This window comes from Enterobacter sp. FUJ80071 (assembly GCF_038739915.1).
Taxonomy (GTDB): Bacteria; Pseudomonadota; Gammaproteobacteria; order Enterobacterales; family Enterobacteriaceae; genus Enterobacter; species Enterobacter kobei.
In genome coordinates, this window is record NZ_JBBXKH010000001.1 from 2400303 (window position 1) to 2630988 (window position 230686).

The window sequence follows — 230686 nt, forward strand, 5'->3', positions numbered from 1 at the left end:
GCGTCCATGCAGGCGATCGTCGAGCGATCTTCTGAAATGCGCGGGATCGTGGCGATGATCGACAGCGTGGCGTTTCAGACCAATATTCTGGCGTTAAACGCCGCCATTGAAGCCGCCCATGCCGGTAACCATGGACGCGGGTTTGCCGTTGTCGCCCGGGAAGTCGGCCTGCTTGCCAGAAAGAGTAGCCACTCAACGCAGACCATCCAGGAACTTATCAATCGCTCTTTGCAGGGCATTGAAGATGGATCCCGGGCGGTGAATTTAATGGAAGACAATTTGCAGCAGGTCACCGGTCTGGTCGGTAACTTAAGCAGTTTGCTGAATGAAATCTCAACCGCTACGCTCAGTCAGGGGGAGAGTATTCACCAGATGACGCGTCAGCTTCAGGCGCTGAATCAGGTTTCCCGCCAGACGGATCTGCTGGTTTCTGACGCCTCAGAGGCCTCTGAGCGACTGCAAAAGCAATCCGATCTTTTATTGCAGGCCGTTTCGCGTTTTCGTCTTAGCGCCTGACGCAATACATAAGCCTCTGTTATACTCGCAGCCCGTTTTAGCCTGAGGGCAAGGAGCAAAGAGTGGCTGCGGTCATCCATAATGAGATGCTGGACGAGATTCTGGCGCAGGTTCGTCCGTTATTGGGAAAGGGTAAGGTTGCCGACTATATTCCGGCTCTTGCCTCGGTCAGCGGGAATAAGCTGGGGATTGCGATCTGTACCATCGACGGACAGCGATACCAGGCAGGGGATGCCACTGAACGTTTTTCGATTCAGTCAATTTCGAAAGTGCTGAGCCTGGTTGCGGCGATGCGCCAGTACGAGGAAGACGAGATCTGGCAGCGTGTCGGTAAAGATCCGTCCGGCCAGCCTTTTAACTCACTGCTTCAGCTTGAAATCGAGCAGGGTAAACCGCGTAACCCTTTTATCAATGCCGGGGCGCTGGTGGTCTGCGATATGCTGCAAAGCCGTCTCAGCGCACCGCGTCAGCGAATGCTGGAGATTGTTCGTCAGCTCTCGGGCGTTGACGATCTTGCCTATGATTCGGTAGTGGCCCGCTCGGAGTTTGAGCACTCCGCCCGTAACGCGGCCATCGCCTGGCTGATGAAATCCTTCGGCAACTTTCATAACGACGTGGCGACCGTACTGCAAAACTACTTCCACTACTGTGCGTTGAAAATGAGCTGCGTTGAGCTGGCCCAGACGTTCCTGTTTCTGGCGCACCAGGGGCACGCGCCGCATCTCGATCAGGACGTCGTTTCCCCACTGCAGGCGCGGCAGGTCAACGCCCTGATGGCGACCAGCGGCATGTATCAAAACGCGGGCGAGTTTGCCTGGCGGGTTGGGCTTCCGGCCAAATCCGGCGTTGGCGGCGGGGTCGTGGCGATTGTGCCGCATGAAATGGCGATTGCCGTCTGGAGCCCGGAACTGGATGAAACGGGAAATTCACTTGCCGGTGTGGCGGTGCTGGAGAAACTGACCCAACGTCTGGGACGTTCCGTATACTGATGTCCGATCTGTATCCGCTTTTTTCCCGCCTGGCGCGATCGACGTTTCGCTCGCGCTTTCGTTTAGGCAATAAAGAACGGCAGTACTGCTGGGACAAAGGACCCGACACCATTGACCAGCATGCTGCGGATTTCGTTAAAAAACGCCTTGCACCGGCGCAACCTGCCAACGACGGTAAACAGACGCCCATGCGCGGTCACCCGGTATTTATCGCCCAGCATGCCACGGCGACCTGCTGCCGGGGCTGTCTGGCAAAATGGCATAATATTCCCCAGGGCGTGCAACTGACTGCGCAGCAACAACATTATATCGTCAGCGTGATCCACCACTGGCTGGTGATACAGATGAACAGCCAAATTTGACGAGTTATGATCCTGTTGTAATTGTGTTATAGATGCAGGTTAAGTTAGTCCCGATCATGCTGACGACCGCAATATTTGCCATAAGCATTCATATGGAATGATATTTAATGCGTTCTGCTCTCACCGCCTTCAGGTTGTTCCAACCCGACACGCCGCTGCGTAATGCCTCGGCGATATTTATTCTCACCACTCTCTTTTATTTTGTGGGCGCGGAATTGCGGCTGGTCGAGGCCTTATCCCTGTTCTGGCCGCTGAATGGCGTTATGGCAGGGATCTTTGCCCGTTATGTGTTTCTGCATCGCCTGCATTACTACGCGGTATGTTATGTCGCGATGCTGATGTACGACGCGGTGACGACTAACTGGGGAATGGCCTCGGTGGTCATAAACCTGTCTAATATGATCTTTATCGTCGTTGTCGCCGTGCTGGTTCAGCGTGACAGACGGTTGATGAAGAAAACCCCCGATCCGCTCAACGCATTACGGCTGTTTAACTACTGCCTGATTGCTGCGCTGCTGTGTGCCTTGCTCGGTGCGTTCGGGTCCGTGGGGATAGACAGTCATACCTTCTGGCCGCTGTTTGCCGACTGGTTTAGCGAACAATTCTCCACTGGCGTACTCGTTGTGCCGTGCATACTTACCCTCGGTTTGCCGGTGCGGGAACTCAGGGTAAATCTGGAGAAACTGTTACCGATCGTCGCGCTGGTTGTTTCGGTGGCTGCCTCGGTGGTGATTGGCGGAGCGGGAAGCCTCGCATTTCCGCTGCCTGCGCTTATCTGGTGTGCGGTACGCTACTCGCTGCCTGCGACCTGCCTGCTGACGTTTATTACAGGGGCGATTGAAATCATTCTGGTCGCCAACTCCATCATAAATATCGCCGTGGCGACGCCGCTCTCGACCCCGATGATGTTTTCTGCGCGGCTGGGTATTGCCACGATGGCCATCTGCCCGGTGATGGTCTCCGTCAGCATGGCGGCGATTAATTCCCTGATCCGTCAGGTATCCCTGCGGGCGGATTATGACTTTCTGACCCACGTCTACTCGCGTTCCGGGCTTTACGAGGCGCTAAAACGCGAAGAAACGCACCGTCATCCACGTTTTCTGACCGTCATGCTGCTCGATATTGATTACTTCAAAAGCATCAATGACAACTACGGTCATGAGTGCGGCGACCGCGTGCTGGCATCCTTTGCCCGCCAGGTTCAGCAGGTCGTTGGTGAAGACGGGATGGTGGCCCGCATGGGGGGAGAGGAGTTTGCTGTGGTCGTTAATTCGGGCGATGAACAACACGGCTATGCACTGGCGGAACGTATCAGGAGTACCGTGGCCAGCCATCCTTTCACCTGGCGTCAGCAGACGCTTTATCTGACGGTCAGTATTGGCCTCGGAAGCGGAAAGGCGGAGTCATGGCAGTTGACGGAGGTCTTCAACAAGCTGATGGCCGAGGCGGACGATCATCTTTATCGTTCAAAAAAGGCGGGTCGAAATCGTACCAGCGCCCGGCTGGCGGATGAGCAACTTGCCGCCAGTGCCGGGAATGAAACTGAGCTGCGTTAATCGTTATAAGGCATTGACGTGAATTAGATAGCGGCTTAACAGGATATTCGCACACTGACAATGTCTCTGTTTAAGCTACGCTTTGAGTAACGCTTTACGTCAGGAGACATTATGAAAGCACCTGCAACACCTGAAAATGAAACAGACCGACTTCACTCGCTGCGCGAATCGGGTCTGCTTGAGATCGACAGTTCCCCGGCGTTTGACCGCTTAACGCGCCTGGCGAAACGCTTTTTCCAGGTGCCACTGGCGATGGTCAATCTTATTGATGAGCACTCGCTGATCGTGAAATCGGCGGATGGACAGGCACCCGGTTCCGTTCCGCGTAACATATCTTTCTGTGGCCATACGATCCTCGCTGAAGCTCCGCTGGTGGTAGGGGATATGCGTCAGGATGACCGGTTCGCGGATAACCCGCTGGTGGCCGGTGAGCCCGGCGTGCGTTTTTACGCGGGCTTCCCGCTGCGCTTACGAGACGGCGCAAGCGTTGGCTCGCTTTGCCTGATTGATTACGCTCCTCGCGAGTTTTCAGCGGCCGATCTCGCCGTACTGGGTGACCTGGGCGCGCTGGCTGAGGATGAGTTTGCCGCCATCAGCGCGGCGACCACGGATGAGTTAACCGGGTTATTCAACCGACGCGGCTTTAATCAGCTTGTGCGGTTCACGCTTTCCATTGCCCGACGCCGTGCTGAGCCGTTGACGCTGGGCTGGCTGGATCTGGATCGGTTCAAGGAGATTAACGATCGTTACGGGCATGAGGAGGGGGATAAGGCGCTTAAAGTCATGGCGCAACTGATGCGTACCTCTTTCCGTGAAGCGGATCTGCTGGTTCGTTTCGGTGGCGATGAGTTTGCGGTGCTGTTTGCCGACACGGATGAGCAGGGGGCGTGGATTGCCATGCAGTATCTCGCCGAGCAGGTCGAAAACTACAATGCGCGCAAGTTACACCCATGGTCGCTGAAGTTCTCCTGGGGGCTGAGTGAATTTGATCACAACAGTAACGACCTGCAAAAGTGGCTCAACGATGCCGATGCAAAAATGTATGCCATGAAGCAGCAGCGGCAGCGCGGGCGGTGATATAACAAAAGCGTATGACTGACCCGATTGCGTTAAGAAAATGTTAAATGCAAAGTGTGGGTATTCAACGTAAGGACAAACAATGAATACCTCACTGCATATCCAAAACTTCACCCGTGACGACATTCTCACTCATCTTGATGCGCTGGCCGGGATCCTCGAAAACTGCGTGACCGGCGGCGCATCCGTCAGCTTCATGTTGCCGTTTAGCCTCGAGAAGGCTCGTTCATTCTGGCTCGGTATTGCTGAACGCGTAGGGCGCCATGAGCGCCTTGTGCTTGCCAGCATTGATCCCCAGCTGGGCGTTATCGGAACGGTGCAACTGATTACTAATCAGCCTGAGAATCAGCCTCATCGTGCCGATGTGGCAAAACTTCTGGTACATGAAAAAGCGCGTCGCAAAGGGGCCGTGATGGCGCTGATGGAAGCGCTTGAGGCTGAAGCCCGCGCCAGAAATATTTCGGTTCTGGTACTCGATACCTCCACCGGCAGCGGCGCTGAGACGTTTTATCAGCGTGCCGGCTGGCAAAAGGTCGGTGAGATCCCGCGCTACGCCCTGATGCCGGACGGTGCCATGACGGCGACGTCCGTGTTCTACAAATTCTTATAATTTTCGTCACAACCACGCCGTGAATTGATCGAAACAGGGTTCCTGGTCGGAAAGTTTTGATAAGTTATCGTACCAATCTTATCAGGCTGTATGACTAATCATAAAAGGAACCCATTGTGAACACGCTTAACCGTCGTGATTTTCCCGGTGCTCAATACCCTGAACGCATCATCCAGTTTGGTGAAGGCAACTTCCTTCGTGCGTTTGTCGACTGGCAAATTGACCTGCTCAATGAACTTACCGATCTCAATGCCGGTGTGGTTATCGTTCGCCCCATTCAGAGTGCTTTCCCGCCCTCGCTGAGCACCCAGGATGGCCTCTATACCACCATCATTCGCGGCCTGAATGAGCAGGGCGAAACGGTAAGTGAGAGCCGTCTTATCCGCTCGGTTAACCGGGAGATCGACGTCTACAGCCAGTATGATGCGTTCCTGAAACTGGCCCACAACCCCGATATGCGTTTTGTCTTCTCGAACACCACCGAGGCCGGGATCGGCTATCACGCGGGTGACAAATTCGACGATGCGCCTGCCGTGAGCTATCCGGCGAAACTGACGCGCCTGCTGTTTGAGCGCTTCAGCCACTTCAATGGTGCGACCGATAAGGGCTGGATCATCATTCCGTGTGAGCTGATAGACTACAACGGAGACGCCTTGCGTGAACTGGTCTTGCGTTATGCGCAGGAGTGGGCGCTGCCTGCCGCTTTCATCCAGTGGCTAAATGAAGCAAACCATTTCTGCTCAACGCTGGTTGACCGTATCGTGACCGGCTACCCGCGCGATGAAGCGGCCGCGCTGGAAGCTGAGCTGGGATATCACGATGCATTCCTGGATACGGCAGAACACTTCTACCTGTTTGTTATTCAGGGACCAGCATTCCTTGCTCGAGAACTGCGTCTGGATAAGTATCCGCTTAATGTGCTGATTGTGGATGACATCAAACCCTACAAAGAGCGCAAAGTCGCCATCCTGAATGGTGCGCATACGGCACTGGTGCCGGTAGCGTTCCAGGCGGGGCTGGATACGGTCGGTGAGGCGATGAATGATGCCGATATCTGTGCTTTCGTCGAAAAAGCGATTTATCAGGAAATTATTCCGGTCCTCGATCTGCCACGTGATGAACTGGAATCGTTCGCCAGCGCGGTAACAGGGCGTTTTCGGAACCCTTACATCAGACACCAGTTGCTCTCGATTGCGCTCAACGGCATGACTAAATACCGCACCCGCATTCTGCCGCAGCTGTTGGCCGGGCAGAAGGTCAGGGGGCAGTTACCACCCCGTATGACGTTTGCGTTAGCGGCCCTGATTGCGTTTTATCGCGCGGAGCGTAACGGGGAGGGCTATCCGGTACAGGATGATGCGAACTGGCTGGAATGTTATCAGCAGTTATGGGCGCGGCACCGCGATAATCAGATAAGTACCCGTGAACTGGTGCAGGCTGTGTTGAGCGAGAGAGAGCACTGGGAGCTGGACCTGACGCAGGTGAACGGCCTGGTGGACCAGGTGACGCTGGATCTTGATGCCATTCTGCTGAAGGGAATGCGCGCAGCGGTGAAGCCACTTTGCTAATCACGTCACCCGGCTGCGGCCGGGTTTAAATAGAATCTGTTTTAGTTACAACATACTATTTTCTCCGTTTTTAAAAAAGAGAATCAGCACCGTGCATATTTCGCTTTGCAGAGGGGAAAATGCAATGTCCCGTTAACATGCTTGCAACCGTGAGGGGGATCACGTTTAATAGCCACGCTCTTTTCTTGCCTGAAACTCACTATGATTGTTCGTCCTAAACAGCACTGGCTACAACTGATTTTTGTCTGGCACGGTTCGGTACTTCCCAAAATCTATACCCGACTGCTGCTCAACTTCCTGCTTTCTATCGCCGTGATACTGATGCTGCCGTGGTACACCTCGCTGGGCATCAAATTTACCGTCGCGCCCTTCAGCATTCTCGGCGTGGCGATCGCTATCTTTCTGGGTTTCAGAAACAACGCCTGTTATTCACGTTACGTCGAGGCTCGACTGCTCTGGGGGCAGTTGATGATAGCGGCACGCTCGCTGTTTCGCGAGGTAAAAAACACCTTGCCTGACGATAAACATCTGGGTGAGTTTGTCCGCCTGCAGATTGCCTTTGCCAACTGCCTGCGAATGACCTTGCGCCGGGAACTGAACGCTGACGAACTCGCTCGTTATCTTGCTGCGGATGATTTACGGCACGTGATGGCTGCCAACTCGCCGGCCAACCGTATTCTACTGATCATGGGGGAGTGGCTTGCCGTGCGGCGGCGTAACGGACAGCTTTCGGACATTCTTTTCCATAGCCTGAACAACCGCTTGAACGACATGTCCATCGTCCTTTCCGGCTGCGAGCGTATCGCGACGACGCCAGTGCCCTTTGCCTATACGCTGATTTTGCACCGCACGGTATATCTGTTCTGCATCATGCTGCCGTTCGCGCTGGTTGTGGACCTGCATTACATGACACCGTTTGTCTCCGCGCTGATCTCTTACACCTTTATCTCGCTGGATACCCTGGCAGAAGAGCTGGAAGATCCGTTTGGTACGGAAGATAACGACCTGCCGCTGGACGCCATCTGCAACAATATGGAACGCGATCTGCTGCAGATGAACGATGAAGAGAACATTCCTGAAAGGCTGATGCCAGATAAGCATTATCAGCTGACCTGACGGGCGTTCCACTCGTCGCGGGTGATCTCCCACAGTTCGGAGTCAAGCATACCGCTGACGTAGGCTTTCTTTTCCGTTCTGACAAGCCGCATGCCGCTGCTGTCTGAAATACGACGTGAGCGGCTGTTGGCGGCGGCCTTCGGCGCACGCAACACCGCTTTGTTCAGCGTATTGAACCAGTAATCCGTCGCCGCAATGCTCGCCTCCCGCATATAGCCTTTACCCTGAAACTCCGGTGCCAGCCAGAATCCGCGGTTGTTATCTTCAATATCGTACAGGCAGATAATACCCATGAGTTCATCCGGTATTTCGCGACGCCGGATGCTCCAGAACCAGGCAATCCCTTTTGCCATATCGGGCAGCGCCACGTTGTTAACATAATTTTCCGCACCGTTATCCGGGTAAGGCCAGGGCACCGAAGAGACCATATAACGCACGATCTCCCAGCGCGGATATAGCTTCTGTATCTGGACAGCATCTTCGGCAACCAGCGGTTTTAACAGTAAGCGTTCAGTCGTGAGCGTAGGTATTGTCATCCGCGGATCTCCGTATTTAAGCGTTATGTTTTTGTTTGGGTTCTGGTATTTTTATCTCTATCACATTCCAGTGCGCTGCGCTGTGGTTATTGACCACCAAAATCGTTTCCTTTTATTTGATGGTGATATTTTTGATGAGATTGCTGCCACTTTTAAACGGACGCGTTTTCTGTGATCTCCTGCATCATGGCTGGGAGATTGAGAAGACTATCGCCCGAGGCGAGGCTCATCTATTGAACCATTCCACTCCCGAGCTTGAACGTTATTTTTCCCGGCCGCTCAATGAGCTTCCACGTCAAAACCCTTATCCGGTCGCGGTGCTGCTTCCTCTGTTTTTAGTGGCTTTTGCATTTAATCTTCTGCCTTTTCTCCATGCGTTTCAGGGCTTATCACCTTTACACCATGCACTGAGCTTTTTCTTACCGTCATTGGTCATGATTGGCGCGCTCATCATCACAAGCGTATTTCTGGCTCGGGGATTAACGTCAGGGTTAGCGGGATTTCTGGCGCTGTTCTTTATTTTGCTGATAATAACCGTCGTTCAGGCGGTATATCTCTTGCTTGTCCATCACGGAAGTAGTTGGCCACTGGTCATTGCCTTCTTCGCGTTGGTACTTTGCAGATGGGTGATGAATGGAAGAGGGTTCGTGCTCTTTACGCTCTACTGCCGTACGCAGCGTCTTGCCCGTCTGGCCCGCAAAATGCGATTAAAAAGGTGATACGACCCTACGCTGTTTCACTATGGCAATTAACAGGTATTGCGAGGAACACATGGCAGTTACGGTAAGACCGCTACGCGAAGATGATTATTCTCAATGGCGACCGCTGTGGGATGGCTATACCCATTTCTATGAGTGCTATCTTGAGGAATCCGTTACCGCATCAACCTGGGAAAGGGCGCTCTCAGCGCAATCGTCGATGTTCTGCCGCGTGGTAGAGAAGGACGAAAAAGTGATCGGTTTCGCAATGTGTATTCTGCACGAAGGAACTTGGTCAACAGCGCCCATTTGCTACCTGGAAGATCTGTTTGTTGATGCTGCTGAACGCGGCGCAGGGGCGGGCAAAGCGCTTATAGATGCCCTGATTGCAGAAGGTAAGCGTGAAGGGTGGTCAAAACTGTACTGGGTCACCCGGGAGAATAACCCGGCGCGTAAACTCTACGATCAATACGGTGAGGCCGACGATTACGTTCGCTATCGCCTTTCCCTTTAAGGCTAAAACGCCTGTGTTTGTATCACACTGTATCTGTGTTCCTGATACATACACAGGCTTGCAATAAACCCGCTTTCGCACATATCCGCTATACATTGAGGTGTTGTTATATCCCCGTGAATTGAACTTAATCGGAGACACCAAATATGTTCTGCAAACTCGCTTACTCGACCCTTGCTCTGACCGTTTCTCTTGGCACCGTGATGTCCTGTCAGGCCGAAGTCACCGGCACCAGCTTCACGGCAGCCTTTGACCACCCGCAGCAAATTAACGCCGGCGACCTTAACGTCGGGTATGTCGACATCGGCCCGAAAGACGGTCAACCGGTCATTTTATTACACGGCTGGCCCTACGATATTCACAGCTATGCTGAAGTCGCTCCCGCACTCGCGGCAAAAGGTTACCGTGTCATTGTGCCTTCTCTGCGCGGCTACGGTACCACTCGCTTCCTGTCAGCTAAAACCCCGCGCAACGGCCAGCCGTCTGCGATGGCGAAAGATATTGTTAATCTGATGGACGCCCTGAATATTAAACAGGCCGTATTTGCAGGCTACGACTGGGGTGCCCGCACCGCGGATATCGTTGCGGCGCTGTGGCCAGAACGCGTTAAGTCGCTCGTTTCGGTGAGTGGGTATCTCATCAGCAGCCAGCAGATTGGCAAACAACCGTTGCCGCCAAAAGCAGAGCAACAGTGGTGGTATCAGTTTTACTTCGCCACCGAGCGCGGTGCGGAAGGCTACGCTAAAAACACGCATGACTTTGCCCGTTTGATCTGGTCGCAGGCCTCACCGGACTGGAAATTTAGCGATGCAACCTTCAACGCCAGCGCCAAATCGCTCGATAATCCGGATCACGTCGCGGTGACGCTCAGCAATTACCGCTGGCGCTTAGGGCTGGAAAAAGGTGAGCGCAAATACGACAGCTACGAGCAAAAACTGGCCGCGCTGCCGAATATCACCGTACCAACGATCACCATCGAAGGCGGAAACAACGGGGCACCGCATCCGGCACCACAGGCCTACGCGGGTAAATTTACCGGTAAGTATGAACACCGCACCTTTGGAGCGACTGTGGGTCACAATCCGCCTCAGGAAGATCCGCAGGATTTCGTTAAAGCGGTGGTCGACGCAGATAAACTCTGAAATGTGCTATTTTCAATACGTTACCCTTCAGTCTGGAGATTTCGGTGGAGCATATTGACCATATCCTTGTCGTCGATGACGACAGGGATATTCGTGAACTGATTGTCGACTATCTCGTTAAGTCCGGCTATCGCGCCTCCGGCGCGGCCAACGGCAAGGAGATGCGCGCCGTGCTGGATAAACAGCATATCGACCTGGTGGTGCTGGACGTCATGATGCCCGGCGATGACGGTCTTACACTGTGTCGGCAACTGCGTGTCGGCAAACATAAAGATCTGCCTATCCTGATGCTGACGGCGCGTAATGAGGAGACGGACAGGATCCTGGGGCTGGAGATGGGGGCGGATGATTACGTTGTGAAGCCTTTTGTTGCGCGCGAATTGCTGGCGCGAATCAAAGCGATTTTACGCCGTTTTCGTACAATGCCGCCCAATTTACAGGTAACAGAAGCAGGGCGACTGGTGACGTTTGGTGAATGGGAGCTCGATACCGTTGCCCGCCACCTGATAGACCCGGAAGGGGTGATTGTGGCGCTCAGCGGGGCGGAGTATCGCCTGCTGCGCGTTTTTCTCGATCATCCTCAGCGCGTGTTGACTCGCGATCAGCTGCTCAACCTGACGCAGGGGCGCGACGCCGAACTGTTTGAACGTTCTATCGATCTGCTGGTCAGCCGGGTACGTCAACGCCTGAATGAAGATGCGCGTACACCCGCCTATATTAAAACCGTGCGCAGCGAGGGCTATGTGTTTACCATGCCAGTCACGATCAAAGAGGCGAACGAATGAGGTTCTGGCCACGCTCACTGTTGGCCCGTTTGCTGATCATTGTGCTTCCCGGCCTGTTGCTGGCCAACGCCCTGAGCCTGACGCTGGTCATGATAGAACGAATGCACAGCGCCCGCACGGTGATGCTCGGTAACCTGGAATACGATGTCGCGACCAGCGTGGCCATTTTAGACCGCTTGCCGGCCACTGAACGGGCGGCGTGGCTGCCGCGCCTTGAGCGGGGTAACTATCGTTATATCCTCGGTCCGGGTGAGCCGGGCAACGCACCGACGGATAAACGTTCCCTGGATGCCATCCGTACCTTAAAAGCGACACTGGCAGCACAATACCCGCTCAGCTTTACGGCTGTTCCTGGCACCATTTCACATATCCAGGCGCATCTTACGTTACACGACGGCGCGCCGTTGACCATTGATCTGATCCCGCGCATGCCACCGGTCGCCAGCTGGCTGCCCGTTGTTCTCATCCTGCAACTGTTGCTGCTCGCGGCGTGCTCCTGGTTTGCCGTGCGGCAGGTTGTGCGGCCTTTTTCACAGTTTACCCGCGCGGTTGACGCCCTGGATCCGGCGGCCAATACGCCAATGACCGAGAAAGGGCCGCTTGAGGTACAACGGGCTGCCCATGCCTTCAACGCCATGCAGGCACGTATTCAGTCTTATCTCCGGGAACGTGCGCAGATTCTGGCCTCCATTTCGCACGATCTCCAGACGCCGATTACCCGCATGAAGCTGCGGGTCGAAATGGCGGAACAACCTGAACTGCGCGACAAGCTAATGGATGACCTTGATAATATGTCGCGTCTGGTGCGCGAGGGGATTGCCTATGCCCGGTCATCAGAATCACTGGAAGAGACATCGCTGAAGCTGGAACTTAATGCCTGGATAAACAGCATCGCCTGTGATTATCAGGACATCGGTAAAAACGTGCAATTTCAGGCGGGCGAATCCCGTTTGCCGATTGTGACGCGTCCGCAGGCGCTTCGCCGGGTGATGACCAACCTGCTGGATAACGCCCTGAAATTTGGCGAGCGCGCCAACATTGTCATTGATGATTCATCCGCCAGTGAGGTGGTGATCCACATTATTGATGGCGGCCCGGGAATACCCGATGCCGAACTGGAGGCCGTATTGCAGCCGTTTTATCGGGTTGAAACATCGCGCAACCGTGATACCGGTGGAACCGGACTGGGTCTGGCAATTGCTGCGCAACTGACCGCACAGCTGGACGGCAAGCTGAACTTGGTGAACCGCGCCGAGGGCGGGCTGGATGTCTCCGTTACGCTCCCACGACGTTAATTGTATGGCTTTGTATCTGCCTTCCGGGAAGATACAGAGCCAGACAAAACCCGCGCTTTTACACATATCCTGAACACATCCGCACGATGAAATAGCCTCACTGCAGCGTCGCAGGACTTGTATCGTGAGGTCTCTATGTTTTTGATAATTACTTTTCTGGGCGGGATGATAAGCCTGCTCAGTCCATGTACGCTCCCGGTTATTCCCCTCCTGTTTGCCGGTTTTCAGGGGCAAAGACGACATATTATGGCACTGCTCGCGGGGATGATCGTGATGTTCACCCTGGTTGCGATGGTTGTCACCGTCGCCAGCGAGTGGATAGCAGAAGCCACCGTCGTTGGACGCTGGATCGCGCTTATCATTCTGGCTATGGCCGCGCTGGCGTTAATTTTTCCCTCCTTTGCCCAGCGAATTGCCGGGCCAGCAGTCAGCGCGGGAAACGTCCTGAACACCCGAAGCGGACAAACACGCGGTATGGCATCTGCTTTTCTGGCCGGGCTGGCGGTCGGGTTGCTCTGGTCCCCCTGCGCAGGTCCCATTCTGGGGGCGATATTCAGCCTTAATATTGCGGGACATTCAGCCATCGCGACAGGGGCGTTACTTGCCGCCTACGGCAGTGGATGCGCGTTAATGCTGGGTTTACTCGTTCTCGGAGGCCGTACGCTGATGGCACCACTGAGAGCAAAATCGGCGCTGATGGCGAAGCTTCGCCAGGGGGCTGGCGTGGTGATGTTAGCGGCTGTCGTCTTTAACGCGACCGGAATGACGTCTGTTCTGAAAGGTGCAAATGGGGTGGCGGACCGTCTTGAAACCACGCTGCTGAATCTGGCAAAACCCGCTAAACAAGCGGTGAAGCTCCAGCCGGTGGTGATGACCGAGCCGAGTAGCCAGCTGCCGTCGTTGAGCGGTGGAACAGGGTGGATAAACGGTGACCCTGTCACGTCTGAATCACTGCGCGGGAAGGTGGTCCTGATTGATTTCTGGACCTGGGACTGCATTAATTGCCAGCATACGCTTCCCCATGTGCGCGACTGGGCCACAAAGTATCAGTCGCAAGGTCTGGTCGTGATTGGGGTTCATACCCCGGAATATCCGTGGGAGAAACCGATCTCGTCGGTAAAAAATGCGGTGAATAAATGGCAACTGCCGTATCGGGTTGTGACGGATAATAATTACCAAATCTGGAATGCTTTCGGCAACCAGTACTGGCCAGCGCATTATTACTTTGATGCTAAAGGGCAGCTGCGCTACACCTCCTTTGGGGAGGGAAATTACGATAAACAGGAACAGGTGATTCAACAGCTGCTGAAAGAAGCCCGTTCCTGATTACCGCCTCAGGGTTGACGCTGAGCAACCATAAACAACCGAGGAAAAGCCAGCAGTATCTGCCCGTTTTCCTGGAGCGGATACTGCTCTTCCAGTAGTTCATGGTAGCGTTTCAGGAAACGTTTCTGTTCGTGCTCGTTCAGTTCCTGGAGCCATGGGCGTAACCCGGTGGCGCTGACCCAGTCAATGATGGCCTGATGCGAGCGCATTTTATGGAAATAGGTCGTCCGCCAGATATCCACCTAACACCCGGCTTCGGACAAAATATCATAGTAGGCATGGACCCCAGGCAGCGGTTCTCTACCGCGGTCAGGATAGTCCTGCTCCAGGGCCACTTCGCGCATGGCTACGTGAGTAGGCTCAAGCCAGTTGTCCGGCATCTGGATCGCCAGGACGCCATTAAGCGCGAGGAGAGAAACAAGGTGAGGCAGAAGATCGTAATGGTCTGGAACCCATTGCAATGACGCATTGGCATAAATCAAATTCAGCGCCTGGTCCGGCTTATACTGGCGGATATCGGACTCAACAAATCGGCAGCCCGGCAGCGCACTGCGCGCCTCTTCCAGGATGGCGGGCGAGTTATCGACCCCGGTAATCTGTGCGTTCGGCCAGCGATGGCGCAACAGCGCCGTGCTGTTTCCCGGACCACAGCCCAAATCGGCGAGGGTGGCGACGTCATCCAGTGGGATTCTGGCGAGTAGCTCAGCGGCAGGACGCGTGCGTTCAGCACCGTATTGCAGATAAAGAGAAGGGTTCCAGTCGGCCATCTTTAGATCTCCTTTTTGCGTGTACCAGCAAGGATAGCACAGGCCGGCACCTGCACCGGGACAGGTGCCGCAACAAGGTCAGATTACAGAATGCCTTTCAGTGCAACATGATAGAGCAGCATGATGGTTTTCCCGTCGACAATCATGCCCGTTTCAATGCCCCGCAAAGCGTCCTCAAAGGGGAGCTCCAGCACGTCGATATCCTCACCCTCCGCTTTGATACCGCCGCCTGCGCTGGTTTTATCCTTTGGCTGATATTCGGCAAGGTAGAAGTAGAGTTTCTCCGTAACGGAACCCGGACTCATATAGGCTTCAAAGATTTTCTGCACGCTTGACACCTTAAACCCGGTCTCTTCTTCCGCTTCTGCCTTTATTCGGCTCTCTGGATCCATATTGTCGAGCAGGCCCGCAGCAGCCTCGATCAGATCACCCTGATGACCATTGATAAAGACCGGGAAACGGAACTGGCGAGTCAGAATCACCGTTTTTTTATCACGGTTGTAGAGCAGAATAGTCGCGCCATTCCCCCGGTCATAAACTTCACGCGTTTGTCGCTGCCATTCGCCATCGCGTCGTTGATGGTCAAAGGTATATTTTTTGAGTAAGTACCAGTTATCTGACAATATTTCATCGTTAATGATGCGCACATCTGCACGTTTCGATTGCACGTTTTGTCCTCCTTACGTAGAGTAACAATCAATAACAGCATTAACGTGCAGTTTCAAGATTTATCATGCAATGTCAGGAATCCAGAATGCTCACCAGTCAGCGAAAACAATTGATACTTGAGAAGCTCGGCGCCGAAGGCCAGGTCCAGTCTAAAGCGCTCAGCATTCTCTTTGATGTCTCTGAGGACACCATCCGGCGTGATTTACGCGAGCTGGCGGCAGAAGGGCGTTTACAGCGTGTTCACGGCGGTGCGCTGCCGTCGTCTTCCGCTATTGTGCCTTTTGCAGAGCGTCAGTCCGTTAAAATGGATGCCAAAAGAAAGGTGGCGCAGAAGGGCGCGCAGCTGATTTCTTCGGGCCAGGTAGTGATCATTGACGGTGGAACGACGACCTCTGAACTGATTACTTTCTTACCGCCTGATTTGCGTATTACCGTGGTGACGCACAGTCCGAGCATTGCTCTGGGGCTGGTTAATCATCCCGCTATTGAAGTGATTCTGATTGGCGGCCGTTTGTATAAACACTCGATTGTTGCAGTCGGCGCGGCGGCCATCGAAGGTATCGAAAACATTCATGCCGATCTGTTCTTTATGGGCGTGACCGGGATCCATCCGGAAGCAGGGCTGACCACGGGCGATTTCGAAGAGGCGTGCATCAAACGTGCATTTTCCGGCAGAGCGGCCGAGACGGTTGTTCTGGCTTCACCGGAAAAAATCAATACGGCGTCATCGTTTGTGATTGGGGACGTATCCTTAGCGAATACCCTTGTCGTCGAAGACGATACCGATCGTGGCTGGGTGCATACGCTATCCGAAAAAGGGGTATCGGTCGTACTGGCTTCCTCATGAGCCAGTCAGATGACTGACTGGCACGGTCATCGTTAAGCCTGAGGAATGCTCTCCAGCGTAGTATAAATCGTGAGGCCAAGTTCCCTGGCCACTTCAATGTCCATATCCGCCCCCTTAGACGCACCGGCAATCCGATAAATCGCATCGCATTTTGCGATGAGCCGGTGAGCTACGGGGTAAAGCATTGATTCTGCGATGTCATCTCCCAACGATGTCGAGCCCGCAGCCTTCGCCAGCGGCAGAGCCAGCCATTCGCCAATGACCGGAACGTGACCACGCTGGTATACGGCTAATGCGGCGTTTTCGAGACGCGCAAGATTCTCATCAATGCGCGCCTGAAGGCCATCGGTGCCGCTTCGATAGGGACCGGCAATTAAAATGAGCTGTTGTGTCATAGATACCTCTATCAGTGTGATTGCATGAAGTTGCACGTTTGTAGACGATATCTTACGAAATTACCGCCGCGTTATGAAATGATTTCGTGCATTTTCGTGCAAAAACATGCATGACAGAGCATTTGATCACTTAGACAGAAGGGCTATTGTTATGAAGCCGAACGCCTCCGTCCAACGAACATCCAACGCAGGTAATCGTATAGCCAGTTAAACAGCATTGTGTATGGCAGGAAAAACAGCACCAGCCCAATCTCAACGAAAAATGCCTCAGTGATGGGTAAATCCAGCATAACCATCGCAACGGGGATTAAGGTGATGATCAGTCCTGTTTCAAAACCCACCGCATGGATCGCACGAACAAGGAAGGTTCGTTGAAAGCGGTATTTTTTCTGTAGCGAATCAAAGAGTTTATTAAAAACAAAATTCCATGCCGTCGCGGTCAGTGCAGATATCACGGACAGCGAGCCAGACTGGAGTATCGAAACGTTCATCAACCAGGCAAGCGACAGCGCGATGATAACGTTAGCTATGACTTCAAAAATGACAGCATGGAAGATTCGTTCTTTAACGCTTTTATTTAATTCAATTTCCATTTGCTCAGGGCTGCGTTTTCCAAAAGCTGAAGTATATCAGGCATCGTTTAACTTTTTCTAAACATGCAGGATTGAAACTCTGAGCAAAAGCGGAAGGCACTGTGAGATGGTCAACGGAGACGCTTTCAGAGACTATCAGCATTCAGGACAATGACAGCCACATAACGCCAGATTTCTCCTTACTTAATGTAAGTGCGCATAATGTATATTATGTTAAATTGGATGTGAGACCCGTAATGATACCAACAAAACCTTCATAGTTGCCTTCCCTTCTACTATCGCTTATCGAGATACTTATTAAAAAATGCCGTGATGCTCTTGAACGGAATCTTTTCCATACGATCATATAAATCAACATGTGTGCCTAATCGCTGAGTATTCAAATGTTTAATGTTTTATCCCGTCGACTGCAACACTGTAACAAGGTGGCCGTCAACATAAACAATGCCGCCCCGACGCAGCTGCAACAGATCAAGACGCAGCTGGCCGAAGAAATGGGTAAGCCTGTAGGCCTACATACCATGGGTATTCCGGCGGCGGTCAGTACGCTCGGGGTGATTGTCAGTTTCGCCATTCCGCAGCTGTGGCTGGGTTACGGCATACTCACCGCACTCGACCAGCCAGCCGAGCGCGTATTCGTGTGGGTTGTGCTGGTCGCCCTGCTGTTCGCTGGCCTTAACGGTGTGACGATGTTTATGATTGGCAAAGGCAGCATGCGCGCTGTGCGGTTACATTTTACGCTGACGGTGATAAGCCTTTTGTTAACAGCAGCTTATCTGCTTGCCGCGCTGAGCGAGAGTACTTCTCCGGGCGTCAGTCTGACCGCGGCGCTAGTGAGTATCGTCATGTTACTGCTTAGCGGCAGCTGTATTTTTTCCACCGCCTTTTATAAGATGCTGCTGTTTACTCTGCATAACAGAGCCTGGCGCAAGCTTATCAGCCAGGCGCGTTAAGCATTCATCTCGTAAAAATCCCGCCATTACAGCGGGATTTTTTTATGGCTTTTTATGCCTGCGCAACCAAATCAACTTGTAAGCCGCTGGAATGATAAACAGCGATAACAGCGGCGCTGTGATCATCCCGCCGATCATGGGCGCCGCTATCCGGCTCATGACTTCCGAACCGGCACCGGTCCCCCAGAGTATTGGCAGCAGGCCCGCAATGATCACCGCGACGGTCATGGCCTTTGGCCGCACACGGAGCACGGCACCATGATAAAGTGCTTCATCAAGCCCTTGTTCTGTGAACGTTTCCCGACGGGACAGTTCCGGTTGCGCTTCAATGGCATGACGTAAATACATCAGCATAACGACCCCAAATTCCGCTGCGACCCCGGCCAGGGCGATAAATCCGGTTCCGGTTGCGACTGACATATGGAAACCCTGCCAGTAGAGAAACCATATTCCACCGACCAGGGCGAACGGCAGACTCATCAGGATCAGCATTGCTTCATCCACGCGACGGAACGCCAGGTACAGTAAAATGAAGATGATCATCACCGTCATCGGTACCATCAGTTTCAGCTTCTTATTGGCATGTTCGAGAAGCTCAAATTGTCCGGAGAAAGACACGCTGGTACCTGGCATCAGCTTCACGTTCTGACTGATGGCCGTCTTAATGTCGTTCACCACCGATACCATATCCCTGCCCCGTGCATCAATGTAAATCCAGCTGGCTGGCCGGGCATTCTCCGTTTTCAACATCGTGGGGCCGGAAACAACCTTAATATCAGCCACATCGCCCAGCGTGATCTGCTGTTTCATCGGCGTCAGGATAGGCATCTGTTTTAACGCATTCGGGCTGCTCCGGTAGTCCTGAGGATAACGAATATTGATCGGGTAGCGGGCGACGCCTTCCACCGTTTCACCTACCGTTGCGCCGCCAATGGCCGAAGAGACAAACAGCTGCACATCGCCCACCGTCATTCCGTAGCGGGCGGCTTTTTCCCGGTTAATATCCACATCAATGTAACGCCCGCCCTCCAGGCGTTCCGCCAGAGCAGACACCACGCCGGGCACCGTTTTGGCGACCGCCTCGATGCGCTGCGCCGTGGTGTCGATATCAGACAGAACGGTACCGGACACTTTGATACCTATCGGGCTTTTGATCCCGGTGGAGAGCATATCAATGCGGTTACGAATAGGCGGAACCCACAGGTTAGCCAGGCCTGGCAAACGAACGGTGTTATCCAGTTCGTCAATAATCTTGTCAATCGTCATGCCGGGCCGCCACTGATCCTCTGGTTTGAGCTGAATCGTGGTTTCCACCATTTCAAGCGGTGCGGAATCCGTTGCCGTTTCTGCCTTACCTGTCTTGCCGAAAACAGACGCCACTTCAGGCACCGTTTTGATGAGTTTGTCCGTGGTTTGCAGGAGCGCCGCCGCTTCTGCCGGAGACACACCGGGCAAGGTCGAGGGCATATACAGCAGGTCGCCTTCGTTGATCTTCGGTAAAAACTCACCGCCAACCTGGCTCAGCGGCCAGATAACCGTGAAGATAGATAAGGCTGCAACCAACAGGGTGGCTTTTGGCCAGTGGAGAACCCTGATCAGCAGCGGATGATAGGCGTTAATCAGCAGTCGGTTCAGCGGGTTACTGTTCTCTGCGGGGATTTTTCCGCGGATCCAGAAGCCCATCAGGATGGGGATAACGATGATGGCGAGCATGGCCGCCCCCGCCATGGAGTACGTTTTCGTGAAGGCCAGTGGACCAAACAGTCGCCCTTCCTGTCCCTCAAGGGTAAAGATGGGAATAAACGATAAGGTGATGATCAGCAGGCTGATAAACAGTGCGGGCCCCACTTCCACAGAGGCATTGGTGATCACCTTCCAGCGGGTGGCATTGTCGATCTGCTCTTCCGGATGCTGATGATCCCACTCTTCCAGAAGTTTGTGCGCGTTTTCAATCATCACAATGGCCGCATCCACCATCGCACCGACGGCAATGGCAATGCCCCCCAGCGACATGATGTTGGCGTTCAGTCCCTGAAAATGCATCACAATAAAGGCAATACACAGGCCGAGCGGCAGAGAGACAATCGCCACCAGCGCAGAGCGGACATGCCAGAGGAACAGCGCACAGACGATGGCCACCACGATAAATTCTTCAATCAGCTTGCCGCTCAGGTTATCGATAGCTCTGTCGATTAACTGGCTGCGATCGTAGGTCGTCACAATCTCGACGCCTTCCGGCAGGCTGGCCTTCAACGTTTCCAGCTTATCCTTCACCGCCGTAATGACTTCACGCGCATTTTTGCCCGAGCGCAGGATCACCACGCCACCCGCCACTTCCCCCTGCCCGTTCAGCTCAGCAATACCGCGGCGCATTTCCGGCCCCGTTTGTACGCGAGCAACATCGCGCAGGTAAATCGGGACACCGTTCTCACTGGTTTTCAGCACGATATTATTGAAATCGTCTATCGTCTGTAGGTAGCCGCTGGCCCGGACCATATACTCTGCTTCCGCCATTTCAACCGACGATCCCCCTGCTTCCTGGTTCGACGACGCAAGAGCCTGCTTAACCTCCGGCAGGCTTATGCCGTACTGGGCCAGTTTTAACGGATTGACCTGGATCTGATACTGCTTAACCACGCCGCCAACCGATGCCACTTCAGCCACGTTGGGGATGGTTTTTAACTCAAATTTCAGGAACCAGTCCTGCAGAGAACGCAATTCTGCGAGATCGTGCTTACCGGAACGATCGACCAGCGCATATTCAAATATCCAGCCCACCCCCGTGGCATCCGGGCCGATTTGTGAACTCACGCCAGCAGGCAGTTTTCCCTGAACCTGGTTCAGGTACTCCAGTACGCGCGACCGGGCCCAGTACAAATCAGTACCGTCTTCAAAAATGACATACACATACGAATCACCAAACTGAGAAAAACCGCGCACCGTTTTGGCACCGGGTACCGACAGCATGGTGGTAGTGAGCGGATAGGTCACCTGATTTTCAACTATCTGCGGGGCCTGGCCAGGATAGCTGGTTTTGATAATCACCTGAACGTCAGACAGGTCGGGCAAGGCATCGACCGGTGTGTTGATGATGGTCCATGCGCCCCAGATGCTAAGAAACAGCGCCCCCATCATCACCAGGAAACGGTTTGCGACGGACCGCCGAATAATCCATTCAATCATCATCGTCCCCTTAATGACCTGAATGCGTGTTGTCTGCTGTTTCAGCGTGACGCATGCGCTCCAGCGCGCCGGTAATATTGGCCTCGGAGTCAATCAGGAACAGACCGCTAACTACCACCGTCTCCCCTTCGTTGAGGCCTGAACCAATACCGGACTGCTGCTGAGATTCATGCAGAACGTGGATCGGTTTCGGCACAAAATGCCCCTCTGCATCGACGGTAATCACGCGCTGTTCCTTTCCGGTATCAATAACGGCCTGGGACGGGATCAACAGCATCTCCGGACTTTGCGTATTCAGTTTGAGATACGCATTCATGCCCGGTTTCAGACGCTCGTCTTTGTTGGAGACCTGCAGGCGCACCTGCAGCGTACGGGTGCTGGGATCCACACTCGGCAGAAGGTTCCATTTTTCAACCGAAAAGGATTTATCAGGGTAAGCGGGTACTGAAATCTCAAACTGCGACGTGTCTTTCAGCAGATAAGCAATAGACTCAGGGACCGCCGCGCCGATCCAGACCGGATCCATCCCCTGAATTTGAGCGACCACCTTATCTTTTGAAATATTCATGCCGGTGCGCAGGTCAAACGCCGTGATAACCCCGTCAATGGGAGCCTTGATGGTAAATCGGGTCTGGATAGTTCGGGTCGCCCGTAGCTTCTGAATATCTTCATCCGGCATCCCGGCCAGCCGAAGACGTTCAAGTACGCCTTTGATTTGCACAGGCGTTCCACCGGTACCGGATAGCAGCAAAAACTCACTCTGCGCCTCTACCCAGTCCGGAATGGTGATATCAATCAGCGGCGTGCCTTTCCTGACATGGTCGCCGGTCGTCAACGGGTATACTTTCTCAACGAAACCTTCCGCGCGCGCCTGCACAATAACAAACTGATAGTTGTTATAACTGACATTGGCTGGGATCGTCTGGCTATAATTCAGCGTTCCGCGAGTGACTTTTTGCGTTTTTAACCCCAGGTTCTGGACCTGCGTGGGGTCAATGCGTATTCCGGCACCGCTTTTATCATCATTTTCATCCGCATATTTTGGCACCAGATCCATATCCATAAACGGTGATTTGCCAGGTTTATCGAATTTAACGTCTGGCTTCATCGGGTCATACCAGAAAAGTACCTTTCTTTCAGAAACCTGATTTTCAGGTTTTGCAGAGGCGTGAATATGCTGCCATGCCGTGACGGATATCAGCCCTCCTGCAATAAGGCTGCTGACTATCATGGCAGCGTATTTTATTTTTAAAGATGCCATGCTACTTCTCGCTATTTAATGCTCTTCAGTAAAGAGATATTGCCCTGCTGGACAAACGAAAAATCAACGTGGCTACCGACTTTCAGGGCCGAAATACTCTCGTCAGCCTGAAGAAAGGTGAAACGCATCGTCATCGCGGGCCAGCCCACCGCTGGGATAGCATCATGGGCAATAGTGACTTTTTTACTCGTGAGATCAATATCCTTGATAATGCCGGTCCCCTTAATAATCTGCTCTGAGGTTCCTTCACTGGCAACATTCATTCCTGCGTGCTGATGAACCTCGGCCTGAAGGCTGGCAGAAAACATTACGGCGATCGCACCGAGGACAACGGTTTTAAGTGAATTACGCATTTTTACTTTCCTGTTTAATTAAATGAATTTATTCGACCCAACCGCCACCCAGTGCGGTGAAGAGCGTAATTTCATTCACCTGACGGGCATAAATAAGGTCGAGAAGAGTTTGCTGCGTGGAGAACAGAGAACGTTCTGCATCAAGCACTTCGATATAGCTCACCGCACCGCTGGAATATAACCCTCTGGCAAGTTGCAGGGTGATATTTAGCGAATCAAGATACCGCTGCTGGGCATTAATTTGCTGGTTAATGCTTTCCCGCAGCGCGAGCGCGTCAGCAACCTGTTTAAAGGCGGACTGAATTTTTTGTTCGTAATTCACAACCGACTGCTGCTGGCGAATTTCAGCCAGCTTCAGGTTGGCTTTATTTCTGCCTGCATTAAACAGGGGGATATCAATTTTAGGGATAAAATTCCACATCCCACTGCCCGTCGTGAAAAGGCTGGAGAGTTCCGTGCTGCCCGTTGAAAGTCCGCTGGTCAGTGAAATGGACGGGAAAAAGGCAGCACGTGCCGTACCGATATTCGCATCGGCCGCTTTAAGCTGATACTCCGCCTCCATAATATCCGGGCGCTGCAGCAGTATCGCTGATGAAAGATGAGGCGGCAGCCTGACCGGCGCAATATCGCTGGCGTTCATGCCGCTGTTGCCCGGCAGTGCGCGATACGTTCCGAGGACCAGCTGCAGGGCATTATTGGCCTGCGCCAGTTCACCCTCTCTTTTGGCTATCTCTGCCTGAGTGCTTTCAATCTGCCCCCGGGCCTGCTCCAGCGCCAGGACGTTTGTACTGCCGGTCACCAGCTGTTGCTCAACGAACGCGTAAGATTGCTGGTAATTCTTCAGCGTCTCCTGCGCAATACGGCGTTGTTTATAGGCCAGCTGCTGGTTGAAATAGCTCTGCGACACGTTAGAAATGAGCAGAATATGCACCGCACGACGGGCTTCTTCGCTGGCAAAAAAGTTTTGTTTGTCAGCCTCGCTCATGTTCCTGAGCCTGCCGAAGAAATCGAGTTCATAGCTTACTGCAAGACCTGCGTCGTACTGCTGCGAGGCAGGTTTGTCACTTTTCAGACCGCCGCTATAGGTGATACCCGAGGAGGCATTCAGCTGAGGATAACGATCCGCATCCGTCACCGTGAACTGCGCCCGGGCTTCTTCAACCTTCAGGGCGGCCATTTTTAAATCGCGGTTGTTTTCCAGGGCTTCGCTGATCAGCCCAACGACCTGGGGGTCGACAAAAAAGTGACGCCAGCCGGTATCCTGATACCCCGCCACCGCAGGTGTCAGGCCATTTCGGGATAACGAAAACTGCTGGGGCACCGGTGACGCGGGTCGCTGGTACTCAGGCGCCAGCGAGACGCAGCCAGTCAGGGGAGCAAGATGAAGATACTGATCGTCGAAGACGAAATGAAAACCGGTGAATACCTCAGCAAGGGACTGACTGAAGCGGGGTTTATCGTCGACCACGCTGACAATGGCCTCAACGGTTACCATCTCGCCATGACTGCGGAATACGATCTGCTGATTCTGGATATTATGCTTCCCGACGTGAACGGCTGGGATATTGTCCGCATGCTGCGTTCGGCCGGGAAAGGAATGCCCATACTGCTCCTCACTGCGCTCGGCACCATTGAACACCGGGTCAAAGGGCTTGAGCTGGGTGCGGATGATTATCTGATTAAGCCTTTTGCCTTTGCTGAACTTCTCGCCCGGGTAAGAACGCTGCTGAGGCGCGGAAATACGGTGATTGCGGAAAGCCAGCTTCAGGTGGCAGACCTGACGGTTGACCTCGTGTCGAGAAAAGTGAGCCGGGCGGGGAATCGCATCCTGTTAACCAGTAAGGAGTTCAGCCTGCTGGAGTTTTTCCTTCGTCATCAGGGAGAAGTGCTGCCCCGCTCCCTGATTGCCTCTCAGGTGTGGGACATGAACTTTGACAGCGATACGAACGCCATTGATGTGGCGGTAAAACGGCTTCGGGCAAAAATCGATAACGATTATGAACACAAGCTGATCCAGACGGTGCGCGGTGTGGGCTATATGCTGGAGGCGCCGGATGCGCATTAAGCCTTTCCGGCGCCCTTTTTCGCTGGCTCTTCGGCTGACCTTTTTTATCAGTCTCTCCACGATCCTGGCGTTTTTCGCCTTCACGTGGTTTATGGTGCATTCCGTTGAAAAGCATTTTGCTGAGCAGGACATCAGCGATCTGCAGCAAATCAGCACCGCGATGCACCATATCCTACAGTCACCTGCCGAACCCGAGCGGAAGAAAATCAGTAAACTCAACGAGTCGATCGCCAGTTACCGCAACGTTGCCGTTCTGCTTGTGGATCCGCAGGGAAATACCCTGTTCAGCTCGGCACACGGGGCAGCATTACGCCCTGCGATGAATACACCGGATTTTAACGTGCACCGTCGCACCCAGGATGTCTTTCTGTGGACGGTGGAGGACTCTGCTGCTTCCATGCACGCGGGGCCCGACATGAAAATGGACACGTACCGGATTATCGCCTCGTCAGGCACGGCGACATTGCAGGGCAAATCGCAGGACTACGTGATGCTGATTGGCCTCTCCATTAATTTTCATCTGCACTACCTGGATGCCCTGAAGAAGAATCTCTTCGCGATTGCCGCGGCAATCAGTCTGCTGATTATTGTTGTCATTCGTATTGCGGTACGCCAGGGCCATCTGCCTCTGCGTAACGTCAGCACCGCCATTAAAAATATCACCTCAGAGAATCTCGACGCGCGACTTGAACCGTCCCGCGTGCCCGTTGAGCTGGAACAGCTGGTGATCTCTTTCAACCATATGATTGAAAAAATAGAAGATGTCTTTACCCGCCAGGCCAATTTTTCCGCCGATATCGCGCATGAGATCAGAACGCCTGTTACCAATCTGGTGACGCAAACGGAAATTGCGCTGAGCCAGAACCGTTCTCAGAAGGAGCTGGAAGATGTGCTGTATTCCAGTCTCGAAGAGTACAACCGAATGACCCGGATGGTCAGCGACATGCTGTTCCTGGCGCAGGCGGATAATAATCAGCTCATCCCGGACCGGGCGATCTTTGATTTGCGCGCTGAAGTCATGAAAGTGTTCGATTTCTTCGAAGCCTGGGCGGAAGAACGTAACGTCACGCTGAAATTTAACGGAATGCCCTGCCTGACAGAAGGCGATCCGCAGATGTTCAGAAGGGCGATTAACAATCTGTTATCCAATGCCCTGCGCTATACGCCGGAAGGAAAAGCTGTGACCGTCTCACTCAGAGAGCAGGAAAACAATGTTGAACTGGTGGTTGCCAACCCCGGCGCGCCGATCCCGGAAGAACATCTGCCAAGGCTGTTTGACCGCTTTTACCGGGTGGATCCATCAAGACAGCGTAAAGGCGAAGGCAGCGGCATCGGCCTTGCCATCGTGAAATCCATCGTCAGCGCCCATCACGGAAAAATCCGTGTGGAATCCGATGCGGTATCGACGCGCTTTATACTTTCCGTGCCGAAGAAAACCGTTTAAGCGGTCAGCGAACCGGCCGACATACTTCCAGCACCTTCTCCCTGAGCCACCGGTGCGCGGGATCCTTTTCCATGCGCGGATGCCACATCTGTGAGACGGTAATGCTCCGGGTTTTAAACGGCAGTTCAAAGACGTGTACGCGTTCTGACATGGGCTGATTGAGCAAATACAGCGCCGGGACCATGGCAATCAGATCGGAGGCCAACGCCACGGATAACGCCGTCGGGAAACCGGGCACAACGCTGGCGACGTTACGTTTCATCCCGCGTTCCGCCAGCGCGTCATCGACAAAACCGTGTAACGATCCGTCGGGCGAGGCCACCACATGCCCCCAGGAGATATAATCCTGCAGGCTAACTGACGGGCGCGAAGCCAGTGGATGCCCCTGGCGCACTGCGCCAACAAACCTGTCCTGAAACAGCCGTTGCAGACGTATTTCAGGCCCCATATTGCTCTGCACGCCGATTTCCAGATCGACAAGCCCCTCTCGCAGATAGCGCGATGTTTTTTCAGGTTTCGGGGAGAAACGGATACAAACTTCGGGGGCAACACTCGCGACTGCGGCAATAAGCAGTGGCCCAAACGCCACCACAAAACCGTCGTTGGCTCTGATGGTGAACAGGCGCGCCAGATTCTCGACCTTCAGCGTATCGCTGGAGGGCTGGAGCACCGCCCTCGCCTCGTGTACGGCGTTGCGGGCGCGATCCCGTGTGGCTTCCGCCCAGGGGGTCAGCACCATCTGACGCCCCGCCCGAACCAGAATAGGATCGCCGGTGACCTCCCGCAGCCTGCTCAGGGTTCGGCTCATGGCGGAGGTGCTCAGGTTTAAGCGTCGCGCCGCGCCCGCCACGCTGGCTTCGGCCAGCAGGACATCGAGCGCGACAAGCAGATTAAAGTCAGGATCGGTCACGAGGAATCCTCAGATAAGGCGTTATATGCAACGATTAAGTGCAAATGCTGCGTCTTCCGCCCTGTATACCTGATGATTATAGTTTCGTCATTACTATTCTTTTCTGGAGTAACGACGATGACGCTATTTTCAAACCTGCCCGGCGATGAAGGTTTATCCGGGCATGAGCGCGCCCGGGTCCTGGCCGCCGTGATGACCACCACGCTGATGGGGGTCTTTGACGGAACGATGATCAACATCGCGCTCCCCTCCATGGCAAGCGCAATGCAGGTTCCTGCCAATGTTGCTGTCTGGTTCGCCAACGGTTATCTGCTGTCAGCGGCCATGACCCTCGCCATCTTTGCCGCGCTGGCGGCGCGCGTGGGCTATCGCCCGGTGTTTCTGGCCGGGCTTGCCACCTTTACGCTTACCTCTCTCGGCTGCGCGCTGGCGAAGACCCCGGATGTGCTTATCGGAATGCGTATTCTGCAGGGCATCGGCGGCGCGGCCACCCTGAGCATCGCCCCGGCAATCCTGCGATCCGTTTTCCCCGGCAGACTGCTTGGCCGCGTTCTGGGGCTGCACGCCCTGCTTATCGCCTCCAGCACGGCCATAGCCCCGGTGCTGGGCGGAACGATTCTGAACGCGCTGAGCTGGCAGTGGCTGTTCGCCATTAACCTTATTCCAGGCTGCATCGCCCTGCTGCTGGCATGGCGCGCTTTACCGAAGGAATCAGCGGGTGATAAATCCTCCTTTGATGCGCCAGGCGCAGTGCTCTCCGCAACATTTCTGGGAGCAACGATCATGACGGCCAACAGTCTTCAGCGCGTCACGCAGCACATTCATCACGAAGCCATCGGCTGGGGACTTTTCGCGCTGATGAGCGCCCTCGCCTTTATCTGGCGGATTCGGCGGGCAAGTCACCCTTTATTGCCGCCCGTCATATTCAAAAACGGACGCTTTACCCTCGCTGCGCTAACCTCGCTGGCCTCGTTTGTGAGCCAGGGCATCACCTTTGTCGCGCTGCCGTTCCTGTTTCAGAGCGTGTATGGCTACAGTCCCGTGGTTTCTGCGCTGCTCTTTACCCCGTGGCCGATAGGTATTGTGCTGATTGCGCCGCACGCGGGGCGTTGGGCTGATACGATTTCCGCGCCGCTGATTTCGACCCTCGGGCTGATGATATTTATCGGTGGGTTGGTTCTGCTGGCGACCCTGCCTGAAAGCCCATCCGTATGGAACATTTGCCTGCGCAGCCTGGTTTGCGGGATAGGGTTTGGCTGCTTCCAGAGCCCCAATAACCGGGAAATGCTCGCTAACGTGGCGCGAGACTATGCCAGCTATGCCTCCGGCGTGTTGTCTATCGTCAGGACATTCGGCCAATGTCTCGGCGCCGCTACGGTGGGCGTGCTGCTGGCGGCAACAACCGGCCAAACCCTTGATGACCGGATCGTGCATGTTGCGCTGTGGATCGCCGTCATAGCCTCGACGGGCGCCGTGTTGTTTAGCGCGAGCAGGCTGCGCCCGGCGGCGCTACACTTGCACGGGCCTACAAGATAATATGCAATATATTGATTTTAATGAACAATGTAGGCCGGGTAAGCGCAGCGCCACCCGGCAAGAAAGGCGTCTCGTTTATTTACTCCAGCGCCAGCAGCGCAAAGCTCGCCAGCCAGTGCCCGCCGCTGTAGTGGCTGCCGACAACATGCTCTACGCTTGCCATCAGGTGTTTCGCCACCGAATCACGCAGCGCCTGCTGCGCCGGATGGTTTGCGGGAAGCGCTTTTGCGATATGCTTCATACACCAGGCGCGGCTCAGGTTTAACCCGTCCAGATGGGCAATTTTCGGGTCGGTACGGTCACTCACTTGCGCCGGGCTCATCAGGGCTGCAACGGCGCCCACCTCCGGCAGAAACGCGTCGAACCAGGCCGGGAAGTCATCTGCCACCTTGCTCATCAGCAACGCTTCTGTCAGCGCACCGGAAATATACTCATCACCGCCGGGCTCGTAGTGCGCCGGGTAGCGCGTGTCGGCGAGATAAAACCGTTCCGCTGATGCCAGAATAGCCTGCTCAAGCCCGCTGTCACTCACTGTACGCGCATAGTCGAGTGCCAGCGCCAGAGCAAACGCCGTGTTGTAATGCGTCCCGACGCGGATCGGATAGGTGAGCTTGCCGAGGTAATCCACCAGACGATTGCGAATATCCTGCGTTAACGGTTCAAGCGTCTGATACCAGCCTGCGGCGTGCGGCAGCGAAGACTGTTTCAGTTCCTGGGCCAGCGCCAGCAGCCAGCCGTAGCCATACGGGCGCTCAAACGAGGCGCGGAACGGCGCAGTAAAATAGGCCAGTTCCTTAGCCACGTTCTCTTCGGTCAGGTGCTCGTCGAATAGCGCGACGATTTCATCCCGGCACGGCAATTCGGGATAGAGACGCACGCAGCGCAGCAGCAACCAGTAGCCGTGCACGGCCGAGTGCCAGTCAAAACAGCCGTAGAAAATCGGGTGCAGTTCGCGAGGCGGCAGAACATCACCATCATCATTCAGCAGGTGCATGATGTGGTTCGGGTATTCCTGGCGCAAATAGGTTAAAGGCATTCGGGCAAACGCGTCAGCCTGTTGTTGCGTTAATTTCATAACCGCTCCTTAGCGAAAAACGAGGAAATACATTAAGAACACGTTCACCACCAGCAAGGTTAACGCGGTCGGGATCTGGATCTTGATCACCTGGTATTTGTCTTTCAGCTCCAGCAGCGCGGCGGGCACGATATTGAAGTTCGCGGCCATCGGCGTCATCAGCGTGCCGCAATACCCTGCGTACATGCCAATCGCCAGCAACGGCGCCGGGTTACCGTGATGCACGTTAATCAGGAACGGTAAGGCGATACCGGCACTCAATACCGGGAAAGCGGCAAAGGCGTTACCCATGATCATGGTAAACAGCGCCATCCCCACGCAGTAAATCACCACCAGCATGAAGCGGTTATCCGGGTTCACAAACAGGCTCACTACCTTTTGTACGGAGTCACCGGTATTGGCCGCCACGAATACCCCACCCAGCATGGCCAGCATCTGCGGCAGGATCACCGCCCACCCGATGGTATCGACAAGACGGCGAGACTGGCGAATCGCGTGCAGCGGCGTGCCCTTCGTCAGCCACCAGCCGGTGAGGATCGCCGCGACGCAGGCCACGCACAGCGCCGCAAGGGTGAGCTGTTTCTGGTCGAGAAGATAAACGCCGCCAATCGACACGCCCTTCAGGAACAGCGTCCCGATCACCGTCACCACGGGGATCATCAGCGCGGGCAGGAACAGCCAGTTTTTGAGCCGGTTTGACGAGGCAACCCGTTCCTCGTCAGAGGCCATTTTGTAGTGCCCCTTTCCGACAAGACCAAAGCCCGCCAGCAGCGCGATAACGATAACGCTGCCGCCGATGATTCGGTACGCCAGCGATTTGCCGAGCTCCTGAACCATCAGATCACCGAACAGGAAAATCCCGCCGAATAAAAACCAGAAAAGCGCGGTGGTGAAACGCTTCGGATTCGCGCGATCGCGCAGGGTCATGACCACCAGCAACATCACGACGAAGCCAATCAGGTAGTACACGCGGTTAATGGTGATAAGCGTCATCATTGCGCGGCCCCCTGCGTTGCCTGCTCTGCACGCCAGGCCATCACGTCACGACGGATACTGGCATCCAGGCGCAGCAGGCGTGTCATATGAATAATCAATGCCGCAATGGCCGTCGGAATGGCCCACAGGCCGATATGCAGCGGTTCAATCCCCTGAATGCCGTTCTCTTTCAGGAACGCGTCAATCAGCAGCACTGCACCAAAGGCGATAAAAATGTCTTCCCCAAAGAAGACCGCGATATTGTCACACGCGGCGGCATGGGCTTTGATTTTGTCGCGGATATGCTGCGGCAGTTCACCATACTCGTTCAGAGCGGCCCCTTCAGCCATCGGCGCCAGCAGCGGGCGTACCGTCTGGGCATGCCCGCCCAGCGACATCAACCCCAGCGCGGCCGTGCCTTCACGGGCGACAAAGTAGAGCATCAAAATGCGCGCCGAGGTGGCGCTGGCGATCTTCGCGACCCAGGCCTGGGCGCGCTCTTTTAGCCCGTAATATTCCAGCAGACCAATGACCGGCAGGATCAGAATGAAGGTCGCGAGCGATCGGCTATTGACGAACTTCTCGCCAAAGGTCTCGAGCAGCATGCCGAAATCCATACCGACCAGCAGACCCGTCGCCAGCCCCGCCACCACGACCACCAGTAGCGGGTTGAAGCGCAAAGCAAAACCAATAACCACGATCGGTATCCCGATCAGCGGCAACAGCGTAGAACCGTCCATAACGTTTACCCTATCGAAAGTGAGCGTTGCGCGCCGACGGCTATTTTTTTAATTTGCGGCGAGCGATGTTGTGTTTTCGTCAGGCTTTGCAAAACCTGCGCTAAAAAGCTATATCTGAACCTCAAAAACATGTAAACAATTTATCAATAAAATGTTCTTATTTTATCGATGAGTTTACATTTCTGACTAAGGAACGTTATGACCTCAGAAAAGCGTGCTTCACCCCATCACGACGACATCAACGATGGCCGGATCGTCTCGTCCCGCCATCTGGTGTCCGAGCGCTGCGCGGAACTGTCAGAGCTGGAATACGCGCTGATCATGACCAGCAACGCGTTCAACAAATGGATGGTGCGCTGCATGACGGCTGCCGGCGAACCCGATATGGGCGCCTTTGATGTCTCACTTCTGCACCATGTGAACCACCGCGACCGCAAGAAAAAGCTGGCTGATATCTGTTTTGTTCTCAACGTGGAAGATACGCATGTGGTGACTTATGCCCTGAAAAAGCTGGTTAAAGCAGGCTACGTGACAAGTGAGAAAGCGGGAAAAGAGCTCTTTTTCTCCACCACGGAGGAAGGGAAAGCGTTATGTATGAAATACCGCGACGTGCGGGAGGCGTGTCTGATCGCGATACATGCGGAGAGCGGCATTGCAGGAAAATCCATTGGCGAAACCGCGCAGCTGTTACGCACGATTTCCTCTCTGTACGACACCGCCGCCAGGGCGGCGGCATCACTGTAAACTCAGGGCCGTCGGAAAAGAGTAATGCTGCGTCCGGCCAGCTCGAATTCTACCGCTTCGGTGATCGCCTTCCCGGTCACGGCGTCATCGGCTGTAGACAGCTCCAGCACCCATCCCCCTTCACCAAACTGTGGGATCTGGAATGCCACGCTGCCTTCAAACGGGTTGAACAGCATGAGCACATCGTGCCAGATGCCCTCTTCCTGTTTGAGATCGGGCCTGCTGATGGACACCCCGAGCGTCGAGCCCTCATCCCACTGCTCTGCCTGCTGCGGACCGCCGCCGGCGTTAAACCAGCGGATCTCCAGCCCGTCGCGCCAGCTTTCACGACGCAATAACGGTTGCGCGGCACGAAGCGCAATCAACCGTCGGGTAAACTCGCGCAGCGCAGCGTCGTTCTCGGAGAGTCCTTTCCAGTCGATCCACGAGATCTCACTGTCCTGGCAGTAGCCGTTGTTGTTGCCCTTCTGCGTGCGGCCAAACTCATCGCCGGCCAGCAGCATTGGCGTACCATGGGAAAACAGCAGCGTGGTCAGGAAATTACGCTTCTGCCTTTCGCGGGTAGCAATAATATCCGGGTTCTCCGTCGGCCCTTCTTCGCCATAGTTGTATGAACGGTTATCGTTATGGCCATCATTATTTTCTTCCCCGTTGTCGGCGTTATGCTTCTCGTTGTACGACACCAGGTCATTCAGCGTAAAGCCGTCATGGGCGGTGATGAAATTAACGCTGGCCCAGGGGCGACGCCCGCGCAGATCGTACAAGTCACCGGATCCCAGCAGACGGGCAGCAAAGTCGTTAGAGACGTTGTCCCCCTTCCAGTACTCGCGTACGGTGTCGCGGTATTTGTCGTTCCATTCACCCCAGCCTGGCGGAAAACCGCCCACCTGATAGCCGCCGGGGCCGATATCCCAGGGTTCACCAATCAGCTTCAGTCGGGATAAAACCGGATCCTGGGTCATGGCGTCGAAAAAGCCGCCGCGCGGATCAAACCCTTCCGGCTCGCGGCCCAGTATTGTTCCCAGGTCGAAACGGAAACCGTCAATATGCATCGACTCCGCCCAGTAGCGCAGCGAATCCATCACCATCTGCAGCACACGCGGGTGAGAGGTATTGACCGTGTTCCCCGTTCCGGTGTCGTTGATGTAATACCGATGCTGGTCAGGCAGCGTGCGGTAATAACTGTAGTTATCAATGCCTTTAAACGAGAGCGTGGGGCCAAGCTCATTGCCTTCCGCCGTGTGGTTATACACCACGTCGAGAATCACTTCGATGCCCGCATCATGATAAGCGCGCACCATATCGCGAAAGCCCTGTATCCCCGCCGGGCCGAAGTAGCGCGATGCCGGCGCAAAAAAGCCCAGCGTGTTATAGCCCCAGAAGTTTTTCAGACCGCGGTCGAGAAGATGTTGATCGTCCGGGAACCAGTGAACCGGGAGCAGCTCAACCGAGGTGATGCCGAGACTTTTGATGTAGTCCACGGAGGCTTTATGCCCCATTCCCTCAAAGGTGCCCCGCAGTTCGGGAGGAATTGCCGGGTTCATCTGGGTAAACCCTTTTACGTGGCTTTCATACACCACGGTGTTCGGCCAGGGGATAGTGGGTCGGTTAGTGTCCTGCCAGTCACAGGCGTTCGGGTCGATAACCTTACATTTTGGCGTGAACGGGGCGCTGTCACGGGTATCAAAGCTCAAATCTAATTCGTCATGCCCCAGCGCATAGCCGAAATGGGCCTCGTTCCAGTCGATATCACCCACCAGTTCGCGGGCATAGGGGTCGATAAGCAGTTTATGCGGGTTGAAGCGATGACCGTTTTCCGGGTCATAGGGGCCGTAAACGCGATAGCCGTAAAGCGTACCGGGCTTCAGATCCGGCACATAGCCGTGCCAGACTTCGTGGGTATATTCAGGAAGCTCGAGCCGGGCGATTTCCGTTTTCCCGGAGGGGTCAAACAGACAGAGCTCCACCCGCTCAGCGTGAGCGGAGAACAGCGCGAAGTTGACCCCCTTCCCGTCATAGTTTGCACCCAACTGCTGGCCATGACCGGCCCGAATTTCAAACGTTGTATCCTTTGCCATTTTCGTTCTCCACGATTATTCGCAGGTAAGCAGAACCAGTACACATCCCTTTTCTGACGTTAAATCCAGCGTCTCTTGCAGTATGCGGCTTTCACCGCTGAACAGATCCCGATAGCGTTTTCCTGCCAGCGCCTCGGGTATCGCCACCGTGGTATTGACCCACAGCGTGCGGTTATCGGTGACGCCAAAAACCAGTCGCGGCACGGCAACAATCAGCACCTCGCCGTCTTTCACTCGCGCATAGACAATCAGATGCTCCTCCCGCTCGCCGGACACTTTAAGCGGCAGCCAGTCGCCATAGCGAAACAGCCCGGGATAGTGTGGACGCAGACGCAGGAGCGTAGCGGTGACAAACTGCTTCACCCTTCCGTCCTGCCAGCACGCCGGGTTTTCAAACATACCGGCATTCGCCACGCTGAGGTTTTGCACCAGCGTCGGAAAGTCCGGCTCGCGGCGGTTATCCGGATCGACAAGGCTAACGTTAAGCGCCTCGCTGCCCTGATAGATATCCGGCACGCCGGGCGCCGTCAGCTTAATCACCGTCTGGCTGAGGCTGTTCATCAGTCCGGCGCGGATAAAGGGCCGCATGGACTCGCTGAAATCATGCAGAAACAGCGTGTTGTCCGGTGAAAGCAGGTGCCGGGCATAGCGCAGCACCACGCTCTCATAGCTCTCGTTGCTGTCGATCCAGTCGGTGCGCTGTTTCGCCTCGCGCAGCGCTTTTTCGAGGAAAGCGATAAAACGCGCCGCCAGCGAGGCAAGCCCGTCGGCGTCGTCCGGCGACAGCGTGGCGGGCCAGACGCCTGCCAGCGCCTGATAGATCATCCACGTGTCGGCGGCGTTTGGCGCGGTACCGTCATTGAGAAACCGCACCTGGGTCTGGTTCATCTGGCGCCAGCGGGCCAGATTTTCGCCCCACTGTTCCGGGGCTTCCGTCAGGGTGTAAAGCCGCGCCCGGGCATCTTCCCCGCGCTTGGTATCGTGCGTGGAGGTGCCCAGCAGCGCATCGGGCTGACGGGCCAGACGAATGCGCATCTCCTGATGAAAGCGGGATAGCGAGAACGCTCGCGGCGTCGGGTCGGCGCCCACTTCATTAAGCGCCAGCTCCAGGTTATGACGAAAGAACAGCGTGTCTTCAACGGACTTCGCCATCAGCGGCCCGGTCAACTGCTGAAAGCGGGTTCTGAAAAGCGCGGCGGACTCGCGGCACTCTTCCGGCAAGTCGCCGGTAAGAATGCGGACTATCAGGCCCAGGGCGGCTTCGGATGTCTCGACGCTGGCGACCACGCGGTTAAGCAGCGCGACATCTGGCGGGGTTAACCCCTCCCGGGTGCCGTAGGTGCGGTACACCGGAAAGGCGATAAGCAGCTCGCGTAACGCGTGGCGAATATCATCGCGCTGCAGCGCAACGTCATTGCGGCGGGCCAGATCGTCAGCAAGGTTAAGCAGCGTGATGAATTCACCCTCAAAATTACGATCGGTCATCAGGCCTTTCGCATCGCGCAGTTCCGCGTGGCGATCGACCGTTACCCCCAGCGTCTCGTCGTGAATTTTTTCCAGACGCGACAGGTTATCGTCGTCGACCAGCACTTCCGCCAGCGAAGCGATAAATTCGTACCCGGTAGTCCCGGAGACGGGCCACTCGGCGGGAAGCTGTTCTCCTTTAGCGAGAATTTTCTCGACCGTGATATAACAGTCCGGTCCGGTTGCCTGCCGCAGGCGCTGCAGATAGCCCAGCGGATCGGCCAGACCGTCGATATGGTCGATCCGCAGACCGTCCACCACACCCGCGTGAACCAGTTCAAGGATGAGGCGATGCGTATCGTCGAATACCGCGTCATCTTCAACCCGCACGCCCACCAGACCGGTAATCTCAAAGAAACGTCGCCACGAAAGCTGTTTCGGCGCTTCCCGCCAGGACATCAATCGCCAGCTTTGTGCTTCATGCAGTTCCGCAAGGCTCTTATCCTCGCTGAACGTGCCCGGGTTGAGCGGATATGCGGTGTCGTAATAGATCAGAGCGGCTTTTTTTGTGACAGGGTCACGTTTTAAAGTAATGGCCCCCTTCTCCAGCTCCGCCTCAAAGGTGTCCCCGAGAAACGGCAGCGTCAGCGGGCGAGACCCGTCGATATCGAAATAGCGGAAATAGCGGCTCTGCTGTCCGTACTCAATCACGTCCCGCCACCAGGTGTTTTCCAGAGAAGTCGACATATGGTTAGGAACAATATCCAGAATCAGCCCCATGCCGGCCTGCTTCAGCGCCGCGGACATGCGGTCAAAACCTTCGCGTCCGCCGATCGCAGGGTCTATTTCATTCGGGTTGGTGACGTCATAGCCGTGCGTGGAATCCGTTGTGGCAGTAAACACCGGGGAGGCATAAAGGTGGCTGATGCCGAGGTCTTTCAGATAGGGTACCAGCCCGACAACGCGATCGAAGGTCATGCCATTACGGAACTGTATACGGTACGTGGCGGAAGGGATCATAACGATGCTTCTCCATCAGCAAAGCGAACGACAATACTGTTCGGCGGCAAAATGTCGGTTACCTCCGGCCAGGCGAAGCGCGTCTCCCCCGGGAGAGCGGGCGGTTTGACAGATTTATTGCCGATATTGAGCGCCAGCGAAAGCGTTCCGGACGGGAAGCGCCAGCTTACGGCCACCATACCGGGTGCCGTCCCGATCACCTTGCCCTCGACGCGACTTCCCTCATGCAGAAGCGGAACGATATAACGATGACGCAGCGTAAGCAGATGGCGCGTGAAGCGGAGCCACGTTTTGCCGTCGTCGGTGGCAATTTTATTCCAGTCAAGCTTTGAGCGGACAAAGGTGTTCACGTCATTCGGGTCCGGGACAGCGTCATCGTGCCCGGCATGGCCAGTAAACTCTTTTGCGCGCCCTTCCCGCACCGAGTCGGCCAGATCGCCGTGAAAATCGGTGAAGAACAGGAACGGATGTGATTCACCAAACTCCTCGCCCATAAACAGCAGCGGGATATGGGGGGAAAGAAGTAGTGCAGCAAGCAGCACACGGGTTTTATTGGCACCTGCGAGGGTGATAAGCCGCTCACCATGGGCGCGATTCCCGGTCTGATCGTGGTTCTGAATAAAATCAACGAAGAACTGCGGTGGCTGCGTGTGACACTCCACCCCGCGGGACTGGCCGGTTTGCAGCGAAACCTCGCCCTGGTAGACAAACCCTTCTGCCAGCGCCCGGGCGAATTTTTTCTCTGGTTCAAACGCAAAATCCTGGTAGTACGCGTGCGTCTCACCGGTGGCAAACACGTGAGCCGCGTTGTGGAAATCATCATTCCACTCAGCGGTAAACAGCGGCGTATTGCCGTGCTCATCACGCGGATGCAGGAAAATGACGTTGCGGCTGTCTTCCGTGGTCAGGTGAACATGACGGTTCGGGATCGCCTCACGGATCTTCTCTGCAATTTCCTGGAGAATATGCGTCTTCGAGCTGTCTTTAATCTGGTCGATGGCATCAAAACGCAGGCCGTCCAGGCGGTACTCGGTCAGCCAGTAGAGCGGCGCATCGGTAATGTAATGTCTTACCGGCTCGCGCTCGTAGGCGATTCCGTTGCCCCAGGGCGTCATCCGCTCAGCATCGAAAAAGGCAGGCGACAGCAACGGGAGATAGTTGCCTTCCGGGCCGAAGTGGTTGAGTACGATATCCAGCACCACGGAAAGCCCAAGACCGTGCGCGGCATCGATTAACGCGTGGAAATCCTCTGGCGTACCGTATGCGGCGTGCGGAGCATAAAGCAACACACCGTCGTACCCCCAGCCGCGGGATCCGCCAAACTGAGACACGGGCATAACTTCAAGCTGGGTTATACCCAGTTCTGCCAGATAAGGGAGTTTTTCAATGGCGGCCCGGAAGGTCCCCTCCGGGGTAAACGTGCCGATGTGCAGTTCATAGATAACCGTCTCTTCCCACGGCCGCCCTGACCAGTCCCGGTTAACCGGCTGATAACGTCGGGGATCGATAACGATGGAGGGGCCGTTAACGTCTCTTGCCTGTGCGCGAGACGCGGGATCGGGCACCGTCATGCCGTCCTGCAGGACAAACTGATACTCTGTGCCGTGCGTAACGCCCGGAACGTCTGCCTGAAACCAACCGTTACCCACTGCCGTCATCGGCACGTCGGTGACGGCCAGACGTAGCGTCAGCGCTTTCTGTCCTTCTGCCCAGACGCGAAAACGTACAACGTCATCGGAAATAAACTCAGCACCCCACTGCTTTTGAAATGTCCTGAATTCCATTCATTGTCCTCGAATGACCCACATTTTACGCGGAACGAAGTACAAGCTTAGTTCAGGATTAAAAGTGTGTTGGCTCAGCGGATTTAACCGCTTCGTCTATTCTTTATGAACTCACTCACTACCGGGAATACTATGCAGATTCGAAAAGGATTAAATACCGACCTCGTACGCCTCGAATGTTGTGACTTCTCTTTCACCGTTAACCACATTGCACGAGAGCCTTTTCTCCATTGTGATTTGCATATTGAAGCTATCGCCGAGCCCTGGATAAAAACCTACGAGCTCGATATCCAGACACTTGAAAATCATTGTGTTAACCCGGACGCCATATTTCTTGTTGCAGAAACGAACGAGGGTGAAATAGCCGGCTTTATTACTGCATCAATTGGCTGGAATAAGTTTATTTCGGTGGATTACATAGCCGTAGATCGTACGAAACGCAGAACCGGCGCAGCACAAAAATTGATGGCCGCCGCGCACGTGTGGGCGCGAAGCGTAAACGCGCCGGGACTGCGGCTTGAAACCCAAAATGTGAACGTCTCGGCCTGTCTGTTTTACCGAAACTACGGTTTCACCCTGGGTGGATACGACCGTTATCTGTACAACGCTTTACCGGAAAAAGACGAAGTTGCCCTGTTCTGGTATTACATGCTGGTGTAGAGGAAACTCGCTGCTCTACGGCCGATATGAGTAAGATGAGCACTTTCAAAGGAGACGCGTATGCTTACCATGAAAAAACTTGCTCTTTCCACGCTGATGTCCAGTTCACTGCTTTTCTACCCTGTGCTGCAGGCTTCGGCAGAAACGCCCCAGCACGTCGTTAAACAACCGGCGGGCGGTTACCGCGTGCATGTCGGCGATGTCATTGTCACTTCCTTTACCGACGGGACCGTCGCGCAGGATCTGCATAAGCTGCTGCGCCGGACAACGCCGCAAAAGATTGATGCGCTGCTCGCGAAAAATTTCCAGACCAACCCGGCCGAGGTCTCCATTAACGCGTTCCTGATTGCGATCCCCGGACATAAAATTCTGGTGGATACCGGCTCGGGCCAGCTCTTTGGTCCTGATGCGGGTGGACGCCTGGTTGAAAGCCTCGCCACGCAGGGGGTTAAACCCGAGGACATTACTGAAGTCCTGCTGACCCACGCCCACTCCGATCACGCGGGCGGTCTGGTCAAAGACGGCAAGGTGGTATTCAGCAACGCACGCGTTTTCGTTGGCAAACCCGACGTCGACTTTTTCTTTAACGACGATAATCAAAAGAAAACCGGCTACGGCAAGAACTACTTTGACGTCGCGCAGAAGACCTTAAAGCCCTATCTTGACGCCGGTAAAGTGGTGCCTTTTAGCGGCACGGCTGAGATTCTTCCGGGGCTGACCGGCACGGTTCATCCCGGCCATACGCCGGGTTCAGCCTTCTACACGCTGACAAGCAAAGGCGAGAAGATCACCTTTGTCGGCGACATCATTCATGCCGGGGCGGTCCAGTTCCCGCAGCCTGGTGTGACCATCACCTACGATGAAGATCAGAACAAAGCGGCGAGCGTGCGCGAACAGGCGTTTGCGGACTTTGTGAAAAACAGAGACCTGATTGCCGCGCCCCATCTGCCGTTCCCGGGTATCGGCTATGTCACCAAAGGTGAAAACGGTGGCTATGCCTGGGTTCCCGTCACCTATACCAACCGGGACGCCAGCAGCGTGAAATAAGCGGATGACGCCGTCAGGTGTGCTCGAGGGTCACCAGAAATTTTTTAAGCACTTCTGAGCGAATAATTCGGTGGCACACCAGCGTCAGTTCGCTTTCCCTGAGACGGTCGAGAATGTCCACGTAAACGACATTCTCGACACTCACTGCCTTTGCTGACGCAGGCAGCAACGCCAGACCAAATCCCGCGGAGACCAGGCTTATCACCGTGGGAACATCCGTCGCATTCTGCACTACGTCCGGCTGGAAACCCGCCCCGCTACAGACGTCATAAAAGTACTGCTCCAGCCCCATGCCCTCCGGATCGCGCAGCGAGATCCATTTTTCATCCTTCACTGACGCGAGCGTCAGAGCGGAAGAGTCGGCCAGAGGATGCTGGCGATACAGCGCCAGCACCGTTTTTTCTGAGGTGAACGGCCGGCTTTGCAGATCGTCAGGCAGCGATGGCAGCGGCGCCCGAATAATCGCCACATCCAGCTGGTTACTTTGCACGGCGGCATAGAGCGTCTGTACATTGCCCGTCATCAAAGACATGGTTATCGCCGGCCAGCGGCTGTGCATCTGGCGCAGTGCAGCGGGCAGCTTGCCGTCGAACATCGCACTCGACACACATCCCAGGTTTAACACCCCCTGCTCGCCTCTCGCCGTTTGCCTGGCGTCCAGTACCGCCTGCTCAGTCAGGGAGATGGCGAGCCTGGCCTTCACCAGAAACGCGTCGCCCGCGGGCGTCAGGGTTAAGCGACGGTTCGCCCGGCTAAAGAGCGTGACGCCTAAACGTTCTTCCAGCGCCTTTATCTGCTGGCTCAGCGCCGGTTGCGCCATGTTTAAACGCTCGGCGGCCCGGTGCATGTGGAGTTCTTCGGCAACGACAATGAAATGGCGCATCTGACGAAACTGCACAGGAGACTTCCTTTTTTGATAATAAATTAATTATCAATTTAGCAGTAATGATGCAATTGATGCTATGGGTCATTGTCGTAAAAATGGAGGTATTCAACCGAGGGAGGAAAATATGGAAAACCCAGTCAACGATCTCAGAAGTGCCATCGCCTTACTGAAGCGCCACGAAGGCCAGTATATTGAAACCGATCATCCCGTCGATCCTAACGCAGAGCTGGCAGGTGTGTATCGTCATATTGGCGCGGGCGGTACGGTAAAACGCCCGACCCGCACGGGGCCGGCCATGATGTTCAACAGCGTGAAGGGCTATCCGGGCTCGCGCATTCTGGTAGGCATGCACGCCAGCCGTGAACGCGCGGCACTTTTGTTAGGCTGTGCGCCTTCTGAACTGGCAAAACATGTCGGTCAGGCGGTGAAAAAACCGGTCGCACCCGTTGTCGTCCCGGCCTCGCAGGCCCCTTGTCAGGAGCAGGTCTTCTACGCTGAAGATCCGGACTTCGATCTGCGCAAACTGCTGCCAGCACCAACCAATACGCCGATTGATGCGGGCCCGTTCTTCTGCCTGGGACTGGTGCTGGCAAGCGATCCGGAGGACAGCTCGCTGACGGATGTCACCATCCACCGCCTTTGCGTGCAGGAGCGCGATGAGCTATCCATGTTCCTGGCCGCCGGTCGCCATATTGAAGTCTTTCGCAAAAAAGCGGAAGCGGCCGGAAAACCGCTGCCGGTGACGATCAACATGGGGCTCGATCCCGCTATCTATATCGGCGCGTGTTTTGAGGCCCCCACCACACCGTTTGGTTACAATGAGCTGGGCGTCGCCGGGGCGTTGCGCCAGCAGCCGGTCGAGCTGGTACAGGGCGTGGCGGTAAAAGAGAAAGCCATCGCGCGGGCGGAAATTATCATTGAAGGCGAACTGCTTCCCGGCGTGCGCGTAAGAGAAGATCAGCATACCAACACCGGCCACGCGATGCCGGAATTCCCGGGCTACTGCGGTGAGGCGAACCCGTCTCTGCCAGTGATCAAAGTGAAAGCGGTGACCATGCGCCACCAGGCAATCCTGCAAACGCTGGTGGGCCCCGGAGAAGAACATACCACCCTGGCCGGTTTGCCGACGGAGGCCAGTATCCGCAATGCGGTTGAGGAGGCGATTCCGGGCTTCCTGCAAAACGTCTATGCACATACCGCGGGTGGCGGTAAATTCCTGGGTATTTTGCAGGTGAAAAAACGCCAGCCGTCAGACGAAGGACGCCAGGGCCAGGCAGCACTTATCGCGTTAGCCACCTATTCGGAGCTGAAAAACATTATCCTTGTCGATGAAGACGTGGATATTTTCGACAGCGACGACATCCTGTGGGCTATGACCACCCGTATGCAGGGCGATGTCAGCATCACGAATATTCCGGGGATCCGCGGCCACCAGCTGGATCCGTCTCAGTCGCCGGATTACAGCACCTCAATTCGCGGAAACGGCATCTCCTGCAAGACCATCTTTGATTGCACGGTGCCGTGGGCGCTGAAGGATCGCTTCGAGCGCGCGCCGTTTATGGAGGTTGACCCGACACCGTGGGCACCTGAACTGTTTAAAGACAAAAAGTAAACGAACGTTCCTCTTTCTTCACCCCTCGGGGGTGAAGAATTTCACGCTTAAATTGCCGCTTCCCCTGCTTTCTTGTACCCTTTCACCGGTAACCCTGCCCACACAAACATTGAGACATCCGGACACCTATGACTGCACACATTTCTAACGATCCTTTGCATGGCGTCACGCTGGAGATGATGGTCAACGCCCTGGTGGCGAAATATGGCTGGAGCGAGTTGGGTGACCGCATCAAAATTAACTGTTTCAGAAAAGATCCCAGCGTTAAATCGAGCCTGAAATTTCTGCGCCGTACCCCGTGGGCACGCGCGGAGGTCGAAGCCCTGTATCTGGATTCCCTCCACGACGAGGGACATAAAGAACAGGAGGCGCCCGCCTTTAATCCCTGGGCTAACAGTCGGATTATCAAGAGCTAATACGCAAATGACGCGACACGTAAAACGGATCGGTGCGCTGGCTGGCTGCGCACTTTTACTTGTAAGCTGCTCCTCAAAACCACCAAAATCATTAGTTACCCCGCTCCCCACCGTCAGCAAACCGACCCAACAGGCAAACGAGCCGATGCGCGGGATCTGGCTGGCGACCGTCTCTCGCCTCGACTGGCCGCCGGTGGCCTCGGTGAATGGCACCAGCGCTGACCAGCGCATCGCAATGCAAAAGCAGGCGCTTATCGCCAAGCTCGATAACCTTAAACACCTTGGGATTAACACGGTATTTTTCCAGGTAAAGCCGGACAGCACGGCACTCTGGTCATCAAAAATATTACCGTGGTCAGATATGCTGACGGGCAACATCGGCGAATATCCGGGATACGATCCGCTTCAGTTTATGCTGGATGAAGCGCACAAGCGCGGTATGAAAGTCCATGCCTGGTTCAACCCGTACCGCGTGTCGACCAACACGAAGCCGTCAACCATCGCTGCCCTGAACCGGACGGCGTATCAGACCCCGTCGAGCGTCTATGTCCAGCACCCGGAGTGGGTACGCGTCTCGGGCGATCGCTTCGTACTCGATCCCGGCATTCCGGAAGTGCGCGACTGGATAACCCGTGTCGTCACGGAAGTCGTGGCGAACTACCCGATAGACGGCGTGCAGTTTGATGATTACTTTTATGCTGAATCACCGGGATCCGCGCTGAATGATTCTCAGACTTACCGGCAGTACGGACAGGGATTTGCCTCTAAGGCCGACTGGCGAAGACACAACACGCATCAGCTGATCGTTCAGGTTTCCCGCGCGATAAAACAAACCAAACCCGATGTTGAGTTTGGCGTCAGCCCGGCTGGCGTGTGGCGTAACCGCTCCTTTGACCCGGCAGGCTCCGACACCCGGGGTGCCGCCGCCTACGATGAATCCTACGCCGATACGCGTCAGTGGGTGCAGCAGGGCCTGCTGGACTACATCGCCCCGCAGATTTACTGGCCCTTCTCCCGGGATGCCGCGCGCTATGACGTGCTGACCAAATGGTGGGCCGACGTCGTGAAGCCCACCCACACGCGTCTGTACATCGGCATCGCGTTCTACAAAGTGGGCGAACCGTCGAAAAATGAGCCGGACTGGACGGTTCAGGGCGGCGTGCCGGAACTGAAAAAACAGCTCGATCTCAATGATTCACTGCCCAACGTCAACGGCACCATCCTGTTCCGGGAAGATTACCTGAACAAGCCGCAGACGCAGCAGGCGGTCAACTATCTCAAAGGACGCTGGGGTAGCTAACCGGACGACCAGGCAGAAACGTCGTGTTTCTGCCTGCGTTCTTTACGGCTTCGGCCCGAACATCGCTTCAAGCTGCTGCGCGTCCGGCATCCCGACAACCTGCTGCAGCTCATTTTCCGCGTTCATATAATATATGGCCGGGGTGGCGTTGGCCCCCAGACTGTCCATCAGCGCCTGGTGTTTCTGAAGGATCGCTACCGTTTCGCGAGACCCTTCCCCCTCAGGCTTCGGTAACTTTTTGCCACCGGAGAGCTCGTACTCGCGCCAGGCCGAGACCGGATCTTTCGCATTCAGGATCGCGGCAGCGTTACGTCCGCTGTTAGGGTTAAGAAACGCCACCAGCAGCGTATTCAGCTGGACCTTGCCCGCCTTGACCCACGGCTGCGCCTCTGACCAGAACTGCTTGCAGTACGGACAGAACGGATCGGCGAAGACGAAGACTTTGCGCGGTGCGTTATCCGCCCCTTCCTTCAGGGGATGCGCCGCGTTGAGCGTCTTCCACATTTCGCGTCCCATCGGGGCATAGATCTCTTTCTGGAAATACCCCTCGCTGAGGTTTTTCCCTTTGTCATCGTACAGATAGCCCGAAATCACGTGCTTGCCGTCCGGGGTTAAAAAGAGCGTCACCCCCATGTCCTGATATTGCCCCAGCCAGGCCGGCGCGCCGCCGGGAGCATCCAGCTTCTTGATGATTGTAATGTTCTGCTGCTCGCTGAAGTGCTTAACCACATCCGGTATGGCGTCAGCCGCTTGGACCAGCCCTGAGGTCGCCAGTGCCGAAAGTAACAGTAATTTTTTCATATCCCTCTCCGGTTTATCGGGGGCATCACGCCCCCTTCAGGTTAGCGGTTTTTCAGCGCGTCGCTGACGATTTCATCGAACTGTTCAAAAGGCACCCAGCCGGGCAGCAATCCCTCACCAATCAGCGTGGCGGGCGTACCCTGAATGCCCATTTTTTCCGCGACAAGCAGGCTGCGCTTGATCGTCATCAGGCTCTCCTCATCCTGCGTGGTAACGCTGACCCCTGCCCGTTTTTGCGCTTCCTGAATGCTGGCGTCATCGTGGTATCCCTTTTTGGCCATCAGGGTATGGTTCAGTTTCATAAACTGCCCGGGATCCTGACGCCAGAGCGTGAGCGCATCGCGCGCGGCGGTCAGTGAGCTTTCCGAGCGGTAAGGTAAAAACTTAAACACCACGGCGACATCGGGATGTTTTTCTACGATCTTCTCCAGATAGGGGTCGAATTTCTTGCAGTACGGGCAGTTGTAGTCGGTAAACACCACCAGGGTGAGCTTTGGATTTTTCGCGCCGATACGCGGGGAATTCGGATCGTTAAACAGAAAATCCGCGATCATCTTCTGCGCACGTTGCTCCTGATCTGGCGTCAGCGGCTGAGCGGCCATCACCTGAGCCGAGGCCAGCAGGAGCATCAGCGTGATAAGGAATTTTTTCATAATTCGTTTAGCCTTTTGCATTGTTCAGGGTGGTGACCAGGGTGCGTTTATCCAGCAGCGGCGAGAGGATTTCGCCCTCGGGCAGACCTGGGCCATACACCGCATTAAACGGAATGGCGTAGCGGTTTCGCTTCGCCAGAAAATCCGCGATAAAGGCGGACGGCTGGCTCCAGTCGCCGCGCAGCGCCACTACGTCCGGCTGACTCAGCGCGGCAATGATGTCTGGCTGATTCAGGACCCGATGCTCGTTAACTTTGCAGGTCACACACCAGTCCGCCGAAATATCCACAAATACCCGTTTCCCCTGAGAAAGCGCCTGCTGGATGGCGTCTTCACTCAGTGGCTGCCACGGGATGGTCTCAGCGATATGTTGCGCCGGAGCGTCCGGCGGCGAGGTAAACACTCCGCGCAGCTGATACCCGCCAAACGCCGACAGCGCGATGACCACGATCCAGAACAACGGCGAGGAGGTTTGCCCCTTCAACGCGAACAGCACCAGCGCGACAACAATCAGCACCAGCAACACGATCTGACTCACCATTGCCCCCAGATGCAGGCTCAGCAGCGTCGCCAGCCAGAGGCTGGAGGCCAGCATCATCAGGCCCAGGATCGCTTTAAGCGTGTTCATCCAGCGGCCAGGCTTCGGCAGCAGCATGGCCGTTTTGGGCACCAGGGCGACAAACAGCCACGGCAGGCTCATGCCCACGCCGAGCATCAGGAAGATGAGCCACAGGGCGTGCAGCGGCGCGCCAAGGGCAAAGGCAACTGCGGTACCGAGGAACGGTGCGGAGCACGGCGTGGCCAGCAGCGTAGCAAACATCCCTTCGCAGAAACTGCCGCCAAGCCCCGCCCCGCCTGCCGTAGCCAGTCGCCCGGTAGCGGCAGAAGGCAGCAGCATCTCAAACGTTCCAAACAGGTTCAGCGCAAAGAGGAAGGTCACGGTAACCATCAGCCCGATAAACCACGGGTTCTGGAACTGAATGCCCCAGCCCAGGGACGCCCCGGCCAGCTTCAGCCCGGTGACCATGGCGGCCAGCAGCATAAAGGAGGTGAGGATCCCGGCGCTGGTTGCCAGGAAGCGCAGCCTGATGACGCGTCTGTCCGAACCCGCCTGCAGAATACTGTTAAGCTTCATTCCCATCACCGGCAGCACGCACGGCATCAGGTTGAGGATCAGCCCGCCCAGCAGGGCAAAGAGCACCATTTTGCCCGTCCCGGCTGGGGCGGAAGGCTCGGCGGGCGTAGCGCCAACGGTCATCGTGGTTTGCTGTGCGTCACTGCCATTGGTCAGCACAAATGACAGCCTCTTTCCTTCCAGCGACGTGGGCTTATCGCCCCATTCGTCGGTGACGGGCACCGTGACCCGAAGCGTATTGCCATCGTGCTTAATGGCCGGCTCGCCGGGCAGAATATCCCCCTCCAGCGGGTCAAAGTAGATCCCCGGATTATCCCATTTCCCGTCGGTCGTTCCCGTCACCACCAGGTTGCCGTCAGAGAGCCAGGCGGACAGATCGGCGGAAACGCCAGACGTGCCCGGCACGGCCTGCATCGCGCGGTCAAAGGCGTGATGGAAACCGTCATCCACCGGCTGCGTAAAATCGAGGTGCAGCGGGTAGTCCGTCAGCAGACAAACGTTACTGCACGTGGAGAGCGTGAGCGTGCCGTCGAGCGTGTCGCCCTTCACGCCGTCGAGCACGATGGGGATCGTGACCTTATCGTGATAGCCCTGCGTGGTCATACCGGAGATATCGAATCGCGACGGTACCGGCCAGGACCAGCTATCCGTAACGCCCTGCGGCCAGGCGATTTTTGGCGCGACGCCACCCTCGCCCGGCGACCGCCAGTAGGTTTTCCAGCCGGGCTTTAGCTCAACGGTGAGTAGGCCTGTAATGTGCGTTTGTTCCCTTTCCGCCTGAAAGCGGATGCGGGCGTGATCGTTTTGTGGGGAGACCAGCCAGCCGGTGTCCGCCGCATGGACAATGCCAATGCAGGACAGCCACAGGAAGACGAATCCCCTGAAGAGGTTAACCATGTTTTACTCCGTGAACAGTGAAAAATTATCGTGTGATGACGATGATTTTCATTCACGGAAAACGCAGTTTTTAAGGTGTATTCGGGGAGGCGGTGCCTGAACGGGCTGTTCCACGGGCGCAAATGCCCGCCCTTGCGTAAACAGCTGCAGCAGCGCGAAGAAGATAATAATGGCCGGTAGCGCGCCGTCGAAGAACAGCGGCTGCGCGCAAAGCAGGGAGTGCGCGCCTAGCTGACAGGGTGAAGGCCCAGACTCCCCGGCGTTGCTTTGCGACGGGGCGTCTGCACTCAGGGCGATCTGCGGCTCCAGTCCCTGTAAAAAATGGTTGAGCATGACCGCACGCTGCACGAGGCAAAGCGCCATCGCGAGACAGGTGACGATCAAAAGCCATTTTCCGAGGAGCTGACGGTTGCGCATAACATTCCAGAGTGACAAGACGCCCCGATCATAAACGATAGTGATGAATCTACAAGTACCGGAAGTGTAAGGTTTTGTCTGAGGCCGCTATTCGCCCGTCAGGGCATCATAGATATCCCGCAACCGCGTGCGCAGAAACAGCACCGCCTTGTGCTTGCGGGATAACAGCGCCTGTTCGCTGGCCCCCGTCTCCTCTGCCAGCATTTTAATGCTGTAGCCGTGAAGCTCGGTCTTTTCAAACACCTCGCGCTGCGGCGGCGGCAGTTCAGACAGGGCCTGCCCCAGCTCTTCCCACAGCAGCGTTTTGAGATACTCCTCTTCCGGCGTCTGCGGGACACCGAACAGGGTTTCGGCCAGCTCGTCCTCCGGGAAGCCCTCCTCCTCTTCATCCGTAAAATAGCCGGAGAGCGACACCTCGCGTTTCTTACGCGCCCGGTCGGTCATCTCGTTACGCGCCGCGCGGAACAGCCAGGCGGCGACGTTTTCGACCGGCTGCTCCACCTTCATCAGCTGATAGGTCACTTCCTGCAAAATGTCGTCGGCATCATCGCGAACGGACGTCCGCCCGCGAATGAAGGCTTTCAGCCGGGCGCGGCAGGCGTTGAGCGCCGACATCAACAGGGATCCGCCCGCCTCTCCGGCTTTCATCTCGCTCACTCTGCGTCCGGCGCTTTTGGCGTAGCGTCATCGCGCTTATCGTCACGATGACCGTGCCAGCCGCAGTGGCCGCGCCCGTGACGACCAAACCCTTCGCGGCGCTGCTGAATAAACGCCTCGCGCTGTTCGGGCGTCATGTTCATCCAGCGCTCGTGCATCCGGCGGTGTGCGCCAAACATGCCGGGACGGAAGCCCAGTCCGCCAAACAGAATGCGGCTCAGCACCAGAATGCCCAGCGCCTGCCAGAAACCAATGGCTTTCACGCCAAGGATTGCCGGGAGCAAGGCGTTCCACAGGGACATCACCAGCAGGCCGAGCAAGATGAAAATCACCGCGCCGATAACCAAACCCTTGCCCATACGGTGGCGACCAAATCCGCGTCCGTGACCTCTGCCGTGCAGTTCAAAATCTCTCATGGTGTTACCTCGTTTATCGTAACTGATTATGGCTTGTGATGAGGTAGACGGATGAGGGAGGGAAATATTTCTGGGGGGAATGAAATAATTTTTACGGATGCGCAATCGCAACGAGTGCCCGGCGGCGCTAACGCTTGCACGGGCCTACAGATTTCGTAGGCCGGGTAAGCGTCAGCGCCACCCGGCAGATTCAAAGAATTACGCCTGCACCGGCAACCTAAAACTCGAAATACTCCGTGAAAGCTGCTGCGCCTGCTCTTCCAGCGAGGCAGCCGCCGCAGCGGACTGCTGCACCAGCGCGGCATTCTGCTGGGTCACGCCGTCCATTTCGGTCACCGCCTGCCCGACCTGGCTGATCCCACGGCTCTGCTCTTCCGAAGCCACGGAGATCTGCTCCATCAGCGTATTCACTTTGTTCACCGATGAAATAATCGAGTCAATCACCTCGCCCGAGCGGTTGACCAGCTCCGCACCGTTTTTCACGCTGGAAACCGACTGCGCAATCAGGCTTTCAATGTCTTTGGCCGCCACCGCGCTTTTCTGCGCGAGGGTGCGCACTTCACTGGCCACTACCGCAAAACCGCGGCCCTGCGTACCGGCGCGCGCCGCTTCCACCGCTGCGTTCAGCGCCAGAATGTTGGTCTGGAAGGCAATGCTGTTAATCACGCTGGTAATGTCTTCGATGCGCTTCGAATTCGCCGCGATGGTATTCATCGTGTCGATCACCTCGCGGGTCACCGCTTCGCCGGTATGGGCATTGTGCACTGCGTCCTGCACCAGTTTTCCGGCCTGATACACGTTATCGGTATTGTTCGCCACCGTCGCGCTCAGCTCTTCCATGCTTGCCGCCGTCTGGGTCAACGCGGAAGCCTGCTGCTCGGTACGTGATGCGAGGTCGATATTGCCGGAGGCAATCTCCTGCGCCGCGTGCGTCACGGTGTGGCTCGCATCGCGCACCTGAGCAATAGTGGCCAGCAGTGCCTGACGCATCTGCTCCATCGAGCCCATCAGGTGGTCGATTTCATTATGCGAACTCCCCTTCACCGGCACCGGAATGTCGAGCTTGCCCGCGGCGATCTGGCTGCAGTGCTCGCGCGCCAGGTTGACCGGCGCAAAGACGAAGCGCTTCATGAAGAGGCTGACGGCAACAATCACCAGCACAAACAGGCAGGCGATAACGGCAATCATCACCAGGCCGGAGACGAAATTACTGCTCGCGTCTTCGTTCAGGCTTTTGGCGTATTTCTGGTGGACGGAAAGGACCTGGTCGAGAACGATTTCGTACTGGCGGTCGAGGCGGGAAACTTCCGGGATCAGCGCGTTAAATTTAGCAACATCGTGTGCCTCAGCGGCATCGATCAGCGGCGCCAGCCCCTGGTTACGGTAGTTTTGCCAGGCATCCTGATAGGCACTCACCAGCGGCGCTTCATCCGTGAGTCGCGGCGAAGCCATAAAGGCCGCAAAGGCGTGGTCCGCTTTGGTCATCGCCTCTTTCACGGCGGCAAGCTTCGCCGCCCCGTCTGCCGAGTTGCCCGCTTCCACCATCTTCACATACTCCATCACGCGAACGCGCAGCGTACGGCTATGGTTGATGGGGTCAATAATCGACAGCACAACCTGGATCTCTTTGTTGACGTTATCCAGGGAATTATTACTTTTAATGATGAGGCCAACGCTGGTGACGGTGCTGACCACAAAGAACAAAAGCAGTGAGAACAGGACAATCAGGGATGACTTTTTCAACGACATAAACCAATACCTCAAGGAGAATTATTCCTTATGGTTATCGGCGCATCCAAAACTTAAATTAATTAAAGTTATTGATGTATCGAACGAGGCTATACCGCTGACTTATAGCGCCGCTGCAGGGTGGCATTGAGCTTGCGCTGCAACGGCTGCGGCGTCTCCCCTTCGATCAATTTGCCAATCAGATCAAAGCAATGCCACGCCAGCTGGCGATTGTCCTGGCGAATGGTATCCACCGGGATCGTCAGCGAATCGTAGAGATAGTGATCGTCAAAGCTGGCTAATCTGATATCACTTTGCACCAGGTTATGTTGACCCATATAGCGCAGTACCCCTTCCAGCAGCCCGCAGGCGGCGGTGAACAGGGCTTTCGGTGGGCGTCCCAGACGGGCGCAGAGTTCGGCGAACATTTCGTAGCCGGAGCTCGGGTGGTAGTTGCCGTGAATGATCCACTCGGGGCGCAGTTCCACACCGGCCGCTCGCAGACCTTGCTTAAACCCTTCCAGACGGTCGCGAGTCGGAGAAAGGCGCGGCTGTCCGCCCAGAAAATAGAATTCATCCGGATGCTGGCGGGCAATATCCGCCACCAGTTCCGTCGTTGGGGTGATGGAATCGGTGATCACCAGCGGCAACGTGCTGTCGTTCATATGGCGGTCAAAAAGCACCACGGGCAGCTGCTCGCTGAGTTTCAGGTAGTCCGCATCATTAAGCATGCTGGAGGCGACAATCAGTCCGTCGACCTGACGCGCCACCATGTTGTTGACGACCACCGTCTCCTGCCCCGGATTTTCATCGCTACAGGAGATCAGCAGCTGGACGCCCGCCTCGCGGCACAGCGTTTCCAGCTCGTGAGAAAAGACGGCAAAGCCGTAGTTGGTGATCTCCGGCACCACCAGACCAATGGTGTGGCTACGGTTATCGCGCAGTGACCGGGCGTGAATGCTGGGCTGATAATGGTGCTCTTTCGCAATCGCCAGCACGCGTTCACGCGTCTCTTCCGCCACGCGAAGCTCTTTGCTGCGCCCGTTCAGGACCAGGCTGGCGGTGGCTTTTGACACACCCGCCAGCTCCGCGATGTCTTTAATGGTGACGCGTTTTGTTTTTCTCACAACGACTTAGATCCGGCTGCCAAAACCCTCATTCTATCATGCAGGCGCGCAGCGACCAGTAGCGTAATGTGATATCGGACGCACCTTCGAAGCGCACCCAGGCCGGATGGTCAGGAAAATAGCGGCTGCTCATCACCCCTTCGCCATGATTGATGAAAATTTCAACGCTTGAGCGGTCGCACAGGACGCGTAAATGGTGGACGTCCCCCTGCCAGTAGCGGGTCAACGTCTCACCGGTTTTCAGGCTCGCGCGTTCCAGCCGCACGCCCTGCTCATCAACCGTGAGGCGCAGCGCGCCCGCAAAATCGACGTTCACCTGCGAGGCGCTTAACTCAAACTCCAGTCGCGCGGCATCCAGAACGGGCGCATCGCTGGCACGTCCCTGCCAGTGCTGCTCCTCTTCACGCAGCGCCGCCAGCTCACGCACCGGAGTCTGCCAGAGCTTGCCGTCGCGATACTGCAATTCGCGCGGGCAGGTCATCTGGTGCATCCAGCCGTGCGACCGCGTCGGCTGAAGCATCTCTTCCCCGTCCGGTACGCCCATCCAGCCAATCAGAATGCGTCGTCCATCTTCCGCCAGCGTCGTTTGCGGGGCGTAAAACTCAAAGCCCGCGTCAAGCTCCTGCAGCTCGCCGTGCGCAAACGTGCCGCGTTCATAGCTAAACGCCCCACTCATCCAGGCGGCCGGATAGGTGTTGAGATAGCGATACGGCTCGCGCGCCAGCCCCTGCGGACAGCAAATCAACACGTGCGTACCGTCGATCGCGAACAGGTCCGGGCACTCCCACATATAACCTGCGTCCTTCAGGCCGTTGACCCCGTGACCAGCGATTTCACCGCAGGAAGCCCAGGCATGTAAATCAGCGGATTTAAACAGCAGCACTTTGCCGCGCTTTTGCAGATCCTGCGCGCCCAGCACCATGTACCACAGCCCGTCGTGTTGCCACACTTTCGGGTCACGCACGTGACCGGTGTAGCCCGCCGGCAGCGCCAGCACCGGCCCCTGCTTTTTAAAGGTGCCGTCCGGCTGTTCCTCGGCCAGGCACTGCCAGGCGGTACGGCTGCCGTCATCGAACTTCACGTTGCCGGTATAGCACAGCGTCAGCACGCCCTGGTTATCCACGGCGCTACCGGAGTAGCAGCCGTTGCGGTCATACTCTTCGTCGGGCATCAGCGCCAGCGGCTCATGCTGCCAGTGGACCAGGTCCGCAGAACTCCAGTGCCCCCAGCATTTAAAACGATGCTCACAGTCCAGCGGATTCCACTGATAGAACAGATGGTAGCGACCGGCAAACCAGATAAACCCGTTGGGATCGTTCATCAGCCCCGTCACCGGCGCGGCGTGCCATTGCGGATAATGGCTGTCAGCCTGCGCGCGCGGCTGCCCTTTCATAACGGCCTGCAGAATCGCAGGCCAGCGGGAAGGTAACGTCATTATTCAGAGTCCGTTTTATATTTCAGCAGCAGCGAGACGGTAAACGCCACGCCGAAGGCAATCACCATGCCGATAATATAGTTGAGCAGCGAGCTGGCCTGCACGATGGCCATACCCGGAATGGCGGTCAACCCGACGGCAGTCATGTAGACATGCACAGAGACCACCCAGGCGCCCCCCACCGCGCCACCAATCAACGCGGCAATAAACGGCTTAACGAAACGCAGGTTGATACCAAAAATAGCCGCCTCGGTGATGCCCAGCATCGCAGAGAACGCCGACGGTAACGTAATGGCTTTGATTTTGGCATCGTTGGTTTTGAACCACACCGCCAGACAGGCTCCGCCCTGCGCCACGTTCGCCATGGCCCAGATCGGCAGCAGGAAGTTCACGCCAATCGACGGGTTGCCCAGCAGCCCCGCTTCAATCGCGTGGAAGCTGTGGTGAATACCGGTGATCACAATCACCGAATACAGTCCGCCAAACAGCAGCCCGGCCAGCCAGCCCGCGTGGGCGATAAGCGTGCTCAGGATAAAGGAGATACCATCCCCTAAGGCGCGTCCCGCCGGACCAATAATCAGCAAGGCGATAAAGCCAGAGATCACAACGGTGAGGAACGGCGTCAGGATCAGGTCCAGCGCATCCGGAATCACGCGGCGCAGGTTTTTCTCCACGATGCTCATAAACAAGACGGCCAGCAGCACCGGAAATACCGTGCCCTGGTAGCCAATCATCGCGATCTCCAGGCCGAAGAAGTTCATGGTGTGGAAACCGGACGCCACGCCCCAGGCGTTAGTCAGCGCCGGGTGGGTCAGGATGCCGCCCAGCGTCGCGCCCAGGTACGGGTTACCGCCAAACTCCCGCGCGGCGGTAAAGCCGATCAGGATCGGCAGAATGATAAACGCCGCCGAACTGCACATGTCCAGCATGATATAGATAGCGTTGTCCGCATTGACCCAGCCGTAGGTTTTCACCATGCCGAGCAGGCCCATCAGCAGGCCGGACGCCACAATCGCGGGAATGATCGGTACAAAGATATTGGAGAGCAGACGCGCAATGCGCTGGAACGGGTTCAGCTTGCGCGCCGCCAGGTCCGCCGCCTCAGACTTGCTGGACTCGCTAATCCCCGCAGCCTGAATAAACGCGGCGTAGACTTTATTCACCACGCCCGTACCAAAAATCACCTGCATCTGCCCGGCGTTACGGAAACAGCCTTTTACGCCATCGACCTTGCCGATCGCCTGCTGATCGGCCAGCGCGTCATCAACCAGCACCAGACGAAGACGCGTTGCGCAGTGCGCCGCGCTGGCGATATTTTCCTTGCCACCCAGCAGCGGAATAAGCTCGCGGGCGATTTGATTAAAATCCATAGATACCTCTGCCTGACTTCTTTTTTATGATGTGCGAAACGCCCCCGCCAGGCGGGAGCGTGATGGGTTAAAACCAGGTTTCCATCTGGACCCCAAAGTTCCATTCCCCGCCGGCGTTGAAACCGCTGCTGCCAAAGGCATCATCGCTGGCGTAATTATCCAGTTTGCTGCTCCAGTCCATCCAGGTGGCGAACAGGCGAAGCTCCGGGCGGCTGAAGAAATCGCCGATTTTGCTCGCTTTTAACGTCGGAGCAAAGGTCAGCTTGTAGAAACTGCCGTTGACGGCGTTTCGGTCTTTATAACCTTCCGGGTTTAAGTCCATGTACTGATAGCTTCCCTCAAACGCCAGCGCGAAATTCTGGGTCACCTCTTTAATCAGGCGGGTGTTGAGCGTGACCCACTCATAGCTGTCGCCTTTGACGTAGCGATCTTTACTGCTCTGCGCCAGGACGGCAGGCGCAATGCTCCAGCCACCGCCAATAGGCGTGACACCGTAACTTGCAAAGCGCCAGGTATCTGCCTCAGACAGCAGTGCGCCATCGGAGCCGATGCTTTTCACTTCCGCCCCCAGCCCGTGACCATACAGCAGCGCGGTTTTGGCCGTGCCTTCCCGCAGGCCGTAGAAGCTCTCGTTGTGCAAGCCCACCAGGGCATGAACGCCCGTGTTAGCGGCATCCGTTTTGATGAGATCGCCGTTCGCGTCTTTACGATCGTCATTATCTTTAGCCCGCAGGCCGCTCACCATCAGCTGGAGCGGTCCGGCGAAGTGGTTCATGCTGAGGATATAGTTCTGAACGTTATTGTCGGTCTGCTCCACGCTGCCGAAGTTGCGGCCATAGAGGGAGAAGTTACTGCGCAGCGAATCGTTCCATTTCACGTCGTAGACGCCACCACCGGTACCGGCCAGGAACACCACGTCGGAATCCAGCCAGTGAATATCAAAGTTATCGCGGTCGAAGCGTTTACCTGCCCAGAATGTACTGCCCTTCAGCGCGCCGGTGAAATCAGGGAGATTGCCCAGCTCCGCAAAGGCCTGACGAATATTGAGATCGCTGGTATCAGCTGACCAGTCGTTATAGGTTCTCTGGCCGTCGGCCAGCATCGCTTTAAAGCGCGTCGTCGCCCCGTTATCCAGGGTCTGTTTGTGCTCCAGGTTCAGCTCAACGTAGGTGTCGGCTTCATTACCCAGACGCCCTACTGCACCACCGGTTTCGCCGGCTGGGGTCAGATACGGACCGCTTTTGCTGCTGGAGGCCGCGTCATTCATCAGCAGGCCGGAACGAGCGTAGCCGTGGAACTCAAACCCGCTGCTTTGATCCGCTTTCTTCTCCAGCGCAGTGGTGCGCTGCGCCACCGCCTGGGTTGTCGACTGCGTCTGCTGCTGCGCGGCAACGAGCTGCTGCGTTTTTTGTTCTGCTTCCGTGGCGCGTTTCTCCGCCCTCTGCGCGCGCGTCTCTGCGTCCTGAAGGCGTTGTTCCATTGCGGCAAGCCGCGCTTCGATACTTGTCATATCCGTTTGGGCAAAAACAGAGGTACTTCCGGCCAGCATGCCTATCATCACGGCAAGTCTGCGTTTTTTATACATTTTGTCGCATCCCTCAAAGAAGTCATTAAACGTGCTAAATTGCTAAACCGGTTTAGGTTGCTGATACTAAACTGGTGAATTTTGGATCGGCAATCTTTTTTGCTAAACCGTTTTAGTAAGTGTGATCGGGGCGACAATTCAGGCCGTCGACCGACGGCCTGTAAAGGGAGAAATTACAGCTCGTGCTGCCAGGGCAAGGCGGTCATCGCCCCTTTCGCGGTGGTGGCTAGCGCGCCGCAGCGCTGGGCTAAGGTGATGGCGGGAACCAGTTCAAGACCGGCGGCCAGCCCGTAGAGCAGTCCTGCGACGAAGGCATCCCCCGCGCCGGTGGTATCGACACACTTAACCGGGGTTGCCGGATAGAGGTTCATGGTGCCTTCATGCCAGGCAATAACGCCCTCTTTACCCTGCGTGACGAGCACCCGCCGCGCCGGACAGCGGCTCATGAGTGCAGCCAGACCGGCGTGCACCTGCTCCTCGCCGGTTAAAAATGCCAGTTCCTCGACGGAGAGTTTCACCACATCAGCACGTTGCAGCGCCTCTTCAAGGCTGCGACGAAGTGCGGTTTCATCCGGCCAGAGATCCGGGCGTATATTGGGGTCAAAACTGACGTAACCGCCCGCCTTCCTGATGGCATCCATCGCCTGAAAGGCCGCACTGCGGCTGGGTTCAGCGCTTAGCGCGATGGAGCAGACGTGCAGCCATTCACCCTGACTGAAGGTAGGCAGATCGGCAGGTTCCAGAAACAGATCGGCGCTCGGGCGCACCATAAAGGTAAACGAACGTTCGCCCTGTTCGTCGAGATCGACCACCACCGTTGAGGTGCGGTGTGCCGGGTCAAGGCGCATCCACTGCACATCGACCCGCTCGTCAGCCAGTGTGTGAGCCATAAAGCGCCCGAAAGGATCGTCTCCAACTCTGCCGATAAACGCGCTACGCCCCCCCAGGCGGGCAATACCGACCGCAACGTTTGCCGGGGCGCCACCCGGACATTGCAGTAATCTCCCTTCTCCATCAGGCAGCAGATCCACCACCGCATCACCCAGTACCCAGATTTTTTCCATGTGAACCTCGAAGCTAAACTATGTTAAACCGTTTTAGCTATTTAAGCACAGGCAGGACGACGGGGAAATAACGCGAGTGGAAAATTGCCTTAACGCACCAGGTGCGGCCAGTGAATATCACCGACGCCGTTAAGCAGCGGGCGGGCAAACAGGAAGCCCTGGAAGCGGCGGATCCCGGCAGATTCGAGCCAGCACCACTCCTCTATTTTCTCGATACCTTCCGCCACCAGGGTGATTTCGAGATCGGAGCAGCAGCTAATAATCGAGCGTACAATCGCCTGTTTCGGACCGCTCAGGTGAATATCGCTGATAATCTCCCGGTCAATCTTAATTTTATCCGGCTGGAAGCGCGTCAGCAGAGAGAGACCGGCATAGCCGGAACCAAAATCATCAATCGCCATGCCAACCCCCTCACCGCGAAGTTGTTTAATGGCGCTGTTGAACTGATTCAGTCCGGATATCATCTCGTTTTCAGTGATTTCCAGCACCACCTGCTCTGGCTGAAGCCCGTGTTTTTTAATCTCACCGACCAGAAATTCCACTGCGCCAGGGACATTCACCAGCGACATCGGCAACAGGTTGACCGCAATTTTGTGGCTGCCAATCCCCAGCTTTTCCGCCAGCGCAAAGGCATAGGCTTTCGTCTGGAGATCGACCTGATAGAGGGTGTCCGGGTCAAGGGCGCGGAAGAACAGCTCCGGACTGCCGCCGTCATTGCTGCGGATAAGAGCTTCAAGGGAGCTGATCTTGCCTTCCGAAGGCTCAACAATCGGTTGAAGCGCAAATTGACAGGTTTGCGCGGCAATCAGGCCCAGAGACTCGCCAAAGGGTAAGGTTTCGGGTTCGAGCGCCCACTTTGCCGGATCGTAACGTCCACCCGACGGGTTCGGACGCTTATCTGTAATAAACGTCTGAATAAATTTGAATACGCGGTCATCGGAGGCCAGGTAACTGTCGAGTTTGCTGTAACGCAGCACCGATTGCAGCACCTCTTTCGGCGACTGCGTCTGCAGATCGAACAGCAGCATCCCGACGTTTTCAAATCGTCTGCGCGGGCCATAATCCCGCATCAGTTCAACCACTCCGCTGTGCCGCTTGTCATCACGGATTTTATTGAACAGCCTGACCACGCCCTCTTCGGAACCTTCAAGAATTTGCAGAACGTCATCCCCTTTAGAGAGGAGCACACCGGTTATATTCAGCTTCGCGTTACGGCGTCTGGCGCGCTCCACCACCTCCCGGAGTTCGGTTGACGGGTGGGATAAATTCAACTGGCTTCGGTAAATGAGAGTCGTCAGCACAAAACGGGTTCCGATGAGAGAGGTGCCTTGAAGGTATTATTTAACATACTTAATCATTGCGACCTAACATATTCACACAACAGAAGAACGTTACTTTTTCTCATCCCCGATTCGGCTGTTGATCCTCTCCTCCATGTAGCCGTAGAACGGGTTTGAGGTGACCCGCATAAGCGCCTCTTTCCCGACGCTCAATACAGACGTTTCCCCCCAGAGCGCTATCGTCCCCAGGCTAATGCCATAGCGGTTTTTCACGTCAGGCTCCCGGCCATAGAGATCGTCATCCTGCGGGAACGGCACCGCAACGTGCGACAGGGAATAGACATCCTGCGGCCAGGACTGCCCAAGCGGCACGACCGTCTCGTGAGTGCTTCCTGCCGGCGTGATTTTCGCTACCGTTGAGAAACTGTGTTCATTCGCATTGGTAAGAACCGTGACAGTGTAACGTCGATCGGCAGTAGGCAGCAGCGCTGAGGTGGCCGTCCAGGACGAGGGCTTGAACAGCGGACGGAAGCTCGCCGCCTGGTTGATATCAAATACCACCAGCTCGCTGCCATTTGCCGGAAGCTGATCAAACAAGCCGCTCACCACCGCGCGGGTGCTGACGGTGGAATCCATCACCGACTGGAATGCCAGAACCGGCGGCAGCGTTGCTAGCCTGTTTTCCCGCGCCTCCCGGCCAATCTGCTCCTGCAGCGCCTTCGTCAACAGCCACGACTGGCGGGCGGCGTTCACCGGGAACGAGTTGTATTTATACGGGTTATATTCCGGGGAAATATTCAGCCACGCCGCTTTGGCAAACGCCGGGAGCAGCGCCGGTAACCCGGCGAAACCGGCGAATCGCGCGAATGCCGTCACGCCGATCATCGGCGACAGCAGCACCAGCTGCTGCGGCTTACGCAGCGATGGCGCGTCAAGTGCATCGAGGGCATATTTCATCGCCAGCGCCCCGCCGTTGGAATAGCCCACCAGATGCAGGGGCACATTTTCTCCCGCCAGACGCGTCGCTTCACGAACGGCAAGGCGCGTCGCCGCCAGCCACATCTCCCAGTCAACGTCCGTCAGCGCGCCAGGCGCGGTGCCGTGTCCGGGCAGGCGCGGAACCACGGCCACAAAGCCGTGGGCCTGATAATACTGAGCAAGATGTCTGACGCTATAGGGTGAATCCGTCAGTCCATGGAGCAACACCACCGCGCCGCGCGGCTTTCCGGCTGGCATGAGTACAAAAGAGCGGTTGGCATCCGGTGAAAACTGACCCGGCCAGACCAGGCTCTGGCGGTAATAGCGGTTTAGCGGCGTTTGTTCCTCATGCTCTGTTTTTGCCGTCACCGCGGTATTAAGATCGGCGAAAATGGCATTTTCGCGGGCAACATACCCGGCAAAGTCGGCGCCATCAAGCTCGCGTACGGACATCTCATCTGCCCGCCAGGTATGCCAGAGATGCAGTTCAGGCCCCTGCTGCGAGAGATAGACCCGCACTGCCAGCAGGACGACCAGTACGATCCCCACCACCATCGCTATTTTCTTAACAAGCACCATCAGATGCTCGCTGACTCGCCAGGGCCAATTCGCCATGCCGGGATCCCTTTCATGTCTACTGTGTTTCTATCTTATCAAAAATGTGAACGGGCTGACGTATTCACCAAATTCATACGTGCAGATTCTGTCACTGCACCAAAAGTGAACTACGCTGCACAAATGTTGATCATCCGTTAACTAAATATTGCATGAAGTTTACAGCAGAGCAGGCATTCCCTCGCCTGTGTTCATGGCACGCGTCATGCATTGTTAACGAGGTAACACTAGATCGGCTTTTGACAGCGTGTTAACAGCGAGGCGGTATGACGACGAAACCTGAGATGTTGAGCCGTATCGAAACGATGTTTAGCCAGTTCACGCCCAGCGAAAAACGGGTCGGAAGCTGGTTGCTTGCCCACGCCGCGCAGATACCGTTTGAAACGGCTGAAAGCGTCGGTCAGGCGAGCGGGACGAGCGGGATCACCGTGGGACGCTTTCTGCGCAAGCTGGGCTACCGCAACCTGGAGGATGTCAAAAAGAGCCTGCGCGATCCGTATCAGCCCTGGGGTATGAACGAACGTCTGGACTCCTGGCAACAGCAGCGCCCCCTGCCCAACCGCCTTCAGCACGCCCTTTCGCTGGAAGTGGATGCCATCACGCAGGTGTATCAGCTCGCGCAAACGGACGTCTTCCGCCAGGTCGTACACAACCTGGCCCATGCGGATGCGGTGTTTGTGCTGGGGATCCAGTCCACCCGCGGGATTGCCAACGCCTTCTTCAGCCACCTTGAGTACCTGCGCCCGCGCGTGAGCTATTCGGAGGGGGCATCCGGAAGCTGGGTGGAATCCCTCAACTCGGGGTTTTCGCACCCTTATGTCGTGCTGACCGATACGCGCGCCTACTCCGCGATGGCCCGCCAGTACTGCCGCGTCGCGAGCGAAAAAGGCATTCCGCTGGCCTTAATCACCGACATCTGGTGCCCGTGGGCGCGGGATTATCCGATGGACTTACTGCAGGTGAAAACCGATACCGGTCATTTCTGGGATTCACTTGCCCCCGTTAGCTGTTTGTTCAACCTGCTGCTGTCGGGCGTGGTGGAAGCGTTGGGTGATGCGCTCCCGGCACGTCTGGCGGTAAACCGGCAATTACAACAAGAGTTTGGTCAATTCGAACGCTAAAGGAGCGGAGCTATGCCCGAAGAGAGTGAACTGATCGATGTGGCGAAGACATTTCCCACGCTGCATATCGATCTGAAATACGCCACTGCCGACAACATCACCGGTCGCCCGATCTACCAAGAGGCGCTGTGCCTGCTGCATACCGACGCCGCCACCGCGCTGGCAAAAGCCATCAGCATTGCCACGCTGGCCGGGCTGAAGCTGGTGGTGTTCGACGCCTACCGACCGCAGCAGGCGCAGGCCCAGCTGTGGGATGCCTGCCCGAACCCGGAATATGTGGTCGACGTGGCGATTGGCTCCAATCATAGTCGCGGCACGGCCATCGACGTCACGCTGATGGACGAACACAATACCGTGCTGGATATGGGCGCCGGTTTTGACGAAATGCACGACCGCTCGCATCCGTATCACCCTTCCGTACCGCCGCACGCCCAGCGCAACCGTCTGCTGCTGAATGCCATCATGTTCGGTGGCGGTTTTGTCGGTATCAGCAGCGAATGGTGGCACTTTGAACTGCCTAACGCCGCCAGCTACCCGCTGCTTGATGACCGTTTTGCCTGTTTTCCCCTGACGCACCCCCCTCTTTAAACCTGGAGCACTGCCATGAAAACATCGCTTCTCATGACCCTGATCGCCGCCACGCTGGTAATGAACGCTCCGCTAGCGCTGGCTGCCGTCCCGAAAGACATGCTGGTGATTGGTAAAGCCGCCGACCCGCAAACGCTCGACCCTGCCATCACCATTGATAACAACGACTGGACCGTCACCTATCCGTCCTATCAGCGTCTGGTCAAGTACAAGCCAGGCTCTACCGAGGTGGAAGGCGATCTCTCGACAGGCTGGAAAGCGTCCGACGACCAGAAAGAGTGGACCTTTACCCTGGCGGATAACGCGAAATTCTCCGACGGCACGCCGGTCACCGCCGAAGCGGTAAAACGCTCTTTTGAACGCCTGCTGAAGCTCGGCCAGGGGCCGTCTGAAGCCTTCCCGAAAGATCTGAAAATTGATGCGGTAGATGACCATACGGTGAAATTCACCCTCAGCCAGCCCTTTGCCCCCTTCCTTTACACGCTGGCAAATGACGGGGCATCCATCATTAACCCGGCAGTGCTGAAGGCAAATGCCGCGGACGATGCGCGCGGTTTCCTGGCGCAAAACACCGCCGGTTCCGGGCCGTTTATGCTCAAAAGCTGGCAGAAAGGCCAGCAGCTGGTGCTGGTGCCTAACCCGCACTGGCAGGGTGAAAAACCGCACTTTAAGCGTGTATCGGTAAAAATTATCGGAGAGAGCGCCTCCCGCCGATTGCAGCTTTCCCGCGGCGATCTGGACATTGCCGACTCCCTGCCGGTCGATCAGCTCTCGGCCCTGAAGCTGGAAGGAAAAGTCGCCGTCGCGGAATACCCGTCCCTGCGCGTGACCTATCTCTACCTCAATAACAGCAAAGCGCCGCTCAATCAGGTGGATTTACGTCGAGCCATTTCATGGGCGACGGACTACCAGGGCATGGTGAAGGGCATTCTGAGCGGCAACGGCAAGCAGATGCGCGGCCCGATCCCTGAAGGCATGTGGGGCTTTGACGCCACGGCAATGCAGTACAGCTATGATGAGGCCAAAGCGAAAGCGGCCCTGGAGAAGGTCAAAGACAAGCCCGCCAGCCTGACCTTCCTTTACTCGGATAACGATCCGAACTGGGAGCCTATCGCCCTCTCAACCCAGGCCAGCCTCGGCAAGATCGGCATTAACGTCAAGCTGGAGAAACTGGCGAACGCCACCATGCGCGACCGCGTCGGTAAAGGCGATTACGACATTGCGATCGGTAACTGGAGCCCGGACTTTGCCGACCCCTATATGTTCATGAACTACTGGTTCGAATCAGACAAAAAAGGGCTGCCGGGCAACCGTTCGTTCTATGAAAACAAAGAGGTCGACTCGCTGCTGCAGGCCGCGCTGAAAACCACCGATCAGGCAGAACGCACCAAAGATTACCAGCAGGCGCAAAAAGTGGTGATTGACGAGGCGGCCTACGTTTATCTGTTCCAGAAGAACTATCAGCTGGCGATGAACAAAGAGGTTAAAGGCTTCACCTTTAATCCGATGCTTGAGCAGGTGTTCAACATCGCCACCATGAGTAAATAACGAATTCGCCGGGGGAAAGTGTATGACGTTCTGGAGCATTGTGCGCCAGCGCTGCTGGGGATTACTCCTGGTGGTGGCCGGTGTCTGTATCATTACCTTTATTATTTCACACATGATCCCCGGCGATCCGGCCCGTCTGCTGGCCGGAGACCGTGCCAGCGACGACATCGTGCAAAACATCCGCCAGCAACTGGGGCTGGATCAGCCGCTGTATATCCAGTTTGGTCGCTACGTCGATGCTCTCGCCCATGGCGATCTCGGCACGTCCATTCGTACCGGACGTCCGGTTGCACAAGACCTGAAGGCCTTTTTCCCTGCCACGCTGGAGCTGGCCTTTTGCTCCCTGCTACTGGCGCTGGTCATCGGCGTGCCGTTGGGGATTTTGTCGGCGGTCTATCGCAACCGCTGGCTGGATCATCTGGTGCGATTAATGGCGATGACCGGCATTTCCACACCAGCCTTCTGGCTCGGTCTGGGCGTTATTGTGCTTTTCTACGGGCACCTGCAGATCCTGCCGGGCGGCGGCAGACTGGACGACTGGCTCGATCCGCCGACGCACGTCACCGGGTTTTACCTGCTGGATGCCCTGCTGGAGGGCAACGTCGAGGTCTTTTTCAATGCATTGCAGCATCTGATTTTACCCTCGCTGACGCTGGCGTTTGTTCACCTGGGCATCGTGGCGCGTCAGGTACGTTCCGCGATGCTGGAGCAGCTAAGCGAGGACTACATCCGTACGGCGCGCGCCAGCGGCCTGCCTGGCTGGTATATCGTCCTGCGTTACGCTCTGCCCAATGCGATGATCCCGTCGATTACCGTGCTCGGGCTGGCGCTGGGCGATTTGCTGTACGGTGCAGTACTGACCGAAACCGTCTTTGCCTGGCCGGGGATGGGAGCCTGGGTGGTGACGTCCATTCAGGCGCTCGATTTCCCTGCGGTGATGGGCTTCGCTGTCGTCGTCTCTCTGGCCTACGTATTGGTGAATCTGGTGGTCGATCTGCTTTATCTGTGGATTGACCCGCGAATTGGGCGCGGAGGTGCCGAATGATGTTAACGCAGGAAACGCCCGTCCCGGTTAAAACTGCCAGACAACGTATCAACTGGGCAAAACTGTTCTGGATACTGCGTCAAAGCCCACTCACGATGGTGGGCGGCGTGATTATGATTGCGATGCTCCTGGTGATGGTGACCTCACCGTGGATTGTGCCGCATGACCCGAACGCGCTGGATCTGACCGCCCGTCTTCAGGCACCGTCCGCACAACACTGGTTTGGTACCGATGAAGTGGGACACGATCTGTTCAGCCGCGTCCTGGCAGGCAGCCAGCAGTCGATCGCCGCCGGGCTGGCGGTGGTGGTGATCGCAGGCGGCATTGGCTCGCTGCTGGGCTGTTTGTCCGGCGTACTGGGTGGGCGCGGTGACGCCATCATCATGCGGGTGATGGACATCATGCTCTCTATACCCTCTCTGGTGCTGACCATGGCGCTGGCTGCCGCGCTCGGCCCGAGCCTGTTTAACGCCATGCTGGCGATCGCCATTGTCCGCATTCCGTTTTACGTCCGTCTGGCGCGCGGCCAGACGCTGGTGGTCCGCCAGTTTACCTACGTGCAGGCCGCCCGCACGTTTGGCGCATCGCGCTGGCATTTGATCCGCTGGCATATTCTGCGCAATGCCCTGCCGCCGCTGATTGTGCAGGCTTCGCTGGACATTGGTAGCGCTATTCTGATGGCCGCGACGCTGGGGTTTATTGGCCTGGGTGCACAGCAGCCGACCGCCGAATGGGGGGCGATGGTGGCCGTTGGCCGTAACTACGTTCTCGACCAGTGGTGGTATTGCGCCTTTCCCGGTGCGGCCATTTTGATTACCGCCGTGGGTTTTAACCTGTTCGGTGACGGTATCCGCGACCTGCTGGATCCAAAGTCAGGAGGGAAACAGTCATGACCGAATCGGTATTACGCATTGAAGACCTGCACCTGAGCTTCCCGATTTTTCGCGGTGAGGTCCACGCGCTGAATAACGTCTCGCTGGAGATCAAAAGGGGTGAGATCGTCGGCGTGGTGGGCGAATCGGGATCGGGGAAATCCGTGACCGCAATGCTCGCCATGCGGCTGCTGCCGGAAGGCAGCTACCGGATCCATCAGGGCCAGGTGATGCTACTGGGTGAAAATGTCCTCGCGGCATCTGAGAAACAGCTCCGCCAGTGGCGCGGCGCCAGAGTGGCGATGATTTTTCAGGAGCCGATGACCGCCCTCAATCCGACGCGACAGATTGGCAAACAGATGGTGGAGGTGATCCGTCAGCATCGGCCACTTTCCCGGCGGGAGGCGCAACAAAAGGCGATTACCCTGCTGGAAGAGATGCAAATCCCGGACGCGCACCAGGTGATGGCGCGTTATCCTTTCGAACTCTCCGGCGGCATGCGCCAGCGGGTGATGATCGCCCTTGCCTTCTCCTGCGAGCCGGAGCTGATCATTGCCGACGAACCGACCACCGCACTGGACGTTACCGTCCAGCTGCAGGTGCTGCGCTTGCTGAAGCATAAGGCGCGGGCCAGCGGCACCTCTGTACTGTTTATCAGCCATGATATGGCCGTGGTATCCCAGCTCTGCGACAGAATGTATGTGATGTATGCCGGTAGCGTGATAGAGAGCGGCGCCACGCAAACGCTGATCCATGCCCCTGTTCATCCCTACTCCATTGGCCTGCTGAAGTGTGCGCCGGAGAACGGTCAGCCGCGCGATCTGCTTCCGGCCATCCCCGGCACCGTCCCCAACCTCAGCCAGCTTCCGCAGGGATGCGCATTCCGCGATCGCTGCTTTGCCGCCGGGGCGAAATGCAGCGAAACCCCGCGCTTACATCCCCATGGCGCAGAAGGCCAACAGGCCGCCTGCTGGTATCCGCAACAGGAGAAACCCTATGTCTGATGTGCTGCTGGAACTGGATAGCGTGCACGTAAACTTTGCGGCACGTAAAAACTGGCTGGGCCGCGTCACCGAGCAGGTGCATGCGCTCAACGGACTCGATCTGCAGATCCGCCGGGGAGAAACGCTGGGCATTGTCGGGGAATCCGGCTGCGGTAAAAGCACGCTGGCCCAGCTACTGATGGGCATGCTTAAGCCCAGCACCGGGGCATACCAGCGGGTAAACCACGCGGGCGGCATGCAGATGGTGTTTCAGGACCCGCTCTCGTCGCTCGATCCGCGCTTGCCGGTCTGGCGCATCATCACCGAGCCGGTGTGGGTGCAAAAACGCAGCCCCGAACGGGAACGCCGACAGATGGCGGAAAACCTGGCGTTGCAGGTTGGCATTCGTCCGGAATATCTCGACCGGCTACCGCACGCCTTTTCCGGCGGCCAGCGCCAGCGCATCGCCATCGCCCGGGCTCTCTCGTCCGATCCGGACATCATCGTGCTCGACGAACCGACCAGCGCGCTGGATATCTCCGTGCAGGCGCAAATCCTCAATCTGCTGGTGACCCTGCAACAGCAGCGTAATCTGACTTATGTGTTAATTTCGCATAACGTCTCGGTGGTCCGACACATGAGTGACCGCGTGGCGGTAATGTACCTCGGGCAGATTGTGGAGCTGGGCAGCGCCGCCCAGGTGCTGGGGGAACCGCACCATCCTTATACCCGTCTGTTGCTCGATTCGGTTCCCCGCACCGGTGAACCGCTGGATGAAACGCTGGCGTTACGCAAAACTGAGCTTCCCGGAAACCGTCACCTGCCCAAAGGCTGCTTTTTCCGCGACCGTTGCCCGCTGGCCACGCAGGGGTGTGAAGATCCCCAGGCTTTACAGCCCTCTCACGAGGGCCGTCACGTTCGCTGCTGGCGCAGCCTGGGTTAGATTTGCGCCATCCCGCCGTCCACAAACAGCTCTGTGGCGTTAATAAAGCTGGCCGCATCGGAGGCCAGAAACGCCACCGCTTTCCCTACTTCACCCGGCGCGCCTAAACGTCCGAGCGGGACCTGCGCGGCCAGCGCATCGTACAGCCCCTGACGGTGTTCTTCCGGCACCAAATCACCGAGACCCGGGGTTTTGATTGGGCCCGGACTCACCACGTTGACGCGGATCCCGCGGCCCTGCAAATCCAGCGCCCAGGAGCGGGCAAAGTTGCGAACGGCGGCCTTACTGGCGCTGTAGACGCTAAAGTTTGCCGTCCCCTTAATGGAGACCGTCGAGCCGGTCAGAATAATCGACGATCCGGCGGATAACAGCGGCAGCGCCTTCTGCACCGTAAAGAGCACGCCGCGAACATTAGTACCGAAAATACGGTCAAACTGCTCTTCGGTGATCGCGCCCAGCGGCAGCATATCGCCGCCCCCCGCATTGGCGAACAGGATATCCAGACGGCCTTCCTCTTTTGCAATCCGGGCATAAACCTCATCCAGATCGCCAAGTTTAGAGACATCCGCACGAATGCCCACTGCCGTTGAAGCAATTTCAGCCACCGCCGCGTCCAGCTCGGCCTGACGACGTCCGGTGATGTACACCTTCGCCCCCTGAGCCGCCAGCTCCTGCGCCGTGGCAAGACCAATACCGGTGCTGCCGCCGGTTACCAGTGCAATTTTTCCTGAAAGAGTCGTATTCATGTCATTTACCTTTTGTTGGGTTTGATTTGCGCGCTTTCGCTCGCGTTGAACAAACTTTAGCCCTTGCAGCATTAATGAAAAATGGGCAAAAATGAAAATGACTATTCACATACAGAAATAATCAGAGGGCCTGATGGACCAGTTAATGGCAATGCGTGCCTTTACGCGGGTGGTGGAATCCGGCAGTTTTACGCGCGCGGCGGATTCGCTGAATATGCCGATAGCCACCCTGAGCAAGCTGGTGAAATCTCTCGAAACGCATCTTGAGATCCGCCTCCTGCACCGCACCACCCGCCGGGTCGTCACCACGCCTGAGGGGGCGGAATACTATGAAAAAGCACTCAGGGTGCTGATTGATATCGAAGATATTGACACCTCTTTTCGCGTTTCTCGCGCGACGCCAAAGGGGCATCTGCGCGTCGACATCGGCGGCTCCACCGCCCGCGACGTGCTCATCCCCCTGCTACCAGATTTCATGCAGCGCTACCCGGATATCCGGATCGATCTTGGGGTGGCCGACCGGCCCGTAGACTTAATCAGCGGTAACGTAGACTGTGTTATTCGCGGCGGCCCGCTGAACGACTCAACACTTATTGCCCGACATCTCGGCAATGCTGAAATGGTTACCTGCGCGACGCCGGGTTATCTGAAGAATCATGGCGTCCCGGCCTATCCGCAGGAGCTGCGCAACGGCCACAAATTGATAAGCTATCTCTCTCCGGTCACCGGGCGGGCCTTTCCGTTTCGCTTCAGACAGGATGGCGAGGCGCTGGAAATCAGCATTCCACACTATCTCGGCGTCAATGAAAGCAATGCCCATCTCGCGGCTGCCGCGGCGGGACTTGGGATTGTTCAGACTTTTGAGTATTCGGCAAAGCACTATTTGCAGACGGGAACATTGACGGCAATCCTGAGCGACTGGCGCCCTGCGGCCTATCCGTTTCATGTGGTTTACCCCCAAAACCGGCATCTAACGCACCGCCTGAAGGTATTTATTGCCTGGCTGGCGGAGGTATTCCCCGCCGCGCTGAAGGGATAGCCGGGCGCGAGCCCGGCTGGGGCTTAGTTGAGTTTGTAATCGAGCGTGATGTCGGCTTTCAGCAGCTGCGACACCGGGCAGCCTGCTTTCGCTTTCTGAATGATGCCGTCAAACTGCTGAGGCGCGATGCCGGGAACAGTCACCTTGCTTTTCAGCGCAACCTTTGTGATGGCAAAACCGCCGTCGGTTTTATCCAGCGAGACGTCTGCAGTGGTATCAATGGAATCGGCGGTATAGCCCGCCTCACCCAGCATCAGCGAAAGCGCCATCGAGAAACAGGCGGCGTGTGCCGCGCCAATCAGCTCCTCAGGGTTGGTCCCCTTTTCACCCTCAAAGCGGGTGTTAAAGCCATAAGGCTGCTGATTGAGAACGCCGCTCTCGGTAGAAACCGTTCCTTTCCCGCGTTTAATGTCGCCAGACCAGTGTGCTGAACCGTGCTTATGAATAGTCATTCTTGCTCTCCTTTTGGCTTACAAAGGGTTAAGTATAGAAGGCTACTCAGATTCTGCGGCGAAGACAGAAGAGTCTTAGCCACTGAACACATGTTGCGCCAGTGCATCAAGGAATGCGCGCAGTGCGGCAGGTTGATATTCCCGGGACTGGTAAATGCCATGGATGGCAAGCGGTTTCGGCTCCAGCACGCTCAGAACCGGCACCAGTAATCCCTGCGCCAGCGCGTCAGATGCCTCACGCTCCGGCAACATGGCGATACCGCAGTGGTTAATCGCGGCGTCCATCAACAGCGATGAGATGCTGGCGCTCAGGTTGCCGCTGACGGCCACGCTCAGGCTTTCACCTTCCGGCGTAAGAAAATGCCAGGACTGCCCGGCGAAAAAGCTGTAGTGCAGGCAATTATGCTGCGCTAAATCTTCGGGACTGACGGGCGTTCCGTGCTGAGCAAGATAGTCCGGCGAGGCGCAAAGGACTGAACGACACTCCCCGAGTCGGCGGGCGATCATGCCCGGTTCGGGGGTGTCGGTAATGCGCACGGCGACATCAATACGCTCCCCTACCAGGCTCACCGGGTGGTTGTTCACATCCAGCTCGATGCGCAGCTGCGGGTAGCGCGCGAGCAGCCCGGGGAGCACCGGCGCAATCAGGTGCATGGCGGTAAAGTGTGCACAGGCGACCCGCAGCGTGCCTGACGGCAAATCTTTCTCCGACTGGCCCTCAATCTCCTGCGAGAGCTGCGAAAGCGTCCGCGTTTTCTGCAACACTTTTTCGCCGGCTGCCGTCAGCGTCAGCTTGCGCGTGGAGCGGTTAACCAGCCGTGTTCCCGCCCACTTTTCCATTTGTTCCAGGTAGCGGCTCACCATCGGGCGCGAGATCCCCAATGCGCGGGCCGCCGCGCTCAAACTTCCCAGCTCGCATATCCGGTTGTAGACCTGAGCGGCAATAACGCGATCCATATACGCTCCATTTGCTCGATTTATGAAACTAAGCATGTCTTGTTTCAGGAATTCTGGCAAATACAAATATCCGTACAATAGAGACTTTCCTGAACCACAGAGACATGATGATGAAGCTTACTCGCCTTGCATTGCTTTGCGCCCTTTTCACACCGGCTGTTTTTGCCGCGCCGTTGACGATTGACACGTATAACCCGCAGGAAAAAGGCATTTTCGCGGTCTCTTCCACGCTGGTCTCTGGCCCGAAAGAAGCCGTTCTGTTTGACGCTCAGTTCAGCGTGAAAGATGGCGAAGCGCTGGTGGAGAAAATTCGCCGCAGCGGTAAAACGCTGAACAAGATTGTGATCACTTCCGGCGATCCGGATTTCTATTTTGGTCTGCAACCGCTGGTAAAAGCCTTCCCGAATGCCAAAGTGGTGGCCACGCAGCAGGTGGTTGACCATATTAAGGCCACCAAAGACGCCAAACTCGCCTTCTGGGGCCCGCAGATGAAAGACGGCGCGCCAACGACGCTGGTCGTTCCGCAGGTGCTCGCCTCAACCACGTTTATGGTTGACGGGGAAAAGATCGACATTGAACAACCAGACAGTTACGCGGCTTACGTGTGGATCCCGTCTGCGAAAACGATCCTCGGTGGCACCGGTGTCTCCTGGGGTATTCACGTCTGGACGGCAGATACCCAGACGCCTGCTCGCCGCCAGCAGTGGCAGCAAACCCTGGACAATATGGCTGCGCACAAACCTGAACGCGTGATCCCGGGTCACTATCTTGGGACTCCGCCTGCCGGAACGGGCGCGATTGATTTTACGCGTGGCTACCTGCAGCATTTTGAACAGGCTTTATCCGCACACAAAGACTCCGCGGGCGTTATCGGCGCGATGAAAAAACAGTACCCGGATCTTGCCGAAGAGAGCTCCCTGGAATTAAGCGCCAAAGTAAATACCGGCGAAATGAAGTGGTAAGTTAAAAACGGCTCCTGCTATATTTCCCCCATAGCAGGAGCACCGCCAAAATATCCTCGTTGCCCAACGTCAATTTATCCCCACGTTTTAAAAGTGCATAAAAGCATGCACTTATGACATTTTCGTTTCTAAGATGAATCTTAGCCACAACGGGTAAAATATTTGCCATTCTGTTTATGAATTACATTTTTTGCGAGCCGTACCATTAAACAGACAACGACACGGAGGCAGCATGTTTACTTATTACCCGGCTAATACTGCAGCAGCACAACCTGAGCTCGTTAACGCGATTGCGCAGGGTCTTCACGCCGAACACGGTGCTGTGACTGAAGATGACATTTTGATGGAACTGACCAGGTGGGTGGAATCCACGGATAATGACATCCTCAGTGACATCTACCAGCAGACCATTAACTACGTCGTCAGCGGGCGAAACGCACCTTTGTAAAAACCTGCTAAGCTGGATCTGCAACCTAAGGGGTTACATTTCGTTTGCGTAAGCAAACTGGTCCTTAAAACTATCAACAGGATTGAGGAGTTAACATGAAATCGAACCGTCAGGCACGCCACATTCTGGGACTGAACTACAAGCTTTCTAATCAGCGTAAAGTGGTGATTGAAGGCGACCACGAGACGCAAGTCACTCACGCCACCGGCAGAAAACGCCACGCAGGCAAGTAAGTTCCAGACTGAGACAGAGAACACCATCGGCAAAACCGATGGTGTTTTTGTTTATGTGTTGCGGTAATTAATATTCAGCTCCTTTATAATACCGCCCGACCGCACCCCATCGCACAGGCCAGAAAGATGACAAACAGCAGTGTCAGGGACGGATCTTCAAAAAAAGAGTGAGTGACATGGACAACAAACTGAAAAAACATCGTTCCTTATATATCCCTTATGCCGGACCGGTTTTACTCGAATTCCCCCTGCTCAACAAAGGTAGCGCCTTCAGCATGGAAGAGCGCAGCAGCTTCAACCTGCTGGGTTTACTGCCCGAAGTGGTTGAAACCATCGAAGAACAGGCAGAGCGCGCGTGGATCCAGTATCAGGGCTTCAAAACCGAAATCGACAAGCACATCTACCTGCGCAACATTCAGGACACCAATGAAACCCTCTTCTACCGCCTGGTGCAGAACCATCTGGAAGAGATGATGCCGGTGATCTATACCCCGACCGTGGGTGCTGCCTGCGAGCGTTTCTCTGAGATCTACCGTCGCTCCCGCGGGGTATTCATTTCTTACCAGAACCGTCACAACATGGACGATATTCTGCAGAACGTGCCTAACCACAACATCAAAGTCATTGTGGTCACTGACGGCGAGCGCATTTTGGGTCTGGGTGACCAGGGCATCGGCGGGATGGGTATTCCGATCGGTAAGCTGTCACTGTACACCGCCTGTGGCGGCATCAGCCCGGCGTATACCCTGCCGGTGGTGCTGGATGTGGGCACCAATAACCAGCAGCTGTTGAACGATCCCCTGTATATGGGCTGGCGTCATCCGCGTATTACCGACGAAGAGTACTACCAGTTTGTCGACGATTTCATCCAGGCCGTGAAACACCGCTGGCCGGACGTGCTGCTGCAGTTCGAAGACTTTGCGCAGAAGAACGCGATGCCGCTGCTGAACCGCTATCGCGATGAGATCTGCTCCTTTAACGACGATATCCAGGGCACGGCAGCCGTGACCGTGGGTACGCTTATCGCCGCCAGCCGCGCAGCCGGCAGCCAGCTGAGCTACCAGAAAATCGTCTTCCTCGGGGCAGGCTCCGCAGGCTGCGGTATCGCCGAACAGATTATTGCCCAGACGCAGCGTGAAGGCCTGAGTGAAGAGCTGGCCCGCTCCCGCGTGTTTATGGTTGACCGTTTCGGCCTGCTGACCGACGGTATGCCGAACCTGCTGCCGTTCCAGACCAAACTGGTGCAGAAACGCGAGAACCTGAAAAACTGGGATACTGACAACGAAGTCCTCTCCCTGCTGGACGTGGTGCGCAACGTGAAGCCGGATATTCTGATCGGCGTTTCCGGACAAACCGGCCTCTTCACGGAAGAGATTATTCGTGAGATGCACAAGCACTGCGAGCGCCCTATCGTGATGCCGCTTTCCAACCCGACCTCCCGCGTAGAAGCGACGCCGCAGGACATCATCGCCTGGACCGAAGGTAACGCGCTGGTTGCGACCGGCAGCCCGTTCGATCCGGTGATATGGAAGGATAAAACCTATCCGATTGCCCAGTGCAACAACTCCTATATCTTCCCGGGTATTGGTCTGGGCGTGATCGCCTCCGGCGCGTCCCGCATTACCGATGAGATGCTGATGTCCGCGAGCGAAACCCTCGCGGGCCACTCGCCGCTGGTCAATGATGGTGAAGGGCTGGTTCTGCCTGAGCTGAAGGACATCCACAAGGTGTCGCGCGCTATCGCGTTTGCGGTAGGTAAAATGGCGCAGCAGCAGGGCGTGGCAGTTAAAACCTCTGCCGACGCGCTGCAGCAGGCTATTGACGATAACTTCTGGAAGCCTGAATACCGCAGCTATCGCCGTACCTCGATTTAACTCTGCGACCCAATCGCCCGGTGGCGCTTCGCTTACCGGGCCTACGGGGGCCCTCCCTGTGGGCTCAGGAATCCCAGTAATTTTTATACCGGAAGCGATGAAGGTTGCTTCATGAAAATGAATGACTTACAGCGACGCCCTGGTCCGGCTGTAAATCGCCGAAGCGTTTCCGTAGGGCCGGGGCGAGGCGCAGGGATGCGCCGAGAGGGCGTGGCCTGCAGGGATGCAGGCTCATGCCCGACCCGATAGCCTGAAGGAATAAGCTGAGGGCACCGCGAAGCGGCGATTTACCGCCGGGAGCCCGGGTCGCCAGGGTGGTGGCGATTGAGCCACCCTGGCACGTTCACCGGTCGTGTCGTTACAGAGTAGCAAGGAACATAAAGTGAACGGAATGACCACCAAAGCCGTATGTTCCCCCTCACCCTCAAGGGAGAGGGGGTAGTCTGTGCAGGTATTATTTTGTGGGGTTTCCTCAGCCCAACGGGTGAGGGCATCAGACCGCATCATCGAATCCCACTAGCCAAACCCCCTTTCCCCCGCTACACTCCTTTCATCCATTAACCTACTGAATATATAAGGAGGCCAATTATGCTGTACTGTGAAATTTTCAATGTTTCACATACATTTGGTGATCGCACCCGCTCAAGCGTTATCGGTATCGTGCTGCGATAACTTCTGCTTGAGCGAAGACACCAACCCCTGAAATCCCTTCTCTCGGGCTTACTGAGTTATCGTCAGCGATGTTTGACGAGGCATAAACATGCCTGTAACTCTTGGGTAAGCAACAATGAGCACTTTACTCACTGCACAATCTTTACGTGTTGATACGGCGTTTGGCACGCTCTTCGACTCCCTTTCTTTTACGCTGAAAAAAGGCGACCGCATTGGCCTCCTGGGCGATAATGGCTGCGGAAAAAGTACGCTTTTAAAGGTGCTGGACGGCACAGACTCCCCCGCCGCCGGTACGGTAGCGCTGGCCGGGCACTGCCTGATGGCGCGCGTTGAGCAACATCTTCCGGACGCTATTTTCCCGCTGACCATGCTGGATGCCGTACTCGCACAGCTGCCTTTAGCTGAGCGCGATAGCCTGCGCTGGAAAGCCGAAACGCTGCTGGCCGGCATGGGCTTTACCCCGCAGGATATGACGCTGCGCTCCGCCACGCTGAGCGGCGGGCAACACACCCGGCTGCTGCTGGCGCGGGCGTTGATTCACGAGCCGGATCTGCTCCTGCTGGATGAACCCAGTAACCACCTCGATTTGCCGACCATGCTCTGGCTGGAACATTTTTTACAGAACTGGTCAGGCAGCTTCGTGCTGGTCTCGCACGACCGACAGTTGCTGGATGCCGTCACAAACGGCAGCTGGATCCTGCGCGATAAAACGCTGCACTACTTTGCCCTTCCCTGCACGGCCGCACGCAAGGCGCTTGAAGCAAAAGATGAAAGCGACGCGCAGCGCCACAAGGCGGAGCAAAAGGAGATCGACCGTGTGACCGCCAGCGCGAAGCGGCTGGCGACCTGGGGCAAGGTTTACGATAACGAAGACCTGGCCCGGAAAGCCAAACAGATGGAAAAACAGGTCGAACGGCTGAAGGAGAGCCAGACGGCGCTTACGGCTGGCAGCCAGTGGACGTTAACCCTGCGCGGCGATGCGCTTCGCGCCGACCGTCTGCTGGAGATAGAAAACCTCGGCGTGCCGCCTGCGCCGGGGCTTTCTGAGCTGTTTAACATCGACATCGCGCGTCTGAAAAGCGGCGATCGCGTAGCGATTGTGGGTCGTAATGGCTGCGGAAAATCGTCCCTGATGAAGCTTATCTGGCGCTGTTTTAGTGATGAGCAGAGCGATACGGGGCTGAAACTTCATCCACGCGTGTCAGCTGGCTATTACGATCAGACGCTGAACCAGCTGCCGGATGACGCCACGCTGTTTGACGCGCTGGAGCCGTTCGCGCCCGACCCGCAACACAGAAAAATGGCGCTCATCAGCGCCGGATTTCCGTGGGCGCGTCACGGACAAAACGTCAGTACGCTCAGCGGTGGCGAACGCTCTCGACTGCTGTTTGTCGGCCTGACGCTTGCCCGCTATAGCCTGCTGATGCTCGATGAGCCGACCAACCATCTCGACATGGAGGGCAAAGAGGCGCTGGCGCAAACCCTGCAGCAGTTTGAGGGCGGCGTCCTGCTGGTCAGCCACGACCGTCAGTTAATTAGCCAAAGCTGCAACCGTTTCTGGTTAATTGAAGAGGGAAAGCTGAGCGAATGGCATGATGCAGAAGCGGTATTCGAGCGGCTGCGTGAAAGCGCGGGACTGGTAACATCCCCAGCTCCCGTCGACGCCACGACCATGCCTGTATCCCCCTCTGACGATCTGCTTGAACGGCTTGTCGCGCTGGAAACATTGCTGGAAGACGATCTGGCGCGTAAGCCAAAGCATCAGAAACCACAGCTGCAGGCTCAATGGCGTAAAGAAATTAAGGAGATAGAAGCACAGCTGTAACACTGCGCCCGGCGAGCCTCTCGTCGGGCCAGTATTTTCCCCCTTAATTATTAGAGGAACATCCTTTTCTTAATCTGAAATCACCTTAAATGATGACATTATGTTGCGGGCACCTTGCATTACAGCGCTTAAGCATTAATCCTTGAGGAGTATTACACCTGCTATGCAGATACTCATCATGAACAAGGAGATATACATGAAGGCTGCTGTTGTTACTCAGGATCATCAGGTTAACGTTACCGAAAAAACCTTGCGCCCGCTCAAGCACGGGGAAGCCCTGTTGAAGATGGAATGCTGTGGCGTATGCCATACCGATCTTCACGTAAAGAACGGTGACTTTGGCGATAAAACCGGGGTGATCCTGGGCCATGAAGGGATTGGCGTCGTCAAAGAAATCGGCCCTGGCGTGACGTCGCTGAAGGTCGGCGATCGCGCAAGCGTAGCCTGGTTCTTTGAGGGCTGTGGTCACTGTGAATACTGTAATACCGGCAACGAAACCCTGTGCCGCGATGTAAAAAATGCCGGTTACTCCGTTGATGGCGGCATGGCGGAAGAGTGCATCGTCACCGCCGACTACGCGGTAAAAGTACCGGATGGCCTGGATTCTGCTGCCGCCAGCAGCATCACCTGCGCAGGTGTCACCACTTACAAAGCGGTGAAGATCTCAGGTATTAAACCGGGCCAGTGGATTGCCATTTATGGTCTGGGTGGACTGGGCAACCTTGCGCTGCAGTATGCTAAAAACGTCTTTAACGCCAAAGTCATCGCTCTGGATGTTAATGACGAACAGCTGAAGCTTGCCGCCAGCATGGGTGCGGATTTGACCATCAACTCCCGCAGTGAAGATGCCGCTAAAATTGTGCAGGAAAAAACCGGCGGCGCACATGCTGCTGTCGTCACTGCCGTCGCAAAAGCGGCCTTCAACTCCGCGGTGGATGCCGTGCGCGCCGGTGGTCGTGTGGTCGCGGTTGGTCTGCCACCGGAAGCGATGAGCCTGGATATTCCGCGCCTGGTGCTGGACGGCATTCAGGTGGTGGGTTCACTGGTTGGTACCCGTCAGGATCTGCAGGAAGCGTTCCAGTTTGCGGCGGAAGGTAAAGTGGTACCGAAGGTGACAATGCGTCCGATTGAAGACATCAACGCCATCTTCAAAGAGATGGAACAGGGCCAGATCCGTGGCCGTATGGTGATTGATTTACGCTCATAAGCACTCATCATTTATCACCGCTCCCGAAAGGGAGCGGTTTTCATACAGCCGCACGAGCCTTAACGTGTGACTGTCTTGTCCGCAGATACCCGTACAACAGCAATGCGCTCATGGCCGAGAACGAGAGTATTGCCGCTGGTAGCGTGACGTAACGCCAGCTAAAGCCAAGGGTAATCATCATCCCGCCAAAGTACGCGCCAATCGCACTGCCGAGATTAAATGCCATCTGCCCCCCTGCCGCCCCCAGCATCTCACCGCCCTTCGCATTTTGCAGAAGCAGGATTTGCAGCGGCGCAGAGAGCGCAAACAGCCCGGCACAGCAGATAAAGCCCATGACCAGCGAGGCCGTTTTCTGTTCGCCAGTGGCAAAAAGCAGCAGCAGTGAGGCGACAATCACCATATCGGTGGTGGCGGCAATGCGCAGCGGGCTAAAGCGACCAGAGAGTTTACCGCTTAACAGATTGCCCAACACCATCCCAAGACCCATCAGCATCATGATGGCGGTCATCACCCCTTCCGAAAAACCAGAGACGTTAACCATAAAGGGCTTAACGAAGCTGAACCACGCAAACACACCGGCGTTACCAAACATAGTGGCGGCAAAAATCAGCCACGGTTCTGGTCTTTTCAGAAACTGGAACTGCTCGGTCAATTTGATTTCTGATTTGTCATGGAGGTGTGGCACCCAAAGGATAACCGACAGGATCACCAGCGCATCGAACACGGCAATCAGGAAAAAGGTATAGCGCCAGCTAAATGCGTGCCCCAGCCAGGTACCCAGCGGGACACCGACCAGGTTAGCCACGGTCATACCGGCGATCATCCCGGCCACGGCAACCGTTACCTTCCCCGGTGGTGCTATTTTAGAGAGGATAATCGCCCCGACGCCAAAAATGGCCCCGTGCGGAAAACCAGAAATTAAACGCCCCAGCGCCAGCCAGAAATAGGACGTGGAGAAAGTAAACAGCGCATTGCCGACAGCGCACATTGCCACCAGGAACAACAGCGTGGTTTTTAACGAGAACTTGCCCGAAAAGAGCGCCACAATCGGGGCACCAATCACCACGCCGAAAGCATAAAACGAAATCATATTCCCGGCCGAGGGAATAGAAATGCCGGTGTCGTGCGCCAGTTCGGTGAGCACACCCATAATGCCAAATTCAGCCATCCCCAGGCCAAACGTGCCAAGCGCCAACGAAAAAATTGTCTTTTTCATACCACGACCACAGGTTAAAAACTCGCGACGGGCATTATTGAACAAACTTGTATGGTGAGCCAGTTCAAATCAGCTGGCTGACACGTTAATCCATTAATTCAGGTGGATTACACTTCATAGTGCGGCCTCGCTTTTTCCCGCGCCGGACAACCTGAGGATGACAATCATGGGAAGCAAGAAGAAAACCAGTGTCGCTGTTGATGTCGAAAAAAATGCACCGCTGAAAACCAAAGAGTACGAAAAAGAGCTTCGTCGCCTCCACGTTGAACTGGTGAAGCTCCAGCAATGGGTCGTCGCCAAAGGGTTAAAAGTGTGTATCGTTTTTGAAGGGCGCGATGGCGCCGGTAAAGGCGGCACCATAAAAGCGATCACCGAGCGCGTCAGCCCGCGCGTTTTCCGCGTTGTTGCCCTTCCCGCCCCCACCGAGAAAGAGAAAACCCAGCTCTATTTTCAGCGTTATGTTCCCCATCTGCCCGCTGCCGGGGAGATCGTGATATTCGACCGAAGCTGGTACAACCGCGCGGGCGTCGAGCGGGTCATGGGGTTCTGCACGCCGGAACAGGTGGAGAAGTTTCTCGACGGTACGCCGGTGATGGAAAAAGCGATGGTTGATGCCGGGATTATTCTGCTGAAGTACTGGCTTGAGGTGACACCGAAAGAGCAGGAGCGCCGTTTACGTGACCGTATTAACGACGGTCGTAAAATATGGAAGCTCTCACCGATGGATATTAAATCGTTTAACCTGTGGGATGAATATACCGTAGCGCGCGATGCCATGTTTGCGGCAACCGATACCGCCTGGGCACCGTGGTATGTGGCCCGTTCGGAAGATAAGAAACGCGTGCGGCTGAATATTATTTCGCATCTCCTGACGCAGATCCCGTATAAAGAAATTCACGTTGAAAAGGTGGAATTACCGAAACGTAAAATTGGCAAAGTGAAACCGACGAAATACCCGTTCCGTTATGTGGAGGAGCGGTTCTGATATCATTCTTGTAGGCCCGCGCAAGCGCAGCGCCGCCGGGCAAAGCCGACGGCGCAGGTCTTACTTCATCCCTTCCGTACTTTCCTGTTTCGCTTCCAGTCGTTCCACATCGCGATACCAGCGCGGGTGATGTTTCTGCGCCCAGCGACGACTCACCTTCCCTTCAATCATTCCTTTAATCGACCCCTTCACCCAGAACGCCATATACATATGGATCAAAATGGCATGGATCAGAATAATGGCTGAGGTGGCGTGGATCAGCAGCGCGTAGCGCACCACCTGAATCGGGAAATACGAGGCAAAATACGGACGCCAGATAATGACGCCCGTCACCAGCAGCACAAAAATCATGCTCATGATGGTCCAGAACATCATCTTTTGTCCGGCATTATATTTGCCTACTTTCGCCACTTTATGCTCGTTGCCCTTCAGCACTTCGACAATTCCTTTTAGCCACGGAATGTCCTGCTTATCCGGGATATTGTGATGGACGAAGCGCACGAACATAAACATCAGCACCACGAAAATCAGCACGCCGAAGAACGGGTGCAGAATGCGTCCCATCTGCGGGGTGCCGAAAGTTTCCGTCAGCCACTGGAGCGTAGGGAAGAAGAACGAGATGCCGGAGACCGCCACCAGGAAGAAGCAAATGACCACCGTCCAGTGACAGGCGCGGTCGACAAACTTCGTGCGCACGATCATTTTCGACTTACTCATGATGCTCCTCCTCGTCGTCATCCACCTCTTTATTTGGCCCGATACCAATGTAGTGATAAATCAACCCGGCAAAGGTGGCGATAAAGCCCGCTGCAGAGAGCGGTTTGAGCGCCCCTTTCCACAGGTTGATTGAGGTGTCGATCGCCGGATCTTTCGGCAGATTGTGATACAGCTCCGGCTGGTCGTTATGGTGCAGCACGTACATAACGTGCGTACCGCCCACGCCCTGCGGGTTATAAATACCCGCCTTGTCGTAGCCGCGCGCTTTGAGTTTGTCCACCCGCGCCTGCGCCACATCAAGCATCTCTTTCTTGGTGCCGAAGTGAATCGCCCCGGTCGGACAGGTTTTCACACAGGCAGGCTCCTGCCCGACGCTCACGCGGTCCACGCACAGAGTGCATTTATAGACCCGGTTATCCTCTTTATTGAGGCGCGGAATATTAAACGGACAGCCCGCGATGCAGTACCCACAGCCGATGCAGTTGTCCTGCTGGAAGTCGACGATCCCATTGGCATACTGAATAATCGCCCCCGCGGACGGGCACGCCTTCAGACAGCCCGGATCCTCACAGTGCATGCAGCCGTCTTTACGGATTAACCACTCCAGCTTGCCGTTCTGCTCGGTCTCGCTAAAGCGCATCACCGTCCAGGATTTGGCGCTCAGATCCGCCGGATTATCGTAGACCCCGACGCAGTGCCCCACCTCGTCGCGGATATCATTCCACTCCGAACAGGCCACCTGGCAGGCTTTACAGCCCACGCAGGAAGAGACATCGATAAGCTTAGCGACTTCTGCCTTATAGTCCCGCGCACGAGGCGCGGGGGTAATCGGGTTGGTCGCGGAGCGTTTAATAATGTCTTGTGTTTCCATCGCCATTTAATCGCTCCTTACGCTTTCTCGATGTTGACCAGAAACGCTTTGTACTCCGGCGTTTGCGAGTTGGAGTCGCCAACGTTTGGCGTCAGGGTATTGGCGATGTAGCCTTTCTGCGCCACTCCTTCAAAGCCCCAGTGCAGCGGAATACCGACCGTTTCCACCTGCTGACCATGAACGTTCAGGCTCTGCAGACGACGGGTCACCACCGCCACCGCGCGGATAAAGCCACGCTTGCTGCTCACCTTCACGCGGTCACCGTTGGCAATCCCCTTCGCTTTCGCCAGCGTTTCGCTTATCTCCACAAACTGTTCCGGCTGTGCGATAGCGTTAAGCCGCGCGTGCTTGGTCCAGGTATGGAAATGCTCGGTCAGGCGATAGGTTGTACCCACATACGGGAATTTGTCCTTTTTGCCTAAGCGCAATACGTCGTCTTCATAGATCCGCACCACCGGGCTGGAGACCACGTTCGGGTGCAGCGGGTTAGTGCCGAGCGGCGTTTCCATCGGCTCGTAGTGTTCCGGGAATGGCCCTTCTGCCAGCTTGTTAAGCGCAAACAGGCGACCCAGCCCTTCCGGCTGCATGATAAACGGCCCGGTGTTGCTGCCCGGCGCGGCGGTGTTGTAGTCCGGGATATCATTCCCTGCCCACTTCGAGCCGTTCCACTGGATCAGCATGCGTTTTGGATCCCACGGCTTGCCGTTCACGTCGGCGGAGGCGCGGTTATACAGCACGCGGCGGTTCAGCGGCCACGCCCAGGCCCAGCCCAGCGTATTGCCCAGCCCGGACGGGTCGGCGTTATCGCGGTTCGCCATCTGGTTACCCTGCTCCGTCCAGCTGCCGGTGTAGATCCAGCAGGAAGATGCCGTGGTACCGTCATCACGCAACAGCGCGAAGCTGTTCAGCAGCTGGCCTTTTTTCGCCACCAGGCTGCCGTTGGCATCATAAATATCCGCCAGCGCAACGCCGTTGTTCTCTTTCGCCACTTCTTCTGACTCTGGACGATCCGGCTGCTTATAGTTCCAGCGCATTTTCAGCAGCGGCTCAGCGCCTTTACCGCCCTCGGTGCGATACATTTCGCGCAGACGATGGTAAATCCCGGCCAGGATCTCACCGTCATTCCGCGCTTCACCCGGCGCCTCCTGGCCTTTCCAGTGCCACTGCAGCCAGCGACCGGAGTTCGCAATGGAGCCATCTTCTTCCGCAAAGCAGGTGGACGGCAGGCGGAACACCTCGGTCTGAATCGACGCCGGATCGACATCGTTCGCTTCACCGTGGTTCTGCCAGAAGGTCGAGGTTTCGGTCACCAGCGGGTCGATGACGACCATGTACTTCAGCTTGCTCAGGCTGCGAACGACTTTGTTCTTGTCCGGGAAGGACGCTACCGGGTTAAAGCCCTGGCAGATATACCCCGTGACGTTCCCCTTATCCATCATGTTGAAATACTTAATGACGTCGTACGCCTGGTCCCACTTCGGCAGCCACTCGAAGCCCCAGTCGTTCTCCTTCTGCGCCGCGTCGCCGTAGAAGGATTTCATCAGGCTGACGTAGAACTTCGGATAGTTGCTCCAGTAGTTCACCTGATCCGGCAGCGTCGCTTTTGGCGTGTTGGCCTCAAGATACGTTTGCAGATTTGCCTGCTTTTCCGACGGCAGCGTCAGGTAACCCGGCAGGCTGGTGGAGAGCAGGCCGAGGTCGGTGAGCCCCTGAATATTGGAGTGACCGCGCAGCGCATTTACGCCGCCCCCTGCCATCCCCATGTTGCCGAGCAGCAGCTGGATCATTGCCATGGTGCGGATGTTCTGCGCACCCACGGTGTGCTGCGTCCAGCCCAGCGCATACAGGAAGGTCGTTGTTCTGTCTGCCGCACTGGTGGAGGCCAGCACTTCGCACACTTTCAGGAAGTCCGCTTTCGGCGTACCGCAGATGTTCTCCACCACGTCCGGCGTATAGCGGGAAACATGCTGCTTCAGCAGGTTCCACACGCAGCGCGGGTGCGTCAGTGTTTCATCGCGCATCGCATAGCCATTTTCGTCGAACTGATAGTTCCACGAGGACTTGTCATACTGGCGTTTTTCCGCGTCATAGCCGCTGAACAGCCCGTCGTCGAAGGCAAAGTCATCCCGCACCAGCAGGTTTGCGTTGGTGTAGTGCTTAACGTATTCCGCGTTAATTTTGTTGTTTTCGATCAGGTACAGCAGTACGCCGGACAGGAACGTAATGTCCGTACCGGAGCGGATCGGCGCATAGATATCGGCCACCGAAGCCGTGCGCGTAAAGCGCGGATCGACGACGATCAGCGTCGCATCGTTGTTGTTTTTCGCTTCCATCGCCCAGCGGAACCCCACCGGGTGGGCTTCAGCGGCGTTACCGCCCATTACCACCACGACGTTAGCGTTTTTGATATCAACCCAGTGGTTGGTCATCGCACCGCGACCAAATGTTGGAGCAAGACTTGCTACCGTTGGTCCGTGTCAGACGCGCGCCTGGTTATCAACCGCCAGCATGCCGAGAGAGCGCACAAATTTTTGCGTCAGCATGCCGGTTTCATTACTGGCCGCAGAGGCACATAACATACCGGTGGAAAGCCAGCGGTTTACCGTCACCCCCTCTGCATTCTTTTCAACAAAGTTGGCGTCGCGGTCGGCTTTCATCAATTTTGCAATACGGGAGAAGGCCTCATCCCAGGAAATACGCTGCCATTTGTCCGAACCTGGCGCACGATATTCCGGATAACGCAGGCGGTTTTCGCTGTGAACGTAGTCCAGCAGACCCGCGCCTTTCGGGCATAACGCCCCGCGGCTCACCGGATGATCCGGGTCCCCTTCAATATGATAAATCGCTTCTCTGGCGTTCTTCGCGCCATCACCCAGGCTGTACATCAAAAGCCCACAACCCACGGAGCAGTATGTGCAGGTGTTACGGATCTCTTTCGCGCGCAGCAGTTTATAGTTGCGTGCCTGAGCCAGCGCCATTTTAGGAGCGAATCCCAGCATAGCGGCTGTTGTTCCGGCCATACCGCCCGCGCAGATTTTAAAAAATTGTCTGCGGCTGACGTCCATTGTTGTCCTCGTGTTCAAATAAGACTTCGCGCCGCAAACTAACAGCAAAACCCCTTTTTTTTTTGCGTCAAATCAAGGTCGCGTGACTTCGCCCTCTTAATGGTCACCGCTCGCGCCTTCAAATAATCCTTTAGGGTTAAACACATGCGAGAATAATTCGCAACAGCGTCTGGATTAATGCTATATCTTTTTCCTTTGATTTTTTTAGCGATGAAGACGTAATGGACAGAAAGAGAGCAACGCTTATCGGGCTGGCAGCGATTCTGTTGTGGAGCACAATGGTGGGCTTGATTCGTAGCGTGAGTGAGGGGCTGGGGCCCGTCGGCGGTGCGGCGATGATATACACCCTCAGCGGATTATTGTGTCTTGTAACGGTGGGATTTCCTGATATTAAACGCTTTTCACCCAGGTATCTTATTGCCGGCAGCGTACTGTTTGTCAGTTACGAAATTTGCCTTGCCCTGTCGTTAGGCTATGCCGCCACGCGAGCGCAGGCCATTGAAGTGGGGATGGTCAATTATCTCTGGCCGAGCCTGACGATCGTCTTTGCTATTTTGTTCAACGGACAGAAATCAACGCTGTGGGTTATCCCCGGCTTAATCCTCGCACTGCTCGGTGTATGTTGGGTACTAGGGGGTGATCAAGGATTACACCCTGATGAAATAATGCGCAATATTGTATCGAATCCACTCAGCTATACGCTGGCTTTTGCCGGGGCATTTATCTGGGCCGCCTACTGCACGGTAACCCGTAAATTTGCTAACGGGCAAAACGGCATTACCCTGTTTGTTTTGCTGACGGCACTGAGCCTGTGGGTGAAATATGCGCTGAGCGATCAGCCGGAAATGGTCTTCACTGTTCCGGTTGCCGTGAAACTCGTTATGTGTGGTGTGGCGCTAGGGTTAGGTTATGCCGCCTGGAATGTTGGCATTTTGCACGGTAACGTCACGGTGCTGGCCGCCGTATCCTATTTTACTCCCGTACTCTCTGCCGCGCTTGCCGCCGTGCTGCTGAGTTCCCCCCTCTCTTTCTCGTTCTGGCAAGGCGCGCTGATGGTCTGCGTCGGGTCATTGCTTTGCTGGTACGCCACTAAAAAATAATTCCGAATCAGCTGTCGGGTAATATTCATCCCGACAGCAAAAAATTAACATAAATTTAATATTTGGGCGCGCGTTACGCTATTCTCCAGTTCGGTAGAGCACGCGTTTAACTTCTGTTTATATTACCCACGTTTCGTAAATTTGCGTCTCTTAATATTGACACAAACTGACACCGGCATGTGATTAATTGCCGCCAAATACTCACAATATTAATAGCACAAAGTGCAATAGTATGTTTCTGTGTGTTTCTGTCTAACCCACGGAATTTCCGTGCAATTAAGGGCGTAAGGCCGCCTTTTACGGTTAAATACACTCTACCACCTCAACCAAAAGAACGGCATTACCGATAATTAACATATTTTATAACAACCTAATGAAACTATATTGACGGAAATAAACCCCACCCAAAATTGATTAAATACTCATCATTTCAGGCTATTTTTAGGCCATTTATCCGTTCTCGATCACACTAAATGAAATTATTATTAATATTTTGAAACTTATTATTGAAAGAGGACTACAAGATTTTTAAAAATAACGTGCCATTGACGAGCAGCCTCGTTTAAAACTCGTTCAAAGTGGCTCAGGAAATACCTAAGAAAATTATAAGGAATATTTAAGATGAAACTTAAATTAGTTGCAGTGGCAGTGACTTCCATGTTGGCAGCAGGCGTTGTAAACGCGGCTGAAGTTTATAACAAAGACGGTAACAAGCTGGATCTGTACGGTAAAGTAACAGGTCTGCACTATTTCTCTGATGACGCTGGCAACGACGGCGACAAAACTTACGTTCGTCTGGGCTTCAAAGGTGAAACTCAGATCAACGATCAGCTGACCGGTTACGGCCAGTGGGAATATGAGTTCAAAGGCAACCGTTCTGAATCCCAGGGCACTGACGGCAGCAAAACGCGTCTGGCCTTCGCAGGTCTGAAATTCAACGAATTCGGTTCTTTCGACTACGGTCGTAACTACGGTGTTGCTTACGACATCGGCGCATGGACTGACGTTCTGCCAGAGTTCGGTGGTGATACCTGGACGCAGACTGATGGCTTTATGACTGGCCGTACGACTGGCGTTGCAACCTACCGTAACACCGACTTCTTCGGTCTGGTTGACGGTCTGAACTTCGCTGCTCAGTACCAGGGTAAAAACGATGACCGTAACATCACCGAAGCGAACGGTGACGGCTGGGGTCTGTCTTCTACCTATGAAATGGACGGCTTCGCTGTCGGTGCCACCTACGCGAAATCTGACCGTACTGACCGTCAGGTTGCTGCAGGTCGCGTAGCCAATACCGTTAACGCTGGCGGTGAAAACGCAGAAGTTTGGGCTGCTGGTCTGAAATACGATGCGAACAACATCTACCTGGCAACCACCTACTCTGAAACCCGCAACATGACCAACTTCGGTGACGGTTATATCGCGAACAGAGCTCAGAACTTCGAAGTTGTTGCTCAGTATCAGTTCGACTTCGGTCTGCGTCCATCCATCGCTTACCTGAAATCCAAAGGTAAAGATCTGGGTTCATACGGCGACCAGGATCTGGTTGAATACGTTGACGTTGGCGCGAGCTACTACTTCAACAAAAACATGTCTACCTATGTTGATTACAAAATCAACCTGGTTGACGACAACAGCTTCACCAAAGCAACTGGCGTTGCTACCGACAACATCGTTGCTGTCGGCCTGACCTACCAGTTCTAAGATTTGTCACGCTAAAAAGCCAGCCCATGTGGCTGGCTTTTTTTATACGGATTTCTGGCGTCAAAAAGGAGAACGCCATGCACCTATTCAAAGGACGCTGCTTATGCGGAATGAGTCAGTTCAGCGTGAGCCTCAACCATTTTGATGTATATGCCTGTCACTGTACGCAATGCCAGAAGTGGTCAGGCGGCATTGCCATGTATCTTGAGACGCAGGGCGAGCCGCTTGTGGAGCAAGATTCCATTGCTCCTTCTCATTTCGCCTCATCCGCACGCGGAGAACGCTGGTTTTGTCCAGGCTGCGGCTGCCCGCTGTGGTTCAAACTGACCGCAACGGCGCGCTATTTTATTCCCTGGACGCTGCTTGAGATGAGCGAAGATGAACGACGCCGGCTGGTACTTGCAGCAGAAATCTATACTGAAACCCAACCCGCGTTTTTTGGCCTGACCGGGCAATACGCACGCTACAGCGGTTCGGAAATTGAAGCACGAGATGAACACTGCCTGCTAACGCCCTAAACTGCTGCCCGGCCAGCCTGCACACCAGGCTTGTTTACTGCTTTGGCACCTTCGCCAGGCTAAACCACATTCCTGCCGCCAGCAGCAACAGCATGCCCCCCGCACTCCCCAGCGCCACGCTGTGGGAGGTAATAAACGCACTTTTCGCCGCCTCCGTCACCGAAACCGCCAGTGCTGGCGTGAGATCCTGCGCCATCTTCATCGCCTCGCCGATGGATGACGAGGCTTTGTCGACGAGAGACGCATTCAGCCCCTGCGGCAAATCAATCGACGCAGAGAAACTGCGGGTCAGCAGCAGACCAAAGATAGCGATCCCAAGCCCGGCCCCCAGTTCATAAGACATGGTTTCAATCGCCCCGGCAGCGGCGGCCTTTTCTTTCGGCGCGGCGGCCATGATTGCAGAGGTCGAGGCCAGCAGCGCGCTGGCGGCGCTGAAGCCCAACAGCACCATCAGGCTCCACGCCTGCCACTGCTGCGTGCTGAAATCGAGCATCGAGAGGCCAATGAAACTGACCGCGCTGAGCCCCATGCCACCCGCAGCGACAATGCGTAGCCCCAGACGCCCCACCAGTACTCCGGCGATCGGCCCGCTAAACCCGCTCGCCACCATGACCGGAAGCATAAACATGCCGGCTTCGAATGGCGTAAAGCCGTGAACGAATTGCAATTCCTGCGCCATCAGCAGCTCAAAGCCCACCAGCGCGATCATCGCCGTCATCGCCATCACCACACCGCTGAGAATGATGCGGTGACAAAACAGGCGCATGTCGATCATTGGCACGCGGGCGCGCAGTTGAATACGCACGAAAATCAACAGCATCACAGCCCCGGTAAGCAACGTACAGGCTACCAGCCACGGCGACAGCACGCCTTTCAACGCGGTTTTGGCGCTGTAGACCAGCAGCAGGATCGCCACAATCAGCATGATGGCATGGCTGATATTCAGCGGCTGCTCAGGACGCCCCTGTTGACGGGGTACAAAACGCGCGGCCAGCGACACCACCACCAGCACGATCGGGACGTTGATTAAAAACACCGATCCCCAGTAGAAATGCTCAAGCAGGATACCGCCAATCAGCGGACCAAATGCCGCCCCACCTGAACCCACGGCCGCCCAGACGCCAAGCGCGATATTACGATCCCGCGCGTCGGTAAACAGCGTGCGGATCCCGGCCAGCGTGGCCGGAATGATCATTGCCGCACCGATTGCCAGCGAGGCGCGCGCCGCAATCAGCCACCCGGCTGACGGCGCAAAAGCTGCCGCCAGGGACGACACCCCGAACAGCATGCTGCCGATCATTAACAATCGTTTAAACCCCATGCGGTCACCGAGTGCGCCCATCGGCAGCACCATACCCGCCATCACCAGCGAGTAGATGTCGATAATCCACAGTAATTCGTTACCGCTGGCGCCCAGCGTCATGCTCAATGTCGGCGCCGCCACGTGCAGCACCGTCGCGTCGATCGCGACCGGGATATAAACCAGCACGATAATCACTAACGCTAACCACTGACGAAACATAAATTTCCTTTTCATTTTAAACATGGACACATGTCCAGGATGCGATCCTACGTAAAGTTGAACGAGTGTCCAGCTTTTTGTTACACTCGTTTCATTCCCATTGAGAGTGAGTAAACATGCGATATCTGAGCAAGGATGAACGGCGGGAAGCAATCTTACAGGCCGCCATGCGCGTGGCGCTCGCCGAGGGGCTGGCGGCGATGACGGTGCGGCGCATTGCGACTGAAGCGGGCGTCGCTACCGGGCAGGTGCATCACCACTTTGCCTCCGGCGGTGAGTTGAAATCGCTGGCATTCGTTCGCCTGATCCGCGAACTATTAGATGCCGACGTAGCGGATGAACGTGCCACCTGGCGGGAACGGTTGCACAGCATGCTCGGCAGCGACGACGGTAAGTTTGAGCCTTATATCCGACTGTGGCGGGAAGCGCAAATTCTCGCCAGCCGGGATCCCGAGATCAAAGCGGCTTATGTCCTGACCATGGAGATGTGGCATCACGAGACGGTGGTTATTATCCGTGCCGGGGCGGAAGCAAGGGCATTCACACTCACCGATCGGGCGGAAAATATTGCCTGGCGTTTGATAGGGCTGGTTTGCGGCCTGGATGGGATCACCGTATTAAATATGCCGGAAATGGACGATGCGGCGCTAAATAAACATCTCGACAAACTTATCACGCTGGAATTGTTTTAATACTCCTTCCGGAGTATTAATTCCCGCAACACTTACAATTGGTAACATATTAAGCGCTCCGCAATTTCCATTCTCACCTCAGGGGCGCGCTTTTTTATCTATCCTTTCAGATGCATCCCAAAACATCCAATAAATCCAACAGCAAATTCTCACTCATCTTTTTGTTTTTACTTCTTTTTTCTTTCCATTAAGGTAAGCAAGAGGGCGCTATGTCGCAACAAAGTGAAAAGAATAATCCGCATCTGTTGAGTAACTGGAAACCTGAAAACGCGCAATTCTGGGAGAATAAAGGAAAACATATCGCACGAAGAAATCTATGGATTTCTGTGGCTTGCCTGCTATTAGCGTTTTGCGTCTGGATGTTATTTAGCGCCATCGCCGTCAACCTGAATAAAGTCGGATTTAATTTCACCACCGATCAGCTTTTTATGCTAACAGCATTACCTTCTCTCTCCGGTGCGATATTGCGCGTCCCCTACTCGTTTATGGTACCGATATTCGGTGGGCGTTACTGGACGGTATTGAGTACCGTCATCCTGATTATCCCCTGCGTGTGGCTGGGAATTGCCATTCAAAACCCCGCGACGCCGTACTGGATCTTTATCATCATTGCCCTGCTCTGCGGTTTTGCTGGCGCTAACTTCGCATCGAGCATGGGCAACATCAGCTTTTTCTTCCCGAAATCCAGACAGGGCAGCGCGCTGGGCATCAACGGCGGGCTGGGCAACCTGGGCGTCAGCGTGATGCAGCTGGTTGCGCCGCTGGTCATTTTCCTCCCGATGTTCACCTTCCTCGGCGTGCATGGTGTGCCACAGGAGGATGGCTCGACGATGTGGCTGGCAAACGCGGCCTGGATCTGGGCCCCCCTCCTGCTGCTGGCAACCATTGCGGCGTTTTTTGGCATGAACGATATTGCCAGCTCAAAGGCCTCCATCGCCAGCCAGCTTCCGGTCCTGAAACGCTTTCACCTCTGGCTGCTAAGCCTGCTCTATCTGGCGACCTTCGGCTCATTTATCGGTTTCTCGGCGGGCTTTGCCATGCTGTCGAAAACCCAGTTTCCGGACGTGAACATCCTGCACCTCGCCTTCTTTGGTCCCCTGATCGGCGCGCTGGCCCGCTCGGCGGGCGGGATGATCTCCGACAAACTGGGCGGCGTGCGGGTGACGCTGATCAACTTCGTCTTTATGGCGATTTTTAGCGCCCTGATTTTCCTGACGCTTCCGGGCTCAGGTTCAGGCAGTTTCTTCGCCTTCTATCTGGTGTTTATGGGGCTGTTCCTCACTGCCGGACTGGGCAGCGGCTCCACCTTCCAGATGATCGCGATTATTTTCCGCCAAATTACCCTCGACCGCGTCAAAAAGCAGGGCGGCACGGACGAGCAGGCGCAGCATGAAGCGGTGACCGAAACAGCGGCCGCGCTGGGCTTTATCTCTGCCATCGGCGCCGTGGGCGGCTTCTTCATTCCCAAAGCGTTTGGTACCTCGCTGGCGATGACCGGATCGCCGGTCGGGGCCATGAAAGTGTTCCTCGTGTTTTACATCGTCTGTGTCCTTGTCACCTGGCTGGTGTACGGCCGCAAATCGTCACAAAAATAATAACGACCTCTTTGCCGGAGCGGGATGCAACCCCCTCCGGCCATGCTATCGAAGCAGGAGAAATGTCATGAGCAAACTGTTGGACCGCTTTCGTTACTTCAAAACTAAAGGCGACAGTTTCGCCGATGGGCACGGGCAGGTGTATCACACCAACCGCGACTGGGAAGACAGCTATCGTCAGCGCTGGCAGTTCGACAAGATTGTGCGCTCCACCCACGGCGTGAACTGTACCGGCTCCTGTAGCTGGAAGATTTATGTCAAAAATGGCCTGGTGACCTGGGAAACCCAGCAAACCGACTATCCACGCACCCGCCCTGACCTGCCCAACCACGAACCGCGCGGCTGCCCGCGTGGCGCAAGCTATTCCTGGTATCTCTACAGCGCCAACCGTCTCAAATACCCGCTGGTGCGCCGCAGGTTAATTGAACTCTGGCGAGAAGCGCTGGCGCAGCATACCGATCCGGTGCTGGCCTGGGATGCCATTCAGAACGATCCGCAGAAAGCGCAGAGCTACAGGAAAGCGCGCGGAAAAGGCGGTTTTATCCGCTCAAACTGGAAAGAGCTGAACCAGCTGATTGCCGCCGCCAACGTCTGGACCATCAAAAATTATGGCCCCGATCGCGTCGCCGGTTTTTCCCCTATCCCGGCGATGTCGATGGTCTCTTACGCCGCCGGGACCCGCTATCTCTCGCTGCTGGGCGGCACCTGCCTGAGCTTTTATGACTGGTACTGCGATCTGCCTCCGGCCTCCCCAATGACCTGGGGTGAGCAGACCGATGTGCCGGAATCAGCAGACTGGTATAACTCCAGCTACATCATTGCCTGGGGCTCGAACGTGCCGCAGACGCGTACCCCGGACGCCCACTTTTTCACTGAGGTGCGCTACAAAGGCACCAAAACCGTCGCCATTACGCCGGACTTCTCGGAAGTCGCGAAGCTGAGCGACCAGTGGCTGGCGCCTAAACAGGGCACCGACAGCGCTCTCGCCATGGCAATGGGCCATGTGATCCTTAAAGAGTTCCACCTCGATAACCCGAGCGACTACTTCCTCAACTACTGCCGCCGCTACACCGACATGCCGATGCTGGTCCTGCTGGACGAACAGGCCGATGGTCGCGTCGTACCGGGGCGGATGCTGCGGGCCTCAGACCTTGTCGACGGGCTGGGTGAAGCCAATAATCCTGAATGGAAAACGGTCGCCTTTGATATTGCCGGGAACCTGGTGGTGCCAAACGGTTCCATCGGCTTCCGCTGGGGAGAAAAAGGCAAATGGAACCTGGAGCCCCGGGCGGCAGGCCATGAAAGCGAGCTGACCCTCTCCCTGCTGATTACGCACGATAGCGTCGCAGATGTCGCCTTCCCCTACTTTGGCGGTAATGAGAACCCGCATTTTCGCAGCGTGAAGCAGGAGCCGGTGCTGACGCGCCGCGTGCCGAGCAAAACCCTGACGCTCGCCGACGGTCGCGAGAAACGGGTGGTCAGCGTTTACGATCTGGTGCTGGCGAACTACGGCCTCGATCGTGGTCTGCAGGACAGTAACGCCGCAGACAGCTATGACCAGATCAAAGCCTACACTCCCGCCTGGGGAGAGCAGATCACCGGCGTACCCGCGTATCTGATTGAAAAAATCGCCCGCGAGTTTGCCGACACGGCGCACAAAACGCACGGGCGGTCGATGATTATCCTCGGTGCCGGGGTGAATCACTGGTACCACATGGACATGAACTACCGCGGGATGATCAACATGCTGGTCTTCTGCGGCTGCGTCGGGCAGAGCGGTGGCGGCTGGTCGCACTATGTGGGCCAGGAGAAACTGCGTCCGCAAACCGGCTGGCTGCCGCTGGCCTTTGCGCTGGACTGGAACCGCCCGCCACGTCAGATGAACAGCACGTCATTCTTTTACAACCACGCCAGCCAGTGGCGCTATGAGAAGCTGACCGCGCAGGAGCTCCTCTCCCCGCTGGCCGATGCCACCCAATTTACCGGGCACCTGATCGACTTCAACGTTCGCGCCGAGCGCATGGGCTGGTTGCCCTCGGCGCCGCAGCTCAACCTGAACCCGTTGCACATTAAGGCACGTGCCGATGCGGCGGGCATGACGCCGCAGGACTACACCGTTCAGGGGCTAAAATCGGGTGACGTTCGCTTCGCCTGCGAGCAACCCGATAACGGCAAGAACCACCCGCGTAACCTGTTTGTCTGGCGCTCTAACCTTCTTGGCTCGTCCGGGAAAGGTCACGAGTACATGCTGAAATACCTGCTCGGCACCGAGAGCGGCATTCAGGGTGAAGATTTGGGTTCCACAGACGACGTGAAGCCTGAAGAGGTCGAATGGCAAACCGCTGCCATCGAGGGCAAACTCGATCTGCTGGTGACGCTCGACTTCCGCATGTCCAGCACCTGTCTGTTCTCCGATATCGTCCTGCCGACTGCCACCTGGTACGAAAAAGACGATATGAATACCTCGGACATGCACCCGTTTATTCACCCGCTCTCCGCCGCCGTCGATCCGGCGTGGGAATCGCGCAGCGACTGGGAGATCTACAAAGGCATCGCCAGGGTCTTCTCCGAGGTGTGCGTCGGTCACCTGGGCACCGAAACCGACGTGGTTCTGCAACCGTTGCAGCACGACTCTCCGGCGGAACTCTCTCAGCCGTTTGATATCCAGGACTGGCGCAAAGGTGAATGCGATTTGATCCCCGGCAAAACCGCGCCAAACATTGCGGTCGTTGAGCGAAACTACCCGGAAACTTACGAGCGCTTTACGTCTCTTGGCCCCCTGATGGACAAGCTCGGTAACGGCGGAAAAGGCATATCGTGGAATACCCAGAACGAGGTCGATTTCCTCGGCAAGCTCAATTACGTCAAGCCCGACGGCCCGGCAAAAGGTCGTCCGCGGATTGAAACCGCCATTGACGCTTCAGAGGTGATCCTCGCCCTCGCGCCGGAAACCAACGGTCAGGTGGCGGTTAAGGCCTGGCAAGCGCTTGGGGAGTTGACCGGACGTGACCACACGCATCTGGCGCTGAACAAAGAAGACGAGAAAATTCGCTTCCGCGACATCCAGGCGCAGCCGCGCAAAATCATCTCCAGCCCAACCTGGTCCGGTCTTGAGAGCGAGCATGTCTCCTATAACGCGGGTTATACCAACGTTCATGAGCTAATCCCCTGGCGCACCCTTTCCGGTCGTCAGCAGTTGTATCAGGATCACCCGTGGATGCGTGCTTTCGGGGAGAGTCTGGTGGCCTACCGTCCGCCGATTGATACCCGTAGCGTGAGCCATATGCGCGAGATCCCGCCGAACGGCTTCCCGGAAAAAGCGCTTAACTTCCTGACGCCGCATCAGAAATGGGGCATTCACTCCACCTACAGCGAAAACCTCCTGATGCAGACCCTGTCGCGCGGCGGGCCGATTGTCTGGATAAGCGAAACCGACGCGCGTGAGCTGGGCATTGAGGACAACGACTGGATCGAAGCCTTTAACGCTAACGGCGCCCTCACCGCCCGCGCGGTAGTCAGCCAGCGCGTGCCGCCGGGCATGACCATGATGTACCACGCTCAGGAGCGCATTCTGAACATTCCGGGCTCTGAAGTGACCGGCCGGCGCGGGGGGATCCACAACTCCGTTACCCGCGTCTGCCCGAAACCGACGCACATGATCGGCGGCTATGCGCAGCTGGCGTACAGCTTTAACTATTACGGCACCGTCGGCTCGAACCGCGACGAATTCATCATGATCCGCAAAATGAAAAACATTAACTGGCTGGATGGCGAAGGTCGGGATCAGGTACAGGAGACGAAAAAATGAAAATACGCTCACAGGTTGGCATGGTTCTGAATCTCGATAAATGCATCGGCTGCCACACCTGCTCGGTCACCTGTAAGAACGTCTGGACCGGGCGTGAAGGCATGGAATATGCGTGGTTCAACAACGTCGAAACCAAGCCGGGCATTGGCTATCCAAAAAACTGGGAAGACCAGGATGAGTGGCAAGGCGGCTGGATCCGCGGGATCCACGGCAAACTGACCCCGCGTCTCGGCGGCAAAATGGGCGTTCTGTCGAAAATTTTCGCTAACCCTGTTCTGCCGCAAATTGACGATTACTATGAACCCTTCACCTTTGATTATCAGGACCTGCATCGCGCCCCGGAAGGGGATCATCTCCCTACCGCTCGCCCTCGCTCGCTGATTGACGGCAAGCGGATGGATAAAATCGTTTGGGGGCCTAACTGGGAGGAGCTGCTGGGCGGTGAGTTCGAAAAGCGCGCCCGCGACCGCAACTTTCAGAAGATCCAGAAGGAGATGTACGGCCAGTTTGAAAATACCTTCATGATGTACCTGCCGCGCCTGTGCGAGCACTGTCTGAACCCGAGCTGCGTCGCCACCTGCCCGAGCGGTGCCATCTACAAGCGCGAAGAGGACGGCATTGTGCTGATTGACCAGGACAAGTGCCGCGGCTGGCGTTTGTGCATCAGTGGTTGTCCGTACAAGAAAATCTACTTTAACTGGAAGAGCGGTAAATCCGAGAAATGCATCTTCTGCTACCCGCGCATTGAGTCCGGCCAGCCGACCGTTTGCTCAGAAACCTGCGTCGGGCGTATTCGCTATCTCGGCGTGCTGCTGTACGACGCGGACCGCATTGAAGAAGCGGCCAGCACCGAGCACGAAACCGATCTGTACGAACGTCAGTGCGACGTGTTCCTGAACCCGCACGATCCGGCGGTCATCGAAGAAGCGCTGAAACAGGGCATTCCGGCGAACGTCATTGAGGCAGCGCAAAAATCGCCTGTTTATAAAATGGCGATGGACTGGAAGCTGGCTCTGCCGCTGCACCCGGAATACCGCACCCTGCCGATGGTCTGGTACGTGCCACCGCTGTCACCGATTCAGTCCTACGCGGATGCCGGCGGCCTGCCGCAGAGTGATGGCGTACTGCCTGCTGTCGAAAGCCTGCGCATCCCGGTGCAGTATCTGGCAAATATGCTTAGCGCAGGTGACCCAGGCCCGGTGCTGCGTGCTCTGAAACGTATGATGGCGATGCGCCACTACAAACGCTCCCAGACCGTGGAAGGCGTGACCGATACTCGCGCCATCGAAGAAGTCGGCCTGACCGAAGCGCAGGTTGAGGAGATGTACCGCTATCTGGCTATTGCGAATTACGAAGATCGCTTCGTGATCCCCACCAGCCACCGTGAAATGGCGCGCGACGCGTTCCCGGAGAAAAACGGCTGCGGCTTCACCTTTGGTGACGGTTGCCACGGCTCCGACACCAAATTCAACCTCTTCAACAGCAGCCGCATCGATGCCATCAACATTACCGAGGTGCGCGAACATGGGGAGGGAGAATAATGCAGATCCTCAAGATCGTCGCGCTGCTGATTGAGTATCCCGATGACACGCTGTGGGAGAACCGTGATGAAGCGCTCTCGTTGATTGCGCAGGACGCGCCCATGCTGCTGCCGTTTGCCCGACAGCACCTGAGCGCCCCGCTGCTGGATAAACAGGCCGAGTGGTGTGAAGTGTTCGAACGCGGGCGCGCGACTTCGCTGCTGCTGTTCGAGCACGTTCACGCCGAATCCCGCGATCGCGGCCAGGCGATGGTTGACCTGATGAGTCAGTATGAAAAAGCGGGCCTGGTGCTGGACTGCCGTGAACTACCGGATTACCTGCCGCTCTATCTGGAATATCTCAGCATCGTAACCGACGACGAAGCGCGTGAGGGATTGCAGAACGTCGCGCCAATCCTCGCCCTGGTTGGCGGTCGTCTGAAACAGCGCGGCGTGGCGCATTATCAGCTGTTTGACGCCCTGCTCGCCCTCGCCGGAAGCCGCCTTTCAAGTGACAGTGTCACTCAACAGGTGTCAGGCGAGAAACGCGACGACACCCGCCAGGCGCTGGATGCCGTGTGGGAAGAGGAACAGGTGAAGTTTATCGAAGACAACGCCACATCGTGCGACAGCTCGCCGATGCAGCACTATCAACGACGCTTTAGCCAGGACGTCGCGCCGCAGTACGTGGACGTCAGTGCCGGAGGCCCAAAATGACACATTACCTGAACGTGTTTTTCTATGACATTTACCCCTACATCTGCGCCACCGTTTTTTTCCTCGGCAGCTGGCTGCGTTACGACTACGGGCAGTACACCTGGCGCGCCTCGTCGAGCCAGATGCTCAGCAAACGCGGTATGAACTGGGCTTCTAACCTGTTTCACATCGGGATCCTGGGGATTTTCTTCGGCCACCTGTTCGGCATGTTAACCCCGCACTGGATGTATGCCTGGTTTTTGCCCGTCGCGGTTAAACAGCAGTTGGCTATGATTGCGGGCGGGATTTGCGGCGTGCTGACACTCATCGGTGGGTCAATGCTGCTGATCCGCCGCCTGTTCAACCAGCGCGTGCGTGCAACGTCCACCACGCCGGATATCATCATCATGAGTATCCTGCTGATCCAGTGCATTCTTGGGCTGTCGACCATTCCGTTCTCCGCTCAGTATCCGGACGGAAGCGAGATGATGAAGCTGGTCGGCTGGGCACAGGGGATCGTGACGTTTAAGGGCGGCTCGTCGGAGATGTTAAGCGGCGTGGCACCGATCTTCCGCGTACATCTGGTGCTGGGAATGACGATCTTCCTTATCTTCCCGTTCACCCGCCTGGTCCACGTCTGGAGCGCGCCGTTTGAGTATTTTACCCGGCGGTATCAGGTGGTGAGATCGCGCCGCTGAATGTGTCGGGTGGCGGCTACGCCTTACCCGACCTACGTTCGAACCCTTCCAGGCCCGGTAAGGCGTAGCCGCCACCGGGCTATAAGGTCAGAACGGAGTGCTTCCGCTTATGATTGAAACAACTAACATCAGAACTAAAACCGCAATGATGAGACCAAAAGCCAGTAACGCCGCATGAAAAGCGATCGTGGCCCCGGAAAAAAAGAGTGCCCCACTCACGGTCCATTTGTTCTCTTTACGCAGGCCACTAATGAAAGCAAGTCCAAGCGACACGACAGACAACACTATTCCGCTGGCGATCAGTAACCGGTCGATATCTACTGGTTTCTTTTTCGTCTCAACGATCGGCTGCTCTCCTTTTAAACCAGCCATTATTCCTTTTTTTACTGCCGAAACCTTTTCAGCCACAACAACTTCAAGTGCTGTCGACTTTGAAGAAAACGGACCGAGGGTGAACTGAGCTAAGGAGAGAAGCAGCGCAATAACACCGAGCAACATTCCCACAGAACTAAATTTATTCCGAATCAAGATTTCCATATCAGTATGCCTTTTATGTTGTCGGGTGGCGGCGCCTCACCCGACCTACGTTCGAACCCATGTAGGCCCGGTAAGGCGTAGCCGCCACCGGGCTATTTTCCTGCCTGCGGATGCGTATCAAACCCCGCCATCACCGCCGTCAATTCTGCTAGTGTAAAGCCGTGCTTCGGATCGTCAACCCCAAGACCAAACCGCGACTGCATCAGCTGATACAGCGCCTCTGCATCCGGCAAATGGATCTGCTCCTCCACATGGCCATTCTGCCAGTGGGTGAAGTTGAAGTTGGTCAGCGTCAGCTTGCCGCCGTCCGGCAGATGGCGGCACATCAGCAGATGATGGCGGAAATGCGATTGCGGCCAGTGCGCCGACCAGAAGTTCCCCATAACATAATCACTGAAATATTGCGTCGTCAGGTCAAAGTGATACATCGACTGCCAGTGTTCATGATGGCGGAACTGCAGCACCCAGTCGTTCCCCTCGCTCAGCAGACGATACTGCCCGTGCGGCGTTTCCTGTTCTTCGTTAGCCAGCAGACGAATCGGCGCCGTCAGCGTCTGGCCGCCAAACCCAACGTCAGCAATCCAGCGTTCACCGTTAAGCTCGACCAGCAGCAGGCGGTGCGTACGCGGCGGCATCTGCGACGGATTCGCCAGGACCACGCGCCCGAGCACGCTGCGCACCGTAAACCCGACGTCACGCAAGACTCGCTCAAAAAGGCCGTTTTGCTCAAAGCAATATCCCCCACGGCGCGCGGTCACCAGTTTGTCCTCCAGACATTGATCTTCGAGATGAATTTCGCGCGGCAGGACGACATCAATATTTTCGAATGGAATGGCGCAGTTGTGGTGTAAATGCAGCGCGCGCAGGGTTTCGATATCTACCCGTGTGGGTTGCGTCCAGCCGATACGCGCGAAATAGCCAGTCAGAAATGGGGACATGCATCAGTTTCCTTTGAGGGTGATGTTCTGTTTATAAACTAATTTTGCGCATTCATTTTGATTTACGTGCTTTTTCGCCATACTCATCGTGTAGATGAGGAGATCCTATGAGCCACTTTCGCCCTGTTGAATTACGGCATGCCAGCCGCCTGCTGAACCACGGTCCTACCGTACTGATTACCAGTCGGGATGAATCTCTCGGCAGACGGAACGTGATGGCCGCCGCATGGTCAATGCCCGTGGAGTTTGAACCGCCGCGCATCGCTATCGTGGTGGACAAAAGTACCTGGTCGCGCGAGCTGATTGAGCGCAGCGGAAAGTTTGGGATTGTCATTCCCGGCGTAGCGGCGGCCAACTGGACTTACGCGGTCGGTAGCGTCAGCGGGCGCGACGAGGACAAATTCAACTGCTACGGCATTCCGGTCGTAAACGGCCCTGAACTCGGCCTGCCGGTTATCGAAGAAAAATGTCTGGCGTGGATGGAGTGCCGGTTATTACCCGTTACCTCCGCGGCGGAAAAATATGACACATTGTTTGGCGAAGTGGTGTCAGCGGCAGCAGATGAGCACGCGTTCGTCGCCGGACGCTGGCAGTTTGACGGGGATAAACGGAATACGCTGCATCATCTTGGGGCCGGGACGTTTGTGACGAGCGGGAAGATGGTGAAGGCTCTGGATTGAAAAACCCTCTCCCCATAAGAGAGAGGGTTGACGTACTACTTCGCGCGCTTCGAAATAATCTCATCCGCAACATTCCGCGGTGCTTCCGCAAAATGATGGAACTCCATCGTATACGTCGCGCGTCCCTGGGACATCGAGCGTAATGTCGTGGCGTAGCCAAACATCTCGGCCAGCGGCACGTCAGCGCGGATAATCTGGCTGCCGTACTGCTCTTCCATGCCCTGCACCATGCCGCGTCGGGAGGAGAGATCGCCCATGATGTTACCGGCGTACTCTTCCGGTGTTTCCACCTCCACGTGCATGATCGGCTCAAGAATCACCGGATCCGCCCTGCGAGCGCCCTCTTTGAAACCAAGGATTGCCGCCATGCGGAACGCCATCTCAGACGAGTCGACATCGTGGTACGAGCCAAACGTCAGCGTCGCTTTAACATCGACAACCGGATAGCCCGCCAGCACACCGCTGTTCATGGCCTCCCGCAGCCCTTTCTCAACGGACGGGATATACTCGCGTGGCACCACGCCGCCCTTGGTCGCATCCTCAAACGTAAAGCCACTGCCAGGTTCTGTTGGCTCCAGGCTCAGGACAACATGGCCATACTGCCCTTTACCACCGGACTGACGGACAAACTTACCTTCGATATCCTTCACCGCCTTACGCAGGGTTTCACGGTAGGTCACCTGTGGACGACCAATGTTCGCCTCGACGCCAAACTCACGCTTCATACGGTCGACGATAATCTCCAGGTGTAACTCACCCATTCCGGAAATAATGGTCTGACCGGACTCTTCGTCAGTATGCAGACGGAACGACGGATCTTCCGCTGCCAGACGCTGCAGCGCGATCCCCATTTTCTCCTGATCGCCTTTGGTTTTCGGCTCGATTGCCAGCGAGATAACCGGATCCGGGAACTCCATGCGTTCAAGCGTGATGACGGCGTTCGGGTCGGTCAGCGTATCACCGGTGGTCACGTCTTTCAGCCCAACGCAGGCCGCGATGTCCCCGGCGCGCAGTTCATCCACCTCGTGACGGTCGTTGGCGTGCATCAGCACGATACGCCCGATGCGCTCTTTTTTTCCTTTCACCGGGTTATAGACCGCATCACCTTTACGCAGCACGCCAGAGTAAACGCGGATAAAGGTCAGTTGCCCGACATACGGGTCGCTCATCAGCTTGAATGCCAGGGCGGAGAACGGCTCATCATCGCTCGGATGACGCTCCGCGTGCTGCCCTTTTTCATCCACGCCATCAATGGCCGGCACGTCCAGCGGGGACGGCATCAGCTCAATCACCGCATCAAGCATACGCTGCACGCCTTTGTTTTTGAACGCGCTGCCGCACAGCATCGGTTGGATTTCGCCAGAAATGGTGCGGATACGCAGGCCTTTAATCATGTCCGCTTCCGTCAGATCTCCCGTTTCAAGGTACTTATCCATCAGCTCATCGCTGGCTTCCGCCGCGGCTGAGACCATTTTTTCCCGCCATTCCTGGGCGGTACTGACGAGATCATCCGGCACGGGTGCATAGGTAAACACCATGCCCTGAGTGGCATCATCCCACAAAATGGTGCGCATCTTGATGAGATCCACCACGCCAGTGAAGTGCTCTTCCGCGCCAACCGGAATCACAATCGGCACCGGGTTGGCCTTCAGGCGTTCCTGCATCATCCGCACCACGCGGAAGAAATCTGCCCCCGGGCGGTCCATTTTGTTAACAAACGCAATGCGAGGAACTTTGTATTTGTTCGCCTGACGCCAGACGGTTTCCGACTGTGGCTGCACGCCACCCACGGAGTCATACACCATGACCGCGCCGTCGAGCACGCGCATGGAACGTTCGACCTCAATGGTGAAATCCACGTGCCCCGGGGTGTCGATGATGTTGATCCGGTGCGGTTCAAACCCTCTGTCCATGCCTGGCCAGAAGCAGCTGACCGCTGCGGAGGTAATCGTGATCCCGCGCTCTTGCTCCTGCGCCATCCAGTCAGTGGTTGCCGCGCCATCGTGTACTTCACCCAGCTTATGGCTCATCCCGGTATAAAACAGGATGCGCTCAGTGGTGGTTGTTTTACCGGCATCGATATGCGCGGAGATACCGATGTTGCGATAACGTTCGAGAGGGATGGGTCGGGGCATACTATTTCCTTAAGTCTTTCTGACTTGTCTGTGACGACCGGGATGGTCGTGTATTCGTTCGTTTGCTATAATAGTCCTATTGTACGAGTATTATCGAACTATTTTTTACGGGTTGACCTATTGTTGATATAGCTCAATCTGACGCCATACGCAGGAAAACGATGATCCCAAACCACCCTGAAACTGAACAAATACTGCTGGAAAATGTGCTGTTTGCCCTCGGCAACCCGCTCCGGCTGTCAATTATCCGCCGACTTGCCGACGGCGACGAACTCAGCTGTAACGCGCTGCGCCCGGAAGATGTGGTGAAATCCACCATGACCCACCACTGGCGCGTATTGCGGGACAGCGGCGTAATCTGGCAGCGTCCGCAGGGACGAGAAAACATGATTTCTTTGCGAAGAGACGATCTGGATACCCGTTTTCCAGGGCTGATGGAGATACTTTTGCAGGCTAAATGATAAGAGTACGTCTGGTTTAATGCCCCTTAAAAATTTAAGGGGCACACGGACAGCGAAGGGATTTATCTTACGTGCATACGATATTCAATCATCCCGCTTTTTTTCGCAATCCAGTCGTACAATCGTTGCGCGCGATAATTGGCTTCATGCGTATGCCAGTAAAGATGGCTGGCGTGATGTTTTCTTGCTTCTCTCTGCACATATTCTATTAACTGTTTGCCCGTGTGTTTGCCCCTTGCTGCATCGCTGACATATAAATCTTCGAGGTAGCAATAATCGCTCTCGGACCAGGTCGAACGGTGAAAAAGATAATGCGCAAACCCCACCACCTCTCCATTGCATCGTGCCACTACGCAGAATACTGGCTCAACGGGGCTGAAAAATCGTTGCCAGGTTCGTTCTGTCACTGCCCCGGATAGATCGACGTTGTAAAATTCCTGATATTTTCTCCATAGTGGCATCCAGCTTTCAAAATCACGTTCTTTAACTGCCTCAATGGTCACGCTCGTATTATTCATATTGCCTCTGTGCTTATCCCGTATTTGTTTCAGGAAGAGTGTATTCGCTGAATGGCCCGTTTTGCCCCGCCAATTCTCATCATAAAGGCAGACCAATTTTTCATCCTGCTACATGCACTATTGCTTTAGAATCAAGGGATACAGAGGGAAAAGTGGACAACATAATGTTTAAGCACGCGCAGCTTGAAACGGTTAAGGCATGGATTTCCGACCCTGCAAACGGTTCACTACCGCTTCATGAAAGGATCCAGAGAGCGATACGCACATTGATACTTGAAGGGACCTTGTCGCACGGTAAGGCGCTTCCTGCTTCACGTGCGCTGGCTACCTCATTGAATGTTTCGCGGGATACGGTTGAAGCAGCCTATTCCAGCCTGCATGCAGAAGGTTTTATTGAGCGGCAAACAGGCAGAGGGAGCTTCGTCTCTTCCAGCGCCCGGTTTTTAAAACCACGTATCCGACAGCATCCGCCAACCGCGGAAACACGAAAAGCAAAACTTAGCGCCCGTGGAAAGGTCATCTATGAAAGTGGCGGGATCCGCGAGTTTTCTTCGCCACGTCCGCTGGCGCCCGGTATCCCCGAAACCCGCCTGTTCCCCATTCCAACCTGGGAGCGTCTTCAGCGGCAGGTCCTGAAGGAATATCAGCACAAAATACTGGAGCAAAGTCCACCGCAGGGCATGGAGCGCTTACGGCGGGCCATCGCGGAATATGTCAATCTTGAGCGCGGGACACGTGCGAGTGCAGAACAGGTGATCGTTCTGACAAGTTCTCAACAGGCGCTAGCGCTCTGTTCACACGTGCTGCTGGACAACGGGGAGAGTATTGTCATTGAAGATCCCACCTATCAAGGGGCACACAAAGCGTTTAAGGCTGCCGGACTGCACCCTGTCCCGGTTCCTCTTGATGAAAAAGGCATATCCGTTGACGCACTTAATTCGCTAACCGAACCTGCCAGAGCTATCTACCTTACGCCTTCTCATCAGTATCCAACCGGGGTGACGCTCTCTCTTGACCGACGACTGGCCGTCATTGACTGGGCAAACCGTCACGCCGCCTGGATCATTGAGGATGACTATGACAGTGAGTTTCACTATGAAGGAAAGCCTATGGCCTGCCTTCAGGGGCTGGATGCTTACAACCGGACAATTTATATCGGCACGTTCACCAAGTCGCTGTTCCCCGGGCTACGTATTGCGTACATGATCGTCCCCTCAGAACTGACCGAGCCCTTTACCATGGCCAGGACATTAATGGACGGCCATACCGCATCAATAACTCAACTGACGCTGGCTAAATTTTTGGAGGGTGGCCATTTTGGTGCCTATATTCGCAAGATGAGGAACGTTTATGTTGCTCGTCGCGACAAACTGGCCAGCCTGATGGACGAGTATCTTTCTGATTATGTTGTGTACGCAACGCCAGCGGGTGGCATGCAGATGCCTTGCCACCTGAGGCACGGGTTATCCGAGAAGGATATTGCCGCCGCGGCCCGTCGCGCTGATATTGATATATTAGGACTTACCGGCTTATATGCAGTCAGCCCGGTATCCACCGGTTTTTTAATGGGATTTGCCGCTTACACCGAAAGGGAAATAGAAGACGCGGTAAAAAAGCTGGCCGCAATTTTCCGGTCATGTTGTTATCTCTCGCCACTGTAGATACTCGACAGCAGCCCTGGTGGCCTGCGGACTATGCGCCGTACCGCAGGCCCTCACCGCATGGTGAGGGCAGGATGCTCCCTTAGTGCTGGACGCCCGAGCGGTCAGTAAGCTCGTCGGCGGAGAGAATATCAGCTCGCGATGCCACGCTCTTGCGGCGGGCGTACCTGTCCGGCTGGCCTTCCGGGCGCGTTTTGAAGCGTCGGTGGAGCCACATATACTGCTCCGGTGCCATCAGCACGGCTCGCTCGATAGCCCTGTTCATCTGCGTTGCAACCGTCTCTTTGTCAGCACCCTGCAACGACGCGCTGATATCCTCAAGAATAATAAGTTCGTAACCGGTACCGTCCGCCCTGCGACGCGGCACGAACGGAATCACGGCGGGCTGAGCGCTTTTTACCAGCATATAGCTCCCTGCCGTGGTTGCGGCATCCGGGACAGCAAAGAAGGGTGCAAACACGCTGTTAGCCTTGCCATAGTCGTGATCCGGGGCGTACCACAGAATCTCATTCTGCTTCAGGGCGCGGATCATCCCTTTTAAATCATGACGGTCCAGCATGGTTTTATTAGAACGCAGACGCCCGCGCGTCTGAAGCCAGTCCAGCAACGCATTATTATTCGGACGATAAACCCCAATCCCCGGGTTGAGCATGCCAAAAATCCGCGCGCCCAGTTCAAGGGTGAGAAAATGCATGCCAACCAGCACCACGCCCTTTCCTTGCGCCCTGGCCTGCTCCATATGCTCATACCCGCGCACGGTAAAGCATTTACGCACCCGCCACTCGGGCCAGAACCACGCCATGCCGGTTTCAATTACCCCCATCCCCACGGATTCAAAGTTACGCTGCAGCAAGGCTTCACGCTCCTCTGCTTTCATCTGCGGGAAGCATAGCTCAAGGTTGCGGCGGGCAATCGCCACGCGGCGAGGGAGAAGGCGCATAGCCAGCCGCCCGAGGCGATGTCCAATTCTGAATAACAGCGGATAAGGCAGTAGCATAATGAGCCATAGCGCGGCGATGCCTGTCCAGCTTAGCCAGTATCGAGGATGGAAAAAGGCAGGTGAAAACCGGGGTAATTTTGTCATGAGAAAATTATCCTTTAACGTTGCTGTCCTTAATTGATTCTGTTGTCGATCTTTCCTAAGGATTTATAAAATGTCAGTCAGGAACGTAAAGTGTACCGGATAAGATTAAACTTATTTTTATCGTTTTTTGCGGAAAGAAGGCTGGAGAGGCAGACAAAGCCGGGTAAGACGAAGCGGCCACCCGGCATAAAAATTACATTGAATAACCCGGTTTCTTAATCAGGTCATCCATCTTCGGGGCAATCTCGGTATCCCAGACCTGTGCTTTCCAGTCTGCTTCCTGAACTTCATTCAGCGCTACCGAAATGGAACGATCTTTACTGTTAAGATGGCGCGTAATCACTTCGGCAATATCCGCCGCCAGCGCGGTTTTTTGTTCGTCGTTGAGATCGCGGGGAAAGTATTTGATATCTACGTGTGGCATATGCAGGTTTCCTGTTGTGGTTGAGCGCTTCACGTTATCAGATAATAGTATTTGCCTTTAACACCTTGTGCAGTTCTGGCAGCTGACAGACGGTATCGGCGATCGCTGTAAATTTCGGGGTATTGGCAGCAAACCAGTCGTGACGAGGCCCCCAGGTGCGCGCCACGGCAATATACACATCCAGCAGCGTCAGTCGTTCTCCCAATGCAAACGGCGCGGCTTTAAGCTGACTTTCGAACCATAAATAGAGGGATTTCCGGTACGCAATGCAGTTTTTCTGCAACTGTTCCGGTGCGTCGGGCGCCCAGCGTTCGGGATAATCTGCAAACGTAAAAGTGGGATAGACGTTAGCCACAAACCAGATAAGCAAACGCTGAAACTGCTGGCGTTCGACCTGCCCCACGGGCGGCGCAAGATCGGGACAGCGGTCGAGTACCATCAGGGCAATCGCCGCCGTTTCGGTCATGATAGCGCCATTTTCCAGCGCCAGCGTGGGTACCTGACACAGCGGATTGAGCTTTTGCAGCAACTCACGCTGCGGACCAGGCTGGTCAAACCCGTCCACGTTCACAAACTGATAAGGGATATCGGCCAGGGTCAGCATCACTTCACTGATTGCCGAGCCCCAGCCGGGTACGCCATAAAGTTTCATCATGTTGCCCCCTCAGGGATGAAAACCCTAAGTGTAGAGCACCATTAGTAGGTTATCCCAGGCGGGTTGACCTCCGACTGCGTGACCGCTTCGCCCTGTTCACCCCAGCGCGCCAGCACCTTCTGGTACTCACCCCGCGCAATCGCCCCGTCCAGCGCGGCCTGCAGGGCGTACACCAGCCCATTCCCCTTTTTCGTGGTCGTGGCGACAAAGGCTTTCTTTGGGCCTAACCCCACGACGCGCGTTTTTCCGGTGAGCGCCGCTTTCCAGGACGAAACCGACTGCGGACCAAATAACACATCCGCCCGGCCAGACTGAATATAGAGATTGCCCGAGGCATCGTCGTGGAGATAGACCGGCAGCGCAGGTTCGCGTCCCGCCTTTTTATTCTCCTCGTTCCAGCCCAGCAGGATGCGCTCCTGATTGGTCCCCGAGCCGACAATCACCTTTTTCCCGGCCAGATCTTCCGGGCTTTTGATCGACTGAATCTCGCTGGTGGATTTCACCGAGAACGCAAGCGAATCAACGCGGTAGGTCGCAAAATCAAACTTCTCTTTACGCTGTTCGGTCACCGCAATGTTCACCAGCGCCACGTCGTAGCGCCCGGAGGCGATCCCCAACGGCCAGTCTTCCCACGCCGTCGGTATCAGCTTCAGCTTGAGCCCCAGGCTACCCGCCAGCAGGCGGGCGATATCCGGATCGCTGCCGATGCGCGTGCGATTGTCGCTGGCCAGCAGCGCCAGCGGTGGAGAGTTCAGCATGGAAACGGCAACCGTAAGCGTTCCCGGCTCAACAAACCTGTAGTTTGCGGGGATCTTCGCCACCGCCTGCCGATCCACCGTCACCGGCAGCGGCTGCTCGTTGGCCTGCACATCAATCCCGGCGTGGCTCACCGTCGTGAAGAACAACCCAACCAGACATCCATATTTCATCTGCGCTCCTTACAGCACTTTAGAGAGGAACTGGCGCGTTCGCGGGTGCGACGGACGGTTTAAAACGTCGTCGCTGTTGCCCTGCTCCACAATTTTCCCGTCGACCATAAATACCACCTGATCCGCCACTTCCCGGGCAAAGCCGATCTCATGCGTGACCACCACCAGCGTGGTGCCAGAGCGGGCCAGCTTTTTGATGACGTCCAGGACTTCCCCCACCAGCTCCGGATCCAGCGCCGAGGTAGGCTCGTCAAACAGCATTACGCGCGGACGCAGCGCCAGCGCACGGGCAATGGCAATGCGCTGCTGCTGGCCGCCGGAAAGATGGCGGGACCAGGCGTCCGCTTTATCCCTCAGCCCCACCACATCCAGCAGGCTATATGCCCTTTCCACCGCCTCTTTCTTGCTGAGCTTTTTATGCGCGATGGGCGCCTCAATCAGATTTTCCAGCACCGTGAGATGCGGAAAGAGATTGAAGTTCTGAAACACGTAGCCCACGTTGACGCGCTGCTTGAGGATCTCGTTCTCTTTCAGTTCGTAAAGCCTGTCACCCTGACGACGGTAGCCAATGTAGTCCCCGTCGATCTGGATGAAGCCTTCGTCGACGCGCTCCAGGTGGTTAATGGTGCGTAGCAGCGTCGATTTACCCGAGCCGGACGGCCCGAGGATCACCGTTACGGAGCCCGGCGGGATCTCAAGCGTGACGTTGTCGAGCGCTTTATGGCGGCCAAAATATTTGCTGACGCCGGTAATTGAAATATGTCCTTCAGGAGAGGCTTGCATGGACGGGCTCCTGTGCTGGCGTGGTGGTGACAGCGCGGCTACGACGGGTGGCGCTGTTCTGGTTCACGGCGGAGCGGCGTTCGCTGCGGGCGAGACCGCGCTCAACACCATACTGGATAGCGGACAGAACGGTGGTGATCGCCAGGTACCACGCGGCACCGACCATCAGCAGCGGGATCACCTCCTGCGTGCGGTTGTAGATCATCTGGATGGTATAGAACAGCTCCGGCATCGCCAGGACATACACCATCGCCGTACCCTTGGCGAGACTGATAATTTCATTGAACCCCGAGGGCAATATGGTACGCAGCGCCTGGGGCAGAATGATCCGCACCGTGCGACGCCATGCGGGCAGGCCGAGCGCGGCGGCAGCCTCATACTGGCCGTGATCGACCCCTAGGAATCCGCCACGAATGATCTCGGCGGTATAGGCACTCTGAACGAGGGTTAACCCCACCACCGCGGTAGAAAATTGCCCGAGCACGTTGATGGTTTCAAAACTGCCCCAGGTGATGCGGGTGAACGGTACGCCGAGCGAGAGCGTGTCGTAGAGATAGGAGAAGTTGTAAAGGATGATCAGCACGACGATGAGCGGCAGCGAGCGGAACAACCAGATGTAGCCCCACGCCAGGCTGCTTAACAGCCAGGAGGAAGAGAGTCTCGCCAGGGCCAGCAGGCCGCCGATCACCACGCTCAGCGCAGTGCCGATCAGGGTCAGCAGCAGGGTCTGCCCGACACCTGCGAGGATCACCGGGTCAAAGAACCAGCGGGCAAACACCGCCCACTCCCAGCGCGGGTTAAAGGCCACGGACTGGATCACAACGGCCAGGATAAACAGGGCCACCACGGCGCCGACGGTCCGCAGCGGATAACGCGCCGGGACCACCTTAATGGTTTCAACGTTGCTCATCGTCGTTCCTCATGCGGTTTTACTGAACGCTTCACGTACAAGCGTTTTGGTGAAACGCAGCCGACCGTCAAACGGCGGCTGGCTGTACTCTTCCGGGTCACGGGTGAGATCGAACTGCGGCTGGTATCCCTGGCTGAGATAGAGCCGCACCGCTTCCGGCTGACGAAAACCGGTCGTCATGTAGATCTGGCTGTAACCCGCCAGCACCGCCCTGCGCTCCAGTTCCTGCACCACGCGGGCAGCAAGCCCCTGCTGACGCAGGGATTTGTCTGTCCAGATGCGTTTAATTTCGGCGGTCCGTTCATCAAAGGGTTTGTACGCACCGGTGGCGATAATCTTCTCGTCACGTTCCAGCACGATAAACAGCCCCTGTGGCGCTAAATACCACGCCGTGAGCTCCACTTCCGCGTCCTTAGAGAAGTAGTCGCCGTAGCGGGCGGCATATTCACCGAACAGCCCCTCGATAATCGGCTGCAGTTCGGCATCTTCCGGCGAAACATCACGAAATTGTTCACGCATAGCGCCTCCTTAATCTCCCAGACCTGCCGGGTTTACCTCGGAATGAGCAATGCGCTCAACCCCTTCTCCCCAGCGGTTTAGTACTTTGTCGTAATCGCCGTTTTTGATTACGCCATTAAGCGCGGTTTGCACCGGCTCGACCAGGCCGTTGCCTTTTCTCAGCGTGACCGCGATGTGCGCCGCTTTCGGCCAGCCGCCGTCCACGCTGCCGACGAGTTTGGTTTTGCCGTTGAGCGCCGCTTTCCACGCGCCAATCACGTTCGGGCCAAAGTAGGCATCCGCGCGCCCGGACTGCAGCGCCAGCGTTTGCGCCGCATCGTCTTTGGTGTAGATCGGGGTAAAGGGTTTCAGCCCTTTCCTGAGGTTCTCGGCATTCCATGCCAGCAGAATGGCTTCCTGATTGGTACCGGAGCCCACAATAATCCTGAGCCCGGCGATGTCCTCTGCTTTTTTAAGCGAGGTAATCGGGCTGGTCGATTTCACGTAGAAACCGAGGGAGTCCTTACGGTAGGTGGCAAAATCAAACTTCTCTTTGCGCGCTTTGGTGACGGTAATATTGCTGATGGCGGCATCGTATTTTCCGGACGCCACGCCCAGCGGCCAGTCTTCCCACGAGGTCGGCACCACGTTCAGCTCCAGCCCGAGGCTGTCAGCCACCAGGCGAGCGACGTCGACCTCGCTTCCCAACAGCGTTTTGTTGTCATCGGAGAAAACCGTGAGCGGCGGTTGATTCAGCCCCGCCACCGCCACGGTAAATTTCCCGGGAACGGCAAAGCGATAATCCTTCGGTAGCTGCGCCACCGCATCACCGTTTTTGACGGTGTTGATCGGCGTTTTATTGGCCTCAATACTCACGCCAGTGCCGTTAATCGTGACATTCTCTGCCCGGACGACAGGGGTAAAGGCCAGCGCGAGCGCCAGAATAAGCGATGTTTTCTGCATAGCGGTGTTCTCGTTTATTGTTGTGTGAACGTGTTTTTCGGTTGATCCAGACCTAAGCTGTCGCGCAACGTGGTGCCGGGATAGTCGGTACGGAACAGGCCGCGGGCCTGCAAAACGGGCACTACCTGGTCAACAAAGCGCGGGAAGGTATCCGGCGTGCCGCCCTGAATGATGAAGCCGTCTGCGGCATAGCCTTCAAACCAGGCCTGAAGGCCGTCTGCAACCTCTTCCGGCGTGCCGGAAAAACGCGGGCGCGGCGACGCGGCTTCCAGCGCCACCTGGCGCAGGGTTAAGTTGCGTTCGCGGGCGTTACGCTTAATTTCATCGGTGGTGCTGCGGAAGCTGTTTTTGCCTAGATCGCCGATATCCGGGAACGGCTCGTCGAGCGGATACTGACTAAAATCGTGATGCTCAAAATAACGTCCGAGGTAATTAAGGGCATCGTGAATCGACACCAGCGCCGCCGTAGTCTGGTACTGGTTTTCCACGTCTTCGGCATCGTTGCCAACGATGACGCTGACGCCCTGGAAAATCTGTAAGTCAGACGCGCGCCGACCGTTCGTTTCCAGTTGCTGTTTCACGTCACGATAAAACGCTTTCGCTTCTTCGATGGTGTCATGATGGGTAAAAATGGCGTCGGCATGTTTTGCCGCCAGTTTTTTCCCGTCATCCGACGCACCGGCCTGAAAGACAACCGGACGTCCTTGCGGCGTGCGACCAATATTGAGCGGCCCGGCGACCTGGAAGAAATCCCCGTGATGATTCAGGGGGTGCAGTTTAGCCGGGTCAAAAAACTGACCGCTCTCTTTATTACGGATAAAGGCATCCTCTTCCCAGGAATCCCACAGCCCTTTCACCACGTCGAGATACTCATCGGCAATGCGATAGCGCAGCGCATGTTCCGGGTGTTTTTCGCGGGAAAAGTTCTTCGCTGAACCTTCCAGCGGCGAAGTCACCACGTTCCAGCCAGCGCGTCCGTTGCTCAGGTGGTCGAGGCTGGCGAACTGCCGTGCCGTGGTAAAGGGCTCGCTGTAGGAGGTGGATAAGGTTCCCACCAGCCCCAGGCGCGAGGTAATACTTGCCAGCGCAGATAACACCGTTAAGGGCTCAAACCGGTTTAAAAAATGCGGGATCGATTTTTCGTTAATATAAAGACCGTCGGCAACGAATAAGAAATCGAGTTTGCCCTCTTCCGCTTTTAATGCCGTCTCTTTAACGAAATCAAAATTGATACTGGCATCCGCGACGGCCGCCGGATGACGCCAGGCGGACATATTTCCGGATGCGCCATGCAAAATGGTCCCGAGCCGCAGTTGATGATGTGCAGACATATTTACCTCATGATTAATCAGACGTGTTGCAGGGCGTGTTCCGCAAGCTGGGCAAAATAGCGGGCAGCGGGTTCAATTAAGGCTTCATCCGGATTAAATGCCGGGTGGTGTAAACCAAACGGACTGTTGCTGCCGATGCTGACAAACGCGCCGGGCACAGACTGGAGATAGACTGCGAAATCTTCTCCGCCCATATGTAGCTCGGCGTGATGGGTTTCATACCCCGCTTCACGGGCGACCGAGGTGGCGAAATCGGCCCAGCGTTGGTCATTGACCAGCGCAGTGGGCCCGGCAAACCAGGTGATATCAATCTGCGCGCTAAAAGCACTGGCAAAACCGGCCGCAATTTCCCCCACGCGGGCCTTCACGTTCTGCTGCACTTCCGTGCGGTGAGTGCGTAGCGTACCTTCCAGCTCAACGCTTTCCGGCAGCACGTTCCAGGTGTTGCCCCCGGCGATGCGCGTCACGCTCAGCACTACCGAATCCAGCGTATTCACATTGCGGCTGGCGACGCTTTGCAGCGCGGTCACCAGCTGGCTGGCCAGGAGAATAGCGTCGTTGCCTTCATGCGGGCGCGCGGCGTGCGCGCCTTTACCGGTAATGCGGATCGCGAAGCGGTCGACGTTGGCATAGAACGGCCCGCCACGGGTCGCGAACTTCCCCACCGGCAGGCCGGGCTCGTTGTGCATCCCAAAAATCGCGCTGACATCCCGCAGGGCACCGGCCCGCACCATGCTCTTCGCCCCCCCAAAGTTCTCTTCGGCTGGCTGAAACAGGATCCGCACCCGCCCCTTAAGCGAGGCTTCCCGCGCTTTCAGTTTTAACGCTGCACCGAGGATCACGCTGGTATGGATATCGTGTCCGCAGGCATGCATCACGCCGGGCTGCTGCGAGCTAAACGGCACGCCGCTGCGCTCCTCAATGGGCAGGGCATCAATGTCTGCCCGCAGCGCGATCAGTTTGTTACCGGTCCCGATCTCCGCCACCACACCGGTCGGCAGGTCGTAAGGCAGCGGCGTGATGCCCGCGGCTGACAGCCACCGGCGCAGGCGCGCCGTCGTTTCCACTTCCTGGCCGGACAGCTCCGGGTTCTGATGCAGCTCGCGACGCCAGGCAATCAGTTGTTCACCAAAGCTCATACGGTAACCTCCCTGTTCAGACGCGCCTCGGCCAGCAAACGCAGGGACTGCACGCGCGTTGCCCCCTCCGCAACCGGCGTGTCGATGATAAATTCGTCGATCCCCCACTGCGCGTGTAGCGCGTTCAGCTGTTCCAGCACCGACTCCGCCGTCCCCGCCAGCAGCGACTGGGCGCGACGGGCGATGCGCACCGGCTCGCTCCCGGCCTGACGGGCAAAGGCATAGGCCTGATCCTCACTGGCGACGGTCACGCGCTGGCCGTTTGCCAGCTCAACACCCCACACTTCGACCTTCTGCGCCAGGGCTTCGGCCTCAACCTGGGTCGGCGCGATAATCGCCTGCACCGCCACTATCACCTCCCGCGCGCTGTTCTTACGCCAGGTCGAAACCACCTCGCGTAACAGTTCCGGGGCTCCGTTCAGATGCGCGGCAAAGACAAAGTGCCAGTCGAGTGATGCGGCGAGCAGCGCGCTTTCCGTGCTGGCGCCCAGCAGAAAACCCTGTGCAGGTACCGGTGGCTGCGGCGTGGCGCGAACGGCTTCCTCCGCTGAGTGGTTTTCAGGACGGATCCAGCGATCGAGCTGGGCCAGCTGTTCGGCAAAGCTGCCCTTTTCCTGCTGATCCAGCCCCAGCTGCAGCGCGCGGGTCGAGAGCGGTAATCCCCCAGGCGCTTTTCCGACACCAAGATCCACGCGGCCGGGCGCCAGCGCGGCCAGCACGTTGAAATTCTCGGCGACTTTATAAGGGCTGTAGTGCTGGAGCATGACGCCCCCGGAACCGACCCGGATGCGCGTTGTTTGCCCGAGGATCCAGGCAATCAGCAGCTCCGGCGAGGGACTGGCAAGCTGAGGGGTATTGTGGTGTTCGGCAATCCAGAAGCGGTGATAGCCCAGATTTTCTGCCTGCTGCGCCAGCGCTAACGTACGCGCCAGTGCATCGGCAGCCGTTTCGTTTTCAGCGATGGGGCTTTTGTCCAGAATGCTGATTCGCCATGACATGTTGCGTTCTCGTTTGACTTAACATGTCGACATTATTAAAGGCGTATTTCACCACTGAGAAACAATTAATTTACATTTAGTTTTCTGGAAATCAGATATACAGCGCCCTGCTAGGGGTGAGTTTTCAGCGAAGCAATCAGCGCATCCGCCTCCTGGCGATGGGTGATGCGAACAAACTGAATGTGGGCGTATTGCGGGTTTTTCATATCAGCGTCGTAACGCTCGCGGTTAATGCGCCAGGTTTTAAGGGTCCAGATGATGATGGATTCCCGGCTGAAAAATGAGCGGCGGAAGCTTTCGCAGTTTCCGGTGCCAGGCCACAGTTCCTGTTGGTGCCATGCGCGTTTAAACGCGCGCGTCACCGCCTGCCAGAGCGTACGGACAAAACCGCAGTCCACCCACACGACCAGATCAACCTCACGCCATTTCACCGGGCGCGTGCGGTTGTAGTTGCCATCAAGCACCCAGCCGGGTGTGGCAGCGAGCGTATTTTCCAGCGTCTCCAGTAGCTCCTCATCGGGCGTTCCCTTCCACTCAGAACGCCAGTAGAGCCTGTCCATCTCAATATAAGGGAGCGACAGTTCCGTCGCGATGCGCCGGGCAAGCGTACTCTTTCCGCTCCCGCTGGTACCGATAATATTGATTTTCACCGTTCCGCCAGGCCATGCTGAAGAAAACATTTCGGATCATATCGTTTTATTTTTGTTAATGAAATGCCCGTGACGCGCTGCCTCATTGCGCGCTACCTCAACGTAATTATTAAGGATTTCTGATGATTAAAGCAGCACTTCACTATTAGTTCTGTCTAAAAACTCGCCACGATTCAGCGTGTTGTAATCCTCATCTGCTCTGACCACACGATTTCATTCGACCTGCATCACTTTCGACACGGTTATATTTTGCGTCGCTTATGAATTGCAGGTAGGATGCCTCGCCATGTTTCGCCTTATCCATACGCAGAATGACTGGGAAGGCGACATGTGTTTGCGCAGAAGCAATCGTTTGTATCGCTCTCTGCCAGGCAGGACTATCACGATAATGGTTCAGACAGGCAAACAGGTAACTCAATGAAAACAAGCAATAAAAGCGCAGCCGATCATCACGCTGCTAAACGTCGCTGGTTGAACTCCCACGAAGAGGGCTACCACAAAGCGATGGGCAACCGTCAGGTGCAAATGATCGCCATCGGCGGCGCTATCGGAACAGGTCTGTTTTTAGGTGCTGGTGCGCGTCTGCAAATGGCTGGCCCGGCTCTCGCCCTGGTGTATCTGGTGTGCGGGATCTTCTCTTTCTTCATTCTTCGCGCACTGGGTGAACTGGTGCTGCATCGTCCGTCCAGTGGGAGTTTTGTTTCCTACGCCCGTGAATTCCTCGGTGAAAAAGCGGCCTACGTGGCAGGCTGGATGTACTTCGTCAACTGGGCGATGACCGGTATCGTCGATATCACCGCCGTTGCGCTCTACATGCACTACTGGGGCGCGTTCGGTGACGTGCCCCAGTGGGTCTTTGCCCTTGGTGCGCTGGCGATTGTCGGCACCATGAACATGATCGGCGTGAAGTGGTTCGCCGAAATGGAGTTCTGGTTTGCGCTGGTAAAAGTGCTGGCGATTGTGATTTTCCTGGTCGTCGGGACCGTGTTCCTCGGCAGCGGTAAGCCGCTGGATGGCAATGCCACCGGCTTCCACCTGATAACCGATAACGGCGGTTTCTTCCCGCACGGTCTGCTGCCTGCGCTGGTTCTGGTTCAGGGCGTCGTGTTTGCCTTTGCCTCTATCGAACTGGTCGGTACCGCAGCGGGTGAATGTAAAGATCCGCAGACCATGGTGCCGAAAGCCATTAACAGCGTGATCTGGCGTATCGGTCTGTTCTACGTTGGCTCCGTGGTGCTGCTGGTTCTGCTGCTGCCGTGGAATGCCTATCAGGCTGGTCAGAGCCCGTTTGTCACCTTCTTCTCTAAGCTCGGCGTGCCTTACGTTGGCAGCATCATGAACATCGTGGTACTGACGGCGGCACTCTCCAGCCTCAACTCCGGCCTTTACTCTACCGGTCGTATCCTGCGCTCTATGTCGATGGGCGGTTCTGCGCCGAAGTTCATGTCGAAGATGAGCAAGCAGCACGTACCGTATGCCGGTATTCTGGCGACCCTGGTGGTGTATGTCTTCGGTGTATTCCTGAACTATCTGGTGCCGTCTCAGGTTTTCGAGATCGTTCTGAACGTGGCCGCACTTGGGATTATCGCCTCCTGGGCCTTTATCGTGGTTTGCCAGATGCGCCTGCGTAAAGCCATTAAAGAAGGCAAAGCCCCAGACGTCAGCTTTAAGCTGCCGGGCGCACCGGTGACCTCATGGCTCACCCTGCTCTTCCTGTTTAGCGTGCTGGTACTGATGGCGTTCGACTACCCGAACGGTACCTATACCATCGCCACCATTCCGCTGCTGGCCGTATTGCTGATCGCAGGCTGGTTCGGCGTACGTAAACGCGTTCACGAAATTCACAGCACCGCGCCGGTTCATCCTGATGATGAAAAACACGACGCACCGCTGGTGGAAGAGACCTCGCGTTAATAAAAAAGCCGGGTGGCGGCTTCGCCTTACCCGGCCTATATCTTATCGTTTTTGTAGGCCCGGTAAGCGCAGCGCCACCGGGCAATTCCCACATTAGAGTGCAATACGAATCACATCATCAGGCTGAGTGGCTTCCTGCTGGCGAGTGGATTTTTGTTTCACCGTCACGTACAGGATTTTGCCATCGGCAGACAGCGCCAGGCTATTCGGGTAGACAGGCGTGTCGAAAGTTTTTGTCACCTTATAAGACTTCGCGTCAATCACGCTCACTTTACCGGCTTCACGGTGCGTCACGTAGGCTTCATTGCGAGCCGGGTTAAACAGAACCGCCAGTGATTCAGGCGCCGCAATTTTCTCAATCACGCTGCCGTCTTTCAGGCTCACCACCAGCACTTCCGGCTGTTTTGAGTCGGTCAGGAAGGCACGCTGACCGGCGGTGTCCAGGCTCAAATTCAGGTAGAAGTGTTCTTTGCCGTCGTCCTGCACTTTTTTGCGGCTGAGGATGGTGTTGGTGGCGGTATCAATGGTGACCAGCTCGCCGTCCGCATTCGTTGTATACAGGCGTTTCGCCCTGGCATCAAGCGCCAGCCCGGTGCTGTAGGTACCCGTATTTGCGATGGTTCCTTTCAGCTTCAGCGTGGCGCCATCCACCACCCAAATCACGCTCTCTTTGCCCACCCCGGTGATGTAAATCGTGTTGCTCGCGTCATCCGCCACCAGCTGTCGCGGCTGCAGCGGTTTCACCGTTTCGCTGCGCTGGCGACTATCCAGCACCAGACGCCCTTTCACGTCGCCCGTTTTCGCATCAATGGCCGTCACCGCACCGTTGAGCGTGTTACCCAACCACAGGGTTTGCGTCGCGCCGTCGAGGGTTGCACCAAAAGGTTTGAGATCGCTATGAATGGCCTGCGTCACCTCCAGCGTGGCAGGATCAAGGCGATAGATAATCCCACCCTTGTCAGTTTTACGGCTTTGCGACGTCGCAACCCACAGCGCATTCTCCTGCTGGCTGACCGCCATTTCATAGGCACCTTTACCCACTGCTTTACGCAGCATCTCTTCGGCGGCATGCACCTGGAAGGTTCCGGCAAACAGTAAAGCGGCAGACAGCAGAGAGGTGCTCAGTCGCGGTGAGCACAGATGGCGTAAAGACATAACAATTCCTTTTTTGAAAAATGGGAGTACGGCTGACATCGCTTCCGGCTGGCAACGTCATGGCGTCGCCCTTATGATAATGAGAATAGTAATCATTAATGAGTTAAAAGTGGAGTTTTTCTTTCCCTTCTCGCCTTTCATTAACGCAATGTGCGGTTATAGTTTTCAAAACATTTACAAAACCTTTAACATGTATGGACATGTTCCATTTGGTTCGTTTACACACCACAACCGGTTTTATTCATGAAAATCATTTCTGCCCGTAAGGCATCTCTCCCGCTGCTGCTGGTCCCCGTTGTTTTTGTGCCGCTTAGTGCGATCGGCGCAGAGGAACAAACCATGATCGTCAGCGCCACGCCGCAAACCGTATCAGAGCTTGATACCCCGGCGGCGGTCAGCGTCGTGAATGGCGATGATATGCGTCATGCCACGCCACGCATTAACCTCTCTGAATCGCTTGGCAGCGTTCCCGGGCTGCAAATCCAGAACCGGCAGAATTATGCCCAGGATCTCCAGCTTTCAGTGCGTGGGTTTGGTGCCCGATCAACGTTTGGCGTGCGCGGCATTCGCATGTATGTCGACGGTATCCCTGCCACCATGCCGGACGGACAGGGCCAGACGTCTAACATCGATCTCTCCAGCATTGACAGCGTTGAAGTGCTGCGTGGCCCCTTCTCTGCCCTGTACGGTAACGCCTCTGGCGGCGTGATTAACATGACTACCCAGACCGGGCAGCAGCCACCGACCCTTGAGGCGAGCAGCTATTACGGCAGTTATGGTACATGGCGCTATGGAATGAAAGCCACCGGCGCCATGGGGGACGGAACGCATGCGGGAGACGTGGATTACACGGTTTCGACTACCCGCTTCACCACCAAAGGCTTCCGCGACCACAGCGGCGCGCGGAAGAATCTGGCTAACGCCAAACTGGGTGTACGCATTGACGACGCCAGCAAGCTGACGCTGATTTTCAACAGCGTGGACATGAAAGCCAACGATCCGGGCGGGCTGAGCTATCAGGAGTGGCAAAACAACCCACGTCAGTCTCCGCGCGGCGATCAGTACAACACGCGCAAGACCATCAAGCAGACCCAGGCCGGTCTGCGCTATGACCGCCAGCTTAGCGCTCAGGACGATCTGAGCGTGATGATGTATGCCGGTGAGCGTGAAATGACGCAGTATCAGTCGATTCCTTATCAGCCGCAGCTGCGACCTTCTCACTCCGGCGGCGTGATTGATATGCAGCGCCACTATCAGGGCGTTGATACCCGCTGGACGCACCGTGGTGAGCTGCTGGTGCCGGTCACCTTCACCACCGGTCTGAACTATGAAAACATGAGCGAAGATCGTCGCGGGTACGAAAACTTCGTGATGAACAACGGCGTGCCGGATTACGGCGTTAAAGGCGATAAGCGTCGTGATGAACGCAATCTGATGTGGAACGTTGATCCTTATCTGCAAACCAGCTGGCAGTTAACGCAGAAACTTTCCGTCGACGCGGGCGTGCGTTACAGCTCGGTCTGGTTCGATTCCAACGACCACTACGTTACGCCTGGGAACGGCGATGACAGCGGTGACGCGAGCTATCACAAATGGCTCCCGGCAGGCTCGGTGAAATATGCGGTGACGGACGCGTGGAACCTCTATGCGGCCGCAGGACGTGGATTCGAAACGCCGACCATCAACGAACTTTCTTATCGCGCCGATAATCAGGGCGGCCTGAACATCGGCCTGAAACCTTCCACGAACAACACCTATGAAGTGGGCAGCAAAACCCGCATCGGTAATGGTCTGCTGACGGCAGCGCTGTTCCGCACAGACACAGATGATGAGATCGTGGTAGATGCCAGCGCTGGCGGTCGTACAAGCTATAAAAATGTCGGGAAAACTCGCCGTCAGGGGGTAGAAGTCTCTCTCGATCAGCAGTTTGCTGAGAACTGGAAACTGAAAATGGCGTGGACGTACCTGGACGCCACCTACCGCACCAACGTCTGCGGCGATGCCGACTGTAATGGCAACCGTATGCCGGGCATTGCCCGCAATATGGGCTTCGCGTCGTTTGGCTGGCAGCCAGAAGAAGGCTGGTACGCGGGTTCTGACGTGCGCTATATGAGCGACATCATGGCTGATGACGAAAACACGGCGAAAGCGCCGTCGTACACGGTGGTTGGGCTCAATACCGGGTATAAATTTAACTATGGCAACTGGGGGATGGACGTCTTTGGCCGCGTAGATAACCTGTTCGACAAAGAGTATGTCGGCTCCGTTATTGTTAACGAATCGAACGGGCGTTATTACGAGCCCGCACCTGGCCGTAACTACGGTGTTGGTCTGTCGGTCTCTTATCGCTTCGAGTGAGAAAAAAAGTAAAGTTTATTTTATAAATGAAATAATGCTCCTGATGGCAATAAGCCATCAGGAGTTATTCACCAGATAAATAATTAGGTGCGAGATATAGTCGCTCTGCTAAATAATCTCTTAGTTAAAATATTGTCGCTGTAAAAGCGTATTCGCTTCATCAATCAACTTATCAATCGCCTTCTGGCTGGCATCAACATCTCTTCTCTCAAGGGCTGAAAGCAGCTCGTCATAGTGATAAGTCGACACTTTGATGTCATCAAGCTCACGGTGAAGATAGTTAATACACGGGCCGATGCGCACCCATAGCTGTTCAATCAACGCATTCAGCGTCGGCATTTCGGCATACTGATAAAGCGTAAACCGGAAGACACGATTCGCATGGAGCGCCTGCTGGACGTTCCCGTTGCGCATGGCCTCATGAAATACGTCCGACAATTTGCGCAACGTCTCCAGCTTTTGCTCAGACATATTCTGACAGGCTGCGGCGACTGCCATGGGCTCAAGCTGTTTGCGAATGGCGTTAATTTCGTTATAACGATCCAGCGTGACCTCTGGCACCAGAAAGGCCTGCGCGGGCGTAGCGTGTAACGCCCCTGCCGACACCAGACGCAGCAGCGCTTCGCGGACCGGCGTAATACTGGTTCCCAATTTATCGGCAATTTCTTTCGTAATCAGCCGTGCGCCAGGTTTGAGGGAGCCTGTAATTAATGCTCCTTTCAAACTGAGTTCAACTTGCATGGTAAGACTGATCCTTTGGGCTTTTTCTAAGTGATCCAAATCAAGCATGTTCAATTCCTGTAGCTAAAACTTAATGCTATTTTTAAGCGTCGGTTTAATAAAACGACGCTGCTTCGATATATCCTGTATCGTCATGCCTGGTGGTGGGAAGTACGTAAAAACAGCAAAAAAAGCAAACTGTGATTTTTTATCGGCTTCGGGCGCATCCGGGATGATGGCGCGAAAAACCATGTCCGTTAATTAAAGACAATATATCGTATCTTCACAAATAAATATGGCGGGAAACCCCGCCATCATGCTTTTTATTTATTGTCACCCGCGACGCGAATCACGACTTTGCCGAAATTTCGACCTTCCAGCAGGCCAATCAGCGCCTCGGGCGCGTTCTCAAGCCCATCCGTGACCTGTTCACGATAGTGAATTTTACCTTCCTGCACCCAGCGCCCCATCTCGTCCTGGAACGCCTTAATGTGGTGGCCATAGTCCTGAGCGATAATGAACCCCTGCATCCGAATACGTTTCTTCAGAATGGTGCCCATCAGCAGCGGCAAGCGATCCGGTCCTTCAGGCAAGCCCGTCGCATTGTAGCCACTCACCAGGCCGCAAACCGGGACGCGCGCAGAGGTATTCAGTAGCGGCAGTACGGCGTCAAAGACTTTCCCCCCGACGTTTTCATAATAGACATCAATCCCTTTCGGGCAGGCGTGCTTCAGCTGGTCGGCAAAATCCGCCGCGTGGTGATCGAGACACTGATCAAACCCAAGAACATCAACGGCATGACGGCACTTTTCTGCCCCACCGGCAACGCCCACTACCCGGCAACCTTTGATTTTGCCAATCTGCCCAACGGTGGCGCCAACCGGACCTGTCGCCGCAGCGACCACCAGCGTTTCACCCGCTTTCGGTTGTCCGATATCCAGTAACCCCATATAGGCGGTAAAACCAGGCATACCCAGAATACCCAGCGACCAGGAAGGATGAGACGGATTGTCGCCCAGCTTGACCAGGCCGCTGCCGTCAGAAAGTTCATATTCCTGCCAGCCGCTGTAGCCCAGCACCCATTCACCGGGTTTGAAATCGGGATGGTTTGACTGCTCAACGCGGCTGACCGTTCCCCCGACCATCACGGCACCCACCTCTACCGGAGGGGAATAGGATGGCGCATCGCTCATGCGACCCCGCATATACGGATCCAGCGACAGCCAGACGGTACGAAGCAACAGCTGCCCCTCAACGGGCGCGGGAACAGGTTGTGTTTCCAGACGAAAATTTTCCGCGACCGGCGCGCCCTGTGGACGAGAAGCCAGCACCCAGCGGCGATTTTGCGAAACAGCGTGATTCATCAGGATCTCCTTCTGCTACAAATGTCATTACAGCCTGGCTCATGAACGGCGTTATCGCTTCCTTTACGAACCCGACTGGTTAAGCCGTACAACCAGATAGACACAGCTTTCATTCGTTTCGTTGATGAAACGGCAGTCATTTGGCGGCCCAAGTTCAAGACAGTCACCGGCCTGCATCTCGTGGCGTGTGTCGCCTTCCTGAAACACCAGCTCGCCGGACTGCAGCCAGATGAGCTGACGTGCCAGCGCGTAAGACGATGCGGGCATCGGCACATCGCTCCCGGCAGGCAGTTCTACCTGAACAAGGTCGATGGGCAGATCGGTACGGGGAGAAACATGACGGCGGAGATAGTGCGTTTGCGGGTCGCGCCAGACAGGCTGATTGGCAAGGCGCAGGAGTTTACCTTCCTGCATCTCCGCGCGTGCAATCAGCGTGGACATGCTGATGCCAAACGCGCCGGACAGGCGGGCAAGAAGAGTCGCTGTCGGGCTGCTGTCTCCGCGCTCAATTTTGTGGATCATCGCGCGCGAGACCCCTGCCCGGTCAGCCAGCTCGCTCAGGGACCATCCGCGGGACTCGCGTTCAAGACGAATTCTTGCACTAATTCGTTGATTCATTGTGTCTGTTATTGTGTTCATGACGTCATACTATAGTGTATGAATGGCATTTCAATGGGGTTCTGATAACAAAAAATAGGGCTTATGGCGTAGCGCCCGGACGATGCAGTTGTGTAATATCGTATCTACAACGTAATACTATAGTGAACAACACACAGAGGGAACATCATGATCGTTCGTCATGCCTGCAAAGAAGACTGCGCTGCGATAGGAGAGATCTATAACCACGCGGTGCTGCATACTGCCGCGATCTGGAACGATAAGACCGTCGATACCAATAACCGTATCGCGTGGTTTGAGGCTCGTACACTTGCAGGCTATCCGGTTCTGGTGAGCGAGGAAAACGGTGTTATTACCGGATACGCCTCTTTCGGTGACTGGCGAGCTTTTGATGGTTTCCGCCATACGGTAGAACATTCGGTCTATGTCCATCCGGATCATCAGGGCAAGGGGATTGGCCGCACGTTGATGAAAGCGCTGATTAACGAGGCCCGCACCCTGGGTAAACATGTGATGGTGGCCGGTATTGAAGCGCAAAATCAGGCCTCCATTCACCTTCATGAAACCCTCGGTTTCGTGACTACCGGACAAATGCCGCAGGTGGGAACCAAGTTTGGCCGCTGGCTGGACTTAATCTTCATGCAGCTGCAGCTTGACGAGCGCAGCGACCCGGACGCTATTCCATGAATCAATCACTGACGCTGGCATTTCTGGTGGCGGCGGGAATCGGTCTGGTGGTACAGAATACCTTGATGGTGCGCATCACCCAATCCTCCTCCACCATTCTGATCGCGATGCTGCTCAACTCGCTGGTCGGCATCGTGCTGTTTGTCAGCATTCTGCTGCTGAAACAGGGCGTCGCCGGGTTTAGCGAGCTGGCCGCAACTGTGCGCTGGTGGACGCTTATTCCGGGACTGCTGGGTTCGTTTTTCGTCTTTGCCAGTATCAGCGGATATCAGAACGTTGGCGCAGCGACCACCATCGCCGTACTGGTGGCCAGCCAGCTGATCGGTGGGCTGGTGATGGACGTTCTGAGAAGCCATGGCGTTCCACTCCGCGCCCTGGCAGGCCCGGTGTGCGGTGCGGTGATGCTGGTTGTCGGGGCCTGGCTGGTCGCACGACGCCAGTTTTGAGGCTACAGAATCGTGCCGCCTTTGGTCAGCTGTTCCTGCCGCGCGTCCATTTCTTCTTTATGCTGCTTACCGTGATGCGAAATTGCGGTACGCAGACGCTGCTGCTGGGTATAGCGTTCTTCCCGGCTGAGCTCGGCATCATCGCTCAGTTCAATCAGCAGTTCGTTCATATGGGCAATCACGCTCTCGTCGATGGCGGCATCCACGCGGGCGATCACGTCGTTTAAATGTGACATTGTCACTCCTCCTCACGTGCCCGGTGGCGCTACGCTTACCGGGCCTACGGGTGCAAAATGTAGGCCCGATAAGGCGTAGCCGCCACCCGGCAATAAAATGCTTAGTTCAGCTTCGCTTTTGAAAAATCACTGCCCATCAGGCTCACGCTGTACCCGGTCACGTTGCTGCGGGTCGCATAGAACGTTTTGCCGTTTGCCAGTGCGATCCACGGCGCCTGCTGGTAGAAAATCTCCTGCGCCTGGCCATAGAGCTTCGCACGCTCAGCCGGATTGCTGGTCAGCTTCGCTTTTTGTACCAGGGAATCATAATCTTTATCGCACAAGCGTGCGGCATTTGACCCGGTTTTAATGCTGTTGCAGCCCAGCAGCACATCGGCAAAGTTGTCCGGGTCACCGTTATCGGACATCCAGCCAAACAGTGCGGAATCATGTTCGCCTTTACGCATTCCGGAGAGATATTCGCCCCACTCGTAAGATACGATTTTTGCCTTTACGCCCACCTTCGCCCAGTCGCTCTGGATCATCTCCGCAATGCGACGCGAGTTTGGGTTATACGGACGCTGAACCGGCATTGACCATAGCGTAACGTCTGCGCCCTTCTCCAGCCCGGCCTGCTTCAGCAGCGCTTTCGCTTTTTCCGGATCGTAGCTGTAATCCTTCAGATCGTTATTAAAGCCCATCATATTGGGTGGGATCGGCGATTTTGCCACCGTCCCCGACCCCATAAAGACCGCGTTAACGATAGCCTTTTTGTCGGTCGCGTAGTTTAGCGCCTGGCGCACCAGCACGTTATCAAACGGTTTTTTCTCGGTGTTAAACGCCAGATAGCCGACGTTCAGCGCATCAACCGAGTGCAGCGTCAGGTCTTTGTTCTTCTTAATCACCTCAAACTGCACCGGAGACGGCGCGGGTATTATCTGGCATTCGTTGGTCTGCAGTTTCGCCAGACGCGTCTCCACATTTGGCGTGATGGAGAAGATCAGATGTTTGGTCGGCACCTCGCCATCCCAGTAGTTCGGATTAGCGACGTAGCGGATCAGTGAATCCACTTTGTACTGCTGCAGCACATAAGGACCGGTACCGATCGGCCAGGTGTCCACGTTTTCAGGCGTACCTTTTTTCAGCATCGCATCGGCGTATTCTGCGGAGAGAATCGAGGCAAAATCCATCCCCCAGTCGGCCAGGAACGCGGCGTTGGGTTCACTCAGGGTGAACTGAACGTGGTAATCGTCGACTTTTTTGACGTCCTGAATCAGCTTATCAAGACCCACGTCGTTAAAGTATTCATAGTTACCCTGGGACACGTTGTGGTACGGATGCTTAGGGTCTTTCTGACGCATAACCGAGAAAATAACGTCATCGGCGTTAAAGTCGCGGGTCGGCTTGAAGTATTTGTTGCTGTTGAACTTCACCTCTTTGCGCAGGGTAAAGGTATAGGTCTTACCGTCCGGTGAAATCGTCCAGGATTCCGCCAGCGACGGAACCGGCGTGTTTTTCACCGGGTCGAAATTGATCAGGCGGTTGTACAGTACCTGAGAACTGGCGACAAAAGAGGGGCCGGAACTGGCGATTTGCGGGTTGAACGACTCGGGTGACGCTTCAGAACAGTAAATTAAGGTGTCGTTGTTTGCCGCCCACGCGGCACCGGCTGGTAAAAGCGCGCTCAGCGCAAGGGCGAGCAGTGTTTTCCCTGTAGACATGGTTATAACCCTGACAGTTTTATTATATAGGACAGTAATAACAGCACAGCCGTTATGACCTGGCAAATAACGAAACACTATCAGGTTATTCTAAAGCCGCGTTTTTTGCTGGTTTTACGGTCAGCATCCGAAAAGATGATTTGCCTTAAGTGCCATTATCCGTCAAGCACAACCGTCACTTTCTATGCCGCAAGAAATCGGCCCTTTTAGCGTCTCTTCCTCCGTTTGTTTTCTTCCTCGTTTCGTTAAAGTAACGGCGTGAAGAAGTATATGGGATCAAATCGTGGCTAAAACTCTTTTACGCAGCGGTAACCTGGATGATTTTCAGGCCGTGGGCGGCGGCGGACAAGCCGTTTTTGAATCAGCGTTACAAATTCGGGAAGCGCTCCGGTTGCGCAAACAACAGGCTATCGTTGACTGTCTGGCGATTCCGCAGGTCAACGACAGCGGCGACCGCGTAGACTGGTACTCCCCGGTGGAGGGAAACGTCACCAGCTGGAAAGCGGCTGGTGAGGACGACCGCTATCGCGCCCTGCGCTATCTGGAAAACACCCTTGCGAGCGTAGAGTCGTTAAGCAAGAAATGCCTTCAGTCGCCGAAAACAGCGCAACAGCTCTTCGGCTCGCTGCTGTCGAAAGCATTTCAGTTCCCTGGGGAAAATTTCGTTTTTCTCGTCGACGGAAAACCGATCCTGTGCTTCTGGGGTTTTGTAAACCTGAATGAAAATGCGCGTGACGATGTCCTCGACTGCCTGCGTGAATCGCTGATCCCTGAGCCCGCCCCCGTTGTGATTGAAGATCCTGAACCCGAGCCCGAGCGGGTGCCCGAACCGGCCATCACCTTTGAAAAAGCTGACGAGCCGCTGATTGCCCCGGTCGCCGCGATACGGATTACGCCGGAAGACCTGTATGCGCCCGAGCCCGCACCGGTTGTTGCGCAACCTGCGCCTGAACCCGCGCCTGTCGTCATCACGAAGAAGCGTCGCGTTCCCCTTTGGACGCTGCCGGTCGCGGCGGTGATCATTGCCGCTATTGCCGCCCCGCTGATGTGGCCAAAACCGGCCCCTTCTGCAGAGCCCGCGCCTGCGCCGGTCCCTGAGCCCGTGGCTATCGCCCCAAAACCGATCAAAGCCGTTGAGCCACTGGCGATGAATTTACCCCTGCATCAGGCTGAGGTGGTGGCGAGCAAAGAAAAAGAGCCTGAACCCGCTCCCGTGGTGATTGTCGCGATCCCGAAAGATGCCATGGTGATGGAGGCCGGTCAGGTGAAAGCCGGATCGACACGCTTCCTGAACGGTACCTGGCGCGCGATTCTCGACGTGAAAGACCCGGTCACCGGCAAGCCACCGTCAATGCGCTATCAAATCCAGAACAATAAAGGTTTCGCCCGCATAGTCCATGGCGACAATATTGTCTGCCGCGCGGAGATCTTCTCCGGGCTACACAGCAATGGTGAGCTGATGATCAAGAGTCGCGGCACGGCCCGCTGTACCGACGGTTCCCGCTACCCGATGCCGGAAGTCGCCTGTAAAGCCGGCACCAGCGATATCGCAGAATGTCGCGCCCGTTATGATGCCAACACCGTCGTCCCCCTGACGTTCAAGAAAGCAGGTGCCTGATCCTATGCTGGTAAATCTTTGCGACTATAAACAAAGCGTTACGCTTATTGCCAACAGCGGCGTGCAATTCCTCGATTTCGGGCTGACGCCGCAGGACACCGCCAGCCACGGGCGCTTCGTACGTAAGACCGCCAACGGCCCTCTTTTACGCCTCGATTTCGATCTGGTTAACGGGCGCTATACCGTGCCGGGAACGCACGGCGGCCAGCCTGAAGTGGTTAAACCGGAAACGACTATCCCGCTGCAGCAGTCCCTTGCGGTGCTGGACGGCGTCTGGCTTCCCGTCCCGTTTCTGCGTTTCAACCCGCCGCGCACCTTTGTGGAGGGGCCGGATAACTGGGCCCGCGTGCAGGTCCGCAAGCTCGACACCCCCGACACCGCAGGCAATACGCACCGCGTGACCCTCGCCCTCGACAGCCAGATTGCGGAACATGCCACCTCCGCGCTGTCGCCGGTTGAAAACGATATCCTGAACGGCACCCGTTTCGCGCTGGCCTGGCGCGATAGCGAGGTTGAAAGCTTCCTCGACCAGACCTGGATTGACGGCTGGCTGCGTGAAGCATTTACCCAGTATGCTGACGGCGTTGAAAATCGTTCTGAACGTGACCTGCATCAGGCGATGCGCAGCTTTGAATATCAGGCCCACTGGCTTAACCTGCTGACCATGCTCGGTGAACAGCTCACCGTGCCGGAAGTGAAATTTGTTACCCATACCCTCAGTACGCCAGCGATTCCGGTCGACCTGATCCTCGACGTCGGTAACACTCACACCTGCGGCGTCATTATTGAAGACCATGGCGATGCGAACGATGGACTGCGGCAGACCGCCGAGTTACAGGTTCGTTCATTGAGCGAGCCGCAATTCCTCAATGAGCCTCTGTTTACCAGCCGTCTCGAGTTTTCCGAAGCACGCTTTGGCAAACAGCACTTCTCGGTTGAAAGTGGCCGCGAAGATGCGTTTGTCTGGCCGTCGATCGTTCGCGTGGGTGATGAAGCCCGCAAGCTGGCGATGCAGCGTCTGGGAACCGAAGGGAACAGCGGCATCTCCAGCCCGCGTCGCTATTTGTGGGATGAAACACCGGTGGTGCAGGACTGGCGCTTTAGTCAGATGAACGGCAAAACCCAGCGTGAGCCGCTTGCCACGGCGTTCCCGCTGATGAACCTGATGAACGATGACGGTGAACCGCTGTTTACGTTACCGCAGGACGAGCGACTGCCGGTCTTCTCGCCGCAGTACAGCCGCAGCACCCTGATGACGCATATGCTGTGCGAGCTGCTGGCGCAGGCGCTGGGTCAGATCAACAGCGTCGCCACCCGCCTGCGTCTGGGCTTCCCTGCCTCGCCACGCCAGCTGCGCACCCTGATCCTTACCCTGCCCTCGGCAATGCCAAAGCAGGAGCGCGAGATTTTCCGTCGCCGCATGTTCGAAGCCATCGCCATCGTCTGGAAAGCGATGGGCTGGCACCCGCAGGATGAGGATTTTGCCACCCGCAAACAGCAGGAAAAAAGCGTGGTGCCGGTCCCTGAAATCCAGATGGAGTGGGATGAGGCCAGCTGTGGTCAACTGGTCTGGCTGTATAACGAAGCGATCTCCCATTTTGGCGGCCAGACGGAAGCCTTCTTTGCCTCGCTCGCCCGCACGGATCGTGAGCCTGAGCCTGGTGTGCAGCCCGGCCGCGCATTGCGCGTCGCGTCTATCGACATCGGTGGCGGCACCACGGATATGGCGATCACCCATTATCAACTGGATGACGGCTCCGGTAATAACGTCAAAATCACGCCGCAGCTGCTGTTCCGCGAAGGGTTTAAAGTGGCGGGCGATGATACCCTTCTGGACGTGATTCAGCGCTACGTGCTGCCCGCCCTGCAAACGCAGCTGCAGAAATCCGGGATTGCGGACGCCTCGCTGCTCATGGCGTCGCTGTTCGGCGACTCCGGGCGTATTGATACCCAGGCCGTGCTGCGCCAGCAAACGGCGCTACAGCTCTTTATGCCGATTGGCCACGCCATTCTTGCCGCGTGGGAATCCAGCGACGTTGACGATCCGCTGGCTGGCCTGCATGCCACCTTTGGCGATCTTCTGCCGCAGAAACCAACCCGCAACGTCATGAATTATCTGCAGCAGGCGATTGATCATGCCCTGCCTGCGGGCTCAGAAGCGTTCGACCTTTTCGCCGTACCGCTGCACGTCAATTTCCGCGAGATGCAGGATGCGATGCTGGCCGGTCAGTTTACGCTGACCTCTCCGCTTCACGCAGTCTGTGAAGCGATTTCCCACTACAGCTGCGATATTCTGCTGATTACCGGTCGCCCTGGCTGCCTGCCAGGCGTTCAGGCGCTGATCCGTCACCTGCAGCCGGTGCCGGTCAATCGCATCGTCTGGCTGGATAAATACCAGGTACATGAGTGGTATCCGTTCAGTCAGCAGGGGCGCATTGGTAACCCTAAATCAACCGCCGCCGTGGGTGCCATGCTGTGCAGCCTGGCGCTCGACCTGCGTCTGCCGCGCTTCAACTTTAAAGCCGCGGACATTGGCGCGTATTCTACCGTGCGTTATCTCGGCGTGCTGGATAACACCGTTAATACCCTGCGTGAGGAAAACGTCTGGTATCAGGATATCGACCTCGATAAGCCGGGCGCAAAACTCGACGCACGCCTGCACTTCCCGCTACGCGGCAACGTCACCCTCGGCTTCCGCCAGCTGGCGAACGCACGCTGGCCTGCCACGCCGCTTTATACGCTCAGCATCAATTCGGCTGAACTGGCGAAAGCGATTGCCGGTGACGGCGTGCTGAACGTGCGGCTTAAGCTCTGCGGCGGCAGCAAGCAGGAAGGTCCTGAGTCCTTTGAACTGAGCGATGCCTGGCTACAGGACGGCACACCGGTAGCGCCTGACGCCTTAACCTTCAAACTGAATACTCTGGCCGATCGCCGACACAGCGGCAGCCACTACTGGATCGACAGCGGGAGTGTATACCTGAAATGACAGCGACGACCACCACCACTCAGGCGTTAATCGGGTGGATTAATGAGACGCGCATGAATGCCCCTGTGCTGGACAACGATGCTGACGCCCTGCTTGCCCGCATCAACGCGGCGCAGGCGCGAGAGCAGGCTATTGAACGTGCCCTGACCCGCCAGAGCAGCATCGGACTTTACGGTCATTCGCAGAGCGCAAAAGCACACCTGCTGCTGTCGCTGTGCGGCAGCGGTAATGGACGGCTAAACGTTACGCCAGGCCAGCGCACCTTTGACTATTTTTCGCATATCAATCCGGGTCATGCCCTGACCAACATGGCCGTCCGCTTTACCCGGGAAAACCGGGAGGTGGTTGATGAGGCGTTTCCGCTACGTCTGAGTCTTGTCACCGAGGCCGAGCTGGTACAGCTGTTTATTGCCCGCACGACGCTGCATCCGCAGATGCGCGCAGTGGATAAGGCGGTCATTGAGACCCGTCTTGAGAAATGGCGTGGCCTGCGTCAGCCGCAGGGCGTACCGGGTATCACGGCGCAGGAAGTGGGTGCCATAGCCCGCTTCTGGCAGTGCACAATACCCACTGCGAAACAGCAAATTGATGATGCCCTGTGGTATGAGCTTGCCCAACTGGTGCCTTCACTTGATCTCAGCACCCGGGCAAGCGTCTGGTCGCTGCTGTGGGGTGAGCAACAGGAATTCACCCAACAGTGGCTGAAGCTCGCCCATGTTCTGCATCAGACCAGCCATGCCAGCGAGCTTGCTGCTCCGCTGAGTCTGCTGGTAGATAGCTTTGGCTTGCCGGGTGAAGGGTTCCTGACGCATGGCACCTTAACCCAGCAGGACGCACAGGAGACGCTGCTGCATCCGCTGAATAACGGCGACATGCTCAACGCCATCAGCCTCCCGGTTGACGTGCTGGCCTTCCTGACCCGCGAGTTGGTCCTGCCGGTTGAGAGTGGTGCGCTGGATAACGTTGATATCATTGATATTCCGGTCTTTGAAGATAGCAGTGCCGATCCGTTAGCGCAGGCAAAATGTCAGTGGTTGCTCGACCATTACCGCCAGCAGCTACAGCCTGACGTGCTGGTTATCTGCAATGCGACAGCGCAGCACGAGCAGACGGCCAAAAAAGCAAAAGTGTTAATGAACTGGGTCAAAGAGACGCAGCCTGCTGAAGAGTCTGCCCTGCCGGGGCTGGTGTGGGCGATTACCCCGCATGACGCCCGCTTTACCACCCGCCAGAATCTTGATGAAGCCGTACAGCATCTGCTCGGTAAACCGGGTTTACGCTGGGGCACGCTGCAGGCGCTGGATAGCCACAGCATGCAGCGCGTCATTGAGTGGTTGTCTCAGGCCACGCTCCCTGCGCAGCGGCAGAAGCGCCTTGGAACGCTGAAAAGCTTGCTTCGCCAGGAGCTTTCGGCGCTAATGCGCAGCTATCTCGCCCCGCTGGTTGAGGAACCGGCTACCCGACGCGCACAGGCCGAAAACATGGTGCGCACCCTGCAAAGCAGTGCCGCCCGTCACGGCGAGCTTCTTGAAGGATTGATGCCGCCGATGAAAGCGTTTGAAACGCTGCTCGCCGTCCAGCAACCGCGCGAGGAGCAGGTCAATGGGCTGTTTACGGATACCATTGATCTGTTTACCGATAACGCCCAGGAAAGTGCTGGTCAGTTCCAGACGAAGGATAAGGCGCGTCTGGCGCACAGAGTATGGATAAATCATCTGCGTCAGTGGAGCCGTAATGAGGCCACGGCCGCCCGTCTCGGTCTGGAACCCGCAGTATTACAGCAAATCGCGGATGTTCTGGTGGTCACCAGCTACCGGCTTAAACTGGCGCAACAGCTTCAGCGTATTGTCGAAGCGGATAAGAGCAGCGCCGCGCAACTGCACGCCGTGATGGGCAATTTCGTTGGCTGGCTGGGGTATGACCAAACGCCTTCAGCAGAGCGTCCGGCAAGCCGCATCCGCAAGGGACAGGCTATCTTCGTTACGCCCGTCGTCAGCAGCGCCGCGCCACGTCTGACGCGTCTGGCGGAACAGCCAGTCCATGCGGCCACCGCGTACGTTTACGACTGGCTGGTTGCCCTCTATAGCCGGGCGATAGAGAACATTGATTACCAGCATCCGCATGATATTCAACCTGACGCACGTCAGGCATTACGGGCTTTAATCATGTAGTTGCCATTCTTGCCGGGTGGCGCTGCGCTTACCCGGCCTACATTCCGCCATAATATCAATACCTTGCACAATTCATCGTAGGCCCGTGCAAGCGTCGCGCCGCCGGGCGAAACTTTTGCGCACATCACTCCGTCATACACCCGGCTAACGTCTGAGCCAGTGCTGACGGATTTTCCCACGACATAGAATGCCCCGCCGCAGGGATAATTTTTACCTCAACGCCTTTCTGCTTCAGATTATCAACATCGTCGTCAGGCAGAGAATGTTCGCCGAAGATCAGCGTCACCGGGCACGAGAGCGACAGGAATTGCGTTTCCCATACCGGCATTAAACCCTCAACCAGGCTCTTTGCTCCGCGCCAGACTGCATACGGCGCATTGCTTTGCAGACACCCCGCCCACGCTGAGGTTTCTGCGCTGAGCATGGCGTCATAACCCTGTTCCAGAAATTGCTGTTCGGTTTGCGCCGCAATCGAGCGGCTGAACATCCCACCACCCGCGTGAAAATTAGGTTCCGACACCATCAGTCCTTTAACACGCGTTCCCAGCATTGCCGCCGTTTCAATCGCGATACTGCCGCCCATGCTGTGGCCGTATAACCAGAAGGCATCCAATTCAAGGTGGTCAATCAGCTCTGCCACCACGCGGGCCTGGTCAGTGGTGTGATAGCTGTAATGCTCGGGTTTATCGCTGTAACCGCTGCCGGGCAAATCAATGAGAATGGCCCGGCGTGCGCCAAACTGAAGGTCACGGACAACGCGGGGATATTCATAGGAAGAGGCACACCCCAGCCCGTGGATGAAGACCACGGGCTCGCCTGAGCCGGGCAAATCATGCCAGCGCACGGTGCAACCCGCCTGCTGCGAGTAAAAACTGTTCATAAGCACTCCTTTTACGATGCACTGTGTATTTATACAGTTATCGAATCAGGAATGCCATGTTCATCTGGAAAAAGTGGAAGCGTGCTTCAGAAAAGCGAGATCAGGAGCGCAACGGGGAAGCTCATCGGCCAGGTCGACCCCACCAGAAACGCGCTGAGCAGGCGGATGCGTTTGCGATCTTTTGAAAGGAACCAGGTAATTAATGCACAGATGGAAGCCATCACTGCGTAAAAAACCAACATCTTTTGATACAACGTCATTCTGTATACCAGAGCCGAAAAAATAACCGCACGCAATATGCGTCATATGTTGATACAGATCAAGTTTTTTCGTTACAGAATAACCACTTAAATATTATGGCTAATAACAATGGAGTAGCTTGCTTAACACGCAGGGCGAAGAAGGAGAATGCCCGGCCGCGCAAGCGGCCAGGCAGGATGGCTTAGTGTTTGATCATCACATGCCGGACGACCGTATAATCCTCAAGTCCGTACACCGACATATCTTTGCCGTAGCCGGATAACTTCATGCCGCCGTGCGGCATTTCGCTCACCAGCATAAAGTGGGTATTCACCCAGGTGCAGCCGTACTGCAACCGCGCGCTCAGACGATGAGCACGGCCCACGTCTTTGGTCCAGACCGATGACGCCAGGCCATACTGTGAATCGTTCGCCCAGGCCAGCACCTGCGCTTCATCGTCAAATTCAGTGACGCTCACCACCGGCCCAAACACTTCGCGCTGAACAATGGCATCGTCCTGTTTTGCCCCCGCCAGCAGGGTCGGCTGGAAGTAGTAGCCAGCCCCCTCCTTTTTGCTTCCGCCCGTCACAACGCTGATATGACCGAGCGCTTTCGCCTGATCGACAGCCTGACAGACGCGTGAAAGGTGAGCGGCCGAGCTGAGCGGCCCCAGTTCGGTAGCGGCATCTTCCGGCGCCCCCATTTTGAGGCTGGCGACCGCAGCACCCAGTTTTTCAACCAGCGCAGGATATATGCCTTTCTGGGCATAAATGCGGCAGGCCGCCGTACAGTCCTGCCCGGCATTGTAGAAACCAAACGTTCGCACCCCTTCGACAACCGCGTCCAGGTCAGCATCATCAAAAACGATTACCGGAGCCTTACCGCCCAGCTCCATGTGGGTGCGCTTAATGGAGGACGCCGTATGGCCGATGATATGCTCGCCGGTGGCAATTGAACCGGTCAGCGACACCATGCGGACTTTGTCATGCCCGGTGAGCGGATCGCCAACCGTCTTACCGCGACCAAATAACACGTTCACAACGCCTGCCGGGAAGATATCTTTCGCCAGTTCTCCCAGTTTTAACGCCGTCAGCGGCGTGATTTCAGAGGGTTTTATCACCACGCAGTTACCGGCAGCCAGCGCGGGTGCCAGCTTCCATGCTGCCATCATCAGCGGGTAGTTCCACGGCGCAATCGATGCAACTACCCCCACCGGATCACGGCGGATCATCGAGGTGTGCCCCTCAAGGTATTCACCTGCGGCCAGACCGTTCAGGCAGCGGGCCGCCCCGGCGAAGAAACGAAACACGTCGACCACCGCCGGAATTTCATCCCCCAGAGCACAGTGGAGCGGCTTCCCGCAGTTGAGCGATTCAAGCCTGGCAAATTCTTCACCCTGCGCCTCAATGGCGTCAGCCAGTTTCAGCAGACATTCCGCACGCGCTTTGGGCGTGGTCTGCCCCCAGTCGATAAAAGCCCGATCGGCGGCCTGAACAGCCGCGTCAACTTGCGCGACAGAGGCTTCAGCAATCTCCAGCAGTACTTCTCCGGTGGCCGGGTTGTATACCGGCTGTTTTTCGCCTTGTCCGGCGACCAGTTCACCCTTTATCAGCAGATGTGTTTGCATAGCATTGTCCTGTTCAAATCAATGTTATTTCCCGCTGCCGGCGATGTTCTCGCCATCGCGGGTTAGCCACCAGGCACCCAGAATGGGGAAAGTTGTCACCAGCATGACCAACAGTGCAACAACGTTGGTGACCGGCACGTCGCGAGGACGGCCGAGCTGATTGAGCAACCACAGCGGTAACGTGCGCTCGTGTCCCGCCGTAAAGGTTGTGACGATGATTTCGTCAAACGACAGGGCAAAGGCCAGCATTCCGCCCGCCAGAAGTGCTGAACCCAGATTGGGCAACACCACATAGCGGAAGGTTTGCCACCCGTCGGCCCCGAGATCCATTGACGCCTCCACCAGACTCCAGGAGGTGCGTCTGAACCGGGCAATGACGTTGTTGAACACCACCACCACGCAGAATGTGGCGTGCCCGACAACGATGGTGAAAAAACCCGGTTCAAGGTTGATCGTTTTAAATGCGGTCAGCAGCGCCAGACCGGTAATGATTCCCGGTAAGGCAATGGGCAACAGCAGCAACAGTGAAATGGCGTTTTTGCCAAAAAAGTCGCTTCGCCACAGTGCCGCTGCAGCAAGCGTGCCAAGCACCAGGGCAATGGCGGTGGAGAGCGCGGCAATCTGAAGTGACAACGTCACGGATTCAATGATATCGCCACGCCCCGCCGCCACGCTAAACCACTTGAGCGTCAGCCCCTGCGGCGGGAAGCTGAAGGCAGCATCTTCAGTATTAAAGGCGTAGATCGCGATAATCAGCAGCGGGAAGTGCAGAAAGATGACGCCTCCCCATGCCGCCACTTTCAGGAACAACGGTGCGCGTTCAGAGTGCATCGAATGCTCCCAGACGTTTCACGAACGCCAGATAAAGCGAAATCAGCACAATGGGAACCAGCGTAAACGCAGCCGCCATGGGCATATTGCCGATAGCGCCCTGCTGAGCGTAGACCATGTTACCGATGAAATAGCCCGGCGGCCCCACCAGCTGCGGGACGATGAAATCCCCCAGCGTCAGGGAAAAGGTAAATATCGAACCCGCGGCAATTCCCGGGATCGCCAGCGGCAATACAACATAGCGAAAGGTCTGGCGGGGGCGCGCGCCGAGGTCGGCTGAAGCCTGCAGTAACGTCGCTGGCAGACGTTCCAGCGCGGCCTGCACGGGCAGGATCATAAACGGCAGCCAGATATAGACAAAGACCAGAAAGCGCCCCAGCCCGGAGGTGGATAACGTGTTACCGCCTATCGCCGGGAGCGTAAGAAGTGAGGTGAGGATCGGCTCCAGCCCCATATGACTGAGAAACCATTGCGCCACACCATCCTTCGCCAACAGCAACGTCCAGGCGTAGGCTTTGACAATGTAGCTCGCCCACATAGGCAGCATCACGGCGATATAGAAGAACGCTTTCCACTTGCCGCGGGTGTAACGCGCCATATACCAGGCCATCGGGAATGCCAGAATGGCGCTGGCCAACGTGACCGCGACCGCCATGGTTAACGTGCGCAGGATGATGTCGTAGTTTGCCGGATTGAAGAGCGCCTGAATATTCGCCAGCGTCAGGTCCGGCGTGACCGCCATGGTGAAGTCGTCAAAGGTGTAAAACCCCTGCCACAGCAGGGTCAGCAGCGATCCGAAATAGACGATGCCAAACCACATCAGCGGGGCAAGCAGCAGCAGGAACAGGCCGAGCGACGGCTTACGCCAGAACAGTGCCGTCATGCGGCTCAAGCGGCCGTGCGGTGCGGGAGGATGAGCGACACTCATATCCATTTCACCTTTCCTCATGCAGGCGAATCATCGCCTCGCGTGACCACGAGGCCATCACCGCCTGCCCCGGCGCAATGCCGCTCAGCAGCGAGACATCGCTGAGGTTGGCCTGGCTGACCAGCAGTTTGGCCCCCTCGGCAAGCTTCAGCTCCAGGCGCGTGGCGGCTCCCTGATACTGAACGGCCTGCACGATACCCTGAACCTGAACCTCACCGCCCTCGTTCAGGCGAATATGTTCCGGGCGCAGGGAATAGATACCTTCCATGCCGCAAATTTTCTGCGCAAGCGCTGCATCAAAGACGTTGGACGTGCCCACAAAACCGGCGACAAACGGCGTGCGCGGACGCATATAGAGATCGCGCGGGGTATCCACCTGCTCGATGCGGCCGTTATTGAATACCGCCACCCGGTCCGACATGGAGAGCGCTTCGCCCTGATCGTGGGTGACGAAAATAAAGGTAATGCCGAGTTCCTGCTGAAGTTTCTTCAGCTCGAATTGCATCTGTTCGCGCAGTTTGAGATCGAGCGCGCCCAGCGGTTCGTCCAGCAGCAGGACGCGCGGTTCATTGACCAGCGCCCGGGCGATGGCGACACGCTGGCGCTGGCCGCCGGAAAGTTGCGAAGGTTTGCGGGCGATGGCAAAGCTCAGCCCTACTTTTTCCAGGGCATCACGCGCCTGGGCATGGCGTTTCTTCTTGTCGACGCCTTTCACCATCAGCCCGTAGGCGACGTTATCGAGGATCGACATATGCGGGAACAGCGCATAATCCTGAAAGACGGTATTTACATCCCGCTCCCATGGCGGTAGCGCGCTCGCCTCTTTGCCGAAAATAGAAATCGTGCCGCCTGACAGCTGTTCAAAACCCGCTATCAGGCGCAGGCAGGTAGTTTTGCCGGAGCCCGAAGGCCCCAGCATGGAGAAAAACTCCCCGTCGCGAATGGCAATGGTCACCCCGTCCACCGCCCGCACATCGCCATACAGCCGGGAAACATTGTTAAATTCTACTGCGTACGTCATGTTCTGCTCCCGGGCGATTATCGTCCACCCATGATGGCGATGTAATCCTGCGTCCAGCGGCTGTACGGCACGAATTTGCCACCTTGAGCGGTCGGGGTTTTCCAGAACAGGATTTTGTCGAATTCGTTATAACCGTTTGTTTCACAACCTTTATCACCCAGCAGCGTACTGGCTTTACACCCTTCAGGCACGACGGGCAGTGAGCCGAACCATGCCGCCAGATCGCCCTGCACTTTTGGCGTCAGCGACCAGTTCATCCATTGGTAGGCGCACATCGGGTGTTTTGCCTGGGCGTGGAGCATGGTGGTATCCGCCCAGCCGGTTACCCCTTCTTTCGGGAAGACGGTGGCGATGGGCTGGTTCTCAGCCTTCAGCGCATTTGCCTGATATGGCCAGGCGCTGGAAGCCACAACGCCTTCATTTTTGAAGTCGCTCATCTGGACGGTGGTGTCATGCCAGTAGCGGTGGATCAGGGCATGCTGGTCGCGAAGCACTTTCAGCACCGCGGCATATTGTTCTTCGGTGAGCTGGTAGGGATCGCTGATGCCCAGCTGTGGCTGGGTGGCTTTGACGAACAGCGCCGCATCGGCGATATAAATTGGCCCGTCATATGCCTGCACGCGACCCTGATTGGTTTTACCGTCCGGCAGATCCTGTTTGGTAAAAACCACACTCCAGCTGTCCGGTGGCGTCGGGAAGGTTTTGGTGTTGTACATCAGCAGGTTTGGCCCCCACTGATAGGGTGTACCGTAGACCTTGCCGCCCACGTTAAACCATTCCCCCTTCACAATGCGCGTGTCGAGGGTTTTCCAGTTCGGGATGAGTTCGGGATTTATCGGCTGAACGCGTTTGCCCATGATCAGGCGAAGCGATGCATCGCCTGACGCGGTGACCAGATCGTATCCCCCTTTCGCCATCAGGCTGACCATTTCATCTGACGTGGCCGCCGTTTTCACGTTAACGGCACAACCGGTCTCTTTTTCAAACTGGGTGACCCAGTCATAGTTTTTATCGGTCTGCCCACGCTCGATATAGCCCGGCCAGGCAATAATATCCAGACGACCTTCCCCGTCACCCATCGCCTTAGGTGGTTCTGCGGCGTGCGCTGTCATGATAGTCATGCCGAGCGCGCACAGGCTGCTGCGGGCAAATTTTTTGCTCATAAGAATTACTCCTGTCGCAATGAAATTTAGCGGCAGCCGTGCCGTAAAAATATCTCCCTTATTAAACGTAGACCGCGCAATTGCGCCGCACCGTTTGGCTTCAGGAAATTTCATCAAGGTGTGACCGAGGGCGCATTCCCCGTTAACTGGATTATAGACAAGGGGTTAGCGGCGCGAGGCAGTATGCAGATTTCCTATGACCGGGCACTGCGAAATATTCGTAGCGCCGTCATCAGGATAAGAAATGTTTATTTAAATAAGGGGAAAAAGATTATTTCAACATCGTGCTAATTAATTTTCCTAACTGAATCACCGCCTGCTCTTCTCGCTCTCCCCACGCCCAGGAGGTATTAAAACGGAAGAACGGTGTCCATGCGTCAGAGGTGGAAAACATTTTTCCTGGCGCAATGCTGATATGGTGCGTTAAGGCCTTTTCACTTAGCAGCCCGGCATCCAGCTGTGCCGGAAGCTCCAGCCATAAAAAGTAGCCGCTGTCGTTATGGTGAATTTTGACCCCGGCGGGCATATGGCGCAGCAGTGACTGCCAGGCTTGCTGTTTTCGCTCAGCGAGCGTTCGTCGCAGGCGGCGAAGATGGGCGTCGTAGCGTTTAGTCGCCAGGTAGTCCACCAGCGCAAGCTGCATAGGGGAGCTGGTCGATAACGTGCTCATCAGTTGCAACTGCTGAATGCGTCGCGCATGTTTTCCGGCCGCCACCCAGCCGATACGAAATCCCGCCACCAGACATTTTGAAAAAGAGGAGCAGTGAAGCGTCATGTCGTCCCGATCCCAGGCTTTTGCCGGAAGCGGTTTTTCGCGGCCGAAATAGAGCTCGCTGTATACATCGTCCTCAATCAGGGTGACGTTATGCTTTGTCAGGAGGGCGACCAGACGGGCTTTTTTCTCTGCACTTAGCGTAAAACCAAGCGGATTCTGGCCGTTGGTCATCAGCCAGCAGGCTTTTACCGGATAGTCATTCAGCGCCTGTTCAAGGGCGTTCAGGTCTATCCCCTCCCGGACGTCCGTGGCGACCGACAACGCTTTGAGCTTCAGGCGTTCCAGCGCCTGCAGCGCGCCATAAAAGCAGGGGTTTTCGACAATCACCCAGTCGCCAGGCTCCGTCACCGCCTGCAAACTCAGGTTCAGCGCTTCGAGCGCGCCTGCGGTAATGACAATTTCGTCCGGCGAGATGTTCATCCCCTGCTGCGCATAGCGGCGCGCAATGGCGTGGCGGAGTTCAGCGTTACCCGGCGGCAGGTTTTCAATCACGCTCATCGCAGTCGCCGTTTTGCTGACGTTAGCCAGCGAGCGGTTGAGCTGCTGAAGCGGGAAAAGCCGGGGATCGGGAAAGGCGGATGCGAAAGGAACGACAGACGGATCGCGGCTGGCCTGAAGGACATCGAAGATATAGGTGTTGATATCCACCGCTTCGTCACGCATCACCTGGGCAGGTGGCACAGGCTGGTGCGTGGTCGGGCGCGAGGCAACGTAATAGCCCGATTGTGGCCTGGCGACAATGCGTCCCTGACTTTCCAGCATCTGATACGCGTGGCCAACAGTCATGAAACTCATGCCGCTGCTCGCCACCTGCTCTCGCAGGGAAGGCAGCTTATCGCCCGGCAGCCATACGCCAAGCTCAATTTGCGAGATAATTTGTTGCGCCAGACGCTGGTATTTTTTCATCAGATTCTCCTTATTGCCGACAGTGTATATCAGCAGGAGAAAAAGAGAAGATTTTGCTAACTGTTATGAAAAACCGGGTAGATTACTTACGGTACTCGGTGGTGTGATTCATCGCGGAACGCGCAGCAGCGAGGTGGTCGAGCGTGATCATCGACGATTTGCAAAAAATGCATTTTGCGCCGAATGGGTTTTTCTCAGACACATCAAAGACTGAAGTGCGGTACTGCGAGCCATGACAGCATGGGCAGCGGAAATGGATATAAGAAGTCATAGGATTCTCCTGTTAACGTAAAAACGTAAATTACTAATGGGCCGATTGGGCAATATTGGTTTTAAACAAAACGAATCGGAATGTAGATAAAGACCCAAGAGAGGCTGCGGAGAGGCACAACGTGATGAGAACTGCTTTATAAAACTACGTCAGATATTTTTTTGGACTCAAAACCAGAAATCCATTAACGCATGTTGCTGACGGCAAAGCAAGCGGATTGATGCGTAAAATGCATAAAAATAAATTTTTTATTCACCCATGCTGAGCACAGCGTTACATATAGACAAAATCAATTCTACAAGAAAGACTTATAAATCAATTAAATATAAATTTTTTGCATGACATTTTATGCCTAAAAATCTTATCAGTTCGGGAGTATTACCCTTCTTACAGATGCGGACTGTTAATGAAAAAAGGAGTGTAAAATGGCAATTCCGGCATACCTATGGCTTAAAGATGACGGCGGAGCAAATATTAGGGGCGCTGTTGATGTACAGGAACGCGAGGGCAGTATCGAGGTGTTGGGATTCGGTCATGGGCTACATTTGCCAACAGATAACATGACGGGAAAAATTACTGGCACGCGTATCCATTCAGCGTTTGTTTTTGAGAAAGAATTTGACAGTTCGAGTCCATATCTCTACAAAGCCGTCGCAAAAGGTCAGACTCTAAAAAGTGCCGAATTCAAATGGTATAAGATCAACGATGCCGGACAGGAAGTTGAATACTTCAATATGTTTTTGGAAAACGTTAAAGTCGTATCCATATCTCCACTCATGCATGATATCAAAAACCCAGCGACAGAGAGACATAACCATCTAGAAAGTATCGCATTGCGTTACGAAAAAATAACCTGGAAGCACTGTGACGGTAACATTATTTTTTGTGACGAGTGGAAAGACAGATGATTCGCTGCACTTTTCATTTGAATGGCAATCAGCTTTCTACATTGAGCTGTCCCGGTTTAGGATTTTTCCCCGCGTTTTCTGGAAATGCGGGTTATAACAGAAATAATCCTGATGCCGTTGCAACTGCGGAAGTAGGCCCCTTACCTCCGGGACTCTATTATATTGTTACACGTCCACGAGGCGGGCTTGGTACCCACTGGCATGACGCAATAAAAGGTTTAGAGAGTGGATCTAATCGTGATTTTTGGTTTGCCCTCTACCGCCACGATAATCGCATTGATGATAGAACGTTCATCAATAACGTTGAGCGTGGATCTTTCCGCTTACATCCTGCTGGTCAGTCTGGAATTAGTAATGGATGTATAACCTTACCTAACCACTCTCATTACAGAATACTCATGCATGGGTTACTCGCTTCAGGTACGGTAAACGTTACTGCTGGATTAAATGCGCTTGGAACAATACAGGTATATTGATGAATGCAATAAAGCATACCCTTACCTGGGTCGTACAAACATTGATGTTGTTAGTTATTTACTCTCTTTTATGTTACTTCCTGCCGGATGTATTCCTGTATCATCTCTACACGAGGCATTTTGGTTTTGTCACTGAGCTTGAATGGAGTGAAAGCTATACACTACTTCTGTTCATTGTTTCATTTTTGTTCAATGCCATACTGATTTATCTTTGGGCATTAAGAAAGTAAACCTCTTGCTGGGCGGAAATATTGCCGCCCAGAAATAATTTCAGCAAAGGCAAGTAAGCAAACTGTTATAGGTAAATACACCCGGTCTGTTTCTGCCCCCCAGAGCTGGCGCGGCTTAGAATGGCATCGACATAATTACATCGCGGAGTTTTGCATGTTTGGTTTGGATGCTTTTCACCTTGCGCGGATACAGTTTGCCTTTACCGTGTCCTTTCACATTATTTTCCCGGCAATCACCATCGGCCTGGCAAGCTATCTTGCCGTGCTCGAAGGATTATGGCTGAAAACAAAAAATCCGGTCTGGCGCTCGCTTTACCATTTCTGGTCGAAGATTTTTGCCGTTAACTTTGGCATGGGCGTAGTCTCCGGCCTGGTCATGGCCTACCAGTTTGGCACCAACTGGAGCGGCTTTTCACAGTTTGCGGGCAGTATTACCGGCCCACTCCTGACCTACGAAGTGCTTACCGCCTTCTTCCTTGAGGCCGGTTTCCTCGGCGTGATGCTGTTCGGCTGGAAGAAAGTCGGACCGGGACTGCACTTCTTCTCCACCTGCATGGTGGCGCTGGGGACTATTATCTCCACCTTCTGGATCCTCTCTTCGAATAGCTGGATGCAGACCCCGCAGGGCTATGAGATTGTCAACGGCCAGGTGGTGCCGGTGGACTGGTTCGCTGTGGTGTTCAACCCCTCCTTCCCTTACCGCCTGCTGCATATGTCGATCGCCGCGTTCCTCAGTAGCGCCCTGTTTGTTGGTGCATCCGCAGCATGGCATTTGCTGCGCGGGAATAATAATCCTGCCATACGGGCAATGTTTTCAATGGCACTGTGGATGACGCTGATTGTCGCTCCCCTCCAGGCTATGGTTGGTGATATGCATGGGTTGAATACTTTAAAGCATCAACCCGCCAAAATTGCCGCCATTGAGGGCCACTGGGAAAACCCACCGGGTGAGCCGACCCCGTTGCTGCTGTTTGGCTGGCCTGACATGGAGCAAGAGCGCACCCGCTTTGGTCTGGAGATCCCGGCGCTGGGAAGTCTTATCCTGACGCACAGCCTGGATAAACAGGTCCCAGCCCTTAAGGAGTTCCCGAAAGAAGATCGCCCAAACTCGACCATCGTCTTCTGGTCATTCCGCATCATGGCGGGCTTAGGCATGCTGATGTTGCTGCTTGGGGTGATGGCGCTCTGGTTGCGCTACAAAAAGCGCGTTTATTCATCCCGCCCGTTCCTGTGGTTTGCCCTGTTAATGGGCCCATCCGGCCTGATTGCGATTCTGGCAGGCTGGGTCACCACCGAAGTGGGCCGCCAGCCGTGGGTGGTCTATGGACTCCAGCGAACGAAGGATGCGGTATCAGCCCACGGCGATCTGCATATGAGCGTGAGTTTGCTGGCCTTCTTCATCGTCTACACCTCGGTGTTTGGCGTCGGCTACAGCTATATGGTTCGCCTCATCAAAAAAGGCCCGCAGCCACACGAATCTTTCGCCACCGCGTCCGATGGACGTCCTGCACGCCCGCTTTCAGCCGTCACTACTGAACATAAGGAGCAGCCGTAATGGGTATCGATCTTTCCATTATCTGGTTTGTGATCATCGTCTTTGCCACGCTGATGTATATCGTCATGGACGGCTTTGATCTGGGGATCGGGATGTTGTTCCCCGCAACGCCAAACGCTGACGATCGTGATGTGATGGTCAACAGCGTCGCGCCGGTATGGGACGGCAATGAGACCTGGCTGGTGCTTGGCGGCGCCGCCCTGTTCGGCGCATTCCCGCTGGCGTATGCGGTGATCGTTGATGCCCTCACCATTCCGCTGACATTAATGCTGATCGGACTTATTTTCCGCGGGGTGGCATTCGAGTTTCGTTTTAAAGCCACGCCCACCCACCGCCCCTTCTGGGATAAAGCGTTTATTGGCGGTTCCATTCTGGCAACGTTTACCCAGGGCGTGACGGTGGGCGCCGTCATTAACGGTTTTACCGTGACAGGCCGAACGTATACGGGTGGTCCGTTTGACTGGTTTACCGCATTTAACCTGTTCTGCGGTGCGGGTCTGATGGTGGCCTACGCGTTGCTGGGATCGACGTGGCTGGTAATGAAAAGCGAAAATGCGCTGCAGCAAAGGATGCGGGCGTTATCCAAAACGTTACTGATTATCCTGCTGGCATTTATTGCGGCGATCAGCCTCTGGACGCCGCTTGCCCACCCGGCCATTGCCGCACGCTGGTTTACGCTGCCGAATCTGTTTTATCTGCTGCCGGTTCCTGCGCTGGTCGTGATTTTTAGCCTGTGTCAGTGGCGCTACCTGAATAATCCTGACAGCCATAACCGTCCGTTTATCCTGACGTTAGGGCTGATATTCCTTGGTTTTAGCGGGCTTGGGATCAGCATCTGGCCGCATATTATTCCGCCATCCATCACCTTGTGGCAGGCCGCTGCGCCAACGCAAAGCCAGGGCTTTATGCTGGTGGGTGCGCTGTTGATCATCCCCGTCATTCTGGTCTACACCTTCTGGAGTTACTACGTATTTCGCGGCAAAGTTCAGCATGGGGAGGGTTATCACTGATGCAACAACCGGTCTGGAAAAGAGTGTTGTGGCTGGCCATTATCTGGGGCGGCAGCGTACTGGCGCTGGCTGCGGTCAGTATGCTCTTTCGCATATTGATGACGGCAGCCGGGTTTAAATCTCATTAATCGTCATTCCGGGCAACCGCTGCGTTGCCCGGCTCTCCCCGCACTTTCAGATAAACCCCATTAACGCACGTCAGCGTATCGTTACACTGGTAAAAGATTCACAGTATTTATTATTTGAGAACAAAAATGAAAAAGCTCATTGCGTTAAGTGTTATCAGTCTTGTCCTGACCGGCTGCGTTAATCCGGGCAAAGCGTCCGTTCAGCCAGAGCAGCTGAAGAACCATCGTTTTGTACTGGAAAATGTGGATGGCAAAGCCGTGAAGGGCATGACAACACCACCTGAGATCAGTTTTAACGCGCTGCCCGCTTTGAACCTGGTAGATAACATCAGCGTGTCTGGCACGATGTGTAACCGCTTCAACGGACAGGGGAAATTGTCCGAAGGTGAGCTGACAGTGAAAACGCTGGCAATGACGCGCAAACTCTGTACTGAACCGCAGCTTAACGAACTGGATCACACCCTCGGCGACATGCTGCGCAAAGGGGCGCAGGTCGACCTGACGGAAGACCAGTTAACGCTGGCGACCGCCGACAAAACGCTGATGTTTAAACGTGTTGACTGATCAGTAATTACCGCAGCTGCCAACGGCAAGCGACTGTTCACTGCAGCGTTTGCCGTTTGGCAATGCGCACATCCCAATAGCTGAACCATCAAGCTGGCGGGCAACCGACAGCGAGCCGCCAATCATGGCACAGTTGGCTTGTCCTGAGCTGGACATTGACGCTCTCATTCCCGGCGCTACGTGAGCCGCCGTCGCCTGCTGAACAGGCTCACTGCTACATGCCGACAATAATAATGCGGCATACCCAATCAAAAATGCTGAACGCATGCTCTCTCCCCCGTAAATAATGCGAAACCTATGCATAATAGGCATCACCTCCCGTGTCGTCGAGAGCGGATGTGCGTATTTATGCGCTACTGAAACAATTTCTCGCAATTTTTTTACCCTTTAGTTGATCTACTCATTGATGACGAGAATATCGAGGACACAAAAGCGAAAATCGTAAAACCCCCTGTTTGCTAGACTAAAGAGATAATATTCAAGGCTTGTCGTCTTATGACAGGCCCTCTTTTTTGCGCAATGTAAGGGTGTCGTCCTATGCAAACTATTGACGGTAATGGTGCAGTTGCCTCAGTCGCGTTTCGCACCAGCGAAGTTATCGCCATCTACCCGATTACGCCAAGCTCGACCATGGCGGAACAGGCGGATGCCTGGGCGGGAAACGGGGTAAAAAACGTCTGGGGTGATGTCCCTAGAGTGGTTGAAATGCAGTCTGAAGCGGGAGCGATCGCTACGGTTCATGGTGCGCTGCAGACAGGCGCGCTCTCCACGTCGTTTACCTCCTCACAGGGATTGTTGTTGATGATCCCGACGCTGTACAAACTCGCCGGCCAGCTGACCCCCTTCGTCCTGCACGTCGCCGCACGTACCGTTGCGACCCATGCGCTCTCCATCTTTGGCGATCACTCCGACGTGATGGCCGTGCGTCAGACAGGCTGCGCCATGCTCTGCGCCAGCAGCGTTCAGGAAGCACAAGATTTTGCGTTGATTTCGCATATCGCCACGCTTAAAAGCCGCGTGCCGTTTATCCACTTCTTTGATGGTTTCCGCACGTCTCACGAAATCAACAAAATCGTCCCGCTGGCGGACGATACTATCCTGAATCTTTTGCCGCAGGCGGAAATCGACGCGCATCGCGCCCGTGCCCTTAACCCGGAACACCCGGTAATTCGCGGGACATCAGCCAATCCGGACACCTATTTCCAGTCCCGTGAAGCCACGAATCCGTGGTACAACGCGGTTTATGACCACGTCGAGCAGGCAATGAATGATTTTGCCGCCGCGACCGGGCGCACGTACAAGCCGTTCGAATACTACGGCCATCCGCAGGCTGAACGCGTGATTGTGCTAATGGGTTCCGCCATCGGCACCTGTGAAGAGGTGGTTGACGAGCTGCTGACCCGTGGAGAAAAGGTCGGCGTACTTAAAGTGCGTCTGTATCGCCCGTTCTCGGCCAAACATCTGCTCTCTGCTCTGCCGGAAAGCGCGCGTACGGTGGCGGTGCTCGACCGAACCAAAGAGCCTGGGGCACACGCTGAACCGCTTTACCTGGACGTCATGACCGCTCTGGCAGAAGCCTTTAACCAGGGCGAGCGTGAAACCCTTCCGCGGGTGATCGGCGGTCGCTATGGCTTATCCTCCAAAGAGTTCGGGCCGGAGTGCGTGCTGGCGGTATTTAATGAACTGCGGGAAGCAAAACCCAAACCGCGCTTCACGGTGGGTATCTATGATGATGTCACGAACCTGTCCCTGCCGTTGCCGGAAAATACGCTGCCTTCAACCGCCAAACTTGAGGCACTGTTTTACGGCCTGGGCAGCGATGGCAGCGTCTCGGCGACCAAAAATAACATCAAGATCATCGGTAACTCGACCCCGTGGTACGCACAAGGCTACTTCGTTTACGACTCCAAAAAAGCGGGTGGCCTGACCGTTTCCCACCTGCGCGTCAGCGAGCACCCTATCCGCTCGGCCTACCTGATTTCTCAGGCCGACTTTGTTGGCTGCCACCAGCTGCAGTTTATCGACAAATACCAGATGGCGGAGCGCCTGAAGCCAGGCGGTATTTTCCTCCTCAATACGCCGTATAGCGCGGATGAGGTCTGGGCGCGTCTGCCGCAGGAAGTGCAGACGGTCCTGAACCAGAAAAAAGCCCGATTCTATGTGGTCAACGCGGCAAAAATTGCCCGCGAATGTGGCCTGGCTGCACGTATCAATACCGTGATGCAGATGGCCTTCTTCCATCTGACCCAAATCCTGCCGGGCGACAGCGCACTGGTAGAGTTGCAGGGCGCGATCGCCAAAAGCTACAGCAGCAAGGGACAGGAGCTGGTAGAGCGTAACTGGCAGGCGCTGGCGCTGGCGCGCGAGTCGCTGTCCGAGGTGCCGCTGCAGCCGGTGAATGACGCCAGTCCGAACCGTCCTCCGGTGGTCTCTGATGCGGCGCCTGATTTCGTTAAGACCGTAACGGCAGCCATGCTGGCCGGGCTGGGTGACGCCCTGCCCGTCTCCGCGCTGCCGCCTGATGGAACCTGGCCGATGGGTACCACGCGCTGGGAAAAGCGCAATATCGCCGAAGAAATCCCGATCTGGAAAGAAGAGCTATGCACGCAATGCAACCACTGCGTCGCGGCCTGCCCGCACTCGGCCATTCGTGCCAAGGTCGTGTCACCGGAAGCGATGGAAGACGCACCGGCCAGCCTGCACTCGCTGGATGTAAAATCCCGCGATATGCGCGGACAGAAATACGTTCTGCAGGTCGCGCCGGAGGATTGCACCGGCTGTAACCTCTGCGTTGAGGTCTGCCCGGCGAAAGACAGGCAGAACCCGGACATTAAAGCAATCAACATGATGTCGCGCCTGGAGCACGTTGAAGAAGAGAAAGAGAACTATGTCTTCTTCCTGAATCTGCCGGAAATCGATCGCAGCAAACTGGAACGGATTGATATTCGGACTTCGCAGCTCATCACGCCGCTGTTCGAATACTCTGGTGCCTGTTCCGGCTGCGGTGAAACGCCGTATATCAAGCTGCTTACTCAGTTGTATGGCGACCGGATGTTGATTGCTAACGCCACCGGCTGCTCGTCCATCTACGGCGGTAATTTGCCCTCTACGCCTTATACCACCGATGAAAAGGGTCGCGGTCCGGCCTGGGCAAACTCACTATTTGAGGATAACGCCGAGTTTGGCCTGGGCTTCCGCCTCACCGTTGATCAACACCGCGCGCGAGTGATGCGCTTGCTGGAGCAGTTCGCCGGGCAAATTCCTGCCGAACTGAATGCCGCGCTTCACGCCGAAGCGACACCCGACGTGCGTCGCGAGCAGGTGGCAGCGTTGCGTCACGCCCTTCAGGGGGTCGCGGGTGCAGAGCAGTTGCTGACCGACGCTGACGCGCTGGTCGAAAAATCCATCTGGTTGATTGGCGGCGACGGCTGGGCTTACGACATCGGCTTTGGCGGGCTGGATCACGTCCTGAGCCTCACCGAGAACGTCAACATCCTGGTGCTGGATACGCAGTGTTATTCCAATACGGGTGGGCAGGCGTCGAAAGCCACACCGCTGGGCGCCGTCACGAAATTTGGTGAACACGGTAAGCGCAAAGCACGCAAGGATCTCGGCGTGAGTATGATGATGTACGGCCACGTTTACGTCGCGCAAATCTCGCTCGGCGCGCAGCTTAACCAGACGGTGAAAGCGATTCAGGAAGCAGAAGCCTATCCCGGCCCATCGCTGATCATTGCCTACAGCCCGTGCGAAGAGCATGGCTACGATCTGGCGCTCAGCCACGATCAGATGCGTCAACTGACGGCGACCGGCTTCTGGCCGCTGTACCGGTTCGATCCGCGCCGTTCGGACGAGGGGAAATTACCGCTGGCGCTGGATTCGCGTCCGCCGTCAGATGCGCTGGCAGAGACGCTGATGCAGGAGCAGCGCTTCCGTCGCCTCAATGCGCAACAGCCTGAGGTGGCGGAACAACTCTGGAAAGACGCCGCTGCCGATCTGCAAAAACGGTATGACTTCCTGGCACAGCTGGCCGGGAAAGCCGAAAAATCAGCCAGCGACTAACGCCACTGCCCGGCTCGTCCGGGCATTTTTTTGTCATAAAAAAAGCCCGATGCTTTCACATCGGGCTAATCCAGATAATCAATGAATATCGTTTTAGTTACCTAAATAACATTCATGTGAATTATGGATAAATAATCTTAAAGGCATATAACGACGCAAAGACTACCTGAACTGGCGACTCATTAAAAATTTTTATTTGTTATGGTATAACCTTAATTATTCACCAAACAAATGATCATTACCGTGGTTTAATTCAGTTTAGATTTAACTCAATTCGTAACAATTATATTTTATTACTCTTCTGCGGAGTGTTTTAGCATGAGACCACTTTCTTATTTGGAAAGTTCAACAGGTAATTAAATAAAAATAACCGCAAAGGAATACCAAAATGCAAAGAAAAGTACTGGCTCTGATGATTCCGGCTCTGTTAATGGCTGGCGCAGCACATGCGGCAGAAATTTATAATAAAGATGGCAACAAATTAGACCTGTACGGAAAAGTAGACGGCCTGCACTACTTCTCTGATGACGCCTCTAAAGATGGCGACCAAACCTACATGCGTCTGGGTTTGAAGGGTGAGACGCAGATCAATGACATGATGACCGGCTACGCCCAGTGGGAGTACAACATTCAGGCTAATAACACTGAAGGGTCTGATAACCAGTCCTGGACGCGTCTGGCCTTCGCCGGTGTAAAAGTGGGTGACTACGGCTCGTTCGATTATGGCCGTAACTATGGCGTGCTGTACGACGTGGAAGGCTGGACCGATATGCTCCCTGAATTCGGCGGCGACTCTTACACCAATGCGGATAACTTTATGACTGGCCGTGCGAACGGCGTCGCAACCTATCGTAACACCGACTTCTACGGTCTGGTGCCGGGTCTGAACTTTGCGCTGCAGTATCAGGGCAACAATGAAGATGCCAGCAACAACCAGGAAGGCACCAATAATGGCCGCGACACGCGTCATGAGAACGGTGACGGCTTCGGTATTTCGACCACCTACGACCTTGGCATGGGCATCAGCGCCGGTGCTGCGTACACCTCTTCTGACCGTACCAACGACCAGGTGACGAATACCACTGCGGGCGGTGATAAAGCAGATGCCTGGACGGCAGGCCTGAAATATGACGCCAATAATATCTATCTGGCGGCGATGTATTCTGAAACCCGCAACATGACCCCGTATGGTGATAATACCGACGCCGTGGCGAACAAAACCCAGAACTTTGAAGTGACCGCGCAGTACCAGTTCGATTTCGGTCTGCGTCCGGCCATTTCTTATTTGCAGTCTAAAGGTAAAGACCTGGCCAACGGTCAGGGCGATCAGGACCTGGTTAAATATGCGGATGTCGGCGCTACCTACTATTTCAACAAGAACATGTCCACCTACGTTGATTACAAAATCAACCTGCTGGATGAAGATGATAACTTCTACAAAGACAACGGCATCAGCACCGATGATGTCGTCGCGTTAGGGCTGGTTTACCAGTTCTGATGATCAGAGCCCGCGAAATGCGGGCTTTTTTTTGAATGCCATCACAAATGGTAGCTTCAGAAAGGTTTTGGTTGAGGCTAAGTTGAGAGAAAGCAGGTTAGACTGCGCAGATAGCCCTTTCTTCATTAAGGACAACTGCGTTGTTTGCTCGTCTATCCTTAACCGTACTGACTCTTTTAGCCTGTTTGTGGATGGCGTTGATTTTTGATTTCCGCGATATTGTCGGACATCTCGGTGCGTTGTTGACCCGACTGGAAGGCGGTTAATCCTGCCCATGCAGTAATTAGCTTTTATGGGTCTCTCTTTTGCGAAACGAGAGATAACCAAACACCCCACTTTCGCCGTCCTTCGGATGGTTGACGCCGTCCATTACCGTCACTTCGGGGAAATCAAACGGCGAGACATTTTCAATACAGGACACATTCACGCCGTATTCATTAGGGTTAGAGCGACGCTGATGGAATGTATATATTCCGCAGACTGAGCAAAAGAAATGCCGCGCCGTCCCGGTGTGAAAACGGTACTCCGTCAGCTTGTCCTCGCCTTTGGTTACAGTAATTCCCGATAACGGAGCAGAAACCGCGACTGCGCCCCGCATACGACAAAAAGAGCAGCTGCAGCGCCGCGCGGTGTTAAAGCCATCAGAGAGTTCGACCGTAAAGGCTACCGCGCCACAATGGCACTGCGCATGACGTACTTCAGCCATCGTTATACCCCTTTTCTCACCAGCTGGGCGGCTTTAACGAAAACCTCATCTTCGACACCATCGCCTTTCTGCCTGCCCAGCCTGACCAGTTCATCCACTATGCTGTCGCGATCGATCGGTCTCTGTGCGGAAACCAGTCCAATAACAGCGGCGCCGATCGCCAGCCCCACTAATCCTGTTTGTTCGTCTTTGTTCTTCATCTTCATGCTCCTGATACAACAAACAAGCGTAGCAGGATTTTAAAAACGCGGCGTCAGACCATATTTGGGCGTTTTGATATTTGCCGCCCAAATCTTGATATCATTTTGCAGGAGTAGCGTGAAATCGGATTTTAGATAGGTCACCAGGCTATTGACGCTGTTCGCATCCACCACGGAGAAATGGTCTATTCTGTTCTGTCCAACCTGAACACAGCGATATTTTGCGGCCAGCACTTTGCCATTCACATTAAGCTGCTGGTTATTATCATCGCAACGGCCTTCAGTGATGTACGACACTACCAGATTTGCGGATTTACGCTCAGGCTGGAATATACTCACCATGACAGGAAAACCGTCCGAGGTCTGCGTCATGTCATAGAGAACGGCATTTTTTATATACCAGGTATTATATTCCCGCTCCTGAAACGCTGACCAGCCAGGCGCAGAGAAAAACATCAGTGCTGCCAGTGCAATAGATTTTCTATTCATGGGATGCTGTCGTCCGTGTTGTTGCACGTATTATTCAGATTGTGCAAAAAACAGCAACCCACCAGGAATTGGCCTACTACTTTTGGCAGTAGGCCCGTTTCACGTTATTCAGATGCGTTCTCACCCGTCGCCGTCAGCCCGACACGCTGACCATATGAGAGCTCTAAGGTATTTCCGTCAGGATCGGCAAAGAATACGTAATACCCGACGGGATCACCCAGATCCTCCGGTGCTTTACGTAATACCCCTTCCTCAGTGGCCATCGCCGTTTTTCTGTCAATTTCTTCACGCGTAGCGCAGGCAATCCCAAGGTGGCCAAAATTCCCCAGCGGCGTATCGGTCACGTTGTCTGCCTGCACCAGAACCAGCGCAAAAGGACGGGTGTGGTCAGTCAACCATGCCACTTTTCGGGCATCAGGAAGACCGGATTCACGCGAATGAATAACGTCCATCCCGGCGTATCGGCGATAGAACGTGATGCTTTTTTCCAGGTCCCTGACCATAAACGCAACATGCGTGAAGCCTACATCGATGTCTTTCATTTTAAGTTGTTACTCCTGTATCAACATGTCGAAGACATCTTAAAAGCTCAAGTTAACTTGAGGTCAACGGGAATGTGTGCGGTCCTGACAACGCTCAATAAGGGGTAAAAGGAGAGAAATAATACAGCGCCATCATGGCTGAGAGACTCACCACAACACTGATCCAAAACCAGGTTTTGAACGGCTGCTTTTGCGTTTTATGGCGAAAGAGTTGTTGACCCAAAATCGCGCCAGGCCACCCTCCCACAACACCGTACAGGAGTAACGTAGTTTCCGGCACCCTGCGCATCCCTTTCCGTGCTGCCGTTTTATCGGCGCCATAAATGGCCATTGTCAGCACATTGATCAGCAGGAACCACACGGCAAAGGAAGACGAGGAGAAAAAGCTGCCGATCGCAGCGACAAGCAGGAGCAAAAAACAAAAACGATTGAGCGTCATAGGAACGGCCACTGAACTGTCAGGCGGATTGAGAAAGGCATTATACGCCAGCGACAGGCAACCGCGAAAAAACGTCCCTGCGAGAAAAAGGACTCGCAGGGAAAGCGTTTACGGCGTGACGATATTAAACCAGAAATCAAATTTATCCATATACCCGAGCATCGCGTCGAGTTTCGCACCATCACCTGAAATCTTCACATCGCCGTTCTCCTCAGCCTGCTTGAGTGTCACCTCTTGCAGAATGATTTTGTTCAGCGTATCTCGATTAAGGGTCACAGTGGCATCGGCGTCTTTCGCCTCGGCGTTAGCCGTGTGGTTGAGTACCCCATTTTCAAGCTCAAGCTTATATTTACCGCCGTCGCTACCCAGATCGATATTAAACACCGATTTGGCATCACCGGCTTTCTGGCCGTTGATATGTACAGCCAGGTAATCGAAGAACATCTCTGGCGTCATAGCACGCACGGTATCCGGGCTGGCGGTATTTGGCGTTGGTCCCTTCACTACGCCGTTACGCAGCTCCTGCGCGCCTGTCAGGTAGAAGTTACGCCATGGCCCCGATTCAGCCTGGTAACCGAGCTGCTCCAGCGCATCCGCTTCAAGGTTACGCGCGGCCTGGTTATTCGGGTCAGCAAAAACGACTTTACTCACGACCTGTGCAACCCAACGGTAGTTCCCCTGGTCAAAGTCGGTTTTCGCTTTACTTAAAATGGCATCCGCACCACCCATATACTCGACGAATTTCTTCGCGCCTTCTTCAGGCGGCAGTTCATCCAGGGTCGCCGGATTGCCATCGAACCAGCCAAGATAAAGTACATAGGTGGCTTTCACATCATGACTGACCGAGCCGTAGTAACCGCGGTTAGCCCACGTGTGTGCCAGTGAATCCGGCAGCTTGAAGTTTGCGGCTATTTCATCCCGCGTCAGCCCCTCGTTGGCCATGCGAAGTGTCTGGTCGTTGATGTAACGATAGAGGTCACGTTGACTTTTCAGCAGTTTGACCACGTTTTCGTTGCCCCAGGTCGGCCAGTGGTGCTGTGCCATAATAATTTCAGCTTTATCACCCCAGCGCACAATTGCCTGGTTGATGTATTTCGACCACGGCAACGGTTCACGTATTTTCGCGCCGCGGAGCGAATAGGTGTTGTGCAAGGTATGAGTGACATCCTCAGCTGACTCGATGAGTTTCTTCTCTTCGATATACCAGAGCATTTCCGAGGGTGCTTCAGAACCGGGCGCGAGCATAAAATCATAGGTCAGCCCATCGATGACCTCTTTCTGACCATCTTTCTCAATGATATTCGTCGGCGCAATCAGCGTGACCGTGCCCGCAGAAGTCGTAGTCCCAAGCCCTGCCCCTACCTGTCCTTTGGCGTCTGGCTTCAGCAGGTTGCCGTACATGTAGCTGGCACGGCGGCTCATGACATTACCCGCCATGATGTTTTCCGCAACGGCGGCTTCCATAAACCCCGAAGGCGCATAAACTTTGACCTTGCCGGCTTTCACATCCGCTTCATCAACCACCCCTCGCACGCCGCCGTAGTGGTCAACATGGCTGTGGGTATAAATGACGGCAACGACCGGTTTCTTGCCGCGATTTTTAAAGTAAAGATCCATACCGACTTTTGCTGTTTCTGCCGAAACAAGCGGATCGACCACGGTAATACCTTCTTTCCCTTCAATAATGGTCATATTTGACAGGTCAAGATTTCGAATCTGATAAACGCCTTCAGTGACTTCAAATAGACCACTAATATTGATCAGCTGAGATTGACGCCATAAACTCGGGTTAACCGTATCAGGAGCTTTATCACCTTCTTTAATAAAAGAATATTGTTGCGGATTCCAGATGGTATTTCCTTGCTCCCCCTTGATAATCTCCTGAGGAAGTGGAGCAATGAATCCTTTATGGGCATTAGTGAAATCGGTGTTGTCAGAGAAAGGAAGTTGATTATACAAGGCATTGTTAGTTTGTTGCGTCGGTGCCGTAGCGTCTTTCGGTGCCTCAACAGCTCTGAGGGGAAGGCTGATTGAGCCGAGAATGCCCGCTAAAGCAAGGCTTCTTACTATCATGTTGAATTTCATCAAAACCTCTCGATGTTCTGCTAAATCACAGGTAGGGATGTATTAATAAGAGCTTAATGAAAGGAAACATGAATAAATATAATGGGTGTTTGATAATCAGCAAGCGGAGTGCTGGAAATTAACGCACTGTATTTACTCTGAAATGAACCAGATAAAACTGTCAATACCGTAAATAACTCGCAAAGGACTGTTAATAATTTATAACAACTCGAAAAAAATGAGCGGAAGCCTGAATATCCACATTTCATATATGGTTTTAATCATCAGGCTCCACCCTCACCTCAAATTCAATCTTTTGGCTTCCACATAATCACTGAATCTTGCTTCAAGTCGTTTTGTGGGTCCCTGTCGAGAACGCCTACGCCAGCATCCCTTTTCTTCTTGTCGGGTTAATTCTGACATCGCATTTCCTAAGCATATTGAATTCGTCGCAGTAATCCGTACCATACGCGGCATGCCTGTGCCTGCTGGCTATGATCTGCCAGCGCTAACCCGTCTTTCATTGTCAGTCAGAGGGGCTTGAAAACGCGCAAAGGGTTTACGAAATTTACGGAGCAGGATAGTGGAAATGAGCCAGAATCAGATCGTCATGCCGAATACACGACTGCCGATTTGGAAAGAGGTTTGCCCCTATGGTGCCCCTGACGCCTCCCGAGACAAATAAAAATGCAAGAAATTCAATCGAATACTAAGAAAGAGCAATACAACCTGAACAAACTGCAAAAGCGTCTGCGCCGTAACGTGGGCGAAGCCATTGCAGACTTCAACATGATTGAAGAAGGCGACCGTATCATGGTTTGCCTGTCAGGCGGTAAAGACAGCTACACCATGCTGGAGATCCTGCGCAATCTTCAGCAAAGCGCGCCGGTTAATTTTTCGCTGGTAGCGGTCAACCTTGACCAGAAACAGCCGGGCTTTCCGGAACACATTCTGCCGGAATACCTGGAAAACCTGGGCGTTGAGTACAAGATCGTCGAAGAAAATACCTACGGCATTGTGAAAGAGAAGATCCCGGAAGGGAAAACGACCTGCTCGCTTTGCTCCCGTCTGCGCCGTGGCATTCTCTATCGTGCCGCGACGGAACTGGGTGCGACCAAAATTGCGCTGGGCCATCACCGCGATGATATCCTGCAAACGCTGTTCCTGAATATGTTCTACGGTGGCAAGATGAAAGGTATGCCGCCTAAGCTGATGAGCGATGACGGCAAGCACATTGTGATCCGCCCTCTTGCCTACTGCCGCGAAAAAGACATTGAGCGCTTTTCACAGGCGAAAGGGTTCCCGATCATTCCATGTAACCTGTGCGGCTCTCAGCCAAACCTGCAGCGTCAGGTGATTGGCGACATGCTGCGCGACTGGGACAAACGTTACCCGGGTCGCATCGAAACCATGTTCAGCGCGATGCAAAACGTGGTCCCTTCACACCTCGCTGACGTTGAGCTCTTCGACTTCAAAGGCATCAATCATGATTCAGAGGTGGTGAATGGCGGTGACCTGGCATTTGACCGGGAAGAGATCCCCATGCAGCCTGCGGGCTGGCAGCCGGAAGACGATGATAACCAACTGGACGAACTGCGTCTGAACGTGCTGGAAGTGAAGTAATCGGTTAGCGTCTCAGAAAGGACTTCTGAGACGCTTTATGCCTTATTTCAGTAGACGTACGCGGCAGGTTTTACCTTTAATCTTGCCATTTTGCAGCTGCTTCCATGCCTTATGGGCAACTCCCTGACGCACGGCCACATAAACATGCGCCGGATGAACCGCAATCTTACCGATATCCGCCCCTTCCAGGCCGATATCGCCGGTTAATGCCCCTAACACATCACCCGGACGCATCTTGGCTTTTTTGCCGCCATCAATACACAGCGTCGCCATTTCGGCCTCCAGCGGCACGAGTTTAACGCTGCCCGGTGCATTCACCCAGTTCAGCGTGATCTGCAGCATTTCAGCGAGAATATTGGCGCGCTGCGCCTCTTCCGGCGCACAGAAGCTGATGGCAAGACCGCTGTTTCCTGCACGTGCGGTACGGCCAATACGGTGGACGTGGACTTCGGGATCCCATGCCAGCTCAAAGTTCACTACCAGCTCAAGGGATTTGATATCCAGACCGCGCGCCGCCACGTCGGTCGCCACCAGTACACGGGCGCTACCGTTGGCGAAACGCACCAGGGTCTGATCGCGATCGCGCTGTTCCAGATCGCCATGCAAAGATAAGGCGCTCTGCCCCGCCGCATTCAGCGCATCACACACCGCCTGACAGTCTTTTTTAGTATTACAAAACACCACGCACGACGCAGGCTGATGCTGGCTCAGCAATTTCTGCAGGAGCGGGATTTTTCCCTGCTGTGAGGTTTCAAAGAACTGCTGTTCGATGGCCGGGAGCGCGTCGACGCTGTCTATCTCGATAGTGAGCGGATTTTTCTGCACGCGACCGCTGATTGCGGCGATGGCTTCAGGCCAGGTCGCAGAGAATAGCAACGTCTGGCGATCGTCCGGCGCGAAGCGGATCACTTCATCAATGGCATCACTGAAGCCCATATCCAGCATTCTGTCCGCCTCATCCATCACCAGCGTGCTTAATGCATCCAGCGAAACGGTGCCTTTTTGCAGGTGATCAAGCAGGCGGCCAGGCGTCGCGACAATAATGTGTGGCGCATGCTGGAGCGAATCACGCTGTGCGCCGAACGGCTGTCCACCACAGAGCGTCAGGATCTTGGTATTGGGCATAAAGCGCGCCAGGCGACGCAGTTCACCCGCGACCTGGTCTGCCAGCTCGCGGGTCGGGCACAATATCAGCGACTGAGTCTGGAACAGCGACGCGTCAATATGCTGAAGCAGACCAAGACCGAATGCGGCCGTTTTCCCACTGCCGGTTTTCGCCTGCACGCGTACGTCGCGGCCCTCAAGGATAGCGGGCAGCGCGGCCGCCTGAACAGGCGTCATCGTGAGATATCCCAACTCGTTGAGGTTGTCGAGTTGGGCGGCAGGCAGAACATTCAGGGTAGAAAAAGCGGTCACAGTAGTCTCTCGTGGTGATCTTTACGGTCAGATGGCGCGTATCCTCGCAGATCTCAGGGTTCGATGCGACAATTTAATCGGTTCTTCATCCGGCGGCGGATCGGGCATCGGCTGCGGACGCGGTATGGGATCGGGCATCGGCACAGGATCGGTGGGAACAGGGTCGGACTGACGCAATTGTTTCACGAGCAGAGCGAGTAAAATGCTCATCTTTCCCTCCAGGCTTGGTTGTCGTCCCTTTTAGGGTAGACGCTGAGAAACAGGAGGCAAAAAAAAGCCGACTATTAAAGTCGGCGTCGTACGAATCAATTGTGCTATGCAGTAATTCAAAAAAAGGAAGTAAGACAATATGGAGCGCAACGCCCATCGCTTGACGTTGCATTCACCTGCGGGAGTAATATTGCACCTTGCCGGGCTGATGTTTATTGACTTCGCTCAATTAAAAGAGCGTTTTAATCTCTGCAAAAGGGCAAAAAAACGTAAATTTACAGCCATTTACTACGATGCAACCACCATGCAACACCACCAATCAAAACAACTAACATGACGCAAAACGCGGTGAAGCCGTAATGGTAAGCACCACCGGGGATCCCCCCCAGATTGACGCCAAACAGCCCTGTCAGGAAGGTACTGGGTAAGAAGACCATCGCCATCAGAGACATCGTATAGGTTCTTCTCGCCAGCGACTCCTGCATCACCTGAGCAATTTCATCCGCCATAACCGCCGTTCGCGCGATACAGGAGTCGATCTCATCAAGTCCCCTGCCGAGTCTGTCCGCTATGTCCTGCATTCTGCGGCGCTGATCGTCATTCATCCAGTTGAGTCTTTCGCTGGCCAGACGGGCGTACACATCCCGCTGCGGTGTCATATAGCGACGCATCACGATCAATTGCTTACGCAATAACGCCAGAAAGCCGCGCGGCGGGATCTGTTGATCGAGCAGGTTATCTTCCAGGTCGATGATTTTATCGTGCAGCTCTTCAATAAACTCGCTCGCATGATCGGTCAGGGCGTCACAGACGTCCACCAGCCAGCTTCCGCAGTCGACCGGTCCGGTTCCCTCTTTGAGATCGTTCACAATGTCGTCCAGCGCCAGGACCTTCCGCTGGCGGGTGGACACAATCAGCCCGTCGTCCATATAGACGCGCATCGCCACCAGTTGATCGGGACGTTCATCCGTACTGCCATTTATGCAGCGCAGGGTGATAAGCGTTCCGTCACCCATTCTGCTCACACGTGGGCGCAGGCTTTCTCCTGCCAGGGCGTCGCGCACGTTGTTGGGCAACAACGGGGTCGTGGCCAGCCAGTCAGCACTTTCCGGATGGGTATAGTTGAGATGTAGCCAGCAGGGATGCTCTTTATCTATGACATCATTATCTTCCAGCGGCCTGGCACCGCCGCGACCGTCCAGCACCCACGCAAAAACTGCGTCAGGAACGTTAAGTTCTGATCCTTTAATGCTCTCCACTGCGCCTCCCCCCTGTTTAGCTCTTTCGATGTCAGTCTAGCTTCCGTCGGGGGTTAAGCAACAACTATGTCTCGCATGGCGCTGAAATCGCTCAGGAATTGTACATACTGTGTTTCAGGAGAAGAAAAGCCTGGCATGCCAGGCTTTGAAGTGATGTCAGAGCGAGTGCTCGGGCCGCTGGAGGAAAGGTGCAGGGCCGGTCAACGATGACGGCGAGTGTCCCTGCTCAAGCCTGAAATTGCGTGTCCGCGTTTGCAGTTCAATCACCTGATTACGCAGGACATCAGAGGAACCATTGAGTTCCTCCGCCATCGCGACGTTACTTTGCGTGACCCGCTCCAGTTCAGACAGCGCCAGGGTGATCTGGTAAATGCCTTTCTCCTGCTCAGCGGTCGAGGTAGAAATCTCATCCATCAACCGGCTGACATTGCCGGAACCGGTCACGATTTCATGCATATTCTTTTCCGCTTCCGACACGACGCTGGCACCCTGGGTAACATTACTGCTGGTGACGTCAATCAGCGTCTTGATGTTTTTCGCGGCCTCCGCACTGCGGTGTGCCAGGTTTCTCACCTCTTCCGCGACGACGGAGAACCCTTTGCCGTGATCGCCCGCCCGCGCCGCCTCAACCGCCGCGTTAAGTGCCAGGATATTTGTCTGGAATGCAATCCCGTCGATTAGGGAGATAATTTCCGTCATCTGCTGCGCGCACTCGGTTATGGATTGCATATTGCTGGCAACCTGCTCCATCAGCTCTCCTCCCTTACGCGCCTGCAATGTCGCGACGTTTGCCTGCTCGCTCGCCAGACGGGTGTTATCGGCATTGTTTCGGGTGCTTGCCGCCATCTGCTCCATACTGGCAGCGGTTTGCACCAGAGAGGCAGACTGCTGCTCGGTTTTCACCGAGAGCTGAGCGCTACGGGCAGAGAGTTGATCCGACAAGGTCATGGCGTTTTGAGATGACGCCCTGATCTCACGCACCAGCGTCGCAATGTTACTGGAAAGACTATTAATTCCGGGGATTAATCGTCCCGCGCAGTTATTGCCAAACTCAGGGATTGAGACACCAAGATTACCTGCGGTCACTTCTTCAATACTTTTTTTCACAGTATTGATCGGCGTCACAAGAAACTTCGTCATATAACTCCAGAGCAAAAACAGCGCAACGAAATTAACCAGATTAATCGAAATGAATAGAGAGAAATTGCTGGAAAATAGAGCAACGATACCTGCATTTACCAAAAAAAGGCATAACAGGAACCAGGCAATGAAGGTCCTGACACTAATATTTCTTAGCATGATTTTACCCACAACTTATATTTTGGTCGGCATTAAGACTTATAGCATTCACTTTTACGTTTGTCCTCACCTAACGCGCTGGTTTCTCGTTTCGCCGTTACGCACCCGATATTTAGCTTAAGTCAGGTAAAAAAAGCGTATTAGTAAAAATGTGCTGCGCCGAATGCTGTGATACTGGTTCACAACCACGTTAAGCGATACCATCACCTGCGACGAGACGATTCGTTCGTCCACGTATTTAAGGCGCTTTGCTAGTGATAGTGGTCTATGTTTAGCAATGCTTAATAAGTTAAAAACGAGAATATATTTTATATTCCCGGTGAGTATAGAGTTGTTATATGACTGGTCATTTTTCACGATAAATAACTAATATGGTTTGAATGCGCATTTTCGTTGCCCGATAAAAATGTGCCGGCAGGCGAAATCGGTAACCCTCTCAGGCGTGGGATTGCATAATGCTCAATATATCGTGGGACCCTGTGTTGATTGCTGTCTCTTATCTGGTGGCGTTTATCGCCTCCTTTGTAGCTCTGGACAGCGCCGGGAAAATTCCCCTTTCCAGCCGAAAAGCGGCTTTGTTCTGGCGGATTGCCGGAGGCGTAACGCTGGGCATTGGGATCTGGTCAATGCATTTCATCGGCATGCTGTCGATGCAAATGCCCATGATGATGAGCTACGATCTCTGGATAACCCTGGCCTCACTTGGTGCGGCGGTTATAGCCTCCACAACGGCCATTAATATTGCCGTTACGGGCAAACACCTCTCCCTGTTTAGACTGACAGTCGCCACGATCATTCTCAGCGCTGGCGTGGTCTCGATGCACTATATCGGTATGGCCGCATTGATGCTGGAGGGAAGCATCCTCTGGGATCAGCGGATTGTCGGTTTGTCCGTGGTAATTGCGGTTGTCGCCTCCGGTGTGGCGTTGTGGCTGGCTTTTCGTCTCCGGGATAAGCACAAAGGGGTCTTTGTAAATCGCATTCTCGCGGCCTTAGTGATGGGTGCCGCCATCTGCGCAATGCATTATACGGGCATGAGTGCCGCGCATTTCCATGAGATGGCGCACGCTTACCGGCGGGATCGGCGAGCTGGGATTATCCATATGGGTTTCCGTCACCACACTCTCACTTCTTGGCGTGATGTTAATTATTTCGCTAATCGATTCGCACTGGCGCACCACCCGGCTGACGGACAATTTGCGACAACTCAATCGCCAGCTTGAGCTTCAGGCTCGCTTCGATGCCCTCACCGGGCTCGCAAACCATCATCAGATGGATATCCGAATGCAGGACTGTCTTCGCAGCGCCTTGCTGAGCAAGAAACAGTTTGCCGTGATCTTCCTGAATGTCGATCACTTCAAACGCGTGAATGATACCTGGGGCCACAGCGTGGGTGATGAGTTATTAATCACTATTGCCCAGCGCATTACATCCCGGCTTACCCGTGAGATGACGCTGGCCAGACTGGGCGGGGATGCTTTTATCCTGCTGGTTCCCGAATGTGATGATGAAAAGCTTAATACCCTGCTCACCACCCTCCTCGCGGATATGCGCCGCCCGCTTTCACTCTGCGGTCACACGCTGAACACCACCATCAGCGCGGGGGTCAGCCTCTATCCGAAAGATGGCGAAACGCTACATGAACTGAAGTTTAAGGCTGATGCAGCCTTACAACATATTAAAGAGGATGGACGTAACGGCTGGGCAATTTACCGTCCGGAGATGTCAACAACAGTGCCGGCGCAACCGGGTTTTCTTCAGGCGCTTTCTCAGGCCCTGGAACGCGATCAGTTTGAGCTCTGGTATCAGCCAACCTGGCACGCGGAAGATAAGACGATCCACGGTTTTGAAGCACTTCTCCGCTGGCGTCATCCGGAGCAAGGCGTTTTGCTGCCGGGACTGTTTTTACCCACGCTGGAACAAACGGGTTTGATTATTCCGGTTGGCAACTGGGCGATTGAGGCCGCGTGTCGGCAGCTTCATTTCTGGACGGAACAGGGTTTCAGTCAGTGGACATTGTCGCTCAATTTATCCCCCGTTCAGTTCGAACAGCCGGATATCTTTCACATCGTCTCGTCGATGCTGGAAAAATATAATCTGTCTCCCTCCCGGCTGATTCTGGAGGTAACAGAGAGTACCGCGCTTAAAAATCTCGACCGCAGTATCGAGCTCCTGAACGCCTTTAACCATGCGGGTGTCACCGTCTCTATTGATGATTTTGGTACTGGCTATTCCAACCTGCTGATGTTAAGCGTTCTCCCGGCAAAAGAGCTAAAAATTGATAAGAGTTTTGTCACCTCTATGCTGGAAAACGAGAAAAGCCGTAAGCTGGTGGAAACCATTATTAATATCGCCCGGACCATGGAGATGAATGTCGTTGCTGAGGGCATTGAAACGGACGAACAGCAGGCGATACTGACCAGCCTTGGCTGTGACTATCTGCAGGGGTTCCTTTTCTCCCGCCCATTGCCTGCGGAACAGGTTCCGTGGCTGCTGCTACAGAAAAACTCAGATAAACAAATTATACCCATGAGTAAAATTCATACGGATCCCGCATTTATTTCACAAAAAAATCATGCCTGACAGGATTGAATAGCGTATGTTTCAGAGGAGTGGACGCGAGTTAATCTGACGTGATTGTCAGGCATAAGATGCCGATGAACAGGAAATGCCTATGTCGCAAAATGGTTTTGATGCGCTGAATGCAATTAAAACGCCCGTGTGGCTCATATCTCCTGTTTCAGAACAGATCATTTTTGCCAATGTGGCCGCAACACAGCTGATGGGTAATAAAACACTGGATGGCTTGCGTAAAGGCACCTGTTCCGCAAGTGCGCAAAGCGTGTTGTCGATGTATGTTCCTGAACTGAAAAACGATCACGATATTGTCGAGATCTGGACGATTAGCCGTGCCGGGCAAGATACACCGTTAAGCTGCCGCCTCTCTCTCTCCCACTTCACGCCTTATGGCGATGTTATCGTTTTTGAAGGGATTTCTTCTCAGGCCCCATCAGGCCTGAAAGCCAGCCGTTCCACAACCTATCAGCGTAAAAAACAGGGTTTCTACGCCCGTTTTTTCCTGACCAACAGTGCGCCAATGCTGTTAATCGACCCTGCCCGCGACGGGCAAATTGTCGATGCAAACCTGGCCGCGCTCAGCTTTTATGGCTATTCGCATGATGAAATGTGCAATAAACACACCTGGGAGATAAATACCCTGGGGAGAGGTGTCATGCCCATTATGACGGAGATTGCCGCACTGCCCGGCGGACATAAGCCGTTTAATTTTGTTCACCGTCTTGCCGATGGCACCACCCGCCATGTCCAGACCTACGCGGGGCCCATTGAGATTTACGGTGACAAACTGATGTTGTGCATCATCCATGATATCACCGAACAAAAAAGGCTCGAACTGGAGCTGGAAAATGCTGCGTTACGTGACTCAATGACAGGCTTACTTAACCGACGCCAGTTCTACAATATTATCGATCAAACCAACCTGAGCCACCTTTCCGCGCAACAGCAATTTAGCCTGCTGCTGGTGGATACCGATCATTTTAAAAACATCAACGACCTCTTCGGCCATCTGAAAGGTGATGAGGTGCTTATCGCCCTTTCCCGCACGCTGGAAGCCTGCAGCAGGCAGGATGACCTCGTGTTTCGCTGGGGAGGGGAAGAGTTTGTCATCCTGCTGCCGCGCACCTCTCTCGACACTGCCATGAAGATTGCCGAATCCGTCCGCGCGGCGGTAACCCGTATCACCATACCCGGATTACCCCGTTTTACCGTCAGCATTGGTGTGGCAAGGCATGAACCGGAAGAGAGTATTGATGAGCTGTTTAAACGCGTAGACGACGCGCTCTATCGCGCCAAAAACGATGGACGTAATAAAGTCCTTGCGGCATGAGACTGGAGTATACGGGAAAGCGTCGTTACAATGCCCCACTTATGTAAATCACTGACAGGTGGGTAGTCGCTACAATGGGAAAGACTGAAATAATACTCACCTTAATTATTTTCATCCTTATTATATTTGGCTTGTGGTTTATTTTTAGCGGTGAGATCTGGTATTTCGTTGAATATCTGGAAAATACCCTCTACCCGACCTTCGATGCGCTGTAGTGCAATAATTCATTTACTTATTTTGCCCGTGCTCTGACGGGCTTTTTTATTTCCGGCAATTGAGCCATACCAGGCTATATCTTAATCATCTCTATAAATAAGGGTGAGGAAAGATGAGCAAGAAAATCCTGATGTTGGTTGGCGATTACGCCGAAGATTATGAAACCATGGTCCCGTTTCAGGCATTACAGATGATTGGTCATCAGGTGGATGCCGTTTGCCCCGACAAACCGAAGGGGGACTACATCATTACGGCAATCCATGACTTCGACGGTGCCCAGACCTACAGCGAAAAGCCCGGCCACCGTTTTGTCCTCAATGCTGACTTTTCCGCCGCACGGGAGCAGGACTATGACGCACTGCTTATCCCAGGCGGCAGAGCGCCAGAATATTTGCGGTTAAATGACGATGTGCTCAAGCTGGTGCAGGCATTTGACGCGGCACGTAAGCCAATCGCCGCCGTGTGCCATGGTCCGCAACTGCTTGCTGCTGCCGGCATACTAAAAGGCCGAACCTGCAGCGCCTACCCGGCGTGTGCGCCTGAAGTGCGTCTTAGCGGTGGACACTACGCCAGTATCGGCATCGACCAGGCACATGTAGACGGTAATCTGGTCACCGCCCCCGCCTGGCCCGCTCATCCACAGTGGCTGGCGAAGTTTAGCGCTTTGCTGGAGTAACAGTGGTGCGGCCCATCAGCGGCACGCGCGGGCATAAGTAAAAACTGGCGCCAGAGTGCGCCAGTTTTCAGTGCGACAAGGTTATTCTCTCCCGTCAGTGCTTCTCAATATACATCGTCCGGCTATACGCCACGTCTTCCGGATTATTAATAGGATAGCCTTTCACCCACGGCTTAATTAGGCGGCCATTGGTGTACTGATAAATCGGCGCGATAGGCGCTTTCTCCGTGAGGATTTTTTCCGCCATGTTGTAGTCCGTATTGCGCGCTTTCGCCGTGGTTTCCAGCGTCGCCTGGTGGATAATTTTATCGTAGGCCGGGTCGTTGAAACGCGAGATGTTACCGCTGTGGGTTGAGGTCAGCAGCGAAAGGAATGTCGATGGCTCGTTGTAATCGCCCACCCAGGAGGCGCGGATCACGTCAAAGTTACCGGTATTACGGCTGTCAATGTACGTTTTCCACTCCTGGTTTTGCAGTTTGACATCCACACCGAGATTTTTCTTCCACATGGACGCCACCGCGATGGCAATCTTCTGATGATTTTCTGAAGTATTGTACAGCAGGGTCAGCTTCAGCGGACGCTGAGGGCCATACCCCGCGGCCTGCAGCAAGGTTTTCGCCTGGGCGTTCAGCTCCTGCTGCGACATCTGTTCAAATGGCGAGGCCTCCGGGGTGAACCCGGCCGTCACGTCAGGCGTGAAGTGCCATGCGGGCTTCTCTCCCGTGCCTAACACTTTTTCCGCCATAATGCGGCGATCGATGGTCATGCTCAGCGCCAGGCGAACGCGGGAATCGGCCGTTGGGCCCTTTTGCGTATTGAACGCATAGTAATACGTGCCCAGCTGAGGCGGTGTGTAAACCTGGCCCGGAATATCCTTCAGGAGCTTCTGATACATGTTTTTTGGGAACGATTCGGTAATATCAATATCACCCGCCAGATAACGTTTGGTGGCCGATGATTCCTGGTTAATCGGTACGAAAGTGACCTTTTGCAGGACGGTTTTTGCATTGTCCCAGTAGTGGGTATTGGGGACGACAACCAGTTTTTCATTCACCACGCGGTCATTCAGGACATAGGCACCATTGCCGACCAGAGATCCCGGACGGGTCCACTCTTTACCACTTTCTACGTTGGCTTTTTGCACCGGGTAGAAGGCAAAGTTAGCCGTCAGATTACTGAACCACGGCAGCGGTTTGTCCAACTGGACGCGTAATGTTCTGGCATCGACCGCCGTTACGCCAAGCGTATCGGGTGCAGCTTTACCATCAATAATGGCCTGCGCGTTGTTGATACCCGCCAGGGCAGCAAACCAGGCAAACGGAGAGGTCGTTTTCGGATCAACCAGACGCTGCCAGCTGTAGACAAAATCCTGGGCGGTGACAGGCGAACCGTCGGACCACTTCGCGTTATCGCGTAGGGTAAATGTCCAGATGCGGTTATCGTTGCTCTGCCAGCGCGTTGCCACTCCCGGCGTCAACTCCCCTTTCTCATTCTGATTCACCAGACCTTCGAAGAGATCGCGAATCACCTGAATCTCTGGCAGCCCCACCGCTTTTGCCGGATCGAGTGAAGCCGGTTCGTCTTTAATGTGTCTGACCAGCTCCTGTTTTTGCGCCAGTGCCGTACCCTGTGGCACATCCGCAGCGAAAGAGAGTGAAGAGAGTCCGCACAGGCACAGTGCGGCAAAAAGACGCGAAACAGGATGCTTCATAAGATCCCCTTTAATGAATTCAGGTAACAAGCAGATGCGTAATTATTTGTTTCGACAAAAAGAAATGCAAACAACTTACTCCCGAATAGTGATTTAAGGCAATTCTCAACCATTTCGGAAACTATTTGATTAACCGCGTGTTTTGCACAACACTGCGAGTAGTGATCTTTTTATCAGGATTTCGTATGACAAACACCCGACCGAGAGCGGAACGCGGCGCCTTTCCGCCGGGCGCTGAGCAATATGGCCGCTCATTTTTAGGCGCATCGTTGATCTGGTTCCCCGCCCCCGATGCCGACCGCGACAGCGGCTTGATTCTTGCCGGCACGCACGGTGACGAAAACTCCTCCATCGTGACGCTTTCATGCGCGCTGCGGACACTAACGCCCTCATTACGGCGTCATCACGTGATTCTGGCGGTTAACCCGGACGGCTGTCAGCTCGGTCTACGCGCCAATGCGAGAGGCGTGGACTTAAATCGTAATTTCCCGGCAGCAAACTGGCGCGCCGGAGAAACCGTTTATCGCTGGAACAGCTCCGCCGAGGAGCGTGATGTGGTTCTGCTGACGGGAGATAAACCGGGCTCGGAGCCTGAAACCCAGGCGCTGTGCCAGCTCATCCATAAGATCCACCCTGCATGGATTGTCTCTTTCCACGATCCGCTGGCGTGTATTGAAGATCCGCGTCACTCCGAGCTGGGCGCCTGGCTCGCGGAAGCATTTGCCCTGCCACTCGTTACCAGCGTCGGCTATGAAACGCCAGGATCATTCGGTAGCTGGTGCGCCGATTTGAGCCTGCCCTGCATTACCGCTGAATTCCCGGCGATCTCGTCCGACGAAGCCAGCGAAAAGTACTTAAAAGCCATGATGGAGCTTTTACGCTGGCAGCCTCAGAGATGAAGCACGCCGCCGGTAAAATTAAGCGCGGGTGACACATCAACCGCCAGCCACGTCGGGCCATCCAGATCGGCGAAACGGACCTGATTAACCAGCGGTAGCGCCGCACCGATCGCCCGGGACGTGCAGAGCATGCAGCCCAGCATCAGCGCAAATCCCTGCGCCCGGGCCTCTTCCGCCAGGGCCAGCGCCTCTGTCAGGCCGCCGGTCTTGTCGAGCTTAATATTGACCATCTCATAGCGCCCCTGAAGGTCGCTCAAACGTTCCCGGGTATGGCAGCTTTCATCCGCGCAGACGGGCAATGGATGGATAAAATTATTCAGCGCCACATCATCTTCTGCTGGCAGAGGCTGCTCCAGCATGGCGACCCCCAGGTCGGCCAGCAGCTGACATCGTGCGGCCAGCCCTTCCGGGTGCCAGGATTCGTTGGCGTCAACAACGAGCGTGGCGGCGGGAACCGTTGAGCGAATAGCGACCATTCGCTCGCTGATCAGGCGATCGTCGAGTTTCACTTTCAATAGCGTTGCCCCGGCGTCATAGAGCGCTTTTGCGCTGGCGGCCATCTGTTCCGGCTCACCGATTACCACCGTTTGCGCGGTAACCACCGATTCCGGCAGCACCACGCCCAGCAATGACGTCAGCGATGTTTGCTGTTTCGCCGCTTCCAGGTTCCAGAGCGCACAATCAATGGCGTTGCGCGCGGCCCCGGCGGGTAAACGGTGCTGGAGCGCCTCGCGAGAAAGTCCGGTTTGCAGGTCCGGAACCAGCGTCATGATATGCGCCATGACCGACGCGAGACTTTCCCCATAGCGCGGGTAAGGCGTGCATTCGCCAACGCCTTTAAAACCATCCTCTTCGATTTCAACGACCACCACGCTGGCTTCGCTTCGGCTGCCGCGAGAGATCACAAACGGGGTATGCAATGGCCAGGCTTCTTCATAGACCTTAACGCTTCTCATCACTGACTCCTTGCGGCCCGGAAAGGCGAAAAAATTGGTTTGCCGTGTTATCTGCTGATGGCATACACTAGCCCCGACGTTAACTATATGTAAACAGGAAGATATCTATGTCACAACTCGTTCATTTCCAGGGCAACCCGGTTGCTGTTGCAGGTTCCATTCCGCAGGCTGGCAGCAAAGCGCAGGCTTTTACTCTGGTGGCTAAAGATCTGTCTGACGTCACACTGGCTCAGTTTGCGGGTAAACGCAAAGTGCTGAACATTTTCCCAAGCATTGATACCGGCGTTTGCGCTGCCTCCGTGCGTAAATTCAACCAGCTGGCCACCGAAATGGACAACACCGTGGTGCTGTGCATTTCCGCTGACCTGCCGTTCGCCCAGTCCCGCTTCTGCGGCGCTGAAGGCCTGAGCAACGTTATCACCCTCTCCACCCTGCGTAGCCCGGATTTCCTCGAAAAATACGGTGTTAGCATCGCGGAAGGTCCACTGAAAGGTCTGGCTGCACGCGCTGTACTGGTTATTGATGAAAACGACACTGTCCTTTTCAGCGAACTGGTTAACGAAATTACGACCGAGCCGGATTACACCGCCGCACTGGATAAGCTTAAAGCATAACAGTGACTTAGCAATTTATACTTCGTTTTCAAAACCTCGCGATGGCGGGGTTTTTTATTACCCATACGCTGAATCGTTAAAGCAAAAATATGATAACTTCACAGTATTTATGCAATTCAATATCAGAAACTCAACAATAACGCGATCTTACCCACATAATATTGGTTAATATTTATCATCTTCGCCCTCAGTGAAGCCCATCACATTTCCCTTTACGGCAAAACATTAGATTTGCTTACGAAATCAAATAATCGTTTCAGCAAAAAGGGATCAAAATGAAAATAAAACTGGCTTTAACGCTCCTTGCGGTACTGGTTTCGGGTCACGCCGCAGCAAAAACGTGGGTGCTGACCAGCGCTGAAAGCAGCGTAGAAAAAGGAAACTGGAAGATTTCCAGCGATGAGCTGAAAATTAACGACCAAACGTTCAGCATTGAGCAGAAAGTGTTGCACGGCGGAAAGCAGGAAGGCAGTAAAGTTATCATTATCAGCAGTAAAAACGGTCTGACAATCACCCTGAGCCCGACGCGCGGAATGAATCTTCTGCATGTTGAAGGTTTTGGTACCCGACTGGGGTGGAATTCTCCCGTTAAAGAGGTCGTTAACCCGGCGTATATAAATCTGGAAAGCCGAAACGGCCTCGGCTGGCTGGAAGGATTCAATGAGATGATGGTCCGCTGTGGTTATGAGTGGACGGGACACCCGGTCACGGCTGACGGCCAGATTTATACGCTTCACGGCAAGGCCGGTAATACCCCGGCTTCTCATGTCGAAGTTGACGTTGCGGATACCGCCCCGTATGAAATTCGTATTCGCGGGTTAATCAAAGAGAGCACGTTTAAAAAAGCGGATCTGCAAACCATGACCGAACTGCGTTACGTTCCAGGAACTAACCAGTTCAGCCTGCATGATGTCCTGACAAACCATGCCGATTACCCTCATGACTATCAAATCATCTATCACAGTAACTTCGGGACACCGATCCTCGAAGAAGGTGCACGCTTCCTTGCTCCGGCGATAAGCGTGAGCCCCTTCAACGATTACGCTAAAGCGGGCGTAGACAACTGGCAAACCTATGCCGGGCCGACAAAAGGCTTTGATGAGATGGTCTTTAACATCAAACCGCTTGCGGACAACAACCACGAAACCCTCGCGGCGGTGGTCAACAAAGCCGGCGATAAAGGCGCGTCAATTCAGTTTGATACACGCCAGCTACCCGTGCTGACCTTATGGAAAAATACCGATACGCCAAAACAGGGGTACGTTACGGGGATTGAGCCGGGTACGAGCTACGCCTACCCCGTGACCATAGAACGTGAGCAGAAACGGGTTAAGCAATTACAGCCAGGGGCCAGCGCGCAGTTTGATCTCACCTATACCCTGCTTCATAGCCCGCAACAGGTGAAAGAGGTTGAAAACAGGATTGCGGCCATTCAGGGAGAGACAAAAACAGAAATCGTGACCACACCGCTGGCGAAGGAATAAACATTAAAAAAGCCTCTTTACAGAGGCTTTTTGCTATTCGTCACCCTTCTTATGATTCAAACCATACTCACGCAGCTTATTCGCAATCGCGGTATGCGATACGCCAAGCCGTTTTGCCAGTTTGCGAGTACTTGGATAGCTGCGATAAAGCTGCGTCAGGACGGAGCGTTCAAAGCGACTGGTAATATCATCCAGCGACCCTTCCATCGCCTCTTCACCTACCGATACCGTTCCGGCGTCGTAATCAGGCAGCAGAATATCCTGCGGACGCAGTTCATACCCTTCAAGTTGGGTAAGTGCACGATAAACGGCATTTTTAAGCTGACGGATGTTGCCCGGCCAACCGTAGCGCATTAACACCGTGCCGAGATCGGCAGAAAGCTTCGGACGCGGGACGCCCTGCTCGTCGGCAAAGCGGGCGACAAACAGTTCCGTTAACGGCATGATGTCCTGCGGACAATCGCGCAGCGGTGGAATGTTCAGCGTAAGGACGTTAAGGCGGTAATAGAGATCCTCGCGGAATATCCCCTTTTGCACCAGTTCCACCAGGTTTTTCTGGGTGGCACAGATGACGCGCACGTCCACATGCACCTCATGATCTTCACCAACGCGGCGGAAGGTTCCGTCGTTCAGGAAACGCAGCAGCTTGGCCTGCATGCGCGGCGACATTTCACCGATCTCATCCAGCAGCACGGAGCCGCCGTTAGCCTGCTCGAAGAACCCTTTCTTGCCTTCCGGCGCGTGTCCAAACAGTTCGCTTTCAACAGCATCTTCCGGAATAGAGGCGCAATTAAGTGCCAGATACGGTTTTGCCGCACGCGGGCTTGCCAGATGCACAGCGTGAGCCAGCAGATCTTTCCCGGTACCAGTATCGCCAGTAATCAGCAGCGGCGCGGTCAGGCTGGCGAGCTTGCGCGCCTGGTCAACCACATGACGCATTTTCGGGCTGACGGCAATAATCTGGCTGAATGCGCCGACATCCTGGCTGGAGAGGTTTTGCAGCTGGCGGCCCATACGTAACGTCGAGCGCAGCATAATTACGGCGCCGGTCAGTACGCGGGTGTCGCTTTCCCCTTTCAGATAAACCGGTGTGATCTCCATCAGGAAATTCTGCCCGTTTATCACTACATGCTCGCTATGGGTATTCTGCGGGTTGCTGTCCAGCCAGCGCTGGAAGTTAAAACCCGGGACCAGCTGTGCGGCATGTTGATTGCTGAGCTTCTCCTGGCTCTGTGCGAATAGCTGACAGCTTGCGTGGTTAACGCGCTCGACTTTACTTTTCAGATCCAGAGAGAGGAACGGTTCAGGCATGGCTTCCAGCAGCGCGCTCAGTGCCAGGTGCTCTCGCTCGGAGGGCATCCAGGGGATAGTGCGCACATCCGTAACGCCAGCGATACGGCGGATTTCCGCCATCAGACTGCTAAAGGTATTGAATTCAATTTCGGCAAAATTGAGGTAAATTCGCCCGACAGGATCGATCTCAATGCCACGTAAATCAATGCTACGTAAAACAAGAAGATCGAGTAACTCGCGGGTCAGACCGAGACGGTCTTCACAGAAGACTTCAAGACGCATGGGAAATTCACCGTTTTAAGCCAGTAACGTTAAAATGATATGTCAGAACACTGTGAACCGGAAGATGGCTGTCAACAAATATTGACAGCCAGCACGATAAGTGAACAAAACCTCACGGAGCAGGTTTTTTATTGAGCGTCTCTTTAAGCTGGCCAATCAGTTCGCGCCGAAAATCCCCCAGCCGTGGCTTATCGCCATCGATCCACGGCAGCGGTCGGCACACTTCCATCGCCTTGATACCCAGACGCGCCGTCAGTAAGCCCGCGCCAATACCCTGCGCAGCGCGAGCCGAAAGACGCGCAGCCAGATCCTGCGACATCCAGTCCATGCCCACTTCACGCACCAGTTCGCTCGCACCAGCAAAGGCGATATTGAGTAACACCAGCTTGAACAGTCTGAGTCGACTGTAGTAACCCAGCTCGATACCGTAGAGATGAGCGATACGGTTAATCAAACGCAGGTTACGCCAGGCGATAAACGCCATATCCACCAGCGCCAGCGGGCTGACGGCAATCATCAGCGTGGACTCTGCCGCAGAACGGCTAATCTCGCGTCGCGCCTGGGCATCCAGTACCGGCTGAACCATATGGGAATAGAGCGTTACCACTTCCCGGTCATTCTGCGTTTCATGGATGGCGGCATACCAGCCCTGAAGCGCCGGATGCGACTGATCGATACCGGCCTGGCTGGCCAGTTTCTCACAAAACGCGCGGCCTTTGCCGGTTCCGTGGCTGTGGAGGAGATCCCGGGCTTCATCACGCTCATGCGCGCGCTGTCGCAGACGCCAGAGACGTCGCCACTCCGTCGCAACAGACCCCACGCCCGCGCCAACAATCAGCGCACCTGCGGCACATCCGCCCAGTGCGACCCAGTCCTGCGTTTGCCAGGCGTTCATCGCCCACTGGACGCCCTGCCCGACCACGCTGACGCCGAACAGTGCCAGACCGGCGGTGACCATTCTGCGCCACACACTGCGTTTTGGACGCAAAGCGGCCTCCACGACCGCCTCCGCTGGCCCCTCCTCAACCGCGGGATCGTCCGGCAGTGCCGGGGCAAAGTTCTCTGCCTGCGTACCGCTGAACGTCTGCGCCGTTTTAAACGCTTCGCGATCCGCATGCTCAAGCGTTCCGGTAAAATCTATGCGTGGTTTTAACGGTTCCGTCATCGCAATTTATCTCCAATCAAAAACTCCAGCGCCGCATCCAGACGGATGTGTGGTAACGGCCGATCGACGCTCATCGCCTGAGGGCGGAAGGCTTCAAACTGGAAACCCTGGCTCTGCCAGAAGGCCTGGCCCGGCAGCCTGGCAGGCACTTCGCCCGGATAGACCGTAAGCGGCTCACCGTCGCTGAGGCGATTCCCGCGCAATGCCGGTATTTTCTCGCCGTTGAGATCAATCAGCCCGCTCTGCGTCGCCTGGACGGAGGCCAGCCCAAGACAATCCATGCTAATCCCTTCAAACGCGGCATTTTGCCACGCATCCTGCACCAGCTGCTGCAGAAGAGAAACCATGTTGGCATGCTGATCGACCGTCACGTGATCGGCTTTCGTGGCCGCGAACAGCAGCTTATCGATCACCGGTGAGAAAAGACGACGGAACAGCGTCCGCTGCCCGTAGTGAAAACTCTGCATCAGCTGGGTCAGCGCGAGGCGCATATCGTTAAATGCCTGCGGCCCGCTGTTAAGCGGCTGCAGGCAATCTACCAGCACAATCTGGCGGTCGAAACGCAAGAAGTGGTTTTTATAAAATCCTTTGACCACTTTTTCGCAGTAGTAATTGTACCGCTCGCGCAGCATCCCGGCGTTCGTGTGTTTACCGGCCTGGGCCAGCTTCGATTCACCGGCGCCGTCCACATCTGGCCAGGGGAAGAACTGCAGCGCGGGCGCTCCGGCTAAGTCCCCCGGCAAGACAAAACGCCCCGGCTGGATGAAGTGCAGCCCTTCCTGTTTGCACTGATGAAGATAGTCCGTCCAGGCCTCGGCAATCGCCGCCAGACGGTTTTCATCCGCTGGTGCCAGCGGATCCAGACCTTCACACAGCGCTCGCCATTTCGTTGACCACGCAGCGCGTTGTCCCTGCAGCAACCCTGTCATCTGACGGGACCAGCTAGGGTAGTCCTGCGCCAGCATCGGCAAATCGAGCAGCCATTCGCCCGGGTAATCGACGATTTCCAGATACAGGGTGGAGGTATCCTTGAAGTGGCGCATCAGGGATTCATTTGAGCGGAAACGCAGCGCAAGGCGAATTTCACTCACGCCTCGCGTCGGCGTCGGCCACGCGGGCGGCTCCCCGTAAAGTTGTGCCAGCCCTTCGTCATAGGTAAAACGAGGAATACCAAAATCGCGCTGAGGGACGCGCTTAACGCCCAGCAGACGCTCTTCTCTCACGGCGCTGAGCAACGGCAGGCGCGCTCCGGCGTGCAGGTTCAGGAGCTGGTTCACCATCGCCGTTATGAATGCCGTCTTGCCGCTGCGGCTTAGCCCGGTGACGGCCAGGCGCAGATGTCGGTCAACGCCACGGTTCACCAGTGAATTGAGTTCGTTCTTAAGTCGCTTCATCGCCATCCTTCATTGCCCGGAAGCCTGGAATGCATGGCTTCAGAATACAATAAATGGGGGCAGATCGTTGATTATCAATTCTTATTTATTGCTATTGCCGTTTTCTCTCCAGTAAGATGAGCGGCATTGCTGTCAGTCCGGAGTGAGTAAGGTGTATGTCACCCACCATCTATGATATCGCACGGGTTGCGGGCGTATCGAAATCAACCGTATCCCGCGTTCTGAATAAACAAACGAATATATCCCCCGAAGCACGTGACAAAGTGCTGAAGGCGATAGACGAATTAAATTATCAGCCCAACAAACTGGCCCGCGCACTGACCTCTTCTGGCTTCGATGCCATTATGGTTATATCGACCCGCTCGACCAAAACCACAGCCGGTAACCCTTTTTTCTCTGATGTTCTTCATGCGATTACAACAAAAGCGGAAGAAGAAGGTTTTGACGTTATTTTGCAAACATCCAAAAGCAGCGAAGACGATCTGCTGAAATGTGTGAGCAAAATAAAGCAGAAAATGATCAAAGGCGTCATCATGCTGAGTTCACCGGCAAATGAATCTTTTTTCAGCACGCTGGATGCGTATGGCGTACCCGTCGTCGTCATTGGCAAAGTGGAAGGTGATTATCAGAATATCTATTCCGTCGATACGGATAATTTTAATGACAGCGCCACGCTGACGGATAACTTCATTAAAAATGGGCGACGGAAAATTGCCTGTCTGCATGCACCGCTTGATTACCACGTTTCAATTGATCGTCTGGCGGGCTATAAAGCCAGTCTGGCAAAACATAATATTGCTATTCATTCCGACTGGATCATGGATGGTGGTTATACCCACGAGAGTGCACTCGCTGCGGCGATTACATTATTATCCTCGCCAGTTCCTCCTGATGCGGTATTCGCCACCGACAGCATGAAGTTGCTAAGCCTCTATCGTGCTGCGGATGAGTTAAATCTGATGATCCCTGAGCAGGTCGTGATAGCCGGATACAGTGACCCGATGCTCTCTCTCATTCTCACGCCAGCGCCAGGTGGGTTTGATATCCCTACTCGCAAGCTGGGTGAAGAGAGTTGCGATCTGCTCTTCAGGCGCATTGGTGGTCAACCTGCCCCGCAAAAAGTGCTTGTCGACACCCACTTCGTGTTAGCGGCTTCTCTGCGCTAAAACCAGGGGCGGATCGCCCCTGGTAAGTGATGTATCAGAACGCGTAATTCACACCTACGCCCGCATAGTGGAAGCGGTCGCTCTCGCCCTCATCGTGGTTTTCCCATTCATACGCATATTCCAGCGTCATGGATAAACCGTTGTTGAAGTCATAGGCATACAGCATACCCAGGCGGTTGAAATCATGCCCTTCACGCGACGGATCGTCCTGCCAGTCCCAGTTTGACCAGCGATCGAGCCCCAGGCGGGTGTAAGGCGTTAAGGTTGTCTGGCCCAACGAAACAGGCAGATAGGCGCGAATTTCCTGCGTGGAAAACTCGCCGTTATTACGTGAGCTGTCCATATTGAAACCGCGCTCTAAATAGTAATTTACTTTTGCGGAGACGGTTTCATTGATAGTCCAGGTAAAGCCCGTTTCGGTCTCAACACGGCTGTCAGCATAACCGGTTTTTTCCAGATCGTTAGCAAACTGATACATAGCAAGCCAGCCACTAAAGCGCCAGTCATCGGTTAATTTAATATCCCAGTCTGGCTGGACTTTGTAGCGCTGCATATTTGCGCTGCCGTCTTTGGCACCGTGCTCATCTTTAAAGTGATAACCATAATTACGGAAGCCGCCGGTCAGACCAAAAGTAAAATCATCGGTTCCAATAAAGCGATAGCGTAATTCAAATTCCGGACGGTCAAAATAGGTTCCGCGCGTCATGCTGCTGTAATCAACGGGCCCTTCCTGATACATCGCCAGAGAAATTGTCCAGGCATCCCACGTCGCATTAAACCATACGGAAGGTTCATATAATCCATCTTTATCGTCGCCCTGACCTTCGACGTTTTCAATTTCATACATGGCCCCGATATTAAATTCCCACTGTTTCGCAGTTTCTGCCGCTTGCGCACAGCTAACCCCTGCGCACAGAACGAGCGCAGCACTTTTTAGTAGAGTACTCATGAGATATTCCCTTTCTAATTAACCAACAAAAAAACCGGAAATTTGCATTTCCGGCAAACACCTTTCTTATCTAATAGCCGCTTCTGTATCAGCGTCGAAGAAATGGCACTTATTCATATCGAACTGGATGCCAATATTATCTCCGGCGACGTAGTCATTCGCTGCACCTGCACGGACAACCAGTTCATGCCCCCCTACGGTGGCATAAAGCATAAATTCAGCGCCGGTCAGTTCAGCCACGCTGACTTTCGCCGTGATGTCTTCTCCGCTGCTCTGCAGGGTAAGGATGTCTTCCGGACGGATACCGAAGACGACCGCTTTACGCTGGTAACCTTGCGCATTCAGTTCGGCCAGCTTGTCTTCAGGGATCTCCAGACGCAACGTTTCCGTTACGAAATAACGATCGTCGATAGCACCCCGAATGAAGTTCATCGCCGGTGAGCCAATAAACCCTGCGACAAACATATTTGCCGGCTCGTTATACACCTGCTTCGGCGCCCCGACCTGCTGAATAATGCCGTCTTTTAAGATCACGATGCGGGTGGCCATCGTCATGGCTTCCGTCTGGTCGTGCGTAACATAAATCATGGTGGTATTAAGCTTCTGGTGCAGCTTGCTGATTTCAGCACGCATCTGTACGCGAAGCTTGGCATCAAGGTTGGACAGCGGTTCATCCATCAGGAAGACACCGGCTTCACGCACGATCGCCCGGCCTAACGCCACGCGCTGGCGCTGACCACCGGACAGTGCGCCTGGCTTACGCTTGAGATAATCACGTAACCCCAAAATCTGCGCCGCCCAGTTAACACGCTCCTCAATCACCGCAGGCGCTATTTTTTGCATTTTCAGGCCAAACGCCATGTTGTCGTAGACCGTCATATGCGGGTAAAGCGCGTAGTTCTGGAAGACCATCGCGATATCGCGAGATTTAGCGGGGACATCATTCATGCAGACCCCGTCAATGATCAGCTCACCGGCGCTGATCTCCTCCAGCCCGGCAATCATGCGCAGGGTCGTGGATTTACCACATCCCGATGGACCAACGAACACAATGAATTCTTTGTCTTCTATTTCGAGGTTGAAATCTTTAACCACATGGACCTGGTTATCGTAGATTTTCTGAATATGTTTTAGAGACAGTTGAGCCATAATTTATTCCTTATCAATACGCCGGGTTGCCCAGAATTCAGTCAGGCATGTCCAGGTCAGTTCCTGCGTTGAATGAAGTTGTAATCCTGCATGGTTAAGGCCAGGCCCAATCCCTACCGACAACATCCCTGCGGCGTTGATTGCCTGAACGCCCGCAGCGGCATCTTCAATGCCGATAGCCTCTTCAGGACGTACATCCAGACCGGCACAGGCGGCGAGAAAGATCTCCGGGTCTGGCTTTGAGCGGTGAATGCGGGAAGCATCCGCGCAAAAATCGAATGCCTGATCTATGCCCAGCGCGTGCAAAATCCCCGGGGCATTGAGCGATACGGACGCGAGCCCAATTTTGACTTTCGCCGCACGGATCTCCGCCAGCACGTCTCGAATCCCCGGAAGCAGCGAATCCTGCGTCAGCGATGCCAGCGACTGGACATAACGCGCGTTTTTTTTCGTCGCAAGCGCAAGGCACTGCTCATCGCTAAACATCCCCTCTTTTCCGCCATGCTTCAGAATGCGCAGCAGAGAATCCATACGGCTTATTCCCTTCAGCTGTTCGTTAAAGACTTCGTCGAAGGTGATGCCAATTTCCTCCGCCACGGCTCGCCAGGCCAGAAAGTGGAGGTGTGCGGTATCGGTGATCACACCGTCCAGATCGAATACAACAGCCTTAAGCACCATGGTGCCCCTCCGTGGTAGCGGTCCCATCTTTAGATGCAAGAAAGTCCTTACAGGTGATAACTTTTCGCGCCGACACATGTAGCGTTTTGCCCCACAGCGTTAGCGTGGCAGGTGCCGTCGTTTCGATGGTTAACACCTCGTTTTCATAGGTGAAATGCAGGGTTGCGTTGCGCCACCGCAGTGGGAATGCCAGTTTCTGCCAGTGAGCAGGCAGTTTCGGCGCAAGATGCAGTTCCCCTTCGATAATTTGTAGGCCAGCAAACTCCTGAACCGCGCCAGACCAGATCGCACCGGTGGCGGCAGCATGTATCCCTTCATCACTGCTGTGCGGATCGTCACCCAAATCAATGCCGATGCCATCACGCCAGAAGGCATAGGCCCCCTGCGTGTCACCGCATCGCGCGAGAACAATCCCGTGAATGGCTTTGCTCAATGACGAATCATGGATCGTGCGTGGCTCATAAAACGCCAGATTGGCGGCACACTGCTGCGGCGTAAACCGTTCCGGCAGCAGGTAGTTAAGCATCACCACATCGGCCTGCTTCAGGATCTGCATCTCGTTCACTTCCGCACGGGAATAATCGAGCAGAATCGTCTGCTTACCCGCTTTGGCTTTATAGCGGGTAAGATCAATGGCAGGTTTTGACATGAAGGAGTCATCCTGCGGGATCACACCCTCTGCATCAGCCTCTGGCAGCCATAAGCGCGCCAGGAACTGCGTGGCATTCTCCGTAAAACGCGCATCTTCACGCCCAAACATCGCCATAAACTGACGGGCACAGGCAACGTTGTGCCAGGCCAGATAGTTGGTGTAGGCATTGTTATTCACATGTTCGGTGTATTCGTCCGGCCCTATTACGTCATGGATTTCGAGACGACCATTGATTTCCGTTGCGCGTCCCATCCAGAACGAGGCGGTTTCCATCAGCAGCGTCAGACCCTCATTACGCATAAAGGCATCATCATGTGTCGCCTGCCAGTAAGCGACGACGGCCCAGGCGATATCTGCCACGATGTGATGCTCAGCAAGCGCGGAGGCCACCTTCTGGCGTATCCCGGTACGGATGTTGATCGCCGCGAACTCGGGCGTTTCTTCCTCCCCACTCGCCGCGCTTTCCCATGGGAACAACGCGCCGGGCCAGCCGTTACGACGGGCTTTCTCCCGGGCGCCAGCGAGATTAAGCCAGCGATAACGCAGCAGGCTGCGGGCAATCTGCGGGCGGGTAAACAGATGGAAAGGCAGCAGGAATATTTCGGTATCCCAGAATACGTGGCCTTTATACCCCTCTCCCGTCAGCCCTTTCGCGGCGATACTGCTTCGCTCGTCATGGGCAGGCGTCATCGTGGTCAGGTGCCAGACCGCATAATCCAGCGCCATCTGATCCTGAGGTTCCGCAGACGTCACTTCCACACGAGCGTCACGCCAGACGGCTTTCCAGGCATACGCTGAACTTTCCAGCAAGGCGTCGTAGCCTCTTGCTGCGCAGACTTTGAGATCGGCCAGCGCGTTGCGAGCGAAAGACTCCTGCGACAGCGCTTTATCACTGCGATGGGTTACCCAGACAATTTTTTCAAGCGTGACAGTGTCACCCTGCGCAATCGTCAGGGAATGGTGCACGTTGAGACGACGATTTTTTGCGGTAAAACAGCTGTCGCTCTTCGTTGAGAGCTGACAAAACGCCGAAACGACGACATCTGACGCCCGGTCCTGCGTTTCATAAACGCCCTGCATGTAGTGCTGGTCAAAGACTCTGACCGAGATTTCATCCAGATGCTGTCTGCCGCTGTTCGTTTGCGTTGCATCAATACCGGTTTTCAGCACGGCCTGCGAAGCAGCATCAAGCGGCGTGATCGAAAGCTGCATGGCCACCAGAGGCAACTGGTCCAGCGACACAAAACGACGGCTTTCCAGCCGATAACGGTTTCCGTCGGGCGAACGCCAGACAACGCGACGATGCAGCTCGCCGTTGGCAAAGGCCAGCTCGCGCTGCCACTCCAGAATCTCCCCTGCAAGGAGGGTGAAATTGACGCCATCCAGCTCAACATCAATGCCCGTGATATCGGGCAGATTGACGAGCTCGGTGGTTTCGTTGCGTCCCGCACGATGATACAGACCCGCAAGGTACATGCCTCTGGTTTGCAGGGTGTAATCTTCTTCATGCGCAGCGCGAATGCCCATGTAGCCATTGCCGCAGGCCATAACAGAGGCGTATTTATTCAGGCTGTGAGGACAAAAGCCCGGATCGGTTAAGACAGACACGTTCAGCATAATGTCACGCATTCCCCTGTTTCTGCTGATTCATAAAGCGCGGCGACAAGCTGCTGAATAACCAGGCCCTGTTCTGCATCCGCGATCATGACGGGCTCTCCCTGCACATGGCGTACGAAGGCATCCATACTGCGTAAATGTCGCTGGTCATCAGCCTCTTCACGCTGCGCGAGGGTGACTAACGCCCCGGCTTCGTCGTTATAGATGTGCGCCGGGAACAGCGTTGCTCCCGCTTTTTCGCCGCAGAAAGCGACATTCATGATGGACTGCTCGCGGATGTTAAGCGCAAAGGAGGTGTCCAGACGCAGAATGCCGCCGTTACAGAATTCAATCGTGCCAAACAGGGCATCCTCAACGGTGTATTGCGTAGGATCCCACTCGCCAAACTGGCCGGTGCTTTTGCGGTTTCCCAGCCTCTGAAAGCTGTGCGCGGTCACACGCTTTACCGCAGGGAAACCCAGGACATACATGGCGGCATCAAGCATATGAATGCCGATATCAATCAGCGGTCCGCCACCCTGTAATGATTTATTGGTAAACACGCCCCACCCCGGCACACCGCACCGCCGCACCGCCTGCGCCGATGTGAAGTAAACTTCACCGAGCGTGCCATTCATTACCGCCTCTCGCAGTTGCTGGGTATCCAGGGCAAAGCGGTGGTGAAAATCATAGGCCAGCACTTTGCCTGCTTTACGCGCCGCGATGCGCATCTGGTCGGCCTGTTGCGGCGTCATCGCCGGGGGTTTTTCACACATCACATGACACCCCGCTTCGAGGGCCGCCATCACATGTTCAAAATGGAACCGGTTAGGCGAACAGACGCTCACCACGTCCGGCTTCACCGTTTGCAACATCTCGTGAGCGTCCTGCCATGCCGATGGAATAGCATAACGTTCCGCGAACGCCTGTGCCTGCTCAAGGCGGCTGTCCATGACAGCCACCATGTGAACATCACTGCGCGTGGCGTAATACGAGGCATGCACTTTGTCCGCGACCTGCCCGGCGCCAATAATGGCGACGCGCAGAGGCGAAGGTGTAGTAGCACTCATCACGCTCGTCATCCTTAGCATTCACGCAAATAAGTGAGTGAGTCCTGATAAGCCTGAGCCGGATTGTCGGCGCGAACGCGGCACTCATACACCACATAACCCTGGTAGTTATCGGCACGCAGCTGATCGAACAGGCTGGCGAAATCGAGGCTGCCGCTGCCCGGTTGATAGCGGTGGTTATCAGCAATATGCACATGCCCCAGCAGATCGCGGTTCTGATGCAGCGCATCCGTCAGCGAGTCTTCTTCAATGTTCATATGATAGAAATCACCGATGATCTGCACGTGCTTGAGATCGTTCTCTTCGATATAACGACGCGCGTTTGCCAGGGTATTGATCATATGATCCTGGTAGCGGTTCAGCGGTTCCAGGTAGACGGTTGTACCGGTGCGTGCAGCAACCTCATCCAGCCAGCGCAGCGACGCGCTTACCGCTTTGCGGTCGCCGTCCAGGCTGCGTGGGGAGGTCATTGGCGGCAAACGGAAGGTAAACATTCCCCAGGCCGCAGGCACGATAATGCCCTTTCCCCCCACTTCCGCCAGGGCTTGCAGAATGCGTTCAATCTGCTGTAGCCCGTTGAGACGACGTTCTTCGATAAAATCACCGATCCAGCCATCGTATCCGCCACATGCCGTCGTCACCGGCAGACCCGTGGCTTTGATAGCCGCTTTCACTTCGTCGAGGTTTTCGACCAGCAGTTTGCCGTCAATTTCGTAGCCATCAAAACCCATCGCTTTGATGTACTCGAATTTTTCCATGATGTTGGCTGGGAAAAAGGCCTGGTTTTGCGTTGCGATTTTCATGATTTGCTGTCCTTAGCTTAAAAAGTGACGCCCATTTTGATACTGAGTTCCGGATGCTGATCGACATACTTCATGTAGCTTTCCGGGCTGGAGGTGAAGGTCACGACCGGGTCAATCAGATCGTCACAGTTGAGATAACCGTTCATCAGCAATTCCCAGCAGGTCTCCTCGATACGCTTGCGGCTCCAGCGCGGGTAGTCCGGGTTGGGTTCGCTGCAGGCGCGGGAGAAAACAATCTTCGCGTTATTGAAGTGTGCTTCGCGGCCGAGGTTGAAACCCGCGGCAAATGGTTTAGCGAACGCAACGTAGGAGATGGTGCCGCCGTAGGCAAGTCCACGCAGCGCAGACTGCAGTGCATCCGCAAAACCGCTGGTCTCGATGATCACGTCCGCGCCCTGCTTGCCGGTCAGCTTTTTAATTTCCAGACCCACATCGGTACCGATTGGGTTCAGACAGTGATCTGCGCCATGACGGCGAGCGATCTCACAGCGGTGCTCGATAGGATCGACACCGATGACCACTGACGCACCGGCTTTTTTTGCCAGCTGTATGGCAATCTGTCCGATGGCGCCCAGACCGACCACCACCACAAAGTCGCCTACACGGACATTGGCATCACGCACGCCGCTCATGGCGAACTGCGCCGGATCGTAGCAAACAGCGTTTTTCCAGGATGCGCCCTGCGGCATTTTGCGCAGCTTGTAGTTGTTAACCGCATTGACAATGACCGTCTCCTGCAGCGGACCATAGCAACAGACGCTGTCGCCTGGCTGGTATTCCGTTACGTCAGCACCACATTCAATAATGTCGCCGACGATCATGTTCCCCAGCTGGAATTTACCGAATTCGATACCGCGCGCAGCGCCCTCTTCACGCGGCGTAAACATCTGCCACTCCGCGTTGAACTCTTCATCAATAAACGGGCTTGCCGCACGGAAATCCACAACTTCGGTACCGTGTTTTGGTGCACCAAAACGGGCACGAATTTTCACTTCATGTGCTTCCACAGGACGATCTTCATATTCCACGAGCGCCGCCACGCGAGGCGCTGTCGCAACTAACTTTTTCATATCTTGCTCCTGATAAAAAATTGGCCGCCTCAGCCCTTAACGCCACCGGCGGTCAAACCACTTTTAATAAAACGTTCAGAAAGTGCGTACATGATGACCACCGGAAGCGCCGTCACCAGCGATGCCGCCATCATGCGACCCCAGATATAATCTGGTGTGCTGAAGAGCGTGTTCAGCCCGACCGGCAGCGTAAAGTTGCTGGCGCTGGACAGGAAAATGGAGGCAAACAGGTAGTCGTTCCATGCCACCATGAAGCAGTAAACAAACACCGACACGAGTCCGGAAATCGCCAGCGGCACGGTAATGCGGAAGATGATTTGCAGGCGGTTCAGACCATCCATCATCGCGGCCTCTTCTATTTCGTCCGGGATGGTGTCGAAATAGCTGCGCAGCATGAATACCGCCGTAGGTAATGTCTGGGTCACCATGGTGATGATCAGCGCCAGTTCCGTGTCATAAATACCGAGCGCGGTGATGATCTTGAACAGCGGCACCACCAGCAAAATCCCGGAGAACATATAGACGGTGTAGAAGCTCGCATTGATCGTCGTGCGTCCTTTAAAACGCAGTTTGGACAAGGCGTAAGCCCCCAGCGTGCCAAAGAACACCGCAATCACCGACGATGTCAGCGATACCACCATGCTGTTGCGGAAGTAATCCACAAACGGGAAGATCAGCGGGTTAAAGATGTCGACATAATGCTGAAACGTCCACGCCTGCGGCAAAATAGTCGGGTGCAGCGATATAGCCTCTTTCGCGCTCTTAAACGACGTCATCAGCATCACGAAGAACGGGAACAGCGTGATGATCAGAAATACCGCCAGCCCCAGATAAAAACCAATACGGCTAAGTACGCGTTTATTTGTTGCCATTGAGGTTTACCCTTTTTCTGGTCAGCAGAATCACAGCGAAGATGATCACAAACAGCACCACAGAAATTGCTGCTGCTTTACCCAAATCATTAAATGCGAATGCGGTTTTATAGAGATAGACGCCTAAAATATCGACCTTCGTGGTCAGCAGGTAGACATCCGCAAACATGTAGAACATCCAGATGGTTCGCAGCGTCACCACCGTAGCCAGCACTGGCATGATGGCGGGCAACGTCACGATACGAAAACGCTGCCAGGCGTTAGCCCCGTCCATCTCTGCGGCTTCGTACAACGATTTGTCGATGGTCTGCAAAATCGCCAGGAATGAAATGAAGGCGTACGGGAAGTAGCGCCAGATGGCGAACAGCACGACCAACACAAAGCTACTGCCGGGGTTGTCGAACCACAGCGGTGCCTGGTCATAAAGGTGCAGCAGATCAACGCCCAGGTAGTTCACAATGCCGTAGCCGTTGTTGAACATATATTTCCAGGCAAACACCAGGGAAATAGACGGCGTCACATAGGATAAAATCACCAGTGAACGTGCCGTTTTGCGCATCCGAAATTCGCGATTAAAGAAGATCGCCACGGCCAGCCCCAGCCCGGTGCTGCCCATCACCACCAGCGCCGTGTACCAGAACGTCATCCACAGCGAGTGCCAGAATGCCGCATCACTGAGGATGCGAATGTAATTGTCCAGCCCAACAAACACAGCGCTAATGCGCGGGTTAAGCGGCAGTCGTAAGAAACTGATTTCAATATTGGAAATCATTGGCCAGGCCACCAGGCCCCCCAGCAAAATCAGGCTGGGGGCCAACAGCAGCATGGCGAAAGGCATATCTGATCGACCAGAAAACAACGTCTTCATAATTTCCTTCCGCAAAGCGCTCCTATCGTTGTGAAATCAGGTCAGCCAGTCGCTTCTGGCTATTGCTGAGCGTGGCGCTGAGATCTTGTTTACCCACCGTGACGTTATGCACCATGGAACTGATAATGCCGGACCCGGTGACATCGCCCATGCGGGTAAAGTTCTTGTCGCCCACAGCGCCAAACACCTGCACATTTGGGAACTGAGCAATCAGCTCATAAGGCAGTTGCCCAAACGCTTTAATGACCTCGTTGTTTTTCCAGGTATCCGTACCTACCACCAGCTTGTTCACCGGCAGCGCCGCACCAGGCGACATCATGACCCAGTCGGTTGCGTTTTGAGCCTGCTCCATCCACGTCACAAACTTTTCAGCCGCCTGCGTTTCACCTTCAGATTGCCCCGTGGTGATCGTCAGCGATGTGATCATGCCGTAGACTGCAGAGGTCTTTTCGGTAGGGACTACGAAGCCAAGATTGGCAGGGTTTCCATCATGGAATACCGCAGGCAGGATGTAGGTGGAATAAACCGCCATCGGTGCGGAACCGTTCATGAAGGCATCTTTGATCTCCATGACGTCGTTCGAGCCCGGCATGGTGGTCGCGGCCAGCGCTTTATAAAAAGAGAGCGCTTTCGCCATCTCAGGGGTATCGATTTCGACGTTCCCGTTGGCATCAAAAACGTTCGCGCCGCCGGAAAGTGCAAACTGGGAGAATGCCTGCTCGGTCATGACGCTTTCCGCGGTAGGCAGCGCAATGCCGTAATGTTTTTTGGCCGGGTCGTTAAGTTTCTCACTGGCCTTCAGCAGTTGTTCCCAGTTGTGGGGCTCCTCAATACCCGCAGAAGCCAGCACATCTTTGTGATACCAGACGCCGGACAGCCAGGCACTCATTGGCACGCCCGTCCAGGCGGTACCGTCTTCGGTATGGACTACGCGCAGGATCCCGTCATAGAAGGTGTTTTCGCCTACCGCTTTAATGGCTTCGCCTATCGCTTTGCGATCCAGCAGTTGTTCCTTATCCATGACTTTTGCGTAATCATGGCTGACTTCAATCACCTCCGGCAGCGCCCCGGTTCTCGCGAGCGTAATCACCTTGGTGTTGTAGGCGTCTTCTTCCACCGGCACCTGTTTCACCGTGATGCCAGGGTTCTCTTTTTCAAATTTTTCGATCAGTTTCGTAATAACCGCCTGACGCTCCTGCTCTACTGAAGAGTGCATAAACTCAATGGTCACAGCAGACGTTTTATCATCCTTACAGCCTGATAACAGGGCGCACGAAACCAGTGCTGATAACAGCACAATTTTGGGCATTTTCATTTAAGGGTCCTTTTTTAGTTTTCTTTAATCCACATAACCTGCCATGGATTGAGGGTCAGTTCCGTACCGTCAATAGCCTGTCCTGATAGCAATTCCACACCGGAAAGCACTTTCTCGTAAACGGTATGAACGTTATGACTAAAATTAAATAGCGCGGTAATTCTTTCACCATTATCAGCCACGCGAACAATTTTAAGAATCTGTTCATCAAGTGATTCAAACATTGCCTGAGCATCAGGATGAAATGCGTGTTCCCCACGACGAATAGCAATAAACTCGCTTAAACGGGAATAGATTTTATGGCGAACACTTTGTTTATTATTGAGCTCAAGGTCAACCTGACCGGCGGTGTATTTCTTGCGGTTTATCGCGCGGTTATAGCCGAGGCGTTCAACGCCTTCATAATCGTTACGCGAGCCAAGAATGCTTTGAATATATACGGCAGGTACACCCGGGAAACTCAACAGTACAGCATGTGCCAGAATAAACCGCGCAATACGTTCATCATCTGGGCTGTCTTGCGAGCTTAATGCGTCCAGATAGGTCACATTGATTTCGTAAGGACTGCGCGTTCCGTCAGGATTATTTTTCCAGTTAACCAGCGCCCCTTCCTGCTGAAGTTTTTCAACCAGTGACAGTATTTCTGACTCCGGAAGAATGCCGCGTAACGGGTTCAGGCCGATACCGTCATGAGACGCCAGGAAGTTGAACCAGGTCGTTTTTGTTGAAGGCAGCGCCAGCGAACCCGCCCACTGGCTAAGTGCTTTTACATCCTGACGATGAACAGCATGCAGCACCAGCGGTGGCAAGGAGAACTGATAGACCATCTGGGCTTCATTTTCACCATCACCGAAGTACGAGATATTGTCTTTATGCGGGACGTTTGTCTCGGTAATGATCACCGTGCCGGGTGCCACAGCGTCGGTAATCGCACGGAAAAGCTGGATAAGGCAGTGTGTCTGCTCAAGATGGATGCAGCTGGTTCCTGGAATCTTCCACATAAACCCAACGGCGTCGAGGCGAATGTAACGCGCCCCTTCCGCCAGGTAATGGAGCAGTACGTCAACCATCGCAATCAGTACCTGAGGCGAGGCGAAGTTGAGATCGATCTGGTCATCACTGAACGTGGTCCAAAGATGACGCACGCTTCCATCATGCAGCTTAAATGGCGTCAGCAGCGGTAATGCACGAGGCCGCGTCACGGCAGATAAATCAGTTTCAGGATCGACAGAAATAAAGAAATCGTCAAAGCCCGGCTTCTGCGCAAGATAATTAGCAAACCATTCACTTTTTGCTGACATATGGTTGCACACGAAGTCAAACATTAAGCTGGCAGACTGTTTTAATTCAGCAATATCCTGCCAGCTTCCGGTTTCAGGCGCGACGCTGTGGTAATCAATAACGGAAAATCCGTCATCAGAAGACCACGGATAAAAAGGTAAAAGATGGACATGGGAAAACGTGCGGGCAAGCCATTCATTATAAAAGCGGGTAAGCACCGGCAACGCTTTCTCCCCTTTCGCGGAGAACTGATCGGCGTAAGTAATCAGGACAACATCTTTTTCATCCCAGCCTGATTTGCGCTTTTCTGTAATATCAATAGCGGCTTGCTCAAGCTTTGATAATAACACGTCTAAATGTGCGTCAGAAAATGATTCACCGTAGATATGATTGATAAGTTTTTTAATTTTTGCGTTCACTTTATTTTCCATGGTAGCGGTCCCACGAAGGGCAATCTACTCCCATGAAAAATATCTGTCAACGAAGCGGGAGGCTGAAAAACGCAATTCCAAAGCGGCTCTGCTCAGTATTGTGAGCTGCCGCAAAGAAAGCACATTAAAGGGAGGGAAATGTTTGAGACGGCGCCAGCCCTTCTCTGGGAAAGTAGGGGCTGACGCGCGTGTGAATTAGCGAGATAAGTAACGGCGCGATAGCCGTTTTGCCACTTTTTGCAGCATTGGTTCGAGCGCTACGGCCAGCAACATTCTGACCGGCTTACGGGCAACAGATTTGATCGCCCAACCCGCCACACCTGCCGGGCCGTAACGTAATGCCGTCATCAGAACCAGCTTACCTGCGATTTTCAGGCCGGGTTTTACCTTATGACCGGCCTGTTGCCAGTTTTGCTTCATATAAATTCTCTCTTAAAGCTGACGAAAACGACTTCTCAGCGTAAAGGTATCCGACGTGACATAACGTTCCATTTCACGTAACCGCTTCTCCCCTGCGGCCAGTTGCTCGTCAACCGCGTTCAGAAGATCGTTACTGGTTGGCGCACTTTCTGCGGCCAGTTCTCCGTCGGGCATGGGATCAAGGACAAACGACAGTACGATGTATGCCACGAACGTGATAAACGCCAGACCGAAGAAAATAGACAGTACCGTCACCACACGAACCAGTTTTACTGGAACGTCAAGATAGTGTGCCAGCCCGGCACAAACGCCACGCACCATCCCCTGCGGTGGGATTCGCCACAACTTTTTGTTCAGATTCAGTCCGGTCATTAACGATCCCTCCAGTTTGGATGTTCTGCATCCAGGATCGCTTCCAGCGCCTGAATGCGGTCACGCATCTTATTCGCCTGTTCGGTAAGCTGCGCAAGACGTTGCTGTTCACTCTGGGAAAGATCGCCTTGTGAAGAACGGTTGCTGTAGTGCAGCCATAGCCAAATCGGCAAAACAAACAGCACGAAAATCGTCAGGGGAATGGCCAGAAAAAGCGCGCTCATGTGTACTCCTTGTCTTAGGATGCATAGCGGCACGCTCAGGTGCCGCAACAGTATTATTGGTTATCTTGCTTCATTTTGGCTTTCAATGCCGCCAGCTGCTCGCTGATTTCATCGTCCGCTTTCAGGTCGGCAAACTGTTGATCCAGTGACTTTTGCTTCCCGATGCTGTGGCTTTCTGCTTCCGCTTCCATCTGATCGATGCGACGCTCAAAAGACTCAAATCGCGCCATGGCCTCATCCAGCTTGCCGCTGTCCAGCTGACGGCGTACGTCGCGGGAAGAGCTGGCCGCCTGATGACGCAGCGACAGCGCCTGCTGACGTGCGCGGGTTTCGCTCAGTTTATTTTCGAGCTCACCAATCTCTTTTTTCATGCGGGTGAGCGTGTCATCCACCAGCGTCACTTCATGCTCAAGCGTCGCGACCATGTCCGTCAGCTTCTGTTTTTCAATCAGCGCCGCACGAGCCAGATCTTCTTTATCTTTACGCAGGGCGAGTTCCGCTTTTTCCTGCCATTCATTGAGCTGGGCGGTGGCCTGCTCAATCCGGCGCGTTAACTGTTTTTTCTCAGCAAGCGCGCGAGCAGAGGTAGAACGCACTTCAACCAGCGTGTCTTCCATCTCCTGAATCATCAGACGCACCAGCTTCTGCGGGTCTTCCGCCTTTTCCAGCAGTGAGTTGATGTTGGCGTTCACGATGTCGGCAAAACGAGAAAAAATACCCATAATAAAAATCCTCTTATTTCTGTGGTCGGGCAATGCCCTGCTGTTGAGATAATACAATTCCCGTGCCAGTTTTTTATCCTATTGATTTTGCTTGATGTGTTTGATTTATACGCAATGAAGAACTATGCTGACCTGGTGAATATCGCTAAGGAGTGGTTAATTTCATCATGGCTGGATACAAAGACAATTTACTCGGGGAAGCAAACAGCTTTCTGGAGGTGCTGGAACAGGTGTCCCGCCTTGCACCGCTCAACAAGCCGGTGCTGATTATCGGCGAGCGCGGCACGGGTAAGGAACTGATTGCCAACCGCCTGCACTATTTATCCGGACGCTGGGACGGCCCCTTTATCTCGTTAAACTGCGCGGCGCTAAATGAAAACCTGCTCGATACAGAGCTTTTCGGCCACGAAGCAGGCGCCTTTACCGGCGCCCAGAAGCGCCATCCGGGACGGTTTGAGCGCGCCGACGGCGGTACGCTGTTTCTTGATGAACTCGCCACCGCGCCCATGCTGGTGCAGGAAAAACTGCTGCGCGTCATTGAGTATGGCGAACTGGAGCGCGTCGGCGGTAGCCAGCCGCTGCAGGTTAACGTGCGTCTGGTGTGCGCCACCAACGCCAATCTGCCGGAGAGGGTCGCGGAGGAGAAATTCAGAGCCGATCTGCTCGACCGCCTGGCCTTTGACGTTGTTCAGCTTCCCCCCCTGCGCGAGCGAAGAAGTGACATTATGCTGCTCGCAGACCAGTTTGCGATTCAGATGTGCCGCGAGCTCGGCCTGCCTCTGTTCCCCGGCTTCAGCGATTATGCAAAGGAGACGCTACTGGCCTATCACTGGCCGGGAAATATTCGCGAACTGAAAAACGTCGTGGAGCGCTCTGTCTACCGCCACGGCAGCAGCGAGGCGGAACTGGATAACATCATTATCGATCCTTTTCAGCGTCATGCGCCGCCGGTCACCGCCCCCTCATCGTCTGACCACGCCCCCGCCCTCCCTCTTGATTTACGTCAGTTCCAGCACGACCAGGAACAACAATTGCTGGAGCAAAGCCTGAAGACGGCGAAATATAACCAGAAACGGGCGGCTGAACTCCTGGGTCTGACCTACCATCAGTTACGGGCATTGCTCAAAAAGCATCAAATGCGCTGACAATATCGGCACTTACCCGCAGACATTTTTACGAAGCAGGCGTAAGTGCGATACACTTTGCAGATCGAACCTAAAAACCTTAAAAATTATGCGTCTGGTTTTATCGTCCTTTTTTGCACTCGGTCTGTTCAGCAGCATGGCTTTTGCCGCGCCGGGGCAGACTTCGCAGCCTGACATCCGTGACAGTGGCTTCGTCTATTGCGTGAGCGGCCAGGTGGATACCTTCAACCCGCAAAAAGCGGGCAGCGGCCTGATTGTCGATACGCTTGCCGCGCAATTGTATGACCGTCTGCTTGATGTCGACCCGTACACCTACCGTCTGGTCCCTGAGCTTGCGGAAAGCTGGGAAGTGCTGGACAACGGTGCAACCTACCGCTTCCACCTGCGCAATGATGTCGCGTTTCAGCGCACGCCGTGGTTTACCCCCACGCGCAAGCTGAATGCGGACGATGTGGTCTTTACCTTCCAGCGGATCTTTAATCGCAATCATCCGTGGCATAACGTCAATGGAGATCATTTCCCTTACTTCGACAGTCTGCAGTTTGCCGACACGGTTAAGAGCGTGCGTAAGCTGGATAACCGAACGGTTGAATTTACGCTAACGCGCCCGGATGCCTCCTTCCTCTGGCATCTGGCGACCCACTATGCGTCCGTCATGTCTGCTGAATATGCGTCGCAGCTTGCGAAAAAAGATCGCCAGGAGTTGCTCGATCGCCAGCCGGTGGGCACCGGTCCGTTCCAGCTGGCGGAATACCGTGCGGGGCAATATATCCGCCTGCAGCGTCATGAACATTTCTGGCGCGGCACGCCGCTGATGCCGCAGGTGGTGGTTGACCTCGGCTCCGGCGGAACGGGACGTCTCTCAAAACTGCTCACCGGGGAATGTGACGTGCTCGCCTGGCCTGCCGCCAGCCAGCTCACTATTTTGCGTGACGATCCGCGTCTGCGTCTGACGCTACGCCCGGGAATGAACATCGCTTATCTGGCCTTTAACACGGATAAGCCGCCGTTGAACAACCCTGCCGTCCGTCATGCCCTGGCGCTGGCGATTAACAACCAGCGTCTGATGCAGTCGATCTACTACGGCACGGCGGAAACCGCGGCCTCTATTTTACCGCGCGCCTCGTGGGCCTACGACGGTGAAGCTAAAATTACGGAATACAATCCGGCAAAAGCACGCGAACAACTGAAAGCGCTGGGCGCGGAAAACCTCACCCTCCAGCTTTGGGTGCCGACCAGTTCCCAGGCGTGGAACCCGAGCCCGCTGAAAACGGCCGAACTGTTGCAGGCAGATATGGCACAGGTGGGCGTCAAGGTGATCATCGTGCCGGTTGAGGGCCGTTTCCAGGAGGCGCGCCTGATGGACATGAATCACGATCTTACGCTGACCGGCTGGGCTACCGACAGTAACGACCCGGACAGTTTTTTCCGGCCGCTGCTGAGCTGTGCGGCGATCAACTCGCAGACCAACTACGCTCACTGGTGTAACCGGGAGTTTGACGCCGTGCTGCAAAAAGCGCTCTCTTCCCAACAGTTGGCCTCACGCATCGATGCTTATGATGAAGCGCAGAAAATCCTCGCCGAGGAGTTGCCCGTGCTGCCGCTGGCCTCTTCCCTGCGTCTCCAGGCCTATCGCTATGATATTAAAGGTCTGGTGCTGAGTCCGTTCGGCAATGCCTCGTTCGCGGGCGTCTCGCGCGAAAAAGAACAAGAGGTGAAAAAACCATGATTATTTTTACCTTGCGCCGACTCCTGCTGCTGCTGGTGACGCTCTTTCTGCTGACCTTTGTCGGTTTCAGCCTGAGCTATTTTACGCCGCACGCCCCGCTTCAGGGCTCATCGTTGTGGGATGCCTGGCTGTTCTGGTTTAACGGTCTGCTGCACTGGGATTTCGGGGTGTCCAGCATCAACGGGCAGCTTATCTCCGACCAGTTGAAAGAGGTTTTTCCGGCCACGATGGAGCTGTGCATTCTGGCCTTCGGTTTTGCCCTGATGGTGGGGATCCCCGTGGGTATGCTGGCCGGGATCTATCGCAACAAATGGCAGGATAAGTTCATCAGCGCCCTCGCCCTGTTAGGCTTCTCCATCCCGGTATTCTGGCTGGCGCTGCTGTTAACGCTCTTCTTCTCACTGACGATGGGCTGGCTACCAGTCTCGGGCCGCTTCGACCTGCTCTATACGGTGAAATCGGTGACGGGTTTTGCCATTATTGACGCCTGGCTGTCCGATTCAGTGTGGCGTCATGAGATGATCGTCAGCGCCGTGCGCCATATGGTGTTGCCGGTACTGACGCTGGCCGTCGCCCCGACCACGGAAGTGATTCGCCTGATGCGCCTGAGCACCATCGAGGTGTTTGACCAGAACTATGTCAAAGCCGCCGCCACGCGGGGTTTGTCACGCCTGACCATTCTGCGCCGCAACGTTCTCCATAACGCGCTACCGCCGGTGATTCCGCGTCTGGGGCTGCAGTTCTCCACCATGCTCACTCTGGCGATGATCACCGAGATGGTCTTTAGCTGGCCAGGGCTGGGACGATGGATGATCAACGCGATTCGCCAGCAGGACTACGCCGCTATTTCAGCGGGTGTGATGGTGATTGGTTCGCTGGTGATTATTGTTAACGTGTTGTCCGATATTTTGGGTGCGATGGCTAACCCGTTGAAGCATAAGGAATGGTATGCCTTACGATAACGTATACAGTGAAAAGCGCACACCCGGTGCGCTGCGTACCGTGTGGCGTAAGTTCTATGGTGACACCACGGCGATGATCGGCCTTTATGGCTGCGCCGGGCTGGTATTACTCTGCCTCTTTGGCTCGTGGTTTGCCCCGTATGGCATTGACCAGCAGTTCCTCGGCTATCAGCTTCTGCCGCCTTCCTGGTCACGCTACGGCGAAGTCTCTTTCTTCCTCGGCACCGACGACCTCGGACGTGACGTATTGAGCCGCCTGTTAAGCGGCGCTGCTCCGACGGTGGGTGGCGCATTTGTGGTCACGCTTGCGGCGACAGTCTGTGGACTGGCGCTCGGTATTTTTGCGGGATCCACGCATGGCCTGCGTTCGGCGGTACTGAACCACATTCTGGACACCCTGCTGTCGATTCCGTCTCTGCTGCTGGCGATCATTGTGGTTGCTTTTGCCGGACCGCATCTGTCGCATGCGATGTTTGCCGTCTGGCTGGCAATCCTGCCCCGCATCGTGCGTTCGGTTTACAGCATGGTGCATGACGAGCTGGAAAAAGAGTATGTCGTCGCCGCCCGTCTGGACGGCGCGACCACCTTCAACATCCTGTGGTTTGCCGTTCTGCCGAATATCGCCGCCGGGCTGGTCACCGAGATCACCCGTGCGCTGTCGATGGCGATTCTTGATATTGCTGCGCTCGGCTTCCTCGACCTTGGCGCCCAGTTGCCGTCACCTGAATGGGGCGCAATGCTCGGTGACGCGCTGGAGTTAATCTACGTGGCACCGTGGACAGTCATGCTGCCGGGGGCGGCGATTATGGTGAGCGTGTTGCTGATCAACCTGCTGGGCGACGGTATTCGCCGTGCAATTAACGCGGGGGTGCAATAATGCCACTTCTTGATATCCGCAACCTCACCATCGAATTCAAAACCGGTGAAGGCTGGGTTAAGGCCGTCGATCGCATCAGTATCACGCTTGCTGAGGGTGAAATTCGCGGGCTGGTGGGTGAATCTGGCTCAGGGAAAAGCCTGATCGCCAAAGCTATCTGCGGCGTGGCGAAAGACAACTGGCGCGTAACCGCCGATCGTATGCGCTTCGACGACATTGACCTGCTGCGCCTCTCCCCGCGCGAGCGGCGTAAGCTGGTTGGTCACAACGTCTCGATGATCTTCCAGGAGCCGCAATCCTGTCTCGATCCGTCCGAGCGCGTGGGTAAACAGCTCATGCAGAACATCCCCGGCTGGACCTATAAAGGCCGCTGGTGGCAGCGTTTCGGCTGGCGTAAACGTCGCGCCATCGAACTGTTGCACCGCGTCGGTATCAAAGATCATAAAGACGCGATGCGCAGCTTCCCGTATGAGCTTACCGACGGTGAATGTCAGAAGGTGATGATTGCTATCGCGCTGGCTAATCAGCCGCGCTTGCTGATTGCGGATGAACCCACCAACGCGATGGAGCCGACCACGCAGGCGCAAATTTTCCGCCTGCTGTCACGTCTGAACCAGAACAACAACACCACCATTTTGCTGATCAGCCATGACCTGCAGATGTTAAGCAAATGGGCGGACAAAATTGATGTGATGTACTGCGGGCAAACGGTCGAAACCGCCCCCAGCGAAGACCTGATCAACGCCCCGCATCATCCGTATACGCAGGCGCTTATCCGGGCTATTCCTGATTTTGGCAGCGCCATGCCGCACAAGAGCCGCCTGAATACCTTGCCAGGGGCGATTCCGCTGCTGGAATCCTTACCGATAGGCTGCCGTCTTGGGCCTCGTTGCCCGTATGCTCAGCGTAAATGTATTGAGACACCACGCCTGACCGGCGCTAAAAATCATCTTTACGCCTGTCATTTCCCGCTGAACATGGAGAGAGAGTGAAATGGTCGAAACCTTACTGGAAGTCCGCAACCTGAGTAAGACCTTTCGCTATCGTACGGGGCTGTTTCATCGTCAGACTGTCGAGGCGGTAAAGCCGCTAAGTTTTACCCTGCGTGAAAAACAGACGCTGGCGATTATTGGCGAAAACGGTTCCGGGAAATCGACGCTGGCGAAGATGCTTGCTGGCATGGTAGAGCCTACCGCTGGAGAAGTGTTGATTGACGATCATCCTCTGGCGTTTGGGGATTACTCTTTCCGCAGCCAGCGTATCCGCATGATCTTCCAGGATCCGTCAACCTCGCTCAATCCTCGCCAGCGTATTTCGCAGATTCTGGATTTTCCTCTGCGTTTGAACACCGAGCTGGAGCCCGAGGCGCGACGAAAGCGCGTCTTTGAAACCCTGCGCATGGTGGGACTGTTACCGGATCACGAAAGCTACTATCCCCATATGCTGGCCCCCGGCCAGAAACAGCGCCTGGGTCTGGCGCGCGCGTTGATTTTGCGCCCGAAGGTAATCATTGCCGACGAAGCGCTTGCCTCGCTGGATATGTCGATGCGTTCGCAACTGATTAACCTGATGCTGGAGTTGCAGGAAAAACAAGGTATCTCCTATATCTACGTTACCCAACATCTCGGAATGATGAAGCATATCAGCGACCAGGTGATGGTGATGCACCAGGGGGAAGTTGTCGAACGTGGCAGCACAGCGGATGTCATGGCCTCTCCGCTTCATGAGCTGACGAAACGACTGATTGCCGGTCATTTCGGTGAAGCGCTGACCGCCGATGCGTGGAGAAAGGACCGCTAAGCACAACGGTAACCCCCCCGCTAAATCAAGGATTAAATAACCTGCGTACGTTATTTAATCCTTTTAATTTTCGTCTCCATCCTTGCTCCATATTTTACGCAATATCCATCAACAGTTCTTCTCCAGAATATCAGGACATTACGGAGGAGAAAAAATGATCACCGCCACTTATGTTCTAAAATACACAGAGTATCTCATCAGAAAATGTCGTTCATTTTTAATGACGGACCTGCACTTCCATATTGTGAGGCTCAAGAGAACAACCGGGAAAACCCCTGACATTAAATCACCCTCGACGTTGAGTGAAAAAATGTGCCATCGTCTGGTCTATGACCATAATAACGTCTATACAATGCTTGCCGATAAACTCGCCGTTCGGGAATACGTTTCTTCCAGAACTACGCGCGTGAAAACGGTGCCCTTACTTGGTGTTTATACCAGGGCGTCGCAAATTGATTTTTCAGTACTTCCTGACAAATTCGTCCTTAAGTGCAACCATGACAGTGGTAGCACAATAGTATGTACCGACAAAGCGCACTTTAATGACAGGGAAGCCTGAAAAAACTGAGCCTCGCGTTAAAGAAAAATCTGTACTACACCACACGCGAATGGCAGTACAAAAACATTACGCCGAGTATACTTTGCGAGCCATTTGTCGATCTCTTCGACGATGCTGACAGGAATACAACGCCCGAAATGTTGAGGATCCATTGCTTTCATGGCGTTGCCCAATATGTTGAAGCGGATTTTACGGATGATAACGGGAAAGGGTTTATCAACGTTTATGACAGGCACTGGAACTTACAACCTTTCCAGATGGAATATCCGAATACTTCAGCAGATCCTGGCGAACCGCTTTTATTCCGAGAAGCATTGTTGGCCTCCCAGGAGCTGGCGCAGGGAATTGATTACTGCCGCGTTGATCTTATGCTAAAAAAAGATGAAATCTATTTCAGTGAAATAACCCTAAGCCCGAGACGCGGTAAACTGACGATTACCCCACAGGAATGGGATGCTAAGCTAGGACAAATATGGCATTTATCGCCAGCAAGCACATTTAATCTGCCGCTGAAACTCACGGGTCGGGCCAGGTGAGTTTAAATATTGAGTGGTTTTGCTTTGATAAGGTATAAGTGACATCGCCACCATGGGCCAGCATGATGGCTTTTACCACCGATAAGCCTAAACCACACCCTTCGGGATTCAATGCCCTGGCGCCATTATCCCGCTGAAAAGGCTGAAATAAAAAATCGTGGAAGGCCTCAGGGATGCCCGGTCCGCCATCCTGAATAAGAATATAATTGCCTTTATCAGACACGCCATTTTTGACAATGAGCGTCCGCGAGGTTGAATAGTGTAATGCGTTGTCAAAAAGAACGGCCAGACACTGGTTGATACGCAACGGATCGAACACACAACGCTGCTCCCTCAACGCTGTCTTTATCGTAAACTGGTTACGTTTAAATTCGGGCATGAACGTATCAAGCGCGTCCTGTATTGTCCCGTTGAGATCCGTTCTGGATTTAGACAACGTATAACCCGCCCCACCGTCAGAGCTGACAACCCGTAGATCTTCAATCAGGCGGGTTAACCCTTCGGTCTGCCTGAGAAGATTATTAAAAAGCACCGGATCCGGTTCAAAAACGCCGTCTACCAGACCCTGAAGCCGCCCGCGTAAAATCGTGACCGGGGTTCTGAGTTCATGGGCAATGGCGGCATTCCAGGATTTACGCTGCATATCCAGCGTCTGCAGTTTTTCCGCCATTTCATTGAAATCCATGACCAGGTGATTGATCTCTCCCAGCCTGGAACTGGCACAATAAGCCCGGGCATCCAGTTGGCCCTGCGAAATTTTTTTCAGGCTGGACGCGACCGCGTTTAGCGGGGTGAGTATCCGCGAGGAAAGTTTGATCGTTAAAAAAACCGCGAATATCAGACTGATTGTTGTTGCTGTCCCGATCCACACCCAGTCCCACAGGGTCATCTGCTCGTCTTCCCCCGCCGCAGCGCCGCCGGGGAGGTGATCCAGAATAAAGGAGTAAAAAAACCAGGAGCCCAGTATTGAAATGGCAATGATCGTAAACGTCAGCAACATCATGTACGTTAAGATCTGACGACTCAGGACAGACTCTCTGTTCATTTTTTCTCCCCAAGCCGGTAACCCATGCCCCTGATGCTCTCAGGGACGCCGTAAAGCCCCGCTAGCTCAAGTTTTTTACGCAGCTTGCTCATATGGCTATCTACTGTTCTGTCGAGGGTATCACCTTCCGGAAGACATGCGTTGAGTAACTCTTCGCGGGAGCAGACCTTTCGCGGATATCTGACCAGATACGTAAGAAGCTTAAATTCCGTCGTCGTTAACACCGGGGAGATCACTTCAGGTCCCACGGTAACCTCAACGTAGAAATCATCCGGATAGACCGTAATAAAAGGCGTCCTGAGAGGCGCGGCCCCCGCCTGCTGAATAGCGGGTTTGGTTCTGCGCAGCACCGCTTCAACCCGCGCGACAACTTCAGAAGGGTTAAAAGGCTTGATAACGTAATCATCTGCGCCAAGCCTCAGCCCCATGAGTTTATCTACGTCCTGATCGAGGGCAGAAACCATAATGACGGGCACGGAACTTTCCTGACGAAGCGTCGTGAGGACGCTCCAGCCGTCGCATACGGGCAGATGAATGTCCAGCAAGATGAGATCCGGTTTATGAAGGCGATTAAGCGCTATCGCCTGCTCGCCCTGTCTGGCCCTCAGCGTTTTCATCCCTGAACGCTCTAAGTAACTCATCAGTATTTCAGCAATGTCGTCTTCATCTTCAACAACAAGGATTAGAGTATTTTTGTTCATTTTATCTCCGCGGGTGAAATCCCTTTGAGCACGCTATCAGATATCTTTAGCACAATAAGACACAGCCTCCGGGAAAAAGTGCCGTAGCCATGAAAATTTCCAGCACTAATTTAAATGTCCGGCCATGCCTCCACACAGCCTACACATTCAGTCAATAAAGACTCGACAATGCCTGGCCAGAATAGCTATTCGGGCAGAACCCTTCTTTCATAGAACGGTGAGAATTAACCCTGTCGCTTTAAGGCTTTATGAATCTGGCTGAGATAATGAACATGGAATTTTCGAAATATTTCTCTACTAAGAAAATCGGTATATATACGCTGTTCCTGCTGCTGTCGTGGGGATTACTTTATACCTGGCTGGTGTTGATGCATAAAATGGATGAAAAAGTTGCCGCGACGCTGCCCTCCTCTCCCATTATTTATGGTTGCATCGCTTTGTCGGTTGTCTCTCTGATAATACAAAACAAAGCAGGTGCATTCACTGAATTACTTGTCATCGCCTTCTGGCTAATGGTGATTTTTATATATCTCATAATTACGTTCACTGTGCTGCTGAACGCTACGCCAGATTTCGACGATTTGGTGTTTTACTACGAGTGTTATTTAATTCTTTTTTTCTGCGGTTCGCCGTTGTACCTCATTATGAGAATGATTTGAACAACCGCACGGTTGCGCTCCACACTCTCTCCATAAAACTGCCATTTCCGCTAAACAGGCGAGTTGTAGACTTCCTGCCAACCCTTATTGCTCAAAATACACTCACTTAAAGAGTCTGAAACCTGTTACCCAGAATGAATAACCTTAATAACAATCGTCGTTCTCCAGATACAGCTGGCGTTATGTACTCACTTAAAAAACTCGCGGTACGTCACCGGAAAAAACTGGTTGTGACTTTTTTCCTTGTCGTGGCTGAAAACGTGATGTTTTTACTGTATCCCGTTCTGGCAGGCATCGCGATTAATGCCATTCTTGCGGGTAAGACACTTAACGCCGCACTGTACGGACTGATGGTGCTCTGTATGTGGATCATAGGTGCGACAAGACGGAGTGTTGATACGCGAACGTTTGCCCGTATTTATGCCGGGCTTGCGGTCTCCGTTGTGCTTTCACAGCGGAAATACCAGCTTAACCATTCGGCTATCGCCGCCAGGGTCACACTCTCGCGCGAGTATGTGGATTTCTTTGAAATGCACTTGCCCCTGCTTATTACCTCGCTGAGTTCTCTCTTTGGTGCGGCAATCATGCTGTTATTTATCGAATTCTGGGCCGGCATCATGTGCTGTGCAATCGTCATCATTCTGATGGGATTTGTCTCGGAATATGCCCGTAAAAATGAATGGTTATTCATGCGCCTGAATAATCGTCATGAGAAAGAAGTTGATTATGTTCATAAGGCAGGCACCGCCACCCTTCACCGCCATTACGTCACGCTTGCACGTTTACGCATTGCGTTATCGGACCGGGAGGCGTGGGGCTATTTATGGGTGGGTATACTCGTTGCCCTGCTTTTTACGCTGACCATTATCTGGATGACGCAATCGGCTGGCATCACCGCCGGACATATTTATTCCGTGATGACATACATGTGGATGTTCGCGACAAGTCTCGATGACGCCCCGCAGCTTCTTGAGAAATTTTCTCAGCTCAGGGATATCGGTAAACGCGTATCAGCCGATGACGAAATTCACGTATCTGGACGTTAATTTAATGCCTCATTTTTTTATTGAACGCCCCGTATTCGCCTGGGTAGTGGCGCTTTTTATTGTCCTGACGGGTGTCCTGTCTATACCCCGGTTGCCGGTTGCGCAGTATCCGGCGGTAGCACCGCCGGGGATCATTATTTCTGTCACTTATCCGGGTGCCAGCCCCGATATCATGAATACGTCCGTGGTGTCGCTCATCGAGCGTGAAATATCGGGCGTGGATAATTTGCTCTATTTCGAATCATCCAGCGACACAACCGGTTCTGCATCTATTACCGTGACCTTTAAGCCCGGCACAGACATTAAGCTGGCACAGATGGATCTTCAGAACCAGATCAAGATTGTAGAGCCACGTTTGCCACAGGCGGTCAGGCAAAATGGCATCAACGTCGAGGCGGCCAATTCCGGATTTTTAATGATGGTGGGGTTGAAGTCCACAACCGGCAAATTTGAAGAGGCGGATTTAAGCGATTATTTTGCCCGCAACGTCAGCGACGAACTACGCCGTGTGCCGGGAGTCGGAAAAGTCCAGCTGTTTGGTGGCGAAAAAGCGCTGCGCATCTGGCTGGATCCCATGCAGCTGCACAGTTACGGGCTTTCGGTGAGCGATGTTCTTACCGCTGTAGGTCAGCAAAATGCCCTTGTTTCGCCGGGGAAAACGGGAGACGAACCGGCAACTGCAGGACAAGGCGTAACCTATCCCATTACCGTGAAAGGGCAACTCACTTCTGTAGAGGCTTTCAGAAACATTACCCTTAAAGCAGATGCGTCTGGCGCAAGGCTGAAACTGTCCGACGTTGCGCGGATTGAGTCTGGCCTGCAAAGTTACGCTTTCGGTATCCGTGAAAATGGGGTGCCGGCAACGGCTGCGGCAATCCAGTTGTCACCAGGCGCCAATGCGATGAGCACGGCGTCAGGCGTACGTGCACGTATCGACGAACTTTCTCAGGTGTTGCCGGAAGGAATGGCGTTTACGGTTCCATTCGATACCGCACCGTTTGTAAAGCTGTCCATCATGAAGGTGGTGCAAACCTTTGTGGAAGCGATGGTCCTTGTCTTTCTCGTTATGCTGCTGTTTTTACATAAGATACGCTGTACGCTTATCCCCGCGATTGTGGCCCCCGTCGCGCTGCTGGGCACCTTCACAGTGATGCTATTGAGTGGATACTCGATCAATATACTGACCATGTTCGGCATGGTGCTGGCGATAGGGATTATCGTGGATGACGCCATTGTGGTCGTGGAGAACGTTGAACGGCTGATGGAAGAAAAAAACCTTTCTCCGCGCGACGCTACCCGGGAGGCCATGGCCGAAATCACCCCGGCAATTATCGGGATCACGCTGGTACTTACCGCTGTCTTTATACCCATGGGTTTTGCTGATGGGTCCGTAGGCATTATTTATCGACAATTTTGTATTTCCATGGCTGTATCCATACTGTTGTCGGCATTTCTTGCCCTCACGCTGACTCCCGCGCTTTGTGCGACGTTGCTTAAGCCCCACAGCGCGCAAAAACACGGTGGCGGCAGGTTCGCGGTAGGCTTTAACGCCCGTTTTCATACCCTGACGACATGGTACGAATCCGGCCTGGGCGCGGTTCTGAAACGAACCGGCCGAATGCTGCTTCTGTATGTTGCGCTTTGTGCTGCGCTATTTTTAGGATTGTCTTCGCTGCCCTCATCCTTTCTGCCGGACGAAGATCAGGGCTATTTTATGTCCTCTATTCAGCTTCCCTCTGATGCCACAATGCAGCGCACCCTGAAAGTAGTAAAAACATTTGAACAGGAAATTGCGACCCGACCGGATATTGAAAGCAACATTATGATCCTGGGTTTTGGGTTTTCAGGATCAGGACCGAATTCGGCCATGGCGTTCACCACGCTGAAGGACTGGAAAGAAAGGCACGGCTCTACAGCCGAGGATGAAGCCGACCATATGCAGGCCAGTATGGCAAACGTCTCTGATGCCGTAACGATGAGCCTGCTCCCGCCTGCCATTTCGGATATGGGCACCTCGTCGGGCTTCACCTGGTACGTGCAGGACAGAGCGGGACTGGGCTACGAGGCGTTAAAGCAGGCGGCCGATGCGCTGGTGCTGAAAGCGAATCAACGTCCTGAACTGAGTGGCGTGTATATCGACGGCCTGCCGGAAGGCACTAGCCTGGCGCTTCAGATTGACCGGGAAAAAGCGGAAGCTCTGGGCGTCTCATTTGATGAAATCAACCAGACGCTCTCCGTCACCATGGGTTCAAACTACGTTAATGACTACACGAACAATGGGCGTGTTCAGCAGGTGATTATCCAGGCCGATGCGCCTTACCGAATGCAACCTGAGCAGATCCTGAAATTATCTGTTAAAAACCGCCAGGGGCAGAGGGTGCCAGTGTCAACGTTTGCGACGCTCTCCTGGAACGTTGCACCGCAGCAATTAACGCGTTACCAGGGGTATTCTGCTATCCGCATTACCGGCAGTGCGTCCACAGGTGAATCCAGCGGTACCGCAATGAAAGTTATGGAGAATTTGTCCAGGGATTTACCTCAGGGCTTGGCGGGAGAATGGGCCGGGAGCTCATTGCAGGAAATAAAATCCCAGTCGCAGCTCCCGGGTCTGATCGTCCTGTCGATTCTGGTGGTGTTTATGGTGCTCGCTGCCCTGTATGAGAGCTGGTCAATACCTTTTGCCGTCATGCTGGTGGTGCCATTGGGACTGATCGGTGCAGTCATGGCCGTGTCTGTTGCCGGCATGACGAATGATGTTTTCTTCAAGGTCGGCCTTATCACCCTGATAGGCCTGTCTGCCAAGAACGCCATATTGATTGTGGAGTTTGCCAGACAGTTGCATCGTGAAGGGAATCCTCTGGTGGCGGCAACGATACAGGCCGCAAGCCAGCGCCTGCGCCCTATTCTGATGACATCGTTAGCCTTTACGTTAGGAGTGGTTCCCTTAATGCTGGCCAGTGGCGCAAGTGACAGCACACAACACGCCATCGGCACCGGTGTCTTTGGCGGCATGATTAGCGGTACGCTTCTCGCGATCTTCTTCGTCCCGGTTTTCTTTATTGTCATCGCGCGTTTCATAGAAAGCGACAGGAAAGGGTCACTATCGTGAGGGATCGCGCATCCACGCTGGTTGGATGAGGCGAAGCTGCTGCCGGGTGATATACTGGACGAATGCTGAAATTTTGAACCCACGCCTCACCTTCTGGGGCATTCGTCTTTGGCGATCGGCGAGAAATATCGTGACACAAGGGGCTGTGAGTGGGCTATAATTTCGAGCTAATTTCGAATGATTTTGAAATACTGCCTGTAACGCTATGAATTACAAGGCAAAATAAGCAATGAATATAAGGATTAAAGCTATGGGTTTTCTTTCCGGTAAGCGCATTCTGGTGACTGGCGTTGCCAGCAAACTGTCCATCGCATACGGCATCGCACAGGCAATGCATCGTGAAGGCGCTGAGCTGGCGTTCACCTACCAGAACGACAAGCTGAAAGGCCGTGTTGAAGAGTTTGCCGCGCAGCTGGGTTCCAGCATCGTTCTGGAATGTGACGTTGCACAAGATGAAAGCATCGATGGCATGTTTGCTGAGCTGGCAAAAGCATGGCCGAAATTCGACGGTTTCGTTCACTCCATCGGCTTCGCGCCTGGCGACCAGCTGGACGGTGACTATGTGAACGCGGTTACCCGTGATGGCTTTAAAATCGCTCACGACATCAGCTCCTACAGCTTCGTTGCGATGGCTAAATCTTGCCGCGCGATGCTGAACCCGGGCGCAGCGCTGCTGACCCTGTCCTACCTGGGCGCGGAACGTGCTATCCCTAACTACAACGTGATGGGTCTGGCTAAAGCGTCTCTGGAAGCCAACGTACGCTATATGGCGAACGCAATGGGTCCTGAAGGTGTGCGTGTTAACGCCATCTCCGCGGGTCCTATCCGCACCCTGGCGGCATCCGGCATCAAAGATTTCCGTAAAATGCTGGCGCACTGCGAAGCGGTTACCCCGATTCGTCGTACTGTTACCATTGAAGATGTGGGTAACTCTGCTGCATTCCTGTGCTCTGACCTGTCCGCGGGTATCTCCGGTGAAGTGGTTCACGTTGACGGCGGCTTCAACATCGCTGCAATGAACGAGCTGGAAATTAAATAAGCTCAGACTCTCTTCCCGCACGGGAAGAGAGTTTTCCCCCGCACCATCCCCTCGTTATTCCGTTCTGATATTTGTTATCACCTAACAATATTTTTCCCTTTATCTGCGTTACGCCAGGATATTGATCGCCATTTTGAGATCAAGGAACGCCCATGGAACAACGCCGTTTTTCCGGCAAAGGCCACTGGTATCACGAAACCCAGTCAAACCACGCGCAGTCGGATGCGCTGCCCCTGGTGCCCGAAGCCGCTAACGTCGACGATCGTTTTTTGCTCGATTTAGCCCTGCCCGATGAGATTGTCGCCGCCTGTACCGGCTGGCTTGCCCCTGCCAGAGCCTTATGCCATCAGCTGTTTCCCCTCTCACTTCCCGTCAATCGTCTGCGAACGCTCAGCGCCTATGACCGGTTAAGTACCGCGTTGACGGTTGCGCAGGCCTGTGGCGTTCAGCGGCTATGCAACCATTATGCCGCCCTTCTTGCTCCGCTGCCGGGTCCTGACTCCTCCCGCGAAAGTAACCGGCGGCTGGCGCAAATCACGCAGTATGCCCGTCAGCTCGCCAGCTCACCGGATGTCATTGATGACAAGGCGCGAAACCAGCTTGATGAGGTGGGTCTCTCTACCTATGACATTGTGGTGATTAACCAGATCATCGGCTTTATCGGTTTTCAGGCGCGCGTGGTTGCGGTCTTTCAGGCTCTGCTTGGCCATCCCGTTCGCTGGTTGCCGGGCCATCATATTCAGCCGCACGCCCTGCCAGCGTGCGCCGGTAGGTGGATAGCGCTTCTTCCCGTGGTCGAGCTTCGCTATGCGAGTGCGCATCAGCTTGAGTCCCTCTCCCGCTGGCAGGCAGAACCTGCGCTTGAGGCGCTGACACCCGTCCTGTGCCATGAACCGACCTTGCTCGACCTGACGGGAGAGATCCTGATAAACAGCCGGGAAGAGAGTGCGCTTTCCCCGCCGTCGCTTTTGGCAGCAGTCGACTTGCTGACACGCTCGCCGGACCGCTTTAGTGCCGCGCAGTTTACCCCACTCATGGAAGAAGGACTGACTGTCGCCCAGGCGATCAACCGCCTGTCTCAAAGCGCGTTTGAGGGCTGGCTTAATCGACTAAAAGTCGCGGCTGGCAAAGCGGAATAACCACACGCATTCCCCAAAGACCGCTTGCTGTAGAAGTGAGAATCGCGTAAAACTGTCAGCCGCTCAATGGCTACGAAAATAGAACATTATGTTTCAGGACAACCCGCTGCTAGCGCAGCTTAAACAGCAACTGCATTCCCAGACGCCGCGTGCAGAAGGGGTCGTGAAAGCCACGGAAAAGGGCTTTGGCTTCCTTGAAGTTGACGCGCAGAAAAGCTACTTCATTCCGCCACCGCAGATGAAGAAAGTGATGCATGGCGATCGCGTCATGGCCGTCATTCATACAGAGAAGGAACGTGAATCCGCTGAGCCGGAAGAACTGATTGAACCGTTCCTGACCCGCTTTGTCGGTAAGGTTCAGCGAAAAGACGATCGTCTTTCTATCGTGCCGGATCATCCCCTGTTGAAAGATGCCATTCCCTGCCGGGCCGCCCGCGGCGTTGAGCATGATTTTAAAGAAGGTGACTGGGCCGTAGCAGAAATGCGCCGTCATCCTCTGAAAGGCGACCGTGGTTTCTATGCAGAGCTGACGCAGTTCATCACCTTTGGCGATGACCATTTCGTCCCGTGGTGGGTCACGCTGGCGCGCCATAATCTTGAAAAAGAAGCGCCGAACGGCGTGGCGACTGAAATGCAGGACGAAGGTTTGACGCGCCGCGATCTCACTGCGCTGGAATTTGTCACCATCGACAGCGCCAGCACAGAAGATATGGACGATGCGCTCTACGCTGAAGAGAGCGCCGATGGCAAACTGCATCTGACCGTCGCCATTGCCGATCCTACCGCCTGGATTGCACAAGGCAGTAAACTGGACGAAACGGCCAAAATCCGTGCGTTTACCAACTACCTGCCAGGCTTTAACATCCCGATGCTGCCGCGCGAACTGTCAGACGATCTCTGCTCGCTGCGCCCAAATGAAGTGCGCCCGGCTCTCGCCTGCCGCATGACCATCGCCGCGGATGGGACGATTGAAGACGATATCGAATTCTTTGCCGCCACCATCGAATCCAAAGCCAAGCTGGCCTATGACAATGTCTCTGACTGGCTGGAAAACACCGGCAGCTGGAAACCTGAATCTGATGCCATTGCGGCGCAGATTCGTCTGCTGCACCGTATTTGCCTGAAGCGTGGCGAATGGCGTACAACCCACGCCCTGGTGTTCAAAGATCGTCCGGACTACCGTTTTGTTCTCGGTGAGAAAGGCGAAGTGCTGGATATCGTGGCCGAGCCGCGACGCATTGCTAACCGCATCGTCGAAGAAGCGATGATTTCCGCCAACATTTGCGCCGCACGCGTGCTGCGCGACAAGCTGGGCTTTGGAATTTACAACGTTCACACCGGATTCGATCCGGCCAATACCGAAGCGCTGGCGGCCCTGCTGAAGAATCACGATGTGCATGTTGATCCGGAAGAAGTCCTGACGCTGCCAGGATTCTGCAAGCTTCGCCGCGAGCTGGACGCACAGCCATCCGGTTTCCTTGATAGCCGTATTCGCCGCTTCCAGTCCTTCGCTGAAATCAGCACCGAACCAGGCCCGCACTTCGGCCTCGGTCTGGAAGCTTACGCCACCTGGACATCCCCAATTCGTAAATATGGCGACATGGTTAACCACCGTCTGCTGAAAGCGATTATCAAAGGCGAAACGATTGCACGCCCTCAGGACGACACGACCGTGCAGATGGCAGAACGTCGCCGTCTGAACCGCATGGCGGAACGTGACGTTGGAGACTGGCTGTACGCGCGTTTCCTGCAGGATAAAGCCGGAACCGACACCCGCTTCGCTGCGGAGATTATTGATATCAGCCGCGGCGGGATGCGTGTCCGTCTGGTGGATAACGGTGCTGTCGCCTTTATCCCTGCCCCATTCCTGCATGCCGTTCGTGACGAACTGGTCTGTAGCCAGGAAAGTGGCACCGTGCAGATTAAAGGTGAAACAGTTTACAAAGTCACTGAGGTGATTGACGTAACTATCGCTGAAGTCCGCATGGAAACCCGCAGTATTATCGCGCGACCAGCTGTCTGATAACCCGCTAAATTGTCGGCCATTTCCGTTCGGGAAGGCCGACAATTTTTCTTTTTAACCCGCCCCACAAATTCATCATTTTTTCTGACTATTTTCCGATTCCCCCCGCCCAAAATGGCCATAATTATCTACAGTAAAAGAGTGCCGTCATATTCGGTCACCTGAATAGCTGGATGCTCAGTATTCTTTTTTGGCAGACTCGTTTTATTATAAGAAAGCAGGGAAAAACAATACGTTCACTTCGGTTTTACCGCTGTTTCACAACGGAAAAGTCGACTGCAAATGAATAATTTGTGCGCTAATGAGTAGCAGCGGGAGAAATCATGATCGACGATCTTGAGCAGAATTTGCTGTTTCGTTACATGGGTACTCACAGTCCGTGGTGGCGATTGTCGGCAGACAGCAACGCTCTGCACCTTGCCGCCAGCGAAAATGCCGATGCGACTCAGGTGGTGACGCTGGACGATGAACAAGCCACGTTGATCCGCCAGTTAACGGTAATTACCTCCAGCATTTCAATGAACCTCTCCCTGTATGGCGAAGAGGTTCCCGTGCATCTTGTCGGCCGCAAAATCACCCGAAACGAGTGGGCCGGCACGGCATCGGCCTGGAACGATACCCCCTCCGTAGCACGCGATCTCGCTCAAGGACTCTCCTTCGCGGAACAGGTGGTTTCGGAAGCGAATTCCGTCATTGTAATTCTCGATCAGCACGGCAATATTCAGCGTTTTAATCGCCTGAGCGAAGAGTATACCGGTCTGAAAGAGCAGGAAGTGATCGGTCAGAACGTGTTCAAATTGTTTATGAGTCGCAGCGAGGCGGCAGCCTCGAAGCGAAATATCACCGGTTTCTTCCGTAACGGCAGCTCCTACGAAGTCGAACGCTGGATCAAGACGCGGAAAGGACAACGCTTGTTTCTGTTCAGAAACAAATTCGTTCACAGCGGCAGCGGTAAAAACGAAATATTTCTTATTTGCTCCGGCACCGACATTACCGAGGAACGTCGGGCGCAGGAGCGCCTGCGCGTGCTGGCCAATACCGATACCATCACCGGTTTACCCAACCGCAATGCCATCCACGAACAGATCTCAGACGCCATCAACCATCGGGGCGAAACGCAGGTTGGCGTGGTGTATCTTGACCTGGATAACTTCAAAAAGGTCAACGATGCCTACGGGCATATGTTTGGCGATCAGCTCTTACAGGCGGTTGCACTCGCCATTCTGAGTTGCCTTGACGAGGGGCAGGTTCTGGCCCGGCTCGGCGGCGATGAGTTTATCGTGATGGCCACGAATACGTCTCAGGGCTCGCTGGAAGCTATGGCGTCGCGCATTCTGACCCGCCTGCGCCAGCCGTTCAGAATCGGGCTGATTGAGATATATACCGGCTGTTCTTTGGGGATCGCCCTCGCGCCGCAGCACGGGAACGATCGGGAAAGTGTGATTCGCAATGCCGATACGGCCATGTACACCGCCAAGGAAAATGGCAGGGGTAAGTTCTGCGTCTTCTCCCCTGAAATGAACCAGCGCGTATTTGAGTATCTTTGGCTGGACACCAATCTGCGTAAAGCGCTGGATAACGATCAGCTTCTGATTCACTACCAGCCTAAAATGACCTGGCGCGGTGAGGTCAGAAGTCTTGAGGCGCTGGTCCGCTGGCAGTCGCCGGAGCGCGGCTTGATCCCACCGCTGGAATTTATCTCTTATGCCGAAGAGTCCGGTTTGATTGTGCCGCTGGGGCGCTGGGTGATGCTCGACGTGGTTCGTCAGGTGGCGAAATGGCGTGACAAGGGGATTAACCTGCGCGTGGCCGTGAACGTCTCTGCACGTCAGCTTGCCGACCAGACGATTTTCAGCGATTTAAAGCAGGCGCTTAAGGATCTGCATTTTGAGTACTGCCCTATCGACGTCGAGTTAACAGAGAGCTGTCTCATCGAAAACGAAGAGCTGGCGCTTTCGGTGATCCAGCAATTCAGCCGACTCGGGGCACAAATACATCTGGATGACTTTGGTACGGGCTACTCTTCCCTTTCCCAGCTGGCGCGTTTTCCTATTGACGCCATTAAACTCGATCAATCTTTTGTCAGAGATATTCATAAGCAGTCCATCTCTCAGTCTCTGGTACGCGCCATTGTCGCAGTGGCACAGGCCCTGAATCTTCAGGTGATCGCCGAGGGGGTGGAGAATGCAAAAGAAGACGCCTTTCTGACTAAGAATGGCGTCAACGAACGGCAGGGTTTCCTTTTTGCTAAGCCGATGCCCGCTGCCGCATTCGAGCGATGGCTAAAACGCTATCAGGCGCGACAACAGCGCTAGCTGGCCTTGCGTAAGCCCGCCGCATGATGGCGGTTTTGCAGCATCACCAGACGCTCCATGTAGGCGATATCTTTCGGCTCAAGGCAGAATGCGGCATCGACCCAGTCTTCGGTAATATCCATCAGCTCACTGCGTGGCAACTGCAGAACGCGCGTACGAGCACGCAGCATGGCTCTTACGCCGTTCAGTTTTGGCCGCAATGTGTCGATGAAGGTCCTGACCGAGACGTAGCTTTGCCCGGGTTCATACAGCACATCCACCAGCCCGTGCTGCTCGTACCATTCTGCCGTATGGGATTCCCCTTTGTAGATGAGCTCCTCCGCCAGCTTCATGCCTGAACGTCGTGCGACCAGAGAATACCCCCCCATCCCCGGGAACAGATTAAAGGCAATTTCCGGGAAACCTAACCGGGCATCACGCTGAGCCAGGACAAAATGGTGCGCCAGCGCTGCCTCAAATCCGCCGCCTAATGCGCTGCCTTCGACCATTGCCAGCGTGATGGCCCCCGTATCAAACCCTCTTGACGCCGCATGGACGCAATCAACACAGGCGCGGGCATACGCCCGTAACGCTTCACGCCGCCCGTTCTGAATGCACTCGACGAAGAACTGCAAGTCCCCTCCCACGTTGTACATTTCAGGAACAAGCGAGCCGGTAACCCAAAAATCGACCGCAAAACCCGACTGACGGACCAGCCAGGAAAGGTTCATGATCTCCTCAATTAAGGCATGGTTGAAGCAAGGACGCGGCTGAGCCCGCAGCATCATCCAGACGGTGCGTCGTTCCGCCTCGTAATACCCTGAGAGCTGCGTGAAACGTTCAGTATCGGTAAACAGTGTACAGGTAGGCTGATTGATAACTGTCATAGTCCAATTCCTCATATAAAAAAGCGCCTTGCGCGCAGTTTTAGACTAATCCACCGATTAAGCCTGCTATATGAGGGGGAATAAATTTATCACTTTCATTTATGTAATTTCGTTATTGCATTTTTTCCCTTCTCTTTTGACCCCATTTTCTGCATCATTGAAATTATTCACTTTTCGCTCCCGGGGAGAGATTATGTCTACTATTGATCCACAAGCTGTAGCACAACGTATTGATACCGTGCTGGATATTCTGGTAGCGGGTGATTATCACTCTGCGATCCGCAATCTCGAGATCCTGAAGTCTGAACTTCTTGCTCAGAATGGCGCTGACAACGCCCCCGAAAACAAACAGCCAAAAGCGCCGTGGGAAGTGTAATCCCACCGTTTCCGACCTCGTTTCGCTTTATTAAATGGATGCTATGAATTCCCGACAACAACTCATTTTGCAGATGGTCATCGATCAGGGGCGTGTAAGCGTGGTCGATCTCGCTAAAACCACCGGCGTCTCCGAAGTCACCATTCGTCAGGATCTTAATCTGCTGGAAAAACAGAGTTACCTGCGCCGTGCGCATGGTTATGCCGTGCCGCTGGACAGCGACGACGTTGAGACGCGCATGATGAATAACTACGCGCTTAAACGTGAACTGGCAGAGTTTGCCGCATCACTGGTAAATCCTGGCGAGACGGTCTTTATTGAAAACGGCAGCAGCAACGCCCTTCTGGCACGGACGCTCGCGGAACAAAAAGACGTGACTATCATCACTGTCAGCAGCTATATCGCCCATTTACTCAAAGAGACGCGCTGTGAGGTCATTTTGCTGGGTGGCATTTACCAAAAGAAAAGTGAAAGCATGGTGGGCCCGCTGACCCGGCAATATGTTCAGCAGGTGCATTTCAGTAAGGCCTTTATCGGCATTGACGGCTGGCAGCCGGAAACAGGTTTCACCGGCCGGGATATGATGCGCACTGACGTGGTGAATGCCGTACTGGAAAAAGAGTGTGAAGCCATTGTGCTCACTGACAGTTCCAAATTTGGCGCCGTCCATCCTTACACAATGGGTCCCGTCTCACGCTTCAGTCGCGTCATTACCGACGAACGGTTAAGTGACGAGCATCGTAATAAGCTGGAAGAAGACGGTCTGATTGTCGATATTATTAAAACGTCCGCCTGAGTCCATTTCGCGCCCGTCATTCGGGCGCCTGCATATCCCTTCGTCTGAGACGATTCCTAACTCCCCTTTAAGAGTTTTTACCTGTTTAACCCGCATTAAAGTCGTAAAATTAATGTTAGCGATATAACAGGAAGTGACTATCACTTGCGTGATTACGTAACGCCTGCGCGACCAGCTTTCACGGAAAAAAGAATTAGGTATTCGTTTTGTCTATACTTAACGTGTACCTCTTTCCGTGAATCGATAATTCAGGAGAAAGTATTATGACCTTAACCAGCAAAAAATTAGCCGCCGCTGTTCTGGCAATCACTGTAGCAATGTCCCTGAGCGCATGCTCTAACTGGTCTAAACGTGACCGTAACACCGCCATTGGTGCCGGTGCAGGTGCACTCGGTGGTGCAGTCTTAACAGATGGTAGCACGCTGGGTACATTGGGTGGCGCTGCTGTCGGTGGTATTATCGGTCACCAGGTTGGCAAATAATTATTCTATAAGCCTTCCCGACATCGCGATTTAGCGTCGCATTTCAGGTCTGACTTACGCACGTATATATCACGAGCCACGGCATTTGCCGTGGCTCATTTATTTTAACCGCCTGCCAGTTTGACTTTCATGCCTTTTGCTTCAAGCAGCGATTTAATTAAATCGCGTTTATCACCCTGAATTTCGATAATGCCGTCTTTCACGGCCCCACCGCAGCCACATTTCTTTTTCAACTCAGCCGCCAGTTTTGTTAGCTCAGCATCATCCTGGTCAATTCCTGAGATAAGGCAAACCCCTTTCCCTTTTCGTCCACTGGTTTGACGCTGGATACGCACAATACCGTCGCCCTTCGGACGTTCCACTTTGGTTTTCGGCTCATCTATGCGCCCGCCCTCCGTTGAGTAGACCAGACGACTGTTGGAATCGGTCATTACGCCCCCTTTTTCAATGATGCGTTGATTGCCTTGAGCGTCTCTGCCGGGTTAGCAGACTGCGTTACTGGCCGCCCGATAACCATATAATCCACACCAGCAGCCAGCGCCTGCTCAGGCGTCATAATACGGCGCTGATCGCCCACGTCGCTGCCAGCCGGACGAATACCCGGCGTGACCAGTTTAAAATCTTTGCCCAGTTCTGATTTGAAGCGGACCGCTTCCTGTGCGGAGCAGACGACGCCATCCAGCCCGCAGTTCTGCGTCAGACGCGCAAGACGCTCGGCATGTTCGGCAGGTGACAATGTCACGCCAAGATCGCGTAAATCACTTTCGTCCATACTGGTCAATACGGTCACCGCAATCAGCAATGGCGCATCTTTCCCGAACGGCTGGAGGGCTTCACGGGCGGCAGTCATCATTCTCGCCCCGCCCGACGCATGGACGTTGACCATCCATACACCCAGCTCTGCGGCGGCGGCAACGGCGTGCGCCGTGGTATTCGGGATGTCATGGAACTTGAGATCGAGGAAGACATCGAAACCACGCTGCTGCAGATCGCGGACGATTTGCGGTCCAAACAGCGTGAACATCTCTTTACCAACTTTCAGGCGGCAATCGCGAGGATCGATACCGTCGACAAAGGCCAGTGCAGCGTCACGCTTATTGTAATCAAGCGCAACAACAACAGGAGAATCCGTAATAACGCGGGAAGTGGAGGAAGTAACAGACGTCATGACCAGCCCTTTTCGTCTATGGGCGCGCAGCGGCGCGGAACAGATAAACGGCCAGCATTCTACCTGCCGCCGCCGCAAATTGACAGAATCCATTTGCGCCCCTGCCAGGCTGGCACACCGCACGGTGTTAAGGAAGGGGTAAAAATCAACAGTATGTTGTAACTAAAATGAGGTGTTTTAAAAAATTACTGTCCGTCAAGACCACGGATTGGCTTGATGGTGGACCAGGCCCGGCAGGAAGGACAATGCCAGTAAAGCGTATACGCGGTAAAACCACACTTCTGGCAACGGTAGCGCGGTTTACTCCGCACCTGCTCGCCGACCATGTCGCGCAGCACCATCAGGCTCTCTTTGGCTCGCCCTTCTTCTGCGTCGTTCAGGTGGTAATCCATCAGCTTATGGAATACCCGCATCGTCGGATGACGCTGTAGCTGACGGGTAATATACACCTGTGCGGTGTCGGTCCCTTCGTACTGCTCAACCACGTCTGAGAGCATCAGCTCTGCGGTTGCGCCGGTATTCTCTTCCACGCAACGGCGCAGGAATGCTACCCACTCTTCCTGCTTACCCAGCTGTTGATAGCAGGTTTGCAGCATCTCCAGCGTTTCACTGACCAGCTCTTTGTCCTGGTCAATCACCCGAAGCAGGCTTTCAACGGCTTTGGCGTAATCGCCACTCGCCATAAAAACGCGTCCCATCATGATAGAGATACGCGCGCTATTGCGATCTGCTGCTGCACCTTTCTTCAGCAACGCCATGGCTTTGTCCATGTCGTCGTTGCCCATCTGCTGAAGGGCAAGTTCACAGTAGAAATGGGCTATCTCAACACGCTGCTTATCTTTACCCAGCTTCACCAGCCGCTCGGCAGTATCAATGGCTTTTTGCCATTCGCTGGTGGCCTGATAAATTTGCAGTAATTGCTGCAACGCACCGATACGGAAATCCGTTTCATCAATCAGCTGCGAGAACATATCTTCAGCGCGGTCGTACAGCCCGGCAGCCATGTAATCGCGCCCCAGCTGCTGGACCGCGAGGAGACGTTGTTCGTAGGTCAGCGAGGCGCTTTCCATAAGGGTCTGGTGGATACGGATGGCACGGTCAACCTCGCCACGCGAGCGGAACAGGTTACCGAGCGTGAGATGGGCTTCGACGGTCCCCGTATCCTCTTTCAGCATATCGAGGAACAGGTCTACCGCTTTGTCCTGCTGATTGCTCAGGAGGAAGTTCACCCCCGCAACGTAGTCGCGAGAGAGACGGTTAGCCTCATCCTGCTTTGTTTGTTGCGCACTTCTGCGGCCCATATACCAGCCATAGGCAGCGGCTACAGGCAAAAGCAGAAACAACAACTCCAGCATCGTCGATTATTCCTTCACGACCGGCACACCAGAGCTTTCCGGAATGTCGGACGCAGGCGCAATGTTATGCTCAAGACGTTTAATTTTACGTTCAGCGCGTGCAAGAGAAACACGGACTTTCAGCCAGAACAGACCGCAAACCAGCCAGCCAATGGCAAAGCCTGCGGCAAACAAGACCGCAAGCAGACTTGATACGCGATACTCGCCCTGCGCCAGCAGATAGTTAAACGTCACCTGTTGATCGTTTTGTGCACCCAATGTGACTGAAATGACAAAAATCGCCAATACCAGTAAGAAAATGAGTAAATATTTCACATTACTTCCCGTTATGTGGTTCAAGCGAATAAAGTGTGTTCAACTTACCGCAATCAGCCTTATAAACTACCATTTTAGCGACGGGCGCGAAACGGAAAAAGTGACGCACACGTCATGGATTTATGGGCGAAATGCGCAATATCAACCGTCAGGCGTCGCTTTGCTCCCTTTCGGCGATTTCTTCTTTCTCTTCAGGCGGTGGCGTAAGCGGGCCACAGAGTCGTTCTGCAAGCCAGGTTGCCAGCGTCACCAGCAGCCATGAGATCAGCGTAGCGACCACCAGGTCCCGTGGCCAGTGCATCCCCAGCAGCAAGCGGCTGCCCATCACTCCCGTTGCCCAGATCAGTAATATCCCGATGGTAACCGTTCGACGTCGTGGCCAAAGCAGCCCAACAGCCAACAGCGCCCAGCTGGCCGCAAACATCGTGTGGCCGGAAGGAAACGCGAAGCCCGTCTCTTTTTGCCAATGTTTACGCAAGAACTTCGGAATATCCTGCTGTTCCGTAAGCTGTTCTTTCACCAGCGCACCGCGATCTTTACGCTTTAAATTGTAGAACTCATCTACCGGAATATGGTGTGTTTTTTCCAGCCAGACGACAAACGGTCGTGGCTCCTGAACATGGTCTTTCACCCAGGACTTAACGCCCTGACCAATAACAATCGCGCCACCCAGGATAGCAAAGAGCATCAGCGCCGCGCGCAGACGAAAACGCAGGCACCACAGGAACCAGCCACAGAGAATGATATGGGTGATAATTCCCCACGGTTGCGTGACCGTCTCCGTTACCCAGTACAACGTTTTCAGCCACGTGGCATTCTGCCCGGGCTGCCACATCCAGCCGGAGACCCATACGGTCAAAGGCATAATCAGTAAAATGGCCGCGCCTGCTGCCGTACGTCTGGCGATTGAAAGCATGTCTTCTCCTTTTACGCTAAGCCTCACAATCATAACTGAAATTCATCCGATGGGTGGAGATGTCGGATCGTGCGTTTAACGTTCATATAGCATGGTGCCCATTAGGCGAACCTGCTGAGCTTGTGGCAAAATGAACAGATACAGAAAGTAAAACAGGCGCAAGACACGAAACGTGTCAGCCTACTCTGGAGAATCACATGCAGCTTAAACGTGTGGCAGAAGCCAAACTGCCAACCCCATGGGGCGATTTCCTGATGGTGGGGTTTGAAGAACTGGCAACCGGACAGGATCATGTTGCGCTGGTCTACGGCGATATTTCAGGGCAGACGCCGGTGCTGTCCCGCGTCCATTCGGAGTGTCTGACCGGCGATGCGTTGTTCAGCCTGCGCTGTGATTGCGGTTTCCAGCTGGAAGCTGCCCTTTCTCATATTGCCGAAGAAGGCCGCGGTGTGTTGCTCTATCACCGTCAGGAAGGTCGTAATATTGGCCTGCTGAATAAAATCCGCGCATACGCGCTGCAGGACCAGGGCTACGATACAGTAGAAGCCAACCATCAACTCGGTTTTGCCGCCGATGAACGTGACTTCACCCTGTGTGCGGACATGTTCAAGCTGCTGGGCGTCGACGAGGTTCGTCTGCTGACGAACAACCCGAAAAAAGTGGAAATCCTCACCGAAGCGGGAATCAACATTGTCGAACGTGTGCCGCTGATTGTTGGCCGCAACCCGAAAAATGCCCACTATCTTGATACTAAAGCCGCCAAGATGGGCCATCTGCTGAAAGAGTGAAAGTAAAAAGCCCGGCATAAGCGCCGGGCTTTTTTATCAATCGAGCATCTTACGAATCACATAGTGTAAAATGCCGTCGTTCTGGTAGTAGGTCAATTCGGTTGCCGTATCAATACGGCACCGGCAGTCCAGTACCTCCGTCTTCCCGTCAGCTCGCGTCAGCTTCACCGGCACCGTTTTACCCGGCTGCAGGTTTTGCAGACCACTAATATCAATCTGCTCTTCTCCGGTCAGCCCCAGCGTTTTACGGGTTACGCCCTGCGGGAACTCAAGCGGCAGGATCCCCATGCCGATGAGGTTCGAGCGGTGAATACGTTCAAACGACTCGGCGATCACCACACGAACGCCCAGCAGCCGCGGCCCTTTCGCCGCCCAGTCACGGCTGGAACCGGAACCGTACTCTTTCCCGGCAATCACCGCCAGCGGCGTACCTTCCTGTTGATATTTCACGGCTGCATCGTAAATCGACACGACGTCCGTCCCCGGCAGATGGCGCGTCATCCCCCCTTCCACCCCCGGAACCATTTCATTACGAATGCGAATGTTGGCAAACGTGCCCCGCATCATGACTTCATGGTTACCGCGGCGCGAACCGTAGGAGTTAAAATCGCGGCGCTCCACTCCCCGGCTTTGCAAATAACGGCCCGCCGGGCTGTCGGCTTTGATACTCCCCGCCGGAGAGATATGGTCAGTGGTGACAGAATCTCCCAGCATGGCCAGGATGCGCGCCCCATGAATATCTTTAAGCGGCGCAGGCTCGGCGAGCATCTCATCAAAGAACGGAGACAGACGAATATAGGTCGAGTCATCCTGCCAGTCATAGGTGTCCGACCCCACGACATTGATGGTTTTCCATTCCGGCGTGCCTTCGAAGACCTCCGCATACTCTTTGCGGAACATCTCTGTAGAGACCTTTTCAACGGCCATCGCAATTTCACGCGAGGACGGCCAGATATCTTTCAGGTAGACGGGATCGTTCTTGCGGTCGTGACCAATCGGATCTGTCACCAGGTTAATGTTCATGTTCCCGGCCAGCGCATAGGCCACCACCAGGGGCGGCGAAGCAAGCCAGTTGGTTTTCACCAGTGGATGAATACGCCCTTCAAAGTTACGGTTGCCGGAAAGAACGGCGCCTACCGTCAAATCGCCCTGCTTGATCGCCGTTTCAATGGGCTCAGGCAGCGGACCGGAGTTACCAATGCAGGTCGTACAGCCATACCCCACGAGGTTAAAACCCAGCTCATCAAGATAAGGCGTCAGCTTAGCCTGCGCCAGGTAATCCGAAACCACTTTGGAGCCCGGCGCCAGCGAGGCTTTGACCCATGGTTGAGGTTTCAGACCCAGTTCAACCGCTTTTTTCGCCAGCAGACCGGCCGCCATTAAAACACTGGGGTTTGAGGTGTTGGTACAGGATGTGATGGCGGCAATCACAACCGCCCCGTCCGGAAGTTGATATTGATGGCCGTTCAACACATAGTCGATGGGACGATGGTCTTTCTTCGCCACGTTGACTTCCAGCTCATTGCTGGCCGCAAAGGCTTTCGGCACGTCTGTCAACGCGACGCGATCCTGCGGACGTTTTGGCCCGGCGAGGCTTGCCTCAACGCTGCCCATATCAAGCTCAAGCGTACTGGTAAATACAGGTTCATCGCCCGGATTGCGCCACATACCCTGCGCTTTGGTATAGGCCTCTACCAGCGCCACCTGCTCTTCGCTGCGTCCGCTCAGACGCATGTACTCCAGCGTGACGTCATCAATTGGGAAAAAGCCACAGGTTGCGCCATATTCTGGCGCCATGTTGGCAATGGTCGCGCGGTCAGCCAGGGGCAGCGAATCCAGCCCGTCCCCGTAGAACTCAACAAATTTGCCCACCACCCCATGCTTACGCAGCATCTGGGTAACGGTGAGTACCAAATCGGTCGCGGTAATGCCTTCTGAAAGTTTTCCTGTCAGCTTAAAGCCCACGACATCCGGAATCAGCATGGAGACCGGCTGACCGAGCATGGCGGCTTCCGCTTCGATTCCGCCGACACCCCAGCCCAGCACGCCGAGGCCGTTAATCATGGTGGTGTGGGAATCTGTACCCACCAGCGTATCCGGATAAGCCACCCACTCTTTGTCCTGTAATTCGCTCCAGACGGCTTTACCGAGATACTCAAGGTTAACCTGGTGGCAAATACCGGTGCCTGGTGGAACCACGCTAAAGCGGCTGAATGCCTGCTGGCCCCACTTCAGGAAAACATAACGTTCGTGGTTACGCTCCATCTCCAGACGGACGTTCTCGCCAAAGGCATCGTCATCACCGAAATGGTCAACGGTCACGGAGTGGTCAATCACGAGGTCAACGGGGGAAAGCGGGTTCACTTTGGCCGTATCGCCGCCGAGGCGTTTAACCGCCTCGCGCATCGCGGCGAGATCCACCACGGCAGGTACACCGGTAAAGTCCTGCATCAGGACCCTTGCCGGGCGGTAGGCGATTTCTCTGTCGGCATGGGCATGCTTCAGCCACCCCGCCAGCGCCTGGATATCATCGAGCGTGACGGAATCACCGTCCTGCCAGCGCAAGAGGTTTTCCATCAGAACTTTCAAGGACTTGGGTAAACGCGAAATGTCCCCAAGCGTTCTGGCAGCCAGCGGCAGGCTATAGTAATGCCAGGTTTTATTTTCTGCCTGTAATGTGTCCTTACTGGCTTCGCGTAGGGTTAACGACATAAGCTCCTCCTTAATTACAGAGATGTCCTGACAATCATCAGGGCCGTAATTAAAGATAACACAAAGATGTCGTAACGTTTTGATAACAACCCGAATTGATAAATTTAGGAATGGTCCAGAGGACGTCAAAACAAAAAACCCCGCCGCAGCGAGGTTTTATCATTTAGCGGATGGCCAGCCAGATGAGCTGACTCCAGAACAGGATCGACAGGGTAAACACGCCAATCCATGACCAGTATTTGTGAGACGTCATGTTATTCATCATAGGGACACCAGGCATTATTTATTAAACATTCCGAGGCAGGTCCTCAGTGCGATATTGCTGATGTGTATTTATTAAAGAGTACAAAGGTGCATAGTCGTTATTCAGACCCAATGCATCATTACGCAAAAAACTAAATTATTGTTTTTTGGGTTCGTCTTCCGCGAACACATCAATAAAGGCTTGCTGCTGCGGCGTCAGTTTCCAGGATGCAGGCACAACTGTCGCAGGAGCCTTACGTCCTTTGTGGACAGTGTCATGACGCTGACACATCTGTTTTACCGTTTCTGTACGTACCGTCACTGCCATATTCAACCCCAATATTTCCAGGCCAGGAGAGCAACCATCAGCCAGAACAGGGCGGAGACGAGAAAGACCGCCAGCCAGGCTTTACGCTTGAGCGCAGGATCCCTTTGCGGTTCTTCACTTCCTGAAGGCATTGCTAACCTCATACAATCGATATCGCTTATCATTTAGGACCAAACAATTGGTACAATTAATCATCTGTTGAGATAAATCCTAAAGAAACTTTAGCCGAAAAGCCAGTGAATTTACGCATCCGGAGGTATGAAATATTCATTCTTTTGACCACAAATAAATATTTGAAAAGAAAAATTTGCGTAGCCGTTAATTAGTTTCTATTTTTGTCGTCAATTCACGACATTAAAACCATACAAAATAAAAGGATAATGACAATATATGGCAGGGAGAGCGCAGATGATGATAATTCTAATTTAGCTTTAAGGCGGTATTTCGGTATCTTTCCGTTAGGGAAAGATACCGGGTGTGATTATTTTGCGGGGAGTTTGATGTCTTTAAACATCTCTTCAATATCTTCATTTGAGCGTAATGCAACGGCGGTATCCACCACGTCACGCGTTAAATGCGGGGCAAAGCGCTGAATAAAATCATACATATAGCTACGCAGGAAGGTACTGCGACGGAAGCCAATTTTTGTGGTGCTGTGGCTAAAAATATCGTGTGCATCAAGACGTACCAGATCAGGGTCTGACACCGGGTCGACCGCCATGCTGGCAATAACGCCCACGCCCAAACCAAGCCGTACGTAAGTCTTGATGACGTCGGCATCGGTAGCGGTAAAGACAATGCGTGGAGTTAACCCGGCACGGTTAAAGGCGGTATCAAGCTCGGAACGTCCGGTAAAGCCAAACGTATAGGTGACTAACGGATATTGCGCCAGCTCTTCAATCGTCACCGACCCTTTCCCCGCCAGCGGGTGATCGGGAGTCACTACGATCGATCGGTTCCAGTGATAGCACGGAAGCATTACCAGATCGTCATACAGGTGGAGCGCTTCCGTCGCGATGGCAAAATCGGCATTCCCTTTCGACACCGCTTCAGCGATTTGCGTCGGTGACCCCTGATGCATATGCAAAGAGACGCGCGGATAACGCTCGATAAAGCCCTTAATGACGCCAGGTAACGCATAGCGCGCCTGGGTGTGTGTGGTGGCAATATACAGCGAGCCTTTATCTGGCCAGGTATGTTCTCCTGCAACAGATTTAATCGCATCGACTTTGGAGAGGACTTCACGCGCAATGCGAATAATTTCCTGCCCCGCTGGCGTCACCTGCGTAAGGTGCTTACCGCTACGGGCGAAAATCTGAATACCTAATTCATCCTCCAGCATGCGAACCTGCTTGCTGATGCCCGGTTGCGAGGTATATAGCCCCTCGGCAGTAGAAGAGACATTAAGGTTGTGATTCACCACCTCAACGATATAACGAAGCTGCTGTAATTTCATGCCAGACCATCCGATTTAGCGCACGCGGTCAATCGCTTAAGACGATTTGATAATAAGAAATGGGTTAACTATAACCACTATATCATTTATAGCCTGACTGTATAGTACGGAACAAAAAATAATAATAAGGTAATAAAAAAGGGCCGGAAGTCCGGCCCTTTCACAGGTAAGTGACGGTCAGGCAAGCTTATTTCTTGCCTTCAACCCATTTGCCATCGACAAAGAAGGCGGACCAGCCGGTCGCTTTGCCCTCTTTCTCTGCCGCCACGTACTGCTGCTTCGTTTTACGGCTAAAGCGAACCACCGTCTTATTGCCTTCAGGATCCTGCTGTGGCGCATCGGCCAGGTAACGCAGTTTTTCTGGCAGACGGTCACGGAAGCGGTGCAGTTCTTCAACCAGCGGCGCACGTGTTTCACGCGATTTCGGGAAGGTGTTGGCCGCCAGGAAGACACCCGCAGCACCATCACGCAGCACGAAGTACGCGTCGGATTTTTCACACGGCAGCTCTGGCAACGGAACCGGATCTTCCTTCGGCGGAGCCACTTCACCGTTACGCAGAATTTTGCGCGTGTTTTTACACTCGTCGTTGGTGCACGCCATGTACTTCCCGAAACGCCCCATTTTCAGGTGCATTTCAGAGCCACACTTCTCGCACTCCACAATCGGGCCGTCATAGCCTTTAATGCGGAATTCACCTTCCTCAATCTCATACCCGTCACACGTTGGGTTATTACCGCAGACGTGCAGCTTACGTTTAGGATCGATCAGGTAGCTGTCCATCGCCGTGCCGCATTTTTTGCAGCGGCGTTTAGCACGCAGAGCGTTGGTTTCCGCATCCTCACCTTCCAGCACGTTGAGAACTTCGTTCTCCGGCACCAGGTTGATGGTGGTTTTGCAGCGCTCTTTTGGCGACAGCGCATAGCCGGAACAGCCAAGGAAGACGCCCGTGGTTGCCGTACGAATACCCATCTTGCGGCCGCAGGTTGGGCAGTCGATGCTGGTCAGAACCATCTGGTTAGGCAGCATGCCGCCCTCTTCAGGATCTTTCTCCGCTTTTTCAAGCTGGTTGGTAAAGTCGCTGAAGAAGCTGTCGAGAACCTTCTTCCACTCCGCCTTATGGCTGGCAACCTCGTCGAGGCTGTCTTCCATTTGCGCGGTGAAATCGTAGTTCATCAACTCGCGGAAATTAGCTTCCAGACGGTCGGTGACGATCTCACCCATTTTTTCCGCATAGAAACGACGGTTTTCAACTCGAACGTAGCCGCGATCCTGGATCGTCGAGATGATTGACGCGTAGGTCGATGGACGACCAATACCGCGTTTTTCCAGCTCTTTCACCAGCGACGCTTCACTAAAGCGCGCAGGCGGCTTGGTGAAGTGCTGAGCAGGAACGAGATCAACCAGAGAGAGCTCATCTCCCTTGTTCACCGCTGGCAGCGTACGGTCTTCATCACCTTTACGCAGCGCAGGCATGACTTTTGTCCAGCCGTCGAAACGCAGGATACGACCGCGCGCTTTGAGACGGAAGTCGCCCGCACCGACGGTCAGCGTCGTGGAGTCATACTTCGCAGGCGTCATCTGACAGGCGACAAACTGACGCCAGATCAGCTGATACAGCTTCTGGGCATCGGCTTCCATATCTTTCAGCGACTCGGCTAACACAGAGACATCAGAAGGACGAATCGCTTCGTGCGCTTCCTGAGAGTTCTCTTTGCTGGCGAATTGATTGGCGCTTTCCGGCAGGTATTTTTTACCGAAGTTATCACTGATATAACCGCGTACCATGTTTACCGCATCCTGGCTCAGATTCGTTGAGTCAGTACGCATGTAGGTGATGTAACCCGCTTCATACAAGCGCTGGGCCATCATCATGGTTTTCTTCACGCCATAGCCAAGGCGCGTACTCGCCGCCTGTTGCAGGGTAGACGTGATAAACGGCGCGCCAGGTTTACTGCTGGTCGGTTTATCTTCACGTTCCAGCACCAGATAGCGTGCTTTTTCCAGCAACGCGACGGCAGCCATGGTCTGGTCACGGTTTTCAGGACGGAAAGGCTTATCGTTCTGATGGCTCACCTGCAGTGGCAGAGCGTCACCGCCCGGCGTGGTCACATTGGCGTCAATTTCCCAGAATTCTTCCGGCACGAAGGCTTTAATTTCGCGTTCACGCTCAACGACAAGACGCACGGCGACGGATTGCACACGTCCTGCGGACAGGCCACGGGCAATCTTTTTCCACAGCAGTGGAGAGACCATATAGCCTACAACGCGGTCCATAAAGCGACGCGCCTGCTGGGCGTTGACACGGTCGATGTTCAGCTCGCCAGGCTTCTCAAACGCCTGACGAATCGCATTTTTTGTAATTTCGTTAAACACTACGCGACTGTAGCGTTTGTCATCACCCCCGATCACTTCCCGCAGGTGCCATGCAATGGCTTCCCCTTCGCGGTCAAGGTCGGTTGCGAGATAAATGTGGTCTGCTTTTTCAGCCAGCTGCTTCAGCTCGTTAACGACTTTCTCTTTTCCGGGCAGCACTTCGTATTGTGCATCCCAGTTGTGCCATGGGTTAACACCCATGCGGTTGACAAGCGCGCTACGTTCATCCTTTTTAGGCTTTTTAGCCCCTTTGGTGGAGGTAGAGTCTGCGCTCTTTTTGCTGGCTGAGCCACTGGTCGGCAAATCGCGGATATGACCCACGCTGGACTTAACCACGTAGTCATTACCCAGATACTTATTGATCGTTTTGGCTTTTGCCGGGGACTCAACGATGACGAGAGCTTTACCCATATTCACCTTTACCTAATTTAATTCTTCCAGGAATACGCCGCACGTTGATTTCCCTTCCGCTGACGACGAGCCAATGATATTGCGGCTGCGTCAGGAGATATCAACCCCTTTGTCCTACCGGGTGTCTGAGGAAAGACGCCCAGGTGATTGAGTTATCGGGTATTTTTCTCACACCTCGTATAATTCGTGACGAGTTCCCGGTCGAATGTCAAGCAATTCTGTTGCCAGAATGACGAAAGCGCACACTCTACCTGATAAAATTCGTTACGCAACTTTATTAGCATGCAAAAGCAAATCCCGCCAACCTGCCCCCTGTATCTTATCCCCTCACAAAACAGGGAAAATTTGCCCCCAAAGCGGCCCCGGCGTAGACTATTGTCACTGTTTAAGGAGTGGATTATGCAGAATACGACCCAACCTATTGACCGAGCCTCTCTGCTTATCGAAGCAAATAAGCTTATCCGTGACCATGAAGATACCCTGGCGGGCATTGAAGCCACCGGTGTAGAGCAGCGTAATGGCGTGCTGGTTTTCAGCGGCGAATACTTCCTTGACGAACAGGGATTACCCACCCCAAAAAGCACCGCTGTGTTTAATATGTTTAAATACCTGGCGCATACGCTTTCTGAAAAATATCACCTGGTCGATTAATGCAAAACGCGAGGCATATGCCTCGCGTTTTTGCTTACAGCAGCGGTTTTTGTCCGCGCTGTAGCCAGCGAAGCAGCAGGCGATCTGCGCTTTCCGCTGCACTGTTGGTAAAGCGGTCCATCAGGCGCTTACGCTGGGTGAACCGCACGCCTATCAGCTCCCTTCCGTCCATCAGGTTGAGCAGCAGATCGTCGCTGGTCCCCACTTCATCTACCAGCCCTTTTTCCTGCGCCTGAATACCGTACCAGTGTTCGCCTGTCGCGACCTGCTCAATATCCAGCGTTGGGCGCATACGGTGTACGAAATCTTTAAACAGGTGGTGCGTTTCGTTGAGATCCTCACGGAATTTTTGGCGCCCTTCTTCCGTATTTTCCCCCAGCAGCGTCAGGGTACGTTTGTACTGACCCGCCGTGTGCAGTTCGATATCAATCTCTTTATTCTTCAGAAAACGGTTAAAGTTTGGGATCTGTGCGACCACGCCGATAGAGCCAATGATGGAGAACGGTGCCGCAACAATTTTGTCCGCCACGCAGGCCATCATATAGCCACCACTTGCCGCGACTTTATCTACCGCCACGGTAAGCGGGATCTGCTTTTCTCGCAGACGCTGTAGCTGAGAAGCGGCCAGTCCGTAGCCGTGCACAACGCCGCCTGGGCTTTCAAGACGCACCACCACTTGATCCTGCGGAGTGGCCAC

General features: G+C 54.8%; 207 protein-coding genes and 6 pseudogenes (2 of these 213 only partly in view). 97 read left to right on the plus strand and 116 right to left on the minus strand.

Annotated elements, in window-relative coordinates; genetic code table 11:
- The 8 genes from AAER43_RS11770 to AAER43_RS11805 form a co-directional block, all read left to right on the plus strand.
- Positions 1-516 carry the 3' end of a methyl-accepting chemotaxis protein gene (locus AAER43_RS11770; protein ID WP_050863051.1) on the plus strand. 1074 nt of this gene lie to the left of the window's left edge, so the window shows 516 of its 1590 coding nt (coding positions 1075-1590); its start codon lies beyond the left edge, outside the window; it ends in the stop codon at positions 514-516.
- A gap of 62 nt (positions 517-578) precedes the next feature.
- On the plus strand, positions 579-1505 hold the full coding sequence (glsB, locus tag AAER43_RS11775) for a glutaminase B (protein ID WP_014883834.1): 927 nt from the start codon (positions 579-581) through the stop codon (positions 1503-1505).
- Positions 1505-1867, plus strand: a complete 363-nt coding sequence (locus AAER43_RS11780) for a DUF4186 domain-containing protein (protein ID WP_050863052.1) — start codon at positions 1505-1507, stop codon at positions 1865-1867. Before glsB ends, AAER43_RS11780 begins: the two co-directional genes overlap by 1 nt.
- A gap of 107 nt (positions 1868-1974) precedes the next feature.
- Positions 1975-3423 (plus strand): GGDEF domain-containing protein, encoded by a 1449-nt coding sequence (locus AAER43_RS11785; RefSeq protein ID WP_050863053.1) that lies wholly within the window; start codon positions 1975-1977, stop codon positions 3421-3423.
- A gap of 111 nt (positions 3424-3534) precedes the next feature.
- Complete coding sequence (locus AAER43_RS11790; protein WP_023337295.1) at positions 3535-4500, plus strand: sensor domain-containing diguanylate cyclase; 966 nt, start codon at positions 3535-3537, stop codon at positions 4498-4500.
- An 82-nt stretch (positions 4501-4582) separates the two neighbouring features.
- Complete coding sequence (locus AAER43_RS11795) at positions 4583-5110, plus strand: GNAT family N-acetyltransferase (RefSeq protein WP_050863054.1); 528 nt, start codon at positions 4583-4585, stop codon at positions 5108-5110.
- 116 nt (positions 5111-5226) lie between these two features.
- Positions 5227-6678, plus strand: coding sequence for a tagaturonate reductase (locus AAER43_RS11800; RefSeq protein WP_050863055.1), 1452 nt, complete (start codon positions 5227-5229; stop codon positions 6676-6678).
- Between the two features lie 201 nt (positions 6679-6879).
- Entirely contained in the window at positions 6880-7794 is a 915-nt protein-coding gene (locus AAER43_RS11805; RefSeq protein ID WP_023337298.1) for a bestrophin family protein, read from the plus strand.
- Here the strand turns inward: AAER43_RS11805 and AAER43_RS11810 are convergent.
- The gene (locus tag AAER43_RS11810; protein WP_050863056.1) at positions 7782-8330 is read right to left on the minus strand and encodes a GNAT family N-acetyltransferase; all 549 of its coding nucleotides are present in this window, start codon (positions 8328-8330) and stop codon (positions 7782-7784) included. The two genes, AAER43_RS11805 and AAER43_RS11810, sit on opposite strands and share 13 nt — an antisense overlap.
- 134 nt (positions 8331-8464) lie before the next feature.
- Here AAER43_RS11810 and AAER43_RS11815 point away from each other — a divergent pair, with 134 nt between their 5' ends.
- From AAER43_RS11815 to AAER43_RS11840, 6 genes are all read left to right on the plus strand, one after another.
- Positions 8465-9049, plus strand: a complete 585-nt coding sequence (locus AAER43_RS11815) for a hypothetical protein (protein ID WP_050863057.1) — start codon at positions 8465-8467, stop codon at positions 9047-9049.
- A gap of 52 nt (positions 9050-9101) precedes the next feature.
- Positions 9102-9542, plus strand: coding sequence for a GNAT family N-acetyltransferase (locus tag AAER43_RS11820; RefSeq protein WP_014883843.1), 441 nt, complete (start codon positions 9102-9104; stop codon positions 9540-9542).
- 146 nt (positions 9543-9688) lie between these two features.
- Positions 9689-10684 (plus strand): alpha/beta hydrolase, encoded by a 996-nt coding sequence (locus AAER43_RS11825; RefSeq protein ID WP_342701942.1) that lies wholly within the window; start codon positions 9689-9691, stop codon positions 10682-10684.
- A 44-nt stretch (positions 10685-10728) separates the two neighbouring features.
- The gene (locus tag AAER43_RS11830) at positions 10729-11469 is read left to right on the plus strand and encodes a response regulator (RefSeq protein ID WP_014883845.1); all 741 of its coding nucleotides are present in this window, start codon (positions 10729-10731) and stop codon (positions 11467-11469) included.
- Entirely contained in the window at positions 11466-12764 is a 1299-nt protein-coding gene (locus AAER43_RS11835; protein ID WP_050863059.1) for an ATP-binding protein, read from the plus strand. Before AAER43_RS11830 ends, AAER43_RS11835 begins: the two co-directional genes overlap by 4 nt.
- 135 nt (positions 12765-12899) lie before the next feature.
- Positions 12900-14090: a cytochrome c biogenesis protein/redoxin gene (locus AAER43_RS11840; RefSeq protein WP_057057679.1), complete on the plus strand. Its 1191-nt coding sequence runs from the start codon at positions 12900-12902 to the stop codon at positions 14088-14090.
- 8 nt (positions 14091-14098) lie between these two features.
- Here AAER43_RS11840 and tam read toward each other — a convergent pair.
- Together tam and AAER43_RS11850 are read right to left on the minus strand one after the other, a co-directional pair.
- Positions 14099-14857: pseudogene (gene tam / locus AAER43_RS11845) on the minus strand (trans-aconitate 2-methyltransferase).
- An 83-nt stretch (positions 14858-14940) separates the two neighbouring features.
- A complete protein-coding gene (locus AAER43_RS11850) occupies positions 14941-15525 on the minus strand; it encodes a GDP-mannose pyrophosphatase nudK (protein ID WP_014883849.1) in 585 nt (194 codons plus the stop codon).
- An 86-nt stretch (positions 15526-15611) separates the two neighbouring features.
- Here AAER43_RS11850 and AAER43_RS11855 point away from each other — a divergent pair, with 86 nt between their 5' ends.
- A complete protein-coding gene (locus AAER43_RS11855) occupies positions 15612-16373 on the plus strand; it encodes a DeoR/GlpR family DNA-binding transcription regulator (RefSeq protein WP_014883850.1) in 762 nt (253 codons plus the stop codon).
- 32 nt (positions 16374-16405) lie between these two features.
- On the opposite strand, the gene AAER43_RS11860 is transcribed toward AAER43_RS11855, so the two are convergent.
- The 3 genes and pseudogenes from AAER43_RS11860 to AAER43_RS11870 form a co-directional block, all read right to left on the minus strand.
- Positions 16406-16768 carry a DUF4406 domain-containing protein gene (locus tag AAER43_RS11860; protein WP_023330429.1) on the minus strand — a complete coding sequence of 121 codons (363 nt, stop codon included), beginning with the start codon at positions 16766-16768 and terminating at the stop codon, positions 16406-16408.
- Between the two features lie 149 nt (positions 16769-16917).
- Positions 16918-17361 (minus strand): PACE efflux transporter, encoded by a 444-nt coding sequence (locus tag AAER43_RS11865; protein ID WP_014883852.1) that lies wholly within the window; start codon positions 17359-17361, stop codon positions 16918-16920.
- Positions 17362-17636: 275 nt separating this feature from the next.
- Positions 17637-17723, minus strand: a pseudogene (locus AAER43_RS11870) (alpha/beta hydrolase); the annotation flags it as partial.
- Positions 17724-17744: 21 nt separating this feature from the next.
- Here AAER43_RS11870 and AAER43_RS11875 point away from each other — a divergent pair.
- Positions 17745-18314 carry a hypothetical protein gene (locus AAER43_RS11875; protein ID WP_023337309.1) on the plus strand — a complete coding sequence of 190 codons (570 nt, stop codon included), beginning with the start codon at positions 17745-17747 and terminating at the stop codon, positions 18312-18314.
- Positions 18315-18356: 42 nt separating this feature from the next.
- Here AAER43_RS11875 and silA read toward each other — a convergent pair whose 3' ends face one another.
- The 4 genes from silA to AAER43_RS11895 are packed head-to-tail and all read right to left on the minus strand — an operon-like array spanning position 18357 to position 24483.
- The gene (gene silA / locus AAER43_RS11880; RefSeq protein WP_050862034.1) at positions 18357-21497 is read right to left on the minus strand and encodes a Cu(+)/Ag(+) efflux RND transporter permease subunit SilA; all 3141 of its coding nucleotides are present in this window, start codon (positions 21495-21497) and stop codon (positions 18357-18359) included.
- A gap of 10 nt (positions 21498-21507) precedes the next feature.
- Positions 21508-22758 (minus strand): efflux RND transporter periplasmic adaptor subunit, encoded by a 1251-nt coding sequence (locus tag AAER43_RS11885; RefSeq protein ID WP_050862033.1) that lies wholly within the window; start codon positions 22756-22758, stop codon positions 21508-21510.
- Positions 22759-22769: 11 nt separating this feature from the next.
- Positions 22770-23111, minus strand: coding sequence for a cation efflux system protein CusF (gene cusF, locus AAER43_RS11890; RefSeq protein ID WP_023330435.1), 342 nt, complete (start codon positions 23109-23111; stop codon positions 22770-22772).
- 28 nt (positions 23112-23139) lie between these two features.
- Positions 23140-24483, minus strand: coding sequence for an efflux transporter outer membrane subunit (locus tag AAER43_RS11895; protein ID WP_342702030.1), 1344 nt, complete (start codon positions 24481-24483; stop codon positions 23140-23142).
- Between the two features lie 9 nt (positions 24484-24492).
- On the opposite strand from AAER43_RS11895, the gene AAER43_RS11900 reads away from it, so the two are divergent.
- Together AAER43_RS11900 and AAER43_RS11905 are read left to right on the plus strand one after the other, a co-directional pair.
- On the plus strand, positions 24493-25176 hold the full coding sequence (locus AAER43_RS11900; protein ID WP_014883860.1) for a copper/silver response regulator transcription factor: 684 nt from the start codon (positions 24493-24495) through the stop codon (positions 25174-25176).
- The gene (locus AAER43_RS11905; protein ID WP_023337313.1) at positions 25166-26620 is read left to right on the plus strand and encodes a Cu(+)/Ag(+) sensor histidine kinase; all 1455 of its coding nucleotides are present in this window, start codon (positions 25166-25168) and stop codon (positions 26618-26620) included. The genes AAER43_RS11900 and AAER43_RS11905 overlap by 11 nt, the downstream gene beginning before the upstream one ends.
- 4 nt (positions 26621-26624) lie before the next feature.
- On the opposite strand, the gene AAER43_RS11910 is transcribed toward AAER43_RS11905, so the two are convergent.
- Positions 26625-27530, minus strand: coding sequence for a LysR family transcriptional regulator (locus AAER43_RS11910; RefSeq protein WP_050862030.1), 906 nt, complete (start codon positions 27528-27530; stop codon positions 26625-26627).
- A 117-nt stretch (positions 27531-27647) separates the two neighbouring features.
- On the opposite strand from AAER43_RS11910, the gene AAER43_RS11915 reads away from it, so the two are divergent.
- Positions 27648-29066, plus strand: a complete 1419-nt coding sequence (locus AAER43_RS11915; RefSeq protein WP_050862029.1) for an MFS transporter — start codon at positions 27648-27650, stop codon at positions 29064-29066.
- Positions 29067-29145: 79 nt separating this feature from the next.
- Here the strand turns inward: AAER43_RS11915 and AAER43_RS11920 are convergent, their stop codons facing one another.
- The 3 genes from AAER43_RS11920 to AAER43_RS11930 are packed head-to-tail and all read right to left on the minus strand — an operon-like array spanning position 29146 to position 31856.
- On the minus strand, positions 29146-30141 hold the full coding sequence (locus tag AAER43_RS11920; RefSeq protein WP_023338323.1) for a DUF2891 domain-containing protein: 996 nt from the start codon (positions 30139-30141) through the stop codon (positions 29146-29148).
- A 9-nt stretch (positions 30142-30150) separates the two neighbouring features.
- Positions 30151-31137 carry a DUF979 domain-containing protein gene (locus AAER43_RS11925; protein WP_023330441.1) on the minus strand — a complete coding sequence of 329 codons (987 nt, stop codon included), beginning with the start codon at positions 31135-31137 and terminating at the stop codon, positions 30151-30153.
- Entirely contained in the window at positions 31134-31856 is a 723-nt protein-coding gene (locus AAER43_RS11930; protein ID WP_014883866.1) for a DUF969 domain-containing protein, read from the minus strand. The genes AAER43_RS11925 and AAER43_RS11930 overlap by 4 nt, the downstream gene beginning before the upstream one ends.
- A 198-nt stretch (positions 31857-32054) precedes the next feature.
- Between AAER43_RS11930 and AAER43_RS11935 the strand changes: the two genes are divergently transcribed.
- Positions 32055-32600: a winged helix DNA-binding protein gene (locus AAER43_RS11935; protein ID WP_014883867.1), complete on the plus strand. Its 546-nt coding sequence runs from the start codon at positions 32055-32057 to the stop codon at positions 32598-32600.
- Positions 32601-32602: 2 nt separating this feature from the next.
- On the opposite strand, the gene glgX is transcribed toward AAER43_RS11935, so the two are convergent.
- Genes glgX through treZ form a run of 3 tightly spaced genes read right to left on the minus strand, consistent with a single transcriptional unit; the run spans position 32603 to position 38946 of the window.
- The gene (gene glgX / locus AAER43_RS11940; RefSeq protein WP_023337316.1) at positions 32603-34678 is read right to left on the minus strand and encodes a glycogen debranching protein GlgX; all 2076 of its coding nucleotides are present in this window, start codon (positions 34676-34678) and stop codon (positions 32603-32605) included.
- A 15-nt stretch (positions 34679-34693) separates the two neighbouring features.
- The gene (gene treY / locus AAER43_RS11945) at positions 34694-37162 is read right to left on the minus strand and encodes a malto-oligosyltrehalose synthase (RefSeq protein ID WP_050862028.1); all 2469 of its coding nucleotides are present in this window, start codon (positions 37160-37162) and stop codon (positions 34694-34696) included.
- Positions 37159-38946 (minus strand): malto-oligosyltrehalose trehalohydrolase, encoded by a 1788-nt coding sequence (gene treZ, locus AAER43_RS11950; RefSeq protein WP_045134010.1) that lies wholly within the window; start codon positions 38944-38946, stop codon positions 37159-37161. Before treZ ends, treY begins: the two co-directional genes overlap by 4 nt.
- Positions 38947-39078: 132 nt before the next feature.
- Between treZ and AAER43_RS11955 the strand changes: the two genes are divergently transcribed.
- Both AAER43_RS11955 and AAER43_RS11960 read left to right on the plus strand, forming a co-directional pair.
- Positions 39079-39606 (plus strand): GNAT family N-acetyltransferase, encoded by a 528-nt coding sequence (locus tag AAER43_RS11955; protein WP_023337318.1) that lies wholly within the window; start codon positions 39079-39081, stop codon positions 39604-39606.
- 60 nt (positions 39607-39666) lie between these two features.
- The gene (locus tag AAER43_RS11960; RefSeq protein WP_050862027.1) at positions 39667-40653 is read left to right on the plus strand and encodes an MBL fold metallo-hydrolase; all 987 of its coding nucleotides are present in this window, start codon (positions 39667-39669) and stop codon (positions 40651-40653) included.
- A 13-nt stretch (positions 40654-40666) separates the two neighbouring features.
- On the opposite strand, the gene AAER43_RS11965 is transcribed toward AAER43_RS11960, so the two are convergent.
- The gene (locus tag AAER43_RS11965; protein WP_023330447.1) at positions 40667-41551 is read right to left on the minus strand and encodes a LysR substrate-binding domain-containing protein; all 885 of its coding nucleotides are present in this window, start codon (positions 41549-41551) and stop codon (positions 40667-40669) included.
- 112 nt (positions 41552-41663) lie between these two features.
- On the opposite strand from AAER43_RS11965, the gene AAER43_RS11970 reads away from it, so the two are divergent.
- The 3 genes from AAER43_RS11970 (at position 41664) to AAER43_RS11980 (ending at position 44867) form a co-directional block, all read left to right on the plus strand.
- A complete protein-coding gene (locus AAER43_RS11970) occupies positions 41664-43151 on the plus strand; it encodes a UbiD family decarboxylase (RefSeq protein WP_023338325.1) in 1488 nt (495 codons plus the stop codon).
- A gap of 128 nt (positions 43152-43279) precedes the next feature.
- Complete coding sequence (locus tag AAER43_RS11975; RefSeq protein ID WP_014883875.1) at positions 43280-43567, plus strand: VF530 family protein; 288 nt, start codon at positions 43280-43282, stop codon at positions 43565-43567.
- Positions 43568-43574: 7 nt separating this feature from the next.
- Positions 43575-44867 (plus strand): glycoside hydrolase family 10 protein, encoded by a 1293-nt coding sequence (locus AAER43_RS11980; protein WP_023330449.1) that lies wholly within the window; start codon positions 43575-43577, stop codon positions 44865-44867.
- Positions 44868-44909: 42 nt separating this feature from the next.
- On the opposite strand, the gene dsbG is transcribed toward AAER43_RS11980, so the two are convergent.
- The 14 genes from dsbG to AAER43_RS12050 all read right to left on the minus strand — a co-directional run bounded on the left by dsbG (position 44910) and on the right by AAER43_RS12050 (position 61025).
- On the minus strand, positions 44910-45668 hold the full coding sequence (dsbG, locus tag AAER43_RS11985) for a thiol:disulfide interchange protein DsbG (protein WP_014883877.1): 759 nt from the start codon (positions 45666-45668) through the stop codon (positions 44910-44912).
- Between the two features lie 41 nt (positions 45669-45709).
- The gene (locus tag AAER43_RS11990; protein WP_050862026.1) at positions 45710-46321 is read right to left on the minus strand and encodes a DsbA family protein; all 612 of its coding nucleotides are present in this window, start codon (positions 46319-46321) and stop codon (positions 45710-45712) included.
- Between the two features lie 7 nt (positions 46322-46328).
- Entirely contained in the window at positions 46329-48353 is a 2025-nt protein-coding gene (locus AAER43_RS11995) for a protein-disulfide reductase DsbD domain-containing protein (protein ID WP_050862025.1), read from the minus strand.
- A 48-nt stretch (positions 48354-48401) separates the two neighbouring features.
- Positions 48402-48770 carry a hypothetical protein gene (locus AAER43_RS12000; protein WP_014883880.1) on the minus strand — a complete coding sequence of 123 codons (369 nt, stop codon included), beginning with the start codon at positions 48768-48770 and terminating at the stop codon, positions 48402-48404.
- An 87-nt stretch (positions 48771-48857) separates the two neighbouring features.
- Positions 48858-49418, minus strand: a complete 561-nt coding sequence (locus tag AAER43_RS12005) for an RNA polymerase sigma factor (RefSeq protein WP_080335820.1) — start codon at positions 49416-49418, stop codon at positions 48858-48860.
- A 5-nt stretch (positions 49419-49423) separates the two neighbouring features.
- The gene (locus tag AAER43_RS12010; RefSeq protein WP_045134003.1) at positions 49424-49843 is read right to left on the minus strand and encodes a hypothetical protein; all 420 of its coding nucleotides are present in this window, start codon (positions 49841-49843) and stop codon (positions 49424-49426) included.
- Positions 49844-50041: 198 nt separating this feature from the next.
- Positions 50042-51592: a methyl-accepting chemotaxis protein gene (locus AAER43_RS12015; RefSeq protein WP_050862024.1), complete on the minus strand. Its 1551-nt coding sequence runs from the start codon at positions 51590-51592 to the stop codon at positions 50042-50044.
- 89 nt (positions 51593-51681) lie between these two features.
- Positions 51682-52698, minus strand: a complete 1017-nt coding sequence (locus tag AAER43_RS12020) for a LacI family DNA-binding transcriptional regulator (RefSeq protein WP_050862023.1) — start codon at positions 52696-52698, stop codon at positions 51682-51684.
- A 28-nt stretch (positions 52699-52726) separates the two neighbouring features.
- Positions 52727-54133 (minus strand): sucrose-6-phosphate hydrolase, encoded by a 1407-nt coding sequence (locus tag AAER43_RS12025; RefSeq protein ID WP_050862022.1) that lies wholly within the window; start codon positions 54131-54133, stop codon positions 52727-52729.
- Positions 54133-55503, minus strand: coding sequence for a sucrose-specific PTS transporter subunit IIBC (locus tag AAER43_RS12030; protein ID WP_050862021.1), 1371 nt, complete (start codon positions 55501-55503; stop codon positions 54133-54135). Before AAER43_RS12030 ends, AAER43_RS12025 begins: the two co-directional genes overlap by 1 nt.
- A 67-nt stretch (positions 55504-55570) precedes the next feature.
- Positions 55571-57088, minus strand: a complete 1518-nt coding sequence (locus AAER43_RS12035) for a carbohydrate porin (RefSeq protein WP_045134002.1) — start codon at positions 57086-57088, stop codon at positions 55571-55573.
- 173 nt (positions 57089-57261) lie between these two features.
- A complete protein-coding gene (locus AAER43_RS12040; RefSeq protein ID WP_050862020.1) occupies positions 57262-58152 on the minus strand; it encodes an aminoimidazole riboside kinase in 891 nt (296 codons plus the stop codon).
- Between the two features lie 89 nt (positions 58153-58241).
- Complete coding sequence (locus AAER43_RS12045) at positions 58242-59453, minus strand: diguanylate phosphodiesterase (RefSeq protein WP_049010582.1); 1212 nt, start codon at positions 59451-59453, stop codon at positions 58242-58244.
- Between the two features lie 90 nt (positions 59454-59543).
- Complete coding sequence (locus tag AAER43_RS12050) at positions 59544-61025, minus strand: alpha/beta hydrolase (RefSeq protein ID WP_057057675.1); 1482 nt, start codon at positions 61023-61025, stop codon at positions 59544-59546.
- 266 nt (positions 61026-61291) lie between these two features.
- Here AAER43_RS12050 and AAER43_RS12055 point away from each other — a divergent pair, with 266 nt between their 5' ends.
- Genes AAER43_RS12055 through AAER43_RS12085 form a run of 7 tightly spaced genes read left to right on the plus strand, consistent with a single transcriptional unit; the run spans position 61292 to position 68125 of the window.
- A complete protein-coding gene (locus AAER43_RS12055; protein ID WP_014883891.1) occupies positions 61292-62146 on the plus strand; it encodes a MurR/RpiR family transcriptional regulator in 855 nt (284 codons plus the stop codon).
- 12 nt (positions 62147-62158) lie between these two features.
- Positions 62159-62734, plus strand: coding sequence for a D-alanyl-D-alanine dipeptidase (gene ddpX / locus AAER43_RS12060; RefSeq protein WP_050862018.1), 576 nt, complete (start codon positions 62159-62161; stop codon positions 62732-62734).
- A gap of 15 nt (positions 62735-62749) precedes the next feature.
- Positions 62750-64282: an ABC transporter substrate-binding protein gene (locus AAER43_RS12065; protein ID WP_050862017.1), complete on the plus strand. Its 1533-nt coding sequence runs from the start codon at positions 62750-62752 to the stop codon at positions 64280-64282.
- 22 nt (positions 64283-64304) lie between these two features.
- Positions 64305-65327 (plus strand): ABC transporter permease, encoded by a 1023-nt coding sequence (locus AAER43_RS12070; RefSeq protein ID WP_050862016.1) that lies wholly within the window; start codon positions 64305-64307, stop codon positions 65325-65327.
- Entirely contained in the window at positions 65324-66220 is an 897-nt protein-coding gene (ddpC, locus tag AAER43_RS12075) for a D,D-dipeptide ABC transporter permease (protein ID WP_050862015.1), read from the plus strand. Before AAER43_RS12070 ends, ddpC begins: the two co-directional genes overlap by 4 nt.
- The gene (locus AAER43_RS12080; protein WP_050862014.1) at positions 66217-67203 is read left to right on the plus strand and encodes an ABC transporter ATP-binding protein; all 987 of its coding nucleotides are present in this window, start codon (positions 66217-66219) and stop codon (positions 67201-67203) included. Before ddpC ends, AAER43_RS12080 begins: the two co-directional genes overlap by 4 nt.
- Entirely contained in the window at positions 67196-68125 is a 930-nt protein-coding gene (locus AAER43_RS12085) for an ABC transporter ATP-binding protein (protein ID WP_050862013.1), read from the plus strand. Before AAER43_RS12080 ends, AAER43_RS12085 begins: the two co-directional genes overlap by 8 nt.
- Here AAER43_RS12085 and AAER43_RS12090 read toward each other — a convergent pair.
- Positions 68122-68871 (minus strand): SDR family oxidoreductase, encoded by a 750-nt coding sequence (locus AAER43_RS12090; protein ID WP_023337325.1) that lies wholly within the window; start codon positions 68869-68871, stop codon positions 68122-68124. The two genes, AAER43_RS12085 and AAER43_RS12090, sit on opposite strands and share 4 nt — an antisense overlap.
- A 133-nt stretch (positions 68872-69004) precedes the next feature.
- Between AAER43_RS12090 and AAER43_RS12095 the strand changes: the two genes are divergently transcribed.
- Entirely contained in the window at positions 69005-69910 is a 906-nt protein-coding gene (locus AAER43_RS12095) for a LysR family transcriptional regulator (protein WP_014883899.1), read from the plus strand.
- 23 nt (positions 69911-69933) lie between these two features.
- Here AAER43_RS12095 and AAER43_RS12100 read toward each other — a convergent pair whose 3' ends face one another.
- The gene (locus AAER43_RS12100) at positions 69934-70362 is read right to left on the minus strand and encodes an OsmC family protein (protein WP_014883900.1); all 429 of its coding nucleotides are present in this window, start codon (positions 70360-70362) and stop codon (positions 69934-69936) included.
- A gap of 75 nt (positions 70363-70437) precedes the next feature.
- Positions 70438-71319 (minus strand): LysR family transcriptional regulator, encoded by an 882-nt coding sequence (locus AAER43_RS12105; protein WP_014883901.1) that lies wholly within the window; start codon positions 71317-71319, stop codon positions 70438-70440.
- Between the two features lie 110 nt (positions 71320-71429).
- On the opposite strand from AAER43_RS12105, the gene AAER43_RS12110 reads away from it, so the two are divergent.
- The 6 genes from AAER43_RS12110 (at position 71430) to adhP (ending at position 78540) form a co-directional block, all read left to right on the plus strand.
- Positions 71430-72281, plus strand: coding sequence for a Vmh family MBL fold metallo-hydrolase (locus tag AAER43_RS12110; RefSeq protein WP_032628979.1), 852 nt, complete (start codon positions 71430-71432; stop codon positions 72279-72281).
- Positions 72282-72513: 232 nt separating this feature from the next.
- Positions 72514-72729, plus strand: a complete 216-nt coding sequence (gene bdm / locus AAER43_RS12115) for a biofilm-dependent modulation protein (protein WP_023337329.1) — start codon at positions 72514-72516, stop codon at positions 72727-72729.
- 95 nt (positions 72730-72824) lie between these two features.
- The gene (gene sra / locus AAER43_RS12120) at positions 72825-72962 is read left to right on the plus strand and encodes a stationary-phase-induced ribosome-associated protein (protein WP_008501714.1); all 138 of its coding nucleotides are present in this window, start codon (positions 72825-72827) and stop codon (positions 72960-72962) included.
- 176 nt (positions 72963-73138) lie between these two features.
- A complete protein-coding gene (locus AAER43_RS12125) occupies positions 73139-74836 on the plus strand; it encodes an NAD-dependent malic enzyme (RefSeq protein ID WP_050862012.1) in 1698 nt (565 codons plus the stop codon).
- 787 nt (positions 74837-75623) lie between these two features.
- Positions 75624-77333: an ABC-F family ATP-binding cassette domain-containing protein gene (locus AAER43_RS12130; RefSeq protein WP_047624934.1), complete on the plus strand. Its 1710-nt coding sequence runs from the start codon at positions 75624-75626 to the stop codon at positions 77331-77333.
- Positions 77334-77529: 196 nt separating this feature from the next.
- Positions 77530-78540, plus strand: coding sequence for an alcohol dehydrogenase AdhP (gene adhP, locus AAER43_RS12135; RefSeq protein WP_045133993.1), 1011 nt, complete (start codon positions 77530-77532; stop codon positions 78538-78540).
- Between the two features lie 40 nt (positions 78541-78580).
- Here adhP and araJ read toward each other — a convergent pair whose 3' ends face one another.
- Positions 78581-79756: an MFS transporter AraJ gene (gene araJ, locus AAER43_RS12140; RefSeq protein ID WP_050862011.1), complete on the minus strand. Its 1176-nt coding sequence runs from the start codon at positions 79754-79756 to the stop codon at positions 78581-78583.
- A 166-nt stretch (positions 79757-79922) separates the two neighbouring features.
- Here araJ and ppk2 point away from each other — a divergent pair, with 166 nt between their 5' ends.
- Positions 79923-80741 carry a polyphosphate kinase 2 gene (gene ppk2, locus AAER43_RS12145; protein ID WP_014883908.1) on the plus strand — a complete coding sequence of 273 codons (819 nt, stop codon included), beginning with the start codon at positions 79923-79925 and terminating at the stop codon, positions 80739-80741.
- A 60-nt stretch (positions 80742-80801) separates the two neighbouring features.
- Here ppk2 and fdnI read toward each other — a convergent pair whose 3' ends face one another.
- The 3 genes from fdnI to fdnG are packed head-to-tail and all read right to left on the minus strand — an operon-like array spanning position 80802 to position 85394.
- Positions 80802-81458: a formate dehydrogenase-N subunit gamma gene (gene fdnI, locus AAER43_RS12150; RefSeq protein WP_014883910.1), complete on the minus strand. Its 657-nt coding sequence runs from the start codon at positions 81456-81458 to the stop codon at positions 80802-80804.
- Positions 81451-82335: a formate dehydrogenase subunit beta gene (fdxH, locus tag AAER43_RS12155; protein ID WP_023330472.1), complete on the minus strand. Its 885-nt coding sequence runs from the start codon at positions 82333-82335 to the stop codon at positions 81451-81453. Before fdxH ends, fdnI begins: the two co-directional genes overlap by 8 nt.
- A gap of 11 nt (positions 82336-82346) precedes the next feature.
- The gene (gene fdnG, locus AAER43_RS12160) at positions 82347-85394 is read right to left on the minus strand and encodes a formate dehydrogenase-N subunit alpha (protein WP_100246819.1); all 3048 of its coding nucleotides are present in this window, start codon (positions 85392-85394) and stop codon (positions 82347-82349) included.
- A 221-nt stretch (positions 85395-85615) separates the two neighbouring features.
- On the opposite strand from fdnG, the gene yddG reads away from it, so the two are divergent.
- The 3 genes from yddG to AAER43_RS12175 all read left to right on the plus strand — a co-directional run bounded on the left by yddG (position 85616) and on the right by AAER43_RS12175 (position 88716).
- Entirely contained in the window at positions 85616-86494 is an 879-nt protein-coding gene (gene yddG, locus AAER43_RS12165; RefSeq protein ID WP_047344331.1) for an aromatic amino acid DMT transporter YddG, read from the plus strand.
- A gap of 621 nt (positions 86495-87115) precedes the next feature.
- Positions 87116-88198, plus strand: a complete 1083-nt coding sequence (gene ompC, locus AAER43_RS12170) for a porin OmpC (protein ID WP_014883915.1) — start codon at positions 87116-87118, stop codon at positions 88196-88198.
- Positions 88199-88275: 77 nt separating this feature from the next.
- A complete protein-coding gene (locus AAER43_RS12175; protein WP_014883916.1) occupies positions 88276-88716 on the plus strand; it encodes a GFA family protein in 441 nt (146 codons plus the stop codon).
- Between the two features lie 34 nt (positions 88717-88750).
- On the opposite strand, the gene AAER43_RS12180 is transcribed toward AAER43_RS12175, so the two are convergent.
- Positions 88751-90238: an MFS transporter gene (locus AAER43_RS12180; RefSeq protein ID WP_047344332.1), complete on the minus strand. Its 1488-nt coding sequence runs from the start codon at positions 90236-90238 to the stop codon at positions 88751-88753.
- Positions 90239-90354: 116 nt separating this feature from the next.
- Here AAER43_RS12180 and AAER43_RS12185 point away from each other — a divergent pair, with 116 nt between their 5' ends.
- The 6 genes from AAER43_RS12185 (at position 90355) to narI (ending at position 99246) form a co-directional block, all read left to right on the plus strand.
- Positions 90355-90930, plus strand: a complete 576-nt coding sequence (locus tag AAER43_RS12185) for a TetR family transcriptional regulator (protein ID WP_014883918.1) — start codon at positions 90355-90357, stop codon at positions 90928-90930.
- Between the two features lie 209 nt (positions 90931-91139).
- Positions 91140-92525 carry a NarK family nitrate/nitrite MFS transporter gene (locus AAER43_RS12190; protein WP_014883919.1) on the plus strand — a complete coding sequence of 462 codons (1386 nt, stop codon included), beginning with the start codon at positions 91140-91142 and terminating at the stop codon, positions 92523-92525.
- Between the two features lie 67 nt (positions 92526-92592).
- Positions 92593-96333 carry a nitrate reductase subunit alpha gene (locus AAER43_RS12195; protein ID WP_032636431.1) on the plus strand — a complete coding sequence of 1247 codons (3741 nt, stop codon included), beginning with the start codon at positions 92593-92595 and terminating at the stop codon, positions 96331-96333.
- Positions 96330-97874 carry a nitrate reductase subunit beta gene (narH, locus tag AAER43_RS12200; protein WP_032636429.1) on the plus strand — a complete coding sequence of 515 codons (1545 nt, stop codon included), beginning with the start codon at positions 96330-96332 and terminating at the stop codon, positions 97872-97874. Before AAER43_RS12195 ends, narH begins: the two co-directional genes overlap by 4 nt.
- The gene (gene narW / locus AAER43_RS12205; protein WP_014883922.1) at positions 97874-98569 is read left to right on the plus strand and encodes a nitrate reductase molybdenum cofactor assembly chaperone; all 696 of its coding nucleotides are present in this window, start codon (positions 97874-97876) and stop codon (positions 98567-98569) included. Before narH ends, narW begins: the two co-directional genes overlap by 1 nt.
- Positions 98566-99246: a respiratory nitrate reductase subunit gamma gene (gene narI, locus AAER43_RS12210; protein WP_014883923.1), complete on the plus strand. Its 681-nt coding sequence runs from the start codon at positions 98566-98568 to the stop codon at positions 99244-99246. The genes narW and narI overlap by 4 nt, the downstream gene beginning before the upstream one ends.
- Positions 99247-99333: 87 nt before the next feature.
- Here the strand turns inward: narI and AAER43_RS12215 are convergent, their stop codons facing one another.
- On the minus strand, positions 99334-99783 hold the full coding sequence (locus AAER43_RS12215) for a hypothetical protein (protein ID WP_032636427.1): 450 nt from the start codon (positions 99781-99783) through the stop codon (positions 99334-99336).
- 92 nt (positions 99784-99875) lie between these two features.
- Positions 99876-100721 (minus strand): N-hydroxyarylamine O-acetyltransferase, encoded by an 846-nt coding sequence (gene nhoA / locus AAER43_RS12220; protein ID WP_050862008.1) that lies wholly within the window; start codon positions 100719-100721, stop codon positions 99876-99878.
- Between the two features lie 107 nt (positions 100722-100828).
- Here nhoA and AAER43_RS12225 point away from each other — a divergent pair, with 107 nt between their 5' ends.
- On the plus strand, positions 100829-101401 hold the full coding sequence (locus AAER43_RS12225) for a flavin reductase family protein (RefSeq protein ID WP_050862007.1): 573 nt from the start codon (positions 100829-100831) through the stop codon (positions 101399-101401).
- Between the two features lie 35 nt (positions 101402-101436).
- On the opposite strand, the gene fusA is transcribed toward AAER43_RS12225, so the two are convergent.
- Positions 101437-103536: an elongation factor G gene (gene fusA, locus AAER43_RS12230; RefSeq protein WP_032636425.1), complete on the minus strand. Its 2100-nt coding sequence runs from the start codon at positions 103534-103536 to the stop codon at positions 101437-101439.
- Positions 103537-103697: 161 nt separating this feature from the next.
- Here fusA and AAER43_RS12235 point away from each other — a divergent pair, with 161 nt between their 5' ends.
- Positions 103698-103997: a helix-turn-helix domain-containing protein gene (locus AAER43_RS12235; protein ID WP_014883928.1), complete on the plus strand. Its 300-nt coding sequence runs from the start codon at positions 103698-103700 to the stop codon at positions 103995-103997.
- 62 nt (positions 103998-104059) lie between these two features.
- Here AAER43_RS12235 and AAER43_RS12240 read toward each other — a convergent pair whose 3' ends face one another.
- Positions 104060-104515 (minus strand): GNAT family N-acetyltransferase, encoded by a 456-nt coding sequence (locus tag AAER43_RS12240; RefSeq protein WP_023337343.1) that lies wholly within the window; start codon positions 104513-104515, stop codon positions 104060-104062.
- Positions 104516-104679: 164 nt separating this feature from the next.
- Here AAER43_RS12240 and AAER43_RS12245 point away from each other — a divergent pair, with 164 nt between their 5' ends.
- Positions 104680-106176, plus strand: a complete 1497-nt coding sequence (locus tag AAER43_RS12245; protein ID WP_014883930.1) for a PLP-dependent aminotransferase family protein — start codon at positions 104680-104682, stop codon at positions 106174-106176.
- Between the two features lie 82 nt (positions 106177-106258).
- Here the strand turns inward: AAER43_RS12245 and AAER43_RS12250 are convergent, their stop codons facing one another.
- The 11 genes and pseudogenes from AAER43_RS12250 to AAER43_RS12300 all read right to left on the minus strand — a co-directional run bounded on the left by AAER43_RS12250 (position 106259) and on the right by AAER43_RS12300 (position 116540).
- A complete protein-coding gene (locus AAER43_RS12250; protein WP_023337344.1) occupies positions 106259-107260 on the minus strand; it encodes a Kdo(2)-lipid IV(A) acyltransferase in 1002 nt (333 codons plus the stop codon).
- Between the two features lie 193 nt (positions 107261-107453).
- A complete protein-coding gene (pptA, locus tag AAER43_RS12255) occupies positions 107454-107684 on the minus strand; it encodes a tautomerase PptA (RefSeq protein WP_014883932.1) in 231 nt (76 codons plus the stop codon).
- A 37-nt stretch (positions 107685-107721) separates the two neighbouring features.
- On the minus strand, positions 107722-108339 hold the full coding sequence (locus AAER43_RS12260; protein WP_045268194.1) for a glutathione S-transferase family protein: 618 nt from the start codon (positions 108337-108339) through the stop codon (positions 107722-107724).
- A gap of 41 nt (positions 108340-108380) precedes the next feature.
- Positions 108381-109268 (minus strand): transporter substrate-binding domain-containing protein, encoded by an 888-nt coding sequence (locus AAER43_RS12265; protein ID WP_014883934.1) that lies wholly within the window; start codon positions 109266-109268, stop codon positions 108381-108383.
- 9 nt (positions 109269-109277) lie between these two features.
- A complete protein-coding gene (locus tag AAER43_RS12270) occupies positions 109278-110051 on the minus strand; it encodes an amino acid ABC transporter ATP-binding protein (protein WP_050862006.1) in 774 nt (257 codons plus the stop codon).
- A complete protein-coding gene (locus AAER43_RS12275; protein ID WP_050862005.1) occupies positions 110035-110961 on the minus strand; it encodes an amino acid ABC transporter permease in 927 nt (308 codons plus the stop codon). The genes AAER43_RS12270 and AAER43_RS12275 overlap by 17 nt, the downstream gene beginning before the upstream one ends.
- Before the next feature lie 9 nt (positions 110962-110970).
- The gene (locus tag AAER43_RS12280) at positions 110971-111480 is read right to left on the minus strand and encodes a GNAT family N-acetyltransferase (RefSeq protein WP_057057672.1); all 510 of its coding nucleotides are present in this window, start codon (positions 111478-111480) and stop codon (positions 110971-110973) included.
- 9 nt (positions 111481-111489) lie between these two features.
- Positions 111490-113753, minus strand: a pseudogene (locus tag AAER43_RS12285) (NtaA/DmoA family FMN-dependent monooxygenase).
- 17 nt (positions 113754-113770) lie between these two features.
- The gene (locus tag AAER43_RS12290) at positions 113771-114892 is read right to left on the minus strand and encodes an amidohydrolase (RefSeq protein WP_014883940.1); all 1122 of its coding nucleotides are present in this window, start codon (positions 114890-114892) and stop codon (positions 113771-113773) included.
- A complete protein-coding gene (locus AAER43_RS12295; RefSeq protein ID WP_050862001.1) occupies positions 114889-115890 on the minus strand; it encodes an LLM class flavin-dependent oxidoreductase in 1002 nt (333 codons plus the stop codon). The genes AAER43_RS12290 and AAER43_RS12295 overlap by 4 nt, the downstream gene beginning before the upstream one ends.
- A gap of 110 nt (positions 115891-116000) precedes the next feature.
- Positions 116001-116540 carry an AAA family ATPase gene (locus AAER43_RS12300; RefSeq protein ID WP_045282143.1) on the minus strand — a complete coding sequence of 180 codons (540 nt, stop codon included), beginning with the start codon at positions 116538-116540 and terminating at the stop codon, positions 116001-116003.
- A gap of 417 nt (positions 116541-116957) precedes the next feature.
- Between AAER43_RS12300 and ansP the strand changes: the two genes are divergently transcribed.
- Entirely contained in the window at positions 116958-118454 is a 1497-nt protein-coding gene (gene ansP, locus AAER43_RS12305) for an L-asparagine permease (RefSeq protein ID WP_050862000.1), read from the plus strand.
- A gap of 93 nt (positions 118455-118547) precedes the next feature.
- Here ansP and AAER43_RS12310 read toward each other — a convergent pair whose 3' ends face one another.
- On the minus strand, positions 118548-119609 hold the full coding sequence (locus AAER43_RS12310) for a YncE family protein (RefSeq protein WP_032636360.1): 1062 nt from the start codon (positions 119607-119609) through the stop codon (positions 118548-118550).
- A gap of 243 nt (positions 119610-119852) precedes the next feature.
- On the opposite strand from AAER43_RS12310, the gene pqqU reads away from it, so the two are divergent.
- On the plus strand, positions 119853-121967 hold the full coding sequence (pqqU, locus tag AAER43_RS12315) for a TonB-dependent receptor PqqU (RefSeq protein WP_050861999.1): 2115 nt from the start codon (positions 119853-119855) through the stop codon (positions 121965-121967).
- Between the two features lie 120 nt (positions 121968-122087).
- Here pqqU and AAER43_RS12320 read toward each other — a convergent pair whose 3' ends face one another.
- The 3 genes from AAER43_RS12320 to AAER43_RS12330 all read right to left on the minus strand — a co-directional run bounded on the left by AAER43_RS12320 (position 122088) and on the right by AAER43_RS12330 (position 124690).
- On the minus strand, positions 122088-122756 hold the full coding sequence (locus AAER43_RS12320; RefSeq protein WP_014883946.1) for a GntR family transcriptional regulator: 669 nt from the start codon (positions 122754-122756) through the stop codon (positions 122088-122090).
- A 254-nt stretch (positions 122757-123010) separates the two neighbouring features.
- Complete coding sequence (locus tag AAER43_RS12325; protein WP_032636359.1) at positions 123011-124051, minus strand: NADP-dependent oxidoreductase; 1041 nt, start codon at positions 124049-124051, stop codon at positions 123011-123013.
- Between the two features lie 63 nt (positions 124052-124114).
- Positions 124115-124690, minus strand: a complete 576-nt coding sequence (locus AAER43_RS12330) for an XRE family transcriptional regulator (protein WP_014883947.1) — start codon at positions 124688-124690, stop codon at positions 124115-124117.
- Between the two features lie 147 nt (positions 124691-124837).
- Here AAER43_RS12330 and AAER43_RS12335 point away from each other — a divergent pair, with 147 nt between their 5' ends.
- Positions 124838-125356, plus strand: a complete 519-nt coding sequence (locus AAER43_RS12335; protein ID WP_045135200.1) for a GNAT family N-acetyltransferase — start codon at positions 124838-124840, stop codon at positions 125354-125356.
- Entirely contained in the window at positions 125353-125802 is a 450-nt protein-coding gene (locus tag AAER43_RS12340; protein ID WP_014883949.1) for a DMT family transporter, read from the plus strand. The genes AAER43_RS12335 and AAER43_RS12340 overlap by 4 nt, the downstream gene beginning before the upstream one ends.
- 2 nt (positions 125803-125804) lie before the next feature.
- On the opposite strand, the gene AAER43_RS12345 is transcribed toward AAER43_RS12340, so the two are convergent.
- Positions 125805-126038 (minus strand): YdcY family protein, encoded by a 234-nt coding sequence (locus tag AAER43_RS12345; RefSeq protein ID WP_014883950.1) that lies wholly within the window; start codon positions 126036-126038, stop codon positions 125805-125807.
- Between the two features lie 101 nt (positions 126039-126139).
- Positions 126140-127738: an ABC transporter substrate-binding protein gene (locus tag AAER43_RS12350; RefSeq protein ID WP_050861997.1), complete on the minus strand. Its 1599-nt coding sequence runs from the start codon at positions 127736-127738 to the stop codon at positions 126140-126142.
- A gap of 283 nt (positions 127739-128021) precedes the next feature.
- Here AAER43_RS12350 and AAER43_RS12355 point away from each other — a divergent pair, with 283 nt between their 5' ends.
- From AAER43_RS12355 to AAER43_RS12365, 3 genes are read left to right on the plus strand one after another with little or no spacing between them, the layout of a single operon-like run.
- Positions 128022-129356, plus strand: a complete 1335-nt coding sequence (locus AAER43_RS12355; RefSeq protein WP_050861996.1) for an SrfA family protein — start codon at positions 128022-128024, stop codon at positions 129354-129356.
- A 4-nt stretch (positions 129357-129360) separates the two neighbouring features.
- On the plus strand, positions 129361-132342 hold the full coding sequence (locus AAER43_RS12360) for a virulence factor SrfB (RefSeq protein WP_023330500.1): 2982 nt from the start codon (positions 129361-129363) through the stop codon (positions 132340-132342).
- Positions 132339-134513 (plus strand): virulence factor SrfC family protein, encoded by a 2175-nt coding sequence (locus tag AAER43_RS12365; RefSeq protein WP_050861994.1) that lies wholly within the window; start codon positions 132339-132341, stop codon positions 134511-134513. The genes AAER43_RS12360 and AAER43_RS12365 overlap by 4 nt, the downstream gene beginning before the upstream one ends.
- Before the next feature lie 124 nt (positions 134514-134637).
- Here the strand turns inward: AAER43_RS12365 and AAER43_RS12370 are convergent, their stop codons facing one another.
- The 9 genes from AAER43_RS12370 to AAER43_RS12410 all read right to left on the minus strand — a co-directional run bounded on the left by AAER43_RS12370 (position 134638) and on the right by AAER43_RS12410 (position 143155).
- Positions 134638-135393: an alpha/beta hydrolase gene (locus tag AAER43_RS12370; protein ID WP_050861993.1), complete on the minus strand. Its 756-nt coding sequence runs from the start codon at positions 135391-135393 to the stop codon at positions 134638-134640.
- Between the two features lie 86 nt (positions 135394-135479).
- The gene (locus AAER43_RS12375; RefSeq protein ID WP_014883956.1) at positions 135480-135653 is read right to left on the minus strand and encodes a GhoT/OrtT family toxin; all 174 of its coding nucleotides are present in this window, start codon (positions 135651-135653) and stop codon (positions 135480-135482) included.
- 182 nt (positions 135654-135835) lie between these two features.
- A complete protein-coding gene (gene patD / locus AAER43_RS12380) occupies positions 135836-137260 on the minus strand; it encodes an aminobutyraldehyde dehydrogenase (protein WP_014883957.1) in 1425 nt (474 codons plus the stop codon).
- Positions 137261-137284: 24 nt separating this feature from the next.
- Positions 137285-138091, minus strand: coding sequence for an ABC transporter permease (locus AAER43_RS12385; protein WP_045135193.1), 807 nt, complete (start codon positions 138089-138091; stop codon positions 137285-137287).
- Positions 138081-139025, minus strand: a complete 945-nt coding sequence (locus AAER43_RS12390; protein ID WP_050861992.1) for an ABC transporter permease — start codon at positions 139023-139025, stop codon at positions 138081-138083. The genes AAER43_RS12385 and AAER43_RS12390 overlap by 11 nt, the downstream gene beginning before the upstream one ends.
- Position 139026: 1 nt before the next feature.
- Positions 139027-140040, minus strand: a complete 1014-nt coding sequence (locus AAER43_RS12395) for an ABC transporter ATP-binding protein (protein WP_014883960.1) — start codon at positions 140038-140040, stop codon at positions 139027-139029.
- Positions 140041-140057: 17 nt separating this feature from the next.
- Entirely contained in the window at positions 140058-141203 is a 1146-nt protein-coding gene (gene ydcS, locus AAER43_RS12400) for a putative ABC transporter substrate-binding protein YdcS (protein ID WP_050861991.1), read from the minus strand.
- A 271-nt stretch (positions 141204-141474) separates the two neighbouring features.
- Entirely contained in the window at positions 141475-142884 is a 1410-nt protein-coding gene (locus AAER43_RS12405) for a PLP-dependent aminotransferase family protein (protein WP_032636344.1), read from the minus strand.
- Positions 142885-142966: 82 nt separating this feature from the next.
- A complete protein-coding gene (locus tag AAER43_RS12410; RefSeq protein WP_023330507.1) occupies positions 142967-143155 on the minus strand; it encodes a hypothetical protein in 189 nt (62 codons plus the stop codon).
- 425 nt (positions 143156-143580) lie between these two features.
- On the opposite strand from AAER43_RS12410, the gene AAER43_RS12415 reads away from it, so the two are divergent.
- From AAER43_RS12415 to hslJ, 6 genes are all read left to right on the plus strand, one after another.
- Positions 143581-144063, plus strand: a complete 483-nt coding sequence (locus tag AAER43_RS12415) for an Hcp family type VI secretion system effector (RefSeq protein WP_050861990.1) — start codon at positions 143581-143583, stop codon at positions 144061-144063.
- Positions 144060-144539: a DUF2778 domain-containing protein gene (locus tag AAER43_RS12420; RefSeq protein WP_014883965.1), complete on the plus strand. Its 480-nt coding sequence runs from the start codon at positions 144060-144062 to the stop codon at positions 144537-144539. Before AAER43_RS12415 ends, AAER43_RS12420 begins: the two co-directional genes overlap by 4 nt.
- A 384-nt stretch (positions 144540-144923) precedes the next feature.
- Positions 144924-146324 carry a cytochrome ubiquinol oxidase subunit I gene (locus AAER43_RS12425; RefSeq protein WP_050861988.1) on the plus strand — a complete coding sequence of 467 codons (1401 nt, stop codon included), beginning with the start codon at positions 144924-144926 and terminating at the stop codon, positions 146322-146324.
- Positions 146324-147334 (plus strand): cytochrome d ubiquinol oxidase subunit II, encoded by a 1011-nt coding sequence (gene cydB / locus AAER43_RS12430; protein WP_057057670.1) that lies wholly within the window; start codon positions 146324-146326, stop codon positions 147332-147334. Before AAER43_RS12425 ends, cydB begins: the two co-directional genes overlap by 1 nt.
- A complete protein-coding gene (locus AAER43_RS12435) occupies positions 147334-147462 on the plus strand; it encodes a DUF2474 domain-containing protein (RefSeq protein WP_023330509.1) in 129 nt (42 codons plus the stop codon). Before cydB ends, AAER43_RS12435 begins: the two co-directional genes overlap by 1 nt.
- A gap of 126 nt (positions 147463-147588) precedes the next feature.
- The gene (gene hslJ / locus AAER43_RS12440) at positions 147589-148026 is read left to right on the plus strand and encodes a heat shock protein HslJ (RefSeq protein WP_014883970.1); all 438 of its coding nucleotides are present in this window, start codon (positions 147589-147591) and stop codon (positions 148024-148026) included.
- Here the strand turns inward: hslJ and AAER43_RS12445 are convergent, their stop codons facing one another.
- The gene (locus AAER43_RS12445; RefSeq protein WP_050862039.1) at positions 148027-148293 is read right to left on the minus strand and encodes a DUF333 domain-containing protein; all 267 of its coding nucleotides are present in this window, start codon (positions 148291-148293) and stop codon (positions 148027-148029) included.
- 270 nt (positions 148294-148563) lie between these two features.
- Between AAER43_RS12445 and nifJ the strand changes: the two genes are divergently transcribed.
- The 3 genes from nifJ (at position 148564) to AAER43_RS12460 (ending at position 153852) form a co-directional block, all read left to right on the plus strand.
- Entirely contained in the window at positions 148564-152088 is a 3525-nt protein-coding gene (nifJ, locus tag AAER43_RS12450; protein ID WP_050861987.1) for a pyruvate:ferredoxin (flavodoxin) oxidoreductase, read from the plus strand.
- A gap of 388 nt (positions 152089-152476) precedes the next feature.
- A complete protein-coding gene (ompC, locus tag AAER43_RS12455; protein ID WP_057057669.1) occupies positions 152477-153586 on the plus strand; it encodes a porin OmpC in 1110 nt (369 codons plus the stop codon).
- 140 nt (positions 153587-153726) lie between these two features.
- Positions 153727-153852: a hypothetical protein gene (locus tag AAER43_RS12460; RefSeq protein ID WP_255199877.1), complete on the plus strand. Its 126-nt coding sequence runs from the start codon at positions 153727-153729 to the stop codon at positions 153850-153852.
- 17 nt (positions 153853-153869) lie between these two features.
- Here AAER43_RS12460 and AAER43_RS12465 read toward each other — a convergent pair whose 3' ends face one another.
- The 6 genes from AAER43_RS12465 to AAER43_RS12490 form a co-directional block, all read right to left on the minus strand.
- Complete coding sequence (locus AAER43_RS12465) at positions 153870-154292, minus strand: GFA family protein (protein ID WP_014883974.1); 423 nt, start codon at positions 154290-154292, stop codon at positions 153870-153872.
- Positions 154293-154294: 2 nt separating this feature from the next.
- Positions 154295-154492 carry a hypothetical protein gene (locus tag AAER43_RS12470; RefSeq protein WP_014883975.1) on the minus strand — a complete coding sequence of 66 codons (198 nt, stop codon included), beginning with the start codon at positions 154490-154492 and terminating at the stop codon, positions 154295-154297.
- Positions 154493-154531: 39 nt separating this feature from the next.
- Positions 154532-154981, minus strand: coding sequence for a hypothetical protein (locus AAER43_RS12475; protein WP_050861985.1), 450 nt, complete (start codon positions 154979-154981; stop codon positions 154532-154534).
- Positions 154982-155085: 104 nt separating this feature from the next.
- The gene (locus tag AAER43_RS12480) at positions 155086-155523 is read right to left on the minus strand and encodes a VOC family protein (RefSeq protein WP_050861984.1); all 438 of its coding nucleotides are present in this window, start codon (positions 155521-155523) and stop codon (positions 155086-155088) included.
- A 94-nt stretch (positions 155524-155617) separates the two neighbouring features.
- Positions 155618-155962 (minus strand): DUF1294 domain-containing protein, encoded by a 345-nt coding sequence (locus AAER43_RS12485; protein WP_047027052.1) that lies wholly within the window; start codon positions 155960-155962, stop codon positions 155618-155620.
- Positions 155963-156070: 108 nt separating this feature from the next.
- Positions 156071-158047, minus strand: a complete 1977-nt coding sequence (locus tag AAER43_RS12490) for an alkyl sulfatase dimerization domain-containing protein (RefSeq protein WP_047027053.1) — start codon at positions 158045-158047, stop codon at positions 156071-156073.
- Between the two features lie 423 nt (positions 158048-158470).
- Between AAER43_RS12490 and AAER43_RS12495 the strand changes: the two are divergent.
- Positions 158471-158711: pseudogene (locus AAER43_RS12495) on the plus strand (site-specific integrase); the annotation flags it as partial.
- A gap of 2 nt (positions 158712-158713) precedes the next feature.
- Entirely contained in the window at positions 158714-159649 is a 936-nt protein-coding gene (ttcA, locus tag AAER43_RS12500; RefSeq protein WP_050861983.1) for a tRNA 2-thiocytidine(32) synthetase TtcA, read from the plus strand.
- A gap of 42 nt (positions 159650-159691) precedes the next feature.
- Here ttcA and dbpA read toward each other — a convergent pair whose 3' ends face one another.
- The 4 genes from dbpA to AAER43_RS12520 all read right to left on the minus strand — a co-directional run bounded on the left by dbpA (position 159692) and on the right by AAER43_RS12520 (position 163833).
- Positions 159692-161065 carry an ATP-dependent RNA helicase DbpA gene (gene dbpA / locus AAER43_RS12505; protein WP_047344361.1) on the minus strand — a complete coding sequence of 458 codons (1374 nt, stop codon included), beginning with the start codon at positions 161063-161065 and terminating at the stop codon, positions 159692-159694.
- A 27-nt stretch (positions 161066-161092) separates the two neighbouring features.
- Complete coding sequence (locus tag AAER43_RS12510; RefSeq protein WP_071978113.1) at positions 161093-161275, minus strand: hypothetical protein; 183 nt, start codon at positions 161273-161275, stop codon at positions 161093-161095.
- Between the two features lie 275 nt (positions 161276-161550).
- The gene (gene zntB / locus AAER43_RS12515; protein WP_014884034.1) at positions 161551-162534 is read right to left on the minus strand and encodes a zinc transporter ZntB; all 984 of its coding nucleotides are present in this window, start codon (positions 162532-162534) and stop codon (positions 161551-161553) included.
- Between the two features lie 156 nt (positions 162535-162690).
- Complete coding sequence (locus tag AAER43_RS12520; protein WP_023338360.1) at positions 162691-163833, minus strand: methyl-accepting chemotaxis protein; 1143 nt, start codon at positions 163831-163833, stop codon at positions 162691-162693.
- 455 nt (positions 163834-164288) lie between these two features.
- On the opposite strand from AAER43_RS12520, the pseudogene AAER43_RS12525 reads away from it, so the two are divergent.
- The 4 genes and pseudogenes from AAER43_RS12525 to AAER43_RS12540 all read left to right on the plus strand — a co-directional run bounded on the left by AAER43_RS12525 (position 164289) and on the right by AAER43_RS12540 (position 168632).
- Positions 164289-166416: pseudogene (locus AAER43_RS12525) on the plus strand (EAL domain-containing protein).
- 91 nt (positions 166417-166507) lie between these two features.
- Positions 166508-167740, plus strand: coding sequence for a sensor domain-containing diguanylate cyclase (locus tag AAER43_RS12530; protein ID WP_023330521.1), 1233 nt, complete (start codon positions 166508-166510; stop codon positions 167738-167740).
- A gap of 74 nt (positions 167741-167814) precedes the next feature.
- Positions 167815-167955, plus strand: coding sequence for an Ecr family regulatory small membrane protein (locus tag AAER43_RS12535; RefSeq protein WP_014884038.1), 141 nt, complete (start codon positions 167815-167817; stop codon positions 167953-167955).
- A gap of 113 nt (positions 167956-168068) precedes the next feature.
- Positions 168069-168632 carry a DJ-1/PfpI family protein gene (locus tag AAER43_RS12540; protein WP_014884039.1) on the plus strand — a complete coding sequence of 188 codons (564 nt, stop codon included), beginning with the start codon at positions 168069-168071 and terminating at the stop codon, positions 168630-168632.
- A gap of 94 nt (positions 168633-168726) precedes the next feature.
- Here the strand turns inward: AAER43_RS12540 and AAER43_RS12545 are convergent, their stop codons facing one another.
- Positions 168727-170343, minus strand: a complete 1617-nt coding sequence (locus AAER43_RS12545) for a peptide ABC transporter substrate-binding protein (RefSeq protein WP_014884040.1) — start codon at positions 170341-170343, stop codon at positions 168727-168729.
- Positions 170344-170528: 185 nt separating this feature from the next.
- Here AAER43_RS12545 and mpaA point away from each other — a divergent pair, with 185 nt between their 5' ends.
- Positions 170529-171242 carry a murein tripeptide amidase MpaA gene (mpaA, locus tag AAER43_RS12550; RefSeq protein ID WP_050861980.1) on the plus strand — a complete coding sequence of 238 codons (714 nt, stop codon included), beginning with the start codon at positions 170529-170531 and terminating at the stop codon, positions 171240-171242.
- Here the strand turns inward: mpaA and ycjG are convergent.
- Positions 171233-172198: an L-Ala-D/L-Glu epimerase gene (gene ycjG / locus AAER43_RS12555; protein WP_050861979.1), complete on the minus strand. Its 966-nt coding sequence runs from the start codon at positions 172196-172198 to the stop codon at positions 171233-171235. The two genes, mpaA and ycjG, sit on opposite strands and share 10 nt — an antisense overlap.
- Before the next feature lie 107 nt (positions 172199-172305).
- On the opposite strand from ycjG, the gene tpx reads away from it, so the two are divergent.
- Together tpx and AAER43_RS12565 are read left to right on the plus strand one after the other, a co-directional pair.
- On the plus strand, positions 172306-172812 hold the full coding sequence (gene tpx / locus AAER43_RS12560) for a thiol peroxidase (protein ID WP_014884043.1): 507 nt from the start codon (positions 172306-172308) through the stop codon (positions 172810-172812).
- Between the two features lie 275 nt (positions 172813-173087).
- Positions 173088-174296 carry an aldose 1-epimerase family protein gene (locus AAER43_RS12565; RefSeq protein ID WP_014884044.1) on the plus strand — a complete coding sequence of 403 codons (1209 nt, stop codon included), beginning with the start codon at positions 173088-173090 and terminating at the stop codon, positions 174294-174296.
- 33 nt (positions 174297-174329) lie between these two features.
- Here the strand turns inward: AAER43_RS12565 and tyrR are convergent, their stop codons facing one another.
- The 3 genes from tyrR to AAER43_RS12580 form a co-directional block, all read right to left on the minus strand.
- On the minus strand, positions 174330-175871 hold the full coding sequence (gene tyrR / locus AAER43_RS12570; protein ID WP_014884045.1) for a transcriptional regulator TyrR: 1542 nt from the start codon (positions 175869-175871) through the stop codon (positions 174330-174332).
- Between the two features lie 112 nt (positions 175872-175983).
- Positions 175984-177036 (minus strand): YcjF family protein, encoded by a 1053-nt coding sequence (locus AAER43_RS12575; RefSeq protein WP_050861978.1) that lies wholly within the window; start codon positions 177034-177036, stop codon positions 175984-175986.
- Positions 177033-178430, minus strand: coding sequence for a YcjX family protein (locus AAER43_RS12580; protein WP_050861977.1), 1398 nt, complete (start codon positions 178428-178430; stop codon positions 177033-177035). The genes AAER43_RS12575 and AAER43_RS12580 overlap by 4 nt, the downstream gene beginning before the upstream one ends.
- Before the next feature lie 155 nt (positions 178431-178585).
- Here AAER43_RS12580 and AAER43_RS12585 point away from each other — a divergent pair, with 155 nt between their 5' ends.
- Complete coding sequence (locus tag AAER43_RS12585; RefSeq protein ID WP_014884048.1) at positions 178586-179596, plus strand: LacI family DNA-binding transcriptional regulator; 1011 nt, start codon at positions 178586-178588, stop codon at positions 179594-179596.
- A gap of 34 nt (positions 179597-179630) precedes the next feature.
- On the opposite strand, the gene AAER43_RS12590 is transcribed toward AAER43_RS12585, so the two are convergent.
- The 15 genes from AAER43_RS12590 to pspA all read right to left on the minus strand — a co-directional run bounded on the left by AAER43_RS12590 (position 179631) and on the right by pspA (position 194068).
- On the minus strand, positions 179631-180545 hold the full coding sequence (locus AAER43_RS12590) for an OmpG family monomeric porin (protein WP_014884049.1): 915 nt from the start codon (positions 180543-180545) through the stop codon (positions 179631-179633).
- Between the two features lie 66 nt (positions 180546-180611).
- On the minus strand, positions 180612-181694 hold the full coding sequence (locus AAER43_RS12595) for an ABC transporter ATP-binding protein (protein WP_014884050.1): 1083 nt from the start codon (positions 181692-181694) through the stop codon (positions 180612-180614).
- Positions 181695-181697: 3 nt separating this feature from the next.
- Positions 181698-182372, minus strand: a complete 675-nt coding sequence (gene pgmB / locus AAER43_RS12600) for a beta-phosphoglucomutase (RefSeq protein WP_050861976.1) — start codon at positions 182370-182372, stop codon at positions 181698-181700.
- Positions 182362-184641: a glycoside hydrolase family 65 protein gene (locus AAER43_RS12605; protein ID WP_050862038.1), complete on the minus strand. Its 2280-nt coding sequence runs from the start codon at positions 184639-184641 to the stop codon at positions 182362-182364. Before AAER43_RS12605 ends, pgmB begins: the two co-directional genes overlap by 11 nt.
- Positions 184635-185693, minus strand: a complete 1059-nt coding sequence (locus AAER43_RS12610; RefSeq protein WP_086527826.1) for a Gfo/Idh/MocA family oxidoreductase — start codon at positions 185691-185693, stop codon at positions 184635-184637. Before AAER43_RS12610 ends, AAER43_RS12605 begins: the two co-directional genes overlap by 7 nt.
- Positions 185694-185704: 11 nt before the next feature.
- Positions 185705-186493, minus strand: a complete 789-nt coding sequence (locus AAER43_RS12615) for a sugar phosphate isomerase/epimerase family protein (protein WP_050861975.1) — start codon at positions 186491-186493, stop codon at positions 185705-185707.
- A gap of 17 nt (positions 186494-186510) precedes the next feature.
- Positions 186511-187563, minus strand: coding sequence for a zinc-binding alcohol dehydrogenase (locus AAER43_RS12620; RefSeq protein WP_032636317.1), 1053 nt, complete (start codon positions 187561-187563; stop codon positions 186511-186513).
- 29 nt (positions 187564-187592) lie between these two features.
- Positions 187593-188435 carry a carbohydrate ABC transporter permease gene (locus AAER43_RS12625; RefSeq protein WP_050861974.1) on the minus strand — a complete coding sequence of 281 codons (843 nt, stop codon included), beginning with the start codon at positions 188433-188435 and terminating at the stop codon, positions 187593-187595.
- Positions 188422-189303, minus strand: a complete 882-nt coding sequence (locus tag AAER43_RS12630) for a sugar ABC transporter permease (protein ID WP_014884057.1) — start codon at positions 189301-189303, stop codon at positions 188422-188424. Before AAER43_RS12630 ends, AAER43_RS12625 begins: the two co-directional genes overlap by 14 nt.
- Positions 189304-189325: 22 nt before the next feature.
- Positions 189326-190618: an ABC transporter substrate-binding protein gene (locus AAER43_RS12635; protein ID WP_050861973.1), complete on the minus strand. Its 1293-nt coding sequence runs from the start codon at positions 190616-190618 to the stop codon at positions 189326-189328.
- Positions 190619-190632: 14 nt separating this feature from the next.
- Positions 190633-192330 carry a sugar phosphorylase gene (locus AAER43_RS12640; RefSeq protein WP_050861972.1) on the minus strand — a complete coding sequence of 566 codons (1698 nt, stop codon included), beginning with the start codon at positions 192328-192330 and terminating at the stop codon, positions 190633-190635.
- Between the two features lie 195 nt (positions 192331-192525).
- The gene (pspD, locus tag AAER43_RS12645) at positions 192526-192750 is read right to left on the minus strand and encodes a phage shock protein PspD (RefSeq protein ID WP_014884060.1); all 225 of its coding nucleotides are present in this window, start codon (positions 192748-192750) and stop codon (positions 192526-192528) included.
- A gap of 12 nt (positions 192751-192762) precedes the next feature.
- Entirely contained in the window at positions 192763-193122 is a 360-nt protein-coding gene (gene pspC / locus AAER43_RS12650) for an envelope stress response membrane protein PspC (RefSeq protein ID WP_050861971.1), read from the minus strand.
- The gene (gene pspB / locus AAER43_RS12655; RefSeq protein ID WP_014884062.1) at positions 193122-193346 is read right to left on the minus strand and encodes an envelope stress response membrane protein PspB; all 225 of its coding nucleotides are present in this window, start codon (positions 193344-193346) and stop codon (positions 193122-193124) included. Before pspB ends, pspC begins: the two co-directional genes overlap by 1 nt.
- Before the next feature lie 53 nt (positions 193347-193399).
- Positions 193400-194068, minus strand: a complete 669-nt coding sequence (gene pspA / locus AAER43_RS12660) for a phage shock protein PspA (protein ID WP_023337367.1) — start codon at positions 194066-194068, stop codon at positions 193400-193402.
- 167 nt (positions 194069-194235) lie between these two features.
- On the opposite strand from pspA, the gene pspF reads away from it, so the two are divergent.
- The 7 genes and pseudogenes from pspF to AAER43_RS12695 all read left to right on the plus strand — a co-directional run bounded on the left by pspF (position 194236) and on the right by AAER43_RS12695 (position 201676).
- Positions 194236-195213: a phage shock protein operon transcriptional activator gene (pspF, locus tag AAER43_RS12665; RefSeq protein ID WP_023330538.1), complete on the plus strand. Its 978-nt coding sequence runs from the start codon at positions 194236-194238 to the stop codon at positions 195211-195213.
- 88 nt (positions 195214-195301) lie between these two features.
- Positions 195302-196942: an ABC transporter substrate-binding protein SapA gene (gene sapA, locus AAER43_RS12670; RefSeq protein ID WP_014884065.1), complete on the plus strand. Its 1641-nt coding sequence runs from the start codon at positions 195302-195304 to the stop codon at positions 196940-196942.
- Positions 196939-197904 carry a putrescine export ABC transporter permease SapB gene (gene sapB / locus AAER43_RS12675; RefSeq protein WP_014884066.1) on the plus strand — a complete coding sequence of 322 codons (966 nt, stop codon included), beginning with the start codon at positions 196939-196941 and terminating at the stop codon, positions 197902-197904. The genes sapA and sapB overlap by 4 nt, the downstream gene beginning before the upstream one ends.
- Complete coding sequence (sapC, locus tag AAER43_RS12680; RefSeq protein ID WP_014884067.1) at positions 197891-198781, plus strand: putrescine export ABC transporter permease SapC; 891 nt, start codon at positions 197891-197893, stop codon at positions 198779-198781. Before sapB ends, sapC begins: the two co-directional genes overlap by 14 nt.
- Positions 198781-199773 (plus strand): putrescine export ABC transporter ATP-binding protein SapD, encoded by a 993-nt coding sequence (gene sapD, locus AAER43_RS12685; RefSeq protein ID WP_014884068.1) that lies wholly within the window; start codon positions 198781-198783, stop codon positions 199771-199773. Before sapC ends, sapD begins: the two co-directional genes overlap by 1 nt.
- 1 nt (position 199774) lies before the next feature.
- On the plus strand, positions 199775-200581 hold the full coding sequence (gene sapF, locus AAER43_RS12690; protein ID WP_014884069.1) for a putrescine export ABC transporter ATP-binding protein SapF: 807 nt from the start codon (positions 199775-199777) through the stop codon (positions 200579-200581).
- 154 nt (positions 200582-200735) lie between these two features.
- Positions 200736-201676, plus strand: a pseudogene (locus AAER43_RS12695) (ATP-grasp fold amidoligase family protein).
- Here AAER43_RS12695 and AAER43_RS12700 read toward each other — a convergent pair.
- A complete protein-coding gene (locus AAER43_RS12700) occupies positions 201657-202721 on the minus strand; it encodes an ATP-binding protein (protein ID WP_023330540.1) in 1065 nt (354 codons plus the stop codon). The pseudogene AAER43_RS12695 and the gene AAER43_RS12700 overlap by 20 nt on opposite strands.
- On the minus strand, positions 202718-203422 hold the full coding sequence (locus AAER43_RS12705; RefSeq protein ID WP_014884072.1) for a response regulator: 705 nt from the start codon (positions 203420-203422) through the stop codon (positions 202718-202720). The genes AAER43_RS12700 and AAER43_RS12705 overlap by 4 nt, the downstream gene beginning before the upstream one ends.
- A 266-nt stretch (positions 203423-203688) precedes the next feature.
- On the opposite strand from AAER43_RS12705, the gene AAER43_RS12710 reads away from it, so the two are divergent.
- The 7 genes from AAER43_RS12710 to pdeR all read left to right on the plus strand — a co-directional run bounded on the left by AAER43_RS12710 (position 203689) and on the right by pdeR (position 214752).
- Entirely contained in the window at positions 203689-204081 is a 393-nt protein-coding gene (locus tag AAER43_RS12710; protein WP_100124566.1) for a transporter, read from the plus strand.
- 134 nt (positions 204082-204215) lie between these two features.
- Positions 204216-205127, plus strand: a complete 912-nt coding sequence (locus tag AAER43_RS12715; RefSeq protein ID WP_050861968.1) for an ABC transporter six-transmembrane domain-containing protein — start codon at positions 204216-204218, stop codon at positions 205125-205127.
- Positions 205128-205131: 4 nt separating this feature from the next.
- Complete coding sequence (locus tag AAER43_RS12720) at positions 205132-208236, plus strand: multidrug efflux RND transporter permease subunit (RefSeq protein WP_110820707.1); 3105 nt, start codon at positions 205132-205134, stop codon at positions 208234-208236.
- 250 nt (positions 208237-208486) lie between these two features.
- Positions 208487-209275: an enoyl-ACP reductase FabI gene (gene fabI, locus AAER43_RS12725; RefSeq protein ID WP_003856831.1), complete on the plus strand. Its 789-nt coding sequence runs from the start codon at positions 208487-208489 to the stop codon at positions 209273-209275.
- A 152-nt stretch (positions 209276-209427) separates the two neighbouring features.
- Positions 209428-210414: an oxidoreductase gene (locus AAER43_RS12730; RefSeq protein WP_023337373.1), complete on the plus strand. Its 987-nt coding sequence runs from the start codon at positions 209428-209430 to the stop codon at positions 210412-210414.
- A gap of 88 nt (positions 210415-210502) precedes the next feature.
- Positions 210503-212437, plus strand: a complete 1935-nt coding sequence (locus AAER43_RS12735) for an exoribonuclease II (protein WP_023337374.1) — start codon at positions 210503-210505, stop codon at positions 212435-212437.
- Between the two features lie 323 nt (positions 212438-212760).
- Complete coding sequence (gene pdeR, locus AAER43_RS12740) at positions 212761-214752, plus strand: cyclic di-GMP phosphodiesterase (protein WP_014884078.1); 1992 nt, start codon at positions 212761-212763, stop codon at positions 214750-214752.
- Here pdeR and AAER43_RS12745 read toward each other — a convergent pair.
- The gene (locus tag AAER43_RS12745) at positions 214749-215618 is read right to left on the minus strand and encodes a crotonase/enoyl-CoA hydratase family protein (RefSeq protein WP_014884079.1); all 870 of its coding nucleotides are present in this window, start codon (positions 215616-215618) and stop codon (positions 214749-214751) included. The genes pdeR and AAER43_RS12745 overlap by 4 nt on opposite strands.
- Positions 215619-215811: 193 nt before the next feature.
- On the opposite strand from AAER43_RS12745, the gene AAER43_RS12750 reads away from it, so the two are divergent.
- The 3 genes from AAER43_RS12750 (at position 215812) to osmB (ending at position 217272) form a co-directional block, all read left to right on the plus strand.
- Complete coding sequence (locus tag AAER43_RS12750) at positions 215812-215994, plus strand: hypothetical protein (RefSeq protein ID WP_014884080.1); 183 nt, start codon at positions 215812-215814, stop codon at positions 215992-215994.
- A gap of 43 nt (positions 215995-216037) precedes the next feature.
- Positions 216038-216790: a DNA-binding transcriptional regulator YciT gene (locus AAER43_RS12755; RefSeq protein ID WP_014884081.1), complete on the plus strand. Its 753-nt coding sequence runs from the start codon at positions 216038-216040 to the stop codon at positions 216788-216790.
- 263 nt (positions 216791-217053) lie between these two features.
- Positions 217054-217272 (plus strand): osmotically-inducible lipoprotein OsmB, encoded by a 219-nt coding sequence (gene osmB / locus AAER43_RS12760; protein WP_008501216.1) that lies wholly within the window; start codon positions 217054-217056, stop codon positions 217270-217272.
- A gap of 104 nt (positions 217273-217376) precedes the next feature.
- Here osmB and yciH read toward each other — a convergent pair whose 3' ends face one another.
- The 5 genes from yciH to pgpB all read right to left on the minus strand — a co-directional run bounded on the left by yciH (position 217377) and on the right by pgpB (position 221026).
- Positions 217377-217703 (minus strand): stress response translation initiation inhibitor YciH, encoded by a 327-nt coding sequence (gene yciH, locus AAER43_RS12765; protein ID WP_023337376.1) that lies wholly within the window; start codon positions 217701-217703, stop codon positions 217377-217379.
- Positions 217703-218440 carry an orotidine-5'-phosphate decarboxylase gene (gene pyrF / locus AAER43_RS12770; RefSeq protein ID WP_023338383.1) on the minus strand — a complete coding sequence of 246 codons (738 nt, stop codon included), beginning with the start codon at positions 218438-218440 and terminating at the stop codon, positions 217703-217705. The genes yciH and pyrF overlap by 1 nt, the downstream gene beginning before the upstream one ends.
- A 185-nt stretch (positions 218441-218625) precedes the next feature.
- A complete protein-coding gene (gene lapB / locus AAER43_RS12775; protein WP_023330547.1) occupies positions 218626-219795 on the minus strand; it encodes a lipopolysaccharide assembly protein LapB in 1170 nt (389 codons plus the stop codon).
- Positions 219796-219801: 6 nt separating this feature from the next.
- Positions 219802-220110 (minus strand): LapA family protein, encoded by a 309-nt coding sequence (locus AAER43_RS12780; protein WP_014884085.1) that lies wholly within the window; start codon positions 220108-220110, stop codon positions 219802-219804.
- Positions 220111-220258: 148 nt separating this feature from the next.
- The gene (pgpB, locus tag AAER43_RS12785; RefSeq protein ID WP_023330548.1) at positions 220259-221026 is read right to left on the minus strand and encodes a phosphatidylglycerophosphatase B; all 768 of its coding nucleotides are present in this window, start codon (positions 221024-221026) and stop codon (positions 220259-220261) included.
- Positions 221027-221223: 197 nt separating this feature from the next.
- Here pgpB and ribA point away from each other — a divergent pair, with 197 nt between their 5' ends.
- Complete coding sequence (gene ribA / locus AAER43_RS12790) at positions 221224-221814, plus strand: GTP cyclohydrolase II (RefSeq protein WP_008501210.1); 591 nt, start codon at positions 221224-221226, stop codon at positions 221812-221814.
- A gap of 36 nt (positions 221815-221850) precedes the next feature.
- On the opposite strand, the gene acnA is transcribed toward ribA, so the two are convergent.
- The 6 genes from acnA to topA form a co-directional block, all read right to left on the minus strand.
- Entirely contained in the window at positions 221851-224526 is a 2676-nt protein-coding gene (gene acnA / locus AAER43_RS12795; protein WP_023338386.1) for an aconitate hydratase AcnA, read from the minus strand.
- Positions 224527-224689: 163 nt separating this feature from the next.
- Entirely contained in the window at positions 224690-224788 is a 99-nt protein-coding gene (ymiC, locus tag AAER43_RS12800; protein ID WP_014884088.1) for a small membrane protein YmiC, read from the minus strand.
- A gap of 138 nt (positions 224789-224926) precedes the next feature.
- Entirely contained in the window at positions 224927-225097 is a 171-nt protein-coding gene (locus AAER43_RS12805; RefSeq protein WP_032629003.1) for a hypothetical protein, read from the minus strand.
- A 2-nt stretch (positions 225098-225099) separates the two neighbouring features.
- Entirely contained in the window at positions 225100-225240 is a 141-nt protein-coding gene (locus AAER43_RS12810) for a YmiA family putative membrane protein (protein ID WP_213391151.1), read from the minus strand.
- A gap of 338 nt (positions 225241-225578) precedes the next feature.
- Entirely contained in the window at positions 225579-226553 is a 975-nt protein-coding gene (gene cysB, locus AAER43_RS12815) for an HTH-type transcriptional regulator CysB (protein WP_006175683.1), read from the minus strand.
- A gap of 187 nt (positions 226554-226740) precedes the next feature.
- Positions 226741-229338, minus strand: a complete 2598-nt coding sequence (topA, locus tag AAER43_RS12820; RefSeq protein ID WP_050862660.1) for a type I DNA topoisomerase — start codon at positions 229336-229338, stop codon at positions 226741-226743.
- Between the two features lie 399 nt (positions 229339-229737).
- On the opposite strand from topA, the gene AAER43_RS12825 reads away from it, so the two are divergent.
- Complete coding sequence (locus AAER43_RS12825) at positions 229738-229989, plus strand: YciN family protein (RefSeq protein WP_003856804.1); 252 nt, start codon at positions 229738-229740, stop codon at positions 229987-229989.
- A gap of 34 nt (positions 229990-230023) precedes the next feature.
- Here AAER43_RS12825 and sohB read toward each other — a convergent pair whose 3' ends face one another.
- Positions 230024-230686 carry the 3' portion of a protease SohB gene (gene sohB / locus AAER43_RS12830; RefSeq protein WP_014884092.1) on the minus strand. It continues 384 nt past the right edge of the window, so only the last 663 of its 1047 coding nucleotides appear in the window; its start codon lies off the right edge, out of view — the gene reads right to left on this strand; it ends in the stop codon at positions 230024-230026.

Excerpts from the sequence above, each read along its gene's own strand:
- fabI (WP_003856831.1), top strand. The coding sequence starts at position 208,487 with ATGGGTTTTCTTTCCGGTAAGCGCATTCTGGTGACTGGCGTTGCCAGC.
- AAER43_RS12260 (WP_045268194.1), bottom strand. The coding sequence starts at position 108,339 with ATGATGAAACTTTATGGCGTACCCGGCTGGGGCTCGGCAATCAGTGAA.
- AAER43_RS12465 (WP_014883974.1), bottom strand. The coding sequence starts at position 154,292 with ATGGCTGAAGTACGTCATGCGCAGTGCCATTGTGGCGCGGTAGCCTTT.
- AAER43_RS12080 (WP_050862014.1), top strand. The coding sequence starts at position 66,217 with ATGACCGAATCGGTATTACGCATTGAAGACCTGCACCTGAGCTTCCCG.
- AAER43_RS12545 (WP_014884040.1), bottom strand. The coding sequence starts at position 170,343 with ATGAAGCATCCTGTTTCGCGTCTTTTTGCCGCACTGTGCCTGTGCGGA.
- treZ (WP_045134010.1), bottom strand. The coding sequence starts at position 38,946 with ATGGAATTCAGGACATTTCAAAAGCAGTGGGGTGCTGAGTTTATTTCC.
- AAER43_RS11815 (WP_050863057.1), top strand. The coding sequence starts at position 8,465 with ATGAGATTGCTGCCACTTTTAAACGGACGCGTTTTCTGTGATCTCCTG.
- fdxH (WP_023330472.1), bottom strand. The coding sequence starts at position 82,335 with ATGGCGATGGAAACACAAGACATTATTAAACGCTCCGCGACCAACCCG.
- AAER43_RS12445 (WP_050862039.1), bottom strand. The coding sequence starts at position 148,293 with ATGCGTTCAGCATTTTTGATTGGGTATGCCGCATTATTATTGTCGGCA.
- AAER43_RS12125 (WP_050862012.1), top strand. The coding sequence starts at position 73,139 with ATGGACAACAAACTGAAAAAACATCGTTCCTTATATATCCCTTATGCC.
- AAER43_RS12585 (WP_014884048.1), top strand. The coding sequence starts at position 178,586 with ATGTCACCCACCATCTATGATATCGCACGGGTTGCGGGCGTATCGAAA.
- AAER43_RS11980 (WP_023330449.1), top strand. The coding sequence starts at position 43,575 with ATGACGCGACACGTAAAACGGATCGGTGCGCTGGCTGGCTGCGCACTT.
- AAER43_RS12565 (WP_014884044.1), top strand. The coding sequence starts at position 173,088 with ATGAAAATAAAACTGGCTTTAACGCTCCTTGCGGTACTGGTTTCGGGT.
- sapC (WP_014884067.1), top strand. The coding sequence starts at position 197,891 with ATGCCTTACGATAACGTATACAGTGAAAAGCGCACACCCGGTGCGCTG.
- AAER43_RS12250 (WP_023337344.1), bottom strand. The coding sequence starts at position 107,260 with ATGACAAAATTACCCCGGTTTTCACCTGCCTTTTTCCATCCTCGATAC.
- AAER43_RS12050 (WP_057057675.1), bottom strand. The coding sequence starts at position 61,025 with ATGGCGAATTGGCCCTGGCGAGTCAGCGAGCATCTGATGGTGCTTGTT.
- AAER43_RS12265 (WP_014883934.1), bottom strand. The coding sequence starts at position 109,268 with ATGAAATATGGATGTCTGGTTGGGTTGTTCTTCACGACGGTGAGCCAC.
- AAER43_RS11840 (WP_057057679.1), top strand. The coding sequence starts at position 12,900 with ATGTTTTTGATAATTACTTTTCTGGGCGGGATGATAAGCCTGCTCAGT.
- AAER43_RS11905 (WP_023337313.1), top strand. The coding sequence starts at position 25,166 with ATGCGCATTAAGCCTTTCCGGCGCCCTTTTTCGCTGGCTCTTCGGCTG.
- AAER43_RS12810 (WP_213391151.1), bottom strand. The coding sequence starts at position 225,240 with ATGAGGTTAGCAATGCCTTCAGGAAGTGAAGAACCGCAAAGGGATCCT.
- AAER43_RS11930 (WP_014883866.1), bottom strand. The coding sequence starts at position 31,856 with ATGGACGGTTCTACGCTGTTGCCGCTGATCGGGATACCGATCGTGGTT.
- AAER43_RS11865 (WP_014883852.1), bottom strand. The coding sequence starts at position 17,361 with ATGGAAATTGAATTAAATAAAAGCGTTAAAGAACGAATCTTCCATGCT.
- tyrR (WP_014884045.1), bottom strand. The coding sequence starts at position 175,871 with ATGCGTCTTGAAGTCTTCTGTGAAGACCGTCTCGGTCTGACCCGCGAG.
- sra (WP_008501714.1), top strand. The coding sequence starts at position 72,825 with ATGAAATCGAACCGTCAGGCACGCCACATTCTGGGACTGAACTACAAG.
- cusF (WP_023330435.1), bottom strand. The coding sequence starts at position 23,111 with ATGCGTAATTCACTTAAAACCGTTGTCCTCGGTGCGATCGCCGTAATG.
- pspA (WP_023337367.1), bottom strand. The coding sequence starts at position 194,068 with ATGGGTATTTTTTCTCGTTTTGCCGACATCGTGAACGCCAACATCAAC.
- araJ (WP_050862011.1), bottom strand. The coding sequence starts at position 79,756 with ATGAAAAAGACAATTTTTTCGTTGGCGCTTGGCACGTTTGGCCTGGGG.
- AAER43_RS12025 (WP_050862022.1), bottom strand. The coding sequence starts at position 54,133 with ATGACGTTACCTTCCCGCTGGCCTGCGATTCTGCAGGCCGTTATGAAA.
- AAER43_RS12035 (WP_045134002.1), bottom strand. The coding sequence starts at position 57,088 with ATGTATAAAAAACGCAGACTTGCCGTGATGATAGGCATGCTGGCCGGA.
- AAER43_RS12710 (WP_100124566.1), top strand. The coding sequence starts at position 203,689 with ATGAACATGGAATTTTCGAAATATTTCTCTACTAAGAAAATCGGTATA.
- AAER43_RS12635 (WP_050861973.1), bottom strand. The coding sequence starts at position 190,618 with ATGAAAATGCCCAAAATTGTGCTGTTATCAGCACTGGTTTCGTGCGCC.
- AAER43_RS12225 (WP_050862007.1), top strand. The coding sequence starts at position 100,829 with ATGAGCCACTTTCGCCCTGTTGAATTACGGCATGCCAGCCGCCTGCTG.
- AAER43_RS12540 (WP_014884039.1), top strand. The coding sequence starts at position 168,069 with ATGAGCAAGAAAATCCTGATGTTGGTTGGCGATTACGCCGAAGATTAT.
- AAER43_RS11855 (WP_014883850.1), top strand. The coding sequence starts at position 15,612 with ATGCTCACCAGTCAGCGAAAACAATTGATACTTGAGAAGCTCGGCGCC.
- AAER43_RS12595 (WP_014884050.1), bottom strand. The coding sequence starts at position 181,694 with ATGGCTCAACTGTCTCTAAAACATATTCAGAAAATCTACGATAACCAG.
- sapB (WP_014884066.1), top strand. The coding sequence starts at position 196,939 with ATGATTATTTTTACCTTGCGCCGACTCCTGCTGCTGCTGGTGACGCTC.
- AAER43_RS12480 (WP_050861984.1), bottom strand. The coding sequence starts at position 155,523 with ATGAAAGACATCGATGTAGGCTTCACGCATGTTGCGTTTATGGTCAGG.
- fusA (WP_032636425.1), bottom strand. The coding sequence starts at position 103,536 with ATGCCCCGACCCATCCCTCTCGAACGTTATCGCAACATCGGTATCTCC.
- AAER43_RS11990 (WP_050862026.1), bottom strand. The coding sequence starts at position 46,321 with ATGAAAAAATTCCTTATCACGCTGATGCTCCTGCTGGCCTCGGCTCAG.
- AAER43_RS11975 (WP_014883875.1), top strand. The coding sequence starts at position 43,280 with ATGACTGCACACATTTCTAACGATCCTTTGCATGGCGTCACGCTGGAG.
- AAER43_RS12320 (WP_014883946.1), bottom strand. The coding sequence starts at position 122,756 with ATGCTTGATTTGGATCACTTAGAAAAAGCCCAAAGGATCAGTCTTACC.
- AAER43_RS12070 (WP_050862016.1), top strand. The coding sequence starts at position 64,305 with ATGACGTTCTGGAGCATTGTGCGCCAGCGCTGCTGGGGATTACTCCTG.
- AAER43_RS12235 (WP_014883928.1), top strand. The coding sequence starts at position 103,698 with ATGATCCCAAACCACCCTGAAACTGAACAAATACTGCTGGAAAATGTG.
- AAER43_RS12005 (WP_080335820.1), bottom strand. The coding sequence starts at position 49,418 with ATGAAAGCCGGAGAGGCGGGCGGATCCCTGTTGATGTCGGCGCTCAAC.
- ymiC (WP_014884088.1), bottom strand. The coding sequence starts at position 224,788 with ATGAATAACATGACGTCTCACAAATACTGGTCATGGATTGGCGTGTTT.
- AAER43_RS12000 (WP_014883880.1), bottom strand. The coding sequence starts at position 48,770 with ATGCGCAACCGTCAGCTCCTCGGAAAATGGCTTTTGATCGTCACCTGT.
- hslJ (WP_014883970.1), top strand. The coding sequence starts at position 147,589 with ATGAAAAAGCTCATTGCGTTAAGTGTTATCAGTCTTGTCCTGACCGGC.
- AAER43_RS12345 (WP_014883950.1), bottom strand. The coding sequence starts at position 126,038 with ATGTCACATTTAAACGACGTGATCGCCCGCGTGGATGCCGCCATCGAC.
- AAER43_RS11805 (WP_023337298.1), top strand. The coding sequence starts at position 6,880 with ATGATTGTTCGTCCTAAACAGCACTGGCTACAACTGATTTTTGTCTGG.
- osmB (WP_008501216.1), top strand. The coding sequence starts at position 217,054 with ATGACCTTAACCAGCAAAAAATTAGCCGCCGCTGTTCTGGCAATCACT.
- AAER43_RS12065 (WP_050862017.1), top strand. The coding sequence starts at position 62,750 with ATGAAAACATCGCTTCTCATGACCCTGATCGCCGCCACGCTGGTAATG.
- AAER43_RS12105 (WP_014883901.1), bottom strand. The coding sequence starts at position 71,319 with ATGGATCGCGTTATTGCCGCTCAGGTCTACAACCGGATATGCGAGCTG.
- fdnI (WP_014883910.1), bottom strand. The coding sequence starts at position 81,458 with ATGAGTAAGTCGAAAATGATCGTGCGCACGAAGTTTGTCGACCGCGCC.
- narW (WP_014883922.1), top strand. The coding sequence starts at position 97,874 with ATGCAGATCCTCAAGATCGTCGCGCTGCTGATTGAGTATCCCGATGAC.
- AAER43_RS12040 (WP_050862020.1), bottom strand. The coding sequence starts at position 58,152 with ATGGAAAAAATCTGGGTACTGGGTGATGCGGTGGTGGATCTGCTGCCT.
- AAER43_RS11875 (WP_023337309.1), top strand. The coding sequence starts at position 17,745 with ATGTTTAATGTTTTATCCCGTCGACTGCAACACTGTAACAAGGTGGCC.
- AAER43_RS12010 (WP_045134003.1), bottom strand. The coding sequence starts at position 49,843 with ATGAGAGATTTTGAACTGCACGGCAGAGGTCACGGACGCGGATTTGGT.
- AAER43_RS12015 (WP_050862024.1), bottom strand. The coding sequence starts at position 51,592 with ATGTCGTTGAAAAAGTCATCCCTGATTGTCCTGTTCTCACTGCTTTTG.
- AAER43_RS12700 (WP_023330540.1), bottom strand. The coding sequence starts at position 202,721 with ATGAACAGAGAGTCTGTCCTGAGTCGTCAGATCTTAACGTACATGATG.
- AAER43_RS12415 (WP_050861990.1), top strand. The coding sequence starts at position 143,581 with ATGGCAATTCCGGCATACCTATGGCTTAAAGATGACGGCGGAGCAAAT.
- AAER43_RS12310 (WP_032636360.1), bottom strand. The coding sequence starts at position 119,609 with ATGTCTTTACGCCATCTGTGCTCACCGCGACTGAGCACCTCTCTGCTG.
- AAER43_RS12195 (WP_032636431.1), top strand. The coding sequence starts at position 92,593 with ATGAGCAAACTGTTGGACCGCTTTCGTTACTTCAAAACTAAAGGCGAC.
- AAER43_RS12095 (WP_014883899.1), top strand. The coding sequence starts at position 69,005 with ATGGACCAGTTAATGGCAATGCGTGCCTTTACGCGGGTGGTGGAATCC.
- ddpC (WP_050862015.1), top strand. The coding sequence starts at position 65,324 with ATGATGTTAACGCAGGAAACGCCCGTCCCGGTTAAAACTGCCAGACAA.
- pspB (WP_014884062.1), bottom strand. The coding sequence starts at position 193,346 with ATGAGCGCGCTTTTTCTGGCCATTCCCCTGACGATTTTCGTGCTGTTT.
- AAER43_RS12705 (WP_014884072.1), bottom strand. The coding sequence starts at position 203,422 with ATGAACAAAAATACTCTAATCCTTGTTGTTGAAGATGAAGACGACATT.
- AAER43_RS12750 (WP_014884080.1), top strand. The coding sequence starts at position 215,812 with ATGTCTACTATTGATCCACAAGCTGTAGCACAACGTATTGATACCGTG.
- AAER43_RS11835 (WP_050863059.1), top strand. The coding sequence starts at position 11,466 with ATGAGGTTCTGGCCACGCTCACTGTTGGCCCGTTTGCTGATCATTGTG.
- AAER43_RS11955 (WP_023337318.1), top strand. The coding sequence starts at position 39,079 with ATGCAGATTCGAAAAGGATTAAATACCGACCTCGTACGCCTCGAATGT.
- AAER43_RS12370 (WP_050861993.1), bottom strand. The coding sequence starts at position 135,393 with ATGAACAGTTTTTACTCGCAGCAGGCGGGTTGCACCGTGCGCTGGCAT.
- narI (WP_014883923.1), top strand. The coding sequence starts at position 98,566 with ATGACACATTACCTGAACGTGTTTTTCTATGACATTTACCCCTACATC.
- AAER43_RS12340 (WP_014883949.1), top strand. The coding sequence starts at position 125,353 with ATGAATCAATCACTGACGCTGGCATTTCTGGTGGCGGCGGGAATCGGT.
- AAER43_RS12130 (WP_047624934.1), top strand. The coding sequence starts at position 75,624 with ATGAGCACTTTACTCACTGCACAATCTTTACGTGTTGATACGGCGTTT.
- AAER43_RS12185 (WP_014883918.1), top strand. The coding sequence starts at position 90,355 with ATGCGATATCTGAGCAAGGATGAACGGCGGGAAGCAATCTTACAGGCC.
- mpaA (WP_050861980.1), top strand. The coding sequence starts at position 170,529 with ATGACAAACACCCGACCGAGAGCGGAACGCGGCGCCTTTCCGCCGGGC.
- patD (WP_014883957.1), bottom strand. The coding sequence starts at position 137,260 with ATGCAAACACATCTGCTGATAAAGGGTGAACTGGTCGCCGGACAAGGC.
- AAER43_RS12520 (WP_023338360.1), bottom strand. The coding sequence starts at position 163,833 with ATGCTAAGAAATATTAGTGTCAGGACCTTCATTGCCTGGTTCCTGTTA.
- sapA (WP_014884065.1), top strand. The coding sequence starts at position 195,302 with ATGCGTCTGGTTTTATCGTCCTTTTTTGCACTCGGTCTGTTCAGCAGC.
- sapD (WP_014884068.1), top strand. The coding sequence starts at position 198,781 with ATGCCACTTCTTGATATCCGCAACCTCACCATCGAATTCAAAACCGGT.
- AAER43_RS12275 (WP_050862005.1), bottom strand. The coding sequence starts at position 110,961 with ATGAGCAACGTTGAAACCATTAAGGTGGTCCCGGCGCGTTATCCGCTG.
- ansP (WP_050862000.1), top strand. The coding sequence starts at position 116,958 with ATGAAAACAAGCAATAAAAGCGCAGCCGATCATCACGCTGCTAAACGT.
- AAER43_RS12385 (WP_045135193.1), bottom strand. The coding sequence starts at position 138,091 with ATGCACTCTGAACGCGCACCGTTGTTCCTGAAAGTGGCGGCATGGGGA.
- AAER43_RS12295 (WP_050862001.1), bottom strand. The coding sequence starts at position 115,890 with ATGTCATGGCGAATCAGCATTCTGGACAAAAGCCCCATCGCTGAAAAC.
- pgmB (WP_050861976.1), bottom strand. The coding sequence starts at position 182,372 with ATGGTGCTTAAGGCTGTTGTATTCGATCTGGACGGTGTGATCACCGAT.
- AAER43_RS11825 (WP_342701942.1), top strand. The coding sequence starts at position 9,689 with ATGTTCTGCAAACTCGCTTACTCGACCCTTGCTCTGACCGTTTCTCTT.
- AAER43_RS12360 (WP_023330500.1), top strand. The coding sequence starts at position 129,361 with ATGCTGGTAAATCTTTGCGACTATAAACAAAGCGTTACGCTTATTGCC.
- ompC (WP_014883915.1), top strand. The coding sequence starts at position 87,116 with ATGAAACTTAAATTAGTTGCAGTGGCAGTGACTTCCATGTTGGCAGCA.
- ompC (WP_057057669.1), top strand. The coding sequence starts at position 152,477 with ATGCAAAGAAAAGTACTGGCTCTGATGATTCCGGCTCTGTTAATGGCT.
- dsbG (WP_014883877.1), bottom strand. The coding sequence starts at position 45,668 with ATGAAAAAATTACTGTTACTTTCGGCACTGGCGACCTCAGGGCTGGTC.
- AAER43_RS11920 (WP_023338323.1), bottom strand. The coding sequence starts at position 30,141 with ATGAAATTAACGCAACAACAGGCTGACGCGTTTGCCCGAATGCCTTTA.
- ydcS (WP_050861991.1), bottom strand. The coding sequence starts at position 141,203 with ATGAGCAAAAAATTTGCCCGCAGCAGCCTGTGCGCGCTCGGCATGACT.
- AAER43_RS11900 (WP_014883860.1), top strand. The coding sequence starts at position 24,493 with ATGAAGATACTGATCGTCGAAGACGAAATGAAAACCGGTGAATACCTC.
- pyrF (WP_023338383.1), bottom strand. The coding sequence starts at position 218,440 with ATGACGTCTGTTACTTCCTCCACTTCCCGCGTTATTACGGATTCTCCT.
- AAER43_RS12485 (WP_047027052.1), bottom strand. The coding sequence starts at position 155,962 with ATGACGCTCAATCGTTTTTGTTTTTTGCTCCTGCTTGTCGCTGCGATC.
- AAER43_RS11970 (WP_023338325.1), top strand. The coding sequence starts at position 41,664 with ATGGAAAACCCAGTCAACGATCTCAGAAGTGCCATCGCCTTACTGAAG.
- AAER43_RS12470 (WP_014883975.1), bottom strand. The coding sequence starts at position 154,492 with ATGAAGAACAAAGACGAACAAACAGGATTAGTGGGGCTGGCGATCGGC.
- AAER43_RS12055 (WP_014883891.1), top strand. The coding sequence starts at position 61,292 with ATGACGACGAAACCTGAGATGTTGAGCCGTATCGAAACGATGTTTAGC.
- AAER43_RS11790 (WP_023337295.1), top strand. The coding sequence starts at position 3,535 with ATGAAAGCACCTGCAACACCTGAAAATGAAACAGACCGACTTCACTCG.
- AAER43_RS12390 (WP_050861992.1), bottom strand. The coding sequence starts at position 139,025 with ATGGATATGAGTGTCGCTCATCCTCCCGCACCGCACGGCCGCTTGAGC.
- AAER43_RS12490 (WP_047027053.1), bottom strand. The coding sequence starts at position 158,047 with ATGAAATTCAACATGATAGTAAGAAGCCTTGCTTTAGCGGGCATTCTC.
- AAER43_RS12640 (WP_050861972.1), bottom strand. The coding sequence starts at position 192,330 with ATGGAAAATAAAGTGAACGCAAAAATTAAAAAACTTATCAATCATATC.
- AAER43_RS12620 (WP_032636317.1), bottom strand. The coding sequence starts at position 187,563 with ATGAAAAAGTTAGTTGCGACAGCGCCTCGCGTGGCGGCGCTCGTGGAA.
- AAER43_RS12175 (WP_014883916.1), top strand. The coding sequence starts at position 88,276 with ATGCACCTATTCAAAGGACGCTGCTTATGCGGAATGAGTCAGTTCAGC.
- AAER43_RS11960 (WP_050862027.1), top strand. The coding sequence starts at position 39,667 with ATGCTTACCATGAAAAAACTTGCTCTTTCCACGCTGATGTCCAGTTCA.
- AAER43_RS12755 (WP_014884081.1), top strand. The coding sequence starts at position 216,038 with ATGAATTCCCGACAACAACTCATTTTGCAGATGGTCATCGATCAGGGG.
- AAER43_RS11885 (WP_050862033.1), bottom strand. The coding sequence starts at position 22,758 with ATGGCATCTTTAAAAATAAAATACGCTGCCATGATAGTCAGCAGCCTT.
- pspC (WP_050861971.1), bottom strand. The coding sequence starts at position 193,122 with ATGACCGGACTGAATCTGAACAAAAAGTTGTGGCGAATCCCACCGCAG.
- AAER43_RS12335 (WP_045135200.1), top strand. The coding sequence starts at position 124,838 with ATGATCGTTCGTCATGCCTGCAAAGAAGACTGCGCTGCGATAGGAGAG.
- ribA (WP_008501210.1), top strand. The coding sequence starts at position 221,224 with ATGCAGCTTAAACGTGTGGCAGAAGCCAAACTGCCAACCCCATGGGGC.
- lapB (WP_023330547.1), bottom strand. The coding sequence starts at position 219,795 with ATGCTGGAGTTGTTGTTTCTGCTTTTGCCTGTAGCCGCTGCCTATGGC.
- AAER43_RS12735 (WP_023337374.1), top strand. The coding sequence starts at position 210,503 with ATGTTTCAGGACAACCCGCTGCTAGCGCAGCTTAAACAGCAACTGCAT.
- AAER43_RS12030 (WP_050862021.1), bottom strand. The coding sequence starts at position 55,503 with ATGGATTTTAATCAAATCGCCCGCGAGCTTATTCCGCTGCTGGGTGGC.
- AAER43_RS12475 (WP_050861985.1), bottom strand. The coding sequence starts at position 154,981 with ATGAATAGAAAATCTATTGCACTGGCAGCACTGATGTTTTTCTCTGCG.
- glgX (WP_023337316.1), bottom strand. The coding sequence starts at position 34,678 with ATGGCAAAGGATACAACGTTTGAAATTCGGGCCGGTCATGGCCAGCAG.
- cysB (WP_006175683.1), bottom strand. The coding sequence starts at position 226,553 with ATGAAATTACAGCAGCTTCGTTATATCGTTGAGGTGGTGAATCACAAC.
- AAER43_RS12530 (WP_023330521.1), top strand. The coding sequence starts at position 166,508 with ATGTCGCAAAATGGTTTTGATGCGCTGAATGCAATTAAAACGCCCGTG.
- AAER43_RS12410 (WP_023330507.1), bottom strand. The coding sequence starts at position 143,155 with ATGACTTCTTATATCCATTTCCGCTGCCCATGCTGTCATGGCTCGCAG.
- AAER43_RS12100 (WP_014883900.1), bottom strand. The coding sequence starts at position 70,362 with ATGACTATTCATAAGCACGGTTCAGCACACTGGTCTGGCGACATTAAA.
- AAER43_RS12420 (WP_014883965.1), top strand. The coding sequence starts at position 144,060 with ATGATTCGCTGCACTTTTCATTTGAATGGCAATCAGCTTTCTACATTG.
- nifJ (WP_050861987.1), top strand. The coding sequence starts at position 148,564 with ATGCAAACTATTGACGGTAATGGTGCAGTTGCCTCAGTCGCGTTTCGC.
- AAER43_RS11925 (WP_023330441.1), bottom strand. The coding sequence starts at position 31,137 with ATGATGACGCTTATCACCATTAACCGCGTGTACTACCTGATTGGCTTC.
- ppk2 (WP_014883908.1), top strand. The coding sequence starts at position 79,923 with ATGGGAAGCAAGAAGAAAACCAGTGTCGCTGTTGATGTCGAAAAAAAT.
- AAER43_RS12825 (WP_003856804.1), top strand. The coding sequence starts at position 229,738 with ATGCAGAATACGACCCAACCTATTGACCGAGCCTCTCTGCTTATCGAA.
- AAER43_RS12435 (WP_023330509.1), top strand. The coding sequence starts at position 147,334 with ATGCAACAACCGGTCTGGAAAAGAGTGTTGTGGCTGGCCATTATCTGG.
- AAER43_RS12535 (WP_014884038.1), top strand. The coding sequence starts at position 167,815 with ATGGGAAAGACTGAAATAATACTCACCTTAATTATTTTCATCCTTATT.
- AAER43_RS11935 (WP_014883867.1), top strand. The coding sequence starts at position 32,055 with ATGACCTCAGAAAAGCGTGCTTCACCCCATCACGACGACATCAACGAT.
- pspD (WP_014884060.1), bottom strand. The coding sequence starts at position 192,750 with ATGAAGCAAAACTGGCAACAGGCCGGTCATAAGGTAAAACCCGGCCTG.
- AAER43_RS12270 (WP_050862006.1), bottom strand. The coding sequence starts at position 110,051 with ATGCAAGCCTCTCCTGAAGGACATATTTCAATTACCGGCGTCAGCAAA.
- AAER43_RS11915 (WP_050862029.1), top strand. The coding sequence starts at position 27,648 with ATGACGCTATTTTCAAACCTGCCCGGCGATGAAGGTTTATCCGGGCAT.
- AAER43_RS12510 (WP_071978113.1), bottom strand. The coding sequence starts at position 161,275 with ATGAGCATTTTACTCGCTCTGCTCGTGAAACAATTGCGTCAGTCCGAC.
- pqqU (WP_050861999.1), top strand. The coding sequence starts at position 119,853 with ATGAAAATCATTTCTGCCCGTAAGGCATCTCTCCCGCTGCTGCTGGTC.
- AAER43_RS12350 (WP_050861997.1), bottom strand. The coding sequence starts at position 127,738 with ATGTCTACAGGGAAAACACTGCTCGCCCTTGCGCTGAGCGCGCTTTTA.
- topA (WP_050862660.1), bottom strand. The coding sequence starts at position 229,338 with ATGGGTAAAGCTCTCGTCATCGTTGAGTCCCCGGCAAAAGCCAAAACG.
- cydB (WP_057057670.1), top strand. The coding sequence starts at position 146,324 with ATGGGTATCGATCTTTCCATTATCTGGTTTGTGATCATCGTCTTTGCC.
- AAER43_RS11780 (WP_050863052.1), top strand. The coding sequence starts at position 1,505 with ATGTCCGATCTGTATCCGCTTTTTTCCCGCCTGGCGCGATCGACGTTT.
- AAER43_RS12215 (WP_032636427.1), bottom strand. The coding sequence starts at position 99,783 with ATGGAAATCTTGATTCGGAATAAATTTAGTTCTGTGGGAATGTTGCTC.
- AAER43_RS12085 (WP_050862013.1), top strand. The coding sequence starts at position 67,196 with ATGTCTGATGTGCTGCTGGAACTGGATAGCGTGCACGTAAACTTTGCG.
- pspF (WP_023330538.1), top strand. The coding sequence starts at position 194,236 with ATGGCTGGATACAAAGACAATTTACTCGGGGAAGCAAACAGCTTTCTG.
- AAER43_RS12805 (WP_032629003.1), bottom strand. The coding sequence starts at position 225,097 with ATGGCAGTGACGGTACGTACAGAAACGGTAAAACAGATGTGTCAGCGT.
- AAER43_RS12615 (WP_050861975.1), bottom strand. The coding sequence starts at position 186,493 with ATGAAAATCGCAACGCAAAACCAGGCCTTTTTCCCAGCCAACATCATG.
- AAER43_RS12630 (WP_014884057.1), bottom strand. The coding sequence starts at position 189,303 with ATGAAGACGTTGTTTTCTGGTCGATCAGATATGCCTTTCGCCATGCTG.
- AAER43_RS11810 (WP_050863056.1), bottom strand. The coding sequence starts at position 8,330 with ATGACAATACCTACGCTCACGACTGAACGCTTACTGTTAAAACCGCTG.
- AAER43_RS12245 (WP_014883930.1), top strand. The coding sequence starts at position 104,680 with ATGTTTAAGCACGCGCAGCTTGAAACGGTTAAGGCATGGATTTCCGAC.
- nhoA (WP_050862008.1), bottom strand. The coding sequence starts at position 100,721 with ATGTCCCCATTTCTGACTGGCTATTTCGCGCGTATCGGCTGGACGCAA.
- AAER43_RS12580 (WP_050861977.1), bottom strand. The coding sequence starts at position 178,430 with ATGAAGCGACTTAAGAACGAACTCAATTCACTGGTGAACCGTGGCGTT.
- AAER43_RS12425 (WP_050861988.1), top strand. The coding sequence starts at position 144,924 with ATGTTTGGTTTGGATGCTTTTCACCTTGCGCGGATACAGTTTGCCTTT.
- tpx (WP_014884043.1), top strand. The coding sequence starts at position 172,306 with ATGTCACAACTCGTTCATTTCCAGGGCAACCCGGTTGCTGTTGCAGGT.
- acnA (WP_023338386.1), bottom strand. The coding sequence starts at position 224,526 with ATGTCGTTAACCCTACGCGAAGCCAGTAAGGACACATTACAGGCAGAA.
- AAER43_RS12605 (WP_050862038.1), bottom strand. The coding sequence starts at position 184,641 with ATGCTGAACGTGTCTGTCTTAACCGATCCGGGCTTTTGTCCTCACAGC.
- AAER43_RS12720 (WP_110820707.1), top strand. The coding sequence starts at position 205,132 with ATGCCTCATTTTTTTATTGAACGCCCCGTATTCGCCTGGGTAGTGGCG.
- adhP (WP_045133993.1), top strand. The coding sequence starts at position 77,530 with ATGAAGGCTGCTGTTGTTACTCAGGATCATCAGGTTAACGTTACCGAA.
- AAER43_RS11820 (WP_014883843.1), top strand. The coding sequence starts at position 9,102 with ATGGCAGTTACGGTAAGACCGCTACGCGAAGATGATTATTCTCAATGG.
- treY (WP_050862028.1), bottom strand. The coding sequence starts at position 37,162 with ATGATCCCTTCCGCCACGTACCGTATACAGTTCCGTAATGGCATGACC.
- sapF (WP_014884069.1), top strand. The coding sequence starts at position 199,775 with ATGGTCGAAACCTTACTGGAAGTCCGCAACCTGAGTAAGACCTTTCGC.
- AAER43_RS12375 (WP_014883956.1), bottom strand. The coding sequence starts at position 135,653 with ATGACGTTGTATCAAAAGATGTTGGTTTTTTACGCAGTGATGGCTTCC.
- AAER43_RS12365 (WP_050861994.1), top strand. The coding sequence starts at position 132,339 with ATGACAGCGACGACCACCACCACTCAGGCGTTAATCGGGTGGATTAAT.
- pgpB (WP_023330548.1), bottom strand. The coding sequence starts at position 221,026 with ATGCTTTCAATCGCCAGACGTACGGCAGCAGGCGCGGCCATTTTACTG.
- pdeR (WP_014884078.1), top strand. The coding sequence starts at position 212,761 with ATGATCGACGATCTTGAGCAGAATTTGCTGTTTCGTTACATGGGTACT.
- AAER43_RS12090 (WP_023337325.1), bottom strand. The coding sequence starts at position 68,871 with ATGAATACGACTCTTTCAGGAAAAATTGCACTGGTAACCGGCGGCAGC.
- AAER43_RS12280 (WP_057057672.1), bottom strand. The coding sequence starts at position 111,480 with ATGCGTGAACAATTTCGTGATGTTTCGCCGGAAGATGCCGAACTGCAG.
- AAER43_RS12180 (WP_047344332.1), bottom strand. The coding sequence starts at position 90,238 with ATGTTTCGTCAGTGGTTAGCGTTAGTGATTATCGTGCTGGTTTATATC.
- AAER43_RS12190 (WP_014883919.1), top strand. The coding sequence starts at position 91,140 with ATGTCGCAACAAAGTGAAAAGAATAATCCGCATCTGTTGAGTAACTGG.
- AAER43_RS12730 (WP_023337373.1), top strand. The coding sequence starts at position 209,428 with ATGGAACAACGCCGTTTTTCCGGCAAAGGCCACTGGTATCACGAAACC.
- narH (WP_032636429.1), top strand. The coding sequence starts at position 96,330 with ATGAAAATACGCTCACAGGTTGGCATGGTTCTGAATCTCGATAAATGC.
- pptA (WP_014883932.1), bottom strand. The coding sequence starts at position 107,684 with ATGCCACACGTAGATATCAAATACTTTCCCCGCGATCTCAACGACGAA.
- ddpX (WP_050862018.1), top strand. The coding sequence starts at position 62,159 with ATGCCCGAAGAGAGTGAACTGATCGATGTGGCGAAGACATTTCCCACG.
- AAER43_RS12395 (WP_014883960.1), bottom strand. The coding sequence starts at position 140,040 with ATGACGTACGCAGTAGAATTTAACAATGTTTCCCGGCTGTATGGCGAT.
- AAER43_RS12110 (WP_032628979.1), top strand. The coding sequence starts at position 71,430 with ATGAAGCTTACTCGCCTTGCATTGCTTTGCGCCCTTTTCACACCGGCT.
- AAER43_RS12240 (WP_023337343.1), bottom strand. The coding sequence starts at position 104,515 with ATGAATAATACGAGCGTGACCATTGAGGCAGTTAAAGAACGTGATTTT.
- AAER43_RS12290 (WP_014883940.1), bottom strand. The coding sequence starts at position 114,892 with ATGAGCTTTGGTGAACAACTGATTGCCTGGCGTCGCGAGCTGCATCAG.
- AAER43_RS11860 (WP_023330429.1), bottom strand. The coding sequence starts at position 16,768 with ATGACACAACAGCTCATTTTAATTGCCGGTCCCTATCGAAGCGGCACC.
- yddG (WP_047344331.1), top strand. The coding sequence starts at position 85,616 with ATGGACAGAAAGAGAGCAACGCTTATCGGGCTGGCAGCGATTCTGTTG.
- AAER43_RS12330 (WP_014883947.1), bottom strand. The coding sequence starts at position 124,690 with ATGAACACAATAACAGACACAATGAATCAACGAATTAGTGCAAGAATT.
- yciH (WP_023337376.1), bottom strand. The coding sequence starts at position 217,703 with ATGACCGATTCCAACAGTCGTCTGGTCTACTCAACGGAGGGCGGGCGC.
- ttcA (WP_050861983.1), top strand. The coding sequence starts at position 158,714 with ATGCAAGAAATTCAATCGAATACTAAGAAAGAGCAATACAACCTGAAC.
- silA (WP_050862034.1), bottom strand. The coding sequence starts at position 21,497 with ATGATTGAATGGATTATTCGGCGGTCCGTCGCAAACCGTTTCCTGGTG.
- bdm (WP_023337329.1), top strand. The coding sequence starts at position 72,514 with ATGTTTACTTATTACCCGGCTAATACTGCAGCAGCACAACCTGAGCTC.
- AAER43_RS11795 (WP_050863054.1), top strand. The coding sequence starts at position 4,583 with ATGAATACCTCACTGCATATCCAAAACTTCACCCGTGACGACATTCTC.
- AAER43_RS12575 (WP_050861978.1), bottom strand. The coding sequence starts at position 177,036 with ATGACGGAACCGTTAAAACCACGCATAGATTTTACCGGAACGCTTGAG.
- AAER43_RS12590 (WP_014884049.1), bottom strand. The coding sequence starts at position 180,545 with ATGAGTACTCTACTAAAAAGTGCTGCGCTCGTTCTGTGCGCAGGGGTT.
- AAER43_RS12715 (WP_050861968.1), top strand. The coding sequence starts at position 204,216 with ATGAATAACCTTAATAACAATCGTCGTTCTCCAGATACAGCTGGCGTT.
- AAER43_RS11995 (WP_050862025.1), bottom strand. The coding sequence starts at position 48,353 with ATGGTTAACCTCTTCAGGGGATTCGTCTTCCTGTGGCTGTCCTGCATT.
- ycjG (WP_050861979.1), bottom strand. The coding sequence starts at position 172,198 with ATGAGAAGCGTTAAGGTCTATGAAGAAGCCTGGCCATTGCATACCCCG.
- AAER43_RS12405 (WP_032636344.1), bottom strand. The coding sequence starts at position 142,884 with ATGAAAAAATACCAGCGTCTGGCGCAACAAATTATCTCGCAAATTGAG.
- AAER43_RS12625 (WP_050861974.1), bottom strand. The coding sequence starts at position 188,435 with ATGGCAACAAATAAACGCGTACTTAGCCGTATTGGTTTTTATCTGGGG.
- AAER43_RS12745 (WP_014884079.1), bottom strand. The coding sequence starts at position 215,618 with ATGACAGTTATCAATCAGCCTACCTGTACACTGTTTACCGATACTGAA.
- AAER43_RS12325 (WP_032636359.1), bottom strand. The coding sequence starts at position 124,051 with ATGAATCACGCTGTTTCGCAAAATCGCCGCTGGGTGCTGGCTTCTCGT.
- AAER43_RS11785 (WP_050863053.1), top strand. The coding sequence starts at position 1,975 with ATGCGTTCTGCTCTCACCGCCTTCAGGTTGTTCCAACCCGACACGCCG.